The sequence below is a fragment of the Saccharothrix espanaensis DSM 44229 genome, from assembly GCF_000328705.1.
Lineage (GTDB): Bacteria > Actinomycetota > Actinomycetes > Mycobacteriales > Pseudonocardiaceae > Actinosynnema > Actinosynnema espanaense.
Genome location: NC_019673.1, coordinates 3,658,857 through 3,889,542 on the forward strand (window position 1 = coordinate 3,658,857; position 230,686 = coordinate 3,889,542).

Genomic DNA, 230,686 nt, shown 5'->3' on the forward strand with positions numbered 1-230,686 from the left:
GCGCTCGCTCCGCCACCTAGCTCCGCCACCTAGCTCCGCCACCTAGCTCGGCCGTCGGCGGAAGGCCGCCCGGTCCGGGACCGGCTCGGTCAATTGTCGAGCTGTCGGCAGTCCTGGCCCGGAGATGTCGTTGCGGCCCGCCCACTGGCCGGAGTTGCAGGAGAACGTCAACTCCGTCGTCTCCGGCACGGGCGCGGCCTGCGCGGGGGGCGGGTGCCAATCACCGATTTCGCCAACTGGACCTGGACAACCTTTTCGGCTCGCGTCCGCATCTACCTGGCGGGCCGCAACTCGGTCACCGCTGCGTTGGCCCCGATCGGCCCGCACGAGTCGTCCCGCAATGCCGGGAGGGCCGATCAACGATGCGAGTTCGACTTGATCGCGCGGACGCTCGCACGCCATGGCTTGACCACTGCACGAGTCAGTCGGGCTCCACAAACGACTCGGCATTGCCCGGTGGTCTCGCGACGCGGGGTCGTCGGCGCGTCGCCCGGGTCGACGGCTCTGGTCGTGACGCCGGTCAGTCGGGGCCGTCGAGGAGCTGCCGCACGCGTCGGGCCTCCTTCTCCCGGTGTTGTTCGCGGTACTGCTTCAGGGAGTGCTGCCAGCACCGGCGGGCTTGGTCGCGTTCGCCCAGGGCGAGGTGCACCTGGCCGAGCACTTCGAGGACTTGGGCGGTGATGTAGGTGTTGCCCACGTCCTGGAGCATGGCGAACGCTTGACGGCCCCGGCTCAGCGCCTCTTCGGGGCGGTCGGTGCGGAAGGCCAGGAACGTCTCGATCGCGACGGAGATCGCCTCGCCGTTGGCGTTGTGGTGGCGGCGGTGCAGTTCGTGGGCCGACGCGACGTGGGCGCGGGCCTCCTCGTGCAGGCCCAGCAGGATCTCGTACCAGGCCGTCTGGTTGAGCGCGCGGGCCTCCCACTCCTCGTCGCCGCAGTCCCGGAAGAGTTCCAGCGCGCGGGTGATGTGCTCGAAGGCCGGTCCGATCTCGCCGTGCTCGCTCTTCGTCCAGGCGAGGATGCGGTGGGTGTGGGCTTGGCCGTGCAGGTCGCCGACGTCGCGGGTCAGCGTGAGCGCCTGCTGGAGGTGGTCGTGTGCCTCGGTGTGCCGTCCGGTCAGGGCGCTCGCCTCGGCGATCTGCCGGTGTGCCATGGCGCGGGATCCGGGGTCGTCGCGCCGCTCGGCGTCCGCGAGACCGATCTCCCCGACCGCGATCTGGTCGTCCAGCAGGCCCCTGCGCCAGTGGTAGGTGTGCAGGACTGGGACGAAGTGGGCCGCGGTGGTAGGCCAACCGCCGCGCTCCGCGAGGCGTTGCGCGGCCAGGACGCAGGTGTGCTCGGTGTCCAGCCAGGCCAGGGCCGTCGACTCGGTCGACAGCGGGAGCGGTGCGCAGCCCGGCGCGGGAAGGTCGTCCGGGGCCGTCGACTCGCGGTGCGGGTCGAGCACCTGGTCGGCCGCGCGCGTGGTGTGCAGGTAGAAGTCGACCACCCGGCGCAGCGCCGCGTCCCGTTCGGCCGGGGTCACGTAGGTGTCGGCGGTCTCCGTGGTGTGGCGTCGGATGAGGTCGTGCACCTGGTAGCGGTCGGGGGCGCTGCGGTGCAGCAGCGAGAGCTGTTCCAGGCCGCGCAGGGCCGCTCTGGTGCGCGCGGTGCCCTGGCCGCTCAGGGCGGAGGCGGCGGGCAGGCTGATGTCCGGACCGGGCGCGAGCCCGATCAGCACGAGCACGACGGCCTGCTCCGGGGCCAGCACCCGGTAGGACCACGACAGCACGGCGGGCAGGCTGGCGGTGGGGTCGACCGAGTCGAGCGCCTCCACGCCGGCGTCGCGCAGTTCCGCGACCAGGCTCGCCAGCGGCAGGTCCGGTTCGACCTCGGCGCGCCCGGCGACGATGCCCAGCGCCAGCGGGTAGCCCTGGCAGAAGCCGGCCAACCGGTCCACCTCGACGGGTTCGGCGTCCATCCGCGACTTGCCGATCCGGTCGCCGAGCAGCGCGCGGGCCTGGGTCTCGCCCAGGACGCCCAGGGGCACCTGCCGCGCGCCGTGCCCGGTGGTGAGGCCGGGCAGCCTGCTGCGGCTGGTGACCAGGACGGTGCACGTCGGGCTGCCCGGGAGCAGCGGCGCCACCTGCTCGGCGGTGGCTGCGTTGTCCAGCACGACCAGCATCCGCGCGCCCGCGACGAGACTGCGGAACAGCGCGGCCTGGGCGTGCGGCGCGGTCGGGGTCTCGGCGGGGCTCGCGCCCAGGGCGTCGAGGAAGCCCCGGAGCGCGACCGCCGAGGACATCGGCTGCCCCTCCGGGCTGAACCCTCGCAGATCGACGAAGAGCTGGCCGTCCGGGAACCGGTCGAGGTTGTCGTTCGCCCAACGCAGCGCGAGCCACGTCTTGCCGATGCCGCCCGGTCCGCTGATGGTGCAGATGCCGACCGCGTCGCCCGCCTCGTCCACGGTCGCGGTGAGGGCGTCGAGCTCCGTCGCCCGGCCGGCGAACGCCCGCGGCGGCGCGGGGAGCTGGCGGGGAGCCCGCTCCCGGGACTCGGCGGTCGGGTCGCGCAGCAGTTCCGCCGGGTCGGACGGGTAGGGGTGGTCCGGGACGCCGACCCACCCGGTGGTCGAGGTTTCCTTGACCTGGACGGAAATCCGCCGGAAGGTCGCCGGGTCGACGGCGCTGTGCCGGACCACCTCGTCGAAGAACCAGTTCGAGGTGATCAGGGCCAGTTCGCCTGGCGACTCCGCCAGGGCGGTCTTGAAGCGGGGCGCTTCGAGCAGCCGGAAGGTCAGGTTCACCGCAGCGGCCGTGACACCGTGCTCGTCGTAGGCGACCTCGCCCGCGTGCACCGCCATCCGCAGCCGGATCCGCTCCTCGGGCGGGTGCGCGTGGTTGTGCTCGTGCACGGCCGCCGCGAGCGCCGGGGGCACCTGCTCCACGAACCGGGCCTTGGCCACGTTCGGCGGGACGAGGACGAACACCGCGTCGCCCCGGTCCTCGTGGTCGCAGTCGTCCCACGGCACGCCGGTCGACTCGAACACCGAGCGCAGCATCCCGTAAAGACCGGTGCGCACGGCCAGTTGGTGCACGGTGGTGCGGCGCGGACTGCCGAAATTCTCGACATCCACGACGACGATGGTCCGGTGCACCGCGAGTCGATGTCGATTCATCCCCAGTCCTCGTGTGTCGGCAGTCGGACGATCGGCAGACTAGGCGCGCCACACCCCCCACACAACGACCGGACTGAAATCGACCCCTATTGCGGGGGCGAATCTGATTCCATTCGGCGGAGCATTCATCCGGCCGTGGATTCCCACCGCACATGTGCGGTCGACGGCGCGACGGACAGGGACTTGAGTTTATTTCACAACGAAGAGCGGTCCGCCGACGCGCCTCCCGGGGGAGACCGGCGAAGCCCATGACCGAGTGGCCACGCGTACGGGTGAGTGTGGTCGGTGATCTACCGGGAAGACCCCCAGGTGCCGGGGAGGGGCGCTGCCGCCGAACGAGGCCGCACCGATCCCGGGAAGATCTCGCGTGCGCGGGGACGAGTGTCAGACGGCAAGCAACTTCTCGACAGAGACCCCGACGAACTCTGGGACGACGAACTCGGAGCAGTCTCAGGAGGCGTCAACTGGTCCTCCGACCTCGACGCTCCACCAGGAGAACACCTGACCGTCATCGGCCCCGACTTCGACGACGCCGCACCCGCGAAGGTCGACTGGTGACCGTCATCATCCTCATGGCCGCACCCGAAGGCCTCCGTGGCCACCTCACCCGATGGATGGTCGAAGTAGCCGCCGGAGTCTTCGTAGGGACACCCGGTCAACGCGTCCGCGAACGTCTCTGGGACCTGCTTCCGACGAACCGGCTGCGGCAGAGGACTGGCTGCACCTCGTCCCGCGCATGCGGGAATCTTCCCGAGAACGACCCGAGGCGGTTGCCACCCTGGGGCACTTCGGCATGTCCGCGCGGACGGGGCCCGAGGCGCACGCGGTGGTCGGCTACTTTCCCGGCAGCAAACCGGAACGGGACCGGTTCGCCCTCAGCCACGAGCGGGGGCACCTGGTGCTGCACGGCCACCGCCGCGCGGAGGAACCCGAGGACGAGGCCAACCGGTTCGCCGGCGAGTTCCTCATGCCGCGCCAGCGGGCGCGGGAGATCCTCGGCCTCGACCTGATCCTGAAGGACTACGCCCGCCTCAAGTCGATCTGGGGCATGTAGAGCCAGGCGCTGATCATGCGGGCGTGACACTGCGGCTGCATCGACGACGCCCGCCGCCGGCCGCTGTACACGCAGCTCTCGGCACGTGGCTGGCGCAAGGACGAGCCGGTGGTGAGAGCCGCTGCTGGCGTGGAAGTTGCTGGCCGCGCGGTTCGGCGACGTCTCGCCCTACGCCGCCGCCGTGGACGAACTCGCCCTGCCCGCCGTGATCCTGCGCTCGCTCATCCCACGGCCCCAGGACCAACCACCACAACCCGGGCCGGGCCGTCGCATGCTGGAACGGACGGCGTCCCGTTCCGGCATGCGAGGGCCTGCCGGACCGGGATGCCCGTCCTGGTGTCCCGCCCGTTGTCGCGGGTGGCTATTCCGAGATGTGCGCTTCGGTCTCGGGCGTATCCAGCCACATGGTCTGCCGTCCACCGGCGAGGGTCATGCCGAACCGGTCGGGGTCGGGTTCGCCGTGTCGGTGCCACCAGTCGTGGGCGGCTTCGACCTCGTCCCACAGCCGGCGCGGTCCGTGTTGGCGGACATCGAACCGGCTGGCGGCGGTGGCGTCGGGCGTGGTCTGCACCGTCGCCCACGACCCGCTGTCGACGTGGAACAGCAACAGTTCCCACACGTCCGGATCGGTGTCGTCGTGCGCGACGGAGTGCTGCACGTCGGGCACCTGCACGCCGACCGCGAACGAGCCGCCGCGGTCGTAGACGGCCCGGTTGGGCGGGAGGCCGGTCGTCGTGGCGGGCAGGTCGGAGTCCTCGGCGAGGCGGCCGAACCGGGCGGCGTGCCCCCACGGTGTGCGGTGGTCGCGCAACGGCATGAAGAACGCGTCGCCGGCCACGGATCCGGTTGCCGTGCCGTCGTCGTGGACGACCAGCGTCACCAGCACCCCCGCGCCCCACGTGGTCCGCCACGGCACGACGAGCCGCCCGCCGGGCCGGGTCTGCTCGATCCACGCCTGCGGGATGCGTCCGGCCGCGACGGCGGCCGTGGCGACGACCCGGTCGTACGGGGCACGGTCCGGGTGGCCGGCCGCGCCGTCCCCGGTGACCACGACCGGGTCCAAGCCCGCGTCCTTGAGCGCCTGGCGCGCGCGGTCCGCCAGCTCCGCGTCCAACTCGACCGTGACCACCTGCTCGTCGCCGAGCCGCGACGCGAGCAGCGCGGCGTTGTAGCCGGTGCCGGTGCCGATCTCCAGCACCCGCTGGCCGGGCTCGACGTCGAGCGCGTCGAGCATCGACAGGACCAGCGACGGCTGGGACGCGCTGCTGGTCGGGTTGCGGCTGGTCGCCGGCCACACCGTCGCGCCGTCGCCGAGTTGCGTGACGATCGGCCGGTCGCTGTAGACCGCAGCCGCCCACCCGTCGGGGTCCGCGGCGCGGTCGAGCGGGGCCGGCCGGCCGGTGCGGTCGTCCACCCAGCAGCGGGCCGGGACGAACGCGCCCCGGTCCACGGAGGTGAACACCTCCGCCCACGTCGCCGGCACGGCGTCGCTGGTGCGCAGGGCGGCGACCAGGTCGGCGTGGGTCCTCACTTCCCGCTGCCGTGGTTGCCGCCATCGGGGCCGTCCGGGTTCGACGTGCCGCCCGAGCCGCCCTGCGGCTTGTGCGGCTGGTCCGCCGTGTCCTGGTCGCTCTTGTCCTCGTGCTTGCCCATGGCGTGTCTCCGCGGCGGTCGGGTCGTGGGTTCGCGCCACACCCTCCCGAGAGCGCCCGGCCGGCGGCAAGGACCCGACCGGGTACGAATCGGTTCCCTTCCGTCGTCGTCGGACGGTGGGCGGGTGGCGCGGCTGGGTGCCGCGCCTGTCGCCGTGACCGCCGAGAGCAAAGGGGCTTGCAGTGAGGACGTGCTGGGCGGACCTGCCGGAGACGGTGCGGGCCGAACTCGAACACCGGATCGGCCAGGTGCGCGACGCGCGCGAGGTGCACGAGGGGCAGAACATCGACATCTGCGCCGTGCTGACCACCGAGACCGGGACCGCGTCCGTCAAGGCGGTCGAGTGCGTGAACATCCACCGCAGGTGGCTGCGCACCGAGCTGGCCGCAGCCACGCACACCGGCGGTATCGCACCGCGGGTGCTCGCGCACGCCGACGTCGCGGCTGGCCGGCCGTGGTGTTCGAGCGACTCGACGGCCGGGCCGCGAGTCTCGTGCCGGGATCGCCGGACCTGCGGACGGTGGCCGACGTGGCGATGATGATTGGTCTGCTGCCGGCGGTGGGGCTGCGGCCGTTGACCGACCGGTGGTCCACGATCGACTGGTGGCCGCAGCCGGCCGCCGACCACCCGGACGCGGTGCGCGGGCTCGACGTCGCGCGGCTGGGCCGGCTGACCGGGCAGCTGCCCGGTCTCGGTGAGCGGGTGAAAGCCCATGCCTTGCTCATGGGCGCTCGTTACAACGGTGTCAGGCCATTTCTTAAGGTCGGGTCCACTGTGGAGGGTTTGTGGAGGCCCGCCACAGGCACCCTCCCTACGTCGGCTTGGCGGCACCCGGCCGTCTGCGCGACCCGGCGGGCGCATCTCCCCCTGTGCGCCCGCAGCTTCTCGGGGCCGGACCTGGTCGTCGCGGCGGTGCCTCCGGGCCGACAAACTCCCGCGATCGGCCCGGGACTCCTGAAGCCTGCCTGAAGCGAGGGAGGAGTCGGGCCGACCTTGATGGTGGACGACCGGTTGTCGTTGATTTCGTCGTGGCGCGAGACCGGGGCCGGACACACCTCGCTCGACCGGCAGCAATCGTCCCCCGCCGTGAGGGTAGTGATGCCAGCCTTGGAGGATGAGGTCCTACCGCACTCCCCGCCCCGTGCGGGCACTGCCGTCCGCGCCGCCCCACGTCGTTCGCCCGGCGCGTCTGCGAAGGCCGATCCGTCGGAGACCGCGATTAGGTCCGCGACGGGCGTGGAACTGGACCGCGGTCGCGTCACTGCTGGCGGCGACGGCGGCCGGGGCCGGCGTGGTGTTCACCGGTTTGTCGTTGCAGGCCACCCGGGAGCAGAACGCGGTGACCGAGCAGGGACAGCTCACCGACCGGTTCACCAAGGCCGTCGACCAGCTCGACCGGATCGGAGCCGACCACCTCCAGGCCCGGCTGGGCGGGATCTACGCGCTGGAACGACTCGCCCGCGACTCGCCACGCGACCACCCCACCGTGATCGAGGCCCTGTCCGCGTACGTCCGCAGCACCACACCACGCCGGCCGAACGATCCCGGCACCCCCGGCTACGCGCCCTGCCCGGAACAACCCGCAGTCGACGTCCAAGCCGCCCTGACCGTCCTCGGCCGACGCGACACCGGCCACGACCAGGGCACCCGCGTCGACCTGACCGAAACATGCCTGGGACGCGCGAAACTTGCCGGCGCGGACCTCGACGGCGCGGACCTCGCCGACGCGGATCTCGGAGGCGCGGACCTCGGAGTCGCGGACTTCACCGGCGCGGACCTCAGAGGCGCGAACCTCTCCCGCGCGTACCTCGAAGGTGCGGTCCTCGCTGGCGCGGACATCTACAGCGCCTACCTCACCGGCACGAACCTCAGAGGCGCCAACCTCGAAGGCGCGAACCTCACCGACGCGAACCTCACAAGCGCGAACCTCACCGACGCGTACCTCGAAGGTGCGGTCCTCGCCGGCGCGAACCTCACCGACACCCGTCGGTGAGGGCACGTGGATCAGCAGGTATGAAGGGGTATCTGCTGTGCTGGTCGGACGGTTGGGACGGTCGGGTCGGCGACGACCGCCGCCGGTGCCGAGAAGTAGCGCGCCATGACTTAAGCAGCGACCGCCAGGTGCAGCCCTCCAGCCGGGCGGACGCCGCCGCCATCAGCTCGTCGTTCCCGTTCCATCATTGGGCGCGTGAGTAATGCCGCGTCGGGCTGGTGGACCGTCCGGTCACCCTCCAACGCCGCCCCGACCACGTGGTGTTCGCCGTATCGCCGCCATTCCACGCGAAGCAGACTAGGGCCGCATTTCTGCGGACGACAGCGGGTCGGGCCCGGCTCGGGGTCCCCGGTTTCAGGTGGCGCGGGGAATCGCGTCGGGGTTGTCGTGTGTCCAGCCGGTGGTGCGCAGGCGGCCTTGGTCGTCGCGTTGGACCCCGCGCTGGTTGCGGGCTACGAACGCCGCGCGGTCGGGGTCGACGCGGGCGATGGTCACCGGCTCGGGCGGGCGGGAATTCACCCGGGAACGGTAGCGGTCCCCCGGACCTGCCCGAACGGGTGATGCCCGACCGCGGGCCGCGTTGGTCCACAAAGGACTGCAGCCGCCGACGACGAGATGCCGCTCCCGCGCGTGCCGGTGCGGGCGCGGCTGGTCGGACTGGACCTGGAGTTCTCGGCCTGGAGGGTTCTGGCTTCAGGCCCGCGCGGCGGCGTTGTGCTGGGTGATGGCCTTGTTGACCGCCGAGGGGGAGACGCCGATCGCGGCGGCGACCTCGGCGTGGCTGGCGGTGCGGGTGGCTTCGCGGACGGCGGCGAGCGTCGCTCGTTGCGCGCGTTTTTGGGTCCGGGATGCGGGTACGAGAGATTGTCTCCACGTCGTCCAGCAGCGTGGCGGCCTGGGAAAGCTCGGCCGGGGGGCGACGGCCTCGGCGACCACGACGTTGCGGTGCCGTCCGCCGGCGCAGGAGACGCCGACCCGGACGGGCCGGGAGCGGGGTGCGGTGGCGAACAGGGCCAGCACGGCGGCGGAGATCAACGGGCTGGAACTCGCTGGCAGTGGTGTGACCGTGTCGGTGCGCACGATCGGTCGCCTCGTGGCCTGCCCCGGCTTGAACCCCGCCGGTGGGGCGAAAAGCGCGGCTCGTGAGGTGCAGTTGCCGCGTCATCCATCGGAGGTCGAGCGCTTGGCGGAGGCCAGTGGCGGCGGCATTGCCTGCTGTTGGTTGGTGATCTCGGTACGTGCCGCCGCCCTGGCCGGATCTGGGGCGGAAGTACCAAAGGATGGGAACGGGGCTGACCTGCGGATTCGTATCGGCAGCTTGGTGGTGAAGGCGTGCTTCGCGCTGGAGCGGCCGGATGGGTCAGGAGGCGGCAGAGGGTAGGTGCTGACCCGCTCGGCAGGACCAGTCGTTACATGCTCCGGTGGTCGAGCCCATGCTGCCCACGGCCGGGGACCGCCCGAGGGCGACGGCTGGAGCGTGGAGTTCAAGTGGGACGGATCCGCGTGGGTTCCGGACTTCTCGCAGGGGTTGCGGTGCGGCCGGTGGGCCTGGCTCGCCGTAGCGTGCCGGGGTGGTCGGGTTCCGCCAGGTTGCTGTGAGTATGGCGGTGCTGCGTTTGCCGGTGGGGTGCTGGCCCGCGCCGAGCAGCGGATGCCGCGGCCTGGGCAAGCTGCGCAAGCGTCCGGTCACGTTGCCGCCGTTGGCCGAGGCCGGCACTCCCAGACCGCTGCCGGTCTCCGCCACCGCCACGATCCAGGGCCGGCTGTGGCTGGCGCTGGGTTGGCGGCGCGTCTGCGATCTGGACAGCCGGCGGAGCGCCTCACGGTTGCGGTGCACGATCCAGGGCGCGTGCGCGGCGGTTCATCGCGCTGTGGATCGGACGCGGCCACGCCCGTGGTCTCGCCCACGCCGCTGGATCCCTTTCGTCGCCTCGACCCGCAGCAGTCGGCGTGCTCCGGTCGGTGCTGGATCGACAGCCGACACCGCGCGGTGGGGTCCCGATCCGATACCGGAGGGCCACGCGGCCGGCCGGACGATCGCCCTGACCGACTCCGGAAGCTTCATGCGGCCCTGGTGGGCGATCGGCAGTGGCCTTCCGCTCGGAGGCAGGGGTCCGATCCGGGTGTGGCGGGTGGTGGTCGTGGACCGGTCGTTCGGCCACGGGCTGCCCGGTTGGTTGTCCGGGCAGCCCGTGGCTGTGGCGTCAGCGGCAGAAGAGGGTGAGCGGCAGGACGTGGGCGGCGCAGGTCGCGGTCGCGGAGTCGTTGGCGGGGTCGGGGTCGTCGGGCGTGCTGGTGGTGCGGGTGGCGGTTGCGGTGTAGGGGAGGTTGAGGGCGAGTAGTCCGGGTGTGGCGGTGAAGGTGGTGGTCGCGGTCTGACCGACCGCGAGCGGCCCGATGGTACAGGCGAGCTGTTTGAGCCCGGGGTTGTAGGCGCAGCCGGTGGCGTTGGCGGTGGCGGCGGGCAACTGTGTGGTGATCGTCGCGGTGGTGAGCGGGCCTGGCCCGTTGTTGGTGACGGTCAGGGTGTAGGTGACGTGGAGTAGCGCCACGCCCTTTGGTCCGGCCGACAAGCCGATGGCCAGATCCGCCTGTTGCGGGGCTTTGATCGCCAGGCTGTGGTGGTTGCCGCCGGTGATGGCGACGATGCCGGACGACGCCGCGGCCGGCACCGTCGACTGACCGTTGCCGTTGTTGCCCCAGGCGAGCACTGATCCATCGGACTTCAGTGCCAGGTTGTGGGAGCCGCCGGCGGCGATGGCGGCGACGCCGGACGTGGCCGCGGCCGGCACCGTCGACTGACCGACGCTGTTGTTGCCCCAGGCCAGGACCGAGCCGTCGGACTTCAACGCCAGGCTGTGCAGGGTTCCGGCGGAGATGGCGATGACGCCGGAGGTGGCCGCGGCCGGCACCGTCGACTGACCGAAGCCGTCGTAGCCCCAGGCCACGACCGAGCCGTCGGACTTCAACGCCATACTGGAGAACTGGCCGGCGGCGACGGCGGTGACGCCGGACGACGCCGAGGCCGGCACCGTCGACTCACCGGAGGCATTGCTGCCCCAGGCGATGACCGAACCGTCGGACTTTAACGCCAGACTGTGGAATTCGCCGGCGGCGATGGCGGTGACGCCGGAAGAGGCGGAGGCCGGCACCGTCGCCTGGCCACTGTTGTTGTAGCCCCAGGCGATGACCGATCCATCGGACTTCACCGCCATACTGTGGGCGTAGCCGGCGGCGACTGCGGTGACGCCCGAGGAGGCTGCGGCAGGCACCGTCGTCTCACCGACCTGGTTGTTGCCCCAGGCGATGACCGAACCGTCGGACTTCACCGCCAGACTGTGTGCCAAGCCGGCGGCGACGGCGGTCATGCCGGAGGATGCCGAGGCCGGCACCGTCGACTGACCGACGCTGTCATCGCCCCAACCGATGACAGCGCCCGGCGACGCGGCCGCGGCTGGCACGGCGAACCCGAGACCGCCCAATGCTACGACTACGGCCGACGCCAGACAGCGGCGAGCGATTCTGGTCTTGGTGGACATCACCGTTCTCCTCCCGAAGCAGGTCCGAAAAGATCAGGTGCGCACCTGTGTGGTCACTACATCGGACATACGTTGCATCTCGTTAGTCCGTATGCCGTAACGTTATTCGGAACTCCGAGGTTCCCAATCCGCGAGAGCTGTTCGAACCGAGCCGTCCCATGGGTTCCGCATCGCTGTCGTGACGCGACGGTCACCTACCAGGCGCGCAGCACGTCGAGCCGTGATGTTCCAGCAGTGCCCAGCCAGGCGCGGGTCGAGGTCTTGCGAGCGCTGGCCGCGCGCTGCTGATGCCAGCTGGGGCGCTCGGCACACGATGCAGGACGTAAAGAGTACGACACGCCCTTACGGCAGATGGTCGATGATCCGGTCGTGGAGGTTGGCGATATTTGCCTGGGCACCGGGATACCGAGGTCGGGCGCAGCCATGGCTCCAGGCGGCGGAATATAGGTGCTGACCCGCTCGGCAGGACCAGTCGTTACGGATACGCCTTCGCTCCGCTTGACGTGAACGTCTGAACAGTCCGCTTCGGTGCACGGGTGCGTTTGTCGCGCACTACCGTGTTGCCGGTGACATCCGAGGATGAGGCATCGCCTCTGTTCCGACCGCTGCCCTGGGCGCACAGACGACTGCGGCTGCCTGCGAGGCACTGCTGCTGAACCTGCGGGATGTCGTCGGTGCCCGGTCTCCGCCACAGGACAACGCCCGTCGCCTGTCAGGGTGGCGTCCTCGGACACATCGGGCGGTCGGCAAAGCCGTCGCGCGCCGCACGGACGAGGTGACCGTCGCGGGCCCGGTGCCCGAGGAGTGGTCCGAGCCGTTGATGTACGCAGCGGTCTACGAACCGGACCCGAGCTTCATGTCGGAGGGTTGACACGAACTGGTTGATCTCGCACCGCAGCGGACCCGTCCCGGCTGCGACATCGCCCGCTGCCTAAGGGCTGTCACGTAACTGATCTTGTGGTTGACACCGGGTGGTGCTTCCCTGGTCAGCCGGTGAGGTTGTGGAGGTGGGCGATGCCGGAGGTGGTGTCGCGCAGGGTGTGGGCGGCGCGGCGGTAGTCGCGCAGGATGGTCCGGTTCTTCATGTGGGCCAGGGCGTGTTCGGCTCGGGTACGGATCGACCGGTGGACGGTGTTGGGGTCTTTCTGCCAGTCGGCGAGTGGGCTGCCGTCGCGGGGTTTGCGGTAGGGCGTGATCACTTCGGGGTTGCCCTGGTGGCCGCCGTCGGCCATGACGGGTCGGCCTTCGAGTATGTCGGCGATGCCGGAGTCGCGGTAGACGGTGCGGTCGTTGCGGTTGCCGGGTTTCGGGTCGCCGGTGGCGATCACGAGGCGGGTGCCGTCGACGATCGCGACCTGGTCGATCCGGCGGCGCTTCACCGGGGCCAGGGTCGGCAGCGGGCCGACGGTGTCCACGACCCGGTTCGCCGCGGCGTGCGACACCCCGAGCAACGGCCCGAGCTGCCGCATCGTGAGGTTGGTACGCCAGTAGGTTGCCACCAGCAGCACCCGGTCGGCCAGATCCAGTCGCCACTGCCGGCCAGGACGTCCGTCCTCGATCGTGTCACCGCCGCGCGCGGCCACCACCCGCACCAGCTTGCGGAACTGCCCTGGCTGCAAGCCCGTGAACGGTGCGATCCACTCCGACCGGGACTCCGAGATCACCCTGCACTCGATCATGATCCCCGATCCAGCCCGGCGACCGATCACCGAGTTACGTGACAGCCCTTTGGCGTGGCGAGCGGCAATGGCAAGGGTCAGATCTTCGTAAAGGTCGAGGTCATCAAGACCGTCCTGGAACACGCGACCGTGAACCTGATCGAAGAGACGATGCGGCTGGCGAGGAGATGGAAGAGACTGATGCCGCTCCGGCCGTCACCGTCGGTTGAGGGTGAGCACCCCGACGTGATTCTTCGCCGAGGTGCTCGTCGCGCCGGCCGACGTCAGGTGGTCGTGTGTTCCCAGTCGCTGCACGTGGATTCCACCACGCGCCTCGTGCTCAGGTTCACTTCACAAGCCCGGAACGTGAACCTCTGTCCCTCGACGGAGAAGCTCTTGTTCAGGTTGGTCCAGCCGGCCTGAGCGCTCCCGTCCCAGTACGCCACTCCTGATCGGTTGCCGGAGTACCAGTCCATTCCCGCCGGTTCGTTGTTGCTGGACAGGTCGTTCAGCCAGAACCACTCGCCGTGAGGCTGGAAGCACGCCTTGGCCCGGTCGATGCCCCAGGGATTGGCCAACGCGCAGACCTTCGCGCGGCCGTTGTTGTACTCGTCGTCGGACACGTTGGTCGTGCGCTGCCAGCCGTCAGCCGCCATGGCAGGAGATGCCGTGGCGAGGCTGAAGCAGCTTGCCAGAGCCGCGATCGCGGCGAGTGCCCGCAGGACCCTTTTCGTCTTCATGAATTCCCCCTCTGCTCTGATCTTGTGGTGCGGTGCCCCACTGTGCGCGACCGATCTGGGGAAGATCTGGAATCGTTCTGGTTTCGACTGGTGAGGCCCGCTACACCCGGGTGCGAGGAGCGATGCGGGGCAGGGGGAGCGGTGGGGGTCGAGTTCGGTCTGTTCGGTGGCGTTCGGGCACGCATCGACGGTCGGCCGGTGGATCCCAGCCATCCTCCGCAGCGGTGTGTGCTGGTGGTACTGCTGGTGGAGGTCGACATGTCGTGTCGGTCGAGCAGCTCGTTGATCGGGGGTGGGCGGACCGTTCTCCGCTCCGGGTGCGGGACACGCTGTACGGCTACGCGTACCGACTCGATCCGGTCCGGCGCGCCGCCGCCATCGTCGCGCTGCGCTGACCGGCGCGGGCGTGTCCCGGCGTGGGCACCCGTCCGGCACGGCGGCCACAGGGTCTTGCTGACGCGCTGTGCGGTGGGCGACGTGCGACGAGGGGTGGTTGGCCCGAACACCGGTCGCGCCCGCAGGCGGCCGCATAGGGTCGGGATCATGACCGCCACCGCCTCCGACGCGCTCGACCTCGCCACCGGCAACGCCCGGTTCCTGCTCTCCGTGCTCGCCCGGACCCGGGGCCAGGACTACCGGGAGCACCGCGGGTTCGCCGTCATGACCGGCTCGCGCCTGGTGCGCGTGCTCGTCCTCGGACCGGACCCGTCCGCCGCCGACCTGGCCGAGATCGGCCGTCTGGTGGCCGGCGCGCCCGACCAGGTCGTGGTCGAGGACCCGTACAGCGTGGTCGACGGGAGCCCGTGGGGGCTGACCTCGCGGCCACTGCCGGTGATGATCCGCCCGCCGGCACCGCTGCCCGAGTCGCACCTGGAGGTGACGCCGGTCGTCACGCCGGAGCAGGTGGCCGTCGCCGAACGGGTGATCATCGACGGCTTCCCGCTGCCGGGCTTCACGGCCGGCGAGACGTTCACCCCGGCCCTGCTCGACGTGGCCGGCGTCCGCCTGTTCCTGGTGCAACGGGACGGCGACGTCGCCGGCGCGTGCATGTCCGTCGTGGACAACGGGATCGGCGGCCTGTACTGGGTCACCACCCTGCCCGCGCACCGCTCGCAGGGCGTCGGCCGGGCGTTGATGCACGGTGTGCTCGGCGGTGCCGACGTGCCGTACACGCTGTCGTCGGCGACGGCGGGCAAACCGCTCTACGACTCCCTGGGCTTCGAGGCGGTGGCGTCGGCCACCTGGTGGACGCGTCCCGAGGGCTGACACGTCCGCCAGGTCCGGGGCTGACGCGTCACGGGGGTTCGACGCGCCATGGGGGAATCGACGCGCACCGCCTCGCGCGGTCGGGTCACTCCGGCCCGAGGTAGCCCACCTCGGGCGCGCCGGCGGGCTCGTAGTTCGCCACCGTCACTCCGGCCCTCGTCGTCCGGCAACCGGTGAGCCGCAGCCCCGCCGGCACCGCGCCCGCCTCGAACAGCCGCTTGCCCCCGCCCAGCACCACCGGGAACGTCCACACCTGGTACTCGTCGACCAGGCCGTGCCGGGCCAACGCGTGCACCAGGCGCGTGCTGCCGTGCGTCTGGAGGTCGCAGCCCGGCGCGGCCTTGAGCCGGGCGACGGCGGCCAGGTCGGGCAGCACCGCGGTGCCCGCCCACGCCGGGTCGGTCAGCGTCGTGGACACCACGTGCTTGGGCAGCGCGTTCAACGCCGCCGCGATCGGGTCCGCCGGGTCGGTCACGGCCGGCCAGTAGCCGGCGAACATCTCGTAGGTGCGCCGGCCGAGCAGGAACGCGCCCGCCTCGCCGAACCGGCCGCCCATGGTCGCCAGGAAGTCCTCGTCCACGAACGGCACCACCCAGCCGCCCGACCCGAACCCGCCGTCGCGGTCCTCGTCGGGTCCGCCCGGCCCCTGCGCCACACCGTCCAGGGACACGAACATCGTCACGGTCAGCCTCATCGGTACTCCTCCTGGTTCGTCCGCCGTCACCACCACGACGAACGGCCGCGACCCGGATCGACACCCGACGCCCCCGGGAATTCCCGGCATCCGGCGCGGACACCCGGTGACTCGTGCACCGCCGGTCGCGAGCCGCCCCGAAGGCCGCCGGGTGACCGCCGTACTTCCTCCGGGTGAATTCCGGAAATGCGGCAGGTCTTTCGGTCGCGGTCGCCCGGGTAATTCCGGCGACTACCGCGGAAAGGACGCTCGGCGCCGCAATGCCGATGTCTTCGCACGCCGCGGGCGGGTCGCGGGTCGAGGCCCGTTCACCTCCGGTGCGGGTCCGGTTCGACCAGTGCGGCGCACCGGCGCGCGGCCCGCACCGGCCGGGTTCCATTCCGTGGGACGGGACCCCGGCCCCAGGTCAGGGCGTCCCGGCGCGATGTGGGAGACTTCGCGACATGGCTCCTCTTCGCTTCGCCCTGCCTAACAAGGGCTCCTTGAGTGCTCCCGCGGCGCAAATGCTGGCCGAGGCGGGGTACCGGGTCCATCGGTCCGGGCGTGAGCTGATCGTGGCCGACCCGTCGAATGACGTGCAGTTCTTTTTCCTGCGGCCGAGGGACATCGCGGTCTACGTCGGCGAGGGCTCGCTGGACGTCGGCATCACCGGTCGGGATCTGCTGCTCGATTCCACGGTGAACGCCAAGGAAATCCTCCCGCTGGGCTTCGGCAAGGCGTCGTTCTACTTCGCGTCCAAGCCGGGCGGCATTTCCGACTCGGCCGGGCTGGAGGGCAAGCGGATCGCCACCAGCTACCCCAACCTGGTGGACAACCACCTCGCCGAGCACGGCATCAAGGCCACCCTGGTCCGGCTGGACGGCGCGGTGGAGACGGCCGTGGAGCTGGGCGTCGCGGACGCGATCGCGGACGTCGTGGAAACCGGCATCACGCTCAAGACCTCGGGGCTGGAGACGTTCGGCAAGCCGATACTGAAGTCGGAGGCGGTGCTCATCCAGGGCGACACCGTCGAGGACGTGCCGGAGGCGGTCCGCTCGGTGGAGATCCTGCACCGCAGGCTCCAGGGCGTGCTGATCGCCCGCCGCTACGTCATCCTCGACTTCGACTGCCCGGCCGAGACCCAGGAAGAGGCGTTCAAGCTGGTTCCCGGCATCGAGTCGCCCACCGTCTCGCCGTTGGCCCGCGAGGGCTGGGTGGCCGTGCGCTCGCTCGTGCCGCGCGACGACGCGCCGTTCATCATGGACGAGCTGTGGCGGGTAGGCGCCCGCGCCATCCTGGTGAGCTCGCTGGACACCTGCCGCATCTGACCTGTCGGCACGACCACGGAAGGGCGGTCCTCACGGGCCGCCCTTCCGTCGCCTTGAGAGGCGCGGCGTGGGCTTTGCGTTGCGCCGCAAGGCGACACTGTGACGAGCACCAGCGTGGCCGACAGCCGGTCGAGGAACACCGACCGACACTTCGCCCCGGCACTCATCGCGCGCCGACGCGGCCGGGCCGCCTCGCGGGCCTTCCGGACCGGGCCGACCTCCGCCACCGGAGCGCCCGACCACGCACGAGGTCGTCAGCGCCACTCGGTGTGCAAGGTGCTGTGCCAGATCGCGTGCCAGATGGCGTGCGATCGTCGTGCCAGTTTCGAGCCGGTCGTCATGCCAGATCGGATCTGGCGGGAGAACTAGCGCCTCCCCGGTGTGAGGGAGGTGCCGGATGCAGCCGCTGCACATCGCCGTGATCATCGGCAGCACGCGCCAAGGGCGGGTCGGGGACGCGATCGGGCGTTGGGCCGCCGAGATCGCGGGCGGGCGGGCCGACGTGGAGGTCGAGCTGGTCGACCTGGCGGACTACGAGTTCCCCGCGTCCTACCCCGACCAGCCGACCGCCGCGATGCGCCGGTTCGTCGGGCGGGTGGCGTGGGCGGACGGGTTCGTCGTCGTCACGCCCGAGTACAACCGGAGCTTCCCGGCCTCGCTCAAGCAGGCGATCGACTTCGCCTACGACGAGTGGCACGCCAAGCCCGCCGCGTTCGTCTCCTACGGCTACCGCTCCGAAGGCGTCTACGCCGTCGAGCAGCTCCGCACCGTCTTCACCGAGCTGCACGTCATGACGATGCGCAACGGCGTCGGCGTCAACCTGCTCGACGACGAGCCGCTGGACTCCGAGCAGCGCCGGCGCGCGGCCACCACGATGCTCGACCAGCTCACCTGGTGGGCGGTGGCGCTGCGGGACGCGCGCCACGCCCACCCCTACGTCTCGTGAGAGAGGAAAACACCGTGAACGCGATCGAAACCTCGGGGCTGGTGAAGATCTTCGGCGACACCCGGGCGGTGGACGGGGTCGACCTGACCGTCCCGGCCGGCACCGTCTACGGCCTGCTCGGCCCGAACGGGGCGGGCAAGACCACGACCGTGCGGATGCTGGCCACCCTGCTGCGACCGGACGACGGGGAGGCGCGGGTGTTCGGCCACGACGTGCGCGCCGATCCGAACGCGGTGCGCGAGCTGGTCAGCCTCACCGGCCAGTACGCGTCCGTGGACGAGGACCTGACCGGCACCGAGAACCTGGTCCTGCTCAGCAGGCTCATCGGGTACAGCCGCCCGCGCGCCAGGGAGCGCGCCGCGCAGATGCTGGAGGCGTTCGGGCTCACCGAAGCCGCCGGCAAGCAGGTCAAGCACTACTCGGGCGGGATGCGGCGGCGGCTCGACATCGCCGCCAGCATCCTCAACACCCCGCGCCTGCTGTTCCTGGACGAGCCCACGACCGGACTCGACCCGCGCAGCCGCAACCAGGTGTGGGACATCGTCCGCGCGGTCGTCTCGCACGGCACCACCGTGCTGCTGACCACCCAGTACCTCGACGAGGCCGACCAGCTCGCCTCCCGGATCGCGGTGATCGACCGGGGCAAGGTCATCGCCGAGGGCACCAAGGGCGAGCTCAAGGCGTCGGTCGGGGAGGGCGCGGTGCACGTCCGGCTGCGCGACGCCGACCGGCGGTCGGACGCGCGGGCGCTGCTGGTCCGGGTGCTCGACGCCGAGGTGCTGCTCGACGCCGACCCGCTCGCGCTGACCGCCCGGCTCACCGGCCGGGCCACCGAGCAGGCCGCCGAAGCGCTGGCGCAGCTCGCCCGCGAGGGCATCACCGTGGACAACTTCTCCCTCGGCCAGCCCAGCCTGGACGAGGTCTTCCTGGCCCTGACCGACAAGAAGGAGGCGGCGGCATGACCGTCACCAAGGAAGCCGACGCGCTCGCCGCGCCCAAGGTCGAGAACCTGGCGGACGTGCTGCTGGACCAGGACGCGCCGCGCCGGCCGGGCCCGCTGTCCGCGTCGCTGACCTTCGGCTGGCGGGCCGTGCTGAAGATCAAGCACGTGCCGGAGCAACTGTTCGACGTGACCGCGTTCCCGATCATGATGATCCTGATGTTCACCTACCTGTTCGGCGGCGCGCTGGCCGGCTCGCCGGGTGAGTACCTGCAGTACCTGCTGCCGGGCATCACGGTGACCAGCGTCGTGATGATCACCATGTACACCGGGGTCTCGGTGAACACCGACGTCGAGAAGGGCGTGTTCGACCGGTTCCGCACGCTCGCCGTGTGGCGGCCCGCGCCGCTGGTCGGCTACATCCTGGGCGACCTGCTGCGGTACGTGCTGGCGTCGTTCACGATCATGGTGGTGGGCCTCATCCTCGGGTTCCGGCCCGGCGGCGGGTTCGTCGGCGTGGTGCTCGGGATCGCGGTGCTGGTGGCGTTCTCGTTCGCGTTCTCGTGGGTGTGGACGATGTTCGGGCTGCTGATGCGCAGCGAGAAGTCGGTGATGGGCATCAGCATGATGGTGATGATGCCGTTGACGTTCCTGTCCAACGTGTACGTCAACCCGGCGACCATGCCGGGGTGGTTGCAGGCGTTCGTGGAGGTCAACCCGATCACCCAGCTGGTGAACTCGGTGCGCTCGCTGATGTCGGGCGGGTTCGACGGGTCGGCCATGCTGTGGACGCTGGGCTACAGCGTCGGGTTCACCGTCGTGTTCGGAGCGCTCACCCTGCGGCTGTACAACCGGAAGTGACCAGCCGGAAGTGACCACCCGGAAGTGACTGCCACCGCCAGGCCGCGCCCGCTCGTCGGGTGCGGCCTGCGGCGCGTTCTCCGGGCGGGGGCGCGGAAAGCGGGACACGGACGGCGGTCGCGCCCCTGCTGTGAAGGCGTGCAGTGGACCGCCACGAGCGCAGCCACCGCCTGGAACTTGCTGCGCCGCAGGATTTCGCGTCCGCGCCGGTCTACTCCCGCAGCGTGCGGGGGATCCGCGACCTGATTTCGACCGCGAGTCGGGGAAACACCGCACCAGGCCCGAGTCCTTCGGTCGGCAGCCCGCAGGCGCGTTCCGGGTCGTCGGCCACGGTCACCTCCGGAAGTGCGCCGAGCCGGAGTAGACGCACGTCGAGCCGGTCGACACGTGCTCCCGCAGGTGCGCGGCGAGTTCCGGGTGCCGGTCGGCGAGCTTGCGCAGCGCGTCCCGGATCCGCGCGGTCACCGACTTGCGGGCGCGTTCGGCCTCGTCGCCCAGCCGCCTGGTGCGGCCGCCCAACCCGGCCGCGGCGCGCAGCTCCTCCAGCAGCGCGGTGCGCTCCCGGTCCAGCGCCGCCGCCCGCACGTCGTCGTAGGCGTTGTCGATCTCCTCGTCCAGCCGCTCCAGCCGCTGCCGGTAGGCGGCCTTGGCCTCGTCGTCGAGCACCGGGTCGCCGCCCAGCCGCGCCGACGGCACCGCCTCCGGGTCGAGCAGGCTGACCGCCGGCACCGGCACGCCGGGGCTGCCCAGCAGCACGTGCAGGTCCCGCAGCCCCTTGGAGTCCGGCATCCGCACGGTCGTGCCCCCGTAGGACAACGACCACACGTCGCCGTCGCGCCGGAACTCGTCGGCCGCACCCCGGTCCGGTGCCGACCCGTCCGGTGCCGACCCGTTCGGGGTCACCCCGTCGGACAGGTGGCGCATTCCCAGCGCCGCCGCGTCACGGGCGACCCGCCCCTCCAGCTCGTCGGCCGGGCGACCCTGCGCCCGCAGGGCTTCCGCCAGGTACCGCCGGACCTCCACGGCCCACGGGCGGGCGTGCATCGCCTCGGCGGACCGGGCCGCGGCGGTCAGCTCCGCCACCGCCTCGTCGCACCGGCCCAGCGCGAGGTCGACCAGGCCCAGCCACAGGTCGACCGGGCCGCTGATGTCGCAGCCGTACATCGACACCAGCCACTGGCCGCGGTGGTCGACCAGTTCGGCGCGCACCGCCTCGGCCAGCTCGCGGTCGTCCGTGGCGTAGGCGACGTGCGCGCGGAACCGCTGCCACAGCGGCTCGAACATCCGCTGGAACCGGTCGTCGTACGGGTCGTGCGCGGCCAGCATGGCGCGGGCCGTGCCGATGTCGCCCCGGTTGACCGCGGCGAGGCCGCGCAGCAGCTCCGGGTACGGGTAGCCGTCCAGGTCGAGCCGGTCCAGCTCGTCGTGCCTGCCCTGCAACAGGTACAGCGCCCACCACAGGTGCACGTGCATCATCCGGAAGCTGCCGTCCTCACCCGCGCCGAGCGCTTCCGCCTGTGCCATCAGGGCTTCCGCCTCGGTGAACCGGCCCCGCAGCGCGGCGATGATGCTCTGGTCGATCGCGGAGGAGAACTCGAACCGGGGCACCGACCAGCGGTCCACCTTCGCGATGAACGCCTGTAGCTGGTCCAGGTAGCGCGGATCGCCCAGCTCCACCAGCGCCACCCAGCGCAGCGACGCGGCGAGGCTCTCCGAGGCGTGGTCGGTGGTGCGCCGGGCCAGGTCGGCCAGCTCGCCGGTCAGCTCCAGCCGGCGCGCGGCGGAGCCCAGGCCCCACATCGTGTCGTGCACCGCCCAGAGGCCGTCGGCGAGCGCGACGTCGTCCCGGCCGTCGCGGGCCAGGTCGGCTACCCGCACGCTCAGGGCCCGAGCGAGCACGTCCACCGGCTCGTCCGGCGGGGGGCCGATCAGCCTGGTGTGCGCCTCGCGGATCAGCTCGGTGCTCTCGTCGTCGGCGGCCACGAAGCGGAACCGGCTCAGCGCGACCCGGGCGAGCTCGTCCGGCACGTCCACCTCGCGGGCCAGGTCGACGGCCCGGTCGTAGTGCACGGCGGCCTCGGCCGACGGGCCGCAGTGGAACAGCTCGTTGGCCAGCGCGATCTCCAGCCGGATCCGGCGGTGCGGCGAGGTCGACCGCTCCAGCGCGCGCCGGTAGTGCCCGGACGCCTCATCGACGGCCATCCGGGAACTCGCGTCCCGCGCGGCCTCGACCAGCAGGTCGACCACGTGCTCCTCGGTCAGCCGGTCGCCCGCCAGGTAGGCGTGCCGGGCGAGGTCGGCCGGCAGCCCCGGGCCGGTCGGCGCGCCGGCCAGGGCGGCGACCACGGCGGCGTGCCGGTCGGTCACGTCCTCCAGCGCGCCGTACAGGGTCTCCCGCACCAGGTCGTGCGCGAACGAGAACCGGCCCGCGCCCAGCGTGCGCACCAGCCGTGCCTGTGCGGCCTGGTCGAGCAGCCGGTCCACGTGCGGCACGGGCAGCGCGGCGGTCGCGGCGAGCACCTGGCGGTGGAACTCGGGGCCCAGCACGGCGGCCGACGAGAGCAGTTCGCCGACCGGCGCGGGCAGCAGGGACAGCCTGCGGCGCAACGCGTCCCGCACGCCGGGCGCGATCGCGGTCACCGGGTTGCCGCTCTGCCACAGCCGCGCGGTCTGCTCCACGAAGAACGGGTTGCCGCCGGTGCGCCGGTGCACCTCGGCGACCAGGCCGGCGTCCGGCGCCCGGCCGGCGGTGTCGGCCATGAGCTCGCCGACCTCGGCCGCGGACAGCCCGGTCAGCGTCACCGACGTCGCCCGGCTCACCAGCGGGGTCATCAGCGGCCGCAGCGGGTGGCCGTCCGCCTCGACCTCGGCGTCGCGGTAGGTGCCGACCAGCAGCACCCGCTCGAACCAGGTGTGCTGCGCGGCGAACTCCAGCAGCTTCACCGAGGCGGGGTCGGCCCAGTGCAGGTCCTCCAGCACCACCACGACCGGCCGCCGCTGCGACACCGCGACCAGCGCGGAGGTCACCGCGTCGTAGAGCGGGAAGCTCTCCGGGGCCTGGTTGGCGGGTGCCTCGCCGAGCAGCGCCTCCAGGCGTTCGCGGTCGACCGCGGCCCACTCGTCGGGGTCGGCGGCGCGCCGCAGCGCGCGCACCACCTGCACCCACGGCCAGTAGCCGGGGGCGGAGGCGGAGTCCCAGCACGAGCCGCCGAGCACCAGCGCGCCCTGCCGGCGCGCCTGGTCGGCCGCGCCGGTGACGAGGGTGGTCTTGCCGATGCCGGGTTCGCCCGCGACCAGGACCAGGCCGCCGTGGCTCTGCGCCGCGCGGTCGATCTCGGTGCGCAGCACCCCGCTGGGGTGGTCCCGTCCGATGAGTCGCATGACGGGACGAATCTAGTCCATCCGGGTGCCCGTTCCGGGCGGAAGAGCGTGATTCCGGGGGACGAATTCGGTCAGTTGTTCGAATGCCGCGGCCACCGCGCCGGGCAGCGCGGCGGGGTCGAGCCCGGCGGTGTGCCGCCCGGTGCGGTAGCAGGCCAGCGCGACCTGCGGGGCGAGCGTGGCGGCCGGTTCGGGCACGCCGCGCTCGCGCAGTTCGGCGCTCATCGCCCCGACCAGCCGCTGGAACTTGCGGGTGGCGCGGTCGTAGAGCTCCGGGTTGTCCGCGAGCAGGGTCTCGTGCAGGACGTAGTGCTCGGCGTCGGCGGTCATCTCGTGGCACAGCGCGATGGTGAACTCGCGCAGCCGGGCCATCACGGCGGGCACGTCGGTGGTCGGCGGGAGCGCCCGGTAGCGGCCGATCCAGTCGTCGATGATCGCCTGCTCGTCGGAGAACACGACCTCCTGCTTGTCGCCGAAGTAGCGGAAGAACGTGGTCCGGCCGACCTCCGCGCGCTCGGCGATGTCGGCCACCGTGACGTCGGCGAAGCCGCGTTCGGCGAACAGCGCGAAGGCCGCGTCCACGATCTGCTCGCGGGCCCGCTGCTGCTTGCGCTGCCGGAGGGACATGGCGGTCAGCATAGCGCGGCGGTACGACGTCCGTTATGGTACTGAGTACCAGTTAGGACTACGTACCAGGAGGGCTCCATGGGAACGACCCTGATGACCGGCGGCACCCGAGGTCTCGGCCGGCACGCCGCCGCGCACCTGCTGCGCACCCGCCCGGACGACCACCTGGTGCTGCTCGTGCGCGGGGACGGCGACATCGCGCGGCAGCTCACCCGGGAGACCGGCAACCCGAACGTCACGACCGTCCGGTGCGACCTGGCGTCGCTGGCCGACATCCGCCGGGCCGCCGCCGAGGTGCGCGAACGGCTCGCCACCCGACCGCCGCTGACCGGGTTCCTCGCCAACGCCGGGTTGCAGATGACCTCCACCGAGGCCACCACCGCCGACGGGTTCGAGCTGACCTTCGGCGTCAACGTGCTGGCCAACCACCTGCTGCTGAACCTGCTGCTGGACCTGTTCGCCAACCCGGCGCGGATCATCGTCGTCGGCAGCGGGGTGCACTTCGGCGACGGCAAGAACGGGCTCGGGGTGGTCCCGCCGCCGCGCTGGGACGGCGTGACCGCGCTGGCCGCGCCGCGACCCGGCGGGGTCCGCGCCGGCCGCGAGGCCTACGCCACCAGCAAGCTCGGCGTCGTCTACCTGGTGCACGCGCTCAAGCGCAGGCTGCCCGCCGGGATCGACGTCTACAGCTACGCCCCCGGCTTCGTGCCGGGCACCGGGCTGATCCGGGACGCCGGCGTGCTCAGCCGGGCCGCCGTCGCCACCGTCGGCCAGCTCCTGCGCGCCACGCCGATCGGCGCCGGACCGGCCAAGGCGGGCCGCACGCTGGCCCGGACGCTGACCGGGCCGCGTCCCGGCGACAGCGGCGAGTACGTCGACCGCGGGGTGGCGATGCGGTCGTCGGAGGAGTCCTACGACCGGGCGCGCGAGGAAGAGCTGTGGGCGGTGGCCGACGAGCTGTGCGGCCTCGCCGCCACCCGCCGCACGGCGTGACCCAGGCCGGCCCGCGCCCGGCGTCGGAGCGCGGGCCGGGTGGGGCGCTACCCGGCGATCACGCCCGGCGGGCCGGCCGGGGCGAACAGCGGTCCGGACGCCGTCTCCGCGCCCGCCTCCTGCCACCAGCGGGCCTGCTCCGGCGTCGACACCCCGGCCACGGACACCGCGACACCGGCCTCCCGGACCACCGCCAGCAGGTTCGCCAGCACCTGCGCCACCACCGGCGCGGGCTGGTCGGTCAGCGGGCGGCACATCCGCACCGCGCGGGCCGGGAAGTCCGCCACCCGCAGCAGGTCCGCCGGCGCGGCGGTGAACCCGTCCACCTCGACGCCCACCCCGCTCTCGGCCAGGTTCCGCAGGTCGTCGGCCGCCTCGGCGTCGCCCAGCACCACGTCGGCGGGCGCGCCCAGCCACAGCGACGCGGGCGGCACGCCGGCGTCGGCCAGCGACTCCCGCACCGTGCCGGCCAGGTCCGGGTCGGCGGCCTGGCTGCGGGTCAGCGACAGCCGCACCGGCACCTCCCGGCCCAGCTCCCGCCGCCACGCGCCGGCCTGCTCGCACGCCACCCGCAACATCCAGGTGCCCAGCGGCCCGACCAGCCCGGTGTCCTCGGCCAGCGCCAGGCACTGCTCGTGCGGCACCGCGCCCAGCCGAGGGTGGTCCCAGCGCAGCAGCACCTCCGCCGCCACGATCCGCTCGTCGGACAGCCGCACCACCGGCTGGTACTCCACCCGCAGCTCGCCGTTCTCCCACGCGCCGGGCATCGTCGCGGCCATGCTGAACATCCGCCGGTCCAGCCCGTCGCGGGTCGGGTCGGCCAGCTCCCACTGCCGGCGGCCGTTGCCCTTGGCCCGGCGCAGCGTCAGGTCCGCCGAGTCGAGCAGGTCGTGCGGCGAGGCGTCGCGCGGCGGCCGGTGCACCACGCCGATCGTTGCGGTGCAGGCGATCCGGTGGCCGTCGGAGTCGAACGGCACGGACAGCTTGTCGTTGATCAGCCGCACCATCGTGACCACGTCCGGTGTGCCGGCGGTGTTCTCCACCAGGATCGCGAACTCGTCGTAGCCGAACCGCGCCACCATGGCGTTCTCGTCGGCCACCACCTCCTCCAGCCGCGCGCCGACGACCTTGAGCAGGTGGTCGCCGACCTCGCGGCCCAGGCCGCCGGTGATCAGCGAGAAGCCGTCGAGGTCGAGGTGGAACACGGTGACGCCGGTCGCCGGGTCGGCGGTGCGCAGCGCCTGCTCCAACCGGCTGGTGAAGAACTGCCGGTTGGGCAGCCGGGTCAGCACGTCGTGCAGCGACTGGTGGTTGAGCTGGCCCTGCAGCAGGTTCACGTCCGTCGCGTCCTCGGCGAGCACGATCACCTGGTTGCCGCCCTCGTGCCGGCGCAGCGGCGAGAGGGTGAGCGTCACCCAGGCGATCTCGCCGTCCGCGCGCAGCAGCTTGCGGGGCTGGGTGATCGACGTGGTGCCGCCGGCGGTGAGCTGCGCGAAGTCCTGGCGCAGGCCGTCGTGCTCGTCCGGGTGCACCAGGTCGAACAGCGACCGGTCGGTCAGCCCGTCCTGCGGGTGGTCCACGATCCGGGCGAGCGCCCCGTTGGCGCGCAACAGGTTCGCCTTCAGGTCCGTGGTCGCTATCCCGGTCGAGGTGCAGCCCTCCACCAGGTCGTAGCGGGCGTTGCTGATCTCCAGGTCGAGCTGGGCCTGGCGCATCGCCTTGTACAGCGAGCGGCCCAGCTGCTCCTGCTGCTCCAGCGTGGACGCGCGGACCCGTTCGACGAACCCGGCGGCCAGCGCGGCGATCACGTCCACCACGCGGTCGCGCAGCCGGTCCGGCGCGCCCAGGCCGGACATGCCGAGCAGGCCCTTGCTGACCACCTCCACCGAGACCTGGAGACCTTCGGGCGCGGTGCAGTTGAGGTCGACCAGCGCCGCCCCGACCTCGCGGCCGATCTTCTGGGTCAGCGGCTCGTTGCCCACCGCCGCGCACAGCCGCTCGACCAGGCCGAGCAGGTGCCGTTCCAGCTCCGCGGTGCTCAGCGGGATGAACGTCCGCGAGCTGAGCAGGTAGGTCCACTTCTTCGCGAGCTTCGCGCGGGCGCGGAGTCCCTCCGCGTCCTGGGGAAGCGCAGCGGTCATGTCAGCGGCTCCCGCTCTCCGGCTTGAGGCCGAGGCCGGCGTAGATCAGCGCGTTCTCGTCGGCGTTGTCGGAGATGTCGCCGCGGCCCTGCGGCCGCCACAGCCCGCAGCCGACCAGGCCGGGTTCCTGGAGCTCGAAGCCCTCGAAGAACTCCGCGATCTCGGCGTGCGAGCGGTTGTTGAGGCTGTCGCGGCTCTGCGCGGCGGTGCGCGCGACACCGCGCCAGGCCGCGGACTGCCGGTCGTCGGTGACGTGCGAGATCGCCAGGTAGCTGCCCGGCACGACGTGGTCGCGGTAGCGGGCGACCAGCCGCCACGGCTCGTCCTCGTCCGGCACGAAGTGCAGCACCATCAGCATCAGCACGGCGACCGGCCGGTCGAAGTCCAGCAGCCCCAGCACTTCCGGGCGGGACAGCAGGTCTTCGGGGTTGCGCAGGTCGCCCTGCACCACGGCGGTCTTGTCGTTGCCGGACAGCAGCAGCTCGCTGTGCGCGACGGCGACCGGGTCCTTGTCGACGTAGACGACCCGGGCGTCCGGGGCGACCTCGTGGACGTTGCCGACGGTCGGGATGCCGGAGCCGATGTCGAGGAACTGGTCTATCCCGGATTCAACCAGATGGGTGACCACTCTTCGGAGGTACGCGCGGTTCATCCGGACGAGGCGCGGCGTGCTCGGCAGCACCTTCGCCGCCTGGTCCGCCATCGCCCGGTCGACCGCGAGATTGTGCGCCCCGCCGAGCATGTAGTCATATGCCCTGGCCACGCTGGGAACGGTGATGTCGACGCCCTCGGGCACCCAGTCGAAGTCGGTCATGACGCACTCCACTCCCTCAGCAACCCGAACATCCAACCGCTTCGCGCGTTCCGGCACCAGCCGATGCGGCAACTTGACTCGAATGCGCGATCCCACGGCAGCTGAACGGAGCATAGAGTGCTCGCGGTCAATCCCGGCTGGAGGCTATGGTGATGACCGCCGAAATCGGAGAACGTGAGGCTCGCACAGATCACGGATGGCGCTTACCGGCCCGTGGCACCGCCTTCGAGCTGCGAGAACGCCTCAACCTAGCCGCGAAAGTGCGGTCTCGGGCCAAGCGGGGGCGGCGGTGCCCGCAACCCGTGTCCGCGCGCCCCGAATTCGCCGGCCAGGGGTTTTCCGGAGGCGCCCGCGGATCGTTCGGCGGTGATCTGGTTTTCAGCCGGGGGAGTGGCCCGGCTTCCGGGTGTCGACCGGGTCTGGTAAGGGCTCCCGTGCCGTCCGCGCCGCATTCGGTCCGGAGTGGACGAGTTCGCGTGATCGTCGCCGCAAAACAGCGGTTCGTTAGGCCGGTCGGGTCATTGCCGGCGGAGAACCGTTTCCCCGCCGCTCGTCCGGCCGTTGTGCCGGGCGGGCTCCGGTCGGTCGTCGGCGCGCGTCCGACGGGACCGCCGCCGAACGGCCGCGGCCGGAGCCCGGGGGCCGGGCTTCCCGGGCCCCCGTGCGGTGATCGGCCCCGCGCACCCGACCGCGGCCGATGACCGTCCTGTCCCGCTGGAACCGAGGGAGGTCGTCCCCACCTTGCGCCACTCACTCGCCGCCGCCGCGGCGCTGCTCGTCGCAACGTCCCTGATCACCGCGCCGCAGGCCAACGCCGAGTCCACCTGCCGCGACATCTACGCCCCGGTCACCGTGCTCGGGCACCGGCACACCGTGCACGGGCAGCTCTGCTCACCGGCCGGCGGCGCGACCGCCGTCCAACTCCTGATCCCCGGATCGACCTACAACAGCTCCTACTGGGACTACGACGACGGCGCGCACTCGTTCCGCGCCGCGCAGAACGCGGCCGGGTTCGCGACGCTCGCCGTCGACCGGTTGGGCACCGGGGCCAGCTCCAAGCCGCTGGGCCTGCTGCTGACCAGCTTCGTCCAGGCCGAGGCCGTGCACCAGGTGGTGCGGGGCCTGCGGTCCGGCGCGTACGGGCCGTCCTACGCCAAGGTGATCATCGGCGGGCACTCGCTGGGCTCGTCGATCAGCATCCTGGAGGCGGGCACCCACCACGACGTGGACGGCGTGCTGGTGACCGGGCTGACCCACCGGGCCAACCCGGCGGGCGTGGTCACCGTGCTGGGCAGCATGATCCCGGCCAACCTCGACCCGAAGTTCGGCCTGGGCCAGCCGTTGGGCTACCTGACCACCTCGCCCGGCACGCGGTTCGCCGCGTTCCACGCGCCGGGGTTCCTGTCCGGTCCGCTCAAGGCGCTGGACGAGCGGACCAAGGACGTCTTCTCACCGACCGAGGCCGTGGACGGCCTGGGCGTCGCGGTCCTGCTGCCCTACAGCAGGCTGATCGACGTGCCGGTGCTCGTCGTGACCGGTCAGCACGACGCCACGGTGTGCGGTCTGCTGGCCAGCAACTGCTCCAACGCCAACACCCTCCACGCCGACGAGGCGCCCTACTACCGCGATCTCCGCACGTACGTCGTGGAGGGCTACGGGCACTCGGTCAACCTGGCCCCCAACGCGGGCCAGTACTACGCCGCCGTCGCTTCCTGGGCGAAGAAAGTCGTCGGCTGAACGGCTGTGCGGGGTTCGCACGCGCACGCGGACCCCGCACACCGTCGCGCCCGGCGGGTTTCAGGACGTGCCGGCGGCCAAGGCCCGTCCGGCTTCGGCGGCGGTGGGTCCACCGCGGCGGACCAGTTCGGCCAGGGCTTCGCGGTACGCGGTGGCGAGGGCTTCGGCGGCCGGGGTGGCGATGGTCGGGGTGACGCCGACGAGCTCCCAGTTGGTGTTCGAGACCGGGTTGATCGCCCGCGCGGTCGGGATGGTCGCCTCCAGGTGCGGGTGCACGGTGAAGCCCCGCCGGGGGTGCGCGCCGCCGCCGGTCCGCTCGCCGACGATGGTGGCCCGGCCCAGCTGCTGGAGGTCGTAGGCCAGCTCTTCCGCGCCGGAGAAGGTTTTGCCGCTGGTCAGGACGTAGACCGGCTTCTGCGCGCCGAACGCCCGACCGGACACGTAAGGCAGGCTCCAGAACTGCTGGTAGCTGTCGTCGTCGCGGCTGTACATGGTGTTGAGGTGGGTCGGCTCGGCGAGCAGGTAGCTGCACACCAGGGCCACCGTGTGCGGGTCGCCGCCGCGGTTCTCGCGCAGGTCGAGGATCAGCGCCTCGGCCCGGGACACCAGGGTGAACGCGGCGGCCAGCACCTCGCCGGCCCACTCCACCCGGGACAGCAGCGGGGCCAGTTCCAGGACGGCCACGCCGCCGGGCAGGCGTTCGACCCTGGGCACGCCGCCCATCGACTCGGCGAACAGGCGGGCGTCGACCTGCTCCACCGCGGCGTCGTCGCCCTCCGGGATCTCCTCCTCGTGGTGCTTGAGCCGCAGGTGCCGGTCGCCGTTGACCGACTGCAGGTCGGCGGTGACCAGCTCGGCCAGCTCGCGCGGGTCGGTCGCGGCGGCGTAGGCGGTGGCGCGTGCGGCGAGGACGCCGTCCAGCTCGGTGGCCACGTCCGGGAAGACGTAGTACTCGCGCAGCAGCCCACGGGTCCGGTCAACGATCTTGGGGGTGTCCACGGCGCGGAGTACAGCAAGGGATTTCCGAAAGCGTCAACAGAATTGGACACTTCGCGGTGTGGGCGAGATCGTGCGGATCGGCACGCCGGAGCAGTTCGAGGCGCCGGCCCACCCCCTGCGCCAACGGCTGCTGTTCGTGCTCGGCCGCGAACCCGCGACCACCAGCGGGCTCGCGGTGGCGCTCATGGCCGCCAAGGAGAGCATCGGCCACCACCTGAAGGTGTTGCGGGCAGCCGGGTTGGTGCGGGTGGTCGAGACCGGGCAGGTGCGCGGCGGGACCGAGCAGCACTACCAGCGCACGTTCCGGCGGACGGCCTTCGCGGCACCCGAGGCCGAGCACACCAGCGCGATGTTCGGCGCGGTCGCCGAGGAGGTCGTGCAGGACCCGACGGCGATGGTCACCTTGCGGCACCTCAGGCTCACGCCCGACGCCGCCGGAGAACTCGGCCAGGCGTTGCGGGCGTTGATAGCCGACGCCGCCGGCGCGGGCGGCGCGGGCGGCGACGAGTCCGTGCACGGCGTCCTGGTGACCGTGTACCGGCAGTCCTGACCTGGTGTCATCCGGACGCACCTGTACGCAACCCGCTGTCCTGGCGGACAATGGACGTGGCGCGCTTCCCCCGTTGCCGTGAGGCGGAGGGGGCCGACCATGGGCGTGTTGCGGGCGAGACTGGCGGCGGCGGTGGCCGCGATCGACCGGGGCTGGCCGGTGATCCCGTTGCGGCCCTTCGGGAAGGTGCCCGCGCTCAAGGACTGGGACCGGCGGGCGACGCTCGACCCGGACCAGGTGCTGGCGTGGTGGGAGCACCGGCCCTACAACATCGGGATCTCCTGCCGGGCGGCCGGACTCCTCGTCGTGGACCTCGACCAGGGCGTGCCGCACGGTCGGGACGTGCTCGCCGACCTCGCGCGCGCCCACGGGGCCGACGACCCGCGCGACACCTACACCGTCGCCACCCCCAGCGGGGGAGAGCACCGCTACTTCCGCGCGCCGGACACCCCGTTGCGCAACACCGCGGGCAAGCTCGGCCGGCACGTCGACACCCGCGCCGCCGGCGGGTACGTGGCCGCGCAGGGCTCCATCCGGCGCACGATGAGCGGCCTGCGGCTGTACAAGGTGGTGCGCGACCTGCCGGTCGCCCCCGCGCCGGACTGGCTGGTCGCCCGGCTGAGCCCGCCGGTGCCCGAACCCCGGACCGGACCCGGGACCGGACTTCGGGCCGAACCCGCTGATCCGCCGGCGCCGCGCCGGGTGCGCGCCTACCGCGCGGCGGTGGTGGACGGGGAGACCGGCCGGGTCCGGTCGGCCCTGCCCGGCACGCGGGCGCACGTGCTGTTCACCGCCGCGTGCCGGCTCGGCGAACTGGTCGGCGCGGGCTTCCTGGACGAGCACGCCGCGCGGGACGTGCTGCTGGACGCGGCGGCCGGGCACGTCGGCGTGGACGGCTGGACCGAGCGGGAGGCGGCGCACCACGTCGGCAACGGCATCGCCGCCGGGCGGCGGCGACCCCGGGTCATCCCGGAGCGCCGCTCGCCCGACGACGTCGTGTTCGTGCCGCGCCAGCGCTAGCCCGGCGGCGGCGCTGTGGCGGCGCTGCGGTAGCCCGGCGGCGACGGCGGCGCACGGCCGTGGGCCGGGTCAGTTGCGGCTGAACAGGGTCGCCTCCACCCGGTCGGCGTCCTCGGCCCGGCGGTGCCGGCGGTAGAGCTCCAGCGCCCGCTCCCACATCAGCCGGGCGTCGTCCAGGGAGCCCAGGGCGGCGTGCGCGTGCGCCGCCCGGTCGAGGATCTCCGCCTCGGCCAACGTCCGGCCCAGGCGTCGGCACAGCGCCAGCGCCTCCTGGTAGTACCGCACGGACTCGGCGTACCAACCGGCCTCGTGCGCGGTGTGCCCGAGGCTGTCCAACGCCGCCGACTCGCCCTCCTCGTCGTGGTGCTCCCGGTACAGCGCGAGCGCCTGCTCGCAGTGCTCGCGCGCCGGTTCGTAGTAGCCCATGCGGGTTTCCAGCCAGCCCACGATGTTGAGGCCCTCCGCGACGTCCAGCGGCTCGCCGTGGTCGCGGTAGAGGTCCAAGGCGGTGGTGGCGTGGCGCAGCGCGCGGGAGTGGCTGCCCTGCTGGGTCCACGCCTGCGCGAGCGAGTAGTGGGTGTGCGCGCGGGGCACCTCCGCGCCCGGCCGGTCGGCCAGCCCGAGCGCCTGGTGCAGGTGGCGCACGGCGGCGTCGTGCTCCTCCAGCCACATGTGCGCGTAGCCGAGCCGGCGGTGGGCCAGCACCTGGACGTCGGCGTCGGCCAGCCGCCGGGCCGCGGTGAGGGCGATCTCCCAGGTGTCGAGCATGTCGCGGTGCAGGCCCTGCCGCTGGTGGAACGTCTCCAACGTCCACGCCAGCTGCCAGGCCCGCTCGTGCAGCCCCGCGTCGACCGCCAGCCGCTGCACGGCCGGCAGGCAGCGGTACTCCTCCTGGAACCACTCCCACGCCGCGGCCTCGTCGGTGTGCGACACGGCCACGCAGCCCGACGCCATCGGGCCCAGGTCGATCAGGAACCGCGCCGGGTACAGCAGGCGCTCGGCGGCGAACGCGGCGTGCGCGTAGTGGTCCACCAGCCGGCGCACCGCCTCCTCCTCCACGCCCGCGCGGTCGGCCGCGTACAGCCGCACCAGGTCGTGCATCCGGTACCGGCGCTGCCGGACCACCAGGTTCGCCGACTCCAGCGTGCTCAGCAGCACCCTGGTCCGGGCCACCGGCAGCCCGGCCAGCGACGCGGCGGCGGCCGGCCCCAGGTCCGGGCCGGGCGCGAGGCCGAGCAGCCGGAACAGCCGGGCCGCGTCCGGGTCCAGCGCCTGGTAGGAGGCGTCGAACAGGGCGCGCAGGCTCAGCGCCGGGTCGCCGGTGTCGAACGCGTCGAGCCGGTTCACCTCGTCGCGCAGCTCGTCGGCCAGCGCCCGCAGCGGCAGGTCCGGGCTGGTCGCCGCGCGCGCCGCCACGATCCCCAGCGCCAGCGGGAGCCCGGCGCACGGCCGCAGCAGCTCCTCCACGGCGGCCGGCTCCGCGTCGATCCGCGCCGCGCCCACCTGCCGGACCAGCAGCTCCCGGGCCTCGTCGGGGGCCAGCAGGTCCAGCGGCACCGGCAGCGTGCCGCTGGTGGCGACCAGGCCGGTCAGCGCGTTACGGCTGGTGATCACGACCGTGCAGCGCGAGCCGCCGGGGATCAGCGGGGTCACCTGCCGCACGTCCCGGGCGTTGTCCAGCACGACCAGCATCCGCCGGTCGGCGACCAGGCTCCGGTACAGGCCCACGGCGGCGTCCGGGTCGGCCGGGACCGCGTCGCGCTCGACGCCCAGCGCGTCGAGGAACCCGCGCACGGCCGCCGCCGGCTCCAGCGGCGCGCGGTCGGCGCTGTACCCGCGCAGGTCCACGAACAGCTGGCCGTCCGGGAACCGGTCGAGGTTGCGGTGCGCCCAGTGCAGCGCCAGCCACGTCTTGCCGATCCCGCCCGCGCCGGCGATGGCCGAGACCACCGCGTCCGGCCCGTCCAGCCGGTCCAGCTCGGCCCGCCGGCCGACGAACGAGCCGGGCGCGGCGGGTAGTTGGCGCGGCACCACGACCTGGTCGGCGCGCGGTGCCGGGTCCAGCGCCGGGTCGGCGTTGAGGATCCGCCGGTGCAGCAGCCGCAGCGCCGGGCCGGGATCGGCGCCCAGCCGGTCCACCAGCAGGGTGTGCACCCGCCGGTAGTGCTCCAACGCGTCGGCGGTGCGGCCCGCCCGGTAGAGCGCCAGCAGGTACTGCGCGGCGACCCGTTCGTCGCGCGGGTGCTCGGCGACCCGCGCGGCCAGTTCCGCCACCAGCTGCTCGCCCTGGCCCAGCCGCAGCCGCGCGTCGACCCGGTCGGCCTCGGCGTCGAGCCGCTCGCGGGCCAACCGCTCGCGCTCCTCGTTCGCCCAGTCGCTGTCCAGGCCGGTCAGCGCCGCGCCCCGCCACCACCCCAGCGCCTCGGTCAGCAGCCGCTCGGCGGACCGGTCGTCGGCCGAGCGGGCGAGCCCGCGCAGCTCCCGGAACCGGTGCAGGTCCACCGCGTCCGGCGCGGCGGCCAGCAGGTAGCCGCCCGAGCGCAGCAGGATCGGCGTGCCCTCGCCCAGCACCTGGCGCAGCCGGGACACGTAGCTGGACAGCGTGGCCCGAGCCCGTCCCGGCGGGTCCGCGCCCCACACCCGCCCGATCAGCTCGGCCACCGTGAGCACCCGGTTGACGTCCACGGCGAGCGCGGCCAGCACGCACCGCTGGCGTGCCGGCCCCAGGTCCACCGTCTTCCCCCCGGCCCGCGCGGAGACCTCGCCGAGCAGGCTGAACTCCATCGACATGACATTTCCCCCTGGTTCCCCCGTGCACAGGGATAGCGAGGGCGGCGGGTTCCGGGCAGGTCCTTGCCCGGGGTTCACACGATCGGCGGTAGGCGGGCGGTGGCCGGCGCGCTCCGCACCGGCCGATGTCGCTGATTTTCAAGAAGTCGGCGCGGATTGGCAACGAATCGCGGGACCGCCCTGGCGCAGACTCGACTTCAGGCGAGCTCTTCTGGGGGGCAGACTGATGCGCAGTGTCGCGCTGGCCTTGGCCGCGGTGACGGCCGTGGTGACGTGGGGAGTGCCGTCGGGAGTGTCGTCGGGGGGAACTCCCGCCGCCGGCTCCGAGGGTTCGCGGCTGGCCCGGTCGCTGTCGGCGGCGGTGCAGACCCGGGACGCGATGGACTCGGTCCGGGCCTTCGACCGGATCGCCCGCGAGAACGGCGGCAACCGCGAGGCCGGCCGGCCCGGCTACGAGCGGTCCCGCGAGTACACCGAGCAGGTCCTGCGGCGCGCCGGGTACCACGTGCACACCGAGCCCGTGCCGTTCCTGGGGTGGCGGACCGACGTGGAGCGGCTGTCCGCACCCGGCGACGTCAAGGTCCTGATGGCCCAGTTCGTCCCGTCCGACGCGGTGACCGGGCGGCTCGCGCGAGCCGCCGCGGCCGGTTGCCAGGTCGGCGACTACCCGCCCGGCACGGTGATCGCCGTGGTGCCCTCCGGGACGTGCCCGAGCGGCGACAAGACCGTGGCCGCACGGGACGCCGGCGTGCGGGCCGTGCTGATCTACGACGTCTCGCCGGTCCCGGACACGGTCCTGCGCCGCCGCGTGGTCGGCACGCCGCTGCCGGTCGGGTTCATCAGCCAGCACAGCGCCGAGTCCCTGGCGGCCGGCGACGCGACGCTGGAACTGCGCGGCCACGCCGTCCAGTCCACCACCGTCAACCTGTTCGCCGAGACCTCCGGCGGCGACCCGGCCAGTGTCGTGATGGCGGGTGCGCACCTGGACAGTGGCGCGGACGGGCCCGGCATCAACGACAACGCGACCAGCGTCGCCGCGCTGCTGGAGACCGCGGTCCGCCTCGCGCCGCACCAGAAGACGGTGCGCAACAAGGTCCGGTTCGCGTTCTGGGGCGCGGAGGAGCTGGTCAACCTCGGCTCCATCCACTACATCGAGACCCGCACCCCGCAGCAGCTCGCGGCGATCAGCCTCTACCTGAACTGGGAGCTGATCGCCTCGCCGAACTTCGTGCGGTTCGTGGTCGACGGCGACGACAGCGACCACCCGGGCACCGGCGCGCCCGCCGGACCGCCCGGCTCCGGCACCGTCGAGGCCGTGCTGTCCGAGGGCTACCGGGTGCAGCACCTGCCGTTGCGCACCGCCGACCTCAACGACATCCGCTCCGACCAGGAACCGTTCGCCAAGGCCGGGATCCCGGTCGGCGGCGCGTTCGGCGGGGTGCGCGGCATCAAGACGACCGAGGAGGCCGCCGTGTTCGGCGGCACCGCCGGCCGGCCGTACGACCCGTGCTACCACCAGCCCTGCGACGACCTGTCGAACGTGCACGTGGGTGCGCTCGGCGAGGCGATGCGGGCGATGGCGTGGGCGGTGGGGAGGTTCGCCGTCGACGACGACCTGCGGACGTGAAGGAGGTGCCGACATGGACTACCCCCACTAGCAACTAGCCGCTAGAGGGTGGGGCGTGCGGCTCGGCACGCCCCACCACGGCTGTCCAGGAGTGTCCTAGATGACCAGCATCTTCGCCCCGCTCTCGGCCACCATGCTGGCCGACCCGCACGCGGTCTACGCCCGGCTGCGCGCCGAGGACCCCGTGCACTGGCACGACCAGCTCGCCGCGTGGGTCCTCACCCGGCACGACGACTGCACCCGGGTCCTCAAGGACACCACCGCTTTCGGCTCCGACCCGCGCGCGCTCGGCAAGCCGCTCCCGGATTCCGTGCTGAGCCTGCAAACTCTCGACCCGCCCGAGCACACCGCCGTGCGCCGGCGCTTCCTGCACCCGCTGCGGGCGTTCGAGGACGGCTTGTGGGACAAGGAGATCCGCCGCGTGGCGCGCGACCTCGTGGACCGGCTGGACGGCGTGGTGGACTTCGCGCGCGACGTCGCCGAACCGCTCGCCCTGCACGCCGTGTGCACCCTCTACGGCATCCCGTTCCCCGCCGAGCACGAACGGTTCCGGGCCACCTCGCGGACCATGGTCCTGGGCATGGACGCCGGCCTCGACCCGGCCCGCCGCGAACCGGCGCTGGCCGCGCGCGATCAGCTCAACGCGATGATCGCCGGGTGGCGCGCGGCGGCCGTGCCCGGCGGGGTCCTGGCGTCGGTCGAACCGGGGGAGGACCGGGTGCTGCGCAACTCGCTGCGCGCGGTGTTCGACGCCGGCTACTCCACCACCGGCAACCTGCTGGGCAACGCCGTGCACTGGCTGACCGACCGCAAACCGTGGCGCGGCGCGGAACTGGCGGAGCTGGACGGCCGGGCCGCCGACGAGCTGATCCGGCTGGCCGGTCCCGTGCAGGCGGTCAGCCGGCACTGCAAGCGGGACACGGAGCTGCGCGGCCGGCCGGTGCGGCGCGGCGACGTGCTCGTGCTGGTGCTGGCGGGCGCCAATCGAGACCCCGAGGTGTTCCCCGACCCGGATGTGGCGGACTTCACCCGCAGCCCCAACCCGCACCTCGGGCTGGGCCGCGGCGCGCACTCGTGCTTCGGCGGGCACCTGGGCCGACACCTGCTGATCACGCTGCTCGCGGAGCTGGCCCGGCTGGACCGGATCGAGGCCGGCGGCGAGCCGGTGCGCCGGCCCACCGCGACCCAGCGCGGCCTCGACCGGCTGCCGATCCGCTTTTCCCGGGGGAACAAGCACGCGGCGGCGTAGGTTGATCCGGGTCGTATAACGACCATGGGGGTCACGGATGAAGAAGATCGCGGCAGTACTGCTCACCGCGGCGCTCGGGGTGGTGCTCGCGCCCACGGCGTCGGCCCACCCGGGCTGGGCGGCGACCTGGGCCGCCTCACCGCACGAGCCCACCGACGTGTTCGGGCCCACCTGGGGCACCGAGGGCTTCGACAACCACACCGTGCGGCAGGTCGTGCGGACCAGCGGCGGTGGTCCGGCGGTGCGCGTGCGCCTGTCCAACGCCTACGGGAGCACGCCGCTCAAGCTCACCGGGGCGACCGTCGCCCGGTCCGCGCAGGGCGCGGCGGTGCGGCCGGAGACGGTGCGGCACCTGACCTTCGGCGGCCACCGCTCGACCACCGTGCGCCCCGGCGGCGAACTGGTCAGCGACGTGGCGTTCCTGCCGGTCGAGCCGTTGCAGCGGCTCACCGTCACGCTCTACTTCGCGGGCCGGACCGGTCCGGCGACCGGCCACTCGTTCGCCACCGCCACCAGCTACCGGGCCGGCGGCGACCACCGGGCGGACGCCTCGGCCGCCGCGTTCGGCGAGAAGTCCGAGTCCTGGTACTACCTCAGCGGGGTGGAGACCGTCGACCGCACGCCGCGCCGGGACGTGGTGGTGGCCTTCGGCGACTCCATCACCGACGGCGCGGGGGCCACTGTGGACGGTGACAACCGGTACCCCGACGAGCTGGCGGAGCGGTTGCGCGGCAGGAAGAACGTCGTCAACGCCGGGATCGGCGGCAACCGGGTGCTCAACGACTCGGCGTGCTTCGGCGAGAAGGCCACCGAGCGGTTCGCCCGGGACGCCCTCGGGCAGCCCGACGTGCGCACGGTGATCCTGCTGGAGGGCATCAACGACATCGGGTTCAGCAACTTCCCGATCGACTGCGCCCTGCCCAACCCGGTGGTGACCGCGGCCGACGTGGTCGCCGGCTACCGCGACCTGATCCGGCAGGCGCACGCCAAGGGCGTCCGGGTCGTCGGCGCGACCCTGTTGCCGTACAAGGGCGCGGCGTACCACACGGAGGCCGGCGAGGCGGTGCGGGACGAGGTGAACGCCTGGATCCGCACGTCCGGGGAGTTCGACGCGGTGGTGGACTTCGAGAAGGCCACGGCGGACCCGGCCGACCCGGACTCGCTGCTGCCGGCCTACGACAGCGGCGACAAGCTGCACCCCAGCGACGCGGGCTACCGCGCGATGGCGCAGGCCGTTGACCTGTCGGTGCTGTAGAACCGTTGCGGTGGCACGAGCCGTGCCCTACCGGTGGGTGCGGCGGTAGGTCGTGCCGACGACGGGGTCTCCGGCGGGCGCTGACCGGCGCAGCCGTAGCTGTCCGTGAAACCGTTGCGGTGACGTAAAAAGAGAGCGGGCCGGTCGGCCCGGACCGGCCCGCTCCCGTCCGAGGGGGGAACTCCCCGGGAGGAGCGGGCCGCCCCGCCGAGGGCGGCCCGCTCCCGTCTCAGGACTCCGCGCCCACGATCAGCGCGGTGTCGGCGACCTGCTCGAAACTGGTGACCCGGCCGTCGGCCACCCGCCAGATGTGGGTGAACCGGGCGGTCATGCCCTTGCCGGTCGCGCGGTGCACGCCGGTGTAGCTGCCCAGCGCGACGACCGTGTCGCCCGCGTCCAGCAGTTCGGCGACGGACACGCCGAACGACGCCCAGTCCGCGCCGATCCGCTGGAACACGTTGGCGACGATGGCGTCCCGGCCGACGTAGGTGCCGCCGTAGGTGGAGCCGGCGGCCTCGGTCCAGGAGGCGTCGGGGGCGAGCGGGGCCAGCATCCCGTCCAGGTCGCCCCGGTCGGACGCGGCGTAGTGGGCGCGGACGACGTCCAGTGCGGTCATGTTCTTCCTTTTCAGACGGGCTGTTCGTCGGGGTAGGACACCCGGCCGAGCGGTTCGACGTGCGCGCCGCCGGGTGCGCTGCGGATCTCGCCTTCGCCGTTGAGGCCGAAGAACGTGCCCGTGGTGCGCATCGCGTCCAGGTCGTAGAGCCACGTGGTCGCGACCGGGATGCGGAACTCGCGGAAGGTGAACACGTACCGGTTGTCCGAGATCTTGTACGCGGTCGCCAGGTCCACGTCGCCGTGGCCGCGCTGCTCGCCCACCAGGCACTGCCAGGCGTAGCGCTCCGAGCTCAGGTACACGTGCTCGTAGAGGTGGTTGGGGCTGTAGCGGTAGAGCGCGCGGAACCCGATCAGCTCGCGCGTCTCGGCGGCCGGCTCGCCCTTCGGGCCGACGCCGTCACCGGTGTCGAGCACGCCCGGCTTGAAGACCTGCGACACCTGGGGGACGCCGTCGACCTTCTGCTCGGCGATGGTCGACTCGACGCTCAGCGTCCGCCGGTTGTCCACGTCGGCGATCAGCACGGCGCACTCGCGCGGCGTCTTGGTGTCGATGAGCGTCAGGAAGTAGATCCCCGGCGCGCCCTCCACCGCCTCGTACCGGTCGGTGCCCGACGCCTCGCCCGCGGTCCACGCGGCGTGCGACTCGTCGGTGAAGGTCAGCGTGACCTCGCCGCCCTCGTCGTGCCGGACGGTCCAGGTGAGGCCGACCAGGGCGTCGGTGCGCGGCAACCGGTTGCCGTCGATGCCCTTGGCGAAGTCGTCGACGGTCTTCCACTCCGACATCTGATGTCCTCTCAGGCCAGTTCGATGGTGGGCAGGTCGACGGCGCTCGCGCCCGCGTCCGCGGTGACGATCGCGCCGCTGACGATCGAGGCGTCCGAGGAGGCCAGGAACGCGATCACGGACGCCACCTCCTCCGCGTCGGCGGGGCGGCCGAGCGGGGTGTTCTCGGTCAGCAGCGCGTAGGCGTCGTCGCGGCTCAGGCCGCGCGACTCGCCGAACCGGTCCATCTGCTCGTCGGCCATCGCGGTGCGCACCCAGCCGGGGCACACCACGTTCGAGCGGACGCCGTGCTTGCCGTAGTCGCGGGCGATCGAGCGGCTCAGGCCGATCAGGGCGTGCTTGGTGGCGGTGTAGCCGGCCACCGCGGGGCCGGCGAACAGGCCCGCGAGCGAGGACACCAGCACCACCGAGCCGCCGCCGTCGACCAGGCCGGGCAGCGCGGCCCGGATGGTGACGAACGCGCTGGTCAGGTTGGCGTCGAGGGCGAGCTGCCAGCCCTCGTCGGTGGTCTCCGCGGCGGTGCCGAGCCCGTGGCCGCCCGCGTTGGCCACGACCACGTCGATCCGGCCCAGGCGTTCGGTGGCCTCGGCGACGACGGCGGCCATCGCCGCGCCGTCGGCGGCGTCGGCGGGCAGCGCCAGGGCGGCGTCGCCCAGCGGGCCCGCGACCTCGGCCAGCGGCGCGGGCCGGCGGCCGGTCAGCACGACCTTGCCGCCCTCGGCCACGACCAGCCGCGCGGTGGCCGCGCCGATGCCGGTGCCCGCGCCGGTGATCAGGGCGACCCGGCCGGTGAATCGAGAGCCCATGTCGGTCCTCCAGTGGTGACGGCGAGGTCGGCGACGGTGTCGGCGACCTCGGCGGGATCAGGGGTGCAGCGGGCGGTGACGGAGCGGACCAGGACGCCGGCGGGCGCTGTGTCCCGGGCGACGGCGCGGACCAGGCCGCGCACGCCCGCCGCCGCGGCCGACTGGTGGGGCAGGTGCGGGCAGGTGACCGCGACCGCCACGATCACCCCGGACCGCATGGCCCGCAACGCGGCCCGGGTGGTGTAGAACGCGGCGTCGAGCTGGGTGGCCAGGACCTCGTGCCACGCCTCGTCGTCCACGGCGAGCGTGGTGAGGACGTCGGCTTCGCGGGGTCCCGGGCAGGGTAACGCGGGGGTGGTCACCACGAGCAGGTCCAGCCGGCCGAAGTGGTCGACCACCGCGGTCACCGCCGACTCGGCCTGCGCCGGGTCGGCCGCCTCGGCGCACACCGCCATGCCGCACCACAGCGCGCCGCCGACCAGCTCCACCGCGGTGGAGTCGGCGTCCAGCGCGGCCACCCGTGCCCCGGCGGCGTCGAGCCTGCGCGCCACCGCCGCGCCGATCCCGGAGCCCGCTCCGGTCACCAGCGCGACCACACCTTCCATGCCCATGATCGGACGTTATCCGCGCGACACCCGCCTGCCCCATAGCCGGGGCGGGCGGGTGCGCCCGAAATCAACGACCGTTCACGGTCGGGCAACTCCGAACCGCGGCGGGGTCAGGTCGCCGACGGCCACGTGCACCGCGCGCAGGTCGCTGTAGAAGTCGATGCTGTGCGCGCCGCCCTCCCGGCCGACACCGCTGGCCTTGATGCCGCCGAACGGCGTGCGCAGGTCGCGGACGTTGTGCGAGTTGATCCAGACCATGCCGGACTGCACGGCGCGGGCCACCCGGTGGCCGCGCTTGAGGTCCGAGGTCCACACGTAGCCCGCCAGGCCGTACTTGGTGGCGTTGGCCAGCGCGACGGCCTCCTCCTCGGTGTCGAACGGCGTCACGCAGACCACCGGCCCGAAGATCTCCTCCTGGAACACCCGGGCGTCCGGCGCGACGTCGGCGAACACCGTGGGGGACAGGAAGTTGCCCGAGTCCAGGTGCGCGGGCCGGCTGCCGCCCGCGACCAGCCGGGCCTCGGACTTGCCGATCTCCACGTACTCCAGCACCCGCGCGTAGTGCTCGGGGTGGATCAGCGCGCCGACCTCGGTGGCCGGGTCGGAGGGCAGGCCCACCCGCACCGCCGACGCGCGGGCCGCCAGGGCCTCCACGAACGCGTCGTAGATCTCCCGCTGCACGATCACCCGCGAGGACGCCGTGCAGCGCTCGCCGTTGAGCGAGAAGACGCCGAACACGGCGGCGTCGACGGCCTTGTCGAAGTCGGCGTCGGCGAAGACCACGCACGGCGACTTGCCGCCCAGCTCCATCGACACCTCCTTCAGGTGCTCCGCCGCGGTGCGCATGATGATCTGGCCGGTGCCGCTCTCGCCGGTGAACGACAGGCGCGGCACGTCCGGGTGCGCCACCAGGGCCGCGCCGGCCGACTCGCCGATGCCGTGCACCAGGTTGAACACGCCGTCCGGCACGCCGGCCTCGGCCATGATCCCGGGCAGCAGGCTGGCCGACAGCGGCGACCACTCGGCGGGCTTGAGCACCACCGTGCAGCCCGAGGCCAGCGACGGCGCGAGCTTCCAGGTCTCCAGCATGAACGGCGTGTTCCACGGCGTGATCAGGCCCGCGACGCCCGCCGGCTGGCGGATCGCGTAGTTGACCTGCTTGTCGCCCACCAGGTACGCGTCCTCGTGCTGCGCCACGATCACGTCGGCGAAGTAGCGGAAGTTCTCCGCCGCGCGGTGCGCCTGGCCCTTGGCCTGGGTCACCGGCAGACCGGTGTCGAAGGTCTCCAGCTCGGCCAGCCGGTCGGCGCGCGACTCGATGGCGTCGGCGATCCGGTTGAGCACCTTGGCGCGCTCGCGGTCGGACATCTTCGGCCACGGGCCCTCGGTGAACGCCCGGCGCGCGGCGGCGACGGCGTTGTCGATGTCGGCCGGGCCACCGGCGGCGACGGTGCCGTACTCGGTGTCGGTGACCGGGTCGGCGACCGGGAAGGTCGCGCCGTCGACCGACGGGACGTCCTTGCCGTCGATGTGGTGCAGCAGTTCGGTCGGCAGGTCCGCCGGCTTGTTCACGGTGGTCATGCGGTCACTCCAGACGGGATGAGCAGGTCGGCGGCCTCGGCCCGCAACTTGTCGATCTTCTCCAGACCGGCCGGGGTCGGCTCGATCAGGGGCGGGCGGACGTAACCGCTGGAGATCCGGCCCAGGTCGGCCAGCACGTGCTTGGCCGGCGCCGGGTTGGTCTCCACGAACAGCAGCTCCACCAGCGGGGCGAGCCGGTAGTGGAGGTCGATGGCGCCCTGGTGGTCGCCGGAGACGTACAGCTCGTACATCCGGGCCACGGCGGCGGGCGCGATGTTGGCCAGCGCGCTGACGAACCCGACGCCGCCGATCGCCAGCAGCGGCAGGCACAGCAGCTCGATGCCCGACCACATCAGGAAGTCACGGCCGCACTTGTGCAGCACGTGCGAGAAGTGCTCGAAGTCCTTGGTGGTCTCCTTGATGCCCACGATGTTGTCGTGGGCGTGGCGGAGCTTGGCCACGGTGTCCGGCGCGATGTCCACCGCCGTGCGCGAGGGCACGTTGTAGATCACGATCGGCATGTCGGGGAACTCGTTGGCCACCGCGCCGTACCACGCGATGAGGCCCTCCTGGGTGGGCCGGCTGTAGTACGGCGTGATGACCAGCGCGAGGTCCGCACCGAGCTTCTGCGCCTGGTCGGTCAGCTCCAGCGTGTGCTGGAGGGTGACCGCGCCGGTGCCGGGCAGGAACGGGACGCGGTCACCGAGCTCCTCGGCCACCACGCGCATCGCGGTGATCCGCTCCTCGATCGTCTGCGCGCTGGGCTCACCGGTCGAGCCGCCGATGGACACACCGTGCGAGCCGGACTCCAGCTGCCAGCGCACCAGCGCGCGCAGGCTGTCGGTGTCCAGCTCGCCGGTGGCGGTGAACGGCGTGACGACGGGCGCGATGGAACCGCGGATCTGCGCCGGGTCGGAACGGAACCTCATGACGTGAACTCCCCTGGAAACGGGGCCGGGGACCTCGTGTCCACGGCCCGGAGGGTGTTGAGCTTGTGCTCGCGGGCGAAGCGCTCCACGACCTCGGCGGGTGCCTCGGCGCGCAGCAGGCGCAGCAGTTCGGCGTGCTCGGCGACCGACTCCCGGGCCCGGCCGGGCACCAGGCTGAAGGTCGTGCGCCGGGTCATGTCCAGCCGCGACCACTCCTTGTCGACCAGCTCGCGCAACCGGGGGTTGGGCGTCGCGCCGCACAGCAGGAGGTGGAACTCGCGGTTGAGCCGGGTGAAGCCGAGCGGGTCGAACTCCACCAGGGACGCGGCCATCAGGTCGTTGAGGTGGGCGGCGCGGTCCAGCATCGCCTCGGTGACCAGCGCGGTGGCCACCGCGTGGCCCTCCAGCAGCGCCAGCGCCTCCATGGTGTGGCGGTAGCCGTCCGGGTCGAACTCGGCGACCTGCGCGCCGACGTTCTGCTCGAACACCACCCAGCCCTCGGCCTGCAGCCGGCGCACGGCCTCCCGCACCGGGACCGGGCTGATGCCCAGCTCCCGGGCGATGCGGTCGAACACCAGCCGCGCGCCGGGCCCGTACCGGCCCTCCGCGATCCGGTCGCGCAGCGTCTCGTACGCGTACTGGGTCTTGGAGCGGACCGGGGCGGCGGTCATCCCGACCACTCCTCGTACTCGGCCCGCTTGGCCGCGCCGAGCGGGTAGAGCCCGTCGATGCCCTCGCCGGCGGCGACCCGTTCGAGGATGAAGCGCTCCTCGCGCTCCATCTTCACCGCGTCCGCGGCGACCTCGTCCACCAGCGACGGCGGGATCAGGATGACGCCCTCGGCGTCGCCCACCAGCACGTCGCCCGGCCGCACCAGCACGCCCGCGCAGGCCACGTCCACGCCGACCTCCCACGGCACGTGCTTGCGGCCCAGGACGGCCGCGTGCGGGCCCGCGCTGTAGGCGGGCAGGTCGACGTCGGCGAACGACGGGCTGTCGCGCAGGCAGCCGTCGGTGACGACGCCGGCCGCGCCCCGCTTGAGCGCGCGCAGCGCCAGGATGTCGCCGAGCGTGCCCGCGCCGTGGTCCTGGCGGGCGTCGATCACCAGGATCTGACCGTCCCCGATGGACTCCACGGCCCGCTTCTGGGCGTTCATGCCGTTGCCGCGCTCGGCGAACTGGTCCTCGCGCAGCGGCAGGAACCGCAGCGTGTGGGCCGTGCCGACCATCCGCAGGTCCGGCCGTGACGGCTTGAGCCCGGTGAGGAACGTGTGGTGCAGGCCGCGCTTGCGCAGCTGGCTGGACAGCGTCGCGGTGGACACCGACCGCAGCGCCGCCTCGGTCTCCGGCTTGATGGCCGGGACGCTGCCGCCCACGGCCGCCGCCTTGTCCTCGCGGGTCACCTTCGGCCGCGCGCCCGGCTTGGCCAGCGGCTCGGCCTCGCGGACGGTGTTGCGCAGCCGCTCGGTGTCGTCGACCGCCACCTCGACGACGTCACCGGGGGAGACCACCGTCGCGCCGGTCGGCGTGCCGGTGAGGATGATGTCGCCCGGCTCCAGCGTGATGTTGCGGCTCAGGTCGGCGATCAGGTAGGCGAAGTCGAACAGCAGGTCGCCGGTGTTGTCGTCCTGCACCAGTTCGCCGTTGACCCACGTGCGCAGGCGCAGGTCGTTCAGGTCGACCTCGCGCGGGTCCAGCAGCACCGGGCCGACCGGCGTGTAGCCGTCCGCGCCCTTGGACCGCAGGTTGGAGCCCCGGTCCGCGTACCGCAGGTCGTGCACGCCGAAGTCGTTCGCCGCGGCGACGCCGCCGATGTACTCGGCCGCCTCGTCCCGGCCGACCCGGGCCGCCCGCTTGCCGATCACGATCGCGATCTCGCCCTCGAAGGCGGACAGCTCCGTGCCCTCCGGCCGGACCAGGTCGCGGCCCGACCAGGACAGCGACGACGGCGGCTTGAGGAAGTACGAGGGCTCCTCCGGGAACCGCCCGCGTTCCGCGGCGCGGCTGCGGAAGTTCAGGTGCACCGCGATGATCTTGGTCGGTGCGAGGCCCAGCGGGTGCGTCATGCCTTCAGCCCGTCCGGGATCGGGAAGTCCACGATCACCTGGCCCGTGCCGCTGCTCGGGAAGTAGTCGCACAGCTGCTCGCCGTGACCGGTGTACTTGTCCCAGCCCAGGATGCCGAACAGCATGCCGGTGTCGGCCATCGCGGCCTCGCCGGTGAACCGCTCGTTGTAGGCGGGCAGCGCGGCCAGGAACTCCGGGATCCTGCCCGTCGTCCACTGGTCGAGCACCAGCCGGTCGGCCTGCTCGTTGATCGGGTTGCTGATCTTGTCCAGGTACTGCGACGAGATCTCGTTCGGCGGGAACTGGTGCGACAGCGAGCCGCTGGCCAGGAACGCCACCTTGCGGTCGCTGCGCAGCACGGCGCGCGCGATCGCCTCGCCGACCCGCCGGTTCTCGTCGATCGACGAGTAGATGTTGCAGCCCACCGGGACGACTTCCAGCGGGTCGCCGTCGCGGTTCATGAAGTGCATCGGCACCAGCGTGGCGTACTCCAGGCCGAGGTCCTTCACGTCGTGCACCAAGGACTTCTGGCCACCGGCGTTGATCTCCTCGCCGATGAGGCGGGCGAGCTCCTGGTTGCCGGGGTAGTCGTACTCCAGGTCCTGGATGAAGTGCGGCAGCTCGTGGGACGCGTAGCTGCCCTGGTGCCGAGCCTTCCCGTTGATGTGGAAGCTCATGCTGTTCATCCAGTGCGAGTCGGCCACCACGAAGGTGTCCGCACCGCGTTCCCGCGCTCGGCGGCCGACCTCGGCCAGACCGACCTCTGCGGGCTTGCGGATGCCGTGGTGCTTACCGGGGTTGATGGACAGCCAGATCGACGGCACATGCGTGATCTTGGCGGCCAGCACGACCTCACCCATGGTCACCTCCGCATCGGGGATCGTGTAGCGGATCGAATACGATCCGTTTCCGGCACGTGCTGTCGTGCCGGCTGTTCAGGTCTAACAGGAGACTGCTGCGGTAGGGTTGACCACGGCTGCACGTCATTTGACTCCGCGTGCACCGGGTGGGCGGGCCTTTTACGACTCGGCAACGACCACTTGACGAACGGGCGAATGCGGACGACTGTGCCTGTCACGCAGTGTTACGCAGAACACTGTGCACCACCAGGTCCGGGAGGGCAACGATGTCCTACGTGCTGACCACCGCCGGAGTGCCGGCGACGCAGCAGTTCGATCTCTGGCAGTCGGCGGTGTCGCAGACCTTCGTGCCCCTGGAGGCCACGGCGGGCGAGCACTCGGCGTTCCGGGGCCGGTTGCGCGGTCAGAACCTGGGCAGTGTCGCCGTGTACGAAGCGTCCGCGGACGCGCACACCGTGCGACGGACCGCGCGGGCGATCTCCCGTGCGGCACCGGACTACTACAAGCTGTCGTTGCAGCTGCACGGCACCGCGAAGCTCACCCAGGACGGCCGGCAGGCCGCGCTGCGCCCCGGCGACTTCGCCATCTACGACACCACGCGGCCGTACTCGCTGGCGTTCGACGACGTCTCGTCCACGATGGTGCTGATGTTCCCCCGGTCGATGCTGTGCCTGCCCTCCGGCCAGGTCGAGCAGCTCACCGCGATCCGGTTCGCCGGCGGGCAGGGCGTCAGCGGGATCGTCAGCACCACCCTGGTCCAGCTGGCCCGCAACATCGACGACCCGCAGGTGCACGGCAGCGTCCGGCTGGCGCGCAACGTGGTCGACCTGCTGGGCACCGCGCTGGCCGACCAGGTCGACTACGCCGACGTGCCCGCCGAGACCTCCCGCGCGGCGATGCTGGTCAAGATCAAGTCCTATGTGGAGTCACACCTGGAGGACCCGGAGCTCTCGCCGGGCGACATCGCCGCCGCGCACCACATCTCCACCCGGTACCTGCACAAGCTGTTCAGCGAGGCGGGCACCACCGTGTCCGGCTGGATCCGGCACCGCCGGCTGGAGCGCTGCGGCCAGGACCTCGCCGACCCCGGCAAGCACCAGCTCGCCATCGGCGTGATCGGGGCCCGCTGGGGCCTGGTGGACGCCTCCTACCTCAGCCGCGCGTTCAAGACCGAGTACGGCCTCTCCCCGTCGGAATACCGCCGGCGCAGCGTCGAGCACCGGGCGCGCTGACGGTCAAGCGCCATGCGCCCGTGAGCAAGCGCGGCGGGAGCGCGACAGCCCACACTGGGCCGCGATGAGCCAGTGGAGGGGAGTCGACATGCGCGCGACAGGTCTGTACATCGGCGGCCAGTGGACCGCCGGGGCGGGGGAGTTCACCACCACCGACCCCGCTACCGGTGAGCAACTGGCGGTCGTCGCCGACGCGAGCGGCGCGGACGTCGACAACGCCGTCGCCGCCGCCCGGGAGGCCCTGCCCGGCTGGACCGCCACCCCGGCGACCGAGCGGGCCGCGCTGCTGTGGCGGCTCGCGGACCTGATCGAGGCCGACGCCGAGAAGCTCGCCGAGCTGGAGACCCGCGACCAGGGCCAGCCGCTGGGCGTGGCGCGGGCGGTCAGCGTGACCGGCGCGGCCGAGCACTTCCGCTACTTCGCCGGCTGGGCCACCAAGCTCGACGGTGCGGTGCGCAACGTGTCGTTCCCCGACACCCTCCAGTTCGACCGCCGCGTGCCGGTCGGCGTGTGCGCCCTGATCGCGCCCTGGAACTTCCCGCTGATGATCATGGCGTGGAAGCTCGCACCCGCCCTGGCCTGCGGCAACACCGCCGTCATCAAGCCCGCCGAGCAGACCCCGCTGACCACCGTGCGGCTGGTCGAGCTGTGCGTCGAGGCGGGTTTCCCGCCCGGTGTGGTCAACCTGGTGACCGGCGGCCCGGAGACCGGCAAGGCGCTGGTCCGCCACCCCGGCGTGGACAAGGTGTCGTTCACCGGCTCCACCTCCGTGGGCCGCGACATCGTCGCCGCGTCCGCCGCCGACCTCAAGCGGATCACCCTGGAGCTGGGCGGCAAGACGCCCACCGTCATCGCCCGGGACGCCGACATCGACGCCGCCGTGGCCGGCACCATCGCGGGCGGCCTGCTCAACAGCGGCCAGGTGTGCGCCGCCTACGCCCGGCTCTACGTCGACAAGGCCCGGCAGGACGAGTTCACCTCCAAGCTCGCCACCGCGGCCGGCGGCCTGCGCCTGGGCGCGGGCCTGCACCCGGACACCGACCTCGGCCCGCTGGTCAGTGCCGAGCACCGGGACCGCGTCGAGTCCTTCGTCCGCGGCGCGGTGACCCAGGGTGCCGAACTGCTCACCGGCGGCGAGCGCGGCGACGGCCCCGGCCACTTCTTCCGCCCGACCGTGTTCGGCGGCGTCCAGGACGCGATGACCATCGCCCGCGAAGAGGTCTTCGGCCCGGTCCTGGCGGTGCTGGACTACGACGACGAGGACGAGCTGCTGCACCGCGTCAACGACTCGCCGTACGGCCTGGCGGCGGCGGTGTGGAGCAACGACCTGCGCACCGCCCACCGCCTGGCGGACGGCATCCGCGCCGGAGCGGTGTTCGTGAACATGCCGTGCATCCCGGACGCGGCAGCCCCGTGGGGCGGCTTCCGCTCCAGCGGCTGGGGCCGCGAGATGGGCCCGTACGCGATCGACGCGTACACGGAGATCAAGGGCATCTGGATGCACCACGGCTGAGCGTCCGCAGAACTCGGCGGCCCGACGTTGCACCGGCACGTCGGGCCGCTGTTCGTCGTTTCCCAGTACAACGACGTGCCCAGCGCTCGCGCGGTCGCAGGCCGATCAGTTGGTCCTCCCGAATCCGCCCGGCTGACCCCTGCGGTGCGGTGCTGCCGGCCACGCTGGACGAGCCGATGAGCACCACGGCCTTGGCCCGCACCCTGGAACTGTCCCCCCGCAACGGTGTTCGAACACTCGTCGCGATGCAAGACGCCGGCTTGCTCACCACCATCCGACGCGCTCGCGTAGTCGCCTACGAACGCACCCGACTGGGAACCGACCTCCTCTGCCCCGACATCGGTCACGGCAAGCGTGCCCAAGCCGGAGCCGTGGGATTCGCCTCGCCGGACGATCCGAGGTGTGATTCCTTCGGCGCGCATCCGACCGGTCGGCGCAGACCGACGCCGCACGGGTCGTGGCCCCGCTTCCCGGTCACGTTGCTCCAGCGGTCCGGCACACCGTGGTGCGCCGGACCGCTGGAGGCATCGCCCCGCTACTTCTTCGGTGGGATGAGTCCTGATCGGACGGCCACGACCACGCCCACGGCGACGACCAGGGCCAGCGGCAGGTAGCGGAGCAAGGGCTGGCCGACCGCCTGTTCGAGGTGGTACCCGGCCACGCCCGCGGCCGCGGCGGCGAGCACGAAGCCGATCATCGCGAGGACGCGGGTCCGTCGGCTCGGCGTCTTCATCCCGTTGTGCCCGCCCGTCATTCGTTGATCCGCTTCGTGATCGAGTAGGAGATCCCGGCGACCGCGCCGAGCCCGCCGCCGATCGCGGCGCCGACGCCCGCGCCGGTGGCGCAGCCTACCGGGCCCACCACGCACGCGATCAGGCCGCCTCCGCCGCCGAGGGCCGCGCCCGTGCCGGCGAAGTCGGCGACGACACCGAGGTCGTCCTCGAAGTCGTCGGTGCTGTAGGCGCCGGTGGGGTCGGTGTTGTTGACCGGGTCGGACTTGCCGTACGCGTATCGGTTGCGCTCCTGGTGGGTCGGGTCCGGCGCGGTGAAGCGCCCCCAGGACGAGTTGTAGTACCGGTGCCCGAACAACGTCAGCCCGCCCTTGAGCGTGTAACCGCCGACGTAGCGGAACGGGTTCACGCCCGACGCGCCCGTGCCCGTCGCCCCGCCGTACGGGTTGTAGGTGTACGTGGCGGCCAAGGCCCCGGCCGTGTCGAGCATCCCGAGCACGCTGCCCTGGTGGTCGGTGATCAGGTTGTACCGGGTCGTCCCCGCCTTCTCGGTGACCAGCCTGCCGTCCGGGTCACGGGCGACGCTGACCCTGGTGCCACCCGAGTTCACCGTGCTCGTGCCGAGCGCGGTGTGGGTGAACACGTGCGTGGTCGCGGTCCCGTCGACGGTCTCGGTGATGGTCCGCGGCTGGGTCTGGTCGATCGTGTCGTACGCGGCGGTGAAGGTCTGCGCCCCGCCGGTGACGCCGCGAACCAGCTGGTTCGTCGACGAGTACTCATAGGACGCCGTCGGGTTGGTCGCACTGGTGATGTTGCCCGCGGCGTCGTAGCCCAGCGTCGTCGCGCCTACCGCGGTGAGCTGGTTCGCGGCGTTGACGGTGTGCGCGGTGCCCGCCAGGTTGGTGATGTTGTCGGCCTTGTCCACCGCGAACGTGGTGGCGCCCGCCTTCGTGAGGTGCCGCTGCGAGTCGTAGGTGTAGGCCGTGGTCGTCCCGGCGATCGTCTTCGACTGAAGCTTGTCGCTGTCGGCACCCCCGGCGGTGGTGTAGCTGTAGGTCGCCTTGAGCAGTTCCGACCCCGTGCCGTTCTTGACCGACAGGCTGGTCAGCCGACTGGACGTGTCGTAGGCGTTGGTCTGCGTCCCCGCACCGGGGAACGTCGTCGTGGTGCGGTTGTCGGCGGCGTCGTAGCCGAACGTCGTGGTCTGCCCGAACGGGTCGGCCAGCGACGTCAGCCGGTTCGCGGCGTCGTAGCCGTAGGTGGCGGTGCCCGCCGGGTCGGCCAGCGACGTCAGGTTGCCCGCCTTGTCGTAGCCGTAGGACACCGTCTCGGTGCCCGCGCCCTGGGTCCGCGCCGCAGAGGTGACCTGGCTGCCGGTCGGGTAGGCGTCGTAAGAGAACCTGCTGGTCACCCCGCCGTGCGATCGGGTGACCAGGTTGCCCAGCGCGTCGTAGGAGTTGGTTTGCAGGACAGCGCCGCCGTTGACGCTCACCGACACGATCCGGTCGAGCTTGTCGTAGGCGTAGTCGATGCGCTTGTTGTTGCCGTCGGTCACGCTGGTGATGCGCGACAACGAGTCGTAGCCGAAGCGGGTGACTCCCAGCGGCGCGGGCGGGGTGACGCTGGTCAGGTTCCCGGCCTGGTCGTAGCCGAACGTCGTCACGTTGCCGTTGGCGTCCTTCACGGTGCCCAGCAGCCGCTTCGGGCCGGTGTAGGTGCGGATCTCCAGGTCGGCGGCCAGCGGGGTGGAGCGGACCTTGGTGAGGTTGCCCGCCGAGTCGTACTCGCGGGTCACCTCGTTGCCCGCCGGGTCCTTGATCGACGTCGGCGAGTGCGGGTGCGCGGTGCTGGTGTAGCCGATCGTGCTGGTCGCCCCGGTCGGGAGCTTGGTGGAGATCAGGTTGTTCAGGCTGTCGTAGGCCGCGGTGGTGGAGTTGGTCAGGCCGTCCGTGGTCGACTGGATGTCGCTGTTGGCGGTCCAGGTCGTGGACTGGGTGTGGCCCAACGCGTCCTTCGCCGAGATCTGCCGGTCGTCGGCGTCGAAGGTGTAGACGGTCTTGTTGCCGTTCGGGTCGGTCTCCGTCGTCTGGGTGCTGGTGTCGTAGGCGAACAGCGTGTCCACCGCGCCCGCCTGCCTCGGCGTGGTCACCTTGATCACGTCGCCGTAGTCGTCGTAGGCGAAGCTCCAGGTCCGCCCGGCCTGGTCGACCAGCGACGTCAGCCTGCCGGTGGATGCGGCGTGGGTGAACTGGACGGTCTTGCCGTCCCGGTCGGTCAGCTTGCCGAGCTTGCCGGCGGCGTCGTAGGTGTAGTCCCCGACGACCGTGCCGCTCGGGTCGGTGATGCGGGTGATCTTCCCGCCGCTCGACGTGAAGGTGGTGACCCGGCCCTGCGAGTCGGTCAGCGACGCCAGAGCGCCGTCCGAGTGGTAGTAGTACGTGATCGCGCTGCCGTTGCGGTCGGTGCGGTTGAGCGGCCAGCCACCGGCGTTGAACGCCCAGGTCTCGCCGGTCTCGGTGAAGCGTGCGGTGTACGACCCGCCCGCGTTCTTCGTGATCGTCGCCCGGACGCCGTTGCTCGCCGAGGCGTAGGTCCCGTCGGCGTTGGGGGCGAACTCGACGCACCCGCCGCCGTCGACGGGCATGTGGATCGCCTCGAACGACAGGTCCAGGGCCATGTCCCGGCCCGCGTTGACGTGCCACTCGTCGTCGTAGCCGAAGGAGTGGCGCAGGGACAGGTCGATGCCGGTGCCCCGGACGGTCAGGTTCCGGTGGTCGACCCAGAGGTTGCCGTTGGCCGCGTTCACCCCGAACTGGAGGCGGTCGCTGACCCGGAAGCGCTCGATCGGGTAGTCCGGCAGCACACCCCAGTTCGAGGACCGGCACGGCGACCACCGCTGGGCGGACGGCGCGCCGGACCGGTCGGCGCCGGGCTTGGCAAGGCCCGCGGGCGGCGGTCCGCCGACCACGTCCCGCTTCGCCTCGCCAGGTGTCCAAGCTCGTGCGTCGGTGGGCTCAGCCGCCGCCGCAGGTGACATCAGGACGGCGGGAACCGCGGCGACCAACGCAACCGCCAGACCCGCGGACAAGGCGCGCGACATGAAGCCGCGCACCAACGACATGCGTGACAAAGGTGTTCCCCCTCAGTGAAAAACAACCCCACCCCGGGGACACCCCCGTCCCCGGCGCATGCCTGATGCCCGCCGCCCGACAGCACCAAACCGCGACGCTTCCAGGACCACTCGACCGGCCTAGCCCGACGACGCCGAGATCACCCGAACGACGCGAGCGCTCGTCCAGGTGGCGCCGGTGCACGCGTCCGGCGGGGAGTAGTGGACCTCGACCACCGTGCCGACGTGGGCGGCGAGTGTCTTCTCGGACTCCTGCCTGGCGACCTCGTTCCTGGTCCCGTTGGCCGGGTAGTGGATCCGGCCGTTCTTGCCGAACACGAACTGGCCCTCGAATTGAACCCCGGCCGACCGGCGGCCACTCGTCCGTTCGTCACGTCGCCCGGACGGATCAGCGACACCGGCGGTGGGCAGGGGACGGCTCGTGTGGCCGTCCGTCCGGTCGGCGGCCGGGCCGGCCGCCGAGGGTGACCCGGCGTCACCCGACCGAACCGGGCGACACTAGGCCGAACGGGTTACCGTCGAGGGGCGCGGGCGGTGCGGGCCTGCGGGACGTTCGGACCGGAGGTCGCGATGGCCGCCACGTCGCAGCGCGGACAGACCGGTGTGCCGGCGTGGGTGGAGCCGATGCTGGCCAAGGCGGACGGTGGCCGGTTGCCCTCCGGGCCGGCCTGGCGGTACGAGGACAAGTTGGACGGCTACCGCTGCGCGGTGCGCGTCGCCGCCGCCGGCGCGGTGGCGTTGACCAGCCGCAACGGGCTGGACCTGACCGCCGAGTTCAGCGAACTGGTCGATCCGATCGCACGGGTCTTCGCCGGCCGGGCCGGGGTGCTCGACGGCGAGGTCGTCGCCTACGACGAACGCGGGCGGATCGACTTCGGGCTGTTGCAGGAGCGCCGGGGCCGCCATCGACGGCACGTCGACGGACCGCACCGCGTGGACGTGCGGTTCCTGGCCTTCGACCTGCTGCGGCTGGGGGACGCCGACCTGCTCCGCGAGCCCTATGACGAACGCCGCGGCCTGCTGACGTCGCTGCCGATGCCCGATCCGTACCGGGTCGACATCGTCCGCGCCATCACCCACGACCGGCTGCGCGCCGACCGGCTCACCCCCGAGGCGCTGCTCCGCCGCACCGCCGACGCGGGCTACGAAGGGCTCGTCGCGAAGCTCGGCAGCTCGACCTACCAGCCGGGGCACCGGTCGGACGCGTGGCTCAAACACCCGGTGACCGTCACGACCGAGGTGGTGGTGTGCGGGTGGCGGCCCGGCAAGGGGGGCCTCTCCGGGTCGGTGGGCGGTCTGCTGCTGGGCGCGCACGACCCGGTGACGGGTGACCTGGTCTACCTCGGCGACGTGGGCACCGGGTTCAGCCGGACCCAGCGCGCGGATCTGCGCAGCGCGCTGGAGCCGCTGGAACGGCGTACGCACCCGTTCGCCGCCGCGCCGCCGCGCGAGGACGTGGTCGGGGCCCGGTGGGTCGAACCGCGCCTGGTCGGCGAGGTCGTGTACCGGACGTTCACCCGTGGCGGCCGGTTGCGGCACACCGCGTGGCGGGGTCTGCGCGAGGACCGCGGACCGGCGGAGGCCCTCCTCCCGCCATCCGCCGCCCCCCGGCCCGCCCCCCGGCCCGTCCCCTCACCCGTCACCACTTCACCCGTCACCACTTCACCCGTCACCACTTCACCGGTTACCGCCTCACCCGTCACCGCCCCGGACGACACCCCGCCGCCGACCGGGCGGCTTTCCGTCCGCGTCGGCGACCGGCTGCTGCGACTGTCCAATCTGGACAAAATCCTCTACCCGAAGGCCGGGTTCACCAAGGGTGAGGTGATCGCCTACTACACCGCGATCGCGCCGCTGCTGCTGCCGCACCTGCGGAACCGGCCGGTCACGGTCGTGCGCTGGCCCGACGGTGTCGACGGCCAGTCCTGGTTCGCCAAGAACACGCCCGCCGGCGCGCCCGACTGGTTGCGCACGGTCCGGCTGACCGGGTCCGGTTCCCGCGGGTCCGGCGACCCGGTCGAGTACCCGCTGATCGACGACCTGCCCGCGCTGGTGTGGGCCGCGAACCTGGCCGCGCTCGAACTGCACGTCCCCCAGTGGACCGTCGACCCGCAGGGCACCCCGCGCCCACCGGACCGGCTGGTGATCGACCTGGACCCCGGCGAGGGCACCACGATCGTGGACTGCTGCCGCGTCGCCGAACGCGTGCGCGACATCCTGGTCGCGGACGGCCTCACGCCGCTGGCCACCACCTCCGGTTCCAAAGGGCTTCAGCTCTACGCCGCCATCGACACCGCCCGAGCCGACGCGCCCTCGGCCTACGCGAAGGCGGTGGCCCGGTTGCTCGCCCGCGAGTCCCCGGACACCGTCACCGCGGTGATGGCCAAGGCCCAGCGCACCGGCCGGGTGCTGCTCGACTGGTCCCAGAACAACCCGGCCAAGACCACCATCGCCCCCTACTCGCTGCGCGGCCGCGACCTGCCGACGGTGGCCACCCCGATCACCTGGGACGAAGTACGCGCCTGTCGGCACCCCTCAGACTTGGTGTTCACCGCCGATCAGGCGGTCGCCCGAGCCGCCGATCCCGGCGACCTGCCGGCCGGACTGGACACCACTCGCGCGCCCCTGCCCACACCGGTGGCCGAACGCGGCAAGGCGTAGCGCAGGTCGTGCGGTCGGCGACGGTCGTTCGCCTATCCGTCCGATGTGGACAGAGACGGCGCGGTCGTACTCAGGCGGATGTTGGCTTGTCGAGGAAAACGACTCCGTAGCGGGCCGCGAGGTCGGTGTAGTGGAAGTCGTCGCGGGCGTCGTTCCGGCCGATCGACCGGAAGTAGCCTTCGATGGCGCCGGGGTTGTTCATGACCAGGATGTCCGCGACGTCGGTGATGCTCTGGAACGTGTGGGGGACGAGTCGGGGGCCGTAGACGTAGGCGCCGGGTTCGGCGTCGTGCACGTCGCAGTCGTCCAGCGAGTTCGAGCCCACCCAGAAGCGGACGCGGCCGGACAGGACGACCCAGCTCTCGTCCTCGCGGCTGTGGGTGTGCAGTGGTGGTGCGGTGCCGCGGCGCACGGTGAGGCGCATGACGCTGACCGCGCCGTGGGTTTCGGTGGTCGACACCACTTGTTCGATCACGTTGTCGTAGTAGTGGTACGTGTCGCCTTCGCCTGGGTTGCGCACCAGGGCGATGCTCATGTGAGGGTCCTTCGCGGTCGTGTTGCGCGAGAGTTGCCTGCGCGTCGACGTTCGTTGAAAACTCAACCACTGGGTTCTCTTGGCCGCAACCGGTGGGAGTGCTCCCTGATCCTGCCGGGGTGGTCCGGGTCGCGCCAGACGGCGTCGAAGTCCGGGGCGGCGTCGAAGGTCCCGCTGGTGCGGATCCAGTCGTTGACCACCTGACGCGCGCTTTCACCCTTCGGGGTGTAAAGCTTCGAGCCTTGTATGTCCACGGTGACGGCCCCCGGCCGACCGCCGGATGCGCGCCGCCGACCAGACCGGGCCCACCGGCTGCCCAGTCCTCGGTCAACTCCGTGCGAACGCGAGGAAGTGCGCGCTCCCGTTGATCATCAGCGGGTCGGTTTCGAGCAGGCGGGCGCAGCGCAGGGCCGACTCGACGTGGTCGTCGAAGCCGTCGATGCCGACCGCGTCGAGCGTCGGCCAGGCCGGCCCTTCCACGCCGTACACGATCGGGGCGCGGAAGCCGGCGGCCGATATCTCGTCGTGGAGTTCGTCGGCGGTGTGCCAGTGCGTTTCGGTGAATCCCACGTGCCCGTCGTACCGGCCGCTTGCGATCACCTTGCCCACCGGCCCGATCAGGGCGGGGCCGAGGTTGCCCGTCGTGCCGGTTTCCAGGGCCGACAGGTAGCGGCTGATGGCCGCTGCGACGAGCGTTCCGCCTGGGCGCAGGACTCGTCGTGCTTCGGCCAGCGCCTGTGCCCGGTCGGTCGGTGCGAGCAGGTGGTAGAGCGGCCCCATGAGCAGGACCGCGTCCACGGTGTCGGTGCGGACGGGCAGGTCGCGGGCGTCGCCGACGGACGCGGTGACGCCGGGCAGCCTTGACGCGGTGTCGACGTGGTCCGGCACGATGTCGATCAGGTGGACGTGGTGGCCGTCGGCGGCCGGCCACCGCGCGTGGACGCCGGTTCCTCCGCCCACGTCGAGCACGCGTGCGGGGCTGGTCATGTGTCGGCGGACCAGTTCTCGGGTGCGCAGGTGTTCCAGTCGTCCGTGCGGGGTGCGGTGCAGGCGGTCGGCTTCGTTGGGTGCGGTGGTGTAGTGGTGGGTCACATCGGTCATCGGGTGACGGTTCCGGGGGGGGGGGGGAGGTGTTGCCGGACAACGGGGTTTCCTGGCAGGCCGTACGATTCGGCGCACATCCGATCTTGAGGGGAAGTCGAGTCCTGTGCGAAGGATCGTCGTCGCGGTGTGCGCCGCGCTGGTCGTGGCCGGGTGTTCGGCCGAGGCGGAGACGGGCGCGGCGGCGGGTGGCGGGTCGTCGGCGCGGGCTGCCGCGCTGCCGGCGTTGGTGTTGCCCGACGACGTCACCGCCCCCAAGGGGTTGGTGCGGGACGGGGAGCCGGCCGCCGGCGTGCGGAAGCTGGTCGAGTGCCCGGACCTGGCTTCCGCCGGGCAGGCGACGGCCGGGGTCACCGCGAGGTGGACGTGGGCGAGGGGCGGTCGTGAGGTGACGATGACCCAGTACAACGCCGTCTACAGCGTCCCGGGCAAGGATGTCGTCAAGCAGGCCCGCGCGGCCTCCAACTGCCATCGGGCCGAGGAGAGCCTGCCGGCGGGGGAGGTGCCGACGGCCGATGAGTACCTGCACCTGAGCACCGGGTTCCCGACCACCGGGCGGGCCGTGGACGAGCGGTACGCCTACTGCGTGACCAATCCCGTGCGGCAGCACAGCACGTGTACCGGGTTGATGGCCAAGGGGGACAAGATCGTCCGGCTGACCGTGGACGGCAAGGGGGACCTGCGGGGGGTGGAGAGCCCGGCGATCGGGATGTTCGCGCAGGCGTTGGCCGACCGACTGGACGCTTGACGTGCCCCGGGCGTCACACCCAGTACGGGTCGGCGCCCCTGGTCAGTCTGGCCAGGGATCCGACGCCGGTCGACTCGGGCGAAGGCCGCACGAAGCCCGCGCGGGCCGCGATGCCGGCCGCTTCGCCGCGTGACGAGCAGTCGAGCTTGGTCAGCAGGCGCTCCACGTAGGTCTCCACGGTGCGCCGGCTGACCACCAGGCTCTCCGCGATCGCCTGGTTCGACAGGCCGGCGACCAGGCCGGTGGCGATGTCCAGCTCCCGCGCGGTCAGCCCGGACGGGTTCTCGAACGGCGCGCACGCCGCCACCACGCCGGTGCGGGGGCCGTCGACCACCCGGAGCAGCCGCACCCGGTACCAGCCGTCCTTCGCGGGCCACAGGAACGGCACGGTGCGCACGCCCAGCCCGGCGAACGACTCGGCCAGCGCCCGTAACGCCGGGTCGTGGGCGACCGGCGCGGGCGCGCGGCCGGTCACCGCGCCGTGCGCCGGGAACACCCAGCTGGCCGTCCACTCCGGATCGAACCACGCGTCGAACGTGGGGCAGTACAACGGGTCCACCCGGCGGGCCAGCGCGGAGCCGACCTGCGCGACGAACCCGCGCGCCTCCTCGCCGAACGCGCCGCGGACCGGGGCGTTCGCGTGCAGCACGCCGACGACCTGCCGGCTGCCGCTCATCCGCAGGGTGGCGGACAGGCCGTCCTCGAACCCGGCCGGGCGCAGCCGCTCCTGGTAGTGCGGCGAGTCGCGGAAGTTGTGCGGCATGTCGTCCATGAGCAGCGGCACGGGGGAGGCGAACAGCTGGCCGCCCCACCGGGTCCGGGGCAGTTCGTAGGCGAGTTCACGGCTGGTCGCCCGCTGGTAGCCGTCTTCGGCCATCACCACGAAGCCCCGCGTCACGGGGTCCCAGCCGGTCACCTGGACGGCGCAGAGGTCGGGCACCGCCATGCGGAGGGCGGCGAACACCTCGTCCCACTCGACGGCGGCACCGCTGCCGAGGGCGGAGCCGATGCGCACCGCCGAGGCCACTTTCGTGGTGTCCATCGTGTCTCCTCGGTCGGTGCACAACCTACGGTGCGTGACGTGATCACGACAATACCGTGTCACCCGCAGCGCACGACGGGGTGCACTGCGGGTCAACCGAGGTTCCCCGAGTGGCAATTCGCCTGACTTTATGTCACCCGAAAGTGTTGGCTACCTCCGATCGAGCCACAGGGTCGGCGGCGTCGGCGCGCGGCTCCGCACCGTGCGCGGCGGCCAGGTCGACGGCGGCCGGGTTCTGTCCCCACTGGCCCGGCCGGCGGGCACCGACCAGCGCACCGGGCCGCGCGGCCAGCAGGTGCGGGTCCGGCCGGGTGTCGGGCAGGTCGTCGAGCCACAGCTTCGCGGACAGCCGGTACTCGTCACGCGCGACGCCCGCCGCCTGCACGATCCGGCTGAACAGGACGTCGGTGTACGACTCGGGCACCGATCCGCCGCCGGCGGACCCGCCACGACTGGAGTGCCGGACGCCCGCCTCGGGCCGCCGGCCCCGATCCGCCGCCGGGGGGATCGTCACCGCACCGCCTCCTGCGCGAACGCGGCGCGCAGGGCGGCGGCGGCGCGGGCGTGCGCCGTGGCGGAGATGCTGAGCTGGTCGACCAGCAGCGCGAAGAAGCCGTGGATCTGGCCCTCGTAGCGGACCAGGGTGACCGGGACGCCCGCGTCCAGCAGCCGGTGGGCGTACTCCTCGCCCTCGTCGCGCAGCGGGTCGAACTCGGCGGTCATCACCAGCGCCGACGGCAACCCGCCCAGGTGCGACGCGGCCAGCGGGGCCAGGTACGGGTCGTCCAGGTCGGAGGGGTCGCGCGGGTACTGGGTGAAGAACCACTCCATGCTCTCGCGGTCGAGGAAGTGGCCCTCGCCGTAGTCCACGTAGGACGGCCGGTCGCCGGGCGGCGCGGTGACCGGGGCCGCCAGCAGTTGCAGCGAGAGGGGAGGGCCGTCGTGGTCGCGGGCCATCAGCGACACCACGGCGGCCAGGTTGCCGCCCGCGCTCTCGCCGCCGACCGCGATCCGGTCGTCCACCCCGATCAGCGCGCCGTGGTCGGCGACCCAGAGCAGCGCGGCGTAGGCGTCCTCGGCGGCGGCCGGGTAGCGGTGCTCGGGGGCCAGCCGGTAGTCCACGGAGACCACCACCATGCCCACCGCGTTGCACAGCACCCGGCAGGTGCTGTCGTTCTCGTCCAGCGACCCGATCACCCAGCCGCCGCCGTGGAACCACACCAGCGCCGGGAACGGGCCGTCGCCGTGCGGGGTGTAGACCCGCACCGGGATGTCGCCCGCCGGGCCGGGGATGGTCCGGTCCTCGACCTTGTCGACCGGCTCCGGGTGGGGTGAGGGCTGCCAGGACTTGGCGAACGCGGCGCGCATCTCGGCGGGCGAGGTCCCGTCGAGCGGCAGCAGGCCGCCCTGGGCGTCGGTCGCGTCGATCACCGCACGTGCTTCAGGGTGCAGCGGCATCGGGGTCGTCCTCCGTGTCCGGTCCCGCGCCGAAGCGCCGCAGCACGGCGGCGGTCAGCCGGGAGACGTCGTTGTCGTCCTTGTCGTGCGACAGCGCGCCGCACCAGCCGATCGAGCCGGTGGCGAACACCGCGCCGCCACCGGGGGCGTCGAGCAGCGTCAGGTCGGCGCGGCGGCGGTCCAGCGGGTCGCCCAGCGGGTGCGGGGTGGTGGGGCCGGTGTCGGCCTGGACGTACGCCTCGCCGAGCGTCGCGCGGCCCAGCAGCACGACGTTCGGCGGACTGCCCAGCAGCGGATCGATGCCGTCGGTCTCGAACGAGGCCGCGTGGCCCTGCACCGCGCCGAACCCGCCCAGCGGCGAGGACAGCCCGACCAGCAGCGGGTGCGGACCCGCCAGGTCGTACGCGCCGCCGCCGTGCAGGCCGGCGGCGGTGGTGCCGATGCCGAACAGCCGGTGCGGGGCGCGGCCGCGCTCCTGCCACAGCCCGCCCGGCTCGCCGGTCGACGACAGGTGCAGCTCGCCCGGCTCGGACTCCCACATCCGCACGCCGGCGTAGCCGCGCCGCAGCTCCGCCAGGTGCGGCTGCTTCGGGTGGATCGCGGTCACCCAGTAGGCGCCGTTGCCGCCCAGGTAGCCGAGGTTCCCGCCGCCGCCCAGGTAGCGCTGCGCGGCGTCGAGCATCGCCCCGGTCCAGTACTCCGGGTGGCTGCCGGTGACCACCGCCCGGTAGCCCTCCAGCGCGGCCGCGCCGTCGGCGTGCAGGTCGTGGTCGGTCAGCACGTCGAACGCGAAGCCCTGCCGGCGCAGCCAGCCGACCAGGTGCAGGTCCTCGCTGTACTGGTGCGGCCCGCCCGCGTGCCGGAACACGTGGTCGTCGCGCACGCCCAGCAGCGGCCGGCGCAGCGACGCGATGGCGGTGCCGCTGCCGTCACGGTGCCGGTCGTACAGGCTGTGCAGGTGGTTGTCCCGGGCGAACGGGGCCGCCACCTCCGCCGGGTCCTCCGGCAGGAACGGCATGTGCACGTGCTCCAGCGCGTAGGCCAGGTAGCTCAACGTCGGCACCAGGAACGCCAGCCGCGCGGTGGGCCTGGTCGGCCGGACGAAGAACGGCAGCCGGTCCACGCCCAGCTCCGTCGCCAGCTCCACCGCGTAGCAGCCGCTGGGCAGGTCGTCGGGCAGCGCGAACTCCAGCACCGGGTCCCAGCCGCAGTCGGCCAGGTCGTCGGAGTGGAAGTGCACCGCCGAGTAGCCCCGGTCGGCGAACCGCCAGTCCAGCACCTCGCCGGTCCAGTCGTGCCCGGTCACCCCGCGCAGCGGCTGGTTGTGCAGCGCGCCGTGCCGCCCGTCGACCAGGTCCAGCAGGGTGTCGCCGCCGATGCCGTGGGACAGCTCCCAGTGCGCCCGCGCGCCCAGGTGCCACGCCGAGCGGGTGTCGGCGACCAGCCAGTCCAGTTCGGTGCGCAGGTCGGCGAACACCGTCGGCCCGTCCAGCTTGCCGTCGAAGTGGCCGCCGACCCGCCCGCCGACCCGGCGCGCGGCGAACAGCAGCGAGGCCGCGCCCGCCACCAGCGGACCGGTCGGCGGCACGGTGACCACGACGCCGGCCTCGTCGGCGAGCCGGTCGCGCGGCCGGACCTCGATCCGCGCGCCCGCCTCGCCGTAGCCGCCGACGACCAGGTACCAGCGGCGCAGGCGCAGCACCGGGCCGCGCACCGAGACGACACCGCCCGCCGTGCGCACGGCGAACTCCGGCGTGCCGTCGGCCCGCAGCGCCAGTTCGGCGAACGGCCCGTCGTCGGGGTCGCCCTGGCTCATCAGGCCCGCCCGGCCGGCCGGGAACGCCGTCGGCCACACCCACACCGCGAACGACACCGCCGCGCCGAGCACCGGCGGACGCGACACCAGCCCGTACGAGCCGTGGTCGAAGTCCTGGCGCGGCACCGAGACCCGGGCCGGGACGTCGACGTCCACGGGCGTGCGGACCGGCGCGTTCCCGTCGTGGTCCACCCGCAGCACGCGCACCCGCGCGTCCGAGGTGGACGCGCTGGCGTGCACCGACACCCGTTCGCCCGGCCGGTAGTCCAACCGGTCGGTGTAGCCCACGACGGGCGCACGGGTGTGGTCGACGGGTGCCATGTCAGCCCCTCAAGAGCTGGCCGCCGTCGATCGGCAGCACGGTGCCGGTGATGTGCCGCGCCTCCAACGACGCCAGCAGCAGCACGGTCGGCACCAGGTCGTCGGTGTTCGCGATGCGCCCCAGCGGGATTCGTTCCAGCCACGGCGCGCGCGCCGCCGGGTCCGCCATGGAGGAAGCGGTCAGCGGCGTCTCCACCGGGCCCGGCGCGACCGCGTTGACCCGGATCCCGTACGGGGCCAGTTCCAGCGCCGCCGAGCGGGTCAGCGCGTTCATCGCCGCCTTGGTGGCCTCGTAGTGCCCCAGGCCCACGGTCGGCTGCATCGCGCCCGCCGAGCTGATGTGCACGATCGAGCCGCCGCGCCGGGCCGTGATCATCGCCTCGCCGACCACCTGGGTGATCAGGAACGTGCCGCGCACGTTCACCGCCAGCACCGCGTCCAGCGCCTCCACCGGCAGCGACATCAGCGGGGCCGCGCCGCCGACCACGCCCGCCGCGTGCACCAGCACGTCGATGGGGCCTAATTCGGCGACTGTCTTCGCGACGCCCGTGCGCACCGAGTACTCGTCGCGCACGTCCATGTGCACCCCGAGCCCGCCGAACTCCTCCGCGGTGCGGGCCAGACCCACCGCGTCCACGTCCGCCACCGCGACCCGGTGCCCCCGGCCGGCCAGCGCCGCCGCGATCGCGCCGCCGATGCCGCCCGCCCCTCCCGTGACCAGCGCGACCATCACACGGCCTCGGCGATCACGACGCGCGGGCTGCCCGGCAGCGGCCGGGTCTCCAACACCTGCCAGCCGGTCGCGGCCAGCCAGTCGTGCACCTCGTTCTGCGGGTGCACCACGGTGCCGTCGATGACCAGGTACTCGCCGGCCATCACCGGGTCCAGCCGGCGGCCGTCCGCGCCGTCGAGCAGGAAGTCCAGCACCAGCAGCGTCGCACCGGGGTCGACCACGCCGCGCGCGGCGCGCAGGATGGTCTGGTTCTGCTCGGCGTCGAAGCGGTGCACCACGTGCTCCAGCAGCACCGCGTCGTACCGGCCGGGCACCTCGTCGGTGAGCGGATCGGCCTCGTGGAAGGAGATCCGGTCGGCCACCGCGGGGTCGACCGAGCCCCGGGCGGGCTCCACGAACTCCCGGGTGCCGACGAACGTGCCGGTGAGCCCGGGGTTGCGCTTGGCGGCCTCGCCGAGGAACGCGGCCGAGAGCCCGCCCAGGTCGAGCACGTCGTGGTGCCGCGAGAAGTCGTAGTTCTCGGCGAGCATGACCGCGTGCAGCGCGTTGTAGGTCTGCACGCCGTTCATGAACACGCCCATCCGGGCCTCGTCCAGCTCGAACGGGCCGGGTCGCGCGGAGCGCATGGACGAGGTGTAGTGCAGCCAGTGCGGGTAGCTCAGGGCGTCCCAGAAGGCCAGGTGCGGGCGCAGGTCGAGCCCGCCCTGCCCGGCCAGGTAGGCCTCGGTCACCGGGGTGTTGGCGTACTTGCCGTCGCGGTGCTCCAGCAGGCCCAGGCCCACCATCGCATCGCCCAGGATGCGCGCCGAGCGCTCCGGCAGCTCGGCGCGCTCGGCCAGTTCCAGGCAGCTCGCCGGACCCAGGGCCAGGGCGCTGAACACCCCGAGCTCGCTGGCCGCGAACAGCTGCTTGGCGGCCATGTACCCGGTCGCGACGGTGACCAGGGCGGTGGGATCGGTCATCGCGGTTCCTCCTAGTCCAGTCCGGGGTCGACGACGGCCTTGATCGCGGCCATCGACTCCATGTCACGGATCGCCCGCTCCGCGCCCGACAGCCCGACGGCCGGGGAGAACATGGCGTCCCACTCGAAGCGGTCGGCGAACGCCGACAGGAAGCGCAGCGCGCGGGCCAGGTCGCCCACGTCGCCGTTGAGCGAGCCCACGACGGTGATCTCGCGGCCCATCACCACGTCCATCGGCACCGGCGCGGCCTGCGGGCCCGCGATGCCGACCACCACGTGCGTGCCGCGCTTGCCGCACATCAGCACGCCCTCGCGGTTGGCCGTGGGGGCACCGGCGAAGTCCAGCACCAGGTCCGCGCCCAGCGCGCCGGTCAGCTCCTCGACCTGGGCGACCCGCTCGTCCGGGTCGGTCACGTCGGTGACGTCGATGGTGGCGTCCGCGCCGAACTTCGCGGCCAGCGCCAGCCGGTTGGGCGGGCCGCCCAGGGTGATCACCTGGCCCGCGCCCGCCGCGCGGGCGAACGCGGTGGCGACCAGGCCGAGCGGACCCGAGCCCTGCACGGCCACCGTGCTGCCCGGTCGGACGCCGCCGGCGTTGGCGAACGCGCGCACCACCGTCTTGACCGCGCACCCGGCCGCGGCGGCCCAGGTGTCGGGCAGGTCGGCGGGCAGGACGATCCGGTGCGCGCCCGGCGCGAGGTAGACGTACTCGGCCAGCCCGCCGATGGCGTAGGGCCAGCGGTCCGAGCGCTGGCCGAACCCGTAGCCCCGGTTGTCGCACAGCACCGGCTCGCGCAGCACCGTGCAGCCCTGGCAGTGCCCGCACACCGACTCCGACCAGACCACCCGGCTGCCGATCTCGACCGGCTTGCCGCAGGCGTCCCGGCCGGAGTGCGCGCTCAGCGCCACGACCTCGCCGGTCATCTCGTGGCCGAGGATGATCGGCAGCGGGACGAACGGCATGGCGCCGGCCCAGATGTGGGCGTCGGTCCCGCACAGCGTGGTGCTGGTGATCCGGACGATCGCCGACCCGGCCGGCAGCTCCTTGGGCAGCGGCACCTCGGTGAGCTCCAGCGGCGCGTTGAAGTCGCGCAGCACCGCCGCTCGGGTCGCGGTGGGGTGCATCTACGCCTCCCGGCTGTTCTGGTCGGTCGGGGCGGACAGCCGCGCCGCCCGCTCGGCGAGCGCGCGGGCCAGGAAGGGGTGCGGGCCCTCGGCGGGGAAGTCGTGCCCGGCGGGCAGCGCGGGGTCGAACCACCCGTCGCCGGGCGGCCCCGGGTCCGGCCTGGCCGCCACGGCGCAGTCCGTCCCGGCCACGGCACCGCCAGTCCCGACCACGGCACCGCCAGTCCCGGACCCGGCACCGCCGGACCCGGCCACGGCGCGGTCGGACCCGGTCAGGGCGGGCAGCCGGACCGCGCCGGCGGACTCCGGCGGCACGAAGGGGAGCGCGGTGTCGAACCACCCGTCGTGCGCGCCGGAAGGCCCGCCGGCCGCCCCGGCGGGCGTCGGCGGGCGCGAGTCGTCAGAGCGGGTCATGCAACCCCCTTCGGTCCGGTCAGGCCATGGAGTCCCACCGGTCCCGGCGACGCGTCCACACCAGGACGACGAGGATCACCAGGAACGGCAGGACGCCGCGGTACTGCTGGAGGGCGACGACGGTGCTGGCCAGGCCCTGGAGCACGCCCAGGGCCACGCCGCCGACGAACGTCCACGCGAAGCTGCGGAACCCGCCGACCAGCGCGGCGGCCAGCGCCGGCGCGATCAGCAGGGCCTGCGAGCCGAAGTCGCTGGCCAGCTGGGGAGCCACGATCATGATCCCCAGGGCGCTGGCCGCGCCCGCGACGCCCCACACCACCATCGACAGCCGGGGCACCCGGATGCCGATCAGCTCGGCGGTGGTCGGCCGCTCGGACAGCGCGCGCAGCAGCAGGCCGACCCGCGTGCGCTTGAGCAGCACGGTGGGCAGCACGGCGAACAGGACCGCGAGGATCATGGTGACCACCGCGGTCCACGTCACCACCACGCCGCCGACCGTGACCGCCGGGCTGTCGAACGGGCTGGGGAACCGGTGCGGGTGCTGTGCGCCGAACAACCGCAACCCCACCGCGACGAGCCCGGTGAAGGTCGCGATGGTCACCGCGGCCTTCACCCCTTCGCCCGCCTCGGAGAACCAGCGGACCATCACCGCGCCGAGCCCCATGTGCAGCGCCGCCGACGTCGCCAGCCCGCACGCGATCGCCAGGAACAGGGGCAGGCCCGCCTCGTGCAGCACGACCATGGCGAACGCCCCGAAGGCGCCCACGGCGGCCTGCGCGAAGTTGACCACGGCGACGAGGCGGTAGGTGAGCAGCGTGGACAGCCCCATCAGGGCATAGGCCCCGCCGGTGACCAGTCCCGCGATGGCCGCGGACAGTTGCAGCACAGCAGCCTCCGGGTCAGGCGTTGGGCACGGTGATGAACGTGTCGTCCACCACGACCCACCGCAGGCCGGTCAGGCGGACGATCTTGGACGCCTGGTTGGGGGCGTGGCTCTCGCCGGGGCCGAACTCCCACGGGGTGCCCAGCATCGGGTCCTCGATCGGGGTCATGTCGCGCAGCGCCGCGCCGACCGAGTCGCGGGTGACCTCGCCCTTGATCGACTTGAGCACCTCGACGGTGAACTTCGCGGCCAGGTAGCCGCCCTGGGAGAACGCGGTGGCCTGCGCGTCGCCGCGGCTGACCGCGCTGCGCCAGCCCTTGTTGGCCAGGCTGTCGGAGGTGAACGGCTCGAACTCGCTGCCCGCGTAGACGTTGAGCCCGAGCCCGCCGACGGCCTTGGCGACGCTGTCGGTGTAGGCGGGGGCCAGCAGCAGGAAGTCGACGTCGTCCATGCCCTGGGTCTTGGCCGCCTGGAGCCACGGCACGACGAGCTGCTCGGCCGGGTTGAACAGGATGGCGTCGCAGCGCTCCTGCTTGGCCCGCAGCAGGTACGGCGTGAGGTCGCCGCTCTGCTGCACGGTCTGGTCGTCGATCACCAGCCGCTGGCCGCTGAGCTTCTCCCAGCGGGCCAGGGCTTCCTTGACCGCGTCCTCGGAACCGGGCAGCACGACGGTGAAGTTGCAGACCCGCTTGTCGCCGAGCTTCTGCGTGGCGTGCAGCAGGACGGCGGTCATGAGAGTGAACGGGCCGACGTTGACCGGCGCGATGTTGGGGCTCTGGAAGCACTTCGGGGTGGCCGCCACCGCCATCACCGAGTTGAGCCTGGACTGGCGGTAGAACCCGTCGTTGACGTCGCAGTCGGTGAAGCTGGACGAGCCCACCATCGCCACCACGCCCGCGTCGGCGAGCTCGCGGGCGACCTGGGCGCTGCGCTGGGGGTTGCCCGCGTCGTCCTTGACGATGTACTCGATCTTCTTCCCGTTGATGCCGCCCGCCTCGTTGGCGTCGTCGAAGACGCGCTGGGCGGTCTTGGGCACCTCCGCGGTGATGAACTGGCCGGTGAGTCCGGCGACGGCACCGATCTTGATGGTGTCGCCACCGCCGCCGGCACCACAGCCGGCCAGCGCAGACGCCGTCAGGGCGGCCGCGAACAACACGGCTCCCGCCTTGAGGTGCTTGCTCATCGAGGTTGTTTCCTTTCGGGGAACGGTCGGATCAGTGGGCTGCGGAACCCAGGTAGGCGGCGATGACCGCCGGGTCGGCCAGGACCTCGTCCGGCGGACCGAAGGCGATGACCCGGCCGAAGTCCAGCACCACGACGGAGTCGCAGGTGGACCGGACGAGTTCGATGTCGTGCTCGACCAGCAGCACGGCGGTGCCGAACCGCTCGGGGATCTCGGCGAGCCGGCGCTGCAGCAGCTCGGTCTCGGTGCCGGAGTGCCCCGCGGCGGGTTCGTCCAGCAGCAGCACGGGCGGCCGCCCGGCGGCCAGGCCCGCGACCTCCAGCAGCCGGCGGGTGGCCACGTCGACGGTGTCGATCGGCACGTCGGCGGCCGGGCACTCGAACAGCGCCAGCTGCTCGTCGAGCTCCTCGCCGGACAGCGTCCGGCCGGCCGCGACCTGCACGAACATCCCCACGGTGAGCTGCTCGGGCACCCGGAGCTGCTGGAAGCTGCGGCGCAGCCCGAGCCGGGCGCGGCGGTGCGCCGCGACGCCGTCCACGCGGCGGCCGTTGAGCAGCACCTGCCCGCTGTAGTCGGCGGTGAACCCGGTGACGGCGTTGATCAGGGTCGACTTGCCCGCGCCGTTCGGGCCGACCAGGCCGACCACGTGACCCCTGGGCACGACCAGGCTGACGCCGTCGACCGCCGTCAGCGCGCCGAACCGCACGCGCAGGTCGCGCACCTCCAGGGCGGGCGTGGCGTCGGCGGTGTCCCGCGGGGCGCGCAGCCGCAGCGGCACGATCGGCTTGGGGTTGGCGTGCGGGATCGGCAGCGACCCGCGCCGGGCGGCCTTCTTGCGCCGCCGGCCCGCCCGGATCAGGTCGGTCTGGCTGCCGCCCAGGCGCAGCACCTGCACCGCGCCGACCGCGAAGAACAGCACCGCGAGGTCCTGCGGGACGCCCAGCGCGTCGAGGAGCACCGGGAACAGCGCGCCCATCAGGCCGCCCGCGATCGCGCCCTCGATGTTGTTGGTGCCCACGAACAGGGCGATGGCGAAGAACGACACGGACGCGAACGCGGCGAAGTTGCCCGCCGTCACGATGCCGAGCTGCCCGGCCATCAGCCCGCCGCCGACGCCGGCCACGAACGCGCTCAGGGCGAACGCCGTCAGCTTGCCCTTGGCGACGCTGATGCCGTGCGCGGCGGCCGCCCGCTCGGAGTGCCGGATCTCCACCAGCGCGCCGCCGGTCCGGGTGCGGTCCAGCTGCCGCAGTCCGATGAAGATCACCGTCACCACGATGACGGTGAACACGAAGTACTCGCTGTCGGTGGTGAAGCCCGCGGGGCGCTGGACGAAGTTGTAGTTGCCCTGGCCGGGGTAGGGGATGCCGGTGAACACCACGTCGAGCGCCAGGGCGAAGGCGAACGTGGCCACCGCCAGGTTCACCCCGCGCAGCCGCAGCGCGGGCAGGCCGATCAGCACGCCCGCCACCGTCGCGGCCAGGCCGCCCAGCAGCAGCCAGACGTAGAACCCGCCGGGCAGCCCGGCGACGTTCGCCCAGCCGACCACCCACGCGCCGATCGCGGCGAAGCTCAGCTGGCACAGCGAGATCACGCCGGCCCGGCCGGTGATCAGGCCGTAGCTCTGCATGAACACCGTCGACACGGCCGCGCCGGTCAGCAGGAACGTGAAGTGGTTGTTGGCCAGTCCCGCGCCGGCCGCGGCCACCACCGCGGCGAGCAGCAGACCGAGCACCAGCGGGTGCGGCTTGCGCCGAAGGACGTCCACGCTCAGACTCCGCTCTGGGTGTGGGCGTCGCCCAGGTACAGCGCCCGCAGGTAGCCCTCGTCGTGGCGCAGCCGCCGGCCGTCGCCGGAGTACACGATCCCGCCACGGGCCATCACGTAGGCGCGGTCGGCGATGCCCAGGGCCAGCGCGGCGAACTGCTCGACCAGCAGCACGCCGACGCCGCCGTCGGCGAGCCTGCGCACCGCGTGCGCCAGCCGGGCCACCACGATCGGCGCCAGCCCCAGCGACATCTCGTCGATCAGCAGCACCTTGGGCCGGCCCAGCAGGGCCCGGCCGACGACCAGCATCTGCTGCTCGCCGCCGGAGAGCAGCCCGGCGCGGGCGTGCAGCTGCTTGCGCAGCTCGGGGAACAGGTCGAGCACCCGGTCCGGGGTGTCGTCGTGCCGGCACGCGGCGCGGAGGTTGTCCAGCACGGACATCTCGCGGAACACCGTGCGGTTCTGCTCGACGTGCGCGAGCCCGGCCCGCGCGCGCCGCCACGCCCGCAGCTTCTCGACCCGCTGCTCGCCGAGCCGGATCCGGCCGGAGGCGATCGGGACGGCCCCGGAGACGCCCTCCAGCAAGGTGGTCTTGCCCGCGCCGTTGGCGCCGAGCAGGACGGTCACCGAGCCGCGGTCCACCCGCAGCGACACACCCCGCACGATGGTCAGCCCGGACCTGTCGACCGTCACGTCCTCGAGGGACAGCACACTCACCGAATCCACCGTCCTGTCGATCCTCCGGAGTGCGGTGCCGCGCGAGTGCGATCTCTCCGGGGTGGTCGGGTCAGAGTGGTCCCGGAGCCCGCGCCGGCCGGTCCGTAGAAATACGGAACCCCCTGTTCGGCAAAGGCGAGGGGTGTTCTGCGGAGATGCTGTCGGACCGCTGTCGGCGGCGCTTCCGCGCCGGTCAGGGGTGGGGTCGCCGGCTATTCTCCGGAATGGACCCGGACAATGGCACGGCCGGTCCGCTGTGCACGATTTGGTAACGCCGGAGTCACTCTCCGGACATGCCCGTGCATATGCACCGTCGCTCGCCGTTCACGGACCCCGCCACGCGGGCCGCTCCGGCGTCCGGCGCAACCGGCGGCGGGACCGGTCGGCGGAAGTGGTCTGGACCTGCGGGCGGAGCCGGCCGGCCGGCGGGCCGCCGCGCGAAGGGGTGCGGCGGACGGTCCCCGGCGGGGTCCGCCGAAACCCGAAGCCCCCGATGCCTGCGCGGCGCATCGGGGGCTTCAGGGCCGGTTCGCCGACCGGTCCGGGGCGGATTTCAGTGGGCGCAGTGGCATTGCCCCGGCGGGCAGTGCGAGCACGCCGCGAAATCCGGCAGGTCGAGCGTGGGATTGCGGTCCAGGAATCCCAGCGGCTTGAACATGAATCCGCTGTAATCGACCGGCATGACCGGCCAGTCCTCCGGGCGGGGCAGGTGGGTGGGGCCGAAAACGTGCCAGAGCACGACGTCCTCGTCCACCAGCGGGCGGTCCTGCGCGGCCCAGGCCGGCAGCCCCGCGCCACCGGGGTGCTGGTCGGGGTACTCGCCCGCCGGGTAGCGCTCGTCCTCGTGGAAGCGGGTCACCCACAGGTGTCGGGACGCGAACCCGGCGCGGGCCGCGATCGTCGAGTCCGGCTGCGCGAGCAGCGTCGGACCGGGCTTGGGCACGAGCTGGTAGGCGCGCGGCTTGCCCACCCGGTTCACCTCGTCGGAACTGCTGACCACCCACGTGCGGCCGCGCAGCGGGTCGGCCAGGCGACTCGCGGTCGACTCGCGGTCGAGCACGGTCGTCGTGGTGGTGAAGGCGTTGCCGCGCGGGTTGTCCGGCCCGGTCGGGACGCCGACGAAGTCGACCTCCTCCACCGTGTTGGCCGGGCCCGCGATCTCGGTGTCCAGCCGCGCGCAGAACAGGTGCTGGTGCACCGGGGCCATCAGGCCGGGGGCGATCTCCGAGCCGTACGGGTTCTCGCCGCCCGCGCCGCAGAACACCACGCCGGTCGCCTTGGCCTCCAGCTCGATCGTGCCGTCGAGGTAGAAGTACCAGAAGAAGCCGTAGTCGTAGTTGCCGATGGTGCTGAACGAGGACACCACCAGCCGGCGCGAGCGCCGCACGTCCGACGCCCCGGTGAGGATGTTGGTGTGCTTCCACTGCACGCCGTAGTCCTCCTCGTGCATGCAGATCGCCTGGGGGATGGCCACCGGGTGGCCGTGGTCGTCGGCGAGCACGGCGTCGAAGTAGTGGATGACGCCCAGGCAGTCGCAGCCCAGCCGCAGCGAGTTCGCGTTCTTGCCCAGCAGGTACTCGCCCGCGTCGAAGTAGCTGATCCAGTTCCGCCACGGCGCGGGGTCGCCGTAGGGCACCACCATCTCCGCCATCGACGCCCGGTGCAGCACCGGGTCGCCGCCGAACGAGATCCGGTGCAGGGTCAGCCCCTCGCGGGCGTTGAACCCGATCCGCAGCTTCCAACCCTCCCAGCTCACCTCGTGGCCCTCGACGGTGAAGCTGACGCCCTCGGGCTGGGTGATGGAGATCGGCTTGAGCGTGGTGCGGGCCGGCTCGCCGGTGTAGTTGCCGTGCTCCACCGGCGTGGGGACGTCGCCCTCGTCGGTCACCGCCAGCACCTCGTTGGCGATCAGGTCCACCTCGCAGAGCAGACCCTCGACCGGGTGTGCCCACGGGCTGTCGTCCACGTGGTCGCGCAGGAACGTCAACGCCCGCAGCACGCGCCGCTCGCGCAGCAGCGGCTCGTCGAAGAAACCGGGGGACAACGGGCCGATGAAGGTCAGCGACCAGTCCTCGACGCCACGTCGGCGCATCGCCGCCTGCCAGCGCGGGTCGGCCTTGACCAGCTCGGCGCTGCGGTCGTACTCCTCGAACAGGATCGCGGGCTGGCCGTCCTTGGCCGGCTCCAGCTCGCGGGAGGACTCCACCACGCCCTCGGTCGCGTTCACCACGACCTCGGTCGCGACACCGGTCGCGGTGTCCAGCAGCACGGCCCGCGCCCGGCGGGCGACCACATCACCCGACCGGTGGGCCCGCACCGCGTCCTTGGCCGGTTCCACCGGCAGGACGCTGGGGAACCGGGTGGTCTCACCGACCTTCCCCGCGCGCACGAGAACGTCCCTGACCTGGGCGATCTCGTCGGCGGTGAACGGGTCGAGCGGATGGGGGCTGTGGGTCATGCCCCGAGTATTCGCCCTCGCGCGCGGAGAACGCTTGGCGTGCGGCGTACCGGACTTGCTCGCCGGCGCACGTTCGCCGGCAGTCAACGGCCGGGCACTGGCGGACAAGACGGCCCACCGCCGCCCGAGGACCATCGCCCCCATGACGACCGGCTACGTCTACCACGAATTATACGGGTGGCACGACACCGGAACCCACGCGAGCCTCGCGCCCGCGGACCCGCGTCGCGGCATCCAGCCGTTCCACCACCTGGAAAACCCCGAAGCCAAGCGGCGGGTGCACGAGCTGCTGGTGGTGACCGGCCTGATCGACCGGTTGACCCGGCTCACCCCGCGCCCCGCCACCGACGAGGAGATCCTGCTCGTGCACACCCCGGGCCACCTGGCCCGGCTGACCAAGGCCAACGACACCGGCGGCGACGGCGGCGACGGCAGCACCCCGTTCGGCCGGGGTGGACTCGACATCGCCCGACTGGCCGCCGGCGGCGCGATCCGCGCCGCGGAGGCCGTGCTGGAGGGCAAGGTGGACAACGCCTACGCCCTGGTCCGCCCGCCGGGCCACCACGCGGTACCCGACTCCGGCATGGGTTTCTGCATGCTGGCCAACATCGCCATCGCCCTGCGCGCCGTGCGGCGGACGCACAACGTGGCGCGGGTCGCGGTGGTGGACATCGACGTGCACCACGGCAACGGCACCCAGACGGTGTTCTGGGAAGACCCGAACGTGCTCGCGCTGTCCCTGCACCAGGACCGGTTCTTCCCGCCGAACTCCGGGTTCGTCACCGAGCGCGGTGCGGGCGCGGGCTTCGGCTACACGCTCAACCTGCCGCTGCCACCGGGCACCGGCACGGGTGGCTACCTGGAGGCGACCCGCCGGGTGGTGCTGCCCGCGCTGCGCCGGTTCAAGCCCGACCTGATCGTGGTGGCGGCGGGGTTCGACGCCAACGCCCTGGACCCGCTGGGGCGGATGATGCTCACCCCGCGCGCGTACCGCGAGATGGCCCGGATGGTGCTCGACGCGGCGGCCGACCTGTGCGACGGGCGGGTGCTCTGCGTGCACGAGGGCGGCTACGCGGCGGCCTACGTGCCGTTCTGCGCGAACGCCGTGATCGAGGTGCTGGCGGGCGTCACCGAGCCGTTCAGGGAACCGTTCTCGTTCGACAACATGGGTCAGCAGGAGCTCCAACCGCACCAGGACGCCGCGATCAAGGCCACCGAGGCCCTGCTCGGCGACATCTGACTCCGGTCCGGCCGTCGCGCCCCGGCGGCCGGGCCGGGCTCCACCCCGGGGCTCCATCCCTCGGGGGCTCCATCAGCTCTGCCGAGCGGCCCCTCCTTCACCCATCCACACCACATGCACTCGCGCTACCCCCGCCGACCGCGAGGAGATCTCAAACAGCGTCCGGGCACGCTCCGCACTGTGGGAGTCAAGTTGGAAGCCACCCTCCACGGAGTTGACGTCAGCACGGTCCTCGTAGGCCAGGCCGTAGCCCGCGACGCGGGCGTCCTGACCTTCCCCGTACTCCTCCACCAGAGCGAACAGCCGGGGTGCTTCGGCCTCCGCCAGCTCCCGCATCAGCCCGGTGAACTCTTCCTTCGTCCACGGCGGTGCAGGTATGGCCGGTGCCGTCCGCTCAGCCGGCTCGGTCACGCGCTCTTACTCTCGTAGCTCTGGATCAGGTCGGCCAGCGCGTCGCCGGGTAGCAGGCGGTTGGCCGCTTCCTCGGGGGTGACCAGCCAGATCACTTCGCTTGTGCCCATGGCGCTCGGCGGCAGGGGCAGTGGTGTCCCGGCTTCGAGCACCCGTGCCTCGTGGCTCATGAGCACCGAGGGCAGCGGCGGCCGGACAAGGAAGTACGCCAGGGGCATCTCCTGAATGGCCGGCACCGGTGTCGGACCGGCTCCGAAGTGGGGATGACGGGCGATGCTCTCGGCCAGGGTGTCGAAGACGGCGAACGCTCCCAAGGCCGAACCGGTCAGGCTGAGGACGTTGGGTGCGTGCGGACCAGGCGTCGACCACCACTCGCGCACCAGGTCGGCGTCCGTGGTCGCTTCCTCGATTGGCCGCAGGCGAGGATTGGTGACGGGAAGTTCGTCCACGGGGCTCGCGAAGTGGCCGTCATGCCAGATGGCTCCGGGGAGGACTGGCCAGCCCAGTTCGACGTAGCTCAGGGCGGCCTGCAAGGTCGTGGACGGTCCGGTGTCTGGTGTGCTGGTCGGCACTGCCTTGCCTTTCTTTTGGGTGGTCTGCTGTCGGAGTGGAGGCGGGCACGACCTCGAACAGGTCGTCAAACCGCATGGGGGCGAGGGCGACAAGGGCGCCGCCGATGAAGGCCGGACCGGGCTGGAGTTCGCCGCTCCCTACCCGCGCCACCGTGGAACGGTTGACGTCCATCGCCTTGGCCAGTCCGTAGTCGGAGCGGAAGCCCGCGAGCTTCGCGGCACGCGCGAACATGTCGGTGCGCAGCCGGATGGTGTGCGGCATCCTAAGCAATCCGTCCTATGTGGACGCCTTGGCGCAAGTAGGTGGCACGGTCGCGGCTCCCTTGTAGCGTTGGGCTTGTTGTCGTGTGGTCTCAGCACCAGGCGGCGCGGAGACCACCGGGGACTTGGGGAGGTATCTCCACCGGGCTTGCTTGGCGCTGGGACCGGGATCAAGCGTGGAATCCCGACGGGGCGACAGACAGCGCCGCTTTAGGGCCGAGGGATCGCCCAAATGGGGCCAGCCCGATGCAGCGCTACGCTTGACCAGGCAGAACCCGCACCGCGGAAAGCGGCAGCCAACGCCAGGAGGTCACCCGATGGCAGTACGGCGAACCGGCTTTGTCCGTACCAGGAAGGCCGCTGGCTTCACCCAGGAGTCATTCGCGGAGGTCATGCACGTCGACCGCTCCACCGTGGCCCGCTGGGAGCAGGGCACGCGTGAACCGCTGCCCTACCAGCGTCCGAAGCTGGCCAAGCTGCTGAAGATCTCGATGAGCGAGCTGGACGGGCTGCTGCACCCCGAGGCGGAATGCGTTGCGGTGACGCAACGTGCAAGCTCACCTCACGGAGATGAGCGTGTTGACCATGCTGGCTCCGTGGCGGTTGAGATTCCACGTGTGCCTACTCGGCCGGTAGTCATGCGCGAGGTGATCGGCTTCCGCGCAGTGTCCGAGGCGTTTCAAGCGGCTGACCGGAAAATTGGTGGCGGAGTCCTCTACGGGCAGGTTGTACGTTTCTTGCAAGATGAGGTCGCGTCGAAGCTTCTTGCGCCGCCGCCCAGCGTGACGCATAACGAGGTGTTCTCCGCCGCAGCGTCCTTCTCGGAGTTTGCAGGCTGGATGGCCCATGACAGTGGCCGCGACCCACAAGCCAAAGTGCATCTGACGCAGGCGTACCACCTGGCGACGACCGCGCAAAACTCGCAGCTCAGCTCCAACATCCTCGCGTCCCTGTCCCACCTTGCTGTGCAGATGGATGATTCCCAGACTGCCGAACGGTTGGCTCGTAAGGGAATCTCTCAAATGTCGGGCGGCCAGGCTCATGTGCCCCATCTTGTGGCACGACTCCATACCATGCACGCTCGGGCGCTCGCCCTACAAGGCAACGAGCTAGCGGCGCGTCTGGCGCTCGATGCTGGGGAGAGTGCTTTGGGCTTTATCGCGCGAGATGCTCGGGACAGCTGGCTTTGTGGTTTTGACCGGGCATCCTTCGCTGCGGAAAATGCACTCTGCATGTATGACCTGCAACGGTATGAGGATGCCGTACGGAGTGCGGCTGAAGTCATTGCGCTACGAAGTGCCAGTGACCGCGTACGGAGTCGTACGCTTGCGCGCTTGACTCTGGCAAACGCCCTCGTGGCACTGGGGGATCATGAGGGCGCGGCGCGAGTCGGTATGGAGATCATCGCGGCGGCTCCTGGGCTCGAATCCGCGCGTGTACACTCCGGCCTCGCGCAGTTGCAGCAGCGGCTTTCGGGACAGGCGGACTTGCCGGAGGTCAGGGAGATGAACGACCGCTTGGCGGCGTCTGCCAACGCGCAGATACCAACAGCACAAGCGGAATGGCCGGTATGAGTACGCAAGAAGACAACGACCCGCAGCGCTTTAGGTGGTTGGCCGAAGGCAACGCACGGCAAGCCCGCAAGCGCGTCTCTGCGAAGGCTGTCATCTGCGATGAGGACGGCCGGATCCTACTGGTCAACCCGACATACAAGCAGTACTGGGATCTACCGGGCGGCATGGCAGAGGTGAACGAATCGCCGATTGCTGCAGCTGTCCGCGAGGTTGCAGAGGAGCTGGGCTTTACCGCACAGATCAGCGGCCTGTTGCTTGTGGACTGGGTCGCCGCACATGGCCCATGGGATGACCTGCTGGTGTTCATCTTCGATGGCGGGAAAGTGGGCGAGGAAGATATCCGCCGCATGTCGGTAACCGACGAGGAGCTATCCGAGTTCGCCTTCTTTCCCCTGGGAGCTGCCGAAGCACGGTTGAGGCCAGACATGTGGCTCAAGCTGTGCCGTGCTGTGGAGGCGAAGCGGGTAGGTGCTGTGTCGTACGAGGAGTTTCGTCAAAGTCAGACGGAGTGATCACCCTTGAACGCTGAGACCTGACAAGCTTGATGAATGGATCCAGACCGCGGTATCTCGGTTGTCGAAAGGGCTTTCATCTCTCGCGCTCGGCCGCACCTTGCTCTGGCCCACTAGGTGTCGGATTTTAGATTCTCAAGGACTTTAAAATGAATCAGGCGTACCGATTTACGGTTGATGCCGACGGCCCGTTAGGAGCCCTGGAGCCCATCGCTTACCCTATCGATCTCAGTGACCTGAAGGGTGGTCTCGTGCGCACGGAAGGAAGTCTGTACAAGCTCACCAAGGCGGTTGAAGGGCTGGCACAATAAATGCTCAGTTGGTTGCACGGCGGCCAGCTTGGAAAGTGCTGACGTGCTCGTTGCACTAACCAAGCTGCGCCTGCCTTGAGCTGTCTCCTCTGGGCTCCATCCTCTGGGGCCGGCCCGTTGCTCAGGCCGTGAAGCCGGCCCGGAACTCGCCCGGCGCGCCGCCGGTGCGGTGCCGGAAGTACTTGAAGAAGTTCGCCGGGTCGGGGAAGCCCAGCCGGGTGCCGATCGTCGCGGCCGGCAGGTCGGTGTGCGCGAGCAGCCGGCGGGCCTCCAGCACGATCCGGCGGTCCAGGAACTCCTTCGCGCCCATCCCCACGGCGGCCTGCGTGGCGCGGGTCAGCGTGCGCGGCGAGTAGCCCAGGTCGTGCGCGTAGTCGGCCACCTGGTGCCGGGACGCGAAATCCCGCTCGACGGCCTCCCGGAACCGGAGGAACGCGTCGTTGTACGCCGGACCCCGGGTGTTCGACGCGAGCGAGAGCCGGTGCAGCAGCGCGCCCAGCAGGTGCGCCAGGAGGGGGCCGGCGGCGGCGACGGGCGCGTGCGCCAGCGCGGCGTACTCGGTGGCCAGGTGCTCGGCGGCGGTGGCGGCGAGCAGCCGGTCCTCGGTGGTGAGCTGCCAGTGCGCCGGGCCGAACGGGCTCGCCGAGTCCGGCGGCGGGAAGTCGGGCCGGAACAGCAGCAGCGGGCCCTCCACCCGGCCGCGCGCGGCGAACTGCTGCACCTGGCCGGGGCGCACCCAGACCACGCTGCCGGGGCGCAGCCGGTAGGGCGTGAAGTCCACGGTGTGCGTGCCGGTGCCCGCCGTGACGAGCATCAGCAGGTGGAACGCCGGCCGCTGCGGGCGGGTCAGGTCGTGCCCGTCGCTCGCCCGGGAGCGCAGCACGCCCAGGGTGAGCACCTCGATCCCCAGCTCGGTGCCCGTCGGGTTCCGATAGGACACATCGGGGATGTGTCGCTTTTTCACCATGACGTGTCCCTCTCCCACCTCGCGGGCCCGCCGCCGCGTGGCTTGAATATGCACTACGGGCACCACACGGCGTCCACCGTCCACTTTGGAGATGCAGCGCAGTCATGGCACACATCGCACTCATCGGCGCCACCGGCACCATCGGCTCGCGGATCCTCGACGAGGCACTGCGCCGCGGCCACACCGTCACCGCGGTCGTCCGCGACCCGGCCAAGCTCGACCGCACCGCCGCCGCCCTCACCGTCGAGACCGGCGACGTCCTGGACACCGCGGCCCTGCCCAAGCTGCTGGCCGGGCACGACGTGGTGGTCAGCGCGGTCGGCGGCGGCGACGGCCCCGGCCACCAGGCCACCATCGCACCTGCGGCGAAGTCGCTGGTCGAGGCGCTGCGCGCGGTCGACGGCGGGCCGCGGCTGATCGTCGTCAACGGCGCGGGCAGCCTGCGCGCCGCCGACGGCACGCAGGTGTGGGACAAGCCCGGCCTGCCGGACTGGCTGCTGCAGATCATGCACGCGCACGGCGACGCCCTGGACTACCTGCGCGGCGTGACGGACGTGAACTGGACCGCGTTGAGCCCGGCCGCCACCATCGAGGCCGGCGAGCGCACCGGCCAGTACCGGACCGGCGAGGACGACCTGGTCAGCGACGCCGAGGGCGTGAGCTGGGTGAGCGCCGAGGACTACGCCGTCGCCCTGGTCGACGAGATCGAGCAGCCGAAGTACGAGGGCCGCCGGTTCACGGTCGCGCGCTGAGCGGGCAATCGGACAACTGCCCGTTGAGCGGGCAATCGGACAACTGCCCGCTGCGCTGGCAATCAGACAACTGCGCGTTGAGCCAGCGATTGGACAACAGCCTGCTGAAGTCGGGCCTGGCCGCTGTTCGGTAACGACCCTCCTCGGTGAACCGGACATCGGGGAGGATGCGCCCGTTGTGCCGCAGCGTCGCGGCCTGACGGGAGGGGTGGCCCATGGGCACCGCGTTGACGAGTGTCGGTCTGCCGATCGCGCTGGCGATCGTGATGTTCGGGTTGGGCCTGTCGCTGACCGTCGCGGACTTCGCGCGGGTGGTGCGGGAGCCCAAGGCCGTCGCGGTCGCCCTGGCCACCCAGCTCCTGCTGCTGCCGCTGGTCTGCTTCGGGCTGGTCACCGCGTTCGGGTTGGACCCGGTGCTCGCGGTGGGCATGGTGCTGCTCGCGGCGTCGCCCGGCGGCACCACGGCGAACCTGTTCAGCCACCTGTTCCGCGGTGACGTGGCGCTCAACATCACGCTCACCGCGGTGAACTCGGTGCTCGCGGTGCTCACCCTGCCGGTGGTGGTCACCCTCGCGCTCGACCACTTCCGGCCGGCCATCGGCGACGGCTCGGTGGGGCTGGAGCTCGGCAAGGTCGTCCAGGTCTTCGCGATCGTGCTGGTGCCGGTGGTGCTGGGGATGCTGGTGCGGCGCTGGTCGGCGGAGTTCGCCGACCGCGCGGACCGGCCGGTGCGGATCGTCTCGGCGGTGGTGCTGGTGGCGGTGATCGCGGGCGCGCTGCTGGCCGAGCGGGAGAACCTGGGCACCTACCTGGCCGACGTCGGCGTGGTCGCGGCGCTGTTCTGCGCGTGCAGCCTGGCCGCCGGGTACGTGCTGCCCCGGTTGTTCCGGGTGGACCGGCAGCAGGCGGTGGCGTCGGCGTTCGAGGTCGGCATCCACAACAGCACGCTGGCCATCGCCATCGCGGTCACTGTGATGGGCAGCGAGCGGCTCGCCGTCCCGGCCGCGGTCTACGGCGTGATCATGTTCCCGATCGCGGCGCTGGCGGGCTACCTGCTGACCCGCGCGCCGGCGGCGCGGCCCGCAGCCTGATCCGGCGGCCCAACCGGGCCGCCACCACCCCGCACAGCCCGGCGAACACGGCCGGCACGACCACGTAGAGCTGGTGGCAGCCGATCGCCCAGTCGTGCCGGACCAGCCGCCACAGCGCGAAACCCAGCCGCCACAGCGCGAACGCGACCAGCAGCGCGCCGAGCACCTGGATGATCTCGCCGAGCCGCCTGCGCCGGGCCAGGGCCGGATCGGCGGCCAGCGTCTCTTCATACGCGGTCAGCCGCCGGCGCACCGGGCCGAGCCCCCGGCTGAGCCTGCTGCGGCACAGCGGGTGGAAGGTGGGCGTCCAGTCCTCGGCGAAGGAGACCACGCCGCGCACGCCGTCGTGCTCCGGTTGCGGCGCGACGACGGCCAGCAGGCGTTGCGGCGCGACGGTGTGCCGAGCGCGGGTGAACTCCCGGCTGTCACCGCCGTCGAGACCGACCACGACGAGCCGGGCGCGGGCGAGCAGTTCCGGCGCGGGTTCCCCGGCCACCACCCGGCCGAACCCGCGCAGGCCCGCCCGCAGCCGGACCTCCGCGCGGCCGGTGGTGACCGGGCCGGGCGTCAGCGGGGCCGGCGGGCCGCCGGGCAGGTAGAGCACGAACGGCTCGTCCGGCGCGGGGGCGGTCGGGGTGAGGTGTTCCTCGCCACGCGCACGGGTCCGTGCGCCGCGGTGGGCCAGCGCCGCGCCGACCGGCAACAGCGCGAGCGCCGCCAAGTGCCACCAGGCGAAGCCGCCGGAACCGACCGGCCACCCCAGACCCAGTGGCGAAGCCAGTCCCAGCAACGAGATCGTCCACCCGACGGCGACCAGCGCCGATCCGGGTGGACGTGCCGTGCCGTCCATACCGCCCCCCGCGCCCGCGTGCGTTCGGGCTCACCGTAGGGCCGGCGGGCGGAGCAACGCGCGGTATCCGCTCGGGTGCAAGCGGAATTGCTCCGACCCAGTGAAGACGAAAGATGCGGGTCGGCCGTCGCGGTGGCAGATTTGCGGTCAGCAGAGGGAAGGGATTCCAGGTGACGAAGTCGGTCGCGGTGCTGGGCACCGGGATGATGGGTGCGGGGATGGCGCGCAGCCTGCTGCGGGCGGGGCTGTCGGTGGCGGTGTGGAACCGCAGTGCGGACAAGGCCCGGCCGCTGGCGGAGGACGGCGCGGTGGTGGCCGCCGACCCGGCGTCGGCGGTCGAGGGCGCGGACGTGGTGCTGACCGTCCTGTTCGACGCGGACTCGACGGCCGAGGTGGTCGGCGGGCTCGACCTCGGCGAGGACGTGGTGTGGGTGCAGAGCGGCACGGTCGGGCTGATCGGCGCGCAGCGCCTCGCCGGGCTCGCCGGCGGGGCCGGGTACGTCGACGCCCCCGTGCTCGGCACCCGCAAGCCCGCCGAGGACGGCAAGCTGACCGTGCTGGCGGCCGGTCCGACCGCGCTGCGCGACCGGGTGGCCCCGGTGTTCGACGCGATCGGCGCGCGCACGGTGTGGGCGGGGGAGAAGCCCGGCGACGGCCAGCGGCTCAAGCTGGCGGCCAACTCGTGGGTGCTGTCGATCACCGCCGCCACCGCGCAGGCGGTCGCGCTCAGCCGCGGGCTGGGACTGGAGCCGGAGGCGTTCCTGGACGCCATCGCGGGCGGCGCGGCGGACAGCGCGTACGCCCAGGCGAAGGGCCGGGCGATGATCGCGGGCGACTTCGCGCCGTCGTTCGGCATCGACGGCGCGGTGAAGGACGCGGAGCTGATCCTCGACGCGATGCGCGAGGCGGGCACCGAGGACCGGGTCATGCGCGCGCTGCACGAGCAGTACCGGGTGGCCGCCGACCACGGCGGGACCGAGGACATGGCGGCCGTGGTCCGGGCCTTCGGGACCTGATCCGGTGCGGCGGGCGGTCGTCCACCCTTCGCGCGTGACGAAGATCGACGACCGCTCGTTCCCGCCGGCGCCGGCCGACCAGCCGGGTCGACATCATCGCCTACGCCCGCCGCGAGTTCCCGGACTTCGCCGACCGGATCACCGCCCTGATCCGCGAACCCTGACCTTGCGGCTACCCCTTCGCTCCGCTGTCAAGGCACCAGCACGACCTTGCCGGTGACCGTGCCGGACTCGGCGAGCCGGACGGCCCGCGCGACCTCCGCCAGCGGAATGCGCGCGGCGACCTGCGCGGTGAGCTTCCCCTGTGCCAGCAAGGCGAACACCGAGCCCAGGTCGTCGGCGAGCCGGGCCTGGAACGCGGCGCGACGACGCTTGCCCGCCCAGATGTTGTAGAACGCGGCGCGGTGCCCGTTGGGCAGGGCGTTCCACCACAGCAGCCGGGCGAACAGCCGCAGCACCGGCAGCCGTGACGATCCTTGGTCGTTCTTGGTGGAGGCGGTGCCGTACGAGACGAGCGTGCCGCGCGGCGCGAGCAGCCGGTAGGAGTCGACGATCCCGGGTCCGCCGACGTGGTCGAACACGGCGTCCACGCCGCCCGGCGCGAGGTCGCGGACCCGGCGGGGGAGGTCGGGGTCGCGGTAGTCGACCGGGGCCGCGCCGAGCGCGCGCACGGCGTCGTGGTTGCGCGGCGAGGCGGTGCCGATCACGGTCGCACCGGCGAGCCGGGCGAGTTGCACGAGCGTGGAACCGACGCCGCCGTTGGCCCCGTGCACCAGCACGGTCTGCCCGGCCCGGACCCGGGCGACGCGGTGCAACATCTGCCACGCGGTGATCCCGTTGACCACGAACGACTCGGCCTCGGCCGGGTCGACGCCGGCCGGCACCGGCACCAGGTCGGCGGCGGGCAGCAGCACGTGGTCGGCCCAGCCGCCGATCTTGGTCAGCGCGGCGAACCGCCGGCCGACGAGGTCCGCCGGCACCCCCGGCCCGACCTCGGCGACCGTGCCGACGAGGTCGTAGCCCGGCACGAACGGGAACGCCGGCTGGTCGTAGTACTTGGCCCGGCGCATCTGCTGCTCGGCGAACGACACCCCGCCCGCCTCGACCCGCACGACGACCTGACCGGCGGCGGGGGAAGGCAGGTCGCGGTGCCGCAGGCGCAGGCCCTCGGGCTCGACGACCCCCGGCAGGACGACTTCAAGTGCCTGCATGACGCTCCTCCAAGTGTGTGGTCAGTCAATCACTCTTCTGGTCAGTGAGGATAGCGAGGCACTGGCCAGTAGTAAGAGTGATTAAACACTCACACTCGCAGCGCGGTCAAGCTTCGTCGCGGACTTCCGGTGGCCGACGACGACCGCGACGGTTGCCGCGAGGAACACCAACTGCATGATCGTGCGAGGCAGGAGCTGGTCGCCGAACGAGCGGGAGAGGCCCTGCGAGGCGGCGTAGACGTTCGCCGGGAACATCCCGACGAGCATCACCGTCAGCCCGATCGCCGACCAGCGAGCGGTGCGGTGCCACAGCAGTCCGGCCGCGCCCGTCAGTTCGAGCACGCCGGTCACGGTGACCAGCAGCTCGGGCGCGGGCAGTGCGGGCGGCACCATCGCGACGAGTTCCGCGCGCAGTCCCACGAAGTGCGCGATGCCGGTCGCGGTGAACATGCCGGCCAGGCCCATCCGCACCGCGAACGGCCACGGCGGGATCCGGGTGAGGCCGAGGGCGCGCGCGGCGAGCAGGGCGAGCGTGACGGTGACGAGGATGATCAGCGGTTCCATGGTCGACTCCCGGGCAATGTGCGCTGGACACTGAAACTGGACACTGAGCACTGGACACTGAAACTAGACACTGACAAGATGCGCTCGCACGGCGAACTTGTCAATGTCTAGATCCGGGCTAGGCTGACGGTGTGACCACTGAACGCCCGTACCACCACGGCGACCTGCGCCGGGCCGTGCTCGCCGCCGCCGTGGACGTGATCACCGAGCACGGCACGTCCGGCGTGGGGCTGCGCGACCTGGCGCGCCGGGTGGGTGTCTCGCACGCCGGCCCCGTGCACCACTTCCGGGACAAGGCGGGCCTGCTCACCGCGCTGGCCGCCGAGGGGTTCGACCTGCTGGCCGACGCGCTGGCGACGACCCGGGACGGGGGAGGGGACTTCGTGGACGTGGGCGCGTCGTACGTGCGGTTCGCGGTGGAGAACCGCGCGCACTTCGAGGTGATGTTCCGCCCCGACCTGTACCACCCGGACGACCCAGCGGTGGCCGGCCCGCGGCAACGGGCGTACGCCCTGCTCCACGGCGGGGTCACCGACGAGGACGACCCGAAGCCGGCGGCGGTCGCGGCGTGGTCGATCGTGCACGGCTTCGCGACCCTCTGGAACACCGGCGCCCTACCCCGCGACCCGTCCGACGACCCCCAGGCCCTGGGCCGCTCGGTCGCCGCGTTCCTGTTCCGCGACAACGGAAAAGGCGGGTGACAAGCCCACCGGCCGGCTGCTTCACTGCCGAGCGTGGATCTCCCCGACGAGCTGCGCGACCGGCTGTCCGGGCTCGACATCGACCTGCTGCACGGTCGACTCCGGCCGGAGGTGGCGGTCTGGCTCGCCTGCGACCTGCTCGTCGCGGGTGTCGACACGCCGGCCGTGGTCGACCTGGCCGGCGAATCGCCCACCCGGCTGACCGCCGGCGACGCGATGCCGATCGTCCGCGAAGTACTCGCCGAACTCGGCTTCGGGCCCGTGGACCTCACGCAGCGGCCGTGGGCGGTGGCGCGTGACGTCGCCCGCCGAGTGGCAGCCGGAACCCTGCCGCCCGAGGTCGGCGTGGGCTACCTGTACTGGATGTGGCCGGACTGCGACCACCACGACGTGATCCGCGCGCTGCTCCCGCCGCTCGACGAGTGGCACGACGCCCTGCCCTCGCAACGCGACGAGGAGGCGCTCCGAGCGCGGATGCGGGAACTCGCCCGGGACGTCGTCCTGGTGGCCGACCAGCGCCTGGCCGGCTGACGGGTCAGCCGAGTTCCTTGCGCACCAACGGCATGACCTCGGTGCCGAGGAGTTCGATCGCCTCCATCACCAGCTTGTGCGGCACGCCGGACCAGTCCATGTGCATGGCGTACCGGTTCGCGCCGGTCAGCCGGCCGACCGTGATCAGGCGTTCGGCGACCTCGTCCGGGCTGCCCGCGAAGATCGACTGCGCGCCTCGCGTCCACTCGTCGTAGTCGGCGCGCGACGGGATCGACCAGCCGCGGGCGCGTGCGCCGTACTTCATGGTCTGCAACCAGTACGGGTAGTACGCGTCCTTGGCGTCCTGGGAGTTGCGCGCGATCAGGCCGACGGCGCTCATCGTCACGTGCAGGTCCTCCGGCGCGTGGCCGCCCGCCTCGCCGGCCCGGCGGTACAGGTCGACCAACGGGCCGAAGCGCTCCGGCAGGCCGCCGATGACCGCGTACACGATCGGCAGGCCGAGCAGGCCCGCGCGCACCGACGACTCCGGGTTGCCGCCCGTGCCGACCGAGATGCGCAGCCGGTCGCGGTAGGGGCGCGGCAGGACGTGCGCGTTCTCCAGCGGGGCGCGGAACTTGCCCGACCAGGTGATCGGGTCCTCGCGGTCGAGCCGGAGCAGCAGCGCGAGCTTCTCCTCGAACAGCTCGTCGTAGTCCTCCAGTCGCGCGCCGAACAGCGGGAACGACTCGGTGAACGAGCCGCGCCCGGCGAGCAGTTCCGCGCGGCCCCGGCTGAGCTGGTCGAGGGTGGTGAACTGCTGGTACACCCGCACCGGGTCCTCGGTGCTGAGCACGGTGACCGCGCTGCTGAGCGTGATGTTCTCGGTGATGCTCGCGGCGGCGGCCAGCACGGTGGCGGGGTTGGAGATCGCGTAGTCGGCCAGGTGGTGCTCGCCGAGGCCGTAGAAGCCCAGACCGAGCTCGTCGGCGAGCTTGATCCGCTCCAACTGCTGGGCCAGCGCGTCGGCGACGCTCACCTGCTCCCCGGTCGCCGGGTCCGGGTGGCGGTCGGCGAAGCTGAGGAGCCCGAGCTGCATTCCGTTTGTGGACACGTCATCAATCTACCGGCACAATGATGACACGTCAACAATCGATTGATGACGCGTCAACAAGTTGCTACCGTGGGTCCGGTGGACGAACCGCGATGGCTGGACGAGCGCGAGGCCCGGGTGTGGCACGCCTACCTCGACCTGAACCGCGAGCTGCACGGAGCCCTGGAACGCCAACTGGTCCGCGACTCGGGGCTGTCCAACGCGGACTACTCGCTGCTGGCCCCGCTGTCCGAGGCGCCGGACGGCCTGGTCCGCTCCCGCGAGCTGGGCGTCCTGGTGGGCTGGGAGCGCAGCCGGCTGTCCCACCAGGTCGGGCGGATGGAGAAGCGCGGCCTGGTGGCGCGCGAGGAGTGCCCCGAGGACGCGCGCGGCTCGATGGTCCGGCTCACCCCGGCCGGCCGGGCGGCGATCGAGGCCGCCGCGCCCGCGCACGTCCGGACCGTGCGCCGGTACCTGTTCGACGTGCTGTCCGCCGACGAGCTCGACGTGATGGACCGCGCGTTCACCCGGGTCCTGGCGCGGATCGAAGCTGACTGAGTTCTCAGCAAGCGTGCGTTAGCGTGCGAGCTGTCCGTACGGTGCCGTACGGACAGGTTCCGCGGAGGTGCGTGATGACGTTGTTGGCCCTGCTCACAGCCCTGGCCCTGGTGGCGATCGGCGGGTTGCACGTGGTGTGGGCGTTCTCGCCGTGGCCGCTGCGCTCGCGCGAGGAGTTCGCGAGCCGGGTCGTGGGCGTCCCGACCGACCGGCTGCCCTCGCGCGGGCTGACCCTCGCCGTCGCCGGGCTGCTCGCCGTCGCCGCCTACCTGGTGGCCGCGCGCGGCGGTCTGGTCGGCGCGCCCGGCCCGGCCTGGTTGACGGTCGCGGGCGCGGCCGGCGTCGCTGCGGTCATGCTGCTGCGCGGCGCGGGCGGGCTGGTCTCGTCGGCCCGTCAGGACACCGAGTTCGCCCGCCTCGACCTGCGGATCTACTCGCCGCTGTGCCTGGGCCTGGCCGCCGCGACCGGTCTGGTGGCCGCTTTGGCGTGACCCGCCGGGGACGACACGAGGTGCACCCGGTCGGTCGACCGGTCCACGACGACGGTGACGTGCCGGCTCCCCGAGCCGACCACCACCAGCCACGACTCCACCCGGGCACCGGCGGCGAACGCCCACCGGGCACCGGACCCGGCCGGCGGCGTGATCGGCGCCGCGCCGCCGGCCCACACCACCGGCGGCGTCGCGGCGTCGACGCCCAGCGAGGCCAGGAACGAGGTCACGACCGCGCCCGACGCGGTGAAGTCCAGCGCCACCGACCCGTCCGGCCCGACGTGGTAGCGGGCGTCGCCGCGGACGCGGGCCGGCAGCGTCACCAGCGCCAGGCGCTGCGCGCCGTCGAACGGGACACCGGGATCACTGCCCGGGTACGCCAGGGGTTCGGCGTCCGCGGGCGGCAGCAGCAACGCGGCAGTGGCCACCGCCGCGCCCGCGAGCGCGACGGCGACCACCAAACGGGTCCTGACGGCCACCTGGCCAGTCCTCCTCATCCAAGCGATCCAAGCGATCCAAGCGATCCAAGCGGTCAGAGCAGTCCGAGCGGTTCGCGCCGCGTGACCGGTCGGCAGCGGGAACTCAGGGCTTCTCGGGCACCAGCCCGAACTCGGTCAGCAGCTCGCCGACCTCGGTGTCGTCGAGCTTGCCGAGCAGCCACCGCCGCAGCACGGCGGGACCGGGCAGGTGCAGTTCCTTGCCGTCGCGCAGCCTGCTGGTCGCCGCCAGCAGCGAGCGCACGTCGTAGGTCGACCCGAACACCTCCGGCACGCCGCGGTCCACGTCGAGCAGCGTGTACACGGCCTCCATCGGCGTGCGCACCGAGTACTCCGTGGTGAAGATGCAGTCCCGGCTGGTCTCCGCGAACTGGCCGATGAACGCGAAGTTCACCGAGCCCTCCGGCACCACCGCCGGCCGGTCGCCCGCCCGGCGCGGCATGAAGAACGACGTGACGTAGGGCATCATCACCGGCACGGTCTTGGCGCCGGTCGCGGCCAGCTCGGGGATCTCCTCGACCGGCACGCCCAGGTGGTAGAGCCACTCCCGGGTGATCTCCTCGCCGGTGCACTCCTGCATCGTCTTGGGCACGAAGTCGCCCGGCGTGTCCACGAACAGCGAGTACACCCAGACCACGATCTCGTCCGGCTTCTGCAGCTTGAAGTGCGGCTGCCGGTTGACCGTCCAGCTCAGCAGCCAGCTGGAGTCCTTGGCCGTGACGATGCCGCCGGTCACCACCCGCCCGCTGAACGGGTCGCGCTTGCAGATCTTCTGGATGTACTCCGGGATCCGGCGGTCCACGGTGGTGACGGTCGCCGACTCCCACTTGGTCTGCGGGATGTGCGAGCCGAACACGTCCGGCCGGCCGAACGACGGGTCGTTGGCCGCGATCCGCCGCCACAGGTCCCACGCCGGCGCGGGGCCCTCGTCGAGCTTCGCGGGCGTGTGGTGGTCGCCGTTGGAGGAGTTCTCGGTGAGCGAGCCGATCGTCATGAACAGCAGGTCGTCGGCACTGAGGTCGACGCCGCCGTCCGCGCCGTCGCGCACCCACCTCAGCCGGGTCGCCTGCTTGCGCTCGGCGGTGATGTCGAAGTCGACGTCGGTCACCTCGGTGCCGAAGTGGAACACCACGCCCTGCGCCAGCAGCCACTTGTACAGCGGCAGCACCAGCGACTCGTACTGGTTGTACTTGGTGAACTTCAGCGCGGAGAAGTCCGGCAGCCCGCCGATGTGGTGGATGAAGCGGTGCAGGTACAGCTTCATCTCCAGCGCGCTGTGCCACTCCTCGAACGCGAACATGGTCCGCCAGTACAGCCAGAAGTTGCTCTTGAGGAAGTCCTCGCCGAACACCTCGTCGATGCGCTTGCCCTCCACCTCCTCCCGGGTGGCCAGGAAGATGCGGATGATCTCCTTCTGGGCCTTGTCGCTCAACGTGAACAGCCCGTCGGTGTGCGCGTCCTGCCCCTGCTCCACGGTGGCGCGCTGGAGCGAGCTGTTCGGGTCGTCCTTGTTGAGCCAGTAGAACTCGTCGAGCACGCTCGCGCCGTCGACCTCCAGCGAGGGGATCGAGCGGAACAGGTCCCACAGGCACTCGAAGTGGTTCTCCATCTCCCGGCCGCCGCGGATCACGAACCCCTTGCGGGGCTCCTTGATCCCGTCGAGCGCGCCACCGGGGAGGTCCAGCCGCTCCAGGACGGTGATCCGGTGACCGGGCAGCTGCGCGTCGCGGATCAGGAACGCCGCGCCCGCCAGGGAGGCCAGGCCCGCGCCGACGAACCACGCCGACTTGTCGTCCACGCCCTCGGGTTTGCGCGGTCGGGCGAACGCCTCGTAGTTCCCGTTGCTGTAGTACATCCAGTGCCCTTCCCGTGCGCCGGTCCGGCCCCAGTGCGTGCGTCAGTACTTGTAGAAGCCCTCGCCGGCCGCGACGCCGAGCTTGCCCTTGTCGATGTAGTTCTCCTTCATCCACGCGGCGAGCGCGCGCGCCTTCTCGTCGCCGTGCGAGAGGATGTTGTACGGCGTGTTCAGGCCGACGATGTCGTAGATCTGGAACGGCCCCATCGGCGCGCCGGTCGCGATCCGCCACACGTTGTCCACGTCGTGCGGGTCGGCGTACCCGCCGGCGGCGAGTTCGGCGGCGGCGTTGAGAAACGGGACGAGCAGCGAGTTCAGCACGTACCCGGCCTTCTCCTTGCGCACCGGCACCGGCACCATGCCGATGTCGGCGGCGAACGCCAGCACCCGCTCGACCACGGCAGGGTCGGTGTCCGGGGTGCCCATCACCTCGGCGGTGTTGAACTTCCACACCCGGTTGGCGAAGTGCAGCGCGAGGAACCGGTCCGGCCGCCCGGTAAAGTCCTTGAGGTCGCTGGGCAGCAGCGTGGAGGAGTTCGTGGCGAACACCGCGCGCTCCGGCGCGACGGCGGCGAGCCGCTGGTAGACGTCCTGCTTGATCGACGGCTGCTCCGGCACCGCCTCGATCACCAGGTCCGCCTCCCGCGCGGCCTCGGCCAGGTCGGCGGTGGTGGTGATCCGGGTCAGAGCCTCCTCGGCCTTGCCGTCGGCGGCACCGGGGACCTCGTCCCGGTAGGTGTCCACGAGCGCGGCGAACCGCCCGCGGGCCTGCTCCAGCACGTCCTCGCCGATGTCGTAGGCGACCACGTCGAAGCCGCTGTAGGCGGTCTGGAAGGCGATCTGGGACCCCAGCACGCCGGTGCCCAGCACGGTGACCTTCTTGATGTCGCTCACTTCGTCCACCTTTCCCCTCGCGGGCAGTGCGCCGGGGGAGCCGGGAACCGCACCCGGCACCCCGCCGGCGTGCGGCGGCGGGCCCGGCACGGGAACCCTGGCGGTACCGAGGAGCCCGACGCCCTCCCCGCCGCAGTGGGTGCGCTCGTCGGTGAACGTACCGGGCGGTCGGACGACCGCAACTCCACCGCGAACCAGCCCCGGCACGCCCGCTACCTGCGCGTTACCGCTGTCGCCACCATCGGGTGACCGGGGGTCCGCGCGGTGCGGCGGGGCCTACCGGGCGTTGTCCGGACAGCCGGCGGCGGCGTTTGCGGCGACCCGGTCGTGATCGCTTCACCGGTGCCGGTCGGTCGTGGGTCACACCGGTGCCGGGATGATCGGGGGACGTGAGAGCGTTCGACCTAGTGCGTACCGACCAGTTGAGGAGTGGAGCGACAACATGGCCACGGTGACCGAGAAGGCCGTCCTCGCGGGTGGCTGCTTCTGGGGGATGCAGGACCTGTTCCGCCGCCACCCGGGCGTGATCGCCACCCGGGTGGGCTACACCGGCGGTGACGTGCCGAACGCCACCTACCGCGACCACGGCACCCACGCCGAGGCCATCGAGATCGAGTTCGACCCGGCGCTGCTGGCCTACCGGCAGGTCCTGGAGTTCTTCTTCCAGATCCACGACCCGACGACCCGCGACCGCCAGGGCAACGACATCGGTACCAGCTACCGGTCGGCGATCTTCTACGAGAGCGACGAGCAGAAGCGGGTGGCCGAGGCGACCATCGCCGACGTCGACGCGTCCGGCAAGTGGCCCGCGAAGGTCGTCACCGAGGTCACCCAGGCGGGCGACTTCTGGGTGGCCGAGCCGGAGCACCAGGACTACCTGGAGCGTTACCCGAACGGGTACACCTGCCACTACGTGCGGCCGGAATGGCAGCTCGGCGAGCGCTGACCGCCGAGGTCGTGGCGCTGCACGTCTCCCCGGTGCACGCCTACGAGGGGCGGCCGGCCGACGGGCCACGACCCGACCCGGGGCCGGTCTCGCGCGACCACGTCGTGGTCCGCGCGGGCCTCGGCCTGGTCGGCGACCGGTACTTCAACCACGCCGCCCACCGCCGGGCCGCCGTGACGGTCTTCGCCGCGGAGTCGCTGGAGGGCGTCGCCGCCGGGCTCGGCCTGGCCGCGGCCCCGAGCCCGCTGCTCGTGCGGCGCAACGTCGTGCTGCGCGGGTTCGACGTCGACGGGCTGGCGCGGCACGACGTGTTCGCCCTGGACACCGGCGACGGCCCGGTGCGCTTCGAGGCGCACCGGCCGGCCAACCCGTGCGCGTGGATGGACGCCGTGATCGCGCCCGGCGCGTTCCGGGCGATGCGCGGCCGGGGCGGCGTGCGGTGCGTCCCGCTGGACGACGGCGTGCTGCGGCTGGGCCCGGTCACCGTGACGGTGTGAGCCGGCCACCCTCACACCGTGATCAGGCCAGTGTCCGCCGACGACCTCGACCGCGCCGCCTCGATCGTGGAGGACGTGCTCGCGGCCGCCGTCGACCGTGACTGGCGCGCGGCGACCGGCACCGGCGAGCTGAACGCGCGCGACACCGCCGAACACCTCGGTGACTGCCTGCTGTCCTACGCCGCGCAGCTCATCGCGACACCGCCGGGCCGGTACGTCCGCTTCCTGGCCGTGGCAGACAAGGACGCCTCCGCCGCCGAGGTGCTGGAATTCGCGGTGACCGGCGCCCGGATCCTGTCCTCGGTGGTGCGCACGAGCCCACCGACCACGCGGGCCCACCACCCCACCGGCCTCGCCGACCCGGCGGGGTTCGCGGCGATGGGGTGTGTGGAGGTCCTGGTCCACGGCCTGGACATCGCGCGCGGCCTCGGTCTCGACCTCATAGCGCCCGCCGACCTGTGCGAACCGGTGGTGGCCCGGATGTTCCCGCACACCCCCGCCCCGGACCTCGACCCGTGGACCCACCTGCTGTGGGCCACCGACCGCATCGCCGTACCGGGCCGGCCCGCCCAGACCGGCTGGCGCTGGCGTGGCGCTCCGCTGGACGAGGACGCGTGACGCCGGCCGCCCCGGGTCCCGGCACTCTCCTCCGCTGAGCGGCCTTCGTCCCAGGGTCTTCTCGGGCGTTGATCGCGTCGGCGTGCCAGGCTCGCCCGCCCGACGCGGCAGTCGTGGGAGCGCGACCACCAGGGAGACCCGAGACGGCAGCAGCCCGGCGGTCAGTTCGAGCAGGATCGGCAGAAGCCCCTGTGCCGGCAGCACGCCCGCGAGCGGCCGGACGGTCGAGACGATCACCGGCAGCACGGGCAGGGCCGCGTCGAGCGCGGCGAGCAGGACTTGCGACCAGGCCCCGCGAGTCGCCCGACCAGCGGCAGGACGGCCGCCACGGCGGTCGGCAGCGCGCCGCCGATCTGCACCGCCACGGGCGTGAGCACGGCCAGTCGCCGGGACAGGGCCGGGACGACGATCCGGAGCGCCTGCGCGAACGACTGTCCGAAGTGGACGATCAGCGGCGCTGCCGCGCGCTACGGCGAGCCGGGGTGATCGACCGCCAGGGCGGCGAGGTGGACTCGCTGGGCCAACGGACGACGGGAGTGCGCGCCACGACCACCAGCGAGGTGAACGCGGCGGCGCGGCGGTGTGGGGATCAACGCCGGGCAGCGGCCCGGCGGGTGTCGCCGGCGCGGTGTTCGGCGGGGTGCCGGCAGGCCGGGCCGGGCCTCGATGCCGACCCAGGCCGCGTTCGGGACGGCGACCGACACGCCTGCCCGGTCGGTGTCGTGTTCCTCGCTGCGCGATACCTCGCCGATACCGTCGTGATCAAGCTCGATCCGGACCAATCGCGCGTCCTGCCTGGCGACCGGCCGTCACCGAATGGGGTTGTTCCTGCGGCGGACGTGAATACCCGAGGGTGGGGTGGGCACTCCGCCGAGGTCCGTGGTTCAGCCTCACCCTTCGAAGGAGGTGTTGACCATGCGAAGGATTTCGATGAAGGCCCGGCCGGTCGTCCGCACGGAGCGCAAGCGCCCGCCGTACCACTGGTGGTGGTACGCCGAGTAACCGTCTGGAGTTCCTCGGAGGCCGGGCCGTGGTAACCGGCCCGACCTCCGAGGCCGACTGTCCCTGTCCTCCCCCGGCAGGCGACGCTCCCGGCGTCCCGGCCCGTCAACCTGGAGTCGTCATGCGGCTGCGTCGCGCGAGTTGCCTGACCTGTTACTGGCACGACGGAGAGTTCGTCGTGCACCCGTATCCCGGCGGCACGCCAACCGCCCTGCACCCGGCGGCGGCGGAGATCCTGGCAGCCTTCGACACGTGGGTGGAGCCCGCCAAGGCCGCTGAAGGGCTGGACCACCTCCACCCGGACACCGTCGCCGAGGCGGCGCAGGTCCTGCACGAGGCAGGGGCGCTGGTGGCTGAGGGCACCGCCGAGGCCGACCGCGACGGACAGGTGGCCCACCGTTGGCAGAGCTGGTCGCCCGAGGCGTCGTTCTTCCACTACGCCACCCAGGACATCGGAACCTCCGACGCCCGGCTCGAAGACGCGGTGCGACCCGCCGGGCAGACTGCTGCCGAGGGCACCGCCGCGACCGCTGCCGACGGCCCATCGCACGTGTTGTTCACCGAGTACCCCGACGCCGACCGCGTGCTGCTCCCGCGACCTCCCGCCGAGCTGACCCTGCCCTACGGCCAGGTGCTCTACGCGCGCCGCACACACCGCGACTTCACCGACGACCCGGTGCCCCTGCCCACGCTGGCCCTGCTGCTGTCCACTGTGTTCGGCCCGGTGGACTACATCGACTCCGGCAAGGGCGCGCTGTTCCGCCGCACCAGCCCGGCCGGCGGCTCGCGCCAGGAACTGGACGCCTACCTGGGCATCCTGAACGTCACCGGCCTCGCCCCCGGCATGTACCACTACAACGTCCGCGAACACTCGGTGGAGCTGCTCTCGCCCGGCATGGACCGCGACGAGACCGCGCGCCTGGGAGCCGACCAGGATTGGTTCGGCAACGTGGCGTTCTTCGTCGTGCTCGCCGCCGTCATCGACCGCATGAGCAGCAAGTACGGCAGCCCCCGCTGCTACCGGGTAAGCCTGCTCAACGCGGGCCACCTGGGTCAGACCTTCGCCCTGACCGCGACCGCCCTGGGACTCGGTCCCGCCCAGACCGGCGCGTTCAGTGACACACCCCTCGCCGACCGCCTGGGTCTGGACAACATCGGCCACACCCCGCTCTACGTCCTGGCCGCCGGCATCCCCCATCCCGACCCGCAACTGGCCGCACCCCAAGCGACGCTCGACACCTTCCGCACCCGACCCGCCACCAAGCCACGCCCTGATCCGCAGGCGTAGCCTCGTAGTGGACCCGACCCGGCCCGGGTTCCCACCGTTCGGGTTCGGCCGCCGTGGTGCTCTGGCGGGGCTGGACGAAGCCGTGCACGGTGCGGCGTAAGGCGTCCGCCCGTCGGGACGGTGTCGACCGGCGGCGGTTGTTGTCCTGCGGTGTAGGCGGTTCGGAACGCAGGCCGGAGCGGCGCGCGAGGCGGCACAGCCCGCCGCGTTCCTCGGTGGACAGGTAGACGCCGGTCACCGGGTGGGACGGTCGGGGCCGGCAGCGCGGGGGTCCAGTTCGGCGAGCGTCGCCGGCGGCGGGGCCGGGGCGGTCACGCTCCGATGGTCAGGCACACGGCGCGCTTGACCTGGCCGCCGTCCTTGGTGACGTCGGCACCGGCCCAGGGCCGACCTCCGGCGCGCCGTCCCGGTGCGGCAGCACGGTGGTCTCCGGCTGCCCGGCGCGTCCCAGAACCAGCCCTGGCACACCGCCCCGGGTTCGCGATCACGCCGAGGTCCGGCGTGGGTGTGTCGAGCCGGCGCTCGAACTCCTCCCGGCTCATCGGAATCGTGCCGGCGACCATGAAGCTGTCCGACACGCCGTCCTCCTCGTCGTGAAGTCGATCAAGGTCGACAACGGGCGCGGCACCGCCGGCAGGGGGCGGTTCTGCCGGTGGTCCTGCCTGGTCCGCGGTCGCCGCGGCTGGTCCACTGGGGGGTGACCGGACCGCGGCACCGGGGCGTCGACCCCCACCGACGCCGTCGAGTGCCGGTCCGGTGAGGTCGCGGTGGGCAGGGCACCGCACCTCCAGGGGGGTGGTCGGCGGACCGAGGAGACGGGTCCGCCGGTCGCCCCCTCTTCGTCGTGCGCTCGCACGGGTCGGGTGCCGGCGGGTGACCGCGCGGTCACGGATCTGCCGGTCTCCTGCCGGTGGCTCTGCCTGGTTGCGGGCCCACCGGGAGTGGTCCTCTTGCACCGGGCCCCCGCCGGGGAGCCCGAACGAACCGGTAGCGGCAAAGGGGATCCTGACGTGCGGTCAGTTCGACAGAAGCTCGCGTCCGTCGCACTCGCGGTGGTCGCGGTCGGCGTGGTGTCCGCGTCCACCACCGGCACGGCGGGCGCGGCGGCGCGCACCTACGAGCTGGAGTTCTGCAACTACGGCAGCGACTACTCGGCCTACCTGGACTTCGGCGACTTCACGAGCACCATCCAGGAACCGGGCGGGTGCTGGAGCGCGACCCGGCCCGGGTCGGCCAAGCAGACCGTGCGGGTCGTCGGCTCGAAGTTCGTCGCCGGCAGCTGGAAGACCTGCCGGTCCAAGGCCCTGACCCTGGACGGCTGGGACACCTACATCGAGGCCAAGGGCAAGTTCCCGACCTCCGGGTGCACCATCCCGGTGACCATCGACTGACGCTGCGCGCACGCGGACCACGAGGAAGGACCGGCAGAACCACTTCTGCCGGTTCTTCCGCGTGGCCACCGCCGTCCCGGGTGGGTGCACTGGTCGGATCCGCGACGCCGGGAGGCCACTGCGATGTCCACCACTGCGATGTCCCAGAACACGGACGACGGCACGCGAGCGGACGGCGACTTCGTGGCGGCGGTCTACGACCAGCACGCCGCGTCGCTGCTGCGCTACGTGCGCGGCCTGCTGCCGAACGACCCGCACCGCGCCGAGGACGTGGTGCAGGAGTGCGTGCTGCGGGCCTGGCGCAACGAGGCCGCGCTCGCCGCGCAGCGCAACTCGGTCCGGCCGTGGCTGTTCCGGGTGGCCCGCAACCTGGTCATCGACTGGGCCCGGCGCGACCGGGTCCGGCCGCTGGAGTACGGCGACGACGGCTTCGACCTGCTGCCCGGCAGCGCCGACTTCGCCGACCAGGTGCTCCGGCGCTGCGTGGTGGACCAGGTGCTGGCCCGGCTCACCCCGACCCACCACCAGGCCCTGCGGCAGGTCTACCACCTGGACCGGACCCGGCAGCGGGCCGCCGCCGCGCTGGGGGTGCCGGTCGGCACGGTGAAATCGCGCGTGCACCACGCGACCATCGCGGCGACCGAGGCGCTGGCCGGGTACGGGGTCACCACTGCGGACTGGTGACCCCGGCCGCGCTCACCCGCCGGCGGCCACCTCGCCGGGAGGCTCGTCGGTGAGCACGGCCCGCAGCAGGAGCGCCGAGTCGGCGTCGCCGCCGCGCTCGTAGGCCGCCGCCGCGTGCTCGCGGAACCGTTGCGCCCACAGCTTCCCGCCCGCGTCGGCCAGTTCGTCCAGCGCCCGCAGCAGGCTCGCCGGACGTGGCCACAGCCCCTCGCGCAGCACGGCGTCGACCTCCTCCAAGCGGTGCTGGGCGTCGTCGCGGCGGGCCAGCCGCAGCAGCGCGGAGGCGATCCGCAGCCCGGCCCGCGCGGCCTCGAAGGGCATCCCGGCGGCCTGGAACAGCCGCTCGGACTCGCGGAACGCGCCGCACGCCTCCCGCCACCGGCCGAGTGCGGCCAGGCTGTTGCCCCAGCGCGCGGCGGCGGTCGCCAGCGCCGGTGTGTCGCACCCCAGGTCGCCGCGCAGCCACGCCACCGCGCGGTGGTGCACGTCGACGGCCTCGGTGTGCCGGCCGACCGCGTCGAGCAGCCGGCCGCGCAGCGAGCGGGCCAGGTGCCGCCGGCCGTCGTCCTCGTCGGCGGCCAGCAGCGGGAGGGCGGTGTCGACGCACGACAGCGCGCGGCCGGGCCGCCCGGCCAGGTGCTCGGCGACGCCCCGGTGCAGCAGCGCCAGGGCTTCCTCGTCCCGCGCGCCGATCGCCGAGGCGACCTGGCGCGCCTGGTCGTGCAGTTCGACCGCGGTGTCGATCCGGCCTTCCAGCACGCACGCCCGACCCATCCGGTCCAGGTGGGCGGCCTCCGCCCGCCGGTCGCCGGCCATCCGCGCGGCGTGGACGCCGAGCGCGAACACCGTGGTCCACGCGCGGTGGGCGGGGTCCTGCCGGTCCACCGCGGCCGACACCTCGGCGCACAGCCCGAGGTCGATGCCGGCCCGCAGCACGCGGGGGCGCTGCCCGTCCGGGGTGGCCAGCAGCGACCGCACCACGCGCACCTCGTACGGCCGGGTGGCGGTCTGGTCCTCCTCGACGTCCAGCCTGGTCCGCGCGAACACCCGGACCACCTCGTGCAGCCGCCGGTCCGGGTCCAGGAAACCGGCCTCGACCAGGTCGTCCAGCGCGCCCTCGGCGGCGTCCGGGGACAGCCCGGTCGCCTCGGCCGCGGTCTCGCCGGTCACCTCGGCGACCGGCGAGAGCGCGAGCCGGCGCAGGGTGAGCGCGGCCTCGCCGTCGAGCCGGTGGTAGGCCAGCGTGAGCGGGGCCTGCCGGCCGCGGTCCCGGTCGAGCTTGCGGGCGGCGTCGCCGAGCGTCCAGCGGGGGCTGCGGGCCAGGCACAGGCCGATCACCCGCAGCGCGACGGGCAGCCCGCCGCACGCCCGCACGATCCGCTGCGCCGCCACCGGCTCCGCCTCGACCCGGCGCGCGCCGACGATCGCGGCGAACAGGGTGCTCGCCGCGCGTTCCTCCAGCGGTTCGACGGCGATGCCGGACTCCGCCGGCTCCTGCCCGGTGGTCACCAGCACGGCCGACCCGGGGCCGTGCACCAGCAGCGGCCGGACCTGCTCCTCGTCGGCCGCGTCCTCGAACACCAGCAGCACCCTGCGGTCGTGCAGCAGCAGCCGGCACAGCCGGGCCGATTCGGCGGTGCCGCAGGGCCTGCCCCGGGGCGGCGCGCCGAGCGCGTCCAGCACCGCGTCGAACACCACGGCCGGCGGCACCGGGTCGGCCTGGGACCCGCACAGGTCCACGACCACCCGGCCGTCCGGGAAGCGGTCGCGCCACAGCCGGGCGGCGTGCCGGGCCAGGGCGGACTTCCCGACGCCGCGCGGGCCGTGCAGCACGACCACCGCGCCGCCGGTGAGCAGCGCGCCCAGCCGGGCCGAGTCGCGCTCGCGGCCCACCAGACCGTCGTCCGGGGCGGCCTGCCGGTCGCGGGCGGCCACCCGGCCGGTCCGCCGGGGCCGGGCGCTGCGCCGGAACCGGTCGAGGGGTTCGCCGTGCAGGGCCAGCGCACCGGCCAGCGCGTCGACCGTGCGCTGCTGGGGGCGTACCGCGTGCGCGCGCTCGATGTCGCTGATCGCGCGCAGGCTGACCCCGGACACGGCGGCCAGTTCGGACTGCGTCAACCCGGCCCTGGCCCGGTGCTGGCGCAGCAGTTCGGCGAGTCTCCCGGACATGGCTGCTGGTCCCCCCTTGCTCCCCGGCTCCCGTTCACCCCCGACAACGCACCGGGTCGGTCCGCCGGTTCATCGGGCTGAACGACCTTCACGTCGCTCGGCGCGCTGTCACCGGCCCGTGACAGTCCGCGGACGAACCGCGCACATCCCGGCGGCAGCCTGGGCGGGGTCGCCCGACCGTCGAGAGGACCGCAGTGCCGAGAGTCGTGCAGTACCGAACCGCGCCGCCCGACGTGCTGCCGGCGGCGGTGACCGCCGAGGCGTGCGTCGACCTCGACGCCATCGCGGGCAACGTCCGCCTGGTCGCCGGGCTCACCGACGCGCTGGTCATGGCCGTGGTCAAGGCCGACGGGTTCGGCCACGGCGGCGTGCGCACCGCCCGGACCGCGCTGGCCAACGGGGCGAGCTGGCTGGGCGTGACCTCCTGCGCGGAGGGGTTGGAGCTGCGCGACGCCGGCCTGACCGCGCCGGTCCTGTGCTGGCTGACCTCCGCCGGCCAGGACTTCCGCGCCGCGATCACCGCCGAGGTCGACATCTCGGTGTCCTCGGTGGCGCACCTGCGTTCCGTCGCGCAGGACGCGGCCCGGCTCTCGCGCTGCGCGGCGGTCCACCTCAAGGCCGACACCGGCCTGTCCCGCAACGGCGCCCGCCCCGAGGACTGGGCCGAGCTGGTCGCCGCCGCCCGGGACGCCGAACGCCGGGGCGCGGTGCGGGTCCGGGGGATCTGGTCGCACCTGGCGCACGCCGACCGGTGGGCGCACCCCGGCGTCGGCGAGCAGGTCGGGCTGTTCGACGAACTGGTCCACCGGGCCCGCGCCTGGGGGCTGGACCCGGAGCTGCTGCACGTGGCGAACTCGGCGGCGGCGCTCGGCCACCCCGGCACCCACTACGACCTGGTCCGCGCGGGCGCGGCGGTCTACGGCGTCGAACCCGTCGCCGGGCGGGCGTTCGGGCTGCGGCCCGCCCTGACCCTGCGCGCCCGCCTGATCGGCACGAAGCGGGTGCCGGCGGGGACCGGCGTGTCGTACGGGCACCGGTACACCACCCCGGGCGAGAGCACGCTCGGCCTGGTGCCGCTGGGGTTCGCCGACGGCGTTCCCCGGGCGGCCGGCGACCGCGCCGAGGTGTGGGTGGCGGGGGAGCGGCGGCCGGTGGCCGGGGTGATCAGCATGGACCAGTTCGTGGTCGACCTGGGCGACGGCCCGGCTGCCGTCGGGGACGAGGTGGTGCTGTTCGGGCCCGGCGACCGGGGCGAACCCACCGTCGCGGACTGGGCGCGGTGGGCCGGGACGAACCCGCACGAGGTGCTGACCAGGATCGGCGGCCGGGTGCCGCGCCGGCACGTCGGGGGCGACCGTGGCTGAGCTGACGGTCGCCGTCCTGTTCGGCGGGCGCAACGGCGAGCACGAGGTGTCCTGCCGGTCGGCGGAGGGCGTGCTGTCCGCCCTCGACCCGGCGCGCTACGACGTCGTGCCGGTTCGGATCTCGCGCGAGGGGCGCTGGCACGTCGACGGCGGCGACGGCACCGGAGTCTTCGCCGCGCTGGAGGCGTTGACCGCCGCCGACGTGGTGTTCCCGTTGCTGCACGGGCCCTTCGGCGAGGACGGGACGGTGCAGGCGGCCCTGGAGTCGCACGGCATCCGGTACGTCGGCAGCGGAGTGCTCGCCAGTGCCGTCGGGATGGACAAGGACTTCACGAAGAGGTTGTTGGCCGCGAACGGGATCGCGGTGGCCGATTCGGTGGTTCTGCGCGAGCCCGCGCGCACGGTCACCGGAGCCGAGCGGGAAGCCTTGGGGCTGCCCGTGTTCGTCAAGCCCGCACGGGCCGGTTCCAGCGTTGGTCTGTCTAAAGTGGACGACTGGGGCCGGTTGGCCGAGGCGGTCGGGACGGCACGGGCAGTGGACCGCAAGGTGCTGGTGGAACGCGCGGTGCCGGGCCGGGAGATCGACCTGGGTGTGCTGGAACACCCGGACGGGAGCCTGGCGGTGAGCCCGGCGCTGGAGATCGGTGTGCCCGACCGCGGCGTGTTCGACTACCAGGCGAAGTACGGCGACGCCGGCACCGTCTTCACCGTCCCGGCGGTGCTGCCGGAACCGCTGGCGGGCCGGCTGCGCGAGCTGTCCGTGCTGGCCTTCCGCGCGCTCGGCTGCCGGGGCCTGCTCCGGGTGGACTTCCTGCTCGACCACGACGGCGAGCCGGTCGTCAACGAGGTCAACACCATGCCCGGGTTCACCGGCGCGTCCCAGTACCCGAGGATGTGGCGCGCCGCCGGGATCGACTACCGCCGCCTGCTCGACGTCCTGATCGAGACGGCTCTGCGACGCTGACCCGGCTCGTCCGCCCGGTTCCGGCTCGTCGGCCCGGTTCTGGCTCGTCGGCCCGGCGGCGGTGCCCGGCAGGCGGCGTAACGGGACGCCTCGCACCTGGTATACCCAAGGGACCGACGAGGAAAGGTTCCCGAGATGACCCCTGCCGTGGTGCGGATCGTGGACGACGCGCTGACCCCGCTGGAGCTGGACGACGCCGTGCAGGACCTGATCGAGGACCTGCGGGAGTCCGGCGTCGACGGCGAGCGGCCGGTCGCCGGGCCCGCCCCGGACGGCACCCGCGCCGCCGAGCTGGTCGAGGTGGGCCTGGTCGTCGTGCAGGGGATCGTCGAGTCCGGCCTGGTGCGCGTGCTGGCCGACCGGGTGCGGACGTGGTTCGGCCGCAGCGGGGTCAACGAGGTCGAGGTCACGATCGGCGAGCACCGCCTGGCGCTGACCAACGCCACCGCCGAGCAGCAGGACGAGCTGGTCCGCCACTTCATCGACCGGACGGGCGGCGGACGCTGAGCGCACCGCGCAAGCGCGCGCTGATCGTCGCCAACCAGGTCTACGACGACGAGCGCTTCACCGACCTGCCCGGTGCGGCGGCCGACGCCCGGGACCTGGCCGACGTGCTGGGCTCCTACACCGTGGGCGAGTTCGACGTGCGCGTGGTCGCCGAGGAGTCGGCCCGGACGGTGCGCCGGGAGGTCGAGCGGTTCTTCGCCGCCGCCGCCCGCGACGACCTCTTGCTGCTGCACTTCTCCTGCCACGGCAAGCGCAACGAGGCCAACCGCGAGCTGCACTTCGTGGCCAAGGACACCGAGAGCGACTACCTCGCCTCGACCGGTGTGTCCGCGCACTTCGTCAACGAGCGGATCGAGCAGTCGCGCTGCCGCCGGGTGGTGCTGATGCTGGACTGCTGCTTCAGCGGCAGCTACGTCAAGGGGATGCGGTCGCGCGCGGCGAAGGCGGCCGCGCGGGTCGAGGTCGACCAGCACTTCGAGGGGCAGGGCAAGGCGGTGATCACCGCCTGCGCGGCGCTCCAGTACGCGCACGAGTCGACGTTGCGCAGCGTCGCGCCCGGCCAGCCCTCGGTCTTCACCTCGACGGTGGTCGAGGGGCTGCGCACCGGCGCGGCGGACGTGGACTCCGACGGGCACATCAGCGTCGAGGACCTCTACCGGTACGTCCACCACGAGGTGCGGCGGAAGGTGCCCGACCAGACGCCGGAGCTGTCGGTGGACCGGCTCAGCGGCTCGTTCTACATCGGCCGCAACATCCGGTCGCTGCACCTGGGCAGCCAGCACGCGCCGATGATCCCGGTGCCCCTGCACCGCGCGGTGGTCAGCGCCGAGCCGTGGGAGCGCTACGGCGCGGCGCTCGGCCTGGAACGGTTGCTGGACGACGCCTCGCCGCGCATCCGCGACGCGGCGCGAGAGGCGTTGATCCCGCTGACCCGGGACGCCGACGACGAGGTGGCCACCCGCGCCAAGGCGGTGTGGGCGAGCCGGATCGGCAGCCGCGTGCCGCTCCCGGTCACCGGACCCGGTGGCGATCGGGAGGTCGCGCCGGCCGGGCGGCACGCCGTCGGGATCGACTTCGGCACCACCAACTCCGCGGTGGCCGTGGTCGGCGAGGACGGCCCCCGGGTCATCGTGAACGGCCAGGAATCGGTGCTCACGCCGAGCGTCGTGGGCTTCCCCGAGCGCGGCGGGGTCGACGTCGGGATCGTGGCGGGGCTCTGGGCCGCCGCCCGCCCGGACCGGACCGTGTTCGCGGTCAAGCGCAAGCTCGGCACCGACTGGGTCACGACGGTGGACGGCTGGCCCTACACGGCGGAGAACGTCGCTGCGTACATCCTGGACCGGTTGCGCTTGGACGCCGAGCAGCAGTTCGGCACGGCCGTCGACGCCGCCGTGATCACCGTGCCCGCCTACTACGGCGTCGCCGAGCGCGAGGCGCTGGTGCACGCCGCCGGGATGGCGGGCCTGCACGCGCAGCGGCTGATCAACGAGCCCACCGCCGCCGCGCTGGCCTACGGTGTGACCACCGACGGCGAGCGGCGCACCGTCCTGGTCGTCGACCTCGGCGGTGGCACGCTCGACGTGTCGGTCCTGGACCTGGCGGCGGGCTCGGTCGAGGTGCGCGCCGCGTCGGGGGACAACGACCTCGGCGGCGACGACTGGGACGGGCGCGTCGCCGACTGGCTGCTGACCCGGTTCGCCCGGACCTGCGGTGTCGCGGTGGACGACGACCCGCGGGTCGGGCAGCTGGTTCGCGACGCCGCCGTGGCGGCGAAGATCGCGCTGTCCGACCAGGACAGCACCACGGTGAACCTCCGCTACCTGTCCTCCGCCGGCGGGGTGCCGCGCCACCTGGTGGAAACGCTGACCCGGGACGAGTTCGAGGAGCTCACCGCCGACCTGCTGGACCGCTGCCGGTCGCGGATCGAGCAGGTGCTGACGATGGCGGGCGCGGACACCGCCGACCTGCACGAGGTGGTGCTGGTCGGCGGTGCCACCCGGATGCCCGCGGTGGCCGCGCTGGTCCGCCGGCTGACCGGGCGCGACCCCGCCACCGGGGTGGACCCGGACCAGGCGATCGCCCTCGGCGCGGCCCTGCAGGCCGGGGTGCTCTCCGGCGACGTCCCCGAGGTCGTCCTGCTCGAAGTGACGCCGCTGGCGCTCGGCGTCGAAGCGGACGGCGGCGTCGTCACGCTCATCGGCGAGAACACCACCATCCCCGCCAAGCGCTCCGAGCTGTTCACCACCACCAGGGCCAACCAGCCGGTCGCGCAGGTCCGCCTGCACCAGTTCGCCCCGCACCCGACCGGCGACGACCTGACCAGCAACGACCTGACCAGCAACGACCTGGCCGGCAACGACCCGGCCGGCAACGACACGACCATCGCGGAGCTGCGGCTCCAGCTCCACACCGGCCCGCGCGGCGAGGCGTCGATCGAGGTCACGGTGGACTGCGACGTCAACGGCGTGGTGCACCTGCAAGTCCGGCAGCTCGGCACCAAGCGGTCGGTGGCGACCACGGTCTCCCGCAGCACCGTCCTGGACGCCGCCCAGCGTTCGAAGCGCCCGCACTCGGCGATCGCGCTGCGCGTGGAACGCCCCGTGCCCCGCAAGCGCCGACGCCCCCGCACACCCCGCAAGCCCGCGCCGGTGCCCGTTGCGCCACCCGGTACCGCGCTCGACGTGCCGGGGACGGACCTGGCCCTGGCGAGCGCGCGGGCCGAGCTGTCGGCCAACGGCAGCAGACCCGGGCACGTCGCGGAGTTGCGCCGGAACGGTGCCGCGCTTCGCGAGGCCGGGCGCGTGGAGGAGGGGCTGCGGGTGGGGCGGCTCGCCGTCGCGACGGCCTCCGCCTACGTGCGTGCCGACCCGGACTTCCCGCCCGCGCTGCTGATCGGTTCCCTGGTCGAGCTGAGCACCACCCAGCTCCACGCCGGACTGCTCGGCGAGGCGCACAAGGCGTGCGGGATGGCGTTGTTGGTGGCCCATGAGGCAGGCCCCGCGTCCCTGGGCCCGGACATCGAGCGGCTGCCGCCGCTGCTCATCGTCATGGGCGAGGCCATGTACGCCAGGAACCGCCGGCAAGAGGCCACCGTCCTGGTGGTCAACGCCCTCTCGGTCCTGGTGGAGCTGTCCCCGGCCGAACCCCGACGCCACCTCGCCGCTGTGGTCGAGGCCCTCGCGCTGCTCCGACACCTCGGGGTGACGGACCTGGACGACGTGGAGGCGGCCCTGAGCACCTGGCCGAAGCTGAGCGCCCTCAAGGCACCCGACGTGTGGACGCCTTGAGAGCGCGCGTTCAGCCCCCGGCGCACGGCGCGGGGTCCGGGGTGGCCCGTTGCGGGCGGGCCACCAAGGCGTAGGCCAGCCACGAGCCGACCCGGGCGATGGCGATGCCGGCCGTCATCGCGATCGCACTGGCCCCGCCCAGCGACGCGAGCGGGGCGAACAGCGCGCCGAACAGGAAGCCGGTGCTGCCCAGCAGCGCGGCGGCGGTGCCCGCGTTGGCCGGGTGGCGGGTCAGGGCGAGGGCCGTCGCGTTGGGGGAGGCCAGGCCGCCGCTGAGGATGGTGAGGAACAGCACCGGCAGGAACACCGCGAGCGGGGCGTGCAGCAGCGCCGCGACCAGGCTCAGCACACTGGCCACGAGGGCGACCAGCGCTTCGGCGACCAGCAGCCGTTCCGGCGTGAACCGGCGCAGCAGCAAGGAGTTGAACCACCCGCCGAGCACCAGGCCCACCGAGTTGACCGCGAAGATCAGCGAGAACACCTGCGGGCTCACGCCGTAGCCGCCTTCGAGCACGAACGAGCTGATCGAGATGTAGATGAACAGCGCGATGCTGCCGATGCTCGTGCCCAGCGTGCAGCCGACGAACATCCGGTCCCGGACCACCGCCGAGAACCCGGCGCGCACCCGGCGCAGGCCGCCCGCGTGCCGCAGTTCCGGGCGCAGCGTCTCCGGCAGTGCGATCACCGCCAGCAGCAGCAACGCCGAGATCACCGCCAGCAGCACGAACAGCCCGCGCCAGTCGGTGAAGTGCAGCAACTGCCCGCCCAGCACCGGCGCGACGATCGGCGCGCACCCGCCGACCAGCATCAGCAACGACAGGATGCGCGCCATCTGCCGGCCCTCGTACAGGTCCCGGACCATCGCCTCGACCGCCACCATCCCGGCCGACCCCGCCAGGCCCTGCACCAGCCGCAACACGATCAACACCGTGATCGACGGCGCGGTCGCGCACAGCAGCGACGCCACCGTGTACGTCGCCACCCCGATGAACAACGGCCGCTTGCGGCCGATCTTGTCGCTCAACGGCCCGATGAACAGCTGTCCCAGCGCGAGCCCGATCATGCACGCCGAGATGCTCCACTGCGCGGAGTCGTCGGTGGCGTCCAGGTTGCGGGCCAGGGCGGGCAGCGCGGGCAGGTACAGGTCGATGGACAGCGGGCCGAACGTGGACAGCGCACCGAGCAACAACAGCAGGCGGCGGGTGCGCGGTGGGCCGTTCACGCGCACCCGCCTGGGTGTCGGGTCATCGACGCCGCCGCTGCGCGAGCAGCATCCGCGCCCTCGGGTCGACGAACGTGCGCAGGCTGCTGCCCGCGAGGTTGAGCAGGAACACGAACAGGGCGATGGTCAGGCCGGGGAACATCACCATCGTCGGGTGGTCCTGGAGGTAGGTGCGCCCGTCCGCGACCATGTTCCCCCAGGTGGCGGTGGGTGGTGAGATGCCCAGGCCGAGGAAGCTCAACGACCCGTCGATGAGCATCGCGCCCGCCGACAGCAGCACGCACTGCACCACGGCCAGCGGGAGCGTGTTGGGCAGGACGTGCACGGCCAGGGTCTTCCACGCCCCCATCCCGGACACCCGCGCCGCCTTCACGTAGGTGCGGGTGGTCAGGCCGAGCACGCGGCTGCGGATGATCCGGGCCGTGTACGGGGTGAAGATGATCGTCACGGCCAGCAGCTCGCTGAGCATGCCCGGCCCGACGACGACCGCGAACACGATCGCCAGGATGATCGACGGGAACGCCATCCACGCGTCCACGACCCGCATGACCACCGTGCCGGCGCGGGCGAAGAAGCCCGCGACCAGCCCGATGAACGTGCCCAGCGTGACCGCGCAGACCGTGATCAGCAGGGTCATCCCGATGGACACCCGGCCGGCGGACGCCCAGCGGGCGAACAGGTCCCGGCCGTACTTGTCGGTGCCCATCGGGTGCTCCGCGGACGGCGGCAGCAGCCGCCGCACCGGGTCGGGCGCGTTCGGGTCCGGCAGGAACAGCGGCAGCACCAGCACCAGCAGGGTGAGCGCGACCAGCAGGCCGCCCGCGATCACCAGCACGGCGTTGCGCCGGGCGAACGCCCGCGCGCTCGGCAGGACCGTCGTCATGACACCCGCACCTTCGGGTCGACCAGCGCGTAGGCGAGGTCGACCAGCAGGTTCACCACGACGAACAGGAACGCGATGAACATGACCCCTCCCTGGATCAGCGGGAAGTCCCGGGCGTACACCGCGCCCAGCAGCATGGTGCCCAGCCCCGGGATGACGAAGATGCTCTCGATCACCACCACGCCGCCGATCAGCGACGCGAAGTTCAGCCCCACCGTGGTGAGCACCGGCAGCATCGAGTTGGGCAGCACGTGTCGCAGCACGATCCGCCGCTCGCCCACGCCCTTGGCCCGCGCGGTGCGCAGGTAGAGCTGGGACAGCTCGCCCAGCACGCTCTCCTCCATGGTGATGGTGAGGAACGCGGTCTGCCCCACCACGAGCACCGCCAGCGGCAGCGCGAGCTGGCTGATCGCGGTCGCCGGGTCCTCGAACAGCGGGGTGTACCCGCTGGTCGGGAACCAGCCCAGGGTCAGCGCGAACAGCCACACCGCCACCAGCGCCAGCCAGAACTCGGGCAGGGCGAGCCCGAACTGGGCGGCCCGGTTGACCGACCGGGCCACCCGGCTGTGCGGCGAGACGGTGACCCAGGTGACGATCAGCACGGTGAGCAGGAAGCTGATCACCGTGCCGAGCACCGCCAGGGTCAACGTCGGCGCGAGGTGGTCGAGGATCATCTGCGGAACGGGCAGCTGGTACTTGATCGACGTGCCGAAGTCGCCGGACAGCACGTTGCCCAGCCAGTGCGCGTACTGCTCGTGCAGCGGCCCGGTCAGGCCGAGCTCGCGGCGCAGCCGGTCGAGCTGGTCGGGGGAGGCCTTGGTGCCCAGCAGCACCTGCGCCGGGTCGCCCGGGATGGAGCGCAGCAGGAAGAACAGCACGGTGCCGACCACGAACAGCACGACCAGCAGGTCGCGCAACCGGCGCAGGAGGACTGCCGCCACCGGGGCCTACCCCGCCAGCCAGACGTCGGCGAACTCCATGCCCCAGCCGTCGTACCCGCGCACCTTGGCGCTGTAGCCCACGTAGGACTTCGCGTTGTAGAGCGTGATGGTCGGCAGGTTCTGGGAGGTGAACTCCTGGACCTTGTCGATCGCCTGCTTCTGCTCCTCCGGGGTGTCGGCCGCGTTGTAGGCCGACAGCAGCGGCGCGAGCTGGTCGCGCGGGTAGCCCATGTTGTCCATGCCCTGCACGTTGTCGCTGTAGGACGGGACGGGCGGGTTGGCGTCGTCCATCAGCGCCAGCACGTCCCAGCTGTCGGGCTCGTTGTTCTTGCGCCCGATCAGCGTGGCGAAGTCGTAGCTGTCGATGCTCGCCGTGATCCCGATCTTCTGCAACTGGCTCTGCACCAGCACCAGCGCGTCCTTGAACTGCGGGAACTCGTCGGTGGTGATCATCCGGATGGTCTGCCCGGGTTGCAGCCCGGCCTCGGCGAACAGCTGCTTGGCGCGCTCCGGGTCGTGCTGGTCCCACTTGGCCTTGCCGGCCTCGGAGTACATGCCCTTGTTGGTCTGCGTGGCGAACGCGCCGTTGCTCGGCGAGACCAGCTCGGGCACGCCCTGCGACGCCATCACCGCCGCCTTGTCGACGATGAGGTTCATCGCGTCGCGCGCCTGCTGCTTGGCGAAGATCGAGCCGGAGTTGTGGTTGAGCGCGATGTACTGGATGTTCGCCGCGCCCTCCACCCCGACCTTGAGGGTGTCGCTGCGCTTGACCTGGTCGTACTGGTCGTGCGACGGCTCGGCGACGTCGAGCAGGCCCGTCTGCAGGCCGTTGAGCACGGCGTCGGCGTCGGCCACGACCTTGTAGGTGATCGTGTCCAGGTAGGCGTTCTTGGCCCCGGCGTACCCGCTGGACTTGCCACCGGGCGGCTGGTACTTGTCGTTGCGCTCCAGGACGATCTCCTGGCCGGGCGTCCACGTCTTGACCTTGTACGGGCCGCTGCCGGCGGAGTTCTCCCGGGGGATGCCGGTCGGCCCGGCGGAGGCGATGTCGGACTCCTTGCGGATCCCGGTGCCGTGGCTGGTGGCCATCAGCGCCACGAGGTTGAACGGCGCGCTCAGCGTCACCACCACCGTGCCCTCGTCGGGCGCGGTGATCTCCTTGAGCACGGGCTTGAGCGACCCGGCGTAGCTGCCGTTGTCCACCCAGTAGCGCAGCGACGCCGCGGCGTCTGCCGCCCGCAGGGGTGTGCCGTCAGCGAACACGATCCCCTTGCGGAGCGTGAACGTGTAGCCCAGCCCGTCATCGGCCTTCTTGTACGATTCCGCGAGCACTGGCTGCGGCTGGTAGTTCGCGTCGATCGTGACCAGTTGCTCGAACACCTCGTGACCGATGTAGGTGGTGCCGGCGTTGGAGTTCTTGACCGTGTCCAGCGAGCCCGGGTCCTGGGCCAGCCGGACGGTCAAGTTCCCCCCACGCGCGGGTGGTCCCGCGTCGCCGGTCGTAGTGCCCTTGGTAGTGGCGCAGGCGGTGAGTACCAGCCCGACCGCTGTGAGGGCGGCGATCCTGTGCCTGAGACGACGTGATTCGGTGCGCTCCATTGCGGCTCCTCGCGCCTGATTCCGCAGGTCGGTGGCCGAGAACGTAGTCCGGCCCGCACAGACCGCACAGACGCCGATGTCGGCTTTTATGTCACTGAGGCGAACTGACCCCGTACGAACCCGCCACAGTGGACAGACGTTTGTCTCTGGCTGCACAGTTTCCGCGAAACCTTGTCCGTCGAGGTCATCGGTGTACAGAATCACCGGATTCTCAGGCCGAACCGGCCGGCGGAAGGGATGACACCCATGTCGCTACTGGAGATCGACCGCCTCTCGGTCGCGGTGCCCACCGGCGAGGTGGACACCGAACTGGTCCACGAACTCAGCCTCAGCCTCGACTCCGGGCAGACCTTGTGCGTGGTCGGCGAGTCGGGCAGCGGCAAGACGGTCACCGTGCTCTCGGTGATCCGGCTGCTGGAGTTCGTCACGCCGGTGCGGACCACCGGAGAGGTGAGGCTGGACGACGTCGACCTCAACGGGCTGGACGCGGCGCGGATGCGCTCGTTCCGCGGCCGCCGGATAGGCATGGTGTTCCAAGAGGCCCTGGACTCGCTCAACCCGGCGCAGCGGATCGGCGCGCAGCTCGTCGAGGCGTACGAGCCGGGCGGGACGCGGCGCGGCGAGGCGCGCGCGGAAGCCCTCGCGCGGGCGCTGGACCTGCTGCGGGAGGTGGGTTTCAGCGACCCGCGACGGGTCGCGAACCTGTACCCGCACCAGCTCTCCGGCGGGATGCAGCAGCGGGTGATGATCGCGATGGCGCTGATGGCCGGGCCCGACCTGCTGCTCGCCGACGAGCCGACCACCGCGCTGGACGTCACGACCCAGGCGGAGATCCTGCGGCTGTTCCGCACCGTGCAACGGGAACACCGGATGGCGTGCGTGTTCATCACCCACGACATGGGGGTCGCGGCCGAGATCGCCGACCGGATCGCGGTGCTCTACGCGGGCCGGCTGGTCGAGTCCGGACCGGCGGCCGAGGTGCTCAACTCGCCCCGCCACCGCTACACCCGCGCGCTCGTGGAGTGCGTCCCGCAGGTCGGGGTGCGCCGGGTCGACGGGCTGCCCGCCATCACCGGGTCCGTGCCGGAGGCCGGCGCGCTGCTGCCCGGCTGCCGGTTCGCCCCGCGCTGCGCGCACACCGTGGACCGCTGCACCACCGAGGAACCGCCGCCGATCGCCGTCGGACCGGTCGAGGTGGCGTGCTGGAACCCCGGCTCCGGCCCGGTGGAACTGCCGCCGCCCGCACCGGTCGAGGCGCTCGCCGAGGCCGACCTGGCCGAGCCGCTGCTGGAGGTCAAGGACGTGCGGCGCACGTTCGTGACCCGCAGCGGGCGCTCGGGCGGCCTGCTCGGCTTGCGGAAGCGGGAGCGGCTGGCCGCCGTGGACGGGGTCAGCCTGAGCATCCGGCCGGGGGAGTTCTTCGGCCTGGTCGGCGAGTCCGGCAGCGGCAAGACCACGCTAGGCCAGATCGTCGCCGCGCTGGACCACCCCACCGAGGGCACCGTCAGCGTGGCCGGCCAACTGCACACCGCACGCGGCCTCGAAGGCGACACCACGGCCTTCCGCCGGACCGTGCAGCTGGTCTTCCAGGACCCGCAGAGCTCGTTGGACCCCCGGCACACCGTCGGCCGGATCATCGCCGAACCGCTGCGCGAACTGACCTCGCTGCGCGGCCCCGCCCTGCGCAAGCGGGTGGAGCGCCTGCTCGACGAGGTCGGCCTGGCCAAGACGGTGATCGACCGGATCCCGGCGCAGATCTCCGGCGGCCAGCGGCAGCGGGTGGCCATCGCCCGCGCGCTGGCCCCCGAGCCCCGGCTGATCGTGGCCGACGAGCCCACCTCGGCGCTGGACGTCTCGGTGCAGGGGCAGGTGATGAACCTGCTGCTGGACCTGCGCCGGGAGCACGACCTCGGCTTCCTGTTCATCACCCACAACCTGAGCCTGATCCTGTCGGTCGCCGACCGGGTCGGCGTGATGAAGGACGGCAAGCTCGTCGAGGTGGCCACGCCGGCCGAGATCGCCGCCGCGCCCGGCCACGAGTACACCCGCAGCCTGCTGGCCGCCAACCCCGGCATCACCCCGCCCGCCCGCGCGGCGGGCTCGCCCGAGTGACACCGGGAGGTTCCGTGCAGGCGGTCCCGCTGCCGATCCACCGCTTCGACGACCCGCTGATCGCCGAGGGGCCGCCGGGGTTCGCCATCGGGTCGTTCGCCGACCTGTCACCCTGGTCGGACGCGCCGTACCCGCACCGCCACGAGTTCTACGAGCTGGTCTGCGTGACCGGCGGCGCGGGCACGCACGTGATCGACTTCGTGCCCTACCAGGTGGCCCCGGTGACGCTGTACTTCATCGCACCGGGCCAGGTGCAGTTCTGGGAGCGCCGCGAGCCCCTGGAGGGGCACGTGATGGTGTTCCAGGAGGAGTTCCTGGTGCCCCAGTACGGCGACCGCGTCTCACCGCGCCGGTCGCTGGCGCTGGACCCGCTGGGCACCGGGCACGCCCTGCGCCTGGCCGCCGACCAGATCGCGCCGGTCACCGCGCTGATCGCGGCGCTGGACCGGGAGTACCGCCGGCCCGGCGGCGCGGACACGTCGGTGTTGCAGGCCTACCTGCACGTCCTGCTGGTCGAGATGCGCCGGCTGCACCACGACGCGGGCACCGGCGCGGTGGAGGAGGACCGGGGCACCGCGCTGGCCCGCCGCTACCTCCGGCTGGTCAGCGAGGAGCTGCCGCACGAGCAGTCCGTGCGCGGCTACGCCAGCCGGATCGGGGTCACCCCGAAGCACCTGGCGGACGTGGTGAAGCGGACCACCGGCAAGCGCCCGGCGGAGATCATCCGAGCCGCGCTGGCGGTGGAGGCCAAGCGCTTGCTGACCCACACCGACCTCACCGTCGCCCAGGTGTCCGAGCGGCTCTCGTTCGACAACCCGTCCTACTTCGGCCGGTTCTTCAAGCGGGAGTGCGGGTGCAGCCCCGGCGAGTTCCGCCGCCGGGTCAGTGGCGCCGATCACCTCCGCTCAGTGACACGGCCCCCGACCTGACGGGCTGCCCGTGCGCCGGCCCGCTCCCTACCGTCGCAGCATGGACTCCTCAGTTGTGGCCATCCGGGCGCGGTTCGCCGAGCGCCTTGCCGAGCAGCTCCGCCCGCTGCTCACCGAAGAGCTGGTGACCGCCTGGATCCGCGATCCGCAGGCGGTCCACCAGGAGCCGCTCAGCCGCCTGGCGCGGTTCCTGGACTCCCGGCCGCCGGCCGAGCGGGTGTGCGTGTACGAGACCGGGACCGGGCAGTGGCGGCTGGCGCACCCGCCCGCCCGGCGCGGCGAGACCTACCGGCTCGCCGACCGGCGCGTGTTCACCGGGGCCGAGCAGGCCCGCGAGGCGTGCCTGCGGCGCGAGCTGTTCGACGTGTTCGGCTGGGGCGAGCCCCCGACCGACGCGGTGGACGGCCCGGAGCTGCGCCAGGACGGGCCGGTCCTGCTCGGCTACGCGGACCGGGTCAGCGCCGCGCCCGGCGAGCCGATCACGTTCATGGTCAGCGCCGAGGGCGTCGCCGAGTACACCACCGAGCTGCTGCGGCTGCGGCACACCGTGGACGACCCGGCGGGCCCCGGCGTCCGGGTCGAGCGGGTGCCCGACGCCTGGCTGGGCCGCCACCGCGGCCACGTGCAGCGCACCCGGACCGGCTCGCACGTCGAGGTCCGCGACCCGCACGGCGCGACCACCGGCGAGGGCGGGTTCGCCGTCGCCGCCTACGTCCACCCGACGCACGTGACCGGCGGCCCGCAGGCCGTGCTGGCCCGCTGGAACGACGGCGCGCGCGGCTTCGCGCTCGGCCTGGACGAGGTGGGCCGCCCGACGCTCTGGCTGGGCGACGGCACCCAGGAGACCGCCGTGCGCTCCGAGACGCCGCTGGCGCTGAACCTGTGGCACGGCCTGGCGGCCAGCTACGACCCGGCGACCGGACGGGCCGTGCTGGTCACCAGACCGCTCGTGACCAGCACGAACAGCCGGCTGAGCCCGATCGTGGTGGACGACCGGCCGCAGGTGGTCGAGCAGCGCGTGGTCGGCGCGTTCACCCCGGCCGACCACGGCGACCTGCTCTTCGGCGCGCGCACCCCCGATTCGGGCCACTACAACGGCAAGGTCGAACGCCCCGGCTTCTGGCCGCACCCGCTGACCCGCGCCGCGCTGCTGGCCGCCGCGTCCGAGGACCACGACGCGCCGCTGCGCTGGGCGTTCGAGCCGGGGGAGACCGCGGCGGGCCTGGTGGTGCCGTGCGTCGGGCGGCCCGGCCTGGACGGGCGGCTGGTGAACCTGCCGGTGCGCGGCGTGACCGGGCGGCACTTCTCCGGCCGGGTCGAGCACTACGCGGCCGACCCGCGCGGGTACGCCGCGATCCACTTCCACGACGACTCGCTGGCCGACGCCGACTGGACGCCCAGCCACGAGTTCACCGTGCCCGCCGACCTGCACAGCGGCGTGTACGCGCTGCGGGTCGCGGCCGTCGACGGCTCGTGCGAGCAGTCCATCCCGTTCGTGGTCCGCCCGCCGGCGGGCGTGGCCACCGGGCGGCTCGCGCTGATGCTGCCCACCGCCACCTACCTGGCGTACTCCAACGAGCGCGGCCTCGGGTACGTGCCGGTCGTGCCGCCGGGGACGGTGTTCCTGGAGCACCGCTACGACCTCGGGCACTCCGCCTACGCGCGGCACACCGACGGCAGCGGCGTCTGCTACACGTCGTGGCGGCGGCCGATCCTCACCCTGGCACCGGGCTTCCGGATCCACCTGTCGCCGTTCATGCTCGCCTCGGACCTCTACATCCTCGACTGGCTGACCACGCTGGGCTACTCGTTCGACGTGATCACCGACCACGACCTGCACGCCGAGGGCGTCGACCTGCTGCGCCGCTACCGGGGCGTGCTCACCGGGTCGCACCCGGAGTACGCCTCCGAGCGGATGATCGACGCGATCGAGCAGTACGTCGACGCCGGCGGCAACCTCGCCTACCTGGGCGGCAACGGCTACTACTGGGTAGTCTCCTTCCACCCGGAGCTGCCGCACGTGATGGAGCTGCGCCGGGGCGAGAACGGCACCCGCAGCTGGCAGGCCAGGCCCGGCGAGTACCACCACGCCACCACCGGCGAGCGCGGCGGGCTGTGGGCCGGGCGCAACCGCGCGCCGCAGAAGGTGTTCGGGGTGGGCTTCAGCGCGCAGGGCGGCGGCCCGTCGGGCTGGTACCGGGTCGGCCCGGACGCCCACCGCGACGGGGCCAAGCCGCTGCTCGACGACGTGCCGCAGGTGTTCGGCGACGTGTCGCTGGACAACGGGGGAGCGGCCGGCAACGAGATCGACCGCTACGAGCCCGCGCTGGGCAGCCCGCCCGACGCGATCGTGCTGGCCACCTCGGAAGGGCTCGGCGACGGCTACCAGTTCGCCGTCGAGGAGCTCAGCGGCACGCACCCCGGGATGGGCGCGACGGAGAACCCGGACGTGCGCTCGGACATCGTCTACTTCACCACGCGCGGCGGCGGCTCGGTGTTCGCCACCGGCTCGATCTCCTTCAGCAGCGGGCTTTCCGCGAACGGCTGCGACAACGGACTGTCCACTCTCACCCGTAACGTCCTCGACCACTGGCTGGCGGACAATGACTGAATCGCTCACCGTAGACCGCGCGGTCGCCGTCCCCCTCCGGGACGGCGTGGTGCTCCGCGCCGACGTGTACCGACCGGTGGGACAGCGTTGTCCCGCCTTGATCTTCCGGACTCCCTACGACCGCACAGGTCTCGGCATGTACGGCACCTTCGCATTGCGCGCGGCGTCCGCGGGGTACGCCGTCGTCATGCAGGACACCCGTGGCCGGGGCGCGTCGGACGGTACGTTCACGCCGTTCGTGCACGAGCAGGAGGACGGGTACGACACCATCGACTGGGTCGTGTCCCAGCCGTGGTGCAACGGCGAAGTCGGGATGTTCGGCGGCTCCTACGACGGCGTGACCCAGTGGCAGGCCGCCATGTCGGGCCACCCGGCGTTGAAGGCGATCGCGCCCAACGTCACCGCGTCGAGCTACCACCACGGCTGGGTGTACCGGGGTGGCGCGTTCCAGCTCGGGTTCAGCCTGGGCTGGACGCTGTCGCTGGCCGCGCACAACGCCGGCCGTGACCCGTCGGTGCCGTCGTCGGTGCGGGAGGCGCTGATCGACGCGTCGGACGGGTTCCCGGACACCGCGCGGGTGCTGCCGCTGGCCGACCACCCGTACCTGGACAAGGTCGCCCCCTACTACCAGGAGTGGTTGCGCCACCCCGAGTACGACGAGTACTGGGAGCGGCTGGACGTCTCGCGGTCCTACTCCGAGATGACCGTCGCGGCGTTCAACCTGGGTGGCTGGTACGACACGTTCCTGGGCGGCACGCTGGCGAACTACGCCGGCATGAGAGCGCAGAGCCCGGTCGGCGACCGGCAGCGGCTGCTCGTCGGGCCGTGGCCGCACGAGGGCCTGTTCCGCGGCAACCCGGTCGGCTCGATGAACTTCGGCGGGCGCTCGTCGGCGGGCGCGCTCGACGCGGAAGGGCTGCAACTGCGGTGGTTCGACCGTTGGCTGCGCGGCGAGGAGAGCCGCGACCCGTCGGTGCTGCTCTACGCCATGGGCGCGAACCAGTGGCGGGTCTCGGACTCGTGGCCGTTGCCGGGCACCGAGTACCAGGACTGGTACCTGCACAGCGACGGGCGGGCCAACACGCTCGACGGTGACGGGCGGCTGTCCCGCGAGACGCCGGGCGACCAGCCGCCGGACAGCTACGTCTACAACCCGCGCAACCCGGTGCCCACGTTGGGCGGCGCGTTGTGCTGCAGCCCGGTGCACACCCAGGGCGGGGTGTACGACCAGCGGCCGATCGAGGCCCGCGAGGACGTCCTCGTGTACACCAGCGAACCGCTCGCCGAACCGCTGGACGTCACCGGCCCGGTCAGCGTCGTGCTGCACGCCGCCACCACCGCGCGCGACACCGACTGGACCGCGAAACTGGTCGACGTCGGGCCGTGCGGCTACGCGCAGAACATCAGCGACGGCATCATCCGCGCCCGCTACCGGGGCGAGGTGCCGGAGCTGGTGACACCGGGCGAGGTGGTGGAGTACCGGATCGACCTCGGCGCGACCAGCACCGTGTTCCGGCCCGGCCACCGGATCCGGGTCGAGGTCTCCAGCAGCAACTTCCCGCACTTCGACCGCAACCCGAACACCGGCGACCTGCCGGGCACCTCGACCGAGGTGGTCAGCGCGTTGCAGACGGTGCACCACGGCGGTCCGGCGCTGTCCCGCGTCGTGCTGCCGGTGGTCCCGCCGGACGCGACCCGGCCCTACCGAACGGAATCCTGATGGCACGCGAACTGGGCGGTACCGGGCTGGAGGTCAGCGCGGTCGGCTTCGGCAGCTGGGTGACCGGCGGCCCCGGCGTGATGGGCTGGGGCACGCAGTCCGACGACGAGTCGGTGGCCGCGATGCACCGGGCCCTGGACGGCGGCGTGAACTGGATCGACACCGCGCCGGTCTACGGCTTCGGGCACGCGGAGGAGGTGGTGGGCCGCGCGCTGGCCGCGCTGCCGCCGGCCGACCGGCCGCTGGTGTTCACCAAGTGCGGCCTGGTGTGGGACGACAACGGCGTGGAGTACCAGGACCTGACCCCGGAGTCGATCCGCCGCGAGTGCGACGCGTCGCTGCGCCGGCTGGGCGTCGAGCACCTCGACCTCTACCAGATCCACGCCCCCGACCCGAACGGCCCGCCGATCGAGGAGTCCTGGGGGACCGTGCTGGAACTGCTGGCAGCGGGGAAGGTCCGGCACGTCGGAGTGTCCAACCTGGACGTCGGACTGCTCGACCGGTGCGAGGCGGTCGGCCACGTGGAGACCCTCCAGCCGCCGCTGTCGCTGATCAAGCGGGAGGCGGCGGGCGACGTGATCCCGTGGTGCGAGCGCAACGGGACCGGCGTGCTCGTCTACAGCCCGATGGGCGCGGGCCTGCTCACCGGCACGTTCACCGCCGAGCGCGCCGCGAGCCTGCCGACCGACGACTGGCGCTCGCGCAACCCGGAGTTCCAGCCGCCCGCGCTGGAGCGCAACCTGGCCCTGCAGGACGCGCTGCGCCCGATCGCCGAGCGGCACGGCGTCACGGTCGGCGCGGTCGCGATCGCGTGGACGACGTCGGTGCCGGGCGTCTCGACGGCCATCGCCGGAGCGCGCACCCCTGCCCAGGTGGACGGCTGGCTGCCCGCCACGACGCTCTACCTCGACCCGGAGGACCTGGCCGGGATCGCCTCGGCGGTGCGGGCCACCGGAGCGGGGAACGGCCCGATCCTGCCGTGACGTGGACGCGGGCCGGGCGGTGACCCCACCCGGCCCGCGTTCGGCCCCGCGCGACCCGGCCCCCGGGATCGCGGTACTGGAGACCGCTGGGCCGCGACGACCACCGGCGGGGCCGCAGCCCGCCGGAACGAGAGTGCGGGCCGGGTGGAGGAACCACCCGGCCCGCACTCGCGGCGTCGCGCTCAGGAGTGCTTCGGCACGTTCTCGTCCGAGGCGTAGTCCGGGTTCAGCGACAGCGCGATGAACGAGAACGAGCGCTTCACCCAGTTGAACCCGAGCGGGCAGTGCCGGATCCCGGCGGGGATGAACACCGCGCCGGTCGTGGTCACGGTGTGCCGCTCGCCCTCGATGTCGAGGTACAGCTCCGCGCCGAGGTCGTGGATGTTGTCCGGGTCGTTGCCCATCCACATCAGCACCTCGTCGTAGCTGTGCTCGTGGTCGTTCACCCAGTGGACCTGCTCGGAGGTCGGGTTGATCCAGCTGTAGGCCATGTGGACCTTGCTCAGGTCGACGTCGATCCCGCGCATCAGCCCGAACGGGTTGCCGATGTTGGCGGGGCGTTCGCCACCGGCCGCGGCCCCCTCGTTGACCAGGTCGTCGGCGCACTCCAGCATGTTCTCGACAAACAGGTGATCGTACTTGCCCATGCCTCTTCGCTCCCTACAGGTCACACAACCATTTCCGCACCACGAATGGTGGTCGGCCGGGGCGTGCGGAAAAAGACACTCACCGCCGGGGACCTGTCACTGGCGTCCCGGAGTCCACTGAGGACGGATCGGGCCGGCGCGGTCCGCGCGTCCGGGCGCTACCGTGGGTCCGTTCGCCGACAACGGACAGGACGTCGTGATCGACCACCTCGTGTACGCGACACCGGACCTGGCGGCCACCGTCGCCGAGCTGAACGACCGGTTCGGCGTCGAACTGCTGCCCGGCGGGCCGGCCGGCGTTCCTGATCGACTGGGGCACCTCGCCGCACCCGGCCGCGCGGCGGAGGCCGGCGGCGCTGGGCCTGCGGACCGACCTGCCGGTCCACGACGGCCCGGCGCCGGGCCTGCGGGCCGTGATCGCCACCCCGGCCGGCGAGGTCGTGCCGGCCTGACTTCAGGTGCCGAGGTGGGCGTCCTCGGGCCGTGCGCCGGGGTGGGGCCGCCGGACCGGCCGCCGGGTCCGGTACTCGAAGTGCCACCACTCGTTGTCGTACGTGCGGTACAGGTGGTGGTGCCCGCCGTGCTCCTCCAGCCAGCGGGCGCCCTCGACCGGGCGGACGTCCAGCGCGACACCCCGCACGTGCGGCGACTCGGCCGGCGGCAGCACCCGCGGCGGGCCGGGTCGGCGCTGGTCCTCCAGGTAGAGCCGGTGTTGCCGCGCGGCGTCGCGGTGCCCGGAGGTGAGGCCGATCAGCACGCCGTGCCGCCAGAACGCCTCGCTGCGCGCGGTGGCGAACGCCCGGAGCACCTCCGGGGCCAGGCCCGCCAGGTCCTCGGCCGGGAACCGCAGGCCCAGCGCCCACTGGCAGGCGACGTGCCGGGCGTGGCCGGGTGAGCGCAGGTGCGCCGCCGGGAGCAGGAGCCGGGCGAGGGTCTTGGTGGTCGCGGACAGGATCCGCTCTCGGGTCGTCATGACACCGACGATCGGCGGCGACTGTGGACGTCATGACCGCGCCGTGCAACAGCTTCGCACGGACGATCTGTGACAAGACCATGACATCGCGCGCACCGGGCGGAGACGGTGCTGCGGCAGCATCGACGGGGTGACCGGGCGAACTCCGCCCGGCCCTGCGATCGTGGGTGGCATGTCCGAAGTGCTGTTGATCGAAGACGACCAGGCCGTCCGCGACGGGCTGCGACTCGCGCTGACCAGGCAGGGTCACGCGGTGCGGGCGGTCGAGTCGGGGGAGCGCGGGCTGGCGGGGCTGGCCGGTGTCGAGGTCGTGGTGCTGGACCTGATGCTGCCCGGGATGGACGGTTTCGAGGTGTGCCGCCGGATCCGCGCCGCCGGCACCCTGCCGATCATCATGCTCACCGCGCGCAGCGACGACATGGACGTGGTGGCGGGCCTGGAGGCGGGCGCGGACGACTACGTGGTCAAACCGGTGCGGCCCAGGGTGTTGGAGGCGCGCATCCGGGCGGTGCTGCGCCGGACCGGCGAGTCGGCGCTGCGGGCCGACACCGAGCGGCACGGCGAGCTGACCATCGACCGGGCGGGCCTGGTCGTGCGCAAGGACGGCGAACCCGTCGCCCTCGCGCCGACCGAGCTGCGCCTGCTGCTCGAACTGTCCCGCTCGCCCGGCCGGGTGTTCAGCCGGCAGCAACTGCTCGAATCCGTGTGGGAGCACGGGTACCTCGGCGACTCCCGGCTGGTGGACGCCTGCGTGCAGCGCCTGCGGTCGAAGATCGAGAACGACCCGGCGGCGCCGCGGTTCGTCCAGACCGTGCGGGGCTTCGGCTACCGGTTCGGGCCGCTGTGAGGAGTCTGCGCACCAGGCTGCTGGTCGCGTTCCTCCTGCTGTGCGGTGTCACCGCGACCGTGGTGGCGGGCGTGACCTACGTGCGGGCGCGGACCGTGCTGCTGGAGAAGGCCCAGGTCGCGGCGGTCGAGGCGTTCACCGGGAAGGTCGCCGAGATGACCGAGCCGAACGCCGACGTCCTGGCCGACCGGTACTCCGCCGGTCTCGTCCTCTACAAGGGGCGCAAGCTGGTGGGCGGCGTGGACTTCACCGACCTCGTCTCCCCGGAGCTGCGGGCGCGGGTGACCGGCGGCGAGGTGGCGTGGCAGCGCGTCGAGGAGCGGGGCCACGCCGGGCTGGTCATGGGCATGCGGGTGTCCGACGTGGAGATCTACGCCAGCCGCAGCATGGTGGCCGAGCAGGCGAGCATCCGGGAACTCGCGCTGTTCGCGTGGATCGCGGCCGGCTGCTCGATGGTGGTGGCCGTCCTGCTGGCGCTGCTGGCCGCCCGCAGCGTGCTGCGCCCGGTCCGGGAGCTGCGCGAAGCCGCCCAACGCCTCGGCGAGGGCGACCTGACCACCCGCGTCGCCGTGCGGGGGTCCGACGAGCTGGCCGGCGTCGCCGCCACGTTCAACACCACCGCGCGGGCGCTGGAGCGGCAGGTCGCCGAGGCCCGCCGGTTCGTCGCCGACGTGTCGCACGAACTGCGCACCCCGCTGGCCGCGATGACCGCCGTCACCGACGTCCTGGACGAGGAGGCCGAGCACCTGCCGGGCGACGCCGGCACCGCGGCCCGGCTGGTGAGCCAGGAGACCCGCAACCTCACCCGCCTGGTCGACGACCTGATCGAGGTCAGCCGGTTCGACTCGGGGGCCGCGGTCCTGGCGCTGGACGAGGTCGACGTGGCCGCCGCCGTGGGCGCGACCCTGCGCCTGCGCGGCTGGACCGACCTGACCACCGACCTGGCACCGGCCACCGCGCTGGTCGACCCACGCCGGCTGGACGTGGTCGTCGCCAACCTGGTCGGCAACGCCCTCAAGCACGGCGCGCCCCCGATCACGCTGACCGTGCGCGCCGAACCCGGTGTGGTCGTGGTCGAGGTGGCCGACCGGGGACCGGGCCTGGACCCGGCCGTCCTGCCCCGCGTGTTCGACCGCTTCTACAAGGCCGACAGCGCCCGCGCCCGCTCGGAGGGCAGCGGCCTGGGCCTGGCGATCGCCTGGGAGAACGCGGCCCTGCACGGCGGCAGCCTGGTGGCGGCCAACCGACCCGGCGGCGGAGCCGTGTTCACGCTGCGCCTGCCCTCCCGAGGTGACCGGTGAGGACCGTCGTCCTGGTGGCCGCGGCCCTGGCGCTGGCCTGGGTGTCGGCCGGCTGCGGCGTGCAGCCCAGCGAGCCCATCGGCGGGTCCGCCGCCACCGGTGCCCTGGTCTACCTGGTGCGTGACGACACCGTCGTGCCGGTGCTGCGGCCCACCAAGCAACCCACGACGGGTGCGCGGGCACTGGCCCTGCTCGCCGAAGGACCGAACGGCCGGGAACAAGCCCAGGGCCTGACCACCGCCGTCCCGCCGGGAACGGCCCCGGTCCTGTCCGGCAACACGATCACCGTGGCCACGGACGTCAGCACACTGCCCGAAGTGGCAGTCTCCCAACTCGTCTGCACGGCCGCAGCCGCCGAACCGCTCACCCTGGTCGGCGGCGGCCACCGCCGAGGCCCGCTCACCTGCCCGGTCTAGCTGTACTGACCCGTGACGTTGTGGACGTCCAGGCGGTCAGCCGGGTGATGGCCGGCCGCCGGGGCCGGTGAGCGTGAGCGTTGGCGGAGCAACCCTGCGCGCCGCCGACGACCCGGACCCGCCGGCCCCCGCCCACCGCAATGGTCGCGGCCTGCCTGGGTGCTGAGCGCTTTCGCGCGCGTCGCTCTCGTCGGGAGACGTCCGCCGCTCGGCGAGGGCGACCGACCCGGCAACGGGAAAATCTGTTGCCCGGGGGTCCGCCGGCTGAACATCATGGCGGGCATGGACATCTAGTACCGAGCAGTGGCGCACGTGCCGGATGAAGGCGGGTTCGAGTTGCTCCCCGCCTTTGTTCGCCGTGCTGTTCGGAGCCCGCACCCCGTGATCGGTGCGGGCTTCCTTTTCGCGACGTGATGTGCGGCGTCGCGCCGGTCGGCGTGCTCCCGTTCCAGGCGTCGGCCGAAGGCCACTGAATCCGTGAGGCGATTCGCCGTGCGCGCAGCGCGGCGGGCTGCCGTCACCACAGTCCATGGAGTCCGGCTACCTCATGAATGAATTCCGCGGTTTTCACCCGCCCGTCGACGGCGCGGAGTCCGGCCCCGACCGGAAAGTGCTGTGGGTGGTCCGGGAGATCGGGCTGCCCGCCCTCGTCAAGGACTGCGTGTCGTGCCGGTCCACGCGGCACCGCCCCACCGGGAAGTTCCGGGTGAACGCGAACGGCAAGCTCCTCGACGTCTGGCTGCTGGTCGGCTGCGAGTCGTGCGGCCGCACGTCGAAGATCCCCGTGCACGAGCGCGTCCACGTCAACGCGCTCGACCACGACCGGCTGGTGCTGTTCGAGAACAACGACCCGGCCACGGTGCGAGACCTGACCACCGACCCGGCGGCGGCCGGTCGGGCCGGCTACCGGCTCGACTGGCGCGGCACCTGGGTGCTCGACACCGACCTGCCGTTCCACGAACCCGACCACGGGGAGCCGGTACCGCTCGAAGTCGTCGTCCGGTTCGAACTGCCCGCACCGGTCCGGGTCGAGAAGCTGCTGATGGCCGGGTTCGGGCTGAGCCGGTCCGCCGTGCGCGGCCTGGTCGGGTCCGGCCGGATCCGGCTGCCGGTGGCCGTCGACGCGAAGGTCCGCGAGGACTTCACCCTCTTCGTCGTCGGCGGGCTACCCGGCGCGGCGCGGCCGTAGGGGTGGAACGGAGACTGTCGGCGGCAGTCTCCGTTCCACCGGGGTGGGACTCGCCGGGCGTCCCGGGGTCGATCAGTAGACCTCCAGACCGATCTTGACGCCGTCGAAGTCGTAGCCGTCCGGGTCGAGGGCGAAGGCGCTCTTGCCGCCGCCCTGGCTCGCCCACCGGGTGAAGGCCGGCGAGCCCGAGGAACCCTGGTCGACGACCTCGATCGAGAGTCGGAAGTCGGTCAGCTCGTAGGGAGCCGACCACGGTCGGACCTCCAGGAAGACGCGGTACTGGTCGGGGTCGTAGCCGTCCGAGTCGGTCACCAGGTCGGTCACCCCACCGCCCTCGCTCGCCCAGCCGGTGTAGAGCACCGGGCCGTCCGCGCCGTAGCTCTCACGGGCCTGCGCGCCGATCCGGAAGTCCTTGCCGGCCAGCACGCCGCTCGGCGTCAGCGCCAGGTCGACCAGGGCGCCGTCCGGGTCGTAGTTGTCGCTGTCGCCCGCCCACGGCGTCCCGCCGCCACCGAACGAGGCGGGACCGGTCAGCCGCTCCACGCCCACCCCGTAGTTGCCGCCGCCGTCGGCGAACTGGATGCCGACCCGGAAGTTGGGCGTCGCCGCGTTCGCGGTGGGCAACGCCGTACCGGTGAGCGCGACACTGGCCAGGAATGCCAGTGAAAGCGTAGCAATTCTGCGCATGGTGCTCTTTCTTCGACAATCGTGGGGTAGTGGTCGGGGCCGAATATGGCTCACCCCCGCAAAACCCGCAAACTGCCTCTCGGTCGAGTGGTGCTGCTCGGAACGGATCAGTCGGCAAATGTCGGAATTCGTGGTTCCGAAGGCGCCCGCAGCGTTGCCCGGCTGGAATATTCACGCCGACCGGGCCGGCGTTCGTCGCGAAATGAGACCGGATCCGGTCGAGTGGCGCAGCGCCGCGATCGCCCGGTGGACGGCCGACTGCCGCACCGGTGCCGACGATCGCGCGGTTGCTCGGCCATCCGACACATCGCGCATCCGGGCGTGTCACCGCCGGCGGGTCTTCGGCATCCCGATCGGCGGGAGGTTCGGGGTTGGCACCGGTTCCGCCCGGAAGCGCCGACGGAGGTCCGCCCGGATGCGCCGACGGGGTCCGCCGGACGCGCCGACGGGGTCTGTCCGATGAGGACGGTCGGGGGAGACGGGCGAGGTTCGGGCTCAGCTCCGGCCGGCGGTCCAAGCCGCCCACAGCCGGGCGTAGTGGCCGCCCGCCGCGACGAGGTCGTGGTGGGTGCCGTGCTCCACGACCCGACCCTGGTCGAGCACGACGACCAGGTCCGCCGACGCGGCCTGGGTCAGCCGGTGCGCCACGACGATCGCGGTGCGGTCGCGCAGCACCCGGGTGGTCGCCTTCTCCAGCAGCCGCGCGCCGGTGCTGCCGGCTTCGGCGGTGGCCTCGTCGAGGATCGCGACGAGCGGGTCGAGCAGGAGCAGGCGGGCGAGGGCGAGCTGCTGGGCCTGGACGACGGTGAGGTCGTGGCCGCCGTCGCCGACGACCGCGTCCAGCCCGTCGGGCAGCGCGCGGGCCCAGTCGGCCGCGCCCACGGCGTCCAGCGCCGCCCAGAGGTCGGGTTCCCCGGCGTCGGGTCGGACGAGGCGGAGGTCCTCGGCGAGGGTGCCGGCGAAGACGTGGACCTCCTGGGTGACCAGCGCGACGGTGGTGCGCATCGTGTCGGCGTCTATGTCCTCCAGCGCCACACCGCCGATCCGCACCGCGCCGCCGGTCGGGTCGTGGACGCCGGCGAGGAGCTTGGCGAGGGTGGTCTTGCCGCCGCCGCTGCCGCCGACCAGCGCGACGGTGGCCCCGGTGGGGACGTCGAGTTCGATGCCGTGCAGCACGTCCTGGCCGGGCAGGTAGGCGTAGCGCAGGTCGACGGCCTTGATCGACCCGTCGGACGGGCGTTCGCCGCGCCGGGGCCTGGTCTGCGCGGGCATCTCGACCACGCCGACGAGCCGGGCGAGGCTCGCCGTCGCCGACTGGAACGTGTCGAGCAGGAACAGCACGCCGTTGATCGGGGTGAACAGGTTGGCGAAGTACAGCGCGGCGGCGGCCGCCGCGCCGATCGTCGCCACCCCGCCGCGCACCAGCAGGAACCCGGCGATCAGCACCGCGCCCAGGCCGACCAGCTCGGCCAGGTTGAGCCGGCCGAAGAACCGGGTCTGGACGCGGGTGACGGCCACGGCCATCTCGATGCTGCGGTCGACCCGCCGGCCGACCCGGGCCACGTGGTCGTCGCCGAGCCGGAACGCCCGGACGGTGACCGCGCCGCTGAGCGAGTCCAGCAACTGCTGCTGCTCGCCGCCGGCGGCTTCCCGGCGGCGGGCGTAGAGCGGGGAGGACCGGCCCAGGTACCAGCGCGAGGTCCACGCCTGGATGGGCACGGCGAGCAGCGCCGCCGCGCCGAACCGCCAGTCCAGCGCCGCGAGCCCGACCACGGTCAGCACGATGACCAGCGCCGACTGGATGAACTCGGGGAACGCCTCGCGCAGCGCGGTGCTGACCATCGCCACGTCCTCGGTGATCCGGGACGTCAGGTCGCCGGACCCGCCCTGCTCGATCCGCTCCAGCGGCAGGTCCAGCGCGTGGGCCACGAAGTCCTCGCGCAGCGCGGCGAGGACCTGCTCGCCGAGCCGGGCGGTCGAGCGCAGGCCCGCGTAGGCCAGGCCGCCCTGGGCCAGGGCGATCGCGGCGAGCAGGAGGACCGGGCCGGTGATCGGGCCGCCGGTCACCGCCAGGTCGACCACCCGGCCGAGCAGGGGAGCGGTGACCATGCTGACGGCGGCCGCGCCGAGCAGGCACACCGCGGCCGCGACGGCGAGCCACCGGTGCGCGCGGACCAGCCGGCCGAGCAGCGCGAGGGTGCGCTTCGGGGTGGCGACGGGGAGCAGCGCGCTCACGACAGGATCAGCTCCCGGTAGCCCTCGTGGTCACGCAACAGCCCGGCGTGCTCACCGGACGCCGTGACGGTGCCGCGTTCGACGTAGACGACCCGGTCGGCGACGGCGAGCAGCGCGGGGCTGCTGCACAGGACGATCGTGGTGCGCCCGGCGCGCACGTCGCGCAGCCCGGCGGCGATGGCGGCCTCGGTGACCGCGTCCACGGCCGTGGTCGGGTCGTGCAGCACGAGCACCGGGGGATCGGCGTGCAGGGCGCGGGCCAGCGCGACGCGCTGCCGCTGCCCGCCCGACAGCGACCGGCCGCGCTCGGTGACCGCCGTGGCCAACCCGTCCGGGAGGGCGGCGGCCATCCGGTCCACCTGGGCGGCCCGCACCGCCGCGCTCACGTCGCCGCTGCCGCCGGCCAGGATGTTGTCCTGAACGGTGCCCTCGAACAGGTCCGCGTCGTGCGGCGACACCAGCACCGCCGTGCGCAGCGCGTCCGGCGCGATGTCGGTCAGCGGCGTCCCGTCGAGCGTGAGCCGGCCCTCCTCGGGGTCGGCCTCGCGGCCCAGGAACCGGCGCAGCGCCATCGCCTCGCCCGGGTCGGCGGTCACCACGCAGACCAGCTCGCCCGGCTCGACGGTCAGCTCCAGCCCGGCCAGCCGGCCGCCCGTCACGCCGGTCAGCCCGACCCGCCCGGCCACCGCGCCGAGCCCGGCACCACCGCCGGTCACGGCCGGCGGCGCGTCGAGCACCTTGGCGATCCGGGTGGCGGAGGCGCGCCCGGCCGCGACCGACGCGGTGATCTCGCCCAGCGTCCCCAACGGCCCCAGCAGGAACTGCGCCAGGCCGACCGCCGAGACCAGGTTGCCCGCGGTGATCTCGCCGGCCGCGGCGAGCCCGCCGCCGACCAGCGCCACCACCGCCAGGAACACCCCGTTCACCGCGATCACCGCGCCCGAGTAGCCCGCCTCGGCCCGGCTGGTGTGCAGGGTGGCGGCCAGCGACGCCCGGCTCACCGCCCGGTACCGGGACACCCCGGCCCGCTCCGCGCCCAGCCCCTTGACCACCCGCACCCCGCGCACGAGGTCGGTGCCGACACCGGCGGCCTGCGCCGCCTGCTCCTGCTGCGCCGCCGCGCGCCGCTCCAGCGGACCGCTCAACGCCCGCACCAGCAGCATCACCGGCGGGGTGCCCAGCAGGATCAGCAGCCCCAGCGGGAGCGAGACGGTGAGCAGCGCGACACCGGCCACCACGACGCCGACCACGGCCGCGATGCCGTGCGGCAGCAGGTAGTTGACCATCGCCGTCCGCCGCACGTCCGCCGTGGCGATGCTCACCAGCGCGCCCGGCGGCAGGTCGGCGTCCGCGCCGCCGCGACCGTCCAGCACCCGCGCGGCCAACGCCAACCGCAGCACGCGGTCCGCGCGCACGCCGGCCAGCAGCCCGACCCGCGCACCGAACCGGTAGCACGAGGACAGCAGCAGGAAGTCGACCGCCAGCACAGCCAGCCAGAACGCCAGCGCGCCCGCGTCGCCCGTGGTGATCGCCTGGTCCAGCACCACGCCGATCAGCAACGGCACCAGCGCCTCACCGGCCTGGTGGCCGATGAACAGCGCCGAGGTCGCGGCGATCCGCCCCCGCTGGGCGAGCACCGACCGGCGCAACACCCCGCCGTCGGTCGGAGAACCAGGTCGGCCCACCCCCGGCCTCCCTCACGTCGACTCGGCTGAAGTATGCCTACCCTAACCTCAGGGACCGACAGTGATCGCCAGGTGGTGACGCCCGGCCGGTCGACTAGGCTGGTGGACGGCGCGAGTGCGCCTGTCGGTTTCCTGGCGTGGGGGTTGATGACTATGGCTGTCCACAGCCGTTGTCAGCCTGCCCTTGTCCGGTTCGCGCTGGTGTAGCGCGCACCGGGTCGTTTCAGCCGACCAGGAGTTCCCATGTCCTCGTTTCCCGTGATCCCGGGCACTGACCTGCCCACGGACCTGCCCACCGACCTGACCACTGACCGCCTGGTCCTGCGCCAGTGGACGTCCGACGACGTCGACGCGGTGGTGGCGGGTACCCGTCTCCCGCACTGGGCGGCGGACTTCCCCGCCGAAGGCGACCTCGTCATCGCCGGGCTGTTCGCCGGGCACCCCGGCTGGCTCGGTCCGCACGGCCACCGCCTGCTCGTCGAACGTGACAGCGGGCTGGTCGTCGGGTCGATCGGGCTGTTCTGGCCGCCGCACGAGGGTGCGGTGGAGATCGGCTACGGCGTCGTGCCGTCGCGGCGCGGGCTCGGGTTCGCGTCGGAGGCGACCCGCCGCCTGGCGGAGTTCGCGTTCACCGCGCCGGAGGTCCGGGTCGTGCACGCCACCGTGGAACTGGCGAACCCGGCCTCGGCCAGGGTGCTGGCGAAGGCCGGGTTCCGGCACGTGCACACCGATGACGTGCAGCGCACGGCCCGTTACGAGGTGCGGCCGTAGTCCCGGGTCGCGTTGGCGGCTCGGCGGCACCGCGCCGCCGAGCCGCGCGGGTCCCGCTAGTTCGTCACCTGCCAGTAGTCGTTGGCCGACGGCAGCGAGAACGACAACCCGGTGCACCCGAGACTGGCGCTGGACACGCTGCCCGGCGGCGTGACCGAGGAGTTGGTGGTGGTCAACAGGCTCCAGGTGCCGCCGACGTTGATCGAGATGCCGGCCGCCGCGAACAGGGTGCCGGCGGTCTCCGTGCAGTAGTAGCCCTCACCGGTGGCCGAGTTGTACTCGGTGTAGACCTCGAACATGCTCCACCCGCCGCCCGGGTTGGTGAGCTTGCCGGGGTCGGCGCTGGTGAACAGGGCGTCCCAGTAGCCGGTGGAGTAGTTGAACAGGTAGGCCGTCCACGAGTTCGTGACGGGGTCGGTCTGGACGTCCTTCACCGTGTACGCGGGCGGGCCGAGGTGGGTGTCGGAGTACTTGCTCAGGAACGTGGCGTCGATCCAGGCCACGGCGGCGAAGCCGGGCGCGGCGGCGCACCAGTCCCAGGCCCCGACGCCGTTGCCGCCCTGCCAGTAGAACGTGGTGACCTCGATGCAGGTCTTGCCGCTGGGGTCCAGCGTCGGCGCGTACACCACGTCCGGGTTGCCCGGCGGGATGGAGATCCCGGGGTTGAGGGTGTGCGTGGCCATGGCGCCGTCGGAGTTGACGTTCGGGAACGCGCCCCAGGCGGCGTGCAGCGCCCCGCTCCACGGCGGGATGCTCGTCGCGCCGACCTGCCGGCCGGCGGTGCCCGGCCGGTCGGCGACCGGTCCGCTCGCGCGGGTGGCGTGGCGGGCTTCGCCGCGCTTGCGGAACTTCTCGTTGAGCTCGGGCCCGGTGGCCGCGCGCGCCGCCTCACCGCGCAGCGCGGGCACCAGCCGGCCGCTGGTCGGCGAGTCCGGCCGGGCGACCTTGGCGGACTTGTCCACTGTGGACGGAGCGGTCGGCACGTCCGCGGTGGCGGGTGCGACGGAGGTCAGCAGCGCGCCCAGGGCGAGCAGCGCGACGGCGGCCCGGCGCACGGGTGAACGGCGTAACCGTGCAGAAGGAGACGGCATTGCGACAGTTGTCCTCTCGGTAGGCAAACTGGCTCACCGCAGGCGAAGGATGGCGCAAGCGACACATTTCGGTGTCCCCCCAAGGACATTGCGGTACTCGCAGCCTGCTCCTCACCGGCGAGCACGGCCATAGGTCAACCGGCCGCCACGTCGGGTGATCACCATGACATTGAGACGGCGGCCACAATGTGGTATAAACCACACTGCTCGCGCTGCGGTCACGTTCGCCCGGCCCGCGGTCCGTCGAGGGGCGCTAGCCTCGGCGCATGGGAAGGTATGCCGCATCCGCAGTCATCCTGCTGACCGCACTCCTCGGCGTCGCGACACCGACGGCGGGCGCCGCCCCGGCGCAGCCCCGACCGGTGAAGCACTGCGCGTTCACCCCGACCCCGGACAACCCGCCCGCCAAGCCGGTCCGCCCGCCGCGGGCCACCGCGCCGACCAAGGGCTCCGCGACCACCGTGCTGCACACCAATTACGGCACGGTCGTGATCCGGCTGGACCGGTCGGTCGCCGCCTGCGCCGCGCACAACTTCGAGCACCTCGTGCGCAACCTCTTCTACCACAACACCCAGTGCTTCCGGCTCACGAACTCGGCGCGCCTGGGCGTGTTGCAGTGCGGTGACATCCACCGGGCGGAGGAAGGCGGCCCCGGCTACAAGTTCGACGACGAGGTGACGGGGTCCGAGACCTACCCGCGCGGCACCGTCGCGATGGGCAACCAGGGGCCGGGCACCAACGGCAGCGAGTTCTTCATCGTCCACTCGCACGCCAACATCTCCCCGGTGTACAGCGTGTTCGGCCACGTCGTGCACGGGATGGACACCCTGGACCGGATCGTCGCGGCCGGCATCACCGGCGACACCCAGGACGGCCTGCCCAAGCGCCCCGTCCGGATCCACTGGGCGTTCACCCTGCCCGTCTGATCCCACCCCGGCGCGCCTCCGACCGTCCACTCAGGACTCTTCGGGGGCGCGCCGGATACCCCGTCGCCGTACGAAGAGAACTCCCACCGCGACCACGAGGCACAGGTACGCGAACCAGTTGCCGAAGCGCGTGTACGGCGTCGAGCCGGACCCGACCGGGACGTCGGCGACGACCGCGGTGAACGGTGTCGCGCCACCGGTGCGGGCGTCGGCGAGGACCCGCCCGCGATCGTCGGAGATCATCACGGTCCCGGTCCGGCCCGACCAGACCACCGCCAGACCGTTCTCCACGCCGCGCAGCAACGCCATCCTGCTGTGCTGCCACCCGTTGTCGTCCTCGTCCGACGCGGGAACGGCGAGCAGGCGCGCACCGGCCGCGGCGTAGGCCCGGCTCGGGTCGCGGAAGTTGACGTCGAAGCAGATCTCCACGCCCGTGCGGCCGTCGGGCAGCAGCAGGAGGTCCTCGCCCCCGGGACTGACCGTGTCGTGGTGCTTCAGGTACCGCAGGGGTTCTCCGCCGTCGGCCGGGAAGACCAAGGCGTAGTTGAACTTCGCGTTCCCGCTCCAGTGCGCGAAGCCGACCACGACATCGGTGCCGTGGTCGCGCGCGGCCCGGCCGAGCGTGTCCGCGAGCACCGCCGGCCGGGCGTCGGTCGGGCGGAACGACTGCTCCGGCAGCACGACCACGTCGAGACCGCCGGGCAGGTCGCCGATCGCCGCGGCGTACCCGGCGGCCAAGTCCCGGCCTTCGGGTGTGGCCAGGTCCGGCGCCCACGTCCGCTGGTTGGTCGCGACCGCCGCGACCTTCGCCGCCGGCCCGTCGTCACCGGCCAGGCGCAAGGCACTCGCGCCGAGAACGAGGACCACGAGCCCGATCGCCGTGGCGGCAGGGGCCGAGCGGGCGCTGACGGCGGCGGCGATCGCGGCGGGCAGCAGCACCACCAGGAACTCGACGCCCCACATCCCGGCCACGGCGGCGGCCTGCACGACGACCGGCACGTCCGCCTGGTGGTTGGCGAAAGTCCCCATCAACCCCATCGGGTTGGTCACCGACACCACGTACAGCGCCCCGGTCCACACGGCAGGAGCCGCGAACGCGGCCAAGACCGGTCGGCGACGCCGGACCTGGTGGCGGAACGCCCACACCGCGAGCACGAACACCACCGACATGCCCACGTTGATCACGACCCCGACCGGCCACATCGGCTCGTCGTGTGAACGCAGTTGGAACGCCCAGCTGTTGGCCGTCCCCAAGGCGTAGGACAGGAACGCGGCGACGATCGCGGCCCACGCCGGTAACCGGGCGGCGACGAGCAGCACGGGCAACGGCGCGAGCCACGTCAACACCGGGACCGGGTCGAACCCCGTGCCGAAGAAGAACAACACCGCACCGCACGCCACGGCCGCCGCGACCCGCCACACCGGTTCACGGTCGCAACCCATCGAGCACCCTCCCGGTCGTCCGCTTGCACAGCGCCCGGAAGTCGTTGGCGGACATGGAGATCCGGTCGCCGTGGTAGAGCTGCACCAGGCCCATCACCGGGGTGGTGAGGGCGAGCGTGGTCTCCAGCGGGTCGTCGGCGCGCAGCACGCCGGCCCGCACGGCCTGCTCGACGGCCTCGAACACCGGCCGGAACGACGGCGACCCGCCGGTGCGGAAGTCCTCCGGGAACCGCCGTGCCTCCTCGCGGCGCTCGGTGACCACGTACCGGTACAGGTGCGGCTTGCCGAGCGCGAAGTCCAGGAAGTCGTCGGTCAGCCGGTCGAGCCGCGCGGGGAAGTCCAGCCCCTCGTGGCCCCGGCCCCACTCCCGGGTGAGTTCCGCGACGGCGTTGTCCACGGCGGTGCGCAGCAGGGCCTCGCGGTTGGGGTAGTGGCGGTAGGTGGCCATCGGCGTCACGCCGACGTCGGCCGCCACCCGGCGCATCGTCACCGCCTGCGCGCCCTCGTCCAGCAGGATCGCCAGTGCCGCCGACGCCATGCGCCCGGCGGTCGTCCCCTCCGTCATGTCTACAGCGTATACCCACCTGGTCTACGGCGTAGACCAGCGGCCGTGACGCGCCCGTGGTACCGCGCGCGACATGCGAGGTCCAGCGGTTGGTGTCAGGGTTGGCGGCATGATCGCCGTGTCTCGCCTGCGTCAGGTGTCCTGGACCGAAGTGGTACCGGTGTTGGGTGCGGTGGTGCTGGCGCTGGCCTGGGGACGGGACCTCGGGGCGGTCCTGGTCACCATCGTCGCCATCGTGCTCGCGGGCACCGTGCTCTCCGCCGTGCACCACGCCGAGGTCGTCGCGCACCGCGTCGGCGAGCCGTTCGGGTCGCTGGTGCTCGCGGTCGCCGTCACGGTGATCGAGGTCGCGCTGATCGTCACGATGATGATCTCCGGCGGGCCGGACACGGCGTCGCTGGCGCGCGACACGGTGTTCGCCGCGGTCATGATCACGACCAACGGCATCGTCGGCCTCTCGCTGCTGGTCGGCGCGTTCCGCTACGGCGTGACGCTGTTCAACCCGGAGGGCAGCGGCGCGGCGCTGGCCACCGTGGCGACCCTGGCCACGCTGTGCCTGGTGCTGCCGACCTTCACCGCCAGCACGCCGGGACCGGAGTTCTCCACCTCGCAGCTCGCCTTCGCGGCGGTGGCCTCGATCGCCCTGTACGCGACGTTCGTGCTGACCCAGACCGTGCGCCACCGCGACTTCTTCCTCCCGGTCACCGCCGACGGCGAGCCCGATGCCGAGGAGCACGCGTCGCCGCCGTCGACCAAGGAGACCTGGATCAGCCTGGCGCTGCTGATGGTCGCGCTCGTGGTCGTGGTGGGGCTGGCCAAGGTCGAGTCGCCGGCGATCGAGGCCGGGGTGAAGGCGGCCGGGTTCCCGCCGTCGTTCGTGGGCGTGGTGATCGCGCTGCTGGTCCTGCTGCCCGAGACGCTCGCGGCCGGCCGCGCCGCCCGCCGCGACCGGGTCCAGATCAGCCTCAACCTGGGCTACGGCTCGGCGATGGCCAGCATCGGCTTGACGATCCCGGCCATCGCGCTCGCCTCGGTGTGGCTGGACGGCCCGCTGGTGCTCGGCCTCGGGCCGACCCAGATGGTGCTGCTCGCGCTCACCGTCCTGGTCAGCGTCCTGACCGTGGTGCCCGGTCGGGCGACCCGGATGCAGGGCAGCGTCCACCTGGTGCTGCTCGCGGCGTTCCTGTTCCTCGCCATCAACCCCTGACCTCACGCGGACGGGTGATCACCTACCGCCCGCCGACGTGGTCGACTTCGGCGTCGCGCGGGCGGACCACGTCGAGCCGGTGCGGCCGGACTCGGACGGGAGATCCGGCCGGACAGCGCGCGGCACCAGGCGGAAGTGGCCGAGGCGCCGGGGCTCGAGCGGGTCCGGTGTCGACCGGGTGCCGACCCGGCTCGGCGCCGCCCTGACCGGGCTGTCGCCTCCCTCCCGGCTGCTCGACGACGAAGGCGACGAGCACGAGGACCTCGGACGCGCCGACGGGCCGGCCTCCCAGCGGAGACCGGCCCGTCGTCCCCCCTGTGGTCAGCAGGTGCTCGCGCCGTCGAACCGGCGCGGGAGCTTGGCCACCTGACTGGTCAGCTCCCACCCGTCCGGAACGGTGGAGCACTCGCCGTCCGAACCGTTGGCCCAGACGATCTTCAGGTTGAGCGACTTGTCACAGTCGTTCAGGGCGTGCCCGGTCTGGGTGATCCTGCCCTTGGTGACCCACACCTTGACGCACGACGGCGCGTTGCCCAGCACCTCGACCTCACCCGCCGGGTCGCCCGCCGCCATGGCCGAGCCGCCCAGCAGACCCGTCGCGACCGTGCCGGCCGCGACGACGATCGCCGCCCGCCGTCCGATGTCGTTGAACCGCATCTCGTAGTCCTCCCCTGATGGTGGAACTTCCCCCTGTGGAACCACTTTCGGTGGGTCGTCCCCTCCGACCCGCCGGCCTGCGGAAGCGCCGGTGAGAGCAGGTTAGGGGCGGGCGGCGGGGCCCCGTGACGGTCGTTCACCCCACAAATCGCCGATCAGGTCGGGCCGGCCGTCGACTCCGCGAACGCCCGCGCGGCGGCGGGTGAGGTGAACAGCCGGTCGAGCCGCGCGCGGGCGAGCCGCCACCGGAACGGCCCGGCGGTGGCCGGGTCCGAGCCGTGGAAGACCACCTCGCCCAGCCACCGCGAGAACTCCTGGTCGTGCCACACCCGGCGCAGGCAGGTCGCCGAGTACTCGCGCAGCGGGCCCGGGTCGTCGTCGTGCACGGCGGCGGACAGCGCCCGCGCCAGCACGCCCGCGTCCGCGATCGCCAGGTTCATCCCCTTGCCGCCCAGGGGAGGCACGATGTGCGCGGCATCCCCGACCAGGAACAGCCTGCCGTGCGCCATCGGGTCGACCACGAAGCTGCGCGCGTCGATCACCGCCTTCGCCACGATCGGACCGGCCACCAGGTCCTCGTCGGCCAGTCGCAGCCGCAACTGCCGCCACACCCGGTCGTCGGTCCACGCCGCCAGGTCCTCGCCGGGCCGGCACTGGAGGTAGAACCGGCCGGCCGCCGGCCCGCGACCGAAGTGCGCGGCGAACCCGTGCGGGCTCAGCGCGAGCAACGGGAGCGCCGGCGGCGGCGAATCGGTGAGCACGGTGAACCACCCGACCTCGTCGGCGTGCCGGTAGGTGGTGAGGGCGTCCGGCGGGATGCTCGCCCGGCTCACGCCGTGGAACCCGTCGCACCCGGCGAGGAAGTCCGCGTCCAGCCGGCGGGGCACGCCGTCCGCGTCGCGGTAGGTGACGTGCGGCCGGTCGCCGTCGATGTCATGCAGCGCCACGTCGTGCGCCGCGAACCGGAGGTCGCCGCCGCCGTCGACGAACGTCGAGATCAGCCGTCGCACCAGCAGCTGCTGCGGGATCAGGCGCCCGACCCGGCCGTCCGCGTGCGCGGCGGCGTCGAACCGCCGGGGCACCCCGTCGACCCGGAACTCCAGCGTGCCGGAACGGCGCGCGCCGGCCAACAGGTCGTCCAGCCCGGCCCGGAGGTAGACCTGTTCGGCGGCGTGGTCGATCACCCCGGCCCGCTGCCGCCCTTCCACGTGCGCCCGGTCGTGCCGTTCCAGCACCACGCAGCCGATTCCGTTCCGATGCACCAGGTTCGCCACGGTCAGTCCCGCGACCCCGGCACCCACGACCACCACGGTCGTCCTCTCGCGTGCTCCGTCCACCGCCACCCCTCCCGAGTTCGGATCCCACCGCCGCTCCAGGCCCGCCGGGCTCGGTCCACCCGCGCGTTTCGGTCCTCGGCGTTGAGGTGACTTCCGTTGCGCGAGCCGCCGCGCACCCGGTAGTCGTCGTGGGTAGCCATCCTGCCGAAGGAGCGCCCGCGTGAACCCGGACCTGCTGCGCAACTACCTCGCCCGGCACCGGGCGGGACGCCGTGACGTGCTCCGGTTGGCCGGTGCCGTCGGTGCCGCCAGTGCCGCCGGCCTGGTCGGAGCGGCACCGGCCGGAGCCGAGCCCGCCGCCGAGCCCGCCGGCGGGCGGTGGGACGACGTGCCGTTCGACTACGCCGACCCGGCGAACCTGGCCGACTGGGCACCCAGCCGGTACGGGCGCGACGACCAGCGCGGCGCGCTCAACGAGGTCACCCCGGCCAAGACCGCGGCGGCGCTGGGCCTGCTGCGGGCGCGCCGTGACGTCACGACCTACAACCTCGGCGAGTTGCTGTGGAACGGCTTCCCGGCGTTCCGCACCGACCCGCGCCGCACCTACGAGCAGCGGCTCACGATCTGGGGCTACCCGCCGCCGCCCGGCTTCCAGGAGGAGGGCGGCATCCTGGTGTCGCTCGACCCGCTGGGGCGCAACCGGGTCAGCGTCCACGAGGAGCGCTTCGAGGCGGAGTTCTCGGCCAAGGGCCCGAAACCGCTGGCCACCACGTTCCAGATCGGCACCCAGACGGACAACCTGAACCACGTCGGCGCGGCCGAGTTCTTCTACAACGGCTTGCGCGGGCCGGACATCGCGCGTGGCCACGGCACCACCCGGCTCGGCGCGGAGCACGTCGGACCGGTGGTCACCCGGGGCGTGCTGCTCGACGTGCTGGGCGTCAAGCTCGCCCGGGGTCGGGTGGCGGACCTGGCGGAGCCGGCGGCCAACGGCCGCCCGCTGCTGCGCGAGAACTACCGGATCACCGTGGAGGACATCAGGGACGCGCTGGAGTTCGGCGGCGTCGACCGGATCGAACCCGGTGACGCCGTGCTCTTCCACACCGGCTGGAGCCACCTGCTGGCCCGCCGCGACCCGGCCGACCTGGCCCGCTGGGAGGGCTCGCGCGGGCTGCCCGGCATCTACCTGCGCGAGGCGCGCTGGCTGGCGCGGCACCGGCCCGCGCTGGTAGGCGGTGACACGTGGGCGCTGGAGGTGCTGGGCAACCCGGTCAACGACGACGGAACCGCGTTCCCGGTGCACCAGGAGTTGCTGATGCGCCATGGCATCCGCATCGGCGAGTCCTACGTGGTGCACGAGCTCGCGGCCGACCGCGTCCACGAGTTCGTGTTCATCGTGACGCCCCAGTACTCCGAGGGCGCGACCGCCGGCAACACCCCGCCGGCCGCGCTGGGCCAACCCCGACGCCGCTGACCCCGGTCACCGCCGGCGCGACCGGACCCGAACCCACACGACCACGGCCAGGCCGACCGCCACACCCACCGAGGCGATCGCGAACGTCCAGTGCGTCGCCCGGGTCACCTCCGCCGCGCCGGCCGCGGTGACGTCGCCGGCGACGGCGGCGAACACCGCGCCCATCACCGACGCGCCGGTGATCAACCCCAGGTTCCGGGACAGGTTCAGCATCCCCGACACCAGGCCGCGCCGGCCCGCGGTGACGTCCTTCATGACCGAGGTGTTGTTGGCGGCCTGGAACAACGCGTAGCCGGCGGTGACCACGACGAGCGGCAGCACGTACCCCAGGACACCGGCGGAGGCGGGCGTGAGGGCCAGCGCGGCGGTGCCGGCGATCACGCCGCCGAGCCCGACGACGACCGTCGTCCCGGTGCCGAAGCGGTCGGTGGCCCGGCCCGCCGGGATCCCGGTGAGGGCGGCCACCACCGGCCCGGCGGACATCACCAGGCCCACCAGCACCGGGGCCAGGCCGAGCGCCCGCGCCAGGTGGAACGGTCCGACGACGAGCGTGGTCATCATGACCGTCGAGACCAGGGCGCTGGTGGTCAGGCTCGCGGCGAGCGCCGGGTCGCGCAGCAGCGACAAGGACAGCAGGGGCACCGGGACCCGGCGCTCGACCACGACGAACAGCACGAGACCGACCGCGGCGACGACCAGCGCGACCAGCCCGCCGTCGACCGTCATCGCCAGGGCGTACGCGCCGAGGGTGACGGCCAGCAGCGCCGTGCCCGCCGTGTCGAACCGGCGGGGCCCGGCGGCCGGTGCGGAGGCGGGCACCGCCCGGACGACCAGCACCAGCGCGACGACCCCGAGCGGCACGCCGACCAGGAAGATCGCCCGCCAGCCGAAGCCCGCGACCAGGACGCCGCCGAGGGTGGGGCCGAGCGCGGTGCCGATCGCGGACATCGTCCCGAGCAGGCCCATCACCCGGCCGGTGCGGTCCGGCGCGACGGTCTCGCCGACCAGGGCCATGGTCAGCGCCATCATGGCCGCCGCGCCGATCCCCTGCACCGCCCGCGCGGCGACCAGCAGCGGCAGGTCCGGGGCGAGCCCGCACAGCAGCGTGGCCAGCGTGAACACCGCCGTGCCGGCGAGCAGCAGCCGGCGGCGGCCGACCAGGTCGCCGAGCCGGCCCGCGCCGACGACCACCGTCGTGACGGCCAGCACGTAGGCGATCACCACCCACTGGACCTGGTCGAACGACGCGTCCAGCGCGGTGGCGATGTCGGGCAGGGCGACGTTGGCGATGCTGGTGCCCAGCGACGGCAGCACCGTGCACAGCGACAGTGCGGCCGGGGCCCAACTCCGGGTCTTGCCGGGGGCGATCGACGTCATGGGGACTCCAGGTGTTTCGGGGGCGCGCCTCGACGCTAAGTCCGTTCCCGACCTGGCGGAAGGCGCAAATATCGCAAGCAACATGTGCACCGAACGCCAGGTGTGGCAGCCTGGGGCGCATGGCCCGACCCGACCTGAACCTGCTGGCCACGCTCGACGTGCTGCTCGAAGAGGGCAGCGTCACGCGGGCCGGTGAACGGCTCGCGCTCAGCCCGTCGGCGATGAGCCGCGCGCTGGCCCGCCTGCGCCGGGCGACCGGTGACCCGCTGCTGGTGCGGGCGGGTCGCGGGCTGGTGCCGACCCCGCGCGCCCTGGAGTTGCGCGAGCGGGTGCGCGGCCTGGTCGTGGAAGCCGAGGAGGTGCTGCGGCCCGCTGCCCGGCTGGACCTGGCGACGCTGGAGCGGACGTTCTCGCTGCGCGCGAGCGACGGGTTCGTGGAGCGCTTCGGGCCCGGCCTGGTCGCGGAGGTCGGCGCGGCGGCACCCGGCGTGCGGCTGCGGTTCCTCCAGAAGGCCGCGAAGCCCTCGGGGTCGTTGCGCGCCGACGGGGTCGACCTGGACACCGGCGTCCTCGATCAGCCCCCGCTGCCCGACGTGGTGAGCACGCCCCTGTTCACCGACCGGTTCATCGGGGTGGTGCGCGGTGAGCACCCGTTGAGCACCGCAGAGGTGACCGCCGCCCGGTACGCGGCGGCACGGCACGTGCACGTCTCGCGGCGCGGGCTCACCGAGGGCCTGGTGGACCTGGCTTTCGGGTCCGGCGGGCGACGGGACGTCGTGACGGTCGTGGAGGGGTTCGGCGCGGCGCTGGCGCTGGCCCGCGCGTCGGACCTGGTGGCCACCGTCCCGGCGCGCTACACCGAGGTCCTGCGCGCCGGGATGCACCGGTTCGAGCTGCCGTTCCCCGCGCCCGAGGTGACGGTGTCGCTGCTCTGGCACGCCCGGTTCGACGCCGACCCGGCGCACCGGTGGCTGCGCGAACTGGTGCGGGAGGCGACCCGGTGATCGTGACCGCCTCGTCCGACCGGGTCCGGTGCGGCCGGCCGGGAACGCCGCCCGCGCGGCCCGGCCCGCCTCCGGGGCGTGTCAGGATTTCGCGGGTACCGGTACCGGCGGGGAGGCAACCATGGGTGACGAGGACCGGGAGCGGGACCGGCGGGTGGTCGAGGAGTTCCGGGTCGGCGGGGGAGTGGTGGGTGGTCGGCACGCCGGGCGGACCCTGCTCCTGCTGCACCACACCGGCGCGCGGTCGGGCGTCGAGCGGGTCACGCCGCTGACCTTCCGCACCGTCGGCGAGCGGTGGGTGGTCGCGGCGGGCAACGGCGGGCTCCCGGCGAACCCCGCCTGGTACCACAACCTGCTGGCCGACCCGGAGGTCTCGGTGGAGATCGGCACCGAGGCGCACCGGGTGCGCGCCCGGATCGCCGAGGGTGCCGAGCGCGAGGAGCTGGCGGCGCACTTCCGCGCCGCGCCCTCCCGGTTCGCCGCCTTCGAGGAGGCGCTGGAGCGGGTGATCCCGATCGTGGTCTTCGAACCCCGCTGACCACCGCCGAAACACCCCAGTGTGACGGACCGTGTCGAGCCGTGTTCACCCTGTGAGAACCCGGCTACTCCGTGTTGACCCGGCGGTGTGGTCCTGTTGGAGTGACTGACGTGCCGCGAACGACCGTGTTGACCAGGCGCCGGCACGTGGACTTCGTCCGCGTGGCCGCTCAGCGCTGTTGCCCCCGATAGGCCGCAACCCCGTCCACGCTCTGTCCACTCCGGACAGTGCCACGTTCGTCGACCTCCTCTGGAGTCCCACCGTGCCCGAACACCGGGAGCGGGAGCCGCTGAAGTTCGCCTACTGGGTGCCCAACGTCAGCGGTGGTCTCGTCGTCAGCGACATCGAGCAGCGGACCGACTGGTCCTACGACTACAACCGCGAGCTGGCCGTGCTCGCCGAGGACAACGGCTTCGACTACGCCCTGAGCCAAGTTCGCTACCTGGCCAGCTACGGTGCCGCCTACCAGCACGAATCCACCAGTTTCAGCCTCGCCCTGCTGCTGGCCACCCAGCGGCTCAAGGTGATCGCCGCCGTGCACCCGGGGCTGTGGCACCCGGCCGTGCTGGCGAAGTTCATCGCCACCGCCGACCACATCTCCGGCGGGCGCGCGGCGGTCAACGTCGTCAGCGGGTGGTTCAAGGGCGAGTTCACCGCCCTGGGCGAGCCGTGGCTGGAGCACGACGAGCGGTACCGCCGCTCCGAGGAGTTCATCCGGGTGCTGCGGGCGAGCTGGACCGACGAGCCCGCCGAGTTCGCCGGCGACTTCTACCGGCTGCGCGGCTTCGACCTCAAGCCCAAGCCCCTGGCCGTGCCCGGCCGCGCCCACCCGGAGATCTTCCAGGGCGGCAACTCCACCGCCGCGCGCGCCATGGCGGGCCGCGTGTCGGACTGGTACTTCAGCAACGGCAAGGACTTCGACGGCGTCACCGAGCAGGTCGAGGAGGTCACCGCGGCCGCCGGCGGTCGCCGGGTCCGGTTCGGGCTCAACGGTTTCCTGATCGCCCGCGACACCGAGGCCGAGGCCCGCGAGACGCTGCGCGAGATCGTCGCCAAGGCCGACGTCCCAGCGGTGCACGGGTTCCGCGACGCGGTGCGGCAGGCCGGCGGCTCGACCGGCGACCGCAGGGGCATGTGGGCCGACTCGACGTTCGACGACCTGGTGCAGTACAACGACGGCTTCCGCTCCCGGCTGATCGGCACGCCCGAGCAGATCGCCCACCGGATCGTGGAGTACAAGCGCCGGGGTGTCGACTTGCTCCTGCTGGGTTTCCTGCACTACCACGAGGAAGTCGCCTACTTCGGCCGGCACGTGCTGCCGGTCGTCCGCGACCTCGAAGCCTCCCTCGACGCCTCCGCCGCCACCCCCGAGCCGATCGGAGTCCGACCGTGACCACGTCCGCCCAGCACACCTGGACCACGACCCCCGCCACCGCCGACGAGTGGATCACCCGCGCCCGCGAGGTGGCCACGCTGCTGGCCACCGACGCCGTGCAGCGCGACCGCGCCGGGGCCACCCCGCACGCGGAAGTCGCGCTGCTCAAGGACTCCGGGCTGGTCACCCTGCTCGGCCCGGTCGAGCACGGCGGCGGCGGGCAGGACTGGACGACCGCCTACCGGGTGATCCGCGAGGTCGCCACCGGGGACGGCTCGGTCGGCCAGCTCATCGGCTACCACTACCTGTGGTTCTGGGCCGCCCGGCTGGTCGCCACGCCGGAGCAGATCGCCGCCGTGGAGGAGCAGGCCACCCGTGACCGGTGGTTCTTCGGCGGCGCGGTGAACCCGCGCGACGACGACCTGCTGATCGTCGAGGACGGCGACGACCTGGTGTACAACGGCCGCAAGTCGTTCTCCACCGGCGGCAAGGTCTCCGACGTGACCGTGCTGGAAGGCGTGCTGGAGGGCACCGAGAAGCACATCTTCGCGATCGTGCCCTCGCAGCAGGACGGGATCGTGTTCGAGAACGACTGGGACAACCTCGGTCAGCGGCTCACCGAGAGCGGCGGCGTGCGGGTCGAGGGCGTGCGCGTGCCGTGGGCGCAGGCGGCCGGGTACGTGGACAAGGAGTTCACCCCGAAGGTCTACAACACGCTCAACGTGCCGCTGATCCAGTTGGTGTTCACCAACTTCTACCTGGGCATCGCCAAGGGCGCGCTCGCCGTGGCCGCCGCCTACACCCGTGACACCACCCGGCCCTGGCCGTACGCGGTGGACGTGAAGGGCGCCGCCGTCGAGGAGTTCCACGTCCTGGAGACCTACGGCGGTCTCCAGGCCAAGCTGTGGGCGGCGGAAGCGCTCGCCGAGCGCGCCGCCGGGCTGATCGAGGCGATCAACGCCCACCCGGACGAGGTCACCGAGCGGGAGCGCGGCGAGGCGGCGGTGGTCATCGCGGCGGCCAAGGAGCGGGCGATCGAGACCGGGCTGGAGATCGGCACCCGGATCTTCGAGGTGACCGGGGCGCGGGCGACCGCGAACCACGTCGGGCTGGACATCTTCTGGCGCAACATCCGCACGCACAGCCTGCACGACCCGGTGCCGCACAAGCGCGCCGAGATCGGCCGGTACGCGTTGCTGGGCGAGATCCCGGCGCCCACCTGGTACACGTGACCCGGCGCTGACCGGGCCCCTTGACCTCGCCAGGTTTGTGATGCAAACCTGTCTGCACCACAGAGGCCATGGGGGAGTGCACGATGTCCGACGCGGGGACCGCCGGTCTGCTCGACGAGATGAGCAGCCTGCGCAAACGGACCAGGCGGGAACGGCGGGGCTACTGGTTCCCGCTGCTGGTGTTCGGGCTGCTCACGCTCGGCGCGATCCCGTTGATGCGGCAGTTCGACTGGGAGAACTCGCCGACCAGGCGCTGCGACCACCACCCGGACGGGCGGGTCAGCAGTTGCTCGGACCAGCCGCCCGACACCGCGTTCGAGGTGCCGGGGTTCGGCCGGGTCGACCCGCTGGCGGTGTTCAACAGTGGGTTCATCGGGGGGATCGCCCACCCCCTCGCGCTCGGGCTCTACTGGCTGGGCGTCCTGGTCCTGGGCTTCCTGGCCACCGTCTGGTGGTACCGGTGGCGGGCCGCCCGGGTCGGCGTGGAGACGTCGACCCGGGCCTACGCCCAGGTCACGCTGTACGGGCTGGCGGTGCTGCTGCTGGTGCCGCTGATCAGCGCGGTGACCGGCCGGTCGATCCGGCTCAGCCACTGGGAGCAGCGGTTCGGCAGCGTGGCGCTCGTGCTGCTCTCGCTCGGCGCGGTGCTGGTCGCGATGCGGCTGTCGAAGGCCGACCGCGCCCCGTCGCGGCGGCGGCGCGTGCTGGGCGGGGTCGCGGTGGCGTTCACCGTGCTCGTCGTCGCGACCCTCGCCGCGGCCACCATCGACAAGACCGGCGGCCTGATGCTGATCGCCATCGGCCTGCTCACCCTGGCGGTGCTGGAGCGCAGCGCGTGGTGCACGGTGGTCGCCGTCGCGTTCACCGGTGTCACCCTGCTGGCGAACATCTCCTACATGGGTACGATCTTCTACCGCCTGAACTGGGAGATCGGTCCGCGTGACACCAACCTCCTGTTCAACGGCAAGGACGTGGTGCTGCCCGGGGCGGTGCTGATCATCGGGGGAGTGGTGGCGCTGGTCGGGCAGTGGTGGACGAGCAGGTCCGGGCGGACCGGGTGAGCGAGCAGCACCCGACCACCGGGCTGGACGACGTCGTCCACCAGCGCCACCGGCTCGGCATCCTGACCATCGCGGCCGAGGCCGAGCGGGTCGAGTTCGGCTACCTCCGGTCCACCCTGGACCTGACGGCGGGCAACCTGTCCCGGCACATCACCGTGCTGGAGGAGTCGGGCCTGGTCCAGGTGGACAAGGGCTACGACGGCCGCCGGCCCAAGACGTGGGTCCGCATCACCGGCGTGGGCCGCACCGCGCTGACCAACGAGATGGCCGCCCTGCGCGCGCTGCTCACCCGGCACGAGGAGAGCCCGGCGGGCTGAGCGGGCGGGGGAACCGCCCCCGCCCGTCACCTGCTACCTCACCCGCACGGTGTCAATCGCACGGTGTCAACCGCGCAGGGTCAACCGCACAGGGCAGCCGCGACGACCTTGTACTCGGCGTCCCGGATCTTCTGGTTCGCGGTCGGGTCGACGAAGTCGTAGCGGCCGTGGTTCTCCGACATCGCGACGCGCTTCGCGCCGTCCAGCGTGCTGTACATGTAGGTGGTGAAGCCCTGCACGCCGCCGGTGTGCCCGACGCCGAAGCAGCCCGGCGCGAACTCGTGCACCTCCAGCCCGAGGCCGTAGCCGTCGTTGCCCGAGGTCGTCCGGGTGGTGCGCATCTCGGCGAGCAGGCGCGGCGGCAGCAGTCGGCCGCCCAGCAGCGCCCCCAGGAAGCGGTCGAGGTCCGCCGTGGTGGAGATGATCTCGCCGGCGGGCCCGGCCCACGACGGGTTCTGCCGGGTCACGTCGACCGTGGTCAGCCGGCCGCCGTCCTGGTAGCTGTGGTAGCCGTGCGCGGTGCGGCCGGGGATCTCCGTCCGCGTGCCGGGCAGGCTGGTGTCGCGCAGCCCCAGCGGCTTGAGGATCCGGCGCTCGACCTGGCTCGCGTACGACGTGCCGGTCACCTTCTCGATCAGCAGCCCGGCCAGCAGGTAGTTGGTGTTGGAGTAGGAGAACTCCTCGCCGGGCGGGAAGAGCGCGGGCTTGGTCAGCGCGAACCGGACCAGCTCGTCGGACCGGTAGGTGCGGAACCGGTCGCCGGCCCACTGCTTGCCGAACAGGGGGATGCCGGCCTCGATCGTGCCGTCCGCCCGGGGCGAGCCGGTGTAGTTGAACAGGCCGGTGGTGTGCTGCAACAGCATCCGCACGGTGATCCGCCGGTCCAGGCCGTAGCGGGGCAGGTGCCGGGCGACCGGCTCGTCCAGCTCCACCCTGCCCTCGCCCACCAGTTGCAGCACGACGGTGGCGGTGAACGCCTTGGTGGTGCTGCCCGCGCGGAACCGGCCGGTGGTCGACGGCTCGGCCGACTCGCCCAGCTCCCGCACGCCCGCGTTGCCGGTCCACCCGCCCCGGCGGTCGTGCACGCGCAACTGGACGCCGGCGATCCCGGTCGTCACCAGCTCGCCGACGGCCTGGCGCAGCGGTTCGCGGGCGGGCGCGGCCTGCGCGGACCCGGCCGCTGCCGTGCCGACCAGACCGGCGAGCAGCGCTCCGGCCACCACGGCGGCTCCGGTCCGGCTCTTGTTCGAAACCACGGACGTTCCTCCTCGGTAAAGGCACTCTTGCCTTGCCGAGAACGCTAGGGACGGCGGCGCGCGGTCGAAATCTCGCGGACGCCCCACCTCCGGTAGTGCGGGCACTACCGGGCGGTCACCCCTGCGCGGTCACCGCTTCCGGCGGCGCAGGAGGTAGGTGTCCATGATCCAGCCCTTGCGCTCGCGGGCCTGCTCGCGCAGCGGCGGGATGGTCTTGGCGACCTCGGTCAGCGGCCCGGCCGCGATGAGCTCGTCGGGCGTGCCGAGGTACGCGCCCCAGTAGAGGTCCAGGTCGGGGTCGTCCAGCCCGGTGAACGCGCAGTGCGCGTCGAGCATGACCACGACGTCGTCCACGTCGTCGGGGAACCCGTCGGCGGCCAGCCTGCGACCGGTGGTGACCAGCACCGGGGCGCCGATCTGGTTCAGGCTGATCCGGTGCGCCGCCACCAGCGCCGACACGCTGCTGACCCCCGGCACGACCGTGTAGTCGAACTCGACGTGCCCGCGCCGGCGCACGTCCTCGATCACCGCGATCGTGTTGTCGTACAGCGTCGGGTCGCCCCAGCACAGGACCGCGCCGACCTGGCCGTCGCGGAGTTCGTCGCGGAACAGCCCCTCGTACAGGTCTGCCCGCCGCCCGTGCCACTCGGCCACCGTCTCCCGGTAGTTCGCCGGCGTCCGGTCGCGGTCCGCGTCCACCGCGCGGACCACCCGGTAGCGGGGCTGCGCGACGTACCGCTCCAGGATCGCCAGCCGGGCGTCCACCAGGTCCTTCTTGGCGTCTCCCTTGTCCAGCAGGAAGAACACGTCGACCTCGTTGAGCCGGTTGACCGCCTGGACGGTGATGTGCTCGGGGTCTCCCGCGCCGATGCCGATGAGGTGGATGGTCCGCATGGGTGGCAGTCTCCCACGCACCCGCCCGGCGACCGCCGTCCACAGTGGAAGCGGCGACCGGGATCACGCCCGCGCGCCGGGGCGGACGCGGGTCCGCCGGGAGCCGTCCGGGCAGGTGGGCGACCTGACGCGGCCGCACCTCCGGGGACGGGGTTCATCCGACGGTGGGCGCACGACACCCGACTGGGCCAGTGCCGACGGTCTCCGCCGCTGCGAGACTCGGGCGATGACCGAGCTGCCGGACATCCTCTCGCCGGAGTTCGCCGCCGACCCGTACTCCGCCTACCGCGTCCTGCGCGAACGCGCCCCGCTGCTCTACCACGAGGCGACGCGGAGCTGGCTCGTGTCGCGGTGCGAGGACGTCGAACGGGGCCTGCGGGACCCGGTGTTCACCAACGAGAACTACGAGTGGCAGGTCGCCCCGGTGCACGGGCGCACGATGCTGGAGATGGGCGGTCGGGAGCACGCGGTGCGCCGCGCGCTGGTCGCGCCCGCGTTCCGGGGCACGTCGCTGGAGCAGAAGTTCCGGCCGGTCATCGAGCGCAACGCGCGGGTGCTCGTCGACGGGTTCCGGCGCGCCGGCCGGGTGGAGCTGATCTCGCAGTTCGCCACCCGCTTCCCGATCAACGTCATCGTGGACGTGCTCGGCCTCGACCAGGCTGACCACGACCGGTTCCACCGCTGGTACACGTCGGTGATCGCGTTCCTGGGCAACCTGTCCGGCGATCCCCGGGTGACCGAGGACGGACTGCGCACCCGCGAGGAGTTCGCCGCCCACCTGATCCCGATCGTCCGGCGACGGCGGCGCGACCCGGGCGACGACCTGCTGTCCGCGTTGTGCCAGGCGGAGGTCGAGGGCACCCGGATGTCGGATGAGGACGTCAAGTCGTTCTGCTCGCTGCTGCTCACCGCCGGCGGCGAGACGACGGACAAGGCCGTCGGGTCGGTGATGCGCAACCTCCTGCACCACCCGGAGCAGCTGGCGGCGGTGCGCGCGGACCGCTCGCTGGTGGAGCGGGCGTTCGCCGAGTCGCTGCGGTACACGCCGCCGGCGCACATGGTCATGCGGCAGACCGCCGCCGAGGTGGAACTGGCCGGCGGCGTGATCCCGGCGGGCGCGACGGTGACGTTCCTGCTCGCCTCGGCCAACCGGGACGGCGCGCGCTACGCCCGCCCCGACGAGTTCGACCTGTTCCGCGCCGACCTCGCCGTCGACCGCGCGTTCTCCGCCGCCGCCCGCCACCTGTCCTTCGCGCTGGGGCGGCACTTCTGCGTCGGCGCGCTGCTGGCGAAGGCGGAGGTCGAGGTGGCGGTGGGCCACCTGCTCGACGCGATGCCCGACGCCCGCTTGGCGCCGGGTTCCCGGGCGGAGGAACGCGGGATCTTCATGCGCGGCCCGGCCGAGCTCCAGGTCGAGTTCACCCCGGCCTGAGCCGGGCGGCCGCCGGTCGACCGGTGACCGGGCCCCGCCCGGCGACCGCGTGCGGGCCGCCGGGCGGGGGACGTCGTCACGGGTGCCAGAGCACGTCCATCATCACGGGCAGCTCACGGCCGATGCCGTTGCGCGCCACGCAGTCGATCCAGTGGCCGCAGTCGTACTCGACCATCCAGCTGTTGGAGATCCCGTTGGCCAGCAGGTGCTGGTGGAACTCGTAGGTCAGCCGGTGCGCCTGCTGCTCCAGCGGGTCGTCGTGCCGGGTGCCCGCGTACAGCACGGTGTGCACGCCGCTCAGGCCGCCCACCCGGTGCCACGGGTTGTTGAAGCCCCACGACCCGTCCCACGGCGCGCCGTACGGCCCGTCGAGCGGGAGTCCCTTCTGCACCAGGGGAGCGGTCACGGCGGTGCGCATCCGCTGGTCTTCCAGGTTGTAGCCGCCGGACATGCCGATCGCCATCCGGAACAGCCAGGGGCGGTGCGTGGCGTGCCGGATCGCGACGAAGCCGCCCATCGAGAAGCCCGCGATCGCGCGGCCCTCGCGGGCCTGGATGGTGTTGAGGTTCTGGTCCACCCACGGGATCAGCTCGTCGAGGTGGAACCGGTCCCACTGCTGCGCGCCCGCCGACTGGTTGACCCAGTTCGTGCCCCAGCCCGCCCAGCCGGCCTCGGCGGCGACGGTGATGATCGGGTACCCGTGGGTGACCTCCTCGATGTTCGCCTCGCGGTGCCACGCGCCGGGGCTCTGCGCCCGCCCGTGGTAGAGGTAGAGCACCGGGTAGGCGACGTTCGGGTTGTAGTCCGACGGCAGCGTGATGATCACGTCGTGGTAGGTCCACGCCAGGGCCCGGGTGTCCACCGAGTTGGTGTGGATGTTGACCACGTAGGTGCGCGGTGTGGTCTGCATGACGTTGCGGACCTCGATGCCGTGCCCGGAGCTGAACCCCGGCAGCGCGGCGGCGGTCCCGGTCGTGGCGACCGCGGTGGTGAGCAGGGTCGCCAAGAGCGCGAGCACCAGCGTGAACGCGCGTCGACGGTGGGTGGAACGTTTCACAGGATGTCCTCCGCTAGGTCGGCGGCCGCGAGGGGCCGGGCGACTCCAGGGGGCGAAAGGCCTGGTGCGTGCGAACGGCATCGGCTTACTCCCCAGTAGCCTCGTGTACGGGCAGTAGCGCATCATGTGTGGAGTGTCAGAACCGCCACCGCTGGAGAAGTCTGGAAATCCTGGAATGCCCGAGGACCCCGCCGGCACTGCCGCCGACCTCGGCCGGGAGTTGAAGCACTGGCTGCGGCGCGGTCCGCGCGGCCAGGTGAAGGTCGCGGGCCTCGCCAAGCGGCTGCGGATCTCGCAGAGCACCCTCTACGCCTACCTGGCCGGGACCACCCTGCCCTCCAGCGGGGCGTTGGACGACCTGCTGGCCGAACTCGGGGTGCCCGCCGACGAGCACCGCCGGCTGGCCACCCTCCGCGACGCCCTCCAGCGCCCGCGCGGGACGCCCGTCCGCAAGGCCGTGCCGGTGCCCGCCGAACTGCCCGCCGACCCGGTCGGGTTCGTCGGCCGGGGCGGTGAGCTGGCCGCGCTGGACCAGGCGCGGGCGGCGGGCACGTCGATCGCGGTGCTGGCCGGGCCGGCGGGCGTCGGCAAGACCGCCCTGGCCGTGCACTGGGGGCACCGGGTGGTGGCCGGGTTCCCGGACGGCTGCCTGTACGCCGACCTGCACGGGTACTCGCCGGTGCAGCCGCTCGACCCGGCCGAGGTGCTCGCGGGCTTCCTGCGCAGCCTGGGCCTCGACGGCCCGGACATCCCGGCGGACGCCCACGAGCGGGCCGCCCGGCTGCGCAGCCTGCTGGCCCGCAAGCGGGTGCTGGTCGTGCTGGACAACGCGCTGGACGTCAACCAGGTCCGCCCGCTGCTGCCCGGCGAGCCGCTGTGCTTCGTCCTGGTCACCAGCCGCACCGACCTGGCCGGCCTGCAGGTCCGGCCCGGTGCGCGGCGGGTGGACCTGCGCCCGCTGTCCGCCGACGAGGGGCTGGACCTGCTGCGCGCGCACCTGGGCGGGCACGTCGACGGGTCCGGCGCCGCCCTCGAACTCGCCGAGCGCTGCGGCGGCCTGCCGCTGGCGCTGCGGATCGTCGCGGCCCTCGCCCACAGCCGGTCCGGTGCGTACTCGGGCGCGCACCTCGCCGACCTCGTGGACGACCTGGCGGTGCAGGGTCTCGACCTGCTCGACGTCGGGGATCCCGACACCGCCGTGCGCACGGTGTTCTCGTGGTCGCTGCGGCACCTGACCGACGAGGCCGGGCGGGACTTCCGGCTGCTGGGCGCGCACCCGGCGCACGACATCGGCACCGCCGCGGCCGCCGCCCTGCTCGGCGTGGACCCGAGGACGGCCGCCCGCCGGCTCGACGTGCTGGTCCGCGCGCACCTCATCCAGCGCTCCGCCACGACGACCGGCACCGACCGGTTCGACATGCACGACCTGGTCCGCGCCTACGCCCGGGAACAGCCCGCCGACGACCTGGACGACGCCCTGCGCCGGCTGGTCGACCACTTCACCGTGACGGCCGGGCACGCCATGGACGCCCTGCACCCCGGCGCGACGGCGTCCTCCCCGCTGTCGGTCGCCGAGGCCCGGGGGTGGGTCGACGCCGAGTGGCAGTCCCTGCTGGCGCTGGTCGCGTTCACCGCCCGGCGGGGGTGGGCGGCCGAGACGTCCCGGTTGGCCGAGGCCCTGCAACGCCACCTCGACCAGGGCGGCCGGCACACCGACGCCCTGGTGGTGCTCGGCCACGTGCGGGACGCGGCGCGGGCGGCGGGCGACCGGTCCGCGGAGGGCGCTGCGCTCTACCACCTGGGCGTGGCCTACCTGCGCCTCGGGCTGCACCAGGACGCGATGCGCCACCACCGGCTGGCCCTCGACGTGTGCCGGCGGGCGGGCGACGACCTCGGGCAGGCCGGCGCGCTGAACAACCTGGGCAACCTCTACGAGCGGCTGGGCCGGTACGGGGAGGCGCTGGCGCACTACCGCGAGGCGCTCGCGCTCGCCGACGGGCTCGGGTTCGCGCACGGACGCGCGGTCGTGCTGACCAACCTCGGCGTGGTCTACACCCGGCTGGGCGACCTCGACCAGGCGTCGACCGTGCTGCACGAGGCGCTGGACCTGTTCGCCGACCCCGGCGGCACCGCCCGCGCCCTGGGCAACCTGGCGGAGCTGCACCGGCTCGGCGGGCGGGCGCACGAGGCGCTGGAGCTGTTCGGGCGGGCGCTGGAGCTGGCCCGGCGGATCGGCGCGCGCGGCATCGAGATCGAGGTGCTCAACAACCTGGGCGCGGCGCACCTGGCCGCCGGCGAGCCGGACCTGGCCCGGTCGTGCCACGTCGACGCGCTCGCGGCGGCGCGGGCGATCGGCGACCGGTACGAGGAGGCCCGCGCGCTGGAGGGGCTGGGGTGCGCGGACCGCGCGGTCGGGCCGTGGCGCGAGGCGCTGGCGGTCTACCGGCAACTCGGCCTGCCCGACGGCGACCGGGTCGACGCGTTCCTGTCCGGCCGGACGGGGGGCTGACCGCCCGGCGTTGTCGGTGCCGTCTGATCTACTGCGGGGTGACCGACCACAGTGGAGGAATCTGTGGGGGAGAACCCAAGGGGAGAGACCGATGGGTGTGCTGACCGACTACTTCCGCGCCGCCGACGCGGCGGCCGTGGTGCGCGCGCTGGGGGAGCACGGCGCCTTCGACGGCGTCGAGCTGAAGGGGATCGACCCGGTCGTCTGCTTCGGGCAGCTCGTCGCCCTCGTCCGCGGTGCGCGGTGGGACCCGGGCACGGCGGGGTCGCGGGTGGTGTGGCCGGCCGACCCCTCGACGGCGGAGTCCTGGGTGTTCGAACTGGGGACGGCGGCCCGTGACGCGCTGGCGGCGGTGCCGGACGAGGACGTGCCGGCGGTGTCGGTCCGCTGGGCGGCGACCGACGAGCTGGCGGGCGCGGAGGGGCTGGAAGAGGTCGTGGTGGACCTGGTCGGCCTCGCGCGGCGGGCCCGCGACGCGGGGGAGCGGCTCTACTGCTGGTGCACGGTGTAGGCCACGCCCCCGACGTCCGGTCAAGCGGGCCGGTCACGCCGTCGGTCCGGTCACGCCGTCGGGCGGTCAGGCGGTCGGGCGGGTCAGACGTCGTGGTCGGGCATCGGGATCACCGGGTGCAGCCCGGCGTTCGGGTTGGCCGGGTCGGTCACGCTCAGGCCGTTCCACTGGGTGCGGGCGGCCAGGAACTCGGGGGTGAGGCCGGTCCGGTCGGTCAGCGTGGCGACCTCCCGGAGCCGGACCAGGCTCTTGCCCGCGTCCCGGGCCCAGCCCCAGGAGACGACCACGACGTACTTGTTCTTCCAGCCGTTGTTCGTCTGGTACTGGAGGAGCACGGCGGTCTGGAAGTCCATGCCCAGGACGTCGGAGTTGATCGGCGCGCTGGGGTTGTCCCGCAGCGTGGCCCGGGTCTGCTTGGGCGCGGCCTTCCAGTCGGTCACGACCAGGGCGTTGCCGCCGGTCTGCTCCTCCTGGGCGGTGAACAGCGGGATGGTCTCGGTGAGCCGCTGCTGCGAGTAGCGGTAGTCCAGGCTCGCCAGCACGCCGCTCGGGCCCACGGTGCCGTCGACCAGCGAGGTGTCGACGGTGAGCTGGGCCTGGCAGTCCGCGGCGTGCTGCACCGGGTTGGTCAGCGCGTCCTTGCGGGCGGCGGCGATCTTCCGGTACGCGGCCCGCACCGGCTTCTTGGTGATCAGGTCGACGTCGAGCGCCCACCCGGCGTGCTGGAGGTGGCCGGGGACGCACCGCTCGGCGTACCCGATGTTGCCGTTGACGGGCTGCACCCCGAGGTTCTGACCCTGCTGCCGGACCTCGCGCACGATCTGGAGCAGGTGGAACACCGCCGGCGAGCCGGGCAGGTAGTCCGGGAACAGGTTCTTGATCTTGAAGGTGGAGGGCTGGTACTCCAGCGACACCTTCGCGCCCACCTGGCCCTCCTCGGCGTAGGGGTCGAAGCGCGCGGGGTGGAACGTGCCGGTGCTGACTTCCAGGGGAGGCAATGCTTTCCCGTCATGACGCGGTCGGCGGAGTCGGTCACCCGGATGATCTTCCGCCGCGGGAGGCGCGTTACACGCCTCCCGGTCGCCGGGTTCGTGGTCGCGCACCGGGAACGCCACCGCACCGCGCGGGTACCCGGTTAAGAAGACACTGCTGTTAACGCCCGCGCACTGCTGCCGGCCGCTGGGTGGAAGTGGCACCCTTGACCGTGACCCCGGCGTCGGGCACGTCCGCCCGGCACCCTCCCCCGGGCCACGTAATCCCTGCTCAGCCGCGTGGAACAGGGGGGTCTGCGCCGGTCGGACCAGTGGGTTTCGCAATCTTGACCCGGACGACTTTCACGGCTATGGTCTAGACCACTTGCCGGTCCTCGGCTGCCCTCTCGCGGGTGGTCGCGGCCGGCCGATCCGGTCGCCGCGGATTTGGACCCTGCCCAGGGAAACCCCCCTTGGGGTTCCTCCGAAGGAGCTGGACAATGAGTCTGAAACGGAAGCTCGCGGCGGTACTCGCCGGCGTGGGCATCGCCCCGTTCATCGTCGTGGTGTCTGCCGGCACGGCCAACGCGCACGGCTACATCACCTCGCCGCCCAGCCGGCAGGCCAACTGCGCCGCCGGCAAGGTCTCCAACTGCGGCGACATCATCTACGAGCCGCCGAGCGTGGAAGGCCCGAAGGGGCAGCAGAACTGCCACGGCGGCGACGCCCGGTGGGCCCCGCTCAACGACGACCGCAAGGCGTGGCCCGCCGCGTCGGTGGGCGACAACGTCACCTTCAACTGGCTGATCACGGCCAACCACTCCACCAGCACCTGGCAGTACTGGGTCGGCGGCAGCAAGATCGCCGAGTTCAACGACCACGGTCGCCAGCCGGGCCGCACGGTCCAGCACGCCGTGAGCCTGGGCGGCCGCACCGGCCGCATCAAGCTTCTGGCCATCTGGAACATCGCCGACACCGCGATGGCGTTCTACAACTGCGTCGACCTCCAGGTCGGCCCCGGTGGCCCCGGCCCGACGACCACCCCGACGACGACCACCACCACCACGACCCAGCCCACCACGACCACGACCACCACCCCGCCCGTGACGGGTCCGTGGGCGGCGGGCGTGACGTACCCGGCCGGTTCGCAGGTGACCTACGGCGGCTCGTCGTTCCGCTGCATCCAGGGCCACACCTCGCTGACCGGCTGGGAGCCGCCGAACGTGGCCTCCCTCTGGCAGCGGCTGTAGGCCGTGACCGGGCCGGTGCGGGAGTGCGGCACCGGCCCCGGTCCTGACCCGGGACGCCCCCGACGCGAGTCGGGGGCGTCCCGTCGTCCGGGTCGGGTTCAGCCCACCCGGCCGACGCCGCCGTAGCCGAGCGGGCGGGCCACGCTGTCCTCGTCCTCGGGCCGGCCGTCGGTGCTCCAGTCCGGCAGGCACACCAGGCCCGGCTCCACCAGGGTCATGCCGTCGAACCACGCCAGGATCTCCTGGTGGGTCCGCACGTACACGTACTCGTCGGCCGCCGCGTACGCCTGCACCAGCCGCGCCACCTCGGCCTGGAGCTCGGGCGGGGCGAGTTCGCTGGCGATGTGCGAGAGCGCGACGAGGCTGCCCGGCGCGAGCCGCTCCCGGTAGGCGGCGACCAGGTCGCCGGGCCGGTCGTCGTCGGAGATGAACAGCAGCACCCCGACCATCAGCACCGCGACCGGCTCGGAGAAGTCGATCAGCCGCTTGGTCTCCGGGTGGTCCAGGATCTGCCGCGGCTCGCGGATGTCGGCCTGGATGATCGCCGCGAACGGGTTGCCGGAGAGCAGCTGCTTGGCGTGCGCGTAGGCCACCGGCTCGTAGTCGACGTAGACCACGCGCGCCGCCGGGTCGACCTGCTGGGCGATCTCATGCACGTTGCCGACGGTCGGGATGCCCGAGCCGAGGTCGAGGAACTGGCGGATGCCCTGGTCGAGGCAGTACCGCACGACCCGGCGCAGGAACGCCCGGTTGAGCAGGGTCACCGCGGGCACCGAGGGCGCGATCTGGAGCACCTGGTCGGCGAAGGCGCGGTCGACGGCGAAGTTGTGCGCGCCACCGAGGAAGTAGTCGTACGCGCGGGCGGCGGACGGCACGTTCAGGTCCAGATCGCTGCGCGGCTCGAAGGAGGTCATGTGCCGGCCTTCCTGGGCTGGGGGGTGACTGCGGGGACCCCGAGCCTAGGCCGCCGGGAACGTTTCCGGTCAGCCCATGGCGACCAAGATCATGCTGTTCCACCAGTACCCGAGCTTGTCCAGCTCGTCCGGACCGGTCGCGGCGCTGGACAGCAGACCACCCACAGTGGACGTGCGGGTGTCCACCCACCACACCTGGCCGACGCCGTCCTTCACGAAGCACGTGGTGAACTCGCCGGCCAGCGGCCCGCTGGTGTCCCGGTAGTACAACGCGTAGTGCGGCGGCTGGGTCTTGGGGCGGCAGCCGCCCCAGTCGTCGTCGCGGGGGATGCCGTTGGCCTGGACGATCCCCTGGAAGAACGCGTCCTGCGCGGCGCGGTCGGCGAACAGCCGGAACACCGCGCGCTGCGGGGGCGGGAACAGCGGGTGCGCGGAGTCGGCCTGAGTGCACACGACGCCCGCTGTGGCACCCGTGCCCCGGTCGGGGTCGGTCACGCACGACGCGTTGTCGCGGTAGACCTCGGGCAGGCGTTGCCGGAGGGTCACCTCGTCCGCGCTGACCTGCGGCGTGGTCGTGGTGGGCTTCCGGTCGGTCGTCGTCTGCCGTTCGGTGGTCGTCGCGTCGGCCTCGCTGGTGGTCGGGGCGGGGGTCGTGGTGGTCGTCGCGCCGGCCTGGTTGCCCGTCGACCAGTACGAGGCGGACCACGCCACCAGCCCCACGATCAGCACCAACGCCACCGCACCCGCGATCAACGGCGCGCGCGTCCGCCGTGCCGCGCTCGGTGATGAGGGCTGGTACGCGTGCGGAGCTTGGGGTGGGGGGACCTGCGGTGCGGACTGGCGGGGGAGCGGTCCGCTCGTCGGTCCGGAGTGGTGGATGGGCGGTGCCGGTCTGCTTCGGTGCGGTCCGGGCTGGTCGGCTGGTGGACCGAGGCGCGTCCCGGTGGGGCCGGAGACCTGGCCGGCCGGTGTGGACGGTCCGCCGGTGGGTGTGGACGGCCGGGTCCGGCGGGGCGCGGTCAGGGCGGCGGTGGCCGCGGCGGCGAACGCGCCGGCCGTCTGGTGGCGGTCCGCCGGGTCCTTCGCCATGCCGCGCCGGATCACGTCGTCCACCGCCGCCGGCACCGCGGGGGTGGTTCGCGAGGCGGACGGCGGTGCGCTGTGCAGGTGGGCCCAGATCTGCGCCGCCACCCCGTCCGCCGGGAACGGCCGTTGCCCGGTGACGCACGCGTACAGCACGCACGCCAGCGCGTAAACGTCCGCCCGCCCGTCCACGACCCCGCCCGCGAACCGCTCCGGGGCCATGTAGTCCAGGGTGCCCACGAGCACGCCGGACGCTGTCGCGTCGGCTCCGCCGGGCAGCAGGTCGCGGGCGATGCCGAAGTCCACCAGGTAGGCGAAGTCGTCCGGGGTGACCAGGATGTTCGACGGCTTCACGTCGCGGTGCACGACCCCGTCCGCGTGCGCGGCGTCGAGCGCGCCGGCCACCTGCGCGACGATCCGCACCGCGCGTTCGGGCGACAGCGGCGCGGCCGCGCACAGCTCGCCGAGGTCCTGCCCCTCGACCAGCCGCATGTCCAGGTAGAGCCGGCCGTCGATCTCGCCGTACGCGTGGATCGGGATGACGTGCGGCTCGCGCAGCCGGGCCACGATCCGCGCCTCGCGGCGGAACCGGGCGCGGTACTCCTCGTCGTCGAGCGCCGGGGAGAGCCGCTTCAGCGCCACCACCCGGTCGTGCGCGGTGTCGTGGGCGCGGTGCACCTCGCCCATGCCGCCGCGCCCCAGCAGCTCACCGATCACGTAGTGGCCGAACGACTCGTCCATGACTCCCTCGCGTGCGCCGGTGGCTCCGTTCCCAGTCGACGTGCGGGCCCGGCCTCCGGTTCCCCCGATCGGCGGCGTCGCTCCGGTGAAGTCGGCCGACAACCGATTGTTCAACAATCCGACACGTCGGTGGTTCGCGAAGGGCGGAGGTCCAGCACTGTCCTGTGTGGACAGGCATGGCGACGGTTGGTCGTTTCGTCCTCAACCTGTTAAACCCGAAAACCTCGGAGAGGCAGGCACTACGCACCGACTTGATCATCTACTTAGGACGGCTGGTGCGGTCACAACCGTGCGGAGCGTATCCGTCATACCGGACAAACTGTTGTGCGGCACGGCAAATATCGGTGAGGTGGACTCGGAATTCCGGCGCGCACCCAGTTCTCGCCGGCAACACCCGACACCGGCGCACCCGACTTTGGTAGGTGGCCGAGCCCCGCGCGCGTGCTTACAGTGCGTAAAGCCCGGGTTTCAGGCTGCGACGACGCGGCAGCGCGAGGTATCGCCCATGAATCATGAGGTTCCAGTGCTCGCAGGCGGCCAACCGGCTCCCGTCCCGCCCGCCGACCTGGCGCAGGCCCTGCGCTACGGCCCGTTCGACCGCGCGCTGGCGACGGCGATCCGGCGGCGCGGGCTGTCGCTGTCCCGGCTGCGGGCCCACCTCGGATCGCAGGACATCACCATCGCCCAGTCCACCCTGAGCTACTGGCAGCGCGGGCTGCGCCACCCCACCGTGCCACGCGCGCTGGACACCGTGCGGGCGCTGGAACGCGTGCTGCAACTCCCCGAGGACAGCCTCGTCGTGCTGATCGGGCCGCACCAGCGCACCGCCGACCTCGACCAGCGGGTCCCGTCGATCCCGGAGCTCACCGAGACCTGGGCGGGCACCGACGCGCTGCTGGCCGAGTTCGACGGCGTGTCCGGCAGCCCGTGCAACGCCGACCTCGACGTCGCCACGGTGTTCGACGACGTGCGGCTGACCGCCGCCGGCGAGATCGCCGAGATCTCCTCGACCATGGCGGTGCGCGCCCGCCGGTCCGGGCCGGACGGGTTCGTGGTGACCCACCAGAGCGAGCCGGACGCCGACATCGACACCGCCCGGGTGCTGGCCGGCGACGGGTGCCGCATCGGGCGGGTGCGCAAGCGGCCGTCCTCGGCGGGGATGGTGTTCGAGGTCCTCTTCGACCGCAAGCTCACCGAGGGCGACGTGCACATCTTCAGCTTCTTCCTGGCGTTCAGCACGCCGGTGCGCGCGCCGACGTTCTACCGGGTGATCCGCGGCCGGATGCGGAACTACCTGATCCGGCTGTACTTCGACCCGTCGATGCTGCCGGTGCGCTGCACGAGGGTCGAGCGGGCGCACGAGGGCCTGGCCCCCACGGTCAGCGAGAACCTGCTGTGCGCGCCGAACGGCTTCGCGTGCGCCTACTTCGAAGGGCTGGAGTCCTCGCTCGCGGGCGTGGACTTCCTGTGGGAGTAGCGCCGCCGCACGACCAGGGCCGCCGCGAGCACCACCAGGGCCGCCGCGCCGGCGATCGGCCACCCGAGCCCTGTCGTCCCGGGCGGTGCCGTCGCCGCCGGCGGGGCGGCGTCCTGCTGGGGGAACCCGATGCCCTTGTCCTTCTGGTAGTCCGAGCCGGGCAGCTTGTCGCCGTACCGGGCCCGCACCTGCTCCTGGTACTCGGCGATCGGGACGAACGTGCCGACCGGCGACTGCGGCAGGCTCGCCTGCAACAGCACCACCCCGGTCTGGTCCAGCTCGTACCAGCCGTTGATCTGCGGTTCGTTGAGCAGCACCGAGCCGCGTCGCAGCCGTCGGCTCAGCGTCTCCTCGTCGTCGCCGGAGAAGACGCTGCCCACGGTCCAGCCACCGGTCTCCTGCGGGTCGGCGCGCAGGGTCACGCGCTTGCCGTCGTCCGCCGTGGCGGTGACCGCGATGTACTGGAGGACCCCGGCCGGCGCGTCCGGGACGCCCCGGACGAAGTCGGGGTTCAGCACGTAGGCGGCGACCCCGTGGTCGGCCACCGTCACGGCGGCCGGCTCGGTGCCGTGGACCTGCCGGAAGTTGGTCTTCGCGAAGCTGATCGCGGCCGGCGCCTTGGCGGCGTCGAGCGCGGCGGCGAAATCCTCCGGAGAGGGTGGGGGAATCGCCTCGCCGGCCGACGCCGTGGCGCCGGACAGCGCCAGGGCGAGCGCGACCAGGGTCAGGAGGGACAGCTTCCGGCAGATCACGACCTCAACCCCTTACCGGGCCTTGGTGATGTTGACGATGGTGTCGTTCCAGCGGAACTTGGCGTTGCTCCGGTACTGGTTGTACGACCACGTCTGGTAGCGCTGGTAGGTCGGCCACGGGTCGCCGACGAGGATGGACTGGTTGGTCGTGTCGTAGCCGTAGATCACCTCGGCGTGCCCGCCGCCGGAGGTCCAGTAGATGCCGGTGAGGTTCGGGATGCCGGCGTCGATCTGCTGGGTGATCGAGGCGAAGCTGATCGTGCCCCGGGCGTCCTGGGCGTTGAAGCCGGTGCCCCGGAAGCCGCGCACGATCTCCGGGATCTGGGCCGGCTGGTTCGGGCAGTAGCCGCCCGACGAGCCCTTGCCCGCGGCGCAGAACGCCGTCTGGCTGACCGTCACGCCGAGGGTCTGCTCGATGCTGGCCCCGGTCGCCGCCCAGCACCACTGGTTCTGCTGCTGGACCTGCTGGGTGTAGTTGAGCCGCTTCGACGCCAGGGCGTTGAAGGTCTTCGGGGCGACCACCGGCGTGATCTCGCGGACCTCGGTGTGGTCCTCGGTCTTGATCAGGCCGTGCGGGGTGCCCTGGTCGGCGGGGGCCGCCGTGGCCAGGGACGGGAACGCGACCGACGCGCTGAACGCGGCGGCGACGGCGAGCAGGCAGGGCAGCCCCCGTCGGATGGATTTCCGGTCCACGAGTTTTCTCCTTGCAGGGGAAGAAGACATGTGCGGGCGGGTCGGCCGCCGGCGGGACGGTCGACTCGGCACTACCGTGCGCGTCGTTTCCCCGGCGGACAACGGCCGGTGGGTTCCCGGGCCGCCGCGCTGTGATCGTTCACCGCCGGTCGGGCGGGGCGGGAACGAGCGATGACTGCTCCTCCGGCTCCCGCCGGCGGATCGGCGGGCGGTCCGCGCGAGAACATTCACCGGCCGTTCACCCCGCTGTGAACGCCGGCGCTCCGGTCGACTGGCGACCGTGCCGGGGGCGTGCTGCGCTGGTGCCCGGCGCCCGGCCGCCCGCGCGGGGTCGGCGGCGTCGCGCGAGGATGATCGCCACCGCCCGCCCGTCGAGAGGACCTCCATGCGCGCCATCGAATTCGCCGAGTACGGCGGCTCCGACGTCCTGCGCCTCCGGGACGTCGACCTGCCCGAGCCCGGCCCCGGCGAGGTGCGGGTCGCCGTGCGGGTGGCCGGGGTGAACCCGTTCGACTGGAAGCTGCGCGGTGGGGCGATGGCCGACGTGGTGAAGCTGACCCTGCCGCACCGGCCGGGGCTGGAACTGGCCGGCGTCGTGGACGCGGTCGGCGACGGCGCACCGGCCGCCGTCGGCGACGAGGTGTTCGGCTGGGCGCGGACCGGTTCGTACGCCGAGTACGCGCTGGCCTCCGTCGTGGTGGCCAAGCCCGACGTCCTGACCTGGCACGACGCCGCCGCCCTGCCGGCCGCGGGCGAGGCCGCGCTGCGCGGTCTGCGGCTGCTCGACGTCCGCGCGGGCGACGTGCTGCTCATCCACGGCGCGGCCGGGGCGGTGGGCGGCCTGGCCACCCAGCTCGCCGTCGCCCGCGGCGCGACCGTGATCGGGACCGGTGGCGAGAGCAGCGCGGAGGTCATCCGGTCCTACGGGGCCACCCCGGTCCGCTACGGCGAGGGCCTGGTCGAGCGGGTCCGCGCGGTCACCCGGCAGGTCGACGCCGTGCTGGACACCGCGGGCAAGGGCGCGCTGCCCGACTCGATCGAGCTGCGCGGCGGCAAGGACCGGATCCTCACCCTGGCCGACCTGGCCGCGTTCGACCTGGGCATCCCGTTCTCCGGCGGCGAACCGGGCGACCAGAACGCCGGCGTCCTGGCCGAGCTGTCCGACCTGGCCGCCACCGGCCGGCTGGTGGTCCGGCACGCCCGTTCCTACCCACTCGCCGAGGCCGCCCGCGCCCAGGACGACAGCGCCACCGGCCACAGCGGCGGCAAGATCACCCTCGACGTGCGCGGCTGAGCCGCGCCGGCAGCCGAGCGCGGTGCCCGCCGAGTTCGGCCGGCCCACCGAGGGCAGGGCCCGCTCGCGGTGGCTTCGACCGCCACCACCCAAGGGTCAGGCGGGGGTGTTCAGTGTGTTCTCGGGTGAGCGTGGCTTGAGCATGAACCACGCCATCGCCGTGGCGGCGAACAGCAGGGCCGCGCCGATGCCCGAGGCGACGGCCAAGCCGTCGGTGAACGCCGCCCGTGCCGCGGTCAGCACGGTCGCCGCCAGGTCGGCGGGCAGGGCCGAGGTGGCCTGCACCGCTCCGCCGAGCGAGTGGCCGGCGGCTTCGGCCACCTCCGGCGGCGTGCCGGCCGGGACCTCGAAACCCCGGTAGACGCCCATCACCAGGCTGCCCAGCACCGCGATGCCCAGCGCCATCCCCAGTTCGTAGGCGGTCTCCGACACCGCCGACGCGGCGCCCGCCTGCTCCTTGGGGACGCTGGACAGGACCAGGTCGCTCGCGGCGGTGAAGGTCAGGCCGGTGCCACCGCCCATCAGAAACAGCGACACGGCCAGCGCGGGGTAGCCCGACGTCGGCGTGATGAACGCCGGCACCAGCATCGCGACCGCGGTCAGCCCCAGACCACCGGCGATCGCCACCCGCACGGACGTGCGGCGGACCGTCCACCCGGCGAGCAGGCCCACCGCCATCGACGCCACCATGGCGGGCATCTCGGCCAGGCCCGCGTGCAGCGGACCGTAGCCCCGGACGAGCTGGAAGTACTGCGAGAGGAAGTAGATCAACCCGGACAGGCCGAAGATCGACAGCAGGTTCGCGCCGACCACGCCGGTGAACACGCGGTTGCGGAACAGCCGCACGTCGATCAGCGGCGAGGGCAGCGCGACCTGCCGCCGCACGAACAGCACCAGCGCGGCGAGGCCGACCGGCGCGGCGACGACGGCGTCCGGGCGCGGGCCGTGCACCGCGAACTCCTTGATGGCGTAGACGATGCCGACCACGCCCACCACCGACAGCAGCACGCTGGGCAGGTCCCACGGGCCGGGCGCCGGGTTCTTCGACTCGGGCAGCAGCACGACACCGGCGACCACGACCAGCGCGGCGAGCGGCACGTTGATCAGGAACACCGAGCCCCACCAGAAGTGCTCCAGCAGCCAGCCGCCCAGCAGCGGGCTCGCGGCGGCACCGGCGGACAGCGCCGCGCCCCAGATGCCGATGGCCGTGCTGCGCTCGCGCGGGTCGTGGAAGATGTTGCGGACCAGCGCCAGCGTGGACGGCATGAGCGTGGCACCGGCGATGCCCTGCACCGCGCGGCCCGCGATGAGCGCCTCGGCGGTGGGCGCGTAGGCGATCAGCAGCGAGGCCAGGCCGAACGCCGTGGTGCCGATCATCAGCAGCTTCTTGCGGCCGATCCGGTCACCGAGGCTGCCCATGCTGACCAGCAACCCCGCCAGGACGAACGCGTAGACGTCGCCGATCCACAGCAGTTGGGTGCCGGTGGGCCGGAGGTCCTCGCTGAGGAACGGGGTGGCCAGCGCGAGGACCGTGCCGTTGACGGCCACCATCATGACGGCCAGGACGAGGACGCCGAGCGCGGGCCACCGCCCGGCCGGCCGGTGGTGCTCCGCCTGTGCGCGGGGCAGCGGGGTGGTGCGCATGGGGTTCGGTCCTCGACTCGGGCACGCGGGGGTGCGCGCGGCCGAGCGGGTCCCGGTCGCGAACCGACTGTACCTCGTGTGAGACGTTTTTGTCTCAGGAGAGATGAGGGTTTCTCGTTCAAGACGGTCCCGGGTCGAGGCCCTACACTGACGCCGTGACGATGAGTCGAGAGCAGATGCTGCGCGCGGCAGCCGACTTCCTCGGTCGACGTCCCAACGCCACCCAGGACGAGGTGGCCAAGGCCGTCGGGGTCAGCCGCGCCACGCTGCACCGCCACTTCGCCGGGCGCGGTGCGCTGCTCACGGCCCTGGAGCACCTCGCCGTCGAGCAGTTGGGCGAGGCGCTGGACGCCGCCCACCTCGACGAGGGTCCGGCGGCCGACGCGCTGCGCCGCCTGGTCGCGGCCTGCGAACCGGTCGCCCCGTACCTGGCGCTGCTCTACTCGCAGAGCCAGGAGATCGACCCCGGGCAGGGCCCGGACGCCTGGGTCGACATCGACGCCCGGATCGTGGAGCTGTTCCGGCGCGGCCGGGAGACCGGCGAGTTCGGCCCGGACCTGACCCCCGCGTGGCTGACCGACGCGTTCTACGGCCTGGTGGTCGGGGCGGCGTGGTCGATCCAGGCGGGCCGCGCGGCGTCCCGGGACTTCACGACCATGATCACCGACCTGGTGCTGCGCGGGATCGCCCGCCCCTGAGGCGCGAACGGCGGTCCGCCGGGTTCGGTCGAGAGGCCCCGGAACGGGGGCGCGGGCCCGTACACTTCGCGAGTAGTCGAGCGTTCACGTCCGGTGATGGCGGGGGAGTGGGGATGTCCGGCGGATTCACCGCGCTCACCCCCGACGACCCGCGCGAGGTCGGCGGGTACGTGTTGCGGGCCCGGCTGGGCGTCGGCGGGATGGGGCGGGTCTACCTCGCGTTCAGCCCCGGCGGTCGGGCGCTGGCGGTCAAGGTCGTGCGGTCCGAGCACGCCGAGGACGAGGAGTTCCGGCGGCGGTTCGCGCAGGAGGTGGCGGCGGCCCAACGCGTTCAAGGTCTGTACACGGTGCCCGTCGTGGACGCCGACCCCGGTGCCGCGCTCCCGTGGCTGGCCACCGCCTACGTGCCCGGTCCGTCCCTGCGGCACGCCGTGCACGAGCACGGGCCGTTCCCCGAGTCCGCCGTGCTCCGGCTGCTTGCCGGCGTCGCCGAAGGCTTGGTGGCGGTGCACGCGAGCGGCGTCGTGCACCGCGACCTGACCCCGGCGAACGTGCTGCTCGCCGAGGACGGGCCCCGCGTCATCGACTTCGGCATCGCCCACGCCGCGGCGGCCACGTCGTTGACCCGCACCGGGATCAGCGTGGGCACGCCCGCGTTCATGGCACCGGAGCAGGTGCGGGGGCGGTCGGTCACGCCCGCCGTGGACGTGTTCGCGCTCGGTCACCTGGCGGTCTTCGCGGCCACCGGCCGGTCCGCGTTCGGCGAGGGCAACCGCGAGGCGATGTTCTTCCGGATCCTCGGCGAGCCGCCGGACCTGGCGGGCTGCCCCGAGCGGATCCGGCCGCTCGTGCTGCGCTGCCTGGCCAAGGAGCCCGCCGAACGGCCGTCGCCCGGCGAGGTGCTGGCGCAGGTCGCCGGACTGGCCGGGCCCGCGTCGCCGGGCCGTTGGCTACCCGCGCCGGTCGCCGCGTCCCTGCCCGCCTACGACGCCTCCGCCCACCGCTCCACGACCGCCGCCCCGGACGTCACCGCAGGCTCGGGCACCAGGGTCGACCACGCGCCGACCGGCTTCGACGGGACCCGGGTCGACCACCGCCCGGCGGCGTACCCGCCCGCCCAGGTCGGCTACCGCTCCACGCGGACGCCGCCCGGCCACGGCAGCGGGCGCGGCGCGCTGTTCACCGGCTTCGCGATCATCGCCGCCGCGCTGCTGGTGCTGGCCCTCGGTCCGGGCAAGGTCTGGGACACCGCGACCGGCCTGTTCGACGACGCGGGCGCGACCACCACGACGGTCGCGACCACCACGGCCGAGCCGCCGGCCACACCCGTCGACACGCTCGCCGCGGGCTGCGCGGAGGCCATCGAGAGCATCACCGCGTTCAAGGAACTGCCCCGCAGCGGCGACTGGACCTCCGGCGTGGCCGGGTTGCAGCACCTGGCGACCGGTCTCGCCGCGGCCGGCCGGGCCGCGACCAACACCGAGGTGCGCGCGGCGGTGGAGAGCATGGCGACCGACCTGACCACGGCGCTCGGGCACGGCCTGACCGGCGACGGCGAGCAGTTCCTGGCGATGCTGGACAAGATCGCCACCGATGGTGACGCGCTGATCACCGCGTGCCAGGGCACCCGCTGACCGCCTCGCCGTTGATCAGGCTCGGTGGAGTGGAGAGGGGGCCGGCGTGACCGACGAGGAACTGGTGGTCGAGTTCGCCCTGACCCGCCTGGACCACCCGGAGGTCGACCTGGAGGAGGTCGCCGCGCTGACCGTCCGGCGGATGGGCTCCGACCGGGTGCTGGAGTTCGCCTCCCGCAACCTGGCCAGCAGGGGCGAGTTGCGCGGCGCGCTGTTCCCGTCGGCGGTCGAGCACGTGCTGCGGGTCGTGCTGACCGTGCGCGGCCCGGCCGACTGACCCACTTCGCCCCTTGTGCTGGAGTGCGCTCCAGCTCTTAGGCTGCGGGGGTGCGCTTGGGAATCCACGTCATCGAATTCACCGTCCCGACCGGTGCGGCCGGCATCGCGCCCGAACTGGCGCGGGTGGCCGAGGCGGCGGACGCCGCCGGCGTCGCCCGGTTGTCCGTGATGGACCACTTCTTCCAGATGGAGGGGTTCAAGCCGGCGACGGACCCCATGCTGGAGGGCTACACGACCCTCGGCTTCCTCGCCGCCCACACCACCGACGTGCAGCTGGGCCTGCTCGTCACCGGCGTCACCTACCGGCACCCCGGCCTGCTGGCCAAGATCGTGTCCACAGTGGACGTGCTCTCCGGCGGCCGGGCCGAGCTCGGCATCGGCGCCGCGTGGTACGAGCGCGAGCACCTCGGGCTGGGCGTGCCGTACCCGGCGGTGGCCGAGCGGTTCGAGCGGCTGGAGGAGGCGTTGCGGATCTGCCTGCAGATGTGGGACCCGGAGGACAACGGGGCCTTCGAGGGCAAGCACTACCGGCTCGCCGAGACGCTCTGCTCGCCGCAGCCGATCCGCCGGCCGCCGATCCTGATCGGCGGCGGGGGCGAGAAGAAGACGCTGCGGATGGTCGCCCAGTACGCCGACGCCTGCAACCTGTTCGGCGGCGACAAGGACCAGGTGCGGCACAAGCTCGACGTGCTGCGCGGGCACTGCGACACGTTCGGGCGCGACATCGCCACCATCGACAAGACCCTCACCTACCGGCCCGCGCCCGAGGTCGACACGCTGGACGACTTCGTGCGCGACGTGGCCGACTACGCGGAACTGGGCATCGACACGGTGATCCTCGTGCCGCCGGGTGACGCGCCCGCGCGGTGGGTGGAGCAGGTCGCCGCGCCGCTGGTGCCGCGCCTCAAGGACCTGTAAGTCCTCGCCAGAACGCCCCCCGTCGGTCCGCAGTGGACCGGCGGGGGGCGTTTTGGCGTTCCGCCGGGAGTCGTCCGAACGGGTGGTGTCCTGGCGCGTCGGGCTCCTCGATCGAGGGATTCCGCAGGGCTGTGTGGTGACCTGGCCGCCCGTCACCGACGTCGGTGACGGGCTTTCCCGAACCACACCGCGCCGAGGAGATCCACCCATGTCCACCACCGAATCGACCGTGTCCGAAGTGGAAGCCGCGGTGCGCGGCACGCTGGCCGCGCACAAGTCGATGTACCTGGCCACGTCCGGTGGCGACGGCCCCTGGGTGGGTGGCGTCTACTTCGCCGAGGTCGACACCTTCACCCTGGTGCTCGTGCTGGAGGACAGCGGTCGGACGCTGGCCGCGGTGCGGGAGAACCCGGTGGTGGCGCTGGTCGTGTCGACCGGCTCCCCGGCGCAGCCGTTCCTCCAGGCGCGGGCGGTGGCCGAGGTGGTCGACGGGGAGTGGGACGCGCGGGTGCGCGAGCGGCTGGTGGCCAAGGTGCCCGAGGCCGCGCCGTTCCTGGCGTACCCGATCCGGGCGGTCCGCCTGTCGGTGACGTCGTGGCGGATCACCGACCTGCCCAACGGCTGGCTGCCCGGCCGCGAACTCACGCCCACCGCCTGACGGAAAGAACGAGCCCGCCGCCCGGGACCGACTCGTCCGGTGGGCGCACGGGCCGGTGCCCGCGCGCCCACCGTCCGCGTTGTCCGGGCAGGACGGTGGCCGAGTCCGGACAGGACGGTCACGCGGCCCGCACCGGCCGAGGCATCCCATGTTTGCCCTTCACCAGGTGCGATCTATATCCGACAGTTCACGGCAAATGTGGCGTGGATCTCCCAAAGATGGCGTATCCGGTCGGCGGTGCCCGGACGAGCTGATTCGGCGATAGGTTCCGGTATCTGTCGAGGCGCCAGTTCATGAGTGATCTTCGGTGTGGTTCCGGTGAAATGCGCGGGCCTGTTGCCGCAGTTCGGGGCATTGCGCAATACGGTTGTTCGAAGTCCGCGGTTGACCTGATCGTCCGCGTCGATGCGACCATTCGGACCAGTCGTGGTGGACCCTTGTAGCGCTCTTCACCGCCGTGATAGCGTCCCGCCTGCTCACTGGGGAATGAGCGTGCTACCCGGGGTACGTCGACCGGGGACCGCCGGCTGGGAGATATGTGATCATTTGTGTTGCGCTCATAAAAGTGCGTGTTGTGGGTGTGGGTTGCGCGGGTGGGTCCCGGGCGTTGGGGTAGGTCGAGCCGCGGACACGGGGACTGACGATGTCTTTGGTCGTTGTTTACGATAAAGGTGCTGTTTCACCGGTCGACATCCTGCGCAGGGTCTCCGTTCCCCTGCTGGTGGTGCTCGCGCCGTCCGAGCACGCCCGGCGGATGCGCCCGCTGTTCGCCGAGTCCTGCCTGGCGGTCCACGACCTGGCCGAGGAGGACCTGGCGGCCCGGCTGCTGGCCCACCGACCGGCGGGGATCCAGACCTTCAGCGAGCCGATGCTGGGTGCGACCTCGGAGTTGGCCGCGGCGCTCGGCCTGCCGTTCCACGACGCGCGGACCGTCCGGCTGTTCACCGGCAAGGCCGAGCAGCGCAGGCGATTGCGCGAAGCCGGCGTCGACCGGACGGTGTCGGTCACGCTGACCGACCTCGCCGACTGGCCGGGCGCGCTCGCCCGGACCGGTCTGCCGGTGGTGGTGAAACCCGAGCGCGGGGTCGCCAGTCGCAACACCGTGCTGGTGCGCGATGCCGACGCCGGTCGCCGGATCGTCGGCCCGATCATCGCCGAAGAAGGCGTGGTCGTGGTGGAGGAGTATTTACCCGGAATCGTCGTCCCGGAGCCGTGGGGCGACTACGTTTCGGTGGAAACGGTGGTCCAGCGCGGCGCGGTCACGCACCTCGCGGTCACCGGTAAACTCCGGCTCGCCCCGCCGTTCCGGGAGTGCGGCCAATTCTGGCCGGCCCGGCTCGACCGCACCGCGCAGGACGAGGTGCGCGCGTTGGCCGACGGCGCGGTCAAGGCGCTCGGCGTCGACTCGGGCATTCTGCACACGGAAATAAAGCTCACCCCGGCCGGACCGCGCATTATCGAGGTCAACGGGCGGGTCGGCGGGTTCATCCCGGAATTGGCCCGGCACGCCGCCGGAATCGACCTGGTGGACGTCGGCGCGCGACTCGCGCTGGGCGAGCCGGTCGACCTCCCGCCGGTCGAACCGGACCGGATCTACTTCCAGTTCACCACGCCCGCGCCGGTCGAGGCCGGCGTCGTCACCCGGGTCTGCCGGCAGGCCGACCTCGCCGACGTCCCCGGGCTGGTCGGGTTCACCCCGTTCGTCCGGCGCGGCGACGCGGTCGGCGGGTTCGGCACCCAGGACCTCAACCTGGTCTCGGTGGAGGCCCCCGACCACGACGCCCTGGCCGCCGTCGTCGAGACGCTGCTGGACGCGATCGTGCACGAGTTCGACCTCTCCGGACGGCGGACCGTCCACAGTGCCCGCGACCTGGTCTACAACACCCTGGAGAACACCCGATGAAGAAGACCGTGGACAACCCCGCCGGCGTCCCCGCCCCGCCGCCCGGCCGCTACTCGCACGTGGTGCGGCTGGAGGTCGGCGACAGCACGATCCTGCTGCTGTCCGGCCAGTGCTCGGTGGACGACGACCTGAACGTGGTCGCCCCGCACGACACCCGCGGCCAGTCCGAGCGCATCTTCGAGATCATCGGCAAGATCCTCGACGCCCACGGCGCGAAGTTCACCGACATCGTCAACATCCGCACCTACCTGACCGACATCGGCACCCGTGCCGAGTACGGCGAGGTGCGCCGCCGGTTCCTCGACCCCGAGCAGCTGCCGACCAGCACCACGGTGGAGGTCTCGGCGCTGTTCCTGCCCGAGGCCGTCATCGAGGTCGAGGTCATGGCCGTGCTGCCGCGTTCCGGGGAGTGAGCGTGCCGCCCGCCAAGTCGACCGACGAGCGGTTCCGGGCCGCCGTCGAGACCCTGCGCGTGCCCGCGATGGGCACCGAGGTGGTCGCGCCACTGCTGTCCTCGCTGCTCAAGCTGGTCCGCCCGCAGCGCGTGCTGGAGGTCGGGATGGGGTACACCACCCCGTTCCTGGCCTCGGCGCTGGCCGAGATCGCCGACGACGTCCGCGCCCAGGCGCCCGCGCTCGCCGCCAAGACCCGGCCCTACCTCGACCGCGACGCGGACCTGGACGACGAGTGGCTGTACGGGGAGCCCGCGCTGCTGGCCCCGGAGTTCTACAACGCCCCGTACCGGCCGCGGCTGGTGGCCGTGGACGACCTGTCCATCCCGGAGTCGTCGTCGTCCCGGGTGTGGGACGTGCTGCGCGACCTCGGGCTCGACGAGCTGGTCACGGTGGTCAACGCCGACCTGCGCGAGTGCGCCGAGCACTTCCCGCCGGACTTCGCGCCGATCGACTTCGCGTGGGTCGACGCGTGGGAGTGCCTGTACTTCTTCGACAACTTCTGGGACCTGATCGACCCGGACGGCGGCCTGGTCGTCATGCACTACCTCAAGACCTACCCGCAGGGGGAGGCGTTCCTGCGCTACCTGTCGGCGCAACTGGACGTCAACCCGCGCGAGTTCGAGATCGTCAACCTGGTGGAGCCGCACAAGCTCTCCCAGAACAGCCTGACGATCCTGCGGCGGACCAGCGGTGAGGTCAAGCGCGTGTACGCCAAGCCCAACTCCCGCATGGACTACGGCGACCGCCTGCGCGCGCAGGCCCGCACCCAGGCCGACGCCCACCCCTCCGAGATCCGGGAACTGACGCCGTGACCGCCATCGCCTTGCTCGGCCAGGGCCGCATGGGCGTGCCCATGGCGGTCCGGCTCGTCGCCGCCGGACACCCGACCACCGTGTGGAACCGCACGCCCGACAAGTGCGCGACCGCCGGCGAACGGGGTGCGCGGGTCGCCGACAGCCCGGCCGACGCCGTCCGTGACGCCGATGTGGTCATCACGATGCTGCGCGACGCCGACGCGGTAGACGCCGTGCTGTCCGACGACACCGTGGCCGCCTTGCGCCCGGACGTCGTGCTGCTGGAGATGTCCACCATCGGACCCGACGCCGTACGGGCGTTGCGCGAGCGGCTGCGCGCGGACGTCGTGCTGCTCGACGCGCCGGTGGTGGGCAGCATCCCGCAGGCGACCGCCGGGGAGTTGCGGATCCTGGTCGGTGGCGCGGAGTCCGACGTGGAGCGCTGCGCGGACGTGCTGGCCGTGCTCGGGTCCGCGGACCGGGTCGGCGACCTCGGCGCGGGCGCGGCGGCGAAGCTGGTCGCGAACCTGGTCACGATCTCCGCGTTCGCGGTCATCGGCGAGTCGCTGGCGCTGGGCGACCGGCTCGGCCTGACCGACGACCGGGTGCTGGACCTGCTGGCCAAGTCCGCCATCGGGGGCTTCTCCGAACGCGTGCGCGGCCGGCTCGGCACGACGCCGCCCGCGCAGTTCGGGCTGGGCCTGGCGGAGAAGGACCTGGCGCTGGTGCTGGCCGCCGGCGCGGACCCGGCCGGGGTCGCGGGCGCGGCGCACCAGAACTTCGCCGACGCCGTCGCGGCGGGGTTGGCCGGACACGACATCAGTGCGGTGGTCGCCGACATGCGATCACGCGCGCACGCCATGGGGAACTAGGAGACGAGGGACTGTGAGCGCAGCGGCATTAGCGTACGAAGAGGTCGTCGTGCGGGTGCGGGAGATCTGGGCGGACGTGCTGGGCAGCGACTCCGCCGACGACGTCCCGCTGGAGGTCAACTTCCTGGAGTGCGGCGGGAACTCGCTGCTGCTGGTCATGCTCTGGGAGGAGTTGCAGCCGATCGCGAGCCGGCCGGTGAAGCTCTCCGAGCTGTTCCACCACGGCACCGTCCGGGCGCAGGCCGAACTCCTGGTGGGAGCGCCGGTCGCGGAACCCGAGCCACTGGCCGCGGTCACCGTCGTGGCGGACGCGAGCCCGCGCTCCCTGCTGGCCCAGCGGCGCGCCGCCGCGAGCAGCGGGGGTGTCGGTTGAGCGACACCGCGATCGCGATCGTCGGAATCGGCTGCCGGTTCCCCGACGCGTGGACCCCCGAGCAGTTCTGGTCCAACATCGACGGCGGCGTGGTCTCGATGCGCCCGCTGCCCGACGACCTGCTGCGCGCGTCCGGTGTGGACGAGGCCACGTTGCAGGGCGAGGACTACGTCAAGGTGGGCGCGCTGCTGCCCGGCGCGGCGGAGTTCGCCGCCGAGTTCTTCGGCTACACCCCGCGCGAGGCCGAGCTGATCGACCCGCAGCAGCGGGTGTTCATCGAAGCCGCCTGGGAGGCGCTGGAGCGCTCCGGGCACGGCGCGAGCATGGACCGTCGGACCGTCGGCGTGTTCGCCGGTACCGGCGCGGGCCCTTACACCGCAGCGCTTTTCGCCGCCAAGGCACAGGCGGAGGGCGTGGCGGCGGCGGTCGGCGACCTCGACCTGACGCTGGGCGGCGAGGTCGACTTCCTGCCCTCGCGCACCGCGTACAAGCTGGGGCTGCGCGGCCCGGCGGTCAGCGTCCAGACCGGGTGCTCGTCCTCGCTGTACGCCTTGCACTACGCGTCGCTGAGCCTGCTCGCGGGCGAGTGCGACATCGCGATCGCGGGCGGGTCCGCGGTGCAGGAACCGCTGCTGGGCTACCGGCACAAGCCGGGGCGCGCGCTGTCCGAGGACGGCCAGTGCCGCTCGTTCGACCACCGCTCCAGCGGCACCAACCACGGTTCCGGGGTCGGCGTGCTGGTGCTGCGGCTGCTGTCGGACGCGCTCGCGGACGGCGACACCGTGCTGGCCGTGCTGCACGGCAGCGCGGTCGGCAACGACGGTTCGGACAAGCTCGGCTACGTCGCCCCGAGCACGGCGGGCATCACCCGCGTGGTGGGCAAGGCGCTCCAGGTCGCGGGCTTGCCCGGCGAGAAGCTGCGCTACGTCGAGGCGCACGGCACCGCGACCCCGCTGGGCGACCAGGTCGAGCTGGCCGCGCTGACCGACGCGATCCGCACCACCACCGACGCCACCGGCTTCTGCCGGCTGGGCTCGGTGATGTCCAACATCGGGCACACCGGCCCCACCGCCGGCATCGCCGGGTTCATCAAGGCGGTCAACATCGCCCGCACCGGCGTGCTGCCGCCGCACCCGTCGTTCGAGCGGCCGCGTGAGCCCGGGGTGCTCGCGGAGAGCCCGTTCACCATCGCCACCGAGCCAGGCCGGGCCGACGGCGACTGCTACGTGCTGGTCAACTCGGTCGGCATGGGCGGCTCCAACGCCGCCGCCGTGCTGGGCCCGCCGCCCGCGCCGACCCGGCCGGCCGCGCCGACCGGCGAGCGGGTGCGCCTGCTGCTGTCCGCGCGCAACCGGACCGAGCTGGACGCGCTGTCCCGCTCGCTGGCCGACCACGTCGCGTCGGGCGAGGTCGCGGTGGCCGACCTCGCGCACACCCTGCGCGTGGGCCGCCGCCAGTTCGACGAGCGCCGGCTGGTGGTGGCGGAACCGGGCAAGCTGGCCGCCGCACTGCGGCTGCCGCGCCCGCCGCTGGTCAAGACCCTGCGCAGCGGTTCCCGGCGGGCGGCCGTCGTGGTCGCGCAGGACGCCGTGCTGCCCGCCGGCACGCTGGACCTGCTGCGCTCGGCGCTGCCCGCCGACACGGTGGTGGCCGCCGACCTCGCGGCGGTGCCCGCGGACCGGTTCCTGGTGCTGGTCGGCACGGGGGAGGCCGGCGCGAACCGGTACGCCTTCGCCGCCGACGCGGCCGACCAGCGCGACGAGGTGGAAGCGGCCCTCGCCGAGGCGTGGCTGCACGGCGTGACCGTCGACTGGGCGAAGCTCGCCGGCGACACCGGCCGCCGCGTCCCGGCGCCGACCTACCCGTTCACCCGGGCCCGCTACTGGGCGCTGGACCGGCTCTCGCTGGCCCCCGACGCGGCCCCGCGCGCCGCCGCCCCGGCCGTCGTGGCCGCCGCCGGCGACGACGAGGTCACCGACGCCCTGCTCGGCATCTGGCGCACCCTGTTCGGCAAGGCCGACATCGGCTTGGACGAGACGTTCGGCGGGCTGGGCGGCACGTCGCTGCTGGCGATGCAGCTGGCGCTGGAGATCCAGGACCGGCTGGGCTGCCCGGTCAACGTGCACCGCGCCGGCGGCAGCCGGGTCACCGTGCGCAGGCTCGCCGACCTGGTGCACGCGCACCGCGACTCCTCCGGCGCGGCCGACGCCGAGATGGGCGACGGCCTCGACCAGGGCGACGACCAGTTGGTGGACGCCGACCTGGGGCTGTCCCTGGGCGAGGTGTCGGCGACCCGCTCGCGCGGCAAGGACTTCCTGCTCACCGGGGCCACCGGCTACCTGGGCGCGTTCCTGCTGCGCGAACTGCTGGCGCGCACCAAGGGCCGGGTGTACTGCCTGGTCCGGGCCGAGGACGAGGCGGCCGGGCTGGACCGGCTGCGGGCGGCGGCGCGCAAGTTCGTGCTGCCCGAGCCGGACGCCGACCGGGTGCACGTGGTGCCCGGCGACCTGGCCGACGTGGCGAAGGTCGCCGCCCTCTACCGGGACGGCGAGCTGGAGCGCAACGTCGGCCACGTCCTGCACTGCGCGGCCAAGGTGGTGTTCACCGAGCCGTACCGCACGCTGCGCGAGGCGAACGTGCTGCCGATGGCGGACCTGCTGACGTGGGCGCGCGGGTGCGGTATCCGCGACTTCAGCTACATCTCCACGCTCGCCGCGGCGAGCCCGGCGATGGGGTCGGCCAACCGCTACCTGGAGACCAGGGAGCAGGCGCTGGACCCCGAGGCGGGCAGCTACGGGGTGAGCAAGTGGGTGTGCGAGCGGCTGCTGGCGCGCGCCGAGGAGGACGGCATGAGGGTCCGGGTGTTCCGCCCGGGGCTGATCATGGCCTCCAGCGAGACCGGCGCGGGCAACGACAAGGACCTGATCTACTTCGCGCTGATCAGCGGCCTGGCGATCGGCGCGCACCCGGAGGACGACCGGGTGCTGGTGATGTCGCCGGTGGACATGGTGTCCAAGGGCGTGGTGGACCTGGCGCTGTCCGGTGGCGCGGTCGGCCGCGCCTACCACCTGGTCGCCGAGCGGGCGATCAGCATGCGCAACCTGTTCCTCCAGCTGGGCAACGCGGGCCTGGCCACCGAGCCGCTGCCGCTGGCGCAGTGGCAGGAGCGGGTGCGCGCGCTGGCGCTGGAGAAGGGCAACCCGATCCTGTCCGCCGCGGCCCTGCTGGAGCTGGAGGGCCACGACCGCGACGAGCTCGCGGTGCAGGCCGGCGGCTGGCAGCCGTGGCTGTCCCGCAACGGCCTGGACCCGCAGATGACCGGCGCGGTGCTGCGCCGGGGCATCGAGTACCTGGCGCGGCGCGACGAACTGGTCCGCGACCTCGTCGGCCACCTGGTCGGCGGAAAGGGCGAGAACTGATGAGCGAGAACACGATCGGCCGGATCGCGGTGCTCGGCGCGGGCGTGATGGGCCGGGGCATCGCCACGCTGGCCGTGGGCTGCGGCGTCCCGGTCGTCCTGGTCGACGTCGACCAGGCCACCCTCGACCAGGCCACCGCCGCGATCCGCAACCAGACCCGGCTCGGCCGGCTGATGGGCTCCTTCGACGCCGCCGTGGCGGACGGGGAACTCGAAGCGACCACCGACCTCGGTCGGATCGCCGGCGCGTTCGCGGTGATCGAGTCGGTCACCGAGAAGGCCGAGCTGAAGGCGGCGGTGCTGGCCGCCGCCACGGCGGTCGTCGCGCCCGGCACGGTGGTCGTGTCCAACACCTCGGCCATCCCGATCGACGAGCTGGCCGGGCACTGCGCGCGGCCCGCGGACGTGGTGGGCGTGCACTTCATGAACCCGCCCTACCTGATCCGCACCGTCGAGCTGATCCGCGGCCCGCGCTCGGCCGACGCGGCGATCGCCGCCGCCGAACGGCTGCTGGCCGCGCTCGGCCAGACCCCGGTGCACGTCGGCGACGGGCCGGGGTTCGTGATCAACCGGGTGCTCCAGCGGTCCATCAACGAGGCCGCGCGGATCGTGCAGGACGGCGTGGCGGCACCGGAGGCGGTGGACGCGGCGTTCACCGGGTGCCTCGGGCACCGCACCGGCCCGCTGGCCACCGCCGACCTGATCGGCCTGGACAACGTCGTGGACTCGCTGCACGTGCTGCTGGAGCGGACCGGCGACGAGGGTTACCGCCCCTGCGACCTGCTGGTGGCGAAAGTGAAGTCCGGCGACTTCGGCCGGAAGACCGGCCGCGGTTTCTTCGAGTACCAGGGGGCGTTGTGAGCACGACCGAGCAGGTGCACAGCCCGGAGGAGATCCGCGCGAACCTGGCGGAGTTCGTCGAGCAGCAGACCAAGTCGGCGGTGGCCACCGACCTCGACCTGTTCGGGTCGGGCCTGGTGTCGTCGCTGTTCGCGCTCCAGCTCGTGGTGCACGTGGAGACCGCGTTCGGGGTCGCGGTGCAGGGTGCGGACCTCAAGCTGGACAACTTCCGCACCATCGACGCGATCACCGACCTGGTAGTGAGGCTGCGGGCGTGACCGCGGTAGCCGACCGGGCCGCCGAGGCGGCCGCGCGGGTGAGCGCGACCGTCGGGACGGCGGCCGACGACTGGGACCGGGCGGGGCGGATCCCCGACGACGTGGTGCGCCCGCTGGCCGAGGCCGGCCTGCTGTGCCCGGACGTGCCCGCCGGGTTCGGCGGTCCGGGCCTGACGATGGCCGAGCTGGGCGAGTTCACCGCGCACGTCGGCGCGCTGTGCTCGTCGCTGCGCAGCCTGATGACCTCGCAGGGCATGGTGGCGTGGGCGGTGCGCAAGCTCGGCGACCAGGCGCAGCAGGAGCAGTACCTGCGCCGGCTCGCCACGGGTGCGACCGCCGCCGTGGCGTTCAGCGAGGCCGGCGCGGGCAGCGACCTGTCCGCCATGGGCACCACCATCACCGCCGACGGCGACCGGGTGGAGGTCACCGGCACCAAGGTGTGGGTGACCGGGTCCGCGTACGCCGACCTGGTGCTGGTCTTCGGCCGGTACGGCGCCGGCGGCGCGGCCGTCCTGGTGCCGACCGACGCGCCGGGCGTCACCGTGACCCGGGTGGCCGACCCGCTGGGCTGCCGCGCGGCGGGCCACTCCGAGGTGCGGCTGGACGGGGTCGTGCTGCCCGCCGGGCACCTGCTCGGCGGCGCGGGGATGCCGCTGGAGTGGCTGGTGACCTCGGTGCTGACCTACGGCCGGCTGTCGGTCGCGTGGGGCTGCGTCGGGATGCTGCGGGCCTGCGCGTCCGCCGCCGCCCGGCACGCCGCGACCCGCGAGCAGTTCGGCAAGCCGCTGGCCGAGCACCAGCTCGTCGGCCGGCACCTCGCCGAGCTGCACGTGGCGGAGCAGGCCGCGACCCGGCTGTGCGAGCACGCGGCCCGGCTCTGGGACGGCGGCTCGCCCGACCACGTCGTGGCCGCGGTGTCCGCCAAGCACTTCGCCGCCACCCAGGCCGTCGCCGGCGCGTCGTCGGCGGTGCAGGTGCTGGCGTCGGCGGGCGCGGTCGACGGGCACGTGGTGGCCCGCGCGTACCGGGACGCCAAGCTGATGGAGATCATCGAGGGCAGCAGCGAGATCAGCCAGCTGCTGCTCGCCCGGCACTCGGTTGCCCGGTGGACATGAGCCCGGTGGACATGAACCCAGAGGACTTCACCCCAGTGGACAGAAGCATCGGCATCGGCCGGATCCACACCGTGCTGCCGGAGGCGCGCGTCGCGGTCGACGCGCTGCCCGAGGTCGAGCTGCTCGGCCACGACCAGGCCAAGTTCGTGCGGGACTGCGGGATCGCCACGGTCGGCGTGTACGACGGCGCGGACAACGGCGGCCTGGCCGCGTCGGCGTGCCAGGGCCTGCTCGACGGCCTGACCGAGGACCCGGACGTCCTGCTGATGGTCGGTCCGCGCTCGCCGGACGTCCTGCTGGGCTCGGACGTCGGCCGGGTGCAGGCCGAGACCAAGCTCGCGTCCGCCTTCGCGTTCACCGTGGACGGACTGGGCTGCACCGGGTCCAGCGCGGCCTGGGCGCTGGCCCGCGACCTGCTGCTGGCCGACCCGGCGCGCGGCAGCGTGCTGATCACCCACGCCAGCCTGCCCACCGGCGCGGACCGGGTGCGCTACCCGGTCACCGTGATCGGCGACGGCGCGTACGCGATGACCGTCGTGCGCGGCGGCCGGCCGGTGCTCAAGGCGCACCGGATGGAGACCGACGGCACCTTCCACGACCTGTTCAAGGTCGACTACAAGCAGGCCCCCTGGTACGAGTGGCGCGAGGAGTGCGCCTCGCCGGACCGGTACCTGTTCGAACTGGCCCTGCACAGCCGGTTGCGGCTGGGCCGCATGGTCGACGAGGTGCTGGCCGAGGCGGGCCTGGCCAAGCCGGACGTGGCCGCGGTGCTGATGCAGAACGTCACCGCGTCGGCGTACTCGTTCTACGAGACCCTGCTGGGCCTGCCGATCCACCCCGTCTGCGGCGAGAACCTGGCCGCGCACGGCCACCTCGGCGCGATGGACGTCGTGCTGAACCTCCAGCGCCTGATCGACGGCGGCGGCGTGGCGGAGGGCGATCACGTGCTCGTGCTCAACAACAGCCCGGTCGCCGCCTGGGCCGTGACCCTGTGGGAAGTCTGAGGTGCGCCGGAGATGAGCAGTCCCGTCAAGACGGTCAAGTGCCTGGTGTGGGACCTGGACAACACCCTGTGGGACGGGGTGCTGCTGGAGAACGGCGAGGTGACCCTGCGCGAGGAGATCCGCCGGGTGATCGTCGGGCTCGACGAGCGCGGCATCCTCCAGGCGGTGGCCAGCCGCAACGACCACGACCACGCCTGGGAGTGGGTGGAGAAGCTCGGCGTGGCCGAGTACCTGGTGCTGCCGCAGATCGGTTGGGGGCCCAAGTCCGCCTCGGTGCGGGCGATCGCCGACAAGCTCCAGTTCGCGCACGGCGCGGTGGCGTTCATCGACGACACCGCGATGGAGCTCGCCGAGGTCGGCCACCACCTGCCGGAGGTCCGGCTGTACCCGGCCGAGGTCGCCACGACGTTGTTGGAGCTGCCCGAGTTCAGCCCCGAGGTGGTCACCGCCGACTCGCGCGAGCGGCGGCGGATGTACCAGGCCGGGTTCGCCCGGGAGAGCGCGCGCACCGGGTTCACCGGCGCGGACGAGGAGTTCCTGCGCTCGGCCGGGCTGGAGATGCGGATCCGCCGCGCCGACGCGGACGACCTGGCGCGGGTCGAGGAACTGACCCTGCGCACCAGCCAGATGAACGCGACCGGCGTGCACTACTCGGACGAGACCCTGCGCGGCCTGCTGTCCGACGTGGACCACGAGGTGCTCGTGGTGAGCATGACCGACAAGTTCGGCCCGCACGGCGCGGTGGGCATCGTCCTGCTGGAGAAGCGGGACACCGTGTGGCACCTGAAGCTGCTCGCGACCTCCTGCCGGGTGGTGGCGTTCGGCGCGGGCACCGTGCTGCTGAACTGGCTGGCCGACCAGGCGGCGGCGGCCGGGGTGAACCTGGTGGCGGACTTCCGCCGGACCGACCGCAACCGGATGATGGAGGTCGCCTACCGGTTCGCCGGGTTCGGTGAGGAGCCGGTGCCGGGCGTCGAGGACCTGCCGCCCGCCGAGACCCCGGACGTCGAGCGGCTGGGCCTGCGCACTGAGCGCAAGCCCGCCCCGACCACGATGACCGTGCACGCGGTCGTGCTCTCCGGCCAGAGCTCCGACCTGGTCGTGTGGGGTGCCGAATGACGAGCCTCTACGGCTGGTTCGCCGACACCGCCGCGCGCACGCCCGACGCCCCGGCCCTGGAGGTCGGGGAGGACGTGCTGACCTACGGCGTGCTGCGCGACCGTGTCGACGCGGTCGCTTCCCTCGTGCTGGAGGCCAACGGCGGACGGGTGCCGGGGCGGGTGGCGCTGCTGGCGTCCCGTTCGCTCGCGGCGTTCACCGGCTACCTGGCGGCGTTGCGGCTCGGCTCGGTCGTCGTGCCGGTCAACCCCGGCCACCCGGTGAACCGCAACGAGGTCATCTGCGCGTCGGCACGGGCGGACGTGCTGCTGGCCGACGAGAACGGCGCGGCGCAGGCGGGCGTGCTGGGCGCGTCGGCGGGCGCGGTGCTGACCCTGTCCGACGACGACGTGCGCGCCGCCGTGGCGGGGGAGCTGCCGGACCTCGCGGTCGGGCCGGACGACGTGGCCTACGTCCTGTTCACGTCGGGCTCGACCGGCCGGCCCAAGGGCGTGCCGATCACCCACGGGAACCTGGCCGCCTACGTGGGGCACAACATCGAGCGGTTCGGCATCGGGCCGGGGTGCCGGGTGTCGCACACGTTCGACCTCACCTTCGACCCGTCGGTGTTCGACCTGTTCGTCACGTGGGGCGGCGGCGCGACCCTGGTCTGTCCACACCGGACAGAACTGCTGACGCCGGTGGACTACCTGGTGGACAAGGCGATCACGCACTGGTTCTCGGTGCCGTCGGTGGTGTCGGTCAGTGCCAACCTGGGCAACCTGCCGACCGGGCGGCCCACCGTGCTGCGGCAGAGCGTGTTCATCGGCGAGCAGCTCACCGTCCGGCAGGCCGCCCTGTGGCGGGCGGTCGCGCCGGACGCGCGCATCGACAACGTGTACGGCCCGACCGAGCTGACCGTGGCGTGCACCGAGTACCGGCTGCCCGACGACCCCGACCGGTGGCCGGCGACCTCCAACGGCACCATCCCGATCGGGCCGGTGTACGGGTTCCTCGACCACGTCGTGCTCGACGAGGACGGCCGCGAGGCGGCGGACGGCGAGCTGTGCGTGCGCGGCGTGCAGCGGTTCGTCGGGTACCTCGACCCGGCCGACAACCCCGGTCGGTTCGTGGTCCGCGACGGCGACCGGTACGTACCGTGCACGGGAACCGAGCCGCGGCCGGAGTTCTACTACCGGACCGGCGACCGGGTGCGCTGGGAGGACGGCGAGCTGGTGCACCTGTCCCGGCTCGACCACCAGCTCAAGATCCGGGGCTACCGGGTCGAGCTGGGCGAGATCGAGGCGGCGCTGGCCCGGCACGACGGCGTCACCCAGGCGGTCGTGGTCACCGTGCCCGGCGACGACGGACCCGACCTGGTCGCGTTCTACACCGGCGTCGAGGTGCCCGACCGGCGGTTCGTCCGGTGGCTGCGGGAGTACCTGCCGATCCACATGGTGCCGCGCCGGCTGCACCACCTCCCCGAGCTCCCGCTCAACCCCAACGGCAAGGTCGACCGCGGCGCGCTGCGGGCGTCCGTCCTGTCCGGAGCCGGGTCCTCCGGCGCGAACTGAAGCGGAGTCATCCGGCTATGTCGTTCCTCAAGGACATCATCCCGCCGCCGGGCATCGTGCGGCTGCTGGCGGTCAGCAACCTCGCCAAGACCTGCGCGCACGGCGTGCTGATGTCGATCAGCGTGCTGTACTTCACCAGGGTGGTGGCGATCCCGGCCGAGCGGGTCGGCCTCGCGCTGACGCTCGGCGCGGCCATCGGGGTGTTGTCCAGCGTCCCGGCCGGCCGGCTGGCCGACGTCCGGGGCCCGCGCCCGGTGACCGTCACGCTCATGGTGGCGCTGGGCGTGGCGGCCTGCGGGTACGCGCTCGTGGACGGGTTCTTCGGGCTGGTCGCGGCCACCGCCGTGGTGCTCGGCATCGAGTCCGCCGCGCACGCCGCCCGGGGCTCGCTGCTGGCCGGGCTGCTGCCGTCGGCCGAACGGGCGCGCGCGTTGGCGTTCATGCGCGCCACGGCCAACGTCGGCGTGTCGCTCGGCGCGGTCGCCGGCGGCCTGGGCCTGCTGATGGACACCAAGGCCGGGTACATCGGCCTGATCCTCGCGGCGGGCGCGCTGTTCGTGGTGTCGGGCCTGGCGTTCCTGCGGGTGCCGTCGGTCCCGGCCGCGCCCAAGGCCGCCGCCGGGCCGAAGCTGCCGGTGCTGCGGGACCGGGCGTTCGCGGCGGTGTCACTGGTCAACGCGGTGCTGGTGATGAGCGACGCGCTGCTGGTGGTCGCCATGCCGATCTGGATCAGCGAGCACACCTCGGCGCCGCCCGCGTTCTTCACCGTCATGCTGCTGGTGAACACCGCCGCCGTGATCCTGTTGCAGGTCAGGGTGAGCAAGGGCGCGGACGACGTGCCGGGCGGCACCAAGGCGTGGTGGCGGTCGGGGATCGTGCTGGCCGGGTGCTGCGTGCTGTTCGCCGTCTCGGAGGGGCAGGCGGTGTGGCTGGCCTGCGCGGCGCTGCTGGCGGGCACGCTGGTGCACGTGCTGGGCGAGATGCTGCACAGCGCCGGGGCGTGGTCGTTGAGCTACGGGCTCGCGCCGGAGCACGCCCACGGCCAGTACCAGGGCCTGTTCGAGATGTCGACCAAGCTCGGCACGACCGTCGCGCCACTGGCCATCACGCTGGTGCTGGTGGGCCTGGGCGGCTGGGGCTGGGTGGTGTGCGCGGCCGTGTTCCTCGCCGCCGGCCAGGCCGCGCTCCCGGTCGTGCGCTGGGCCGAGCGCACGCGGGCCGAGCCCGTCCTCGAAACGTCGAACTCCGAGTCCTGAGACGCCGGTAGCGACCACATCGGTCCGGAAGGGATCACCGTGGATTTCAGCTTGTTCTACTTCGCCAACGACAGCGCCGCGGAGGGCGACCGCTACCGGTTGCTCCTGGAGGGCGCGAAGTTCGCCGACGCCAACGGGTTCAGCGCGGTGTGGACGCCCGAACGGCACTTCCACCCGTTCGGCGGGCTCTACCCGAACCCGGCGGTGACCAGCGCCGCCATCGCCGCGGTCACCGAACGGGTGCAGATCCGGGCGGGCAGCGTCGTCGCGCCGCTGCACCACCCGCTGCGGATCGCCGAGGAGTGGTCCGTGGTGGACAACCTCTCCGGCGGCCGGGTCGGGGTGTCCTTCGCGTCGGGCTGGCACGCCGACGACTACGTGCTGCGGCCGGAGAACTACCAGGACCGCCGTCAGTTGCTCGTGGAGCACGTGGAGACCGTGCGCAGCCTGTGGCGCGGCGAGTCGGCAACCTTCACCAACGGCGTCGGCGAACCGAAGGCCGTCAAGATCTTCCCGCCGCCGGTGCAGCGGGAGCTGCCGGTGTGGGTGACCAGCGCGGGCGGCGTGGAGACCTTCCGCGCGGCCGGCCGGCTGGGCGCGGGCGTGCTCACCCACCTGCTGGACCAGGACCTCGACGGCCTGGCCGAGAAGCTCACCGAGTACCGCAAGGCGCTGGCCGAGCGGCCGGGCGCGGACGGGTGGCCGGGGCACGTCGCCCTGATGATCCACACCTACCTGGACGACGACGAGGACCGCGCCCGCGAGCTGGTCCGCGCGCCGCTGAGCGACTACATGCGCAGCTCGCTGCACCTGCTGCTCAACGCGCAGCTCGACGGGCGGCGCAAGATCGACGTGTCCAAGCTGTCCGACGAGGACACCGCGTTCATGGTCGAGCGCGCGTTCGACCGGTACTTCGACTTCGGCCTGCTGGGGACCGTGCCCAAGGCGGCGGCGGCGATCGAGCAGTTCCGCTCGATCGGCGTGGACGAGGTCGCCTGCCTGATCGACTTCGGGCTGCCCGCCGACTCGGTGCTCTCCGGCCTGGTGAAGCTGGACGAGCTGCGCCGCGCGGCGGTGGCCGGGTGACCGGGCGTGGCGGGATCGTCGACTTCGCGGTGGCGTTCCCGCAGGGGCGGCTGACCGTGCAGGAGATGCACGAGCGGTCCGGCGTGTCGGTGCCGGAGATCCTGGAGGTCACGCACTGCGCCGAGTTCCCGGTGCTGGGCGAGGACGAGCAGGCGTGGGAGCTGGCGGTCGACGCCGCCGGCACCGCCCTGGAGCGCACCGGCACCGACCCCGACGACATCAGCCGGGTGATCTACGCGGGCGCGGGCTACTGGGACTCGCCGGCGTGGTCGCCGGCCGCCAAGGTCGCCGACGAGCTCGGCGTCACCGGCGCGCACTGCTTCGAGGTGACGAACTTCTGCAACGCCTTCACCCTGGGGCTGCGGCTGGCGGTGGACGGGCTGACGCCCGGCGCGGGTGAGCGGGTGCTGGTCGTCGCGGCCGAGCGGTTCTCCGGCGCGGTCGACCGGGCCGACCCGGACTCCAAGGCGCTGTTCAACTTCGGCGACGCCGCGACCGCGGCCGTGGTCGCCGAGACCGACTTCTCCTTCGCCTACCTGGGTTCCTCGGCCCGGACCGACCCGAAGTGGTGCGACTACTTCGTCGGCGACTACCACGACACGGGCGTGCACACCCGTCGGCGCGGCAAGCGCAAGGGCCTGGCCGACACCTACGTCGAGAACTTCACCGCGTTGACGTGGGAGACGTTGAAGCTGGTCGGCAAGGACCTGGCGGACGTGCGCTACCTGCTGGTCAACCAGAACGACAAGAAGGTGCAGGAGCGGCTGCTCGCCGGGCTCGACCTGGGTGACGACCGCAGCGTCTTCAACCAGTTGAACTACGGGCACATGGGGTGCTCGGACACGCTGATCGCGTTGCGGGGGCTGGCCGACGAGGGCGCCCTGGCCGACGGCGACCTGGTGCTGCTGGCGACCAGCGGCGCCGGGTTCAGCTGGTCGGTCACCGCACTGGAACACCGGGCGGGCTGATGGTCGACGTGGTGGTGGCCGACTCGCTCGACGAGGTCGGCGCGGAGGAGTTCCACGCCCTGGACGGCACGCTCGGCGCGCTGGGCAGCCGGGGCCGGCTGGCGCAGCACACCGGCGACCCGCGCTGGACCGCGCGCTACGTGCTGGCCCGCGACGGCGGCCGGCTGGTCGCCGCCGTGCCGCTGTTCCTGGGGCACGGCACGCAGTGGTCCGACCAGGTCAACTGGCCGGGCGACTGGGCCGACGGGCAGCAGCCGGTGCAGGAGAAGAGCGCGCTGGTCGGCGGCCGGCTGGAGATCCGGGGCAGCCTGCGCTGCGCGGCCGACCCCGGCGTGGCGCGGGCGGTCGGCGAGGCGTGCCGGGACGAGCTGGTCGGCCGCGAGGTGTTCTTCGGCTACTTCGACCAGCGGCAGCAGGCGTTGGCGGACAGCGTGTTCGGGCCGGTGCGGTGGCTGGTCCAGTACGAGGACTTCGACTACCCGGCGCAAGTCCTCGGCGACCTGGCCGACGTGCCGCGTTCGGTGCGCCAGTCGATCCGGGCGGGGGAGCGCAAGATCGTCGAGTTCGGGATCGAGGCGACGGTCGTGCCGTGGGCCGAGTACGAGGGCAGCGCGTGCGCCCTGATCGCGGCGCAGAACAAGCGCAAGGCGATGACCGACCACGCCGCGCTGGCCGAGTACCGGCTGGACCGGTGGGCCGCGTGCGACGGCGTGTCGGTCTACATCGCGCACGCCACCACGGGCACGGAGGAAGGTGCCGTCAGCCTGCTCGTGTACCGCGACGAGATCGAGGTCTACGAGGTGGGCCTGCCGGAGGGCGACGGCCCGTCGCGCCGCACCCTCTACTCGTGCCTCACCTTCGACGAACCCCGCCGGCTGGCCCGCGAACTGGGCCTGCGCAAGATCCGCGCCGGCCTCGGCGCGGGTCAGCCGAAGAAGATCCGCGGTGCCCTGCCGGTGGCCCGGGGCTGCGGCCGGATCCAGCTCTGACCCTTCGCCGGTGCCCACGTCCCGGACGTGGCACCGGCCGGCGCTCCGCCCCGCACAGGCGTGGGGCCGCGCTGTCAGCGGGAACCGTTGGCGAGCATGGTGATCATCGCCTCCGGCGTGATGGTCGAGGGGCGGTCGCTGACCTGGCCGTCGCCGAGCTCGACCACCCGCCACGTGCCGTCGGCGCGCCGCACGAGGTCGGCCGTCGCGAACGGCAGGGCCAGGGCCGCGATCAGCGGCGTGAGCGGGGCTAGGTCGGGGGCGGGCGGCAGGTCGTGCGGGGTGTCGGGGTGCGGGCCGGCCGACCGGCAGACGCCGTCGACCCACCAGGTGCGCACCTCGGCGGAGGCGAAGTCCTCGAAGCGGCGCAGGACGAAGCCGCCTGCCAGGTCGTCGTCGCGCAGCTCGCGGAACCGGCCGGCGACGGCCCAGGCCGCGTCCCGGTCGCCGAGTTCGGGGATGAACGCGGCCTCGTGCCAGTGGTGCTTCATCGACTTGGTGTAGTCGCGCAGCACGGCGGGACCGGGGCCCAGCTCCCGGCGGGCGTGGTCGAAGGCGTCGCGGTCGGTGCCGGTGGTCCACGTCGACGCGGGGGTGTGGGCCGACAGCGCGGCGTACCAGTTCGGCAGTTCGTGCGCCCGCCGGTACTGCTCGGGCGTCGTGCGCAGGGTGACGTCCCGCCGGGCCAACGCCGTGGCGAAGGTTTCGTAGTGCTCACCACGCAGCATCCAGCCGCGGTAGACCGCGTCGGCTCCCGGCGGAACCCTGCTGACGGCCCGCTCGGCCCCGCCCGGCCTGCCCAGGGCGTCGTGGTCGACCACCGCGACCTCGATCCCGGCCGCCCGCGCGGCCGCGGCCTCCTCGGCGAAGTGGTCGTCGGGACGGCGGGGGCGCAGGACGTCGCCGGGCACGAGCAGCAGCATGGGCGCGATGATCCCAGGGGCGCGGTCGCGGCCGGGGGGCGAGTACGTCCTGCACAGCGGGAACGCGACCGTCGACGGGAACTTCCCGCTCAACAGCGGTGCAACATGACCGCCGGCGTCGTGTTCGGCAAGCACACCTGGAGGCACCTGGCCTCCCACGGCGACCTGCGCGCGGTCGCGCGGCGGTGGGAGGCGCAGCGCGCCCCGGACTTCGTCGGCGGCACCCTGGCGGACAGCCTGTTCCTGCCGTCCTACCCGGGCGAGTCCGACTGGGGCGCGGCCAAGGTCGAGAACAGCGGCATCCCGGCGGCCGACCTTGTCGTGCCGGAGGTGTTCGACGGTGACGGTGAGGTGGACGGCGAGGCGCCGCACGCGCGCCTGGTCGCCGGGCTCCCCGTGCTGCGCGACGACATCCGCTGGAGCCGACCACCAGCGGTCCCGTCCCGCAGAGCCAGGCGAACTCCGCTCCAGCCCGCTCGAAAAAGGGGCGGGCCCCGCGCCGGTAGGTGGCGCGGGGCCCGGGGTAGGCCGGACGGCAGGGGGTCGGGACCTCCTGCCGCCGGTGGGCTAGCCGGTCGTGAAGACCACGTCGACCCAGTAGTGGTTGCCCTGGTGGCTGGTGTTCGGGAAGCCCGCGCCGACCCGGTACAGGCCGTTGAGCGCTCCCTCGACGGTCGCGGGCGCGGTCAGCGGCGGTGACGTCACGGAGCGACCCGCGAAGTACCCCTCGTTGACCGAATAGTGCCCGTTGGGCGCCAGGTAGGACGCGATGTACGTCGTCCCCGCCGTGACCGCCAGCGGTGTCGTGAAGGTCAGGGTCTGCCACCCCGAACTCGACTCGCCGGTGAACGTGCCGGTCGTGAGCAACGTCCCGTCGACCGACCACACCGAACCGTGGTGCTCGCCGGTGTTGTCGTTGCCCTTGTAGAACTTCACGCCCGTGACGAACCCGTTCACCGACGGCGTGAACCGCACCCCCAGTTCGTAGGCCGCGGTCTCCGGGGTCGACGGCACCGTGGGCACGGTGGCCGCGCTGAACAGCGAGCACGGGCAGCCTGCCGCCGCCGCCGTGGTGAACGACCACGTCGACGGGCTCACCATGACGTTGCCGCCGGCATCCGCCGCCACCACCGTCACCGTGTAACGGGTGGAGCCCGCGAGCGGTGCGGTGTTCGGCGTCCACACCACGGTCTGCTGGTCGACCGACCGGCTCAGCTCGCCCCGGATGGTCGCGCCGCCGGGATCGGTGACCGCGAACGTGGTGTTGGTCAGGTCGATCGGCTCGTCGAACGAGGCGGTCACATGGCTGGTCAGGCCCACCGACACGGCGTCGCTGAGCGGCGTGTGGCCGGTGTGCGCGGGCGGCGTGGTGTCACTGCCGGGCACGTAGTCGACGTCCACCCAGTAGTTGTTGCCCTGGTGGCTCAGGGTCGGGAAGCCACCGCCGACCATGAACACGCCGTTGGGGTTGTCGTACCCGGTCTGGGACGCCCGCAGCGGCGGCGCGTCCACGCCCGTGGTCTGGAAGTACCCCGCGTCGATCGCGTACCGCCCGCTCGGCGCGGTGTACGACGCGACGTAGGTCAGGCCCGGCGCGACCACCACCGGCTGGGCGAAGGTCAAGGTCTGCCACCCGCTCACGGTCTCGCCGGTGAACGTCCCGGTCGCGAGCGGCGTGCCGTTGCGCGTCCACAGGGTGCCGGTGTGCGTCCCGGTGTTCTCGACTCCCTTGTAGAACTTGACACCGGTGATCTTGCCGCTGCGCGTCGGCGTGAACCGGACGCCCAGCTCGTACAGGCCGTTGTCCTGCGCGGCCGTCACTTCCGGCACGGTCGCCGTGCTGAACAGCGAGCACGGGCAGGACGGTGTCGACGTCGTGGTGAACGTCCACGACGCCGTGTCCGTCATCGCGTTGCCGTTGACGTCCGCGACGAGCACGTGCGCCTTGTACTTCGTGTTGGGTTTCAACGCCCCGATCGGCGTCCACGTCACGGTCTTCTGGTCGCCGGACAGCGCCACCGTGCCGTCGAGCTTCGCGCGACCGGGGTCGGTGAGCCAGATCTGCGTCGACGCCGGGTCCATCGCTTCGGAGAACCCGAGCGACAGCGGCGACCCGAGCCCGACGTCGGTCGCGTTCTCCGGGGGCGTGCGGGTGGTGAGCGTCGGCGGTGTGGTGTCGCCGTTGAGCCCGTTCTTGTAGATCACGTCGACCCAGTAGTTCGTGGAGTTGTGGCTCGACGTCGGGAAGCCGGTGCTGTTGTACCGGTACACGCCGTTGGGCCCGTCGACGCCGCCGGCCAACGCGCGCAACGCGTTGTACGACCGGCCTGTGGCGAAGTAGGCCGGTGTCGCCGAGTAGTGGCCCTGCGGTGCGAAGTACGACACGACGTAGGTCGTGTTCGCCTGCACGATCACCGGCGAGGAGAACGTCAGCGTCTGCCACCCGCTCGCGGTCTCGCCGGTGAACGTCCCGGTCGCCAGCAGCAGGCCGGTGGACGACCACAGCGACCCGGTGTGCGTGCCGCCGTTGCCGGGGCCCTTGTAGAAGCGGACGCCCAGGACCTCGCCCTTGCCGTTGAACCGCACCTTGGTGCCGAGTTCGACCGGGGTGTTCTCGGGTGCGCTGAGCACGTCCGGGTCGATGAAGTCGTCCCACACCGTGCACGGGCACGCCGCCGGCCGCAGTGCGCCGGTGGTGAACGGCCAGGGGTGCACGGCCGTCTGGTTGCCCGCCGCATCGCGGACCCGCACCGACGCTGTGTAGCCGGTGCCCGGGGTCAGCGGGTCGGTCGGTGTGAACCGCGCCGCCAACCCGTTGGGGGTCACCGAGGACGTGCCGGCGATCGAAGCCCCGCCCGGTCCGGTGAGGGTGAACTGGAGCGAACTCGGGTCCACGGCCTCGTCGTAGGTCGCGGTCAGCGTCGGGGTCAGCGACACGCTGGCCGCGCTGCTCTGCGGCGTGGTCCCGGTCAGCTCGGGCGCGCGGGTGTCGGGGCCGGGGTCCGGCGCCCACACCACGTCGACCCAGTAGTTGCTGTCCTGCGACGACGCCTCGGGGTAGCCCGCGCCACCCCGGAACACGCCGTTCTTGCCGTCCACCCCGGTTTGCAGGCCGGTCAGCGGTTCGAGGTACTTCGAGGTGCGGCTGAAGTACTCGGTGTCGACCGAGAAGTGCCCGGTGGGGGACAGGTAGGACACCACGTAGGTGGTGCCGCCGGTCACCGCGACCGGCACCGGGAACAGCAAGGTCTGCCACCCGGACGGGGTCTCGTTGACGAACGTCCCGGTGGCGAGTTGCCGCTTGTCGGGACCCCACAGCGTGCCGGTGTGCGTACCGGTGTTGTTGGGGCCCTTGTAGAACCGGACACCCCGGACGTACCCGTCGGTGCCCGCCCGCCACTTGACGCCCAGTTCCAGCGCGGACCCGTCCGCGCTGTCCGGGGTCTTGGGGCTCTCGTGGTCGGCGAAGATCCCGCACGGGCACGTGCGCGCCCCGACACCCGGTGACGCCGACACGGGCGTGGACAGGTTCAGCGAATCGTCCACCGCGCGCACCCGGATCTGCGCGGGACCGGACGCGGCGGGCGTGTAGCTGTAGGACCACTGGGTCTGACCCGCCTGCCACCCGGCCGGGTGCCAGCGCACGCCGCCGTCGGTGGACACCTCGACGCCCGCGACCTGACCGGCGGCGTCGGTGACCTGGCCCTTGAACGTGTACTGCGTGCTCACGGTCGACACCGTCGGCACCGTGGTGTAGGTGACCACGGGGGCCGCGGTGTCGGTGATACCGCCGGTCTGGGTGAGGCCCTGCATCAGCGAACCGGCCTGGACACCCATGTCGGCCAGGAAGTTCACCGTGGCCTGCTGCATCCGGATGTCGGAGGTCGGGGTGTTGGTGAGGAACGCGTGCTCGTCGTCGAGGCCCCACGCCCACTGCACCGTGCCCGCGCCGAACACCAGCGAGCCGGACGGGTGCTTGTAGTACGTCAGCGCGTGGGTCTCGGTGCCGGGCGCGTACAGGTCACCGTGGTTCTGGAGGATGTACGGCCCGTCGTCCATGGTCACCGTCGTGCGCGAGAGTTGCGCGACACCGGCTGGTTGCTCGCCGTTGTCCGGGACCGTGTTCCACTCGTAGCCCAGGGTTCCGGGCTGGAACGTGTGGGTGGCGTCCGACGCCAGGTGCTGGAGGTCGGTGTTGCGCCACAGGCGCATCCTGCCGTAGGCGGCCGGGACCTGGAGCGAGTCGTCGCGCCGGCCGTTGACCGAGAAGATGTTGCCCAGCAGGGCGTTCTCCGGGCGCCCGCCGTCCTGCTCGGGGTGGCGCGGGTCGCGCCACGTGCCCGTCCAGTCGGGCAGGTGGTCGTTCTGGGTGCCCTTGGTCTCCTTGAACGACGCGAGGGTCCGCCAGTCGGTCTGGGAGGGGTCGATGCTCTTCTCCCAGCGGGTCTTCCAGAAGATCTCGTTGCCGGTCAGGAACGCGAGGTGCACCCCGGCGTCCCGCGCGGCCTCGACGTTCGCGCGCTGCTCGTTGGACCAGTACTCGTCGTGCCCGACGGCCATGAACACCTTGTGGTTCTTGATCAGCTGCCCGCGGCGCGCGCTGTCCACGTCGGTGGTGTAGCTCAGGTCGTAGCCGTTGCGCTCCAGGAACTTGAGCATCGGGAACTCGGCGTTGAAGATGAAGTTCTCGTCGCCGTCACCGCCGGTGTACGGGCGGTTGTAGCTCACCTTGTACGCCTGGCCGCCCTGGCCGGGGCCGTCACCGAAGTACAGCGAGTTGCCCCGGTACCGGTTGTAGGCCACCCAGGTGGAGTCCGAGGTCTGGAACAGGATCTTGGAGTGGCTGGTGTCGTCGCGCACGACGAACACGATCTCGTTCTGGAGACCGTCGTCGTCACGGGTCGCGCGGGCGTAGTAGATGCCCGAGACCGCGTCGGCCGGCACGTTCCAGGTGACCGAGACCGCCCAGCTGCCGCAGTCGTTGAGCGCGGTGGGACCGTCCCGCAGGCACGGCGGCTGGCTCTGCGGAGTGCTCCGCCGCACGGTGTCGACGTAGCGGGCGCCCCGGTTGTCGTAGTACCCGAGGCGGAAGATGTCGATCGTGTACGACGGGGCGCTGGTGAGCATCTTGAACTGCACCTGGCCACCCGGCGTGGCGCTGATGTCGGTCGTGTAGCCGAGGATCGAGTCGTCCCGGGAGGGGACCTGCCAGTCCAGGGCCCCTTCTTCGAGGTTCTCGCAGAGGACCTTGTTCGCCACCGGCGGATCGCACGGCGCGGCGACCGCGACGGGGGCGAACACGACAGGTGGGGCGACGACGGCGGCGGTGAGGACGAGGAGTGCTGCCACCCTCGCCACCACCGCGCGGGATCTGTGGCGGGCGGCGCCCGGTGATGACATGGTCTGGCCTCTCCCCCTCCGGAGCGCAGACCGCCCCGGTACACGGCGGGAATCGGCCGGGGGGCACCGACCGTTACGGTGACATTCGATCACCCCACCTTTCCGATACTCGCCGGGAACGTCTGCGGCGCAACGGGAACCGCCGAGCAGCGGCGGCGGGACAGGGCCGCCGCGCCCACCGGCGCTGCTCCCGTCGGTGGACGCGCCGCCCGCTGCGGGGGAGACCGGCCGGCAGCCTCCCCGCCCGGCCCTACCGCTGGGACCGGGCCACCAGCTCCAGCGCCAGCCGCTGGAGCTCCGGGCCGGCCTTGTCCGGGCTGCCGGTGTCGAACGGCGGCTGCGGGTCGTACTCCAGGGCGAGCTGCACGGCCTGGGCCGTGGTGTCGTCGGTCAGCGCGGCGGTCAGCCACAACCCCATGTCGATGCCCGCCGACACGCCGGCGGCGGTCACGTACTTGCCCGACCGGACCCAGCGCCGGGGCACGTAGACGGCCCCGTGCGGGGCGAGCAGGTCCTTGGCGGACCAGTACGTGGTGGCCTCGCGCCCGCGCAGCAGCCCGGCGTGCGCCAGGATCAACGACCCCGTGCACACCGAGGTCGTCCACGTGGTGCGGGCGTCGATGTGCCGGATCCACCGCATGGTCGGCTCGTGCCGGACCACGGCCGTCGCGCCCGCGCCGCTGCCGCCGGGCACCAGCAGCACGTCCAGCCGGTCCACGTCCTCGGTCCGCAGGTCGGCGACCAGCGCCCCGTGCCCGGTGTCGCCGCGCACCTCACCGCGCCGCCGCCCGATCAGGCTGACCGACGTGTCCGGCAGGCGGGACAGCACTTCGGCGGGCCCGACCGCGTCCAGCAGCGTCATCCGGTCGTAGAGCAGGATGCCGATCCGCCGTCGTGCGCGCCCTCCCCGCTCGCCCGCGCCGGACCCCGCCGCCGCTCCCGCTGTTCCCGTGCCCGCCGTGACGGCTGTCGCGCCCGCCGCGACCGCTCCGGCGACCGCTGCCCGCAAGACCTGCCTGCGTCCACGCATCCCACACCCCCGGTGTCTGTCCCCAGGTGGTCGGGCGCGGGGCCGCTCCGGTTCCCGGCGTCAGGACCGGGCGCGCAGCAGGGTGATCCGGCCCGCCCCCAGCTCGGTCACGTACAGGTGCCCGCTGCCGGGGTGCTGGGTCACGTCCAGCGGCTGGTTGAAGCCGGTCAGGCCGGTGATCCCGGTGGTCCGGTTGGACAGCGCGCCGCCCGGTGCCACGTCGAAGGTCTGGATGTCCTGCCCCGACGAGTAGCGCACCACCAGCAGCTTGCCGTCCAGCCGGCCGCCGAACGCGCCACCCCGGTACTCGATCGCCCCGTTGGCCGAGGCGTGCAGGCCGGCGTCGTAGGTGCCGGCCAGGTCGAAGTTGCGGTCCGGCCGCGTGCCGACCGGGTAGGCGGCGGCCTGGAACGGGTCGGTGCCCGAGGTCGGGTTGCCGCCCGCGAGCACCCACTCGCAGCGGATCGGCGCGGGGTGGCCGTAGTAGCGGCCCGCCTTCACGTCGAACACGTAGTCGGTCTCGGCGTTCGGGTTGTTGGTGATCGCGGGGACCGCGGGCCCGGTGTACGGGCCGTCCCGGCGGGGTGAGCACGACGCGGGCAGCGGCGTCGGGGTCGCCGGGGCGTTCCCGCCGGCGGCGGACCCGTTCGTCGGCACGTACAGGTGCCCGTTGCGGTGCCACACCAGGTCGTAGGCGTTGCGCACGCCGGTCGCGTGGATGGTGAGCGGGGCCGTCGCGGCGTACGGGTTGTAGCTGCCGCCGGCCTCGGTGCGGACGTTGACCGGCAGCGTCGCGGGCAGGCGGGCCGGGTGCAGCCGCAGCACCGCCGCGCTGAGCAGGTGCTCGGACCGGTTGCCCCACGTCGTGTCGGCCGCGCCCATGGCGTTCATCGACCCCTGCGACAGGTACAGGTCGCCGTCCGGGCCGAACGCCAGCGAGTTCGACTCGTGGTCCTTGATCGAGCGCGGCAGGTCGGTGACGACCTCGGTGTAGGTGCCCAGGTCCGGTCCGCTGAGCCGGGCGATCTTGCCCGACCAGTCCGGCGCGTCGGCCACGCCGCCGAAGTTGTCGGTGACCCACAGCACCGGCTGCGTCGAGGTCGGGTCGAACGCCAGCCCGATCACGGTCCGGTTGGGCGCGCCGGGCAGCCCGGCGGACGTGGCGTGCGCCCGGACGGTGTTGATGACCGTCGCGGTGCCCAGCGTGCCGTCGGCGTTGACCGGGAACCGGTGGATCTGGCCGGTGAACGTCGCCGCGTACAGCCGGCCGTCCGGCCCGACCGCGACGCTGGTGAACTGCGCGCCGGTGGCCACCCCGACCACCTTGTCGAACGCGATCGCGCCGGTGCCGCCGCCGGTCCCGGTGGTGAACACCGACGACCACGGCTGGAACCGGTTGCCCGCCACGTCCAGCACGGCGTCGGTCACGTCGAAGCGGTACAGGGTCTGCGGCGCGAGCGGCGCGGTGGGGGAGAGGTTGACGACGTCGCCGCCGCCGCTGGTGATCACGTTGGCGGGCACCGCCGTGCCGCCGTCGACCTTGGTCAGCCGCACCGAGCCGGCGGTGAGCGAACGCGGGTCCACCGCGCCCGCCGGCAGCCGGAGGTCGGCCACCACGCTGGAGGTCGGCGGCACGCCGGTGGCCAGGTTCGCGGGCGTGACCGTGCGCACCGAGGGCCGGGCCGCCGCGCCCACGACCTCGGCGACGTCCACGTAGTCGAACTTGCTGTTGCTCCCGGCGCGCGGGCTGAGCGTGAGCCGGCCGTCGGCGACGGTGACCACCCGCGTCGCGGACGCGTGCTTGACCGACGCGGTCGGCTTGAACGCCGCGACCCCGCTCTGGTCCTCGACGTCGACGTAGTGCGTGCTGTCGGTGGCCGTCCCGGCGTCGCCGACCGCGACCGTCACCGAGTAGACCCCGTTGGGGACGGCCAACTCCCAGCTGCCCGGGGTCGGCACGCCCGCCGAGCCCGCCGGGAGCTGGGCGTGCACGAACGTGCCCAGCCGCACGTCCGGCGTGCCTCGGTTGCGCCCGTTGCCCACCAGGCTGAGCGGGGTGGTCGTGCCCACCGCCACCCAACCGTAGGTGTGGCCGCCGGCCCGGGTGCCGTACGCCTCGCCGAAATCGCGCACGTACCCCGCCGGGGGTGTCGTCGCCTGGTCCGAGAAGTTCACCTTCAGGCTGAACGCCGCGTTCGCGTGGGCCGGAATCCCGGTCAGCAACAGGGCGACGACGACCACCAGCGAGCGCATTTCGCTTCCCCCTACGCAGACGTGCGGGCGACGATGAGCGACTGACCGGGCATCGAACGCAGCGGATGCGTTGTGGTGCCGTGGAAACCCGTGTCGGCGAGCCAGGACCCGATCTCCTCGGCAGCGTAGACCTGACCGCCCTGGCCGTGGAACAGGTTGAGGCTGAACACCCGCGCGAACACGTCGGTGGCCTGGTCGTCGGAATGCTCGTCCGGTTCCAGCAGCACCACCGCGCCACCGGGGTTCAACGCCGCCGCGACCCGTTCCAGCAGCGCGCGGTTCGCCTCCGCCGTGCGGCCGTGCACCACGTTGAACAGCAGCGCGGTGTCGTAGCCCGTGCCCAGGTCGATCTCGTCGTAGTCGCCTTCGCGCAAGGTGATCCGGTCGGCCAGCCCGGCCTCGGCGACCGCCCGGCCGCCGACCGCCAGCGCGTCGGGCAGGTCGACCACGGTCGCCCGCAGGCCCGGGTGCGCCGCGCACAGGCCGATCGAGTACTTGGCGTGCCCGCCGCCGACGTCCAGCAGCCGATCGCCGACCGGCACCAGCTCGACGGCCTCCGGCACGATCGAGGACGCCATCCCGGACAGCATCCCCTGGAACCGGGCCAACGTCTCCGGCCGGTCGGCCAGCCAGCGGTAGAAGTCCAGCGCGGGCCGGCCGGTGCGCACCGACTGCTCCAGCTCGCCCCAGGACTCGAACAGCACCGTGGACCAGAACCGGTCGACCTGGCTGTACCCGTCGTCGGACAGCCACTTCGCGGTCATCGCGGTGTTGGCGTAGCCGTCCGGGCCGTGCTCCAGGTAACCGAACGCGACCAGCGCGTCGGCCAGCAGCGCGGTGCCGCGCGGGTCGGTGCCGAGCTTCGCCGCGAGGTCCGGCCCGGCCAGCGGGCCGCCGGCCAGCGCGGCGAACGCGCCCAGCCGCAGCCCCGCCGCCATCGCCCGGTACCCGGCCGCGGTCAGCAGGTCCGGGAAGGACGGCGGGCCGTCGCCCGGGGGGAGATTCAGTGGCATGTCAGGACCTCTCCGGCATGACGCCCGCGCGGGCCAGGAACTCGATGTGACGGGTGATCATCTCGGCGTCGGCGGGCGGGAACTCCACGCCGCACCCGGCCGCCGCGCGCCAGGTGGCGGACGTGTCGAACCGGGGCTCCGGCCGGCCGGACGTGGTCAGCCCGTAGGCCAGCGGGCCGAACGCGCTGTCCGGGGCGTCCATCATCCGGGCCCGCCAGGCCGGGTACTCCAGCACCTCGGTGGGCCAGCCCAGCGAGGTCAGCACCGCGCCCAGGTCCGGGTAGCCGAAGCCGTCCGCCCGGTAGTAGTGGAAGTCGCGGCCGTGCAGGTCCGGGCGCAGCGAGAGGCCCGCGATGGCGGCCGCCAGCCGGTCCACCGGCAGCATGTCGATCACGTCGGTGGTGCGCGGCACGACGCCGGTGGCGGCGCAGGTCCGGATCTGCCGGCTCAGGTACGACTCGGTCTTCGCGGTGCCGGTGCGCACGTCGCCGACGATCGCCGCCATCCGGTGCACCGAGACCGGCAGGCCCCGGTCCCGGGCCAGCAGGACCATCATGTCGGCCACCCACTTGGCGGTGTTGTAGCCGGTGTCCAGCCCCGTCGGGTCCGCCGGCCGGTCGGTCTCGAAGATCAGCCGGCCGTGGTAGTTCGTGCCCAGGAACACGCCGAGCGTGGACGTCAGGTGCAACGGCTTGGTGGCGTACCTGGTCGCCAGCCGCAGGATGTCCACCGTGCTGCCGACCAGCGAGGGCATCATCTGCCGGTAGGTCAGCACGAAGTTCAGCAGCGCCCCGTTGTGGTAGACCGCGTCCATGCTCTCGGCCAGCCCGTCGAACCCGTCCTGGCCCAGGCCCAGCAACGGTTTCGACAGGTCGCCGAGCACCGGCACGATCCGCGCCAGCCGCTCCTCCGGTAGGTCGATGTGCGCCCGGCGCAGGTTCCCGCGCAGCCGTTCGACGGCCGCCTCCGGGGACTGCGCCCGCACCAGGCAGTGCACCTCGGCGTCCGAGCGGGTCAGCAGCTCGCCCAGCAGGTGCGCGCCGAGGAACCCGGTCGCCCCGGTGAGCAGCACCCGCTCGGGCGGGCCGGTGCGCACCGGGTGCTCGGCGACGATGTCGTCCGGCGGCCGGGCGTCGGCCCACATCTCGTCGGCCGACGGCAGCCCGGTGCGGTACCGCTGCGCGAACGTGTCGTCCGAGGTCGCGGCCTCCTCCACCACGCGGGCCAGCTCCGCCAGGTCGGCGGTGGCGAACAGGGCGCGCAGCGGCACGGCGACGCCGAGCACCGCGCGGACCTTCGCGAGCACGGCGGCGGCGACCAGCGAGTGCCCGCCCAGCCCGAAGAACGAGTCCCGCCGGCCGACCAGCGGCACGTCGAGGACCTCACCCCAGATCTCGGCGAGCACCCGCTCCACGGGCGTCTGCGCCGGCTCGTAGGGCGCGGCCGCCAGGTCCGGGTCGGGCAGCCCGGCCACGTCGACCTTGCTGTGCGCGGTCAGCGGCAGCTCGTCCAGCACCACCCGGGCACCGGGCAGCATCGCCTCCGGCAGGTGCTCGGCGCAGAACGCCCGCAGCTCGTCCAGCGCCGGCGCGTCCTCGTCCGGGCGCGGCACGACGTAGGCGACCAGGGTCTGCGACCGCACGGCCACCGCAGCGTCGGCCAGCCCGGGGTGCTTGAGCAGCGCGGCGCGCACCTCGCCCGGCTCGATCCGGTGGCCGCGCAGCTTCACCTGGTCGTCCACCCGGCCCAGGAACTCCAGGGTGCCGTCGGGCAGCAGCCGCACCAGGTCGCCGGTGTCGTACATCCGGCCGCCCGGCACGGTCGGGTCCGGCAGGTAGGCCGACGCGGTGCGCGCCGGGTCGCCCCGGTAGCCCCGCGCGGGCGCGATCCCGCCCACGTACAGCTGTCCGGGCACGCCCACCGGCGACGGGCGCAGGTCGGCGTCGAGCACGTAGGCGCGCACGCCCTCCAGCGGCCGGCCGATCGGCAGGGTCGCCGCCCGGTGGTCGACCTCGGAGCCGTCGACCGTGCGGTGGGCGGTGGCGCACACCGTGGCCTCGGTGGGGCCGTAGTGGTTGACCAGCTCGACGCCGGTCGCCTTCGCCCAGTCCGCGACGGCCTGCGGCGGCACCGCCTCGCCGCCGATCATCATCACCCGCAGCGGGCCGTCGGTCTCCGTCACGCCCGCCAGGTCGGCCACCCAGCGCCGCCACAGCGGGGCCGGGCCGTCCACGGCGGTCAGCCGGTGCTCGCGGCACAGCCGCAGCAGCTCCGGGCCGTCCACGGCGGCGGGCTCCGGGTGCACGACCACGGCCGCGCCCGCGCACCACGCCGGGAACACGTCGCCCACCGACGCGTCGAAGCTCAGCGGCGGCACCATCAGGATCCGCTGCCCCGGCCCGAACCCGTGCAGGTCGACGAAGGCCCGGGTGAGGTTGGCCAGCGTGTCGTGCTGGACCTGGACGCCCTTGGGCACGCCCGTCGAGCCCGAGGTGTAGATGATGTAGGCGAGCCCGCCGGCCGGCAGGTCCACCACCGGCGGTTCGGCGGCCTGCCCGGTGAACGCGTCCTGCGAGGTGTCCAGCACGACGCCCGGGTAGTCGCCGAACCGGTCCCGCCCGTCGGGCGCGGCGATCACGACCGGCGCGCCGCAGTCGGCCAGCAGCCCGGCGAGCCGGGCCGGCGGGTGCGCCGGGTCCAGCGGCACGTACGCGCCGCCCGCCTTGAGCACGGCCAGCAGCGCCACCAGCGCGTCCGGCCCCGCCGGCAGCGCCAGGCCGACCGGGGTCTCCGGTCCGACGCCCCGCGCGACCAGGGCGTGCGCCACGCCGTTCGCGCGGCGGTCCAGCTCGGCGAAGCCCAGCTCGGCGGTCGCGGCACCGTCCGGCCCCAGCGCCAGCACGGCGGTGGTGTCCGGGTGCGCGGCGACCTGCTCGGCGATCCGGGCCAGCACGCCGGTGGCCGGCCCGACCGGCCCGCCGTTGAGCGCCCACGCCGCCGCCCGGTCCGCCGCGGCGGTGGTGTCCAGCGCGGACAGCCGGGTGTCCGGGTGCGCGACCAGCGCCGCCAGCACGGCCAGGAAGTGGTCGGCCAGGCGGGCGATGGTGTCCGGCTCGAACAGGTCCGTGCTGTAGTCGAACTGCGCGGCCCAGTCGCCCTCGGCCTCGCGGACGTGCAGGGTGATGTCGAACCGGCTGGTCGCCCGGTCGACGGGCAGCGACGAGGTCGGCATCCCGGCCCACCGGCCCCCGCCCGCGCCGCGGGCGAGCACCAGCATCACCTGGAACAGCGGGTGGTGGGCGAGGTCGCGGCGCGGCCCGACCCGCGCGGCCACCTCGTCGAAGCTCACCTCGGCGTGGTCGAGCGCGTCGACCGCGACCGCCTTGGCGCGCCGGAGGAGTTCGGCCCCGGTCGGGTCGCCGGACAGGTCCACCCGCAGCGCGGTCGTCGTGACGTACATGCCGACCGAGTCCTCCAGCTCGGGGAACGGCCGGTGCGTGCTGGGTGAGCCGATCACCAGGTCGTCCACGCCCGCGCGGCGGCCCAGCAGCAGCGAGAACGCCGCGAGCAGCCCGGCGAAGGTGGTGCAGCCGTGCGCGCGGGTCACCTCGGCCAGGCCGGTGGCCAGCCCGGCGGGCAGGACGAACCGGTGGGTGCGCCCGGAGACGGTCCGGTTGCGGGTGCGCGGCCGGTCGGCGGCCAGGTCCAGCACGTCCGGCGCGCCGGTCAGCCGCTGCGCCCAGTGGTCGAGCTGCCGCTGCCGCTCGCCCTCGGCCAGCCGCCCGGCCTGCCAGTGCGCGTAGTCGGGGAACTGCGCCGCCGCCGGTCGCAGGGCGACGCCCTGGTAGGCGTCGCCGAGTTCACTCGCCACCACGGCCAGCGACTGCTCGTCGCAGATGATGTGGTGGCCCAGCAGCAGCACGGCGGTGTCGCCCGGCGCGATCCGGATCACCCGGACCCGCAGCAGGGGCCCGGCCTCCAGGTCGAACGGTGAGTCCACTTCGGACATCACGACGTCGGACAGGTCGCGGTCGCCCAGGTCGGTGTCGGTCAGGTCGAACACCGGGTCCGGCGAGACCACCTGTTCGGGCACGCCGTCGCGTTCGGCGATCCGGGTGCGCAGCGCCTCGTGCCGGGCGACCACGGTCGCCGTGGCGGCGCGCAGCCGGTCGACGTCGACGTCGCCGCGCACCCGCACCGAGGCGAACATGGCGTACGCGCCGGCGTCCAACCCCAGCTTGCCGGTGAGCCACAGGCCGCGCTGGTTGCCCGACAGCGGGACGGCCGCGCCCTCGGGCCGGCGCGGCACCTCCTGCTTGGCGGCGGCCAGACCGCGCTGCGCGAGCAGGCGGTCCAGCAGCTTCTGGCGCTGGTCGGCGGAGTCGGTCACTGGAGGGTCCTTTCCGGCGCCGCGGCCACCGGGTCCGGCAGGTCGTCCACGGCCCGCAGCCGCGGGCGCGACCAGGCGAAGGCGGTCAGCGCGAACATCAGCACGCCGACCACCAGGAAGATCAGCGCGATGCCGCGACCGTCGCCGGTGCCGATCAGCGCGCCCACGGTGGAGGCCAGCGCGCCGTCGGCGGCCATCAGCGGCTCGGCGACGCCGTCGGACAGCGGTCCGATCAGCAGGAACGCGATCGGCATCGCGGCCGTGCTGATCATCCGCACCACCGCGAGCACCCGGCCGAGCACCGCCGGGTCGACCTTGGTCTGCAACAACGTCACGCAGCACGTGTTCATCAGCGGCAGCGTGAACAGGAACGCCGGCGCCGCGATGCCGATCAGCCACGGCGAGGGCGCGAGGCTGTGCAGCACCAGGAACACCCCGCCCAGCCCCAGCCCGAGGTAGATGCCCTGGACGCGGCGCTTCGGGCCGCCCCACGCGCCCATCACCAGGCCGCCGATGAACAGCCCGCTGCCGCCCGCCGCCATCAGCACGCCCAGCGTGGCCGGGCCGGAGAAGGACAGGATCAGCGGCTGCACCAGCCCGCCGGCGATGGCGAACAGGAAGTTCCACACGCCGAACACCACGCACAGCGTGAACAGCCCCGGTGCGCCGCGCAGCCACTTCAGGCCGGCCCCGATGCCGTCCCGGCCGCCGCCCTTCGCGCCGTCACCGGTGACCACCGGGAGCCGGGCCGCGAGCAGCGCGCCGACCGCGAACACCATCGTCACGATGTCGATGACCAGCACCCCGCGCAGCCCCACCAGGCCCAGCAGCGCACCCGCCACCAGCGGCGCGGCGATCTGCACGCCCTGGGTGATCTGCATGAAGCCGTTGATCCGGCCCAGGTGCTTCGGCGGCACCAGCGAAGGCACCAGCGCCTGGTAGGCGATGATGTGGAACGAGTTCAGCGTCGCGGTGAGCGCCGAGGCGACGTAGATCTGCCACACCGCCAGCGAATCCGTGCTGACGGCGACCAGCAGGAACACCGTCACCACGCCTGCGCCGGTGTCCGCGAACAGCATGATCTTCTTGCGGTCGTACCGGTCGGCGAACGCGCCCGCGTACGGCGCGAGCAGGATGCCCGGCAGCACCGCGCAGAACTGGATGAGCACGAACTGCGTGACCGATCCCGTGCCGAGGTAGACCCACACCCCCAGCACGAACGCGGTCAGCGCCGACCCGATGACCGAGACGAGCTGTCCCGCCCACACCATGGCGAACCGCTTCACGGTGCCTCCCCGAGCATGGCTTCGATCTCCTCGTTGGTCATCCCGGCGAGCTGCACGCGCAGCTCCGCCACCGCGGCGACGCGCCCCGGTTCGTCCAGTGCCACCAGCGCGGCGGCCATCCCGGCGACGGTGGGCGCGGCGAACATCCGGCCGAGCGGCACCGTCACCGAGAACGCGCCGTGCACCCTGGCCAGCGCCTTCGCCGCGAGCAGCGAGTGGCCGCCCAGCGCGAAGAAGTCGTCGTGCACGCCGATGTCCGGCAGGTCCAGCACCTCGCGCCAGATCCCGGTCAGCACCTCCTCGACCGCGTCGCGCGGCCCGACCCGGTCGCCGACCGGCGCCCAGGACGGTTCGGGCAGCGCGTTGCGGTCGGTCTTGCCGTTGGGGGTCAGGGGGAACGCGTCCAGCAGCACGGCGGTCGCGGGCAGCATGTACTCGGGCAGCCGCAGCGCCAGCTCCGCGCGCAGCCGGACCCACAGGTCGTCGGAGCGCTTCTCCGGCACCAGGTAGGCCACCAGCCGGTCGTCCCGGGTCACCACCACCGCCTCGCGGACCTCGCCGGAGGTCAGCAGCGCCGCCTCGATCTCGCCCAGCTCGATCCGGAACCCGCGCACCTTCACCTGGTGGTCGGCCCGGCCGAGGAACTCCAGCGTCCCGTCCGCCCGGTGCCGCACCAGGTCGCCGGTCGCGTAGAGCCGGCCGCCCGGGGTGCGCCCGAACGGGTCGGGCACGAACCGGCTCGCGGTCAGCGCCGGGCGCTCGTGGTAGCCGCGCGCCACGCCCAGGCCGCCGATGTGCAGCTCGCCGACCACGCCGGGCGGCACCGGCTCCAGCCGGGCGTCGAGCACGTACAGCCGGGTGTTGCCGATCGGCGGCCCGATCACCACCGGCGCGGGCGACGGGTCGACCAGACCCGCCGCCGACCACACCGTGGTCTCGGTGGGGCCGTAGACGTTCCACAGCAGCGAGTCCTCGGACAGCAGGTCGTCGGCGAGGTCGCGGGGCAGGGCCTCGCCGCCGCTGATCCTGGTCGTGACGCCGGCCGGGACGCCGCCCGCCGCGTGCAGCAGCCGCCAGGTCGCGGGTGTCGCCTGCACCGCGGTCACCCGCCGGTCGGTCAGCAACTGCCGCAGCGCCACGCCGTCGCCGGCCGTCTCGCCCGGCACCACGAGCACTTCCGCGCCCGCCGTGAGCGGCAGGAGCAGTTCCAGCACCGAGATGTCGAACGACAGCGTCGTCACGGCGGCCAGCCGGTCGTCCGGGGTGAGCGCGAACAGCTGCTGGAACGTCGTCAGCAGGTTCACCACGGCCCGGTGCGGCACCTCGACGCCCTTGGGCGTGCCGGTCGACCCGGAGGTGTAGATGACGTAGGCCAGGTCCTCGCCACTCACCGGAGTGTGGTGCGGCACAGCGGGTTCGGCGTCGGCGAGCCCGAGCACCGGACCGTCGAAGGCCAGCGGGTCCAGCTCCGGGTCGGTCAGCAGGACCGCCGCGCCGGAGTCGGCGAGCATCAGCGCCAGCCGGTCGCCCGGCCAGCCGGGGTCCAGCGGCACGTACGCCGCGCCCGCCCGCCACGTGCCCAGCACCGCCGCGAGGAGGTCCGGCGTGCGCGGCAGGTGCAGCGCCACCAGCGAACCGCGCCGCACGCCGTGCCGCTGGAGCAGCGCGGCGATCTCGCCGGCGCGCCGGTCCAGCTCGCCATAGGTCAGCTGTGGGCAAGACAGCGCTGGGTTGGTCGGCGTTGGGTTGGCCGGCGCTGGGTCGCCGACGCCGGTCACCGCGATGGCGTCCGGGTCGGCGGCGATCAGGTCGAGCGCGGTGGTCGCGGCCGGCAGCGGCAGGTCGGTGTCGTTGAAGCCCTCCAACACCTCCCAGCGCCGCACGCCGGTGAGCGCGTCCAGCTCGGAGATCCGCTTGTCCGGTTGCGCGGCGGCCGCCACCAGCAGCGCCACCAGCCGGTCGGTGAAGTCGGCGACGGTGGCCTCGTCGAACAGGTCGGTGCTGTACTCCACCCCCAGCGCGAGCCCGTTGTCGCGGTGCTCCACGGCCACCGTGAGGTCGAACTTGGACACCCCGGGGTCGGGGGTCAGCGACGTCAGCCGCAGGCCGGGCAGCTCGAACGCCAGCGGCGGCGTGTTCTGCAGGATGAGCTGCGCCTGGAACAGCGGCGCGTGGCCCAGGCTCCGTTGCGGGCTCAGGTGTTCCACCAGCCGCTCGAACGGCAGGTCGGCGTGCGCCAGGCCGTCCACGGCGGACGCGCGGGCCCGGCCGAGCAGCTCGCTGAACGTCGGGTCGCCGCCCACGTGCGCGCGCAGCGCCACCGTGTTGACGAAGAACCCGATCAGACCTTCGAGGTCGGCGTGCGAGCGGCCCGCGACGGGCGTGCCCACCACGACGTCCTCCTGGCCCGCCAAGCGGCCCAGCCGGGCCGCGAAACCGGCCAGCAGCACCATGAACAGCGTCGCGCCGTGCGCGCGGGCCAGGCCCTCCAACGCGGCCAGGTCGGCGGCCGGGACGTCGGTCGTGTGCAGCGAGCCCCGGTAGGTTGCCACCGCCGGCCGCGGCCGGTCGGTGGGCAGGGTCAGCAGCTCCGGCGCGCCCGCCAGGTGCCGCGCCCAGTACTCCAGGTGGCCGGCGGCGGTCTCGTCGCCCATCCGGTCCCGTTGCCACACCGCGAAGTCCGGGTACTGCAGGCGCAGCGCGGGCAGCTCCGGCTCCCGGCCCGCCACCGCCGCCGCGTAGCCCTCGCCGATCTCGGACAGCAGCACCGACAGCGACCACGCGTCGGACACGATGTGGTGCAGGCTGAGCACCAGCACGTGGTCGTCGTCGGCGAACCGGCCCAGGGAGGTCCGGAACAGCGGACCCCGGTGCAGGTCGAACCCGTCCGCCCCGCGCTGGTCGGCGAAGACCTGCGCGGCCGCGTCCCGGTCGCCGTCGGGCAGCTCGTGCACCACCAGCTCGGCGGTCCCGGTCGGGGCCACCAGCTGCACCGGTTCGCCGCCGGAGTCCGGGAAGGTGGTGCGCAGCGCGGCGTGCCGGCCGACCACGCCGTCCAGCGCCCGCCGCAGCGCGTCCCGGTCGAGCGCCCCGCGCACGCGCAACGCCAGCGGGATGTTGTAGACCGCGCCGCCCGGCGAGAACTTGTCCAGGAACCACAGCCGCTGCTGGCCGAACGAGAGCGGGTAGGCGGCCGGTTTCGCCGCGCGCTCGCGCAGCCTGTGCGCCAGCAGTTCCCGCTTGCGCGCGGCGGACCCGGCGTCGGGGTCGGTCATGTCAGCTCCCGGACGTGGCGAGTCGGTCGGCGGCGGCCTGCACGTCCCGGCGCAGGTGCGTCGGGACGCGGTCGCCGAACAGGCGCAGGTAGACGGACAGGGTGACGTCGTCGCCGCGCACGAAGGGGAAGTCGGTCGGCACCATGTGCCGCATCCCGAGCAGCGCCACCGGGCTGGCCAACGGCCGGAAGTCGGCGTTCCACAGCCCTTCCTTGTCCGGCGGGCCGGGGTGGAACTCGCCGAGCATCAGCCCCTCGGCGGCGTACTCGACCTTGAGCAGCTCCTGGGTCTGGTCCACCACCGCGAAGTCGCCGGGCTCGACCAGGTCCGGGAACAGCACCAGGACCGTCTTGAACTGCGCGCCCGGCCCGCCGGTCGGCTCCAGCTCGGCGAACCAGTCCCGGTAGTGCCGCAGCAGTGCGGCGAGCTCGGCCGGGTCGGTGGGCTTGCCGGGGTGCACCGACAGGAAGAACAGGTTCTTGAGCAACGACGTCCCGGTGTACGGGCACACGTCGCCGCGCCGCCCCAGGTCGGGGTGCGGCGCGCAGAGGTAGTCGTGGGCCCACTCGTGCACGGCGCGCAGCGCCTTGTCGTGGGCGGCGACCTCGTCCGGGAGCCGGTCGGCGGCGAAGTCCGCCGGTTCGACCAACGGGTGGGCCGGTCTGTTCGGGTGGATCAGCATCATCCCACCTGCCTTGCGCTTCGGCGGCGTCGGGACCGGCGGGCCAGTCCGGCCAGCGCCGCGCCGGTCAGCGCGGCGGTAACACTGCCCAGCAGGCGGTCCTGGCGACGTGCGCGGGCCAGGGCTTCGCCGTAGGGCACGGTGGTGTGCGTGATGAGCGTGTACAACGGCACCCAGGAACGCGGGAAAGCCCGGTGCAGCACCAGGTCCGCCTTCTTGCGGGCCAGGAACAGCGGGGACCGCACCTTGTCCCGCAGCTCCACGAAGTTCCGCTTGGACAGCTCCGCCAGCACGTCGGTGTGCGGGCGGCGGGCCTTCTCGAACGCGGCCAGCGCGCCCGGCAGGTCGTGCGGGTGGGCGGCCAGGCACCGGTCCAGCACCGAGCAGTCCTCGAACGCGGCGTTCATGCCCTGCCCGAAGAACGGGTACACCGCGTGCGCGGCGTCGCCCAGCAGCACGGTGCCGCGCCGGTCGCCCGCCGGCACGTGCCACGGCTCGGTGCGGATGGTGACCAGGCTGGCCACGTCCCGCGCCAGGAACTGCTCCACCAGGTCCGGGACCAGGGTGAGGGTGTCCGGGAACACGCGGGCGAAGAAGTCGCGCACCCGCGAGTGGGTGTCGAGCCCGGCGAACCCGCCCGGACCCTCGAACGGCAGGAACACCGTCGCGGTCAGCGAGCCGTCCACGTTGGGGTGCGCCACGATCAGCCCGTCGTCACCCGGCCACACGTGCAGCGCGCGCAGCTCGGTGCGCGGCCGCCCGTCCTCGCCGACCGGGATCAGCAGCTCCTTGTAGCCCCACTCCAGGAACTCCTGGTGCAGAGTGGTCCGCGCGCCCCGGGCGAGCTGGGCGCGCACGGCGGAGAACGCCCCGTCCGCGCCGATCACCAGGTCCGCGCCGTGCTCGACCATCCCTTGTGGACTCACCGTGGTGACCGACGGGCCCTCCCGGTCCACGGCGGTGACCTTGTGGCCCCAACGGAACTCGACGCCCTGCTTCTCGGCCTCGTCGATCAGCGCCACGTTGAGGTCGTGCCGCAGCACGGAGTGCAGGACCTGGTCCTCCTCCGTGCCGTACGCCTGGAACCGCAGCGAGCCGTCGGCCAGGTGCACGACCCGGCCGCGCATCGGCACGGTGGCCGGGGCCAGCGCGTCGAACAGGCCGATCTCGCGCAGCGCCACCGCGGCGCGCTGCGACATGCCGAGGTTGAACGAGCGCCCCGACTCCCGGACGCCGGGCGTGCGCGGGTCCTCGCGCCGCTCCAGCACCCGCACGTGGAACCCGCGCCGCGCCAGGTACACCGAGGCGAGCGAACCCGCCAGGCCCGCGCCGACCACCACCGCGTCGGTCATGACCGGTCCCGGTGGGGCGGCGCGCCGAATGCGTTGTCCTCCATGGCCTCTCCCGTACAGTGCCGCGCCTGGTTCACAGGTCGTCGTCGCTCAAGGTGCCGAGCAGTCGGTCGATCTCGGCGTCGGACAGGTCGTCGAGCTGGTCCAGCAGCGGCACCGGGCCGCGCGGGCCCTGGCCGGCGCCCGCCAGCGCGGTGCACAGGCCCGCGATGGTCGGCGCCGAGAACAGCGCCGCCAGCGGCAGGTCCGCGCCCAGCGAGGTGCGCACCCGGGCCAGCATCTGGGTCGCGGTCAGCGAGTGGCCGCCCAGTGCGAAGAAGTTGTCGTGCACGCCGAGCACCCCGGCCGGCGGGATGCTCAGCACGTCCCGCCAGATCTCGGCCATCCGCGCCTCGGTGTCGTCGCGGGGCGCGACGTGCTCGGCGTCCGAGGTCGACCACTCGGGTTCGGGCAGCGCGTCCCGGTTCGTCTTGCCGGTCCCGGTGCGCGGCAGTTCGTCGAGCACCACCAGCGCGGCCGGGATCATGTAGTCCGGCAGCTTCGCCGCCAGGTGCGGGCGCACCGCGTCGAGCGACCCGCCGTCGTGCAGCACCACGTAGGCGACCAGCCGCACGTCCGCCGCGCTCGCCGACCACGTGGTCACCGCCGCGTCCGCGACGTCGGCGTGACCGCGCAGCACGGCCTCCACCTCGCCGGGCTCGATGCGGAAGCCGCGGATCTTGACCTGCCGGTCGGCGCGGCCGAGGAACTCCAGCCGGCCGTCCGCGCGCAGCCGCACCAGGTCGCCGGTCGCGTAGAGCCGGCCCGCGCCGAACGGGTCGGGCCGGAACCGGTCCGCGGTCATCGCCGGCTGCCCCTGGTAGCCCCGGGCCACGCCCGCGCCGCCGATGTGCAGCTCGCCGATCAGCCCGCGCAGCACCGGCCGCATCAGCGGGTCCAGCACGTGCAGCGTGGTGCCCGCCACGGCCGCGCCCAGCCGGATCGGCGCGGGGCCGCGCGGCACCACGCCCGCCGCCGAGTACACCGTGGTCTCGGTGGGGCCGTAGCCGTCGACCAGGGTCGCGTCGTCGGATTGCAGGTCGTCGGCCAGGTCCCGGGTCAGCGCCTCGCCGCCGGTCACCCGCAGCCGCACGTGCGCCGGCACGCCGCCCGCCGCGACCACCATCCGCCAGCTCGCCGGACCGCCCTGCACGACCGTCGCGCCGGACTCGGCGATCCGCTGCCGCAGCAGGGCGCCGTCCGCGACGTCCGAGGCGGCCACCGCCGTGAAGCGGGCACCGCGCAGCAGCGGCACCAGCATCTCGACGGTCGACACGTCGAACGCCGGCGTGCTGATCGACGCCAGCCGGTCGGCGGGGGACAGGCCCAGCAGGGCGTCCATCGCGGACAGCAGTGCGGCCAGGCCGCCCTGCGTCACCCGCACGCCCTTGGGCCGCCCCGTCGAACCGGACGTGTAGATGATGTAGCCCAGGCTCTCCGGGATCTGCGGCACCGCGTCGGGCGGGGTGTCCGGGCCGGTCGCGGTGTCCAGGTCGACCTCCCGCCACGGCCCGTCCGGTCCGTCGAGCCCGTCCCGGGACCGGGCGTCGGTGACCACGACCGGGATCCGCGCGTCGGCGGCCATGGCGGCCAGCCGCTCGGCCGGCCACGACGGGTCCAGCGGCAGGTAGCCCGCGCCCGCCTTCCACGCGGCCAGGATGCCGATGATGGTCGGCTCGCCCCGGCTCAGGCACAGCGCCACCGGCTCGTCGGGCTTCGCCCCCGCCGCCAGCAGCGCGTGCGCCAGCCGGTTCGCGGCCCGGTCGATCTCCCGGCAGGTCAGGGTTTCCACGACGGCGTCGGGGTGCGCGGCCAGCGCTGCGGCCACCAGTCCGAGCGCGGTGTCCCCGCCGCGCACGACCTCCTGCGCCGGGGTGTCGCCGGTCAGCGGCAGCTCGGCGACCTTCACCGCGCGGTCGGCGTGCCCGGCGATCGTGGCGAAGACGGTGTGCAGCGCGGCGATCGTGTCCTCGTCGAACAGCTCCGCGTCGTACTGCCAGCGGCCGAACCACCGGTCGTCGTCGCGCTCCACGGTCAGCGACAGGTCGAACTTCGCCCCGCCGTTGGCGACCGGCTCGGGCCGCATGGACACCGCGCCCGCCTTGCGGACCGCCGGCAGCGGCTCCACCGCGAACATGACCTGCACCAGCGGCGCGTGCGCCAGCGTCCGCTGCGGCGCGACGATGTCCACCACCTGCTCGAACGGCAGGTCCTGGTGGGCCAGCGCGGACACGGTCGCGTCCTCAGCGGCCGCGACCACCTCGCCGAACGTCGTCTCCGGCGTGAACCGGGCGCGCAACGGCAGCGTGTTGGTCACGAAGCCGACCAGGCCCTCGGTCTCCGGCCGGGTGCGCGCCGCGACCGGCGTCGCCACCAGGAAGTCCGCCTGCCCGGTCACCCGGTGCAGCACGCACTGGAACATCGCCAGCAGCGTGGCGAACGAGCCGTCGCCGACCGCCAGCTCCCGGCGCAGCTCCGCGCCGCGCCCGCTCGGCGTCGCCGGCCGGGGCCGGTCGCCGGGCAGCGGCAGCACGGTCGGCGCGTCCAGCAGCGCCTCCCGCCAGTAGCGGGCGTCGGCGGCGAACGCGTCGCCCTCGACCTGCTCCCGCTGCCACACCGCGTAGTCCGGGTACTGCACCGGCAGTTCCGGCAGCGAACCGCCGTCACCGGCGTAGCACTGGGCCAGCTCGTCGAACAGCACCGCGCACGACCAGCCGTCGGCGATGCTGTGGTGCAGCACCAGGACCAGCACGTGCCGGTCGGGCAGCCGCAGCAGGTCGGCCCGCAGCAGCGGTCCGGCGTGCAGGTCGAACGTGCGCCCGACGAGGTCGCGGACCACCGCGTCCAGCCCGTCCTCGGCCACGTCCCGCACCGGCAGGTCCACCGGCTGCGCCGCGGACACCACCTGCACCGGCACGCCGTCCTCGGCGGCGAACCGCGTGCGCAGCGCCTCGTGCCGCGCCACCACCGCGTTCAGCGCGCCGTGCAGCGCCTCCTCGTCGACCGGGCCGTCCAGCGCCACCCGCCAGCCGATGTTGTACACCGGACCGGGCATCAACTGGTCCAGCAGCCACAACCTGCGCTGACCGGACGACGCGGGAAAGCGGAATACCTCGCGTCCGTCGGGGATCACCGTGCTCACCGCGTTCCTCCCTTGCGCCAACCCCGCCGGTCCACCGCGACCAACCGGAACTCCGCGGTGTGCCGGTTGCCCGCCGCGTCGGTGAGCCACAGCTGGTCGGGGCCGGGCAGCATCTCGCCGACGCCCATCGGCGAATCCGGCTGCTCCCGTTCCAACGCGCGCACCGCGTGCGCGAACAGCTCGACCGAAGGACCGCTCTCCAGGTCCACGTAGAACGGTTTGTGCTCGACGGGGCTCTTGACGAACACGAACCTGGGCATCCCGTGCTCCCGCCGCCACGCCTGCGCGCCGAGGAACCGCCCCGGCTCGTCGGCGGCGAACGCGAACCTGCTGCGCGACGCGGGCAGCTGCCAGCTCTCCCGCGCCACGACCAGCCGGTCCAGGCTCACCCGCGGCGTGTGGTCGCCCGAGGGCAGCAGCCGGAACTTCTGCACCAGCTGCGCCATGATCTGCTCGCTGAGCAGCTCCACCAGTTCCAGGTCCACGCGCCCGTCCCGGCTGCGCGCCCGGAGCTTGCCGTTGTCGTCCACGACCTCGAAGTCGCCGATCGGCACCGCGCCGCCGATGTCGGGTCCGCACGAGTCGTGGCCGAAGGCGATCCGCAGGTCTTCGGGCAGCACCAGCGCGTCGGCCAGCCGCTGCGGCGTGCCGCCCTGCTCCCGGGTCGTGGTCAGCACCACGCGCGGCCCGGCCATGTCCCGCCGCATCGCCTCGTGCAACTGGACCGGGTCCGGGTGCTGCGAGACGAACAGCGCCGAGCGCATGGTGTTCACGCCGGGGTGCACCTCGCCCAGCACCCACTGGTAGTCGCCCGCCCGCACCGCGTCCGCGTCCTTCGCGGCGATCAGCACGTCGGGGCTGTGCTGCACCGCGCCGCGCCAGCCGGGGCGGGGTGCGGCGAACAGCCGCAGCACGGCCTCCCGCACGTCCGCGACCGAACGCCGGACGTGCCGGGCCGCCGGGTCGTGCGGGCCCAGCGCGGTCGCCCACCGCTCCTGCAGGGCGGTCACCAGCCGACCGACCATCCGGTCGTCCAGCCGGAAGATGGTGTCGTTGGCCCACATCCAGAAATCGGCCAGCCGCACCGACGTGCGCCCGCCGGCGTGCTCGCGGAACACCTCCTTGAGCGCCCGCGTGTACAGCGCCGAGCCCGCGCAGGTGAACCAGCGCGCGGCCTCCAGCACCAGTTCCAGCGACGGCCACAGGGTGTCCAGCAGGGCGGGGGAGAGGTCGACCTCCAGGTCCCGCCGGCACTCCTCGTGCACCAGCGTGCGGCCCGCGTAGAACAGGCCCGGCCGGCGCACGGCGGCGGCGCCGGTGATCGCGGTGAACCGCTCCTGGAGGTCGGCGATGGCGTGCACCAGCCGGTCCGGATCGCCCACGGCGGCGGCGACCTGGTCCCGGCCGGCCACGACCTCGTCCACGGCGCCGGCGACCCGCCGCCGGACCTCGGGGTCGTCGATGCCCTCGACCTGGCTCCGCAACGCGAGTTCCGGCACCAGGGCGGACGGCGGCACCTCCAGCGTCCACGCGATGCGCCGCGCCTGGCGCAGCCGTTCCAGCACGGCCAGCACCTCCGCGCGGTCCGCGCCGACGTGCCCGGCGATGTCGTGCGCCCGCCGCCGGCCGTCGCACGCGGTCAGCACGGCCGCCTCCAGCGGCGGCAGCCGGACGGGCTCGGTGAGCGGGACGTGCAGCACGTCGCCGACGACCGACACGAACGGCATCCGCCTGGGTACCGCCCACGGCCGGACGTCGTCGGTGGTCAGCGTCTCGGCCAACTGCTGGACGGCCCAGTTCTCCAGGTACGTGGTGCGCTTGTCGACCAGGCCCGGACCGGGCCGCGACACCAGCGCCGCCGTGGCGTCGTCGCGGACCCGCGCCCAGCCGACCGGGCCGAAGAACCCGATGGTGTCGTTCTTGGCGCAGTACCGCTGAAGGTAGCTGACGACGGTGTGCTCCCACCGCCGGTAGTCGACGTTGCGGCCGGCGTCGCGCAGCCCGCTCAACGCCTTGTGCAGCGCGTCGACGGCGGTTTGCAGCGCCCGCGGGTTCTGCCAGGCCACGGCCTCGCGGAACTTCGGGTCGCCGCTGACCACGTGCAGCACCCCGGCCGCTTCCCGGCGGCCCTGCTCGAAGCGCGCGGCGTAGTCGGCGAGCGCGGCCTCGTGGTCGCCGGCGGCCAGCGCCGCCTCGGCCAGCGCGTCGGTCACCTCGGCGGTGTGCGCCAGCGCGTCGCGGGCCTCGGCGAACCGGCCCTTGCGGACCAGCCGGCCGATCTTGCGCAGCGCCGAGCGCTGCTCGCCCTCGGCCTGGTCCTCCACCGCGCGCAACACCCGGAACGCCGCCCAGCGGGCCTGGCCGAGCCGGTCGTCGGCGGCCAGCACGGCCTCCGCCGCGCGGGCCGCGTCCGGGCTCGCGATCGCCAGCAGCGGCTCGATGCCGAAACCGGTCCCGCGCAGCTCCACCCACCGCCACGCGGCCCAGTTGCCGGTGCCCCGGGGCAGCACGAGGTGGTCTTGAACGGTCCGTTCGTCGGCGGTCGCCGCGTCCCGGTCGGCGGTCGTGACCGGCGCGCCGGTCTGCTCGGGGGTGCGCTGCGCGGGCACCAGGTAGGCGGTGCGGTCGCGGCGGGTGATGCCCTGGCCCGGGGTGGCCGACCGGGCGCGGTCGATCACCTGGGCGCACGCGGCCAGCGTCCGGGCCCGGTGCAGGTCGGCCACCGGCACGTCCACGCCGAACTCCTCGCGCACCCGGAACGCCAACCGCACCGCCAGCAGCGAGTTGCCGCCCACGGCGAAGAAGTCGTCCTCGGCGCGCACGTCGTCGCAGCCCAGCAGCACCTGCCAGAGCCGGGCCAGCCGCAGCGGGGTCCCCTCCGCCGGCCGGGTCCGCTCGGCGGCCGGCGCGCCGTCGGCCTTCACCTCGCGCAGCGCCGCCCGGTCCACCTTGCCGTTGCGGTTGAGCGGCAGCGCCGCCACCACGACGTACCGGGCCGGGCAGAGGTAGGCGGGCAGCCGCTCCTCGGTGTGCCGGCGCAGGTCGGCCACGTCGGCGTCGCCGACCAGGTAGGCCACCAGGTGCCGGGCGTCGCCGTCGCCGAAGGGCAGCACGGCGGTCTGCGCTACGCCGTCGTGCTCCCGCAGCACCGCCTCCACCTCGGCCGGTTCCACCAGGAACCCGCGCACCTTCACCTGCTGGTCCGCGCGGCCCAGGAACTCCAGCACGCCGTCGGGCCGCCAGCGCGCCAGGTCGCCGGTCCGGTACAGCCGCGCGCCGGGCTCGCCGCCGAACGGGTCGGGCACGAACTTCGCGGCGGTCAGCGCCGGGTTCGCCCAGTAGCCCCGGGCCAGGCCCGCGCCGCCGGTGTACAGCTCGCCGGGCACGCCGACCGGGACCGGCCGCAGCCGGTCGTCCAGGACGTAGACGGTGCTGCGCTGCACCGGTGTGCCGATCGGCACGGTGCCGCCGACCTGCCGCGGGTCGGTGATCACGTGGCACGAGGTGAACGTGGTGTTCTCGGTCGGCCCGTAGCCGTTGACGACCGGCTTGCCGTTGCGGGCGACCAGCGCCGCGCGCACCGCGTCGGGCGCGAGCACGTCACCGCCGGCCAGCAGCTGGTCGACCGACGCGAGGACCTCCGGGGCGTGCGCGACGAGCTGGTGGAAGAACCCGGCGGTCAGCCACAGCACGGTCACCCGGTGCTCGCGCAGCAGGTCGGCCAGCACGGCGGGGTCCGGCGGCCCGTCCGGCGCGGCGACCACCCGGCCACCGGTCAGCAGCGGACCCCAGACCTCCAGCGTGGTCAGGTCGAACGCGGTCGCCGACTGGTGCAGGAACGTCTGCCCCGGCCCGAACCGGCCGAACGTCGGGTTGGTCACCAGCCGCACCACGCCCCGGTGCGGCACGGCCACGCCCTTGGGCCTGCCGGTCGAGCCGGAGGTGTAGTTCAGGTACGCCACGCCCAGCGGGTGCGCGGCCGGCGGCAGCGGCGTGTCCGGTCCGCCCACTCCCGAGGTGTCCACTTCGGACAGCTGCACAGCGGTGATCCCGGCGGGCAGCGGGCGGTTCCCGTCGGTCACCACCAGCGCCGTACCGGACTCGGCCAGCGCCGCGGCGTCGCGGACGGCCGGGTTGCCCGGGTCCAGCGGCAGGTAGGCCGCGCCGGTCTTGACCACCGCGAGCATCGCGGTCACCAGGTCCGCGCCGCGCGGCAGCGCCAGGCCCACCGGCTGGTCGGGCCGCGCGCCCCGGGCGACCAGGGCGTGCGCCAGCCGGGTGGACCGGGCGTCCAGCTCGGCGTAGCTCAGCCAGCGGGTGCCGTCGTGCACCGCGTCGGCGTCCGGGCGCAGCCGCACCTGATCGGCGAACAGGTCGGGCACGGTCGAGTCCGCCGGGTACTCCACGGCGGTGTCGTTCCACTTCTCCACCACGCGCACCAGTTCCGCGCCGCGCGGCTCGGTCAGCTCGCGGACCGGCCGGGTGGGTGCCTCGGCCAGGCCCGCCAGCAGGTCGCGGAACTGCGCGAGCAGGGCGTCGGGCGCCCAGTCGGGGAACCGGGTGGTGTCGTGGATGAGGTGCAGGCTCAGGTGCGGTTCGGCGAACGCGTAGAGCGTCATGGCGTAGCTCGGGCTGCGCAGGATCTCCACGTGCCGTCCGGTCGGCGCGGTCGGCCGGGCGGACAGCACGGTGTTGATCTCGCGGTGCTCGAACAGCACCAGGCTGCGCATCAGCGCGTCGTGGCCGGCCGCGCGCTGGATGTCGGGCAGCGGGCTGAGCTGGTGGTCGCGGGCGGCGACCGAACGCGCGCGGACGTCGCGCAGCCAGTCGGTGACCGGGAGGTCGCGGTCCACCGGCAGCCGCAGCGGCACGGTGGCCAGCAGCAGGCCGACCATCTCCTGCGCGCCGGGCACCGAACCGTGCCGGGCCGCGCGGGTCACCCCGAAGACCGCCTCGCCGGTGCCGGAGTGGGTGGTGAGCAGCAGGCCCCAGGCCGCGAGCACGACGGTGTTCACCGTGACGCCCGCCGCGTCGGCCAGCGCCCGCACCGCCGCTGTCTCGGTGTCCGACAGGTCGAGCCCGGCCTTGCCCATCACCGGGGTCGCGGAACCGTTGTGCTCCAAGGGGAGCAGGCCCGGCTCCGGCAGGCCCGCGAGCTCGTCGGCCCAGAACCGCCGGTCGGCGGCGGCGGCCGGGTGCTCCGGCGCGGTGCGCTCGGCGTACCAGTGGGCGTAGTCGGCGAACTCGGGGCGCGCCGCGAACGGCGCGGTGCCGCCGGAGGCATAGGCGTCGTCTATCTCGGACAGCAGGATGGCCAATGACCGGCCGTCCAGGATCGCGTGGTGGAAGGTGGCCACCACGACGTTGCCGGGCAGCACGCGCAACCGCAGCGGCGGGCCGCCCACCGGGTCGACCCCGGCCCTGCGGTCCTCGGCGAGGAATCCGGCCAGGTCGAAAGCGGACCCGTCGGTGACCGCGTCGTCGACGACCATCGGCACGTCGGCGGCCGGGCCGGCCCACTGCTCGGCGTCGCCGTCGGGCCGCCAGCGGAACCTGGTGCGCAGGATCGGGTGCCGTTCGACGGCCGCCCGCCACGCGTCCAGGTACGCCCCGGCCTCGAACGGCCCGGTGAACCGCTGGACGCACTGGATGACGTCCGTGCCCGCCTCCGGATCGCGCAGGCCGGCCGCGATCATTCCGCGTTGCAACGGTAGTGCCGGGGTGGTCCGGACAGCCGGATCCGTGTACACCAAAGCCTCCCCCAGTAATGTGCCGGTCGGTCCGCGCGCGGAAATAGCAGCTATTTCCGGGCAGCGGCGGGCCACCCGGATTACCGGGTGGCGCAATTGGGCCGCCGGCTCAGCCGCCGTGCGCGGCGAGGTGGTCGCGCACGCTGCGCGGGCGCAGGTCGGTCCACACCCGCGCGATGTGGTCCAGGCATTCCTGCCTGGTCCCGGTGGTGCCCTCGGCTCGCCAGCCCAGGGGGAGGTCGCGGTCGGCGAACCAGACCGAGTACTGCTCCTCGGTGTTCACCACGACCAGGAATTCACGCGATTCCGCGTTCTCGACGCCCATGTCGTTCGTTCTCCTGCCCTCCGTCGGCGGACGGGGTTGCCGTGGCGTCAAAGCTACGCGTCAGGCGCACATTACTGGAATCCACTAAACGGTCGAACCGGCCATTTGTCGATCGGCCGTCGAACTATTTGAATAGACTATGGGTCGTCACTCGGCGTGGTCGACCGGTCGCGGAAATACCCCGGACCCGACTGCGGGAATGCGCCCGGCCCGCCCGACGGGGGTCGGGCGGGTAGGGCGGGGTCGGGCAGGGGGAGTCCACTGTGGACGCCGAACGCGACGCCCCGGCGGCGCGGGGTACCAGCCGTTCGGGGGTGGTGTCAGCGCGACCGGAGGGTCAGCAGCGAGATCTCGTTGGGCGCGAACACGCGGAACGGCGGACCCCAGAAACCCGCTCCCCGGCTGGTCCACAGCCTGGTCCGGGTGCCGTGGTCGCTCAGACCCTGCAGCACCGGCTGCTGGAGGCGGACCAGGAGGTGGAACGGCCAGATCTGGCCGCCGTGCGTGTGCCCGGACAGTTGCAGGTCGACACCGGCAGCCGCCGCCGTGCGGACCTCACTGGGCTGGTGCGCCAGGAGCACCACCGGGTCGTCCGCGCCGACACCGGCCAGCGCCGCGTCGAGGTCGGCGGCGTGGCCCTCCTCGCCGGAGTGCACGGCGGTGATGTCGTCGATGCCCGCGAACACCAGCCGCGCGCCCTCGCGCTCCAGCACCCGGTGCCGGTTGTGCAGGCTGGTCCAGCCGAGCTCGTCCATGTGTTCCATCCACGCCTGGGCGTTGCTCAGGTACTCGTGGTTGCCCGAGACGTAGAACCGGTGCCCCGCACGGACTCCGCCCAGCGGGGTGGACTGGCCGCGCCGCTGCTCGACCGTGCCGTCGGCGATGTCGCCCACGTGCACCACGACGTCCGCGTCGAGCTCGTTCACCGCCGCCACCAAGCCCTGCGACCACTTCGTGCGGTCGATCGGCCCGTAGTGGGTGTCGGCCAGCACGGCGACGGTGAGCCCGTCGAACGCCGGGTCCAGCCGGCGCAGCACGACCTCCGCCCGCCGCACCTTGGGCACCCGCATCGCCACGTGGTGGCCGTACCCGGCCAGCCCCACCACGATCACCGCGAGCAGCACGGCGATGAACCGCGCCCGGAACGGGTTCTCCACGCCCGCGACGGCGAGCACGAGCCGCAGCACGTCGGTGATCAGGGTCCAGGAGAACGCGATCCACGCGACACCCAGCAGCGGCAAGCCGATCCGGGCGGCGCGGTCGGAGTGCCGGCTGCCCAGCGAGCGGATCAGCAGCACCGGGAAGGCGAGGTAGCCCAGTGCGAACACCGCTGTGCCGACCACCACCACCGGCGTCGGCCACTCGGCACCCGGCGCGAACAACCCGAAGTACGGCACCCAGAACAGCAGGCTCGTCACGACGAACAGGACCAGCCCGAACACCACCCGCCGCCGGGTCGCCCCCGGCCGGGCCGGCGCGTCGGTCGTGGTCGGGGAGTGCTCGGCCATGGATGTCTCCGTCGCGGGTCGGGGCTGTTAAAGACCGGTGGTCTCTCCAGCGTACGCGGGTCAACTCGCCCGGACGACCAGGCCGATGAGCTGGTTGACCAGGCTCTCGGTCAGCGCCGCCGCGAACGCCTCGGCGGGCGGCGGGTGGCCGAGCTCGGCGCCGGCCGCCGCCACCGCCCCGGTCGGGTGCGCGTGCGGCCACAGGCCGGCCGTGAGGGCCAGGACCGCGCCGGCGAAGTGCCGGGCGGCGGCGTCGTCGAGCTGCGGCAGCTCGCCCCGGACCAGCTCGGCCAGCCGGGAGGTGTGCGCGTCCGCCCGGCTCTTGAACGCCAGCGCCGCCGCCGGCCCGACGTTGCGCTCCAGCACGCCCGCCGCGTTCGCCACCAGCTCGCACAGCAGCGGGTGCCGGGGCAGCGAGCCGGCCAGCGCGGTCGCCGCGGCGATCGCCCGCCCGTACGGCACGGGCTCCGGCCGGGTGCCGCGGACCAGCGGTTCGGCCTCGTCCAGCCACGCCGACCAGCGCCGGTCGAGGACTTCGAGGAAGACCGCCTCGCGGCTGTCGAAGTAGCGCAGCACGTTCGACTTGGCCAGGCCCACCCGGCAGCTCAGCTCGCGCAGGCTGATCCCGGCCAGCGGGTGCTCGGCGAGCAGCGCCTCGGCGGCGGCCAGGATCGAGGCCCGCCGGACCTCGACCTGCTCCGCGCTCCTGGCCCGCCGGAACTCCACGGACCCCACTCTAACGGACCGCCGGTCTGTTGTTCCGGCCGTGATGGGTCGGGGTTCAGTCGCCGACGGCCCGCGCCAGCCGGTCCAGGGCGTCGGCCCACGGCCGGGCGGCGAGCACCGGCAGGCCGAGCCCGGCGGCCTCGGCGGCGAGCCGGTCGCCGTAGTGCGCGCTGTCCGCCGCCCGCTTGCGCTGCACGCCCGCGGCCGGCTCACGGCTCGCGTAGTTGCGTTCGAGCTGCCCGGCGTCCGGCTCGTGCACGAACACCGGCCGCACGGCACCGCCGGTCCACCGGGCGCAGAAGGCGGGCAGCAGGTAGTCGCCTTCGAGCACGAGCGGCAGGTCGGTCTTCAGGTGGTTGGTGATCACGGCCGCCAGCGCCGGCTCGATCGCCCGCGCCAACGCCACCTGGGCCGCGGTGACCTCCTCCGCCGACATCCCGGCGTCGGAGCGGGTCAGCCAGTGGTGCAGCGCGGGCTGCTGCTCGGCGGTGGTGATGCTCTGCAACGCGACCACCAGGTCGTCCACCTCCACGAGCGCGGCACCGCGCGCCCGCGCCACGGGGTAGGACAGCGCGCTCTTGCCGCTGCCCGACGCCCCGCCCAACAACAACACCCGCCACTGCGCCATGGCGACACCCTCGCAACCGGCCGCGACCCGGCGCAAGTCCGTTGTCGAGGGTCCGGTCTGCGGTCCACAGTGGATGTCAGGAGTACAGGACGCCCAGGAACTCCACCAGGATCCGTTCGCGCAACGCCGGCGGCGCGGCGGCCAGCAGCGCGTTGACCGTCGCCATCCGCTCGGGCAGCACGCCCCCGCCGCCCAGCCCGGCCGCCGCGAGCAGCCCGGCGAACTCCTGCGGCGTCAACGAGTCCGGGTCCAGCGCGCCGATCGCGGCGACCACCTCGGGCGCGACCGCGACCGGCCCGGCGGCGACCGCCGCCGCCACCGAGTCGCGCAGGTCGGCCAGCAGTTCGTCCTCGTTGCCGGCGTTCGCGGCGGTCACCGTCAGGTGCAGGTTCGCCGGTGACGAGCGGTGGGCGAACTGGGGCTGGACGTACCAGTTCCGGGCGCGCATCTCGTCGGCGACGGTGAACACGTCGAAGTCCTCGCCGGTCGCGGTCACCGCGATCAGGGTCGACTCGGGCGCGCCGAGCACCCGCAGGCCGGCGATCCCGTCGACGCCGTCGCGGATCAGCCGGGCACTGGCCAGCGCCCGCCGCGCGAGGTCGCGGTAACCGTCGTCCCCGATGTGCCGCAGGACCGCCCACGCGGCGGCGAGCGGGCCGCCGGACCGGGTGGACTGGGTGGTGGAGTTGAGCATCGTGTAGCCGGGCCAGTCGGCACTGGCGAAGTACTGCGCGCGCCTCAGCGCGGCGTCCGCGTGCAGCAGGACCGATGTGCCCTTGGGGCAGTAGGCGTACTTGTGCAGGTCTACCGAGATGCTCGTGACGCCCGGCACGGAGAAGTCGAACGGCTCGACGTCGGCGTGCGGCAGGATCCAGCCGCCGATGCACGCGTCGACGTGGCACCGGGCGCCGCGCTCCCGTGCGGCGGCGGCGATCGGCTCGACCGGGTCGACCACGCCGTGCGCGTACGACGGCGCGCTGACCACGACCAGCACGGTGTCGTCGGTGATCGCGGCGGCCATCGCGTCGGGGTCGGCGCGGAAGGTCTTCGGGTCCACCGGTACCGCGACCACCCGCACGCCGAAGTAGTGCGCGGCCTTGTGGAACGCGGCGTGCGCCGTCTCGGGCAGCACCATCGACGGGGCCGCGACCCCCGGCCGGGACTCGCGCGCGGCCAGCACCGCGAGCAGGCACGACTCGGTGCCGCCGGAGGTGACGGTGCCGACCGTCGCGGCCGTTCCGCCGAGCAGCCGGGCGGCGGTGGCCACCACGTCGTTCTCCAGCCGCAGCAGGCTCGGGAACGCGGTCGGGTCGAGGCCGTTGACCGAGGACGCGAGGGCGTGCGCTCGGGCGGCCAGGTCGTCCAGACCGGGCACCGCGCTGTCGTAGACGTAGGCCAGGGTGCGTCCGCCGTGCGTCGGCAGGTCGCCGGCGCGCAGCGCGCGCAGTTCGGCCAGCACGTCGTCGGGCGCGGTCATGCGGTCTCCTCGTGGTCGGGTTCCGGTGGCGTTCCGGCAGGCGCTGACGTGGTGGCTGACGTGGTGGCTGACGTGGTGGCTGACGGGGTGGCTTCGGGGGGCAGCAGCGGCAGGGCGACCACCGCGAGCACGGCCGGTATGGCGGTGAACCCCAGCAGCGCGGCCAGCACCGCGCCGGACGACTGGGTGACCGCGCCGTCGGTGCTCGCCACGTAGCCGCCCAGCGCGAGCACCAGGCCGTACACGCCGGGGCCGAGGGCGAGGCCGAGCGTCTCGCCGGCGGTCCAGACACCGGCGAACAGGCCGGCGCGGGCGGTCCCGTCCCGGCGTTCCTGCGCGGTGATCACGTCCGGCAGCATGGCCAGCGGGAACACCTGCATCCCGGCGTACCCGACACCGACCACGGCCATCAGCGCGAGCACCGCGGCGACCGGCAGCGCCCGGGACAGCCCCAGCCCGGCCACCGCCGCCGCGAACAGCAGCGACGCCGCGACCAGCCCCACCCGCTTGCCGTGCCGCCGGCCGACCCGCTGCCACAGCGGCATCACCACCAGCGCGGGGCCGACGAACCCGACGAACAGCAGGGTCTGCAGGCCCCCGTCGCCGAGCACGAGCCGGGCGAAGTAGTCCACGCCCGCCAACATCGTGCCCAGCCCGACGGCCTGCACCACGAACACGATCAGCAGCAGCCGGAACGGCCGCGACCCGCGCACCGCGGCCAGCAGTTCGCGGGGCGTGGCGGTCGAGGACACCCGCCGGGACACCGGCACGCCGCGCGTCCCGGCGACGGTCGCCAGCGTGCCCACCAGGATCAGCGCGCCGACGGCGACGCCCACCGCCCAGTAGCCGCCCGCGAGGTCCCGCACGGCGGGCGCGCCCGCGCCGCTGACCAGGATGGCCAACGCCAGGAACGCCATCCGCCACGCCATCAGCCGGGTGCGCTCGTCGTAGTCCTCGGTGATCTCGGCCGCCATCGCGACGTAAGGCACCTGGAAGAACGCGTAGGCCGTCGCGCACAGCAGGAACACCAGCGCGACGTACACGGCGGCGGCCGCGCCCGTGAACGGCCCGGCGAACAGCAGCGCGAACAGCACCGCCACCGCGATCCCGCCGCGCAGCAGGAACGGGCGGCGCACGCCCGCCCGGTCGCTGATCCGACCCGCGACCGGGTTGAACAGCACGTCCCACGCCTTGGGCGCGAGCACCAGCAGCCCGGCGACGGCGGCGGGCACGGCCAGGCTGTCGGTCAGGTAGGGCAGCAGGAGCAGTCCGGGCACGGTGCCGAACGCCCCGGTGACGAAGGAGCCCGTCGCGTACCCGGCGCGGACCCCGGTGGTGAGCTGGGACATGGGAAAAGAATCTTCGCATTTCTCGGCGGCGATGGCCGGCACCGATTCCACGGCAGGTGTGAACCGCCCGCGCGGTGGGTACCAGATGCGCGGACTTCGAGGGGAGCACCCGGATGGGCAAGCACAGCATGGGCTCGGCGGACCGCCAGTGGGGCGGTCCGGAACTGGTGGAGGACGCGCAAGCGGCGGCCGAGGCGGCCACCGCCCCGCTGCCCGTCCTGGAGGACCCCGAAGCCCGGTCCGAGGCCGACTGAGCGGTCTCGCGGATTTCACCCGTTCGGCCGGGCGTGGGCCGGCCGCCGGGCGGGTACCCGTGCCTGGACGTGCCCCGCACCGGCCGGGAGGTGGCGTCGTGGAGCGGCTGACCGTCCGTCGGGGCGTACCGGCCCAGGCGGGCCCGCTGCGCGACATGGACCTGTGGTGGGAACGCGTCGGCCGCACGCTCGGCCGTCCCTGGGACGTGTCCACCGACGACACCTGCCCGTCGTCGGTGGACGTCGTCGTCACCGCGCACGCCTACCTGCTCACCACCGTCATCCCCGGCGCGTGCCCGCACGACGTGGCCGTGGAGGTGCACGACCACGACCTGCCGGCGGACGGCGTGCCGGTGCCCAGGTCCCGGGTCGGCATCACCGTCCGCAGCGGTCGCGGGTACCTCTACTGCGCCACCCTGCCCCCGGTCGACGTGGACCGCGTCGAGGCGTGGCTGCTGGACGGGGTGCTGGTGGTCCGAGCCCCGGCCGGCGAGGTCGCCGTCCCCGGTGCGTGACCCCCGGTGATCCGCTCGCGGAAGCACCTCCGCCGGCTCCTCCCGGGGACGGGTCAGAGCAGGTCGCGCAGCAGGTCCGCGAGCCCGTCGACGGCGTCCGGGCCGAGCCGGTCGGCCAGCGCCCGCTCGTGCGCGACGGCCAGCGCCTCCAACCGGTCCAGCTTGGCCAGCCCCAGCTCCGAGACGTGCACCGAGACCTTGCGGCGATCCTCGCCGGACTGCGAGCGGTACAGGAACGCCGAGTCGACCAGGCCGTCCACGATCCGGGTCAGCGTGGGGTGCGGGATCTCCAGCGCCGCGGCCAGTTCGCCCATCGACCGCTCCTCGGCGGCCAGCGCGCGCAGCACCCGCCACTGGTCGACGGTCGTGCCTTCCTCCTCCAGCACCGCGCCGAGGTCGCGGACGAACGCGCGCTGCGTGCGGGTGAGCAGGTCGACCAGGTCCGCGCGGCGGGTGTGCTGCTGATCAGGCATGACGAGCCTTTCGCCGGGGGCCTCGTCGGCGAGCATACTGACTGCCGTGGAGTCCTCGGCGGTCGTGCGCGCGGTGCTGCGCGACCGGCTGGAGGTGGTGGTGGCCGGTCCGGACGCCGGCGCGCTGCGGATCGGGCTGCTGCTGCCGCTGTCCGGCGCGCTCGGGCTGACCGGGCCGTCCGGGCTGCTCGCCGCGTCGCTGGCGGCGACCGAGCTGAACGCGGCCGGCGGCGTCGCGGGCCGGCAGGTGCAGTTGGTGCTGGTCGACGCGGGCCGGCTGCCGGGCGAGGTGGCGCGCGAGGCGTCCGGGCTGGTCGGGGTGGTGGACGCGTTCGTCGGGTTCCACACCAGCGACGTGCACCGCGCCTTGGAGGACGCGCTGGGCGGGCGCGTGCCGTACGTCTTCACCCCGCCGCACGAGGGCGGCGCGCGGCGACCCGGCGTGGTGCTGCTCGGCGATTCGCCGAGCCGCCAACTCGCGCCTGCGGTGCGGTGGCTGGTGGCCCGCCACCGGCTGCGCCGCTGGGCGCTGGTGGGCAGCGACTACATCTGGCCGCGCGCGGTGCACCGGGCGGCGGCGGGGATCGTGCGCGGGCTGGGCGCGCAGGTGGTGGCGACCCGGCTGACCCCGTTCCCCGGTCCGGGGATCGACGCGGAGGAGATCGTCGCCGCGCTGGCCCGGGTGCGCGCGGACGCGGTGCTGCTCAGCCTGGTGGGACGGGACCTGGCGCTGTTCAACCGGGTGTTCACCGCCTCGCCGCTGGCCGGGCGGGTGGTCCGGCTGTCCGGTTCGCTGGAGGAGAACGGCCTGCTCGCGGCCGGTGGCGACGACACGGGCGAGCTGTACGCGGCGATGCGGTCGTTCGCCGGGCAGGGCGACGAGCGCCGCGTGGCGCTGGCCGAACGGCACCGCGCGCTGTTCGGCGGCCGTGCCCCGGTGCTCGACGCGTACGCCGAAGGGTGTTACGACGGCGTGCACCTGGCCGCCGCGCTGGCCCGCGCCGACGTGCTGACCGCGCGTGACGCGCAGGCGGGCACGGCCGCGCTGCTGGCGTCGGCGGACCGGGGCGCGTGGGCGGGCGCGCCGTCCGGGCCACCCCGCCTGGGCGGTTTCCTGGCCCGCGCGGACGGCCTGGACCTGACCGTGATCGCCCCGCTGCGCCCGACCGGCCCGTGACCCGGCCCGCCCGCTACCGGCCCGCCCGTGACCCGGCCCGGCGGCCGGCGGCGCACCGCTAGCCTGCCGGGATGGGGCGTGACGATCGACTGGTGGGCCGTGAGTACCGGCTGGTGCGGCCGGAGAAGGCCGGCGGCCGGTCCATGTACCTGATCGGCGTGGTGCTGGCGGCGTCGGCACCGGTCGTCATCAAGATGGCGCTGGACGAGGACCCGCCACTGTCGTGGTGGCTGTACGCCCTGGTCTTCGGTGGGATGACCTTCCTGGGCGTCGCCGGGGTGGGGCTGGTGTTCGCCACCGCCCGGACCGCGCGCCTGGTGTCGAGGTTGACCAGTACCGGTCGCCCGGCCGTCGCGCGGGTGGTCGAGGCCGGTCCGCACGACGACGGGGAGCAGGAGATCACCAAAGCGGTCCTGTCGGTCGCCGTTCCCGGTGGGCACGCGTTCGAGGTGACCCTGCACAGCCACGACCCCAGGTACCGGGCCGGCGCGGAGATCCCGGTCCTGATCGACACCACCCTCCGGGTGTACCTGATCGTGGACTGAGCCGGGCGACACCGGACCAGCCGACCGGACGTGACCGGCGGGCGACCGGATGTGGTCGGGTGGGCCACGACCGGGAAAACTCCTTCCAGACGGAATCTTTCCAAATGGAAGGAACGTGTCTAGGCTCGCCGGACCACCGCACGGCAGGAGGACGCATGGCGCAGGATCAGGGCCTCGAACGGTACGGCTACACGCAGGAACTGCGGCGGTCCCTGGGGTTCAAGGACCTGTTGGTCTACGGGTTGATCTTCATGGTGCCGATCGCGCCGTTCGGCATCTTCGGCAGCGTGTTCCAGGGCTCCGGCGGCATGGTCGCGCTGGCCTACGCCATCGGCATGCTCGCCATGCTGTTCACCGCCGGCTCCTACGCCCAGATGTCCAAGGCGTTCCCGATCGCGGGCTCGGTCTACACCTACGCCGGGCGCGGCATCGGCGCCCCGGTCGGCTTCCTGGCCGGCTGGATGATCCTGCTCGACTACGTCCTGGTGCCCGGCCTGCTCTACCTGATCGCGGGCGTGGCGATGAACTCGCTGGTGCCCGCCGTCCCGGTGTGGCTGTGGCTGATCGCGTTCGTGTTGCTCAACACCGCGGTCAACTACCTCGGCATCGAGATGACCGCCAAGGTCAACCGGGTCATGCTGGTCGCCCAGCTGATCATCCTGGCGATCTTCCTGGTGGTCGGCGTCGTCGCGCTGACCCAGGGCAAGGGCCGCGGCTTCAGCTTCGACCCGCTGTTCAACAGCGCCACGTTCTCCTGGCCGCTGGTCTTCGGCGCGGTCTCCATCGCGGTGCTCAGCTTCCTGGGCTTCGACGGCATCTCCACCCTCGCCGAGGAGAACCGCGACTCGGCCCGCGCCATCGGCCGCTCCATGGTGGCCGCGCTGGTCGTCACCGGCCTGCTGTTCATCACCCAGACCTGGGTGGCCTCGCTGCTGGTCGAGGACCCGGACGGGCTGATCGCCAACGGCGACGCGGGCGGCACCGCGTTCTACGACGCGGCCCGCTCGGCGGGCGGCGGCTGGCTGGCCGTCCTGACCGCCGCGGCGACCGCCGTGTCCTGGGGCTTCGCCAACTCGCTGGTCGCGCAGGCCGCCACGTCCCGGCTGCTGTTCGCGATGGCCCGCGACCGGCAGCTGCCGAAGTTCCTGGCCAAGATCCACCCCACCCGGCGCATCCCGGTCAACGCCACGCTGCTGGTGGCCGGCGTGTCCCTGCTGCTGGGCCTGTACATGCAGTCCCGCGAGGACGGCATCACGCTGCTCAGCTCGCTGGTCAACTTCGGCGCGATGACCGCGTTCCTGGTGCTGCACGTGTCCGTGGTCGCGCACTACGTGATCCGGCGGCGCAGCCGGGACTGGTGGAAGCACCTGATCGCACCCGTCATCGGGTTCGGCATCCTGGCCTACGTGGTGATCAACGCGAAGGTGGCCGCGCAGACCGTCGGGTTCGTCTGGCTCGGCATCGGCGCGGTGATCCTGGTCGGCCTGCTGGCCGCGGGCCGCAAGCCGGAGCTGGCCGGCATCGCCGGCGACGAGGAGGAGGGCAAGTGAGCATCGAGGTCGTCGGGCTGCACCCGGAACGAACCGACCTGGGGTACGCGTTCGGCGGGCGCGCGCCGCTGCTGACCGTCAAGCCGGGCACCGTGGTGGAGCTGAGCACCGAGGACTGCTTCGGCGGCGCGGTGCGCGGGGTGGCCGACCTGCCCAGCCAGGTCTGCCGGTTCCCCTACCTCAACCCGGTGACCGGGCCGATCGCCGTCGAGGGCGCGGAGCCCGGCGACACGGTCGCGGTGCACTTCGTGGAGATCCGGCCCACCCGCGACTGGGCGGTGTCCACGACGTTCCCGCACTTCGGCGCGCTCACCGCGACGCACACCACGGCCATGCTGCACGACGCCCTGCCCGAACGCGTCTGGCTGTACGACGTGGACGTCGAGCGCGGCGTGGTCCGGTTCAACGCGCGGTCGAGCGACTTCCGGGTGGAACTGCCGCTGGACCCGATGCACGGCACGGTCGGCGTCGCGCCCGCCGCCGGCGAGGTGGTCATGAGCATCACGCCCGGCGCGCACGGCGGGAACATGGACACCCCGGAGATGCGCACCGGCACCACCGCCTACTTCGGCGTGAACGTGCCCGGCGCGCTGATCTCGATCGGCGACGGCCACTGCCGGCAGGGCGAGGGCGAGGTCTGCGGCACCGCCGTGGAGGCCGCCATGTCCACCGTCGTGGTGGTCGACCTGATCAAGGGCGCGAGCACGCCGTGGCCCCGGCTGGAGAGCGACACCCACCTGATGTCCACCGGCTCGGCCCGGCCGCTGGAGGACGCCTTCCGGATCAGCCAGCACGACCTCGTCGGGTGGACCGGCGAGCTGCTCGGCCTGGAATCGCTGGACGCGTACCAATTGGTCAGCCAGGCCGGGTTGGCACCCGCCGGCAACGTCGTGGACACGAACTACACGATGTTGGCGAAACTGCCCAAGGACATTCTTTCGGGTGCTGTGGTATTTGACGGGGTGCATTCCCGGTTGCGTGCCACAGCGGCTCGCTACTTGTCCGAACGGGGTTAGCTCGTCTCGTTTCGCGAATTAGTTGGTTTGGCGCAAGAGAAAGCCACGGGCACCCGCTACCTTGGGTGCCAGGCCGCCCACCTAGAGGAGTGGACGGGCCTGTGGTCACAGTCAAACATCGCATCACGGCAGTGGTCGGCGTGGTCGCGCTGCTCATCGGCGGCGCGGCCTCCGCCGGCGGTGAAACCCCCGGCCACCGGCCCGGCGACTGGCCGGGCTGGACCGGTGACAAGTCCGGTTCGCGGTTCGCCGCGGCGGAGCGCCGGATCGGGCCGTGGAGTGCCGGTAAACTGGAGCTCAAGTGGGCGTTCGCTTATCCGAAGAACGGGTTCCCGGCGAAAAGCCAGCCCGCCGTGGTGAACGGCGGGATCTACTTCGGCAGTCCTGACGGCAAATTCCACGCACTGGACGCGAAGACCGGTGCGAACCGGTGGACCTTCGACCTCTCGACGGTGGGCGCGGGGAGCGTGGTGATCGACGGGCCGACCGTGGCCCGCGGCAAGGTGTACTTCGGCGACAACGGCGGGCGGTTGTACGCGCTGGACCAGCGGACCGGGCGGCTCGCGTGGTCCAAGGACACCGAACCGCACGTCGCCGGGATGCACACCAGCTCCCCGCTCTACCACGACGGCCGGATCTACGTCGGCGCGTCCAGCGGCGAGAACATCAACCCCGACCGCAACTACCCGTGCTGCACCTTCCGCGGCCACGTCGACTCGATCGACGCCGAGACCGGCGACCTGGTCTGGCGCTACTTCACCACGCCGGAACCGCAGGCGGTCGGCACGTGGCCCAGCGGCGCGACCCGCTACGAGCCGTCCGGCGCGGGCGTGTGGAGCTCGCCGGTCGTCGACGAGCGCACCAACACCCTCTACGTCGGCACCGGCAACCTCTACTCCGGCACCACCGGCGACTTCGACACCCTGCTGGCGCTCGACGCCCGCACCGGCGCGGCCAAGTGGAAGCAGAAGGTCACCCAGGCCGACACCTGGCGGCTGCTGTGCGGCTTGCCGGACAACGAGGGCTACTGCCCGGGGCAGAAGGACGGCACCGCGCTGGACTACGACATCGGCGCGACGCCCACCCTGTTCCGGCACGGCGGGCGCACGTTCGTCGGCGTCGGCCAGAAGAGCGGTGTCTTCCACGTGTTCGACGCGCGCAACGGGTCGGTGCAGTGGCGGCGGCAGCTGTCCAAGCCGATGCCCGGCGGCGGCCTGAGCGGCATCCAGTGGGGTAGCAGCTTCGACGGCAAGCGGCTGTACATGGCGACGAACTGGGGCAACCCCGGCACGGTGTTCGCGCTCGACCCGGGCAACGGCGACATCGTCTGGCAGACGCCCAACCCGGAGAACGGCTGCACCACCGGCGGCGCGGCCCAGTTCCCGCAGGTGTGCCAGCGCTCGCACACCCCGGCCGTCACCACCAGTCCCGGCCTGGTCTACGAGGGCAGCGTCGACGGCAAGATGCGGATCTACGACTCGACCACCGGCAAGGTGCGGTGGGAGTTCGACACGATCCGCGACTTCGCCGGCGTCAACGGCCTGACCGGGCGCGGCAGCGCGATCTCCGGCAACGGCGGCGCGGTGGTCGCCGACGGGATGCTCTACGTGCAGTCCGGCTACTGGCCCTCGTACCCGAGTGATCACGGCAACGTCCTGCTCGCGTTCGGACTCTGACCTCGCCGCCCCCCGCGCCGGAGCCCCGGCGCGGGGAGCGCGACCGCGCAAGGAGTTTCTGACATGCGTACTGCGCACCGCCGACGTCTCGGCGTCGTGGCGCTGGCCTGCCTGCTCGCCACCACTGCGACCACCTCCGCCACCTCCGCGACCACCTCCGCCACCAACGCCGCACCTCGCCCCCGGACCGTCCCGGTGACCGTCAGCGAGGGCACGAACCTCGCGGTGGCCGTGTCGCCGCGTGACGGCTCGCTCGTCGTGGACCTCCAGGGGCAGCTGTTCTCGCTGCCGCCGCAGGGCGGCACCGCCACTGCGATCGGCGCGGACTTCCTCGACCCGTACTGGCCGTCGTTCTCCCCGGACGGGAGCCGGATCGCGCTCCAGTCGTTCGTGGCGGGCATGTTCCACATCCGGACCGTCGCACCGGACGGCACCGACGCCCGCACGATCACCCGCGGCGAGCACGACGACCTGTACCCGGCGTGGTCGCCGGACGGCAGGCAGATCGCGTTCACCTCCGACCGGCAGGGCGGCGAGGACATCTGGACCGTGGACGTGCGGTCCGGCGCGGT

195 protein-coding genes and 2 pseudogenes (1 of these 197 running past the window's edge) are annotated in these 230,686 nt (G+C 72.9%); 98 read left to right on the top strand and 99 right to left on the bottom strand.

Going from position 1 to position 230,686, the window contains the following annotated elements; genetic code table 11:
• Nucleotides 1-520 precede the first annotated feature (520 nt).
• Nucleotides 521-3,115 carry an ATP-binding protein gene (locus BN6_RS16390; RefSeq protein WP_158509394.1) on the bottom strand — a complete coding sequence of 865 codons (2,595 nt, stop codon included), beginning with the start codon at nt 3,113-3,115 and terminating at the stop codon, nt 521-523.
• 327 nt (nt 3,116-3,442) lie between these two features.
• On the opposite strand from BN6_RS16390, the gene BN6_RS45700 reads away from it, so the two are divergent.
• The 3 genes and pseudogenes from BN6_RS45700 to BN6_RS47405 all read left to right on the top strand — a co-directional run bounded on the left by BN6_RS45700 (nt 3,443) and on the right by BN6_RS47405 (nt 4,211).
• Nucleotides 3,443-3,715: a hypothetical protein gene (locus BN6_RS45700; protein WP_015100797.1), complete on the top strand. Its 273-nt coding sequence runs from the start codon at nt 3,443-3,445 to the stop codon at nt 3,713-3,715.
• Nucleotides 3,712-3,843, top strand: a pseudogene (cas2e, locus tag BN6_RS49625) (type I-E CRISPR-associated endoribonuclease Cas2e); the annotation flags it as partial. The gene BN6_RS45700 and the pseudogene cas2e, both read left to right, overlap by 4 nt.
• A gap of 107 nt (nt 3,844-3,950) precedes the next feature.
• Nucleotides 3,951-4,211 (top strand): ImmA/IrrE family metallo-endopeptidase, encoded by a 261-nt coding sequence (locus BN6_RS47405; protein WP_051075599.1) that lies wholly within the window; start codon nt 3,951-3,953, stop codon nt 4,209-4,211.
• A 361-nt stretch (nt 4,212-4,572) separates the two neighbouring features.
• On the opposite strand, the gene BN6_RS16400 is transcribed toward BN6_RS47405, so the two are convergent.
• Both BN6_RS16400 and BN6_RS49630 read right to left on the bottom strand, forming a co-directional pair.
• Nucleotides 4,573-5,742, bottom strand: coding sequence for a methyltransferase domain-containing protein (locus BN6_RS16400; protein WP_231905314.1), 1,170 nt, complete (start codon nt 5,740-5,742; stop codon nt 4,573-4,575).
• Nucleotides 5,739-5,864 carry a hypothetical protein gene (locus tag BN6_RS49630; protein ID WP_269454337.1) on the bottom strand — a complete coding sequence of 42 codons (126 nt, stop codon included), beginning with the start codon at nt 5,862-5,864 and terminating at the stop codon, nt 5,739-5,741. Before BN6_RS49630 ends, BN6_RS16400 begins: the two co-directional genes overlap by 4 nt.
• A gap of 182 nt (nt 5,865-6,046) precedes the next feature.
• Here BN6_RS49630 and BN6_RS47270 point away from each other — a divergent pair, with 182 nt between their 5' ends.
• From BN6_RS47270 to BN6_RS16410, 3 genes are all read left to right on the top strand, one after another.
• Nucleotides 6,047-6,403, top strand: a complete 357-nt coding sequence (locus BN6_RS47270; RefSeq protein WP_015100800.1) for a hypothetical protein — start codon at nt 6,047-6,049, stop codon at nt 6,401-6,403.
• Nucleotides 6,385-6,834: a hypothetical protein gene (locus tag BN6_RS42015; RefSeq protein WP_051075600.1), complete on the top strand. Its 450-nt coding sequence runs from the start codon at nt 6,385-6,387 to the stop codon at nt 6,832-6,834. The genes BN6_RS47270 and BN6_RS42015 overlap by 19 nt, the downstream gene beginning before the upstream one ends.
• Nucleotides 6,835-7,156: 322 nt before the next feature.
• On the top strand, nt 7,157-7,858 hold the full coding sequence (locus BN6_RS16410; protein WP_051075601.1) for a pentapeptide repeat-containing protein: 702 nt from the start codon (nt 7,157-7,159) through the stop codon (nt 7,856-7,858).
• 354 nt (nt 7,859-8,212) lie between these two features.
• On the opposite strand, the gene BN6_RS46715 is transcribed toward BN6_RS16410, so the two are convergent.
• From BN6_RS46715 to BN6_RS16430, 4 genes are all read right to left on the bottom strand, one after another.
• Nucleotides 8,213-8,377, bottom strand: coding sequence for a hypothetical protein (locus BN6_RS46715; protein WP_158509395.1), 165 nt, complete (start codon nt 8,375-8,377; stop codon nt 8,213-8,215).
• A gap of 174 nt (nt 8,378-8,551) precedes the next feature.
• Nucleotides 8,552-8,938, bottom strand: coding sequence for a hypothetical protein (locus tag BN6_RS45705; protein ID WP_148302899.1), 387 nt, complete (start codon nt 8,936-8,938; stop codon nt 8,552-8,554).
• Nucleotides 8,939-10,062: 1,124 nt separating this feature from the next.
• A complete protein-coding gene (locus BN6_RS16425; RefSeq protein ID WP_015100803.1) occupies nt 10,063-11,397 on the bottom strand; it encodes a DUF11 domain-containing protein in 1,335 nt (444 codons plus the stop codon).
• Between the two features lie 986 nt (nt 11,398-12,383).
• Nucleotides 12,384-13,076, bottom strand: a complete 693-nt coding sequence (locus tag BN6_RS16430; protein ID WP_041312955.1) for a transposase family protein — start codon at nt 13,074-13,076, stop codon at nt 12,384-12,386.
• Between the two features lie 51 nt (nt 13,077-13,127).
• On the opposite strand from BN6_RS16430, the pseudogene BN6_RS48810 reads away from it, so the two are divergent.
• Nucleotides 13,128-13,285: pseudogene (locus tag BN6_RS48810) on the top strand (flavodoxin-dependent (E)-4-hydroxy-3-methylbut-2-enyl-diphosphate synthase); the annotation flags it as partial.
• 54 nt (nt 13,286-13,339) lie between these two features.
• Here BN6_RS48810 and BN6_RS45715 read toward each other — a convergent pair.
• Complete coding sequence (locus tag BN6_RS45715; RefSeq protein ID WP_015100806.1) at nt 13,340-13,795, bottom strand: hypothetical protein; 456 nt, start codon at nt 13,793-13,795, stop codon at nt 13,340-13,342.
• 263 nt (nt 13,796-14,058) lie between these two features.
• Here BN6_RS45715 and BN6_RS49635 point away from each other — a divergent pair, with 263 nt between their 5' ends.
• Together BN6_RS49635 and BN6_RS16445 are read left to right on the top strand one after the other, a co-directional pair.
• Nucleotides 14,059-14,190: a hypothetical protein gene (locus tag BN6_RS49635; protein ID WP_269454338.1), complete on the top strand. Its 132-nt coding sequence runs from the start codon at nt 14,059-14,061 to the stop codon at nt 14,188-14,190.
• A gap of 148 nt (nt 14,191-14,338) precedes the next feature.
• Nucleotides 14,339-15,061 (top strand): GNAT family N-acetyltransferase, encoded by a 723-nt coding sequence (locus BN6_RS16445; RefSeq protein ID WP_041317006.1) that lies wholly within the window; start codon nt 14,339-14,341, stop codon nt 15,059-15,061.
• 85 nt (nt 15,062-15,146) lie between these two features.
• Here the strand turns inward: BN6_RS16445 and BN6_RS16450 are convergent, their stop codons facing one another.
• Complete coding sequence (locus BN6_RS16450) at nt 15,147-15,755, bottom strand: dihydrofolate reductase family protein (RefSeq protein WP_041312959.1); 609 nt, start codon at nt 15,753-15,755, stop codon at nt 15,147-15,149.
• Nucleotides 15,756-16,198: 443 nt separating this feature from the next.
• On the opposite strand from BN6_RS16450, the gene hisG reads away from it, so the two are divergent.
• The 4 genes from hisG (at nt 16,199) to BN6_RS16470 (ending at nt 19,809) form a co-directional block, all read left to right on the top strand.
• Nucleotides 16,199-17,062, top strand: a complete 864-nt coding sequence (hisG, locus tag BN6_RS16455; RefSeq protein ID WP_015100809.1) for an ATP phosphoribosyltransferase — start codon at nt 16,199-16,201, stop codon at nt 17,060-17,062.
• Between the two features lie 397 nt (nt 17,063-17,459).
• A complete protein-coding gene (locus BN6_RS16460; RefSeq protein WP_015100810.1) occupies nt 17,460-18,008 on the top strand; it encodes an NADPH-dependent FMN reductase in 549 nt (182 codons plus the stop codon).
• Between the two features lie 14 nt (nt 18,009-18,022).
• Nucleotides 18,023-18,970 (top strand): ATP-binding cassette domain-containing protein, encoded by a 948-nt coding sequence (locus tag BN6_RS16465; protein WP_148302900.1) that lies wholly within the window; start codon nt 18,023-18,025, stop codon nt 18,968-18,970.
• A complete protein-coding gene (locus tag BN6_RS16470; RefSeq protein ID WP_015100812.1) occupies nt 18,967-19,809 on the top strand; it encodes an ABC transporter permease in 843 nt (280 codons plus the stop codon). Before BN6_RS16465 ends, BN6_RS16470 begins: the two co-directional genes overlap by 4 nt.
• 333 nt (nt 19,810-20,142) lie before the next feature.
• Here BN6_RS16470 and BN6_RS16475 read toward each other — a convergent pair whose 3' ends face one another.
• Both BN6_RS16475 and BN6_RS44900 read right to left on the bottom strand, forming a co-directional pair.
• Entirely contained in the window at nt 20,143-23,190 is a 3,048-nt protein-coding gene (locus tag BN6_RS16475) for an ATP-binding protein (RefSeq protein ID WP_015100813.1), read from the bottom strand.
• A 12-nt stretch (nt 23,191-23,202) separates the two neighbouring features.
• Nucleotides 23,203-23,817 carry a TetR/AcrR family transcriptional regulator gene (locus BN6_RS44900; RefSeq protein WP_148302901.1) on the bottom strand — a complete coding sequence of 205 codons (615 nt, stop codon included), beginning with the start codon at nt 23,815-23,817 and terminating at the stop codon, nt 23,203-23,205.
• Between the two features lie 78 nt (nt 23,818-23,895).
• On the opposite strand from BN6_RS44900, the gene BN6_RS16485 reads away from it, so the two are divergent.
• Complete coding sequence (locus BN6_RS16485) at nt 23,896-24,810, top strand: SDR family NAD(P)-dependent oxidoreductase (protein ID WP_015100815.1); 915 nt, start codon at nt 23,896-23,898, stop codon at nt 24,808-24,810.
• A gap of 47 nt (nt 24,811-24,857) precedes the next feature.
• Here the strand turns inward: BN6_RS16485 and BN6_RS16490 are convergent, their stop codons facing one another.
• Both BN6_RS16490 and BN6_RS16495 read right to left on the bottom strand, forming a co-directional pair.
• Nucleotides 24,858-26,951: a putative bifunctional diguanylate cyclase/phosphodiesterase gene (locus tag BN6_RS16490; RefSeq protein WP_015100816.1), complete on the bottom strand. Its 2,094-nt coding sequence runs from the start codon at nt 26,949-26,951 to the stop codon at nt 24,858-24,860.
• Nucleotide 26,952: 1 nt separating this feature from the next.
• Nucleotides 26,953-27,765, bottom strand: coding sequence for an SAM-dependent methyltransferase (locus tag BN6_RS16495; protein WP_041312961.1), 813 nt, complete (start codon nt 27,763-27,765; stop codon nt 26,953-26,955).
• 741 nt (nt 27,766-28,506) lie between these two features.
• Between BN6_RS16495 and BN6_RS16500 the strand changes: the two genes are divergently transcribed.
• A complete protein-coding gene (locus BN6_RS16500; RefSeq protein ID WP_015100818.1) occupies nt 28,507-29,502 on the top strand; it encodes an alpha/beta hydrolase in 996 nt (331 codons plus the stop codon).
• 60 nt (nt 29,503-29,562) lie between these two features.
• On the opposite strand, the gene BN6_RS16505 is transcribed toward BN6_RS16500, so the two are convergent.
• Entirely contained in the window at nt 29,563-30,501 is a 939-nt protein-coding gene (locus BN6_RS16505; protein WP_015100819.1) for a S41 family peptidase, read from the bottom strand.
• A gap of 58 nt (nt 30,502-30,559) precedes the next feature.
• Here BN6_RS16505 and BN6_RS16510 point away from each other — a divergent pair, with 58 nt between their 5' ends.
• Nucleotides 30,560-31,051, top strand: coding sequence for a winged helix-turn-helix domain-containing protein (locus tag BN6_RS16510; RefSeq protein WP_041312963.1), 492 nt, complete (start codon nt 30,560-30,562; stop codon nt 31,049-31,051).
• A 99-nt stretch (nt 31,052-31,150) separates the two neighbouring features.
• Nucleotides 31,151-32,071 (top strand): bifunctional DNA primase/polymerase, encoded by a 921-nt coding sequence (locus BN6_RS16515; RefSeq protein ID WP_015100821.1) that lies wholly within the window; start codon nt 31,151-31,153, stop codon nt 32,069-32,071.
• A gap of 69 nt (nt 32,072-32,140) precedes the next feature.
• On the opposite strand, the gene BN6_RS16520 is transcribed toward BN6_RS16515, so the two are convergent.
• Nucleotides 32,141-34,861: an AfsR/SARP family transcriptional regulator gene (locus BN6_RS16520; protein ID WP_015100822.1), complete on the bottom strand. Its 2,721-nt coding sequence runs from the start codon at nt 34,859-34,861 to the stop codon at nt 32,141-32,143.
• Nucleotides 34,862-35,087: 226 nt separating this feature from the next.
• On the opposite strand from BN6_RS16520, the gene BN6_RS16525 reads away from it, so the two are divergent.
• The 3 genes from BN6_RS16525 (at nt 35,088) to BN6_RS16535 (ending at nt 38,992) form a co-directional block, all read left to right on the top strand.
• Nucleotides 35,088-36,488, top strand: coding sequence for a M20/M25/M40 family metallo-hydrolase (locus BN6_RS16525; protein WP_015100823.1), 1,401 nt, complete (start codon nt 35,088-35,090; stop codon nt 36,486-36,488).
• A 100-nt stretch (nt 36,489-36,588) separates the two neighbouring features.
• A complete protein-coding gene (locus BN6_RS16530; RefSeq protein WP_015100824.1) occupies nt 36,589-37,737 on the top strand; it encodes a cytochrome P450 in 1,149 nt (382 codons plus the stop codon).
• A 37-nt stretch (nt 37,738-37,774) separates the two neighbouring features.
• Nucleotides 37,775-38,992, top strand: a complete 1,218-nt coding sequence (locus tag BN6_RS16535; RefSeq protein ID WP_015100825.1) for an SGNH/GDSL hydrolase family protein — start codon at nt 37,775-37,777, stop codon at nt 38,990-38,992.
• Nucleotides 38,993-39,221: 229 nt separating this feature from the next.
• On the opposite strand, the gene BN6_RS16540 is transcribed toward BN6_RS16535, so the two are convergent.
• The 9 genes from BN6_RS16540 to hpaD form a co-directional block, all read right to left on the bottom strand.
• On the bottom strand, nt 39,222-39,608 hold the full coding sequence (locus tag BN6_RS16540; RefSeq protein ID WP_015100826.1) for a nuclear transport factor 2 family protein: 387 nt from the start codon (nt 39,606-39,608) through the stop codon (nt 39,222-39,224).
• An 11-nt stretch (nt 39,609-39,619) separates the two neighbouring features.
• On the bottom strand, nt 39,620-40,393 hold the full coding sequence (locus BN6_RS16545) for a molybdenum cofactor biosynthesis F family protein (RefSeq protein ID WP_015100827.1): 774 nt from the start codon (nt 40,391-40,393) through the stop codon (nt 39,620-39,622).
• A gap of 11 nt (nt 40,394-40,404) precedes the next feature.
• Nucleotides 40,405-41,199, bottom strand: coding sequence for an SDR family NAD(P)-dependent oxidoreductase (locus tag BN6_RS16550; protein WP_015100828.1), 795 nt, complete (start codon nt 41,197-41,199; stop codon nt 40,405-40,407).
• A complete protein-coding gene (locus BN6_RS16555; protein ID WP_015100829.1) occupies nt 41,166-41,810 on the bottom strand; it encodes an SDR family NAD(P)-dependent oxidoreductase in 645 nt (214 codons plus the stop codon). The genes BN6_RS16550 and BN6_RS16555 overlap by 34 nt, the downstream gene beginning before the upstream one ends.
• Nucleotides 41,811-41,885: 75 nt before the next feature.
• Nucleotides 41,886-43,388 (bottom strand): 5-carboxymethyl-2-hydroxymuconate semialdehyde dehydrogenase, encoded by a 1,503-nt coding sequence (gene hpaE / locus BN6_RS16560; RefSeq protein WP_015100830.1) that lies wholly within the window; start codon nt 43,386-43,388, stop codon nt 41,886-41,888.
• Nucleotides 43,385-44,317, bottom strand: a complete 933-nt coding sequence (dapA, locus tag BN6_RS16565) for a 4-hydroxy-tetrahydrodipicolinate synthase (RefSeq protein WP_015100831.1) — start codon at nt 44,315-44,317, stop codon at nt 43,385-43,387. The genes hpaE and dapA overlap by 4 nt, the downstream gene beginning before the upstream one ends.
• On the bottom strand, nt 44,314-44,988 hold the full coding sequence (locus BN6_RS16570) for a GntR family transcriptional regulator (protein ID WP_015100832.1): 675 nt from the start codon (nt 44,986-44,988) through the stop codon (nt 44,314-44,316). The genes dapA and BN6_RS16570 overlap by 4 nt, the downstream gene beginning before the upstream one ends.
• The gene (locus tag BN6_RS16575) at nt 44,985-46,382 is read right to left on the bottom strand and encodes a fumarylacetoacetate hydrolase family protein (protein WP_015100833.1); all 1,398 of its coding nucleotides are present in this window, start codon (nt 46,380-46,382) and stop codon (nt 44,985-44,987) included. The genes BN6_RS16570 and BN6_RS16575 overlap by 4 nt, the downstream gene beginning before the upstream one ends.
• Nucleotides 46,379-47,242 (bottom strand): 3,4-dihydroxyphenylacetate 2,3-dioxygenase, encoded by an 864-nt coding sequence (hpaD, locus tag BN6_RS16580; RefSeq protein ID WP_041312966.1) that lies wholly within the window; start codon nt 47,240-47,242, stop codon nt 46,379-46,381. The genes BN6_RS16575 and hpaD overlap by 4 nt, the downstream gene beginning before the upstream one ends.
• 266 nt (nt 47,243-47,508) lie before the next feature.
• Between hpaD and BN6_RS16585 the strand changes: the two genes are divergently transcribed.
• Together BN6_RS16585 and BN6_RS16590 are read left to right on the top strand one after the other, a co-directional pair.
• The gene (locus tag BN6_RS16585; RefSeq protein ID WP_015100835.1) at nt 47,509-48,474 is read left to right on the top strand and encodes an AraC-like ligand-binding domain-containing protein; all 966 of its coding nucleotides are present in this window, start codon (nt 47,509-47,511) and stop codon (nt 48,472-48,474) included.
• Nucleotides 48,475-48,562: 88 nt separating this feature from the next.
• On the top strand, nt 48,563-49,987 hold the full coding sequence (locus BN6_RS16590; RefSeq protein ID WP_015100836.1) for an aldehyde dehydrogenase family protein: 1,425 nt from the start codon (nt 48,563-48,565) through the stop codon (nt 49,985-49,987).
• A gap of 535 nt (nt 49,988-50,522) precedes the next feature.
• Here the strand turns inward: BN6_RS16590 and BN6_RS16595 are convergent.
• The 3 genes from BN6_RS16595 to BN6_RS16605 form a co-directional block, all read right to left on the bottom strand.
• A complete protein-coding gene (locus tag BN6_RS16595; RefSeq protein WP_015100837.1) occupies nt 50,523-50,741 on the bottom strand; it encodes a hypothetical protein in 219 nt (72 codons plus the stop codon).
• A complete protein-coding gene (locus BN6_RS16600) occupies nt 50,738-53,839 on the bottom strand; it encodes an RHS repeat-associated core domain-containing protein (protein WP_084672679.1) in 3,102 nt (1,033 codons plus the stop codon). Before BN6_RS16600 ends, BN6_RS16595 begins: the two co-directional genes overlap by 4 nt.
• Nucleotides 53,840-53,968: 129 nt before the next feature.
• Nucleotides 53,969-54,166: a hypothetical protein gene (locus BN6_RS16605; protein WP_041312968.1), complete on the bottom strand. Its 198-nt coding sequence runs from the start codon at nt 54,164-54,166 to the stop codon at nt 53,969-53,971.
• Between the two features lie 252 nt (nt 54,167-54,418).
• On the opposite strand from BN6_RS16605, the gene ligD reads away from it, so the two are divergent.
• On the top strand, nt 54,419-56,509 hold the full coding sequence (gene ligD / locus BN6_RS43790) for a DNA ligase D (protein WP_041317023.1): 2,091 nt from the start codon (nt 54,419-54,421) through the stop codon (nt 56,507-56,509).
• Nucleotides 56,510-56,579: 70 nt separating this feature from the next.
• Here ligD and BN6_RS16615 read toward each other — a convergent pair whose 3' ends face one another.
• Together BN6_RS16615 and BN6_RS16620 are read right to left on the bottom strand one after the other, a co-directional pair.
• Nucleotides 56,580-57,044, bottom strand: a complete 465-nt coding sequence (locus tag BN6_RS16615; RefSeq protein WP_015100840.1) for a cupin domain-containing protein — start codon at nt 57,042-57,044, stop codon at nt 56,580-56,582.
• 327 nt (nt 57,045-57,371) lie between these two features.
• Nucleotides 57,372-58,145: a class I SAM-dependent methyltransferase gene (locus BN6_RS16620; RefSeq protein ID WP_015100841.1), complete on the bottom strand. Its 774-nt coding sequence runs from the start codon at nt 58,143-58,145 to the stop codon at nt 57,372-57,374.
• 106 nt (nt 58,146-58,251) lie between these two features.
• Here BN6_RS16620 and BN6_RS16625 point away from each other — a divergent pair, with 106 nt between their 5' ends.
• Nucleotides 58,252-58,893, top strand: coding sequence for a hypothetical protein (locus BN6_RS16625; protein WP_015100842.1), 642 nt, complete (start codon nt 58,252-58,254; stop codon nt 58,891-58,893).
• A gap of 13 nt (nt 58,894-58,906) precedes the next feature.
• On the opposite strand, the gene BN6_RS16630 is transcribed toward BN6_RS16625, so the two are convergent.
• The 13 genes from BN6_RS16630 to BN6_RS16690 all read right to left on the bottom strand — a co-directional run bounded on the left by BN6_RS16630 (nt 58,907) and on the right by BN6_RS16690 (nt 73,771).
• Nucleotides 58,907-59,935: a helix-turn-helix transcriptional regulator gene (locus BN6_RS16630; RefSeq protein ID WP_015100843.1), complete on the bottom strand. Its 1,029-nt coding sequence runs from the start codon at nt 59,933-59,935 to the stop codon at nt 58,907-58,909.
• A 133-nt stretch (nt 59,936-60,068) separates the two neighbouring features.
• A complete protein-coding gene (locus tag BN6_RS16635) occupies nt 60,069-60,449 on the bottom strand; it encodes a hypothetical protein (protein WP_015100844.1) in 381 nt (126 codons plus the stop codon).
• Nucleotides 60,446-61,393, bottom strand: coding sequence for an alpha/beta hydrolase (locus tag BN6_RS16640; RefSeq protein ID WP_015100845.1), 948 nt, complete (start codon nt 61,391-61,393; stop codon nt 60,446-60,448). Before BN6_RS16640 ends, BN6_RS16635 begins: the two co-directional genes overlap by 4 nt.
• Nucleotides 61,377-63,530, bottom strand: coding sequence for a N,N-dimethylformamidase beta subunit family domain-containing protein (locus BN6_RS16645; protein ID WP_015100846.1), 2,154 nt, complete (start codon nt 63,528-63,530; stop codon nt 61,377-61,379). The genes BN6_RS16640 and BN6_RS16645 overlap by 17 nt, the downstream gene beginning before the upstream one ends.
• Nucleotide 63,531: 1 nt before the next feature.
• Nucleotides 63,532-64,260, bottom strand: coding sequence for an SDR family NAD(P)-dependent oxidoreductase (locus BN6_RS16650; RefSeq protein WP_015100847.1), 729 nt, complete (start codon nt 64,258-64,260; stop codon nt 63,532-63,534).
• A complete protein-coding gene (locus tag BN6_RS16655) occupies nt 64,260-65,225 on the bottom strand; it encodes a methyltransferase (protein WP_015100848.1) in 966 nt (321 codons plus the stop codon). Before BN6_RS16655 ends, BN6_RS16650 begins: the two co-directional genes overlap by 1 nt.
• Nucleotides 65,226-65,236: 11 nt before the next feature.
• Entirely contained in the window at nt 65,237-66,349 is a 1,113-nt protein-coding gene (locus BN6_RS16660; RefSeq protein WP_015100849.1) for a zinc-binding dehydrogenase, read from the bottom strand.
• Complete coding sequence (locus BN6_RS16665; protein WP_041312971.1) at nt 66,350-66,763, bottom strand: hypothetical protein; 414 nt, start codon at nt 66,761-66,763, stop codon at nt 66,350-66,352.
• A gap of 19 nt (nt 66,764-66,782) precedes the next feature.
• Nucleotides 66,783-67,649 carry a branched-chain amino acid ABC transporter permease gene (locus BN6_RS16670; protein ID WP_015100850.1) on the bottom strand — a complete coding sequence of 289 codons (867 nt, stop codon included), beginning with the start codon at nt 67,647-67,649 and terminating at the stop codon, nt 66,783-66,785.
• Nucleotides 67,650-67,662: 13 nt separating this feature from the next.
• Nucleotides 67,663-68,829, bottom strand: a complete 1,167-nt coding sequence (locus BN6_RS16675) for an ABC transporter substrate-binding protein (RefSeq protein WP_015100851.1) — start codon at nt 68,827-68,829, stop codon at nt 67,663-67,665.
• 31 nt (nt 68,830-68,860) lie between these two features.
• Nucleotides 68,861-70,597, bottom strand: coding sequence for a branched-chain amino acid ABC transporter ATP-binding protein/permease (locus BN6_RS16680; RefSeq protein ID WP_015100852.1), 1,737 nt, complete (start codon nt 70,595-70,597; stop codon nt 68,861-68,863).
• A 2-nt stretch (nt 70,598-70,599) separates the two neighbouring features.
• Complete coding sequence (locus tag BN6_RS16685; protein WP_041317032.1) at nt 70,600-71,313, bottom strand: ABC transporter ATP-binding protein; 714 nt, start codon at nt 71,311-71,313, stop codon at nt 70,600-70,602.
• A 553-nt stretch (nt 71,314-71,866) separates the two neighbouring features.
• The gene (locus tag BN6_RS16690; RefSeq protein WP_041312973.1) at nt 71,867-73,771 is read right to left on the bottom strand and encodes a primary-amine oxidase; all 1,905 of its coding nucleotides are present in this window, start codon (nt 73,769-73,771) and stop codon (nt 71,867-71,869) included.
• Between the two features lie 142 nt (nt 73,772-73,913).
• Between BN6_RS16690 and BN6_RS16695 the strand changes: the two genes are divergently transcribed.
• Nucleotides 73,914-75,011: a class II histone deacetylase gene (locus BN6_RS16695; protein ID WP_041312976.1), complete on the top strand. Its 1,098-nt coding sequence runs from the start codon at nt 73,914-73,916 to the stop codon at nt 75,009-75,011.
• A 72-nt stretch (nt 75,012-75,083) separates the two neighbouring features.
• Here BN6_RS16695 and BN6_RS16700 read toward each other — a convergent pair whose 3' ends face one another.
• From BN6_RS16700 to BN6_RS50030, 3 genes are read right to left on the bottom strand one after another with little or no spacing between them, the layout of a single operon-like run.
• The gene (locus BN6_RS16700) at nt 75,084-75,422 is read right to left on the bottom strand and encodes a hypothetical protein (RefSeq protein ID WP_015100856.1); all 339 of its coding nucleotides are present in this window, start codon (nt 75,420-75,422) and stop codon (nt 75,084-75,086) included.
• Nucleotides 75,419-75,955: a bifunctional DNA primase/polymerase gene (locus BN6_RS42030; protein ID WP_051075604.1), complete on the bottom strand. Its 537-nt coding sequence runs from the start codon at nt 75,953-75,955 to the stop codon at nt 75,419-75,421. The genes BN6_RS16700 and BN6_RS42030 overlap by 4 nt, the downstream gene beginning before the upstream one ends.
• Nucleotides 75,891-76,256 (bottom strand): hypothetical protein, encoded by a 366-nt coding sequence (locus BN6_RS50030; protein ID WP_331712637.1) that lies wholly within the window; start codon nt 76,254-76,256, stop codon nt 75,891-75,893. Before BN6_RS50030 ends, BN6_RS42030 begins: the two co-directional genes overlap by 65 nt.
• A 316-nt stretch (nt 76,257-76,572) precedes the next feature.
• On the opposite strand from BN6_RS50030, the gene BN6_RS42035 reads away from it, so the two are divergent.
• Nucleotides 76,573-77,829, top strand: a complete 1,257-nt coding sequence (locus tag BN6_RS42035; protein WP_051075605.1) for a helix-turn-helix domain-containing protein — start codon at nt 76,573-76,575, stop codon at nt 77,827-77,829.
• Entirely contained in the window at nt 77,826-78,341 is a 516-nt protein-coding gene (locus BN6_RS16715) for an NUDIX domain-containing protein (RefSeq protein ID WP_231905315.1), read from the top strand. The genes BN6_RS42035 and BN6_RS16715 overlap by 4 nt, the downstream gene beginning before the upstream one ends.
• Before the next feature lie 432 nt (nt 78,342-78,773).
• Here BN6_RS16715 and BN6_RS16720 read toward each other — a convergent pair whose 3' ends face one another.
• Nucleotides 78,774-79,619 (bottom strand): helix-turn-helix domain-containing protein, encoded by an 846-nt coding sequence (locus BN6_RS16720; RefSeq protein WP_015100862.1) that lies wholly within the window; start codon nt 79,617-79,619, stop codon nt 78,774-78,776.
• A 104-nt stretch (nt 79,620-79,723) separates the two neighbouring features.
• Here BN6_RS16720 and BN6_RS16725 point away from each other — a divergent pair, with 104 nt between their 5' ends.
• Together BN6_RS16725 and BN6_RS16730 are read left to right on the top strand one after the other, a co-directional pair.
• Complete coding sequence (locus BN6_RS16725; RefSeq protein WP_015100863.1) at nt 79,724-80,371, top strand: NAD(P)-dependent oxidoreductase; 648 nt, start codon at nt 79,724-79,726, stop codon at nt 80,369-80,371.
• Nucleotides 80,372-80,586: 215 nt separating this feature from the next.
• Nucleotides 80,587-81,462, top strand: a complete 876-nt coding sequence (locus tag BN6_RS16730) for a bile acid:sodium symporter family protein (protein ID WP_015100864.1) — start codon at nt 80,587-80,589, stop codon at nt 81,460-81,462.
• Here BN6_RS16730 and BN6_RS16735 read toward each other — a convergent pair.
• Nucleotides 81,392-82,312, bottom strand: coding sequence for a hypothetical protein (locus tag BN6_RS16735; protein WP_015100865.1), 921 nt, complete (start codon nt 82,310-82,312; stop codon nt 81,392-81,394). The genes BN6_RS16730 and BN6_RS16735 overlap by 71 nt on opposite strands.
• 170 nt (nt 82,313-82,482) lie before the next feature.
• Between BN6_RS16735 and BN6_RS16740 the strand changes: the two genes are divergently transcribed.
• Nucleotides 82,483-83,328: an NAD(P)-dependent oxidoreductase gene (locus tag BN6_RS16740; RefSeq protein ID WP_041312980.1), complete on the top strand. Its 846-nt coding sequence runs from the start codon at nt 82,483-82,485 to the stop codon at nt 83,326-83,328.
• Between the two features lie 191 nt (nt 83,329-83,519).
• On the opposite strand, the gene BN6_RS16745 is transcribed toward BN6_RS16740, so the two are convergent.
• Together BN6_RS16745 and BN6_RS16750 are read right to left on the bottom strand one after the other, a co-directional pair.
• On the bottom strand, nt 83,520-84,539 hold the full coding sequence (locus BN6_RS16745; protein ID WP_015100867.1) for a medium chain dehydrogenase/reductase family protein: 1,020 nt from the start codon (nt 84,537-84,539) through the stop codon (nt 83,520-83,522).
• 81 nt (nt 84,540-84,620) lie between these two features.
• On the bottom strand, nt 84,621-85,103 hold the full coding sequence (locus BN6_RS16750; RefSeq protein ID WP_015100868.1) for a DoxX family protein: 483 nt from the start codon (nt 85,101-85,103) through the stop codon (nt 84,621-84,623).
• 131 nt (nt 85,104-85,234) lie between these two features.
• Here BN6_RS16750 and BN6_RS16755 point away from each other — a divergent pair, with 131 nt between their 5' ends.
• Both BN6_RS16755 and BN6_RS16760 read left to right on the top strand, forming a co-directional pair.
• The gene (locus BN6_RS16755; protein ID WP_015100869.1) at nt 85,235-85,804 is read left to right on the top strand and encodes a TetR/AcrR family transcriptional regulator; all 570 of its coding nucleotides are present in this window, start codon (nt 85,235-85,237) and stop codon (nt 85,802-85,804) included.
• Between the two features lie 33 nt (nt 85,805-85,837).
• The gene (locus BN6_RS16760; protein WP_015100870.1) at nt 85,838-86,335 is read left to right on the top strand and encodes a hypothetical protein; all 498 of its coding nucleotides are present in this window, start codon (nt 85,838-85,840) and stop codon (nt 86,333-86,335) included.
• A gap of 4 nt (nt 86,336-86,339) precedes the next feature.
• On the opposite strand, the gene BN6_RS16765 is transcribed toward BN6_RS16760, so the two are convergent.
• Nucleotides 86,340-87,371 carry an LLM class flavin-dependent oxidoreductase gene (locus tag BN6_RS16765; protein WP_015100871.1) on the bottom strand — a complete coding sequence of 344 codons (1,032 nt, stop codon included), beginning with the start codon at nt 87,369-87,371 and terminating at the stop codon, nt 86,340-86,342.
• A gap of 93 nt (nt 87,372-87,464) precedes the next feature.
• On the opposite strand from BN6_RS16765, the gene BN6_RS16770 reads away from it, so the two are divergent.
• Nucleotides 87,465-87,923, top strand: a complete 459-nt coding sequence (locus BN6_RS16770) for a MarR family winged helix-turn-helix transcriptional regulator (protein ID WP_041312983.1) — start codon at nt 87,465-87,467, stop codon at nt 87,921-87,923.
• 74 nt (nt 87,924-87,997) lie between these two features.
• Nucleotides 87,998-88,414: a DUF3995 domain-containing protein gene (locus BN6_RS16775; RefSeq protein ID WP_015100873.1), complete on the top strand. Its 417-nt coding sequence runs from the start codon at nt 87,998-88,000 to the stop codon at nt 88,412-88,414.
• Here the strand turns inward: BN6_RS16775 and BN6_RS16780 are convergent.
• From BN6_RS16780 to BN6_RS16790, 3 genes are all read right to left on the bottom strand, one after another.
• A complete protein-coding gene (locus BN6_RS16780; RefSeq protein WP_015100874.1) occupies nt 88,354-88,893 on the bottom strand; it encodes a hypothetical protein in 540 nt (179 codons plus the stop codon). The genes BN6_RS16775 and BN6_RS16780 overlap by 61 nt on opposite strands.
• Before the next feature lie 103 nt (nt 88,894-88,996).
• Entirely contained in the window at nt 88,997-90,766 is a 1,770-nt protein-coding gene (locus BN6_RS16785; RefSeq protein WP_015100875.1) for an oleate hydratase, read from the bottom strand.
• 42 nt (nt 90,767-90,808) lie between these two features.
• Entirely contained in the window at nt 90,809-91,867 is a 1,059-nt protein-coding gene (locus BN6_RS16790) for a 3-hydroxyacyl-CoA dehydrogenase (RefSeq protein WP_015100876.1), read from the bottom strand.
• A 235-nt stretch (nt 91,868-92,102) separates the two neighbouring features.
• Between BN6_RS16790 and msrA the strand changes: the two genes are divergently transcribed.
• From msrA to BN6_RS16805, 3 genes are read left to right on the top strand one after another with little or no spacing between them, the layout of a single operon-like run.
• Nucleotides 92,103-92,606, top strand: a complete 504-nt coding sequence (gene msrA / locus BN6_RS16795; RefSeq protein WP_015100877.1) for a peptide-methionine (S)-S-oxide reductase MsrA — start codon at nt 92,103-92,105, stop codon at nt 92,604-92,606.
• Nucleotides 92,585-93,103, top strand: a complete 519-nt coding sequence (locus BN6_RS16800; RefSeq protein ID WP_015100878.1) for an MOSC domain-containing protein — start codon at nt 92,585-92,587, stop codon at nt 93,101-93,103. Before msrA ends, BN6_RS16800 begins: the two co-directional genes overlap by 22 nt.
• Before the next feature lie 18 nt (nt 93,104-93,121).
• Nucleotides 93,122-93,721, top strand: coding sequence for a maleylpyruvate isomerase mycothiol-dependent enzyme family protein (locus tag BN6_RS16805; RefSeq protein WP_041312986.1), 600 nt, complete (start codon nt 93,122-93,124; stop codon nt 93,719-93,721).
• Between the two features lie 233 nt (nt 93,722-93,954).
• Here the strand turns inward: BN6_RS16805 and BN6_RS46720 are convergent, their stop codons facing one another.
• Entirely contained in the window at nt 93,955-94,098 is a 144-nt protein-coding gene (locus BN6_RS46720; RefSeq protein ID WP_158509396.1) for a hypothetical protein, read from the bottom strand.
• Between the two features lie 803 nt (nt 94,099-94,901).
• On the opposite strand from BN6_RS46720, the gene BN6_RS16810 reads away from it, so the two are divergent.
• Entirely contained in the window at nt 94,902-96,011 is a 1,110-nt protein-coding gene (locus tag BN6_RS16810; protein ID WP_231905317.1) for a SagB/ThcOx family dehydrogenase, read from the top strand.
• A gap of 311 nt (nt 96,012-96,322) precedes the next feature.
• On the opposite strand, the gene BN6_RS16815 is transcribed toward BN6_RS16810, so the two are convergent.
• Entirely contained in the window at nt 96,323-96,589 is a 267-nt protein-coding gene (locus tag BN6_RS16815) for a hypothetical protein (protein ID WP_041312989.1), read from the bottom strand.
• Nucleotides 96,590-97,021: 432 nt separating this feature from the next.
• Between BN6_RS16815 and BN6_RS42040 the strand changes: the two genes are divergently transcribed.
• Together BN6_RS42040 and BN6_RS16825 are read left to right on the top strand one after the other, a co-directional pair.
• A complete protein-coding gene (locus BN6_RS42040; RefSeq protein ID WP_051075606.1) occupies nt 97,022-97,402 on the top strand; it encodes a hypothetical protein in 381 nt (126 codons plus the stop codon).
• A 123-nt stretch (nt 97,403-97,525) separates the two neighbouring features.
• The gene (locus BN6_RS16825; RefSeq protein WP_015100883.1) at nt 97,526-98,086 is read left to right on the top strand and encodes a sigma-70 family RNA polymerase sigma factor; all 561 of its coding nucleotides are present in this window, start codon (nt 97,526-97,528) and stop codon (nt 98,084-98,086) included.
• A 12-nt stretch (nt 98,087-98,098) separates the two neighbouring features.
• Here the strand turns inward: BN6_RS16825 and BN6_RS16830 are convergent, their stop codons facing one another.
• Nucleotides 98,099-100,255 (bottom strand): NB-ARC domain-containing protein, encoded by a 2,157-nt coding sequence (locus tag BN6_RS16830; protein ID WP_015100884.1) that lies wholly within the window; start codon nt 100,253-100,255, stop codon nt 98,099-98,101.
• A 194-nt stretch (nt 100,256-100,449) separates the two neighbouring features.
• On the opposite strand from BN6_RS16830, the gene alr reads away from it, so the two are divergent.
• The 4 genes from alr to BN6_RS42045 all read left to right on the top strand — a co-directional run bounded on the left by alr (nt 100,450) and on the right by BN6_RS42045 (nt 106,377).
• A complete protein-coding gene (alr, locus tag BN6_RS16835; RefSeq protein WP_015100885.1) occupies nt 100,450-101,619 on the top strand; it encodes an alanine racemase in 1,170 nt (389 codons plus the stop codon).
• Complete coding sequence (locus BN6_RS16840; RefSeq protein WP_015100886.1) at nt 101,612-102,583, top strand: D-alanine--D-alanine ligase family protein; 972 nt, start codon at nt 101,612-101,614, stop codon at nt 102,581-102,583. Before alr ends, BN6_RS16840 begins: the two co-directional genes overlap by 8 nt.
• 135 nt (nt 102,584-102,718) lie before the next feature.
• Nucleotides 102,719-103,090 (top strand): hypothetical protein, encoded by a 372-nt coding sequence (locus BN6_RS48820; RefSeq protein WP_015100887.1) that lies wholly within the window; start codon nt 102,719-102,721, stop codon nt 103,088-103,090.
• Nucleotides 103,091-103,110: 20 nt separating this feature from the next.
• Complete coding sequence (locus BN6_RS42045) at nt 103,111-106,377, top strand: caspase, EACC1-associated type (protein ID WP_269454359.1); 3,267 nt, start codon at nt 103,111-103,113, stop codon at nt 106,375-106,377.
• A gap of 10 nt (nt 106,378-106,387) precedes the next feature.
• Here the strand turns inward: BN6_RS42045 and BN6_RS16855 are convergent, their stop codons facing one another.
• The 4 genes from BN6_RS16855 to BN6_RS16870 are packed head-to-tail and all read right to left on the bottom strand — an operon-like array spanning nt 106,388 to nt 110,887.
• Nucleotides 106,388-107,605, bottom strand: coding sequence for a multidrug effflux MFS transporter (locus BN6_RS16855; RefSeq protein ID WP_015100889.1), 1,218 nt, complete (start codon nt 107,603-107,605; stop codon nt 106,388-106,390).
• Between the two features lie 16 nt (nt 107,606-107,621).
• Nucleotides 107,622-108,482 (bottom strand): ABC transporter permease, encoded by an 861-nt coding sequence (locus tag BN6_RS16860; protein ID WP_015100890.1) that lies wholly within the window; start codon nt 108,480-108,482, stop codon nt 107,622-107,624.
• Entirely contained in the window at nt 108,479-109,423 is a 945-nt protein-coding gene (locus BN6_RS16865) for an ABC transporter permease (RefSeq protein ID WP_015100891.1), read from the bottom strand. Before BN6_RS16865 ends, BN6_RS16860 begins: the two co-directional genes overlap by 4 nt.
• Before the next feature lie 6 nt (nt 109,424-109,429).
• Nucleotides 109,430-110,887 carry an ABC transporter substrate-binding protein gene (locus tag BN6_RS16870; RefSeq protein ID WP_051075608.1) on the bottom strand — a complete coding sequence of 486 codons (1,458 nt, stop codon included), beginning with the start codon at nt 110,885-110,887 and terminating at the stop codon, nt 109,430-109,432.
• Nucleotides 110,888-111,268: 381 nt separating this feature from the next.
• Here BN6_RS16870 and BN6_RS48825 point away from each other — a divergent pair, with 381 nt between their 5' ends.
• The 5 genes from BN6_RS48825 to BN6_RS16895 are packed head-to-tail and all read left to right on the top strand — an operon-like array spanning nt 111,269 to nt 119,377.
• A complete protein-coding gene (locus BN6_RS48825; RefSeq protein ID WP_015100893.1) occupies nt 111,269-113,134 on the top strand; it encodes an ABC transporter ATP-binding protein in 1,866 nt (621 codons plus the stop codon).
• A gap of 14 nt (nt 113,135-113,148) precedes the next feature.
• The gene (locus BN6_RS16880) at nt 113,149-114,063 is read left to right on the top strand and encodes an AraC family transcriptional regulator (protein WP_051075609.1); all 915 of its coding nucleotides are present in this window, start codon (nt 113,149-113,151) and stop codon (nt 114,061-114,063) included.
• Nucleotides 114,064-114,103: 40 nt separating this feature from the next.
• Complete coding sequence (locus tag BN6_RS16885; RefSeq protein WP_015100895.1) at nt 114,104-116,674, top strand: N,N-dimethylformamidase beta subunit family domain-containing protein; 2,571 nt, start codon at nt 114,104-114,106, stop codon at nt 116,672-116,674.
• Nucleotides 116,667-118,394, top strand: coding sequence for a CocE/NonD family hydrolase (locus tag BN6_RS16890; RefSeq protein ID WP_063641813.1), 1,728 nt, complete (start codon nt 116,667-116,669; stop codon nt 118,392-118,394). Before BN6_RS16885 ends, BN6_RS16890 begins: the two co-directional genes overlap by 8 nt.
• Nucleotides 118,394-119,377: an aldo/keto reductase gene (locus BN6_RS16895; protein ID WP_015100897.1), complete on the top strand. Its 984-nt coding sequence runs from the start codon at nt 118,394-118,396 to the stop codon at nt 119,375-119,377. Before BN6_RS16890 ends, BN6_RS16895 begins: the two co-directional genes overlap by 1 nt.
• Nucleotides 119,378-119,559: 182 nt before the next feature.
• Here the strand turns inward: BN6_RS16895 and BN6_RS16900 are convergent, their stop codons facing one another.
• Complete coding sequence (locus BN6_RS16900) at nt 119,560-120,024, bottom strand: cupin domain-containing protein (RefSeq protein WP_015100898.1); 465 nt, start codon at nt 120,022-120,024, stop codon at nt 119,560-119,562.
• 454 nt (nt 120,025-120,478) lie between these two features.
• Nucleotides 120,479-120,997, bottom strand: a complete 519-nt coding sequence (locus BN6_RS16905; protein WP_015100899.1) for a M15 family metallopeptidase domain-containing protein — start codon at nt 120,995-120,997, stop codon at nt 120,479-120,481.
• 172 nt (nt 120,998-121,169) lie between these two features.
• Between BN6_RS16905 and BN6_RS16910 the strand changes: the two genes are divergently transcribed.
• From BN6_RS16910 to BN6_RS16925, 4 genes are all read left to right on the top strand, one after another.
• Nucleotides 121,170-121,844, top strand: a complete 675-nt coding sequence (locus BN6_RS16910; RefSeq protein WP_051075612.1) for a response regulator transcription factor — start codon at nt 121,170-121,172, stop codon at nt 121,842-121,844.
• Complete coding sequence (locus tag BN6_RS16915) at nt 121,841-123,145, top strand: ATP-binding protein (RefSeq protein ID WP_015100901.1); 1,305 nt, start codon at nt 121,841-121,843, stop codon at nt 123,143-123,145. The genes BN6_RS16910 and BN6_RS16915 overlap by 4 nt, the downstream gene beginning before the upstream one ends.
• Nucleotides 123,142-123,561 carry a hypothetical protein gene (locus BN6_RS16920; RefSeq protein WP_231905318.1) on the top strand — a complete coding sequence of 140 codons (420 nt, stop codon included), beginning with the start codon at nt 123,142-123,144 and terminating at the stop codon, nt 123,559-123,561. The genes BN6_RS16915 and BN6_RS16920 overlap by 4 nt, the downstream gene beginning before the upstream one ends.
• A 547-nt stretch (nt 123,562-124,108) precedes the next feature.
• Nucleotides 124,109-124,750 carry a DUF1062 domain-containing protein gene (locus tag BN6_RS16925; RefSeq protein ID WP_148302903.1) on the top strand — a complete coding sequence of 214 codons (642 nt, stop codon included), beginning with the start codon at nt 124,109-124,111 and terminating at the stop codon, nt 124,748-124,750.
• Nucleotides 124,751-124,822: 72 nt separating this feature from the next.
• On the opposite strand, the gene BN6_RS16930 is transcribed toward BN6_RS16925, so the two are convergent.
• The 3 genes from BN6_RS16930 to BN6_RS16940 all read right to left on the bottom strand — a co-directional run bounded on the left by BN6_RS16930 (nt 124,823) and on the right by BN6_RS16940 (nt 129,357).
• Nucleotides 124,823-125,437: a hypothetical protein gene (locus tag BN6_RS16930; protein WP_041313000.1), complete on the bottom strand. Its 615-nt coding sequence runs from the start codon at nt 125,435-125,437 to the stop codon at nt 124,823-124,825.
• 495 nt (nt 125,438-125,932) lie between these two features.
• Nucleotides 125,933-127,672, bottom strand: a complete 1,740-nt coding sequence (locus tag BN6_RS16935) for an ABC transporter ATP-binding protein (protein ID WP_015100905.1) — start codon at nt 127,670-127,672, stop codon at nt 125,933-125,935.
• Nucleotides 127,669-129,357: an ABC transporter ATP-binding protein gene (locus BN6_RS16940; RefSeq protein WP_015100906.1), complete on the bottom strand. Its 1,689-nt coding sequence runs from the start codon at nt 129,355-129,357 to the stop codon at nt 127,669-127,671. Before BN6_RS16940 ends, BN6_RS16935 begins: the two co-directional genes overlap by 4 nt.
• 243 nt (nt 129,358-129,600) lie before the next feature.
• On the opposite strand from BN6_RS16940, the gene BN6_RS16945 reads away from it, so the two are divergent.
• Nucleotides 129,601-130,128: a GNAT family N-acetyltransferase gene (locus BN6_RS16945; RefSeq protein WP_015100907.1), complete on the top strand. Its 528-nt coding sequence runs from the start codon at nt 129,601-129,603 to the stop codon at nt 130,126-130,128.
• A gap of 56 nt (nt 130,129-130,184) precedes the next feature.
• Here BN6_RS16945 and BN6_RS42050 read toward each other — a convergent pair whose 3' ends face one another.
• The gene (locus BN6_RS42050) at nt 130,185-131,183 is read right to left on the bottom strand and encodes a hypothetical protein (RefSeq protein WP_051075613.1); all 999 of its coding nucleotides are present in this window, start codon (nt 131,181-131,183) and stop codon (nt 130,185-130,187) included.
• Nucleotides 131,184-131,485: 302 nt separating this feature from the next.
• Between BN6_RS42050 and BN6_RS16955 the strand changes: the two genes are divergently transcribed.
• Nucleotides 131,486-132,145, top strand: coding sequence for a peptidylprolyl isomerase (locus tag BN6_RS16955; protein ID WP_015100909.1), 660 nt, complete (start codon nt 131,486-131,488; stop codon nt 132,143-132,145).
• Between the two features lie 30 nt (nt 132,146-132,175).
• Here BN6_RS16955 and BN6_RS16960 read toward each other — a convergent pair whose 3' ends face one another.
• Nucleotides 132,176-133,588: a nitrilase-related carbon-nitrogen hydrolase gene (locus BN6_RS16960; RefSeq protein ID WP_015100910.1), complete on the bottom strand. Its 1,413-nt coding sequence runs from the start codon at nt 133,586-133,588 to the stop codon at nt 132,176-132,178.
• A complete protein-coding gene (locus tag BN6_RS16965; RefSeq protein ID WP_015100911.1) occupies nt 133,572-134,153 on the bottom strand; it encodes a TetR/AcrR family transcriptional regulator in 582 nt (193 codons plus the stop codon). The genes BN6_RS16960 and BN6_RS16965 overlap by 17 nt, the downstream gene beginning before the upstream one ends.
• Nucleotides 134,154-134,262: 109 nt before the next feature.
• On the opposite strand from BN6_RS16965, the gene BN6_RS16970 reads away from it, so the two are divergent.
• A complete protein-coding gene (locus BN6_RS16970; RefSeq protein WP_015100912.1) occupies nt 134,263-135,360 on the top strand; it encodes a calcium:proton antiporter in 1,098 nt (365 codons plus the stop codon).
• Between the two features lie 321 nt (nt 135,361-135,681).
• Here the strand turns inward: BN6_RS16970 and BN6_RS16980 are convergent, their stop codons facing one another.
• Nucleotides 135,682-136,017, bottom strand: a complete 336-nt coding sequence (locus BN6_RS16980; protein ID WP_015100914.1) for a hypothetical protein — start codon at nt 136,015-136,017, stop codon at nt 135,682-135,684.
• 155 nt (nt 136,018-136,172) lie between these two features.
• A complete protein-coding gene (locus tag BN6_RS16985; RefSeq protein WP_015100915.1) occupies nt 136,173-137,354 on the bottom strand; it encodes a 4-hydroxybenzoate 3-monooxygenase in 1,182 nt (393 codons plus the stop codon).
• 160 nt (nt 137,355-137,514) lie between these two features.
• Here BN6_RS16985 and BN6_RS16990 point away from each other — a divergent pair, with 160 nt between their 5' ends.
• Nucleotides 137,515-138,768, top strand: coding sequence for a cyclase family protein (locus BN6_RS16990; protein ID WP_015100916.1), 1,254 nt, complete (start codon nt 137,515-137,517; stop codon nt 138,766-138,768).
• 6 nt (nt 138,769-138,774) lie between these two features.
• Here the strand turns inward: BN6_RS16990 and BN6_RS16995 are convergent, their stop codons facing one another.
• Nucleotides 138,775-140,145, bottom strand: coding sequence for an MFS transporter (locus BN6_RS16995; RefSeq protein ID WP_015100917.1), 1,371 nt, complete (start codon nt 140,143-140,145; stop codon nt 138,775-138,777).
• Nucleotides 140,146-140,264: 119 nt separating this feature from the next.
• Between BN6_RS16995 and BN6_RS17000 the strand changes: the two genes are divergently transcribed.
• The 6 genes from BN6_RS17000 (at nt 140,265) to BN6_RS17025 (ending at nt 145,672) form a co-directional block, all read left to right on the top strand.
• Nucleotides 140,265-141,149: a LysR family transcriptional regulator gene (locus BN6_RS17000; RefSeq protein ID WP_041313006.1), complete on the top strand. Its 885-nt coding sequence runs from the start codon at nt 140,265-140,267 to the stop codon at nt 141,147-141,149.
• A 121-nt stretch (nt 141,150-141,270) separates the two neighbouring features.
• Nucleotides 141,271-141,687 carry a nitroreductase/quinone reductase family protein gene (locus tag BN6_RS17005; protein WP_015100919.1) on the top strand — a complete coding sequence of 139 codons (417 nt, stop codon included), beginning with the start codon at nt 141,271-141,273 and terminating at the stop codon, nt 141,685-141,687.
• 262 nt (nt 141,688-141,949) lie between these two features.
• Nucleotides 141,950-143,080, top strand: a complete 1,131-nt coding sequence (gene sfnG / locus BN6_RS17010) for a dimethylsulfone monooxygenase SfnG (protein WP_015100920.1) — start codon at nt 141,950-141,952, stop codon at nt 143,078-143,080.
• Nucleotides 143,077-144,294 carry an acyl-CoA dehydrogenase family protein gene (locus BN6_RS17015; RefSeq protein WP_015100921.1) on the top strand — a complete coding sequence of 406 codons (1,218 nt, stop codon included), beginning with the start codon at nt 143,077-143,079 and terminating at the stop codon, nt 144,292-144,294. Before sfnG ends, BN6_RS17015 begins: the two co-directional genes overlap by 4 nt.
• 83 nt (nt 144,295-144,377) lie before the next feature.
• Nucleotides 144,378-145,355 (top strand): hypothetical protein, encoded by a 978-nt coding sequence (locus BN6_RS17020; protein ID WP_015100922.1) that lies wholly within the window; start codon nt 144,378-144,380, stop codon nt 145,353-145,355.
• The gene (locus BN6_RS17025; protein WP_173430492.1) at nt 145,325-145,672 is read left to right on the top strand and encodes a transcriptional regulator; all 348 of its coding nucleotides are present in this window, start codon (nt 145,325-145,327) and stop codon (nt 145,670-145,672) included. The genes BN6_RS17020 and BN6_RS17025 overlap by 31 nt, the downstream gene beginning before the upstream one ends.
• Nucleotides 145,673-145,752: 80 nt before the next feature.
• On the opposite strand, the gene BN6_RS17030 is transcribed toward BN6_RS17025, so the two are convergent.
• Both BN6_RS17030 and cobF read right to left on the bottom strand, forming a co-directional pair.
• On the bottom strand, nt 145,753-146,928 hold the full coding sequence (locus BN6_RS17030; RefSeq protein WP_041313013.1) for a serine hydrolase domain-containing protein: 1,176 nt from the start codon (nt 146,926-146,928) through the stop codon (nt 145,753-145,755).
• A 129-nt stretch (nt 146,929-147,057) separates the two neighbouring features.
• Nucleotides 147,058-147,822, bottom strand: a complete 765-nt coding sequence (gene cobF, locus BN6_RS17035; RefSeq protein WP_015100925.1) for a precorrin-6A synthase (deacetylating) — start codon at nt 147,820-147,822, stop codon at nt 147,058-147,060.
• Between the two features lie 226 nt (nt 147,823-148,048).
• Between cobF and BN6_RS17040 the strand changes: the two genes are divergently transcribed.
• Complete coding sequence (locus BN6_RS17040; RefSeq protein WP_041313016.1) at nt 148,049-149,254, top strand: cytochrome P450; 1,206 nt, start codon at nt 148,049-148,051, stop codon at nt 149,252-149,254.
• Nucleotides 149,255-149,330: 76 nt separating this feature from the next.
• Here the strand turns inward: BN6_RS17040 and BN6_RS17045 are convergent, their stop codons facing one another.
• Nucleotides 149,331-150,311 carry an alpha/beta hydrolase gene (locus BN6_RS17045; RefSeq protein ID WP_051075614.1) on the bottom strand — a complete coding sequence of 327 codons (981 nt, stop codon included), beginning with the start codon at nt 150,309-150,311 and terminating at the stop codon, nt 149,331-149,333.
• 175 nt (nt 150,312-150,486) lie between these two features.
• Between BN6_RS17045 and BN6_RS17050 the strand changes: the two genes are divergently transcribed.
• Nucleotides 150,487-152,820: an ATP-binding protein gene (locus BN6_RS17050; protein ID WP_051075615.1), complete on the top strand. Its 2,334-nt coding sequence runs from the start codon at nt 150,487-150,489 to the stop codon at nt 152,818-152,820.
• Nucleotides 152,821-152,911: 91 nt separating this feature from the next.
• Entirely contained in the window at nt 152,912-153,331 is a 420-nt protein-coding gene (locus BN6_RS17055; RefSeq protein WP_015100929.1) for a hypothetical protein, read from the top strand.
• Between the two features lie 83 nt (nt 153,332-153,414).
• Here the strand turns inward: BN6_RS17055 and BN6_RS17060 are convergent, their stop codons facing one another.
• Nucleotides 153,415-154,329 carry a hypothetical protein gene (locus tag BN6_RS17060; RefSeq protein WP_041313019.1) on the bottom strand — a complete coding sequence of 305 codons (915 nt, stop codon included), beginning with the start codon at nt 154,327-154,329 and terminating at the stop codon, nt 153,415-153,417.
• 473 nt (nt 154,330-154,802) lie between these two features.
• Between BN6_RS17060 and BN6_RS17065 the strand changes: the two genes are divergently transcribed.
• Nucleotides 154,803-155,552, top strand: coding sequence for a lytic polysaccharide monooxygenase (locus BN6_RS17065; RefSeq protein WP_015100931.1), 750 nt, complete (start codon nt 154,803-154,805; stop codon nt 155,550-155,552).
• Between the two features lie 98 nt (nt 155,553-155,650).
• Here BN6_RS17065 and BN6_RS17070 read toward each other — a convergent pair whose 3' ends face one another.
• Together BN6_RS17070 and BN6_RS17075 are read right to left on the bottom strand one after the other, a co-directional pair.
• Complete coding sequence (locus tag BN6_RS17070) at nt 155,651-156,466, bottom strand: SAM-dependent methyltransferase (protein ID WP_015100932.1); 816 nt, start codon at nt 156,464-156,466, stop codon at nt 155,651-155,653.
• 69 nt (nt 156,467-156,535) lie between these two features.
• Nucleotides 156,536-158,290 carry a serine/threonine-protein kinase gene (locus BN6_RS17075; RefSeq protein WP_015100933.1) on the bottom strand — a complete coding sequence of 585 codons (1,755 nt, stop codon included), beginning with the start codon at nt 158,288-158,290 and terminating at the stop codon, nt 156,536-156,538.
• A 505-nt stretch (nt 158,291-158,795) separates the two neighbouring features.
• Between BN6_RS17075 and BN6_RS17080 the strand changes: the two genes are divergently transcribed.
• Nucleotides 158,796-159,767: a helix-turn-helix domain-containing protein gene (locus BN6_RS17080; protein WP_015100934.1), complete on the top strand. Its 972-nt coding sequence runs from the start codon at nt 158,796-158,798 to the stop codon at nt 159,765-159,767.
• Here the strand turns inward: BN6_RS17080 and BN6_RS17085 are convergent.
• Nucleotides 159,713-160,519, bottom strand: coding sequence for a hypothetical protein (locus tag BN6_RS17085; protein ID WP_015100935.1), 807 nt, complete (start codon nt 160,517-160,519; stop codon nt 159,713-159,715). The two genes, BN6_RS17080 and BN6_RS17085, sit on opposite strands and share 55 nt — an antisense overlap.
• A gap of 12 nt (nt 160,520-160,531) precedes the next feature.
• Complete coding sequence (locus BN6_RS17090) at nt 160,532-161,212, bottom strand: papain-like cysteine protease family protein (protein WP_041313022.1); 681 nt, start codon at nt 161,210-161,212, stop codon at nt 160,532-160,534.
• A gap of 385 nt (nt 161,213-161,597) precedes the next feature.
• Here BN6_RS17090 and BN6_RS17095 point away from each other — a divergent pair, with 385 nt between their 5' ends.
• Complete coding sequence (locus BN6_RS17095; RefSeq protein ID WP_015100937.1) at nt 161,598-162,506, top strand: NADP-dependent oxidoreductase; 909 nt, start codon at nt 161,598-161,600, stop codon at nt 162,504-162,506.
• A 96-nt stretch (nt 162,507-162,602) separates the two neighbouring features.
• On the opposite strand, the gene BN6_RS17100 is transcribed toward BN6_RS17095, so the two are convergent.
• Complete coding sequence (locus tag BN6_RS17100; protein WP_015100938.1) at nt 162,603-164,150, bottom strand: MFS transporter; 1,548 nt, start codon at nt 164,148-164,150, stop codon at nt 162,603-162,605.
• A gap of 161 nt (nt 164,151-164,311) precedes the next feature.
• Here BN6_RS17100 and BN6_RS17105 point away from each other — a divergent pair, with 161 nt between their 5' ends.
• The 21 genes from BN6_RS17105 (at nt 164,312) to BN6_RS17205 (ending at nt 186,360) form a co-directional block, all read left to right on the top strand.
• Nucleotides 164,312-164,848, top strand: coding sequence for a TetR/AcrR family transcriptional regulator (locus tag BN6_RS17105; RefSeq protein ID WP_015100939.1), 537 nt, complete (start codon nt 164,312-164,314; stop codon nt 164,846-164,848).
• Nucleotides 164,849-164,961: 113 nt separating this feature from the next.
• The gene (locus BN6_RS42055; RefSeq protein ID WP_015100940.1) at nt 164,962-166,482 is read left to right on the top strand and encodes a serine/threonine-protein kinase; all 1,521 of its coding nucleotides are present in this window, start codon (nt 164,962-164,964) and stop codon (nt 166,480-166,482) included.
• Nucleotides 166,483-166,528: 46 nt separating this feature from the next.
• Nucleotides 166,529-166,759: a hypothetical protein gene (locus BN6_RS17115; protein ID WP_015100941.1), complete on the top strand. Its 231-nt coding sequence runs from the start codon at nt 166,529-166,531 to the stop codon at nt 166,757-166,759.
• A 50-nt stretch (nt 166,760-166,809) separates the two neighbouring features.
• The gene (locus BN6_RS17120) at nt 166,810-167,679 is read left to right on the top strand and encodes an LLM class F420-dependent oxidoreductase (protein WP_041313027.1); all 870 of its coding nucleotides are present in this window, start codon (nt 166,810-166,812) and stop codon (nt 167,677-167,679) included.
• A gap of 208 nt (nt 167,680-167,887) precedes the next feature.
• Nucleotides 167,888-168,337 (top strand): pyridoxamine 5'-phosphate oxidase family protein, encoded by a 450-nt coding sequence (locus tag BN6_RS17125; protein ID WP_015100943.1) that lies wholly within the window; start codon nt 167,888-167,890, stop codon nt 168,335-168,337.
• A 643-nt stretch (nt 168,338-168,980) separates the two neighbouring features.
• Entirely contained in the window at nt 168,981-170,240 is a 1,260-nt protein-coding gene (locus tag BN6_RS17130; RefSeq protein WP_015100944.1) for an ATP-grasp domain-containing protein, read from the top strand.
• Nucleotides 170,237-170,653, top strand: coding sequence for a RidA family protein (locus BN6_RS17135; protein ID WP_015100945.1), 417 nt, complete (start codon nt 170,237-170,239; stop codon nt 170,651-170,653). The genes BN6_RS17130 and BN6_RS17135 overlap by 4 nt, the downstream gene beginning before the upstream one ends.
• A 2-nt stretch (nt 170,654-170,655) precedes the next feature.
• Nucleotides 170,656-171,507 carry an O-methyltransferase gene (locus tag BN6_RS17140; protein WP_015100946.1) on the top strand — a complete coding sequence of 284 codons (852 nt, stop codon included), beginning with the start codon at nt 170,656-170,658 and terminating at the stop codon, nt 171,505-171,507.
• Nucleotides 171,504-172,361 (top strand): NAD(P)-dependent oxidoreductase, encoded by an 858-nt coding sequence (locus BN6_RS17145; protein ID WP_015100947.1) that lies wholly within the window; start codon nt 171,504-171,506, stop codon nt 172,359-172,361. Before BN6_RS17140 ends, BN6_RS17145 begins: the two co-directional genes overlap by 4 nt.
• A 13-nt stretch (nt 172,362-172,374) precedes the next feature.
• Entirely contained in the window at nt 172,375-172,734 is a 360-nt protein-coding gene (locus BN6_RS42970) for a phosphopantetheine-binding protein (RefSeq protein ID WP_015100948.1), read from the top strand.
• Entirely contained in the window at nt 172,731-176,153 is a 3,423-nt protein-coding gene (locus BN6_RS17155; RefSeq protein ID WP_015100949.1) for a thioester reductase domain-containing protein, read from the top strand. Before BN6_RS42970 ends, BN6_RS17155 begins: the two co-directional genes overlap by 4 nt.
• Nucleotides 176,153-177,013, top strand: coding sequence for a 3-hydroxyacyl-CoA dehydrogenase family protein (locus BN6_RS17160; RefSeq protein ID WP_015100950.1), 861 nt, complete (start codon nt 176,153-176,155; stop codon nt 177,011-177,013). The genes BN6_RS17155 and BN6_RS17160 overlap by 1 nt, the downstream gene beginning before the upstream one ends.
• Complete coding sequence (locus BN6_RS17165) at nt 177,010-177,270, top strand: acyl carrier protein (RefSeq protein WP_015100951.1); 261 nt, start codon at nt 177,010-177,012, stop codon at nt 177,268-177,270. The genes BN6_RS17160 and BN6_RS17165 overlap by 4 nt, the downstream gene beginning before the upstream one ends.
• Entirely contained in the window at nt 177,267-178,385 is a 1,119-nt protein-coding gene (locus BN6_RS17170; protein ID WP_015100952.1) for an acyl-CoA dehydrogenase family protein, read from the top strand. Before BN6_RS17165 ends, BN6_RS17170 begins: the two co-directional genes overlap by 4 nt.
• 35 nt (nt 178,386-178,420) lie before the next feature.
• Nucleotides 178,421-179,389, top strand: a complete 969-nt coding sequence (locus tag BN6_RS17175) for a 3-oxoacyl-[acyl-carrier-protein] synthase III C-terminal domain-containing protein (RefSeq protein ID WP_231905319.1) — start codon at nt 178,421-178,423, stop codon at nt 179,387-179,389.
• Between the two features lie 12 nt (nt 179,390-179,401).
• Complete coding sequence (locus BN6_RS17180) at nt 179,402-180,508, top strand: HAD-IIIC family phosphatase (RefSeq protein WP_015100954.1); 1,107 nt, start codon at nt 179,402-179,404, stop codon at nt 180,506-180,508.
• Nucleotides 180,505-182,061 carry an amino acid adenylation domain-containing protein gene (locus tag BN6_RS17185; RefSeq protein WP_015100955.1) on the top strand — a complete coding sequence of 519 codons (1,557 nt, stop codon included), beginning with the start codon at nt 180,505-180,507 and terminating at the stop codon, nt 182,059-182,061. Before BN6_RS17180 ends, BN6_RS17185 begins: the two co-directional genes overlap by 4 nt.
• A gap of 17 nt (nt 182,062-182,078) precedes the next feature.
• Nucleotides 182,079-183,317, top strand: a complete 1,239-nt coding sequence (locus BN6_RS17190; RefSeq protein WP_015100956.1) for an MFS transporter — start codon at nt 182,079-182,081, stop codon at nt 183,315-183,317.
• 39 nt (nt 183,318-183,356) lie between these two features.
• Nucleotides 183,357-184,403, top strand: coding sequence for a MupA/Atu3671 family FMN-dependent luciferase-like monooxygenase (locus BN6_RS17195; RefSeq protein ID WP_015100957.1), 1,047 nt, complete (start codon nt 183,357-183,359; stop codon nt 184,401-184,403).
• Nucleotides 184,400-185,371, top strand: a complete 972-nt coding sequence (locus BN6_RS17200; protein WP_015100958.1) for a 3-oxoacyl-[acyl-carrier-protein] synthase III C-terminal domain-containing protein — start codon at nt 184,400-184,402, stop codon at nt 185,369-185,371. Before BN6_RS17195 ends, BN6_RS17200 begins: the two co-directional genes overlap by 4 nt.
• On the top strand, nt 185,371-186,360 hold the full coding sequence (locus tag BN6_RS17205; RefSeq protein WP_015100959.1) for a hypothetical protein: 990 nt from the start codon (nt 185,371-185,373) through the stop codon (nt 186,358-186,360). The genes BN6_RS17200 and BN6_RS17205 overlap by 1 nt, the downstream gene beginning before the upstream one ends.
• 74 nt (nt 186,361-186,434) lie before the next feature.
• Here BN6_RS17205 and BN6_RS17210 read toward each other — a convergent pair whose 3' ends face one another.
• From BN6_RS17210 to BN6_RS17295, 18 genes are all read right to left on the bottom strand, one after another.
• On the bottom strand, nt 186,435-187,283 hold the full coding sequence (locus BN6_RS17210; protein ID WP_015100960.1) for an ATP-grasp domain-containing protein: 849 nt from the start codon (nt 187,281-187,283) through the stop codon (nt 186,435-186,437).
• 567 nt (nt 187,284-187,850) lie between these two features.
• Entirely contained in the window at nt 187,851-192,683 is a 4,833-nt protein-coding gene (locus BN6_RS17215) for a DUF4082 domain-containing protein (protein ID WP_015100962.1), read from the bottom strand.
• 250 nt (nt 192,684-192,933) lie between these two features.
• Entirely contained in the window at nt 192,934-193,713 is a 780-nt protein-coding gene (locus BN6_RS17220; RefSeq protein ID WP_015100963.1) for a DJ-1/PfpI family protein, read from the bottom strand.
• Nucleotides 193,714-193,773: 60 nt separating this feature from the next.
• Complete coding sequence (locus BN6_RS17225) at nt 193,774-195,966, bottom strand: Ig-like domain-containing protein (protein ID WP_015100964.1); 2,193 nt, start codon at nt 195,964-195,966, stop codon at nt 193,774-193,776.
• Nucleotides 195,967-195,977: 11 nt separating this feature from the next.
• Nucleotides 195,978-196,979: a methyltransferase gene (locus BN6_RS17230; protein ID WP_015100965.1), complete on the bottom strand. Its 1,002-nt coding sequence runs from the start codon at nt 196,977-196,979 to the stop codon at nt 195,978-195,980.
• A gap of 1 nt (nt 196,980) precedes the next feature.
• Nucleotides 196,981-201,369 (bottom strand): non-ribosomal peptide synthetase, encoded by a 4,389-nt coding sequence (locus tag BN6_RS17235; RefSeq protein ID WP_015100966.1) that lies wholly within the window; start codon nt 201,367-201,369, stop codon nt 196,981-196,983.
• A complete protein-coding gene (locus BN6_RS17240; RefSeq protein WP_015100967.1) occupies nt 201,366-202,655 on the bottom strand; it encodes an MFS transporter in 1,290 nt (429 codons plus the stop codon). Before BN6_RS17240 ends, BN6_RS17235 begins: the two co-directional genes overlap by 4 nt.
• A complete protein-coding gene (locus BN6_RS17245; RefSeq protein ID WP_015100968.1) occupies nt 202,652-205,930 on the bottom strand; it encodes a non-ribosomal peptide synthetase in 3,279 nt (1,092 codons plus the stop codon). The genes BN6_RS17240 and BN6_RS17245 overlap by 4 nt, the downstream gene beginning before the upstream one ends.
• A gap of 1 nt (nt 205,931) precedes the next feature.
• Nucleotides 205,932-206,615, bottom strand: coding sequence for a DUF6875 domain-containing protein (locus BN6_RS17250; protein ID WP_197540282.1), 684 nt, complete (start codon nt 206,613-206,615; stop codon nt 205,932-205,934).
• Nucleotides 206,612-207,964: an FAD-dependent oxidoreductase gene (locus tag BN6_RS17255; RefSeq protein WP_015100970.1), complete on the bottom strand. Its 1,353-nt coding sequence runs from the start codon at nt 207,962-207,964 to the stop codon at nt 206,612-206,614. Before BN6_RS17255 ends, BN6_RS17250 begins: the two co-directional genes overlap by 4 nt.
• A gap of 73 nt (nt 207,965-208,037) precedes the next feature.
• Nucleotides 208,038-211,145 (bottom strand): non-ribosomal peptide synthetase, encoded by a 3,108-nt coding sequence (locus BN6_RS17260; protein ID WP_015100971.1) that lies wholly within the window; start codon nt 211,143-211,145, stop codon nt 208,038-208,040.
• Nucleotides 211,142-216,970, bottom strand: coding sequence for an amino acid adenylation domain-containing protein (locus tag BN6_RS42060; RefSeq protein WP_331712644.1), 5,829 nt, complete (start codon nt 216,968-216,970; stop codon nt 211,142-211,144). The genes BN6_RS17260 and BN6_RS42060 overlap by 4 nt, the downstream gene beginning before the upstream one ends.
• Before the next feature lie 34 nt (nt 216,971-217,004).
• Entirely contained in the window at nt 217,005-217,220 is a 216-nt protein-coding gene (locus tag BN6_RS17270) for an MbtH family protein (protein ID WP_015100973.1), read from the bottom strand.
• Nucleotides 217,221-217,540: 320 nt separating this feature from the next.
• Nucleotides 217,541-218,728 (bottom strand): metallophosphoesterase, encoded by a 1,188-nt coding sequence (locus BN6_RS17275; protein WP_015100974.1) that lies wholly within the window; start codon nt 218,726-218,728, stop codon nt 217,541-217,543.
• Nucleotides 218,729-218,788: 60 nt separating this feature from the next.
• Nucleotides 218,789-219,454 carry a TetR family transcriptional regulator gene (locus tag BN6_RS17280; protein WP_015100975.1) on the bottom strand — a complete coding sequence of 222 codons (666 nt, stop codon included), beginning with the start codon at nt 219,452-219,454 and terminating at the stop codon, nt 218,789-218,791.
• 55 nt (nt 219,455-219,509) lie between these two features.
• Nucleotides 219,510-220,082: a hypothetical protein gene (locus tag BN6_RS17285; protein WP_063641922.1), complete on the bottom strand. Its 573-nt coding sequence runs from the start codon at nt 220,080-220,082 to the stop codon at nt 219,510-219,512.
• 76 nt (nt 220,083-220,158) lie between these two features.
• Complete coding sequence (locus tag BN6_RS17290) at nt 220,159-221,559, bottom strand: pyridoxal phosphate-dependent decarboxylase family protein (protein WP_015100977.1); 1,401 nt, start codon at nt 221,557-221,559, stop codon at nt 220,159-220,161.
• Entirely contained in the window at nt 221,556-222,908 is a 1,353-nt protein-coding gene (locus BN6_RS17295; RefSeq protein ID WP_015100978.1) for an MFS transporter, read from the bottom strand. The genes BN6_RS17290 and BN6_RS17295 overlap by 4 nt, the downstream gene beginning before the upstream one ends.
• 113 nt (nt 222,909-223,021) lie before the next feature.
• Between BN6_RS17295 and BN6_RS46725 the strand changes: the two genes are divergently transcribed.
• Both BN6_RS46725 and BN6_RS17300 read left to right on the top strand, forming a co-directional pair.
• A complete protein-coding gene (locus tag BN6_RS46725; RefSeq protein WP_158509397.1) occupies nt 223,022-223,162 on the top strand; it encodes a hypothetical protein in 141 nt (46 codons plus the stop codon).
• Nucleotides 223,163-223,260: 98 nt separating this feature from the next.
• On the top strand, nt 223,261-223,677 hold the full coding sequence (locus BN6_RS17300; RefSeq protein WP_041313030.1) for an Hsp20 family protein: 417 nt from the start codon (nt 223,261-223,263) through the stop codon (nt 223,675-223,677).
• A gap of 53 nt (nt 223,678-223,730) precedes the next feature.
• Here the strand turns inward: BN6_RS17300 and BN6_RS17305 are convergent, their stop codons facing one another.
• Nucleotides 223,731-224,150: a MarR family winged helix-turn-helix transcriptional regulator gene (locus tag BN6_RS17305; protein ID WP_041317138.1), complete on the bottom strand. Its 420-nt coding sequence runs from the start codon at nt 224,148-224,150 to the stop codon at nt 223,731-223,733.
• Between the two features lie 46 nt (nt 224,151-224,196).
• On the opposite strand from BN6_RS17305, the gene BN6_RS17310 reads away from it, so the two are divergent.
• From BN6_RS17310 to BN6_RS17335, 6 genes are all read left to right on the top strand, one after another.
• Entirely contained in the window at nt 224,197-225,327 is a 1,131-nt protein-coding gene (locus BN6_RS17310; protein WP_041313032.1) for a substrate-binding domain-containing protein, read from the top strand.
• A gap of 71 nt (nt 225,328-225,398) precedes the next feature.
• Entirely contained in the window at nt 225,399-225,872 is a 474-nt protein-coding gene (locus tag BN6_RS17315; protein ID WP_015100982.1) for a hypothetical protein, read from the top strand.
• A gap of 155 nt (nt 225,873-226,027) precedes the next feature.
• Nucleotides 226,028-227,422, top strand: a complete 1,395-nt coding sequence (locus BN6_RS17320) for an APC family permease (RefSeq protein WP_015100983.1) — start codon at nt 226,028-226,030, stop codon at nt 227,420-227,422.
• Entirely contained in the window at nt 227,419-228,438 is a 1,020-nt protein-coding gene (locus tag BN6_RS17325; RefSeq protein WP_015100984.1) for an acetamidase/formamidase family protein, read from the top strand. The genes BN6_RS17320 and BN6_RS17325 overlap by 4 nt, the downstream gene beginning before the upstream one ends.
• Before the next feature lie 101 nt (nt 228,439-228,539).
• On the top strand, nt 228,540-230,114 hold the full coding sequence (locus BN6_RS17330) for an outer membrane protein assembly factor BamB family protein (protein ID WP_015100985.1): 1,575 nt from the start codon (nt 228,540-228,542) through the stop codon (nt 230,112-230,114).
• Nucleotides 230,115-230,177: 63 nt separating this feature from the next.
• Nucleotides 230,178-230,686 carry the beginning of an amidohydrolase family protein gene (locus BN6_RS17335; protein WP_015100986.1) on the top strand. 2,506 nt of this gene lie beyond the right edge of the window, so only the first 509 of its 3,015 coding nucleotides appear in the window; its start codon is at nt 230,178-230,180; its stop codon lies beyond the right edge, outside the window.

Excerpts from the sequence above, each read along its gene's own strand:
- BN6_RS16470 (WP_015100812.1), top strand. The coding sequence starts at position 18,967 with ATGACCGTCACCAAGGAAGCCGACGCGCTCGCCGCGCCCAAGGTCGAG.
- BN6_RS16750 (WP_015100868.1), bottom strand. The coding sequence starts at position 85,103 with ATGGAACCGCTGATCATCCTCGTCACCGTCACGCTCGCCCTGCTCGCC.
- BN6_RS17230 (WP_015100965.1), bottom strand. The coding sequence starts at position 196,979 with ATGCCACTGAATCTCCCCCCGGGCGACGGCCCGCCGTCCTTCCCGGAC.
- BN6_RS17000 (WP_041313006.1), top strand. The coding sequence starts at position 140,265 with ATGGCCCGACCCGACCTGAACCTGCTGGCCACGCTCGACGTGCTGCTC.
- BN6_RS44900 (WP_148302901.1), bottom strand. The coding sequence starts at position 23,817 with ATGTCCCTCCGGCAGCGCAAGCAGCAGCGGGCCCGCGAGCAGATCGTG.
- BN6_RS17070 (WP_015100932.1), bottom strand. The coding sequence starts at position 156,466 with ATGACCTCCTTCGAGCCGCGCAGCGATCTGGACCTGAACGTGCCGTCC.
- hpaE (WP_015100830.1), bottom strand. The coding sequence starts at position 43,388 with ATGACCACCGTGAACAAGCCGGCGGACCTGCCGACCGAACTGCTGCAC.
- BN6_RS16825 (WP_015100883.1), top strand. The coding sequence starts at position 97,526 with ATGTCCACCACTGCGATGTCCCAGAACACGGACGACGGCACGCGAGCG.
- BN6_RS16995 (WP_015100917.1), bottom strand. The coding sequence starts at position 140,145 with ATGACGTCGATCGCCCCCGGCAAGACCCGGAGTTGGGCCCCGGCCGCA.
- BN6_RS16775 (WP_015100873.1), top strand. The coding sequence starts at position 87,998 with ATGACGTTGTTGGCCCTGCTCACAGCCCTGGCCCTGGTGGCGATCGGC.
- BN6_RS17220 (WP_015100963.1), bottom strand. The coding sequence starts at position 193,713 with ATGCGTGGACGCAGGCAGGTCTTGCGGGCAGCGGTCGCCGGAGCGGTC.
- BN6_RS16550 (WP_015100828.1), bottom strand. The coding sequence starts at position 41,199 with ATGGGCTCTCGATTCACCGGCCGGGTCGCCCTGATCACCGGCGCGGGC.
- BN6_RS16890 (WP_063641813.1), top strand. The coding sequence starts at position 116,667 with ATGACTGAATCGCTCACCGTAGACCGCGCGGTCGCCGTCCCCCTCCGG.
- BN6_RS16785 (WP_015100875.1), bottom strand. The coding sequence starts at position 90,766 with ATGTACTACAGCAACGGGAACTACGAGGCGTTCGCCCGACCGCGCAAA.
- BN6_RS16430 (WP_041312955.1), bottom strand. The coding sequence starts at position 13,076 with ATGATCGAGTGCAGGGTGATCTCGGAGTCCCGGTCGGAGTGGATCGCA.
- BN6_RS17320 (WP_015100983.1), top strand. The coding sequence starts at position 226,028 with ATGGCGCAGGATCAGGGCCTCGAACGGTACGGCTACACGCAGGAACTG.
- BN6_RS16485 (WP_015100815.1), top strand. The coding sequence starts at position 23,896 with ATGGGAACGACCCTGATGACCGGCGGCACCCGAGGTCTCGGCCGGCAC.
- BN6_RS16650 (WP_015100847.1), bottom strand. The coding sequence starts at position 64,260 with ATGGTCGCGCTGGTCACGGGAGGGGCGGGCGGCATCGGCGGCGCGATC.
- BN6_RS17255 (WP_015100970.1), bottom strand. The coding sequence starts at position 207,964 with ATGACCGACGCGGTGGTGGTCGGCGCGGGCCTGGCGGGTTCGCTCGCC.
- BN6_RS17190 (WP_015100956.1), top strand. The coding sequence starts at position 182,079 with ATGTCGTTCCTCAAGGACATCATCCCGCCGCCGGGCATCGTGCGGCTG.
- BN6_RS16525 (WP_015100823.1), top strand. The coding sequence starts at position 35,088 with ATGCGCAGTGTCGCGCTGGCCTTGGCCGCGGTGACGGCCGTGGTGACG.
- BN6_RS16745 (WP_015100867.1), bottom strand. The coding sequence starts at position 84,539 with ATGCAGGCACTTGAAGTCGTCCTGCCGGGGGTCGTCGAGCCCGAGGGC.
- BN6_RS16885 (WP_015100895.1), top strand. The coding sequence starts at position 114,104 with ATGGACTCCTCAGTTGTGGCCATCCGGGCGCGGTTCGCCGAGCGCCTT.
- BN6_RS16945 (WP_015100907.1), top strand. The coding sequence starts at position 129,601 with ATGTCCTCGTTTCCCGTGATCCCGGGCACTGACCTGCCCACGGACCTG.
- BN6_RS17050 (WP_051075615.1), top strand. The coding sequence starts at position 150,487 with ATGCCCGAGGACCCCGCCGGCACTGCCGCCGACCTCGGCCGGGAGTTG.
- BN6_RS17075 (WP_015100933.1), bottom strand. The coding sequence starts at position 158,290 with ATGGACGAGTCGTTCGGCCACTACGTGATCGGTGAGCTGCTGGGGCGC.
- BN6_RS16590 (WP_015100836.1), top strand. The coding sequence starts at position 48,563 with ATGCGCGCGACAGGTCTGTACATCGGCGGCCAGTGGACCGCCGGGGCG.
- BN6_RS16895 (WP_015100897.1), top strand. The coding sequence starts at position 118,394 with ATGGCACGCGAACTGGGCGGTACCGGGCTGGAGGTCAGCGCGGTCGGC.
- BN6_RS17125 (WP_015100943.1), top strand. The coding sequence starts at position 167,888 with ATGTCCACCACCGAATCGACCGTGTCCGAAGTGGAAGCCGCGGTGCGC.
- BN6_RS16460 (WP_015100810.1), top strand. The coding sequence starts at position 17,460 with ATGCAGCCGCTGCACATCGCCGTGATCATCGGCAGCACGCGCCAAGGG.
- dapA (WP_015100831.1), bottom strand. The coding sequence starts at position 44,317 with ATGAGGTTCCGTTCCGACCCGGCGCAGATCCGCGGTTCCATCGCGCCC.
- BN6_RS42055 (WP_015100940.1), top strand. The coding sequence starts at position 164,962 with ATGTCCGGCGGATTCACCGCGCTCACCCCCGACGACCCGCGCGAGGTC.
- BN6_RS17135 (WP_015100945.1), top strand. The coding sequence starts at position 170,237 with ATGAAGAAGACCGTGGACAACCCCGCCGGCGTCCCCGCCCCGCCGCCC.
- BN6_RS17305 (WP_041317138.1), bottom strand. The coding sequence starts at position 224,150 with ATGCCTGATCAGCAGCACACCCGCCGCGCGGACCTGGTCGACCTGCTC.
- BN6_RS16575 (WP_015100833.1), bottom strand. The coding sequence starts at position 46,382 with ATGACGCACCCGCTGGGCCTCGCACCGACCAAGATCATCGCGGTGCAC.
- BN6_RS17210 (WP_015100960.1), bottom strand. The coding sequence starts at position 187,283 with ATGCTGCTGCTCGTGCCCGGCGACGTCCTGCGCCCCCGCCGTCCCGAC.
- BN6_RS17130 (WP_015100944.1), top strand. The coding sequence starts at position 168,981 with ATGTCTTTGGTCGTTGTTTACGATAAAGGTGCTGTTTCACCGGTCGAC.
- BN6_RS17065 (WP_015100931.1), top strand. The coding sequence starts at position 154,803 with ATGAGTCTGAAACGGAAGCTCGCGGCGGTACTCGCCGGCGTGGGCATC.
- BN6_RS16930 (WP_041313000.1), bottom strand. The coding sequence starts at position 125,437 with ATGCGCAGAATTGCTACGCTTTCACTGGCATTCCTGGCCAGTGTCGCG.
- BN6_RS16445 (WP_041317006.1), top strand. The coding sequence starts at position 14,339 with ATGACCGCCACCGCCTCCGACGCGCTCGACCTCGCCACCGGCAACGCC.
- msrA (WP_015100877.1), top strand. The coding sequence starts at position 92,103 with ATGGCCACGGTGACCGAGAAGGCCGTCCTCGCGGGTGGCTGCTTCTGG.
- BN6_RS16925 (WP_148302903.1), top strand. The coding sequence starts at position 124,109 with ATGAATGAATTCCGCGGTTTTCACCCGCCCGTCGACGGCGCGGAGTCC.
- BN6_RS17275 (WP_015100974.1), bottom strand. The coding sequence starts at position 218,728 with ATGGCCGAGCACTCCCCGACCACGACCGACGCGCCGGCCCGGCCGGGG.
- BN6_RS16730 (WP_015100864.1), top strand. The coding sequence starts at position 80,587 with ATGGGCACCGCGTTGACGAGTGTCGGTCTGCCGATCGCGCTGGCGATC.
- BN6_RS17005 (WP_015100919.1), top strand. The coding sequence starts at position 141,271 with ATGGGTGACGAGGACCGGGAGCGGGACCGGCGGGTGGTCGAGGAGTTC.
- BN6_RS47405 (WP_051075599.1), top strand. The coding sequence starts at position 3,951 with ATGTCCGCGCGGACGGGGCCCGAGGCGCACGCGGTGGTCGGCTACTTT.
- BN6_RS16490 (WP_015100816.1), bottom strand. The coding sequence starts at position 26,951 with ATGACCGCTGCGCTTCCCCAGGACGCGGAGGGACTCCGCGCCCGCGCG.
- BN6_RS16620 (WP_015100841.1), bottom strand. The coding sequence starts at position 58,145 with ATGACCGATGTGACCCACCACTACACCACCGCACCCAACGAAGCCGAC.
- BN6_RS16450 (WP_041312959.1), bottom strand. The coding sequence starts at position 15,755 with ATGAGGCTGACCGTGACGATGTTCGTGTCCCTGGACGGTGTGGCGCAG.
- BN6_RS16965 (WP_015100911.1), bottom strand. The coding sequence starts at position 134,153 with ATGACGGAGGGGACGACCGCCGGGCGCATGGCGTCGGCGGCACTGGCG.
- BN6_RS17205 (WP_015100959.1), top strand. The coding sequence starts at position 185,371 with ATGGTCGACGTGGTGGTGGCCGACTCGCTCGACGAGGTCGGCGCGGAG.
- BN6_RS17040 (WP_041313016.1), top strand. The coding sequence starts at position 148,049 with ATGACCGAGCTGCCGGACATCCTCTCGCCGGAGTTCGCCGCCGACCCG.
- BN6_RS16910 (WP_051075612.1), top strand. The coding sequence starts at position 121,170 with ATGTCCGAAGTGCTGTTGATCGAAGACGACCAGGCCGTCCGCGACGGG.
- BN6_RS16600 (WP_084672679.1), bottom strand. The coding sequence starts at position 53,839 with ATGTCGTTGGTGCGCGGCTTCATGTCGCGCGCCTTGTCCGCGGGTCTG.
- hpaD (WP_041312966.1), bottom strand. The coding sequence starts at position 47,242 with ATGGGTGAGGTCGTGCTGGCCGCCAAGATCACGCATGTGCCGTCGATC.
- BN6_RS16955 (WP_015100909.1), top strand. The coding sequence starts at position 131,486 with ATGGGAAGGTATGCCGCATCCGCAGTCATCCTGCTGACCGCACTCCTC.
- BN6_RS16675 (WP_015100851.1), bottom strand. The coding sequence starts at position 68,829 with ATGAGCAAGCACCTCAAGGCGGGAGCCGTGTTGTTCGCGGCCGCCCTG.
- BN6_RS17285 (WP_063641922.1), bottom strand. The coding sequence starts at position 220,082 with ATGGCGCAGTGGCGGGTGTTGTTGTTGGGCGGGGCGTCGGGCAGCGGC.
- hisG (WP_015100809.1), top strand. The coding sequence starts at position 16,199 with ATGGCTCCTCTTCGCTTCGCCCTGCCTAACAAGGGCTCCTTGAGTGCT.
- BN6_RS16905 (WP_015100899.1), bottom strand. The coding sequence starts at position 120,997 with ATGACGACCCGAGAGCGGATCCTGTCCGCGACCACCAAGACCCTCGCC.
- BN6_RS17080 (WP_015100934.1), top strand. The coding sequence starts at position 158,796 with ATGAATCATGAGGTTCCAGTGCTCGCAGGCGGCCAACCGGCTCCCGTC.
- BN6_RS16765 (WP_015100871.1), bottom strand. The coding sequence starts at position 87,371 with ATGCAGCTCGGGCTCCTCAGCTTCGCCGACCGCCACCCGGACCCGGCG.
- BN6_RS16595 (WP_015100837.1), bottom strand. The coding sequence starts at position 50,741 with ATGACGGGCGGGCACAACGGGATGAAGACGCCGAGCCGACGGACCCGC.
- BN6_RS16535 (WP_015100825.1), top strand. The coding sequence starts at position 37,775 with ATGAAGAAGATCGCGGCAGTACTGCTCACCGCGGCGCTCGGGGTGGTG.
- BN6_RS17055 (WP_015100929.1), top strand. The coding sequence starts at position 152,912 with ATGGGTGTGCTGACCGACTACTTCCGCGCCGCCGACGCGGCGGCCGTG.
- BN6_RS16860 (WP_015100890.1), bottom strand. The coding sequence starts at position 108,482 with ATGACGACGGTCCTGCCGAGCGCGCGGGCGTTCGCCCGGCGCAACGCC.
- BN6_RS17160 (WP_015100950.1), top strand. The coding sequence starts at position 176,153 with ATGAGCGAGAACACGATCGGCCGGATCGCGGTGCTCGGCGCGGGCGTG.
- BN6_RS17245 (WP_015100968.1), bottom strand. The coding sequence starts at position 205,930 with ATGACCGACCCCGACGCCGGGTCCGCCGCGCGCAAGCGGGAACTGCTG.
- BN6_RS48825 (WP_015100893.1), top strand. The coding sequence starts at position 111,269 with ATGTCGCTACTGGAGATCGACCGCCTCTCGGTCGCGGTGCCCACCGGC.
- BN6_RS16720 (WP_015100862.1), bottom strand. The coding sequence starts at position 79,619 with ATGGTGAAAAAGCGACACATCCCCGATGTGTCCTATCGGAACCCGACG.
- BN6_RS16690 (WP_041312973.1), bottom strand. The coding sequence starts at position 73,771 with ATGACCCACAGCCCCCATCCGCTCGACCCGTTCACCGCCGACGAGATC.
- BN6_RS46725 (WP_158509397.1), top strand. The coding sequence starts at position 223,022 with ATGGGCAAGCACAGCATGGGCTCGGCGGACCGCCAGTGGGGCGGTCCG.
- BN6_RS16970 (WP_015100912.1), top strand. The coding sequence starts at position 134,263 with ATGATCGCCGTGTCTCGCCTGCGTCAGGTGTCCTGGACCGAAGTGGTA.
- BN6_RS16515 (WP_015100821.1), top strand. The coding sequence starts at position 31,151 with ATGGGCGTGTTGCGGGCGAGACTGGCGGCGGCGGTGGCCGCGATCGAC.
- BN6_RS17215 (WP_015100962.1), bottom strand. The coding sequence starts at position 192,683 with ATGTCATCACCGGGCGCCGCCCGCCACAGATCCCGCGCGGTGGTGGCG.
- BN6_RS45715 (WP_015100806.1), bottom strand. The coding sequence starts at position 13,795 with ATGAAGACGAAAAGGGTCCTGCGGGCACTCGCCGCGATCGCGGCTCTG.
- BN6_RS17225 (WP_015100964.1), bottom strand. The coding sequence starts at position 195,966 with ATGCGCTCGCTGGTGGTCGTCGTCGCCCTGTTGCTGACCGGGATTCCG.
- BN6_RS16695 (WP_041312976.1), top strand. The coding sequence starts at position 73,914 with ATGACGACCGGCTACGTCTACCACGAATTATACGGGTGGCACGACACC.
- BN6_RS17290 (WP_015100977.1), bottom strand. The coding sequence starts at position 221,559 with ATGACCGCGCCCGACGACGTGCTGGCCGAACTGCGCGCGCTGCGCGCC.
- BN6_RS17270 (WP_015100973.1), bottom strand. The coding sequence starts at position 217,220 with ATGGGCGTCGAGAACGCGGAATCGCGTGAATTCCTGGTCGTGGTGAAC.
- BN6_RS17105 (WP_015100939.1), top strand. The coding sequence starts at position 164,312 with ATGAGTCGAGAGCAGATGCTGCGCGCGGCAGCCGACTTCCTCGGTCGA.
- BN6_RS16570 (WP_015100832.1), bottom strand. The coding sequence starts at position 44,988 with ATGACCGCCGCCCCGGTCCGCTCCAAGACCCAGTACGCGTACGAGACG.
- BN6_RS17180 (WP_015100954.1), top strand. The coding sequence starts at position 179,402 with ATGAGCAGTCCCGTCAAGACGGTCAAGTGCCTGGTGTGGGACCTGGAC.
- BN6_RS17100 (WP_015100938.1), bottom strand. The coding sequence starts at position 164,150 with ATGCGCACCACCCCGCTGCCCCGCGCACAGGCGGAGCACCACCGGCCG.
- BN6_RS16520 (WP_015100822.1), bottom strand. The coding sequence starts at position 34,861 with ATGTCGATGGAGTTCAGCCTGCTCGGCGAGGTCTCCGCGCGGGCCGGG.
- BN6_RS16830 (WP_015100884.1), bottom strand. The coding sequence starts at position 100,255 with ATGTCCGGGAGACTCGCCGAACTGCTGCGCCAGCACCGGGCCAGGGCC.
- BN6_RS16630 (WP_015100843.1), bottom strand. The coding sequence starts at position 59,935 with ATGGACACCACGAAAGTGGCCTCGGCGGTGCGCATCGGCTCCGCCCTC.
- BN6_RS16655 (WP_015100848.1), bottom strand. The coding sequence starts at position 65,225 with ATGACCGATCCCACCGCCCTGGTCACCGTCGCGACCGGGTACATGGCC.
- BN6_RS16425 (WP_015100803.1), bottom strand. The coding sequence starts at position 11,397 with ATGTCCACCAAGACCAGAATCGCTCGCCGCTGTCTGGCGTCGGCCGTA.
- BN6_RS17295 (WP_015100978.1), bottom strand. The coding sequence starts at position 222,908 with ATGTCCCAGCTCACCACCGGGGTCCGCGCCGGGTACGCGACGGGCTCC.
- BN6_RS16540 (WP_015100826.1), bottom strand. The coding sequence starts at position 39,608 with ATGACCGCACTGGACGTCGTCCGCGCCCACTACGCCGCGTCCGACCGG.
- BN6_RS16900 (WP_015100898.1), bottom strand. The coding sequence starts at position 120,024 with ATGGGCAAGTACGATCACCTGTTTGTCGAGAACATGCTGGAGTGCGCC.
- BN6_RS17020 (WP_015100922.1), top strand. The coding sequence starts at position 144,378 with ATGTCCGACGCGGGGACCGCCGGTCTGCTCGACGAGATGAGCAGCCTG.
- BN6_RS16725 (WP_015100863.1), top strand. The coding sequence starts at position 79,724 with ATGGCACACATCGCACTCATCGGCGCCACCGGCACCATCGGCTCGCGG.
- BN6_RS17185 (WP_015100955.1), top strand. The coding sequence starts at position 180,505 with ATGACGAGCCTCTACGGCTGGTTCGCCGACACCGCCGCGCGCACGCCC.
- BN6_RS17250 (WP_197540282.1), bottom strand. The coding sequence starts at position 206,615 with ATGATGCTGATCCACCCGAACAGACCGGCCCACCCGTTGGTCGAACCG.
- BN6_RS16660 (WP_015100849.1), bottom strand. The coding sequence starts at position 66,349 with ATGCACCCCACCGCGACCCGAGCGGCGGTGCTGCGCGACTTCAACGCG.
- BN6_RS16980 (WP_015100914.1), bottom strand. The coding sequence starts at position 136,017 with ATGCGGTTCAACGACATCGGACGGCGGGCGGCGATCGTCGTCGCGGCC.
- BN6_RS16585 (WP_015100835.1), top strand. The coding sequence starts at position 47,509 with ATGTCCTACGTGCTGACCACCGCCGGAGTGCCGGCGACGCAGCAGTTC.
- BN6_RS16545 (WP_015100827.1), bottom strand. The coding sequence starts at position 40,393 with ATGTCGGAGTGGAAGACCGTCGACGACTTCGCCAAGGGCATCGACGGC.
- BN6_RS16530 (WP_015100824.1), top strand. The coding sequence starts at position 36,589 with ATGACCAGCATCTTCGCCCCGCTCTCGGCCACCATGCTGGCCGACCCG.
- BN6_RS17315 (WP_015100982.1), top strand. The coding sequence starts at position 225,399 with ATGGGGCGTGACGATCGACTGGTGGGCCGTGAGTACCGGCTGGTGCGG.
- BN6_RS16665 (WP_041312971.1), bottom strand. The coding sequence starts at position 66,763 with ATGACCCGCTCTGACGACTCGCGCCCGCCGACGCCCGCCGGGGCGGCC.
- BN6_RS16715 (WP_231905315.1), top strand. The coding sequence starts at position 77,826 with ATGAGTACGCAAGAAGACAACGACCCGCAGCGCTTTAGGTGGTTGGCC.
- BN6_RS16640 (WP_015100845.1), bottom strand. The coding sequence starts at position 61,393 with ATGCCGCTGCACCCTGAAGCACGTGCGGTGATCGACGCGACCGACGCC.
- BN6_RS16800 (WP_015100878.1), top strand. The coding sequence starts at position 92,585 with ATGGCAGCTCGGCGAGCGCTGACCGCCGAGGTCGTGGCGCTGCACGTC.
- BN6_RS16645 (WP_015100846.1), bottom strand. The coding sequence starts at position 63,530 with ATGGCACCCGTCGACCACACCCGTGCGCCCGTCGTGGGCTACACCGAC.
- BN6_RS16555 (WP_015100829.1), bottom strand. The coding sequence starts at position 41,810 with ATGGGCATGGAAGGTGTGGTCGCGCTGGTGACCGGAGCGGGCTCCGGG.
- BN6_RS50030 (WP_331712637.1), bottom strand. The coding sequence starts at position 76,256 with ATGCCGCACACCATCCGGCTGCGCACCGACATGTTCGCGCGTGCCGCG.
- BN6_RS16960 (WP_015100910.1), bottom strand. The coding sequence starts at position 133,588 with ATGGGTTGCGACCGTGAACCGGTGTGGCGGGTCGCGGCGGCCGTGGCG.
- BN6_RS48820 (WP_015100887.1), top strand. The coding sequence starts at position 102,719 with ATGACCCCTGCCGTGGTGCGGATCGTGGACGACGCGCTGACCCCGCTG.
- BN6_RS42035 (WP_051075605.1), top strand. The coding sequence starts at position 76,573 with ATGGCAGTACGGCGAACCGGCTTTGTCCGTACCAGGAAGGCCGCTGGC.
- BN6_RS17095 (WP_015100937.1), top strand. The coding sequence starts at position 161,598 with ATGCGCGCCATCGAATTCGCCGAGTACGGCGGCTCCGACGTCCTGCGC.
- cobF (WP_015100925.1), bottom strand. The coding sequence starts at position 147,822 with ATGCGGACCATCCACCTCATCGGCATCGGCGCGGGAGACCCCGAGCAC.
- BN6_RS49630 (WP_269454337.1), bottom strand. The coding sequence starts at position 5,864 with ATGGGCAAGCACGAGGACAAGAGCGACCAGGACACGGCGGACCAGCCG.
- BN6_RS16735 (WP_015100865.1), bottom strand. The coding sequence starts at position 82,312 with ATGGACGGCACGGCACGTCCACCCGGATCGGCGCTGGTCGCCGTCGGG.
- BN6_RS16475 (WP_015100813.1), bottom strand. The coding sequence starts at position 23,190 with ATGCGACTCATCGGACGGGACCACCCCAGCGGGGTGCTGCGCACCGAG.
- BN6_RS16615 (WP_015100840.1), bottom strand. The coding sequence starts at position 57,044 with ATGAGCATCGCCCTGGTGCGCAACCCAGGCGAAGGCGACACGTACCAC.
- ligD (WP_041317023.1), top strand. The coding sequence starts at position 54,419 with ATGGCCGCCACGTCGCAGCGCGGACAGACCGGTGTGCCGGCGTGGGTG.
- BN6_RS16495 (WP_041312961.1), bottom strand. The coding sequence starts at position 27,765 with ATGACCGACTTCGACTGGGTGCCCGAGGGCGTCGACATCACCGTTCCC.